The organism is Chryseobacterium sp. MYb328, assembly GCF_037572595.1.
Classification (GTDB): Bacteria; Bacteroidota; Bacteroidia; order Flavobacteriales; family Weeksellaceae; genus Chryseobacterium; species Chryseobacterium pennae.
Genome location: NZ_JBBGZQ010000002.1, coordinates 1 through 230686 on the forward strand (window position 1 = coordinate 1; position 230686 = coordinate 230686).

Consider the following 230686-nt stretch of genomic DNA (forward strand, 5'->3'; position numbering starts at 1 on the left):
TTTTCGAAGAAAATGGCCCGAAACATTTTAAAAGGACAAAGCTTACAGAAATATCTGCTTATAGAGAGAGCATCTTTAAATATTCTTTTGGCATCCACATGAAGCATAAGATTAAAGTTCCGATCAATAGCAGTGATAAAGCCAAAGTAGCGACCTTAAAACCATCCAGTCTGAATTCTTTTTCCTGATTTCTGCCTGAGCTGTGAAAACCGGAGAGACCTGTAGGATAAGGATTCTCTTTTGTGGTCTGTGTTCTTCCATTGGATGAAGATGATAGAGAAGGTAATGATTCTATATTCCTGTTTTGTTGGATAGTATGGTTGAATGACCGTTTATTTTCCAGATGTCTTTTTTTAGCCGATTCTACCTTTCCATCAGCTGTAAGATCCCGGATCAGGGTCTCTATTTTTCCTGAATATTGATCATATTCTTTGCTAATGACTTCAATTCCGTTTTTGGATTCCTTTATTTTAGCTTCATTTTCCTGATGCCGTTTTTCATTTTGCATGATTTGTCTGTTGAGGTCCTCAAGCAACTTCGTCTTTTCATCCTGTAAAGCCACTTTTTCCTTTTCCAGCTCAGCGATAGCGTTTTGAAGGGCTCGGAGTCTTTCTTCCTCAAGGTAATCAAGTTCCTTTTTAAAACCATCAGCATCTACAATTTTAAAAATCCTTTTTTGCTTTACAAATTCTCCAATCTCATGACTTTGGGTAAAATAAATGGTGTCGTAAACGTTCAGAAGATCAATGGCCTTGCTGAAAAAGATCTGCAGTTGGGCAGCATTGGTCTCACAGTATACCACAAGGTAATTATTATTGGATCGGGTAAAATCCAGCTCATCCACTTCCCGGACATTGAATCCTATTTTATCAAAATCCTTAGGTTTCCGGATAGAAAACTGATCGGAATGATTGATGGTAATCGTATCTTCTGAAAGATTATTTTTCTCGAGACTGTTCTGAAAGTCGGTTAGGGCATTAATGATAAGTCCTTCAGAAGCAATTTTATTAACGAAAAGTAAGCTTGAACCTATAAAAGTTCCACCCCTGTCTGAGTTCTGTTCTTTTGCAAAAGTATAAACAGAATAGGAGATAAGGTTACACCCACCGGCGTAATCCTTCCGGATAGAATAGATATTGCTTTGAGGAAACAGCTTAATAGCATCCGTTTTTAGATCAAAGGTTCTTATTTCCTTAGCAATGCTTTGATTTCCACCCAGAAAAAAGGTTTGTCTGAAGCCATTCGGGTTCCCAAAAGTCCCGAATGCGGAGAAAAAATAAGTATTGTCCATTAATTTGTAAAACTAAATTTTATACGTTCCCAGAATGTTCCTTCATAATCCAGATCATAGCCTGTAATACTTCTGTAGAGCCATTTTGCAAGCACTTCGGACGTAGAAAGATTCAACAGATCAATTTTCTCACTTCCGGTGGTATTCTGAATACTACCTATAGTGTAATAGGTTTTACTTAAACCGTATGTATCGATACGCTGTGAGGCCATGGGAAGATGTTCAGAGATAAAAGCATCAAGAGCTTCGGCACTTTCCACATCCATTCTTCCGGATTTATCCCATTTGGAAATAACGAGAATAGCATTCACCGATTTTAAATTTTTACCCTTTCTTTCCAGCTCATCCAGAAATTCATTGATTAAAGAATCATCTTTATATGCCGTTTCATAGCTGGTAACAATGACGAATGTAAGCGGAATATTGGCATTCAGAAAAGTTTCTATGCTGCTGTGATAGCTTCCGCCTCTTCGGATATCATTGTGGTTTTCCCCGGAAGTTTCCAGAAAGGTAAGATCTATAGGAACCACTCTTTTAGACCGGTTATTCGGTTCAAAAACAAGATCCAGACGGGTTACCTGATCCCTTGTCGTTCTGTTGGGAAGGACACCCTGTCTGATATTTTCAAAAAAATCGGAAAGCAGAACATTGGCTTCCTTAGAGTTGGGAGTTCCTAGCTTCGGTCTCAAAACTCCGGCATATGACCGGAGATAATAAAGCATAGAAGAAAGGATAACAGATTTCCCGGATTCTGCTGTTCCAAAGAAAAAAACGAAGTTACTTTCCTTATTTTTAATATCGTTGGAAATTGTTTTGGCAATCGGAACAAAATCTTCTTTGGTGTCATTTTGAAAATCAAAAGAAAGAGGCTTTAAGGTTTCCTCGGTTTCAAAAGAAAGTGGTTTTAATTGATCGTTGGTTTCCATAGTTTAGTTATTAGGGATGATGGTTTTACCGCTTCTTTTATTGGTAAATACACTTCTGTTGTTTCCATTGTAGTTTCCTGAATCTGTGACCAGTAAAATGATAATAACAATCACAAAATCGAGTAAAATACAGCCAGCCAATACCACAAACTGGTACATTCCGAAGTTTTTAATGGCATGTTCAAAGGCAAAACCTATTTTTCCAACCTGCTGGGTTTTTGAAACGACAGGCTCAAAATGTATTTTATCATTTCCAAGAACTGTTTGTGCTCGGCTTCCCAGTTTATTATAATCAGCAAGAGATTCATCAATCAATCCCTGAGAGAGTCCGTCCTTATCTTTTTTTGATAAAAGCAACAGGTCCTGGATGGTTTTATTCCATTTAAACGCAGCATTATTGATATCTGATTTTAAGGTTCTTTCTTCAGGAGAAAGGTCTGAAACGATATTATCAATCTGTTTTCCCATTCTTTCAGCAAGATCTTCATAATCTTCACCAACAGGTGTCAGAAGATCTACTTTTTGACCGGTTAATCTTTCGATATCTTTAATCAAAAGCTGGGCACGGGTTCCGATGCCTTTATTTCCAGGGTCTTTGATCTGTTCCATCAATTGTTTCTTCTTGATCTCAATATTTTGAGTGGTTGCTTTATTGTACTTATAGCTTAATTTCGATTCCACATCGTTTTCAAGAGCTGTGAAATTTTTATTAATATCACGAAGCTCATCCGTATAAATATCCGTTTTCATAAACCTTGTATACAATGCATTAAAATTGGCTATAAAGCAGAACGAGGCAATAAAGATGTAAATTCCCACCAGACTTCCGGTAGGTTTACCTTCCAGTTTGGCACTTCTCAGCATCCAGCACAGGAAAAGGAGGAGCAATGATAAAACCAAGGCAATGACAAATGATGCAGGGCCAAAGATCTGCTGTAATCCAATCCAGGTCTGATAAAAACTTACGCTGATGAGTAATAAGGCAAGAATTCCCAAAAAGAGATCTGCGGGGGTCATTTTTTTATTCATAATGTATATGTTGTTTTTTGAATGAGGCTATAAAAAATACTTTGTTTTATAATGCCCGAAACTACGAACAACAGTCTGAAGAAAATTACGGAATCCCGTAAAGGGTAGTGCTCCGGATTCAGCCTGAATAGTGATTTTATGAATATGATTCAAGATATTTGAACCATTAAAAGGGTAGAGAGGATAAAAATAGGTAAGGGAATGGCTGAAGCTATTGATTGTACAACCTTATAATTTCATCTTTGATGAATCTTCACTTTTCTTAATGTTTAAATTTTTTACGCAAAGATTTCTAAAATAAGGCTGGAGTATTTTAGGAAGCAAAGAGTTGAATAAATTTCATTGATTCTTTCTAAGTGTATGTATAATTTTAGCCACTAATGCACGATTTTTTTTATTCATTCGTGTATTCTAAGACATATGCAAATTATATCTTGTTAAATTTACAAAAGGTGCCTCTCTTTTTACCACAGCAAATATTCTATAAATCAGTTTGCAACATACCGCATTAATAATAGAATTATGAGCCTTTCCCTGTTCTTTTTTTCTTTTATAGTATGCCTTGAGCTCCTGATCGTGTATTATGGCTGAGTTTGCACCACTGAAAAGGACGGTTTTTATTCTTCTGTTTCTAAGCTTACTAGTTTGTGTTTTCCCTTTAATGCTTGAACCTGATGTATGTTCAAAAGGAGCCAGCCCTGCATAACAATTAAATTTCCTTGGATTCTGAAACTTGTTAAAATTATCAGTTAATACCAACATATAAGCAGCTGTTAGAAAACCTACTCCTTTTATTTTGGTTATTTTCTCATAGTTTTTATGTAAGCTTTCCTGTTCACAGATCTGTTGTTTTATTTTCTCTTCTACTGAGGCAAGTTTCTCATCCAAAGCTTTTATTTGCTGGATTATTTCCTCCATTTCATAGCTTACATCAGCTATTTTACTCACTTGATAAAAAGCCTTTTTTTCGTTCTTAAACTGAGTTCTTACCTTTATGAGAAAATTTCTATAGGTGAGAAAATTCTTTATTGTAAAAAGTACTTCTTCAGAAAGAGCGGAAGGAATAAGTTCCTGCTCATGGATTTTTGCATATCTGGCAATTCTCCAGGCATCAACTCTGTCATTCTTTCCCCTTTGAATACCCTGACTCAGCTTTATTTCTAAAGCCGAAACTTGATAATAGAGTATTTCCCGATCTTCCAGCAGACTCGCTAAAAGAAGTCCGTAGTTCCCCGTATTTTCAAAACAATAACGAAGGCTGGAATCCTGCTCAAAACAACAGGTTGAAGTAATAATTTCTTCTATACCTTCTACTGTATTGCTAACTTTAAATGCAAGTTCTTTCTCATCAGAATTATTTAAAACACAAACATCTAATGTATCCTTGGAAATATCTATTCCAATAAAATAAGTTTTCATAACTTTGGATTTAGGTCAATCCTGAAGGAACCATTTTGAATCATGCTAAAACCTTTAATAAGCCCTAACGCTTAAAATTCTAAATGGCAGATATTCAAAAGAGAAAATAGAGTCTGATACACGAAATAGTTCATGTCTATGCATCCGTTTAGTTCACTTTATTTTCTCTGGTTCTTCAGAATTTAATTATTATCTAATTTACTTCTAAATCCTTGTGCAAATCTAAAGGCATTCGTGGCCCAAAAAAAATTCAAGTATTTTGAGGTATTCCTCCTAAAATAGGAAGGAATATCTGTACAGATCTGTGGGAAAAGAAATTATTTTTCTTCTGCTTTTAATTTATTTACCAGAGGATTGGCGTACATCGCCAGGAAATACTCCTTAGAAACAGGATCAGACGGATCTATACGCATCTCTGATCTTCGGATAAACAATTGTTTTTCCTGCTCTGTATATTGAGAAGCATAGGTGTCTGTATTGTTGATTAGGTCGTAGGCTATATATTTAGTAGGCCAAAGTTTGTAATTCTTAATGATAGAATCATCAATTAGCTGTACAATAGCCTGCAACTGTTTGTTTTTATTCTCAATGGTAGCGGCAATATGATCCAATTCTGTATCAATAACATCACCAGCATGGATATGAATTCTTTTCTTTTGTCCTAAAATTCCGCTGAGTATGGTGTTGAAGTCTTCGTTTTTTCCTTTAATGTATGCCTCTTCTCTGTGTTGTGCCAATAATTGAGGCATTTTTAAGGAATCGGTAGGATCATACTCATAGGAAATAGAGATAGGAACGATCTTTAATGTTTTAAAATAATCTATTAATGACTGATCTACTGCGGCCATGGCCAACATTTTTAAAACACCTTGCTGAGTCGCATCATTTCCGTCTTTAGCACGGCCTTCGCGCTGAGCAATCCATACGGAGCGGTTTTCTTCATGTAACAGCATATCAATATACTCAGACATGGTCTGTGAACTTTTAAGCTGATCACGAATTGACAATCCTCTTTGAACTAAGAAATTACGGTTCAGTTTAGCCAGTACATTCAAAAAGTTTCTCTTTACAAGATTGTCACCAATGGCTGAAGCGGTCATAACGTGGCCGCTTTCCAACAAAACAAGGTTAAGAAGGGAAGTATCCAGTACAATATCCCTGTGATTCGAAATGTAAAGATACGAAGCGTTCTTATCAAGCTTATCGAAGCCAGAAGTCGTTAAACCTTCAGAACTTTTGGCAAGAATCTGACGAACGGCATACGCTACAAACTGATGCTGAAAATCACTTATAGAATGCACATTTTTAAACTGTTCCAGCCAAACCTGCTCATCCTCTCCGGGAAAAGTAAAGTTCATCAGTGCTTTCATCATCGGATCACGGGCTATGCTCTGTAATCTTTCATTCACTTCCTGATCATGAAAATACCGGATTTCATCAAACTTCGACATGTTATGGTAAAAATTAAAACTTTTTGCAAAAGAACGAAAATTTATCTGGGGATGGGGTATAAAGGTTGTTAAAGTATTATGATGGGCGTAGAAGTTGATAAACAATAACTACTTTTCTAGATATTAGTTAGTAAAATATTCTTCCCAAAAACTTATTTCAGGTTGAGGTAGTTGCCACTTATTAATTAGGAATTCTAAAATTTTTTGACTCCTTTCATCAATATCAGTCGTTTCCCAACTATGATAATTTAAAAGTTCTTTTTCGGATTCATAAATTATATTATTATTGTTTATTGCATTGTTTATCCTGATTTTATGGGCATTGAAGTCTCTTAATGTTTGGTTATTATTTGACATAAATATATTTCCTAAAGCGTACGAATATTTTCTTTTTTTTACTACTCCTAATCGATTGATATCTTTATAAGAAGTTCTTACTTTCATCTCTTCTTCAGGATAAATCCTATTAACACTAATTTCTCGCTCCACCATATGTCCAGATAAATCTTCTTCATATTCCCTTAAAATAAAATGAATTCCATCCCAGGTATAAAAATAATTTCCAAGTGATAAATTTCGGTTTACTTCTTTCCATGTAAAATGGCTTACTCTATTTTTTAATAGCTGGTCTTTAAGTGAAATTCCAGATTCTGCAGCATTTCCGGTTCTAAAATATTTATTGATATCTCTAAAAGTAGCTTCTTGATTATAATTAGTTTTGTTACCATGTAGTAAAAAACACATAATGTTATGCCTTTCAGCTGCCCATAAAAATCGTTCTATGGTAGATAAGTTTTGTTTTTGTTCCTCTGAGGTTATCCCATCGCTTTTTTGAGGTAATAAACGAACCAGAATTGCTAATATTAGATTAAGTATATATCTACCATACCCAAAGGGAAAGCTAGTAAGCCTTAATAGAGACCTCTGAATATTAGAAGTATAATGATATTTAAAGTCAGGATCATTATCTACTTCATGTGGATTATGAATAAAATACCATAATATAACAGATTCTTTCATACAGTTCAACCATTTTCGAAGCTCTATAGGATTCATCATATATTGATTATTATGAATATTCATCAAGTCAAAATCTTTTTCAAATAGAATTTTTTGATAAGACTTAAAATCACTGGCTACCATTTTTTCGTTGGAAAAATATAGTAACCAAAAGGCTTTGAGAAACGCATCGTCATCCATTACTTTTTTAGGATTGGGGTTCCGTCCAAGCCACTTATAGATCTCAAGCCAGGTTTTATTGATAGAGTTCCTCTTGGTCAGTATTTGTGTCTGTCCAAAATTTTGTTTTGACACCAGGTATAAAACCCGGTTTTTAAATCTTTCAAGCCCGGATAACTGCTTGCCTCTAAAGTTCAGAGTCTCGAAAACCATGGAGATGTCAAGATTACTTCCCTCCGTCTCACTGAGGTTAAGCACTGAAAATAATAAACGCTCCGTTATTTTGGTAATAAGATCCCGTATGTTGTTCTGAGACCAATCCTTCAATTTTTGTTGAAAAAATACCTTAGCAAAATCTAAATTATGGGTGTAAAGAGTCTCCACATCTTCTGTACCATAGGATTCATCTTCAAATATTTCTCTAATTAAATAATTGTGGGAGGGTACATCTACATGATATCCAAACAAGTATTTACTTCCCAAATCAGATATGAAAAAATATTCTTTGGTTATTTTCTGGCGATGCTCGGCTTCCTTAAGCTTTTGACATAATTGAGAAAGTAAGATTAATATAGTTGTTATACGTTGTTGTCCGTCTACTAAATTATAAGCTTGATAATATTTCTCATTAAGCTTTACTTGTTTGTTTTCATTATCAATCAAATTTTCAAACCCTTCTTTGGTCAAATTTTCAAAATCATAATCTGAAAAATTATTGATAGTAAGTATTCCTGTAAAATGATAAGCATTATTCTGTAAATGAATATTTGAAAGGTCTGCCCAAAGGTCATCTAATTGAGCTTCCTCCCATGAATAACCTCTTTGGTAATCAGGAATACGAAATATTTTTTTATGGAATATCTGTTTAAATGGTAATATTTCAGACATGATTTTTAGTTTATGTGGTTATTGTTTTTTTATTTACTATTGCTAATCCCTATAGTAGCATGTTAAAATTATAAGCTAATTACAATTAAGATAAAAATAGGGAAAATTGTTTTATTATATTATGGTTTACCGTAATTGAATAATAAAATAGGTTTAAGTTTTAATACAATAATATTTTATTAAAAAACATTACTTTTATATAAGATCATAAATTATATTTTATCCCATTTTCCCATTTCCTTTATTTTGACATTATCAACAATCTTTGCATAAACTTGTGTTGTCCTAATACTTGTATGTCCTAACAATTTGCTTACTACTTCTATGGGAATGCCTAATGAAATTGATACTGTTGCAAAAGTATGCCTTGCCACATGGCATGTAAGTTTTTTATTAAAATCTAATGTAATTCCAATTTTTTTCAAAACCCTATTGGTTACTTTATTACAGTATACTTTGAAAATGTAATTTTCATTAAAGGGCTTTTCTGGGATAAAACTTTTTGCTTTTTTGCTGAGAGGAATATTTACTAAGTATCCTGTTTTATGCATTCTGAGATGTATGGAATCATTAATTATAGAATCCTCTGAGAAACTTTTTAAATCAGAATATCGAAGTCCTGTATAACAGGCAAATAAGAAATAACTAAGAATTTCCTTTTGTATCGGCTCAGAAAAATCATCTTTTAAATAATATTCGGTAAGTATATTGAGCTCTTCAATTGATAGAAAATCTCTCTTTCCATCAACTTTTTTTATGGAAGTATATTGAAATGGATTTGTTTTTATATATCCAAAACGAATAGAAATATTAACGAATGTTCGTAATACCCTTAAACTTTTACTTGCCGTATTTTCATTATTTCCGAGGGTATAAAGCATGTATTGTTTATAGTCATTAATAAATTTCTCATTAATATCTGAAAAATAAATTTCCCTTCTAAATTTAAGGATCTTGGTAATTTGAGATTTATATCCAAACCAGGTTTCTGATTTGAATTTAGCTTTGTTTTCTTCCAAATACCCTAAAATATAATCTGTGAAACTTTTTTCATCAGAATTGTGATTTACTGATAGTAATCGTTCTTTAAACTGGGTTAAGGTTAGTGGAAATTCTTCATTGATAAAATTGTTAACCAATAATTTAATTGATTTTTTATCTATTGCCTCTAAAATCATATTATATCTTTCATGATTTTTATTTTGAGTTTTGACTCTTTGATTCCTTAAGGACCAGTCTCGTAAAGGAATTGTAACAGGAGTAGCTGTTTCTATTTTTTTTCCTTTTAAAAATGCTCTTAAATAGATTGGATATAAACCTTGCTTGTTTTTTTCTCTTTTTTGTACAAACCGATAGCTTATCTGTATGCTCATAGTTACTGAAGTATTTGTGAAGTGAATTTATTCATAATCTGCAAAGTGATAATTTTAAAATGATAAAAATCAATAGATATTGAAGCAAATTGTGGAGATTGGAAAACCTATGCCTCTCGCTTCAAATAAAGGGAAAAGTTTTCAGGGTAGTATTGTACTTGGAAAAGGGTTTGTTTTATCTCCTGAAGAAGCCGAAAAACTCATTAAAAAAGATCCACGTAATAAGGATGTACTCTTTCCTTATTTAAATGGTGACGATTTAAATAATGACCCTGAACAAAGACCATCCAGATGGGTTATTAACTTTTTTGATTGGGATGAAGAGAAGGCAAGGACTTATCCTGATTGTTATGAAATTATAGAGAAGTTGGTTAAGCCAGAAAGACAACGATGGAAAAGAGATAATAATGATAGTGAAATTATCGGAACGTATGCATTAAGAAAACCACTCCCTCAAAAATGGTGGATATATGGTGAAAAAAGGCCTGCTCTTTACAATGCCATATCTGAGTTAGACCAGGTAATGGTGATTGCCCAAGTTTCTAAAACTACTGCATTTGCTTTTACAAAACCAAATAAAGTTTTAGATGCTAAATTAAATGTATTCGCAAATAATTCGTTTACAATGTTTGCCTTTTTACAATCAAATTTTCACATATACTGGGCCTGGAAATATTCTAGCACAATGAAAGCTGATTTAAGTTATGCTCCAACACAGGTTTTTGAAACATTTCCTTTTCCAGAAGAAATTTCACAAGATATTAGAAATGAGATTGAAGATTTAGGAAGGCACTATTACAATGTCAGAAAATTAATAATGTTCAAATATAAAATTGGTTTGACTCGATTTTATAATATATATCACTCTAAAGGAATACAAAATGAAATAGATATAAAAGATAAACACTTAAGTTTCTTAATAAAATATTTGTCAAGAGTAAAAATTAATATTGAAACTAATGAAATTGTAAGTGAGTTTAGTGAGTTTCGGAAAATTGCTATAAAACTGGATAAACTAATTATAGAATCATATAAATGGAGCGACATAAATTTAAGTCATGATTTTTATGAGCTTGAATATCTGCCAGAAAATGATAGGATACGTTTTTCTGTTCATCCAGATGCCCGTAAAGAAGTATTAAAACGTTTATTGATACTTAATCATCACCGTTACAAGGAGGAAATATCTGAAACTTCAAAAAACATTAAACCTATAAAGAAAAAGACAGGTAGTAAAATGAAAGAAAACAATTTCCCGAAGTTATTTTAATCTTCGGGAAACAAAGTATTTGAAGTTTTTGAAATAATTTTCGATCTTTTGTTAACAATTTTATATAAAGTATCACATTTTGATTTCTCAAGATTCAATAATAGCAATCGATTGAAGATTTCTTTTCTAGCAGTTGGATGTATTGTAAATCTTATGCGATCTTTTTCAGGAAGATTCTCTAATTCATAAAAGCTATGCTTCAAATCAATATCATTCCATTTATATAATTTAATGATTTCGGAATCAATCGATTTGTATAGCTCCCTTAGTCTAATTATATCATCATATATTTCACCTTTATTATTAAGGTAAATATCATGAAATTTATTTTGTAAATCTGTTAGACCTAATCGATAATTCTTCATTATTTTTAAACGAGTTAAATGAAGTTCACTTCCCAAACTGTTTAATTTCTCAGATTTAACTACCGGATAGGGAAACGTCTCAAAGGCGTTCGTACCAGAATAACGTAATGTAGAAACTCCCATTGTTGAACTATTTTTCCATGCCCAGACATCATGGACAGAAGAGTTTAATATGGCTAATTCTGAAAACGTATTGAGAGCAAATACCACAGTTGCCTCAGAAAAGACAATATCATTTTTACAAATAGAAATCAATAAATATTTAGCATGACGATTTAAAACCATTACCTGGTCTAACTCAGATATGGCATTATAAAGTTCTTTTCTTGGTCTTAAAAACTGCCACCATTTTTCTTTCCCTCCTTTATCCTTTTGAATTAATCGTTCAGGTTTCACGGAATGTTCTACTATATCAAAGCAATCAGAATAAGTACGGGACTTTTCTTCTGACCAATTGAAAAAGTTAATGACCCAGCGGGAAGGCTCTTGATTAGGATCGTTATTAAGGTCATCCCCATTTAAGTATGGGAATAAAACTTCTTTATTTCTCGGATCTTTTTCAATTAAAGCTAGAGCCTCTTTGGGTGTCAATACAAACCCTTTTCCAAGTACAATACTACCCTGAAAACTTTTCCCTTTATTTGAAGCGAGAGGCATAGGTTTTCCAATAACTTCGGAATCATCTAAATATGAAGTTATTCTTTCCACAACCTTATTATCTAAAACAATTTTATTTTTCCACTCACCTTTATGAATGGTAATTAATGAAACTTCTACTGCAGCCTGGCCTGGCCATTTCATTGAACGAATAGCATGGTTAATTACTCCATTACTTGAACAGATGACATCCAAACCTCCTTCTCGTGCGGAACCTTGTGCAATAGTATTAGTCGAAATGAGAGATTGGAAGCCATTGATTTTAATAACATCAAAGATTCTTCTGAAAAAATAAGTTACTAAATCTACTGCACCAATCGGTCGGTATGTATATTTTATATATTCAAGGAAATTATTTCCATAATTTCCACTTAACTTTTGTCCACCTAAAAACGGTGGATTTCCTAAAATACAATCAAATCCTCCATTTTGGAAAACTTCCGGAAATTCTAAAAACCAATGAAAGAACTTCTTCTGTTCAGCGATAACCATACTAGCTCCACGATCCAAGATTTGTGCTCCGGAATTGAGATAAGTTTTATATTGACTATATGTTGTGAGTTTGTCTTTATTTTCTGCTGTTTTGGAAATGAAAAATTGTGCTACTTGCAGGTCAGCCAGTTGTTTTAGTCTATACCATTTCTTACCATTGGTTAAATCATAATATATTTTGGTTTTTTGTGCAATCTGTTCAGATGTATGCTCTGGCAACTGATTGAATTGCTCCATCGATTTCTGTATATCGGCAAAATCAGTATCTGCTGTATTTAAATCAAATAATTCGCTTATTTGAAGTTTACGTTCAGTATCATTACGTTTTTTGAAAGCAGATGCTATTGTCTTATCATCGCCTGCTAGTGCTTTAAATGCTTCACTAGCAATACCATCATGAAGATTTTCATAACGAGCTAATCCTATAATTGCATTTCCATTTTTGATATGGTGATCTAAAAAGTTTAATGGTTCACCTGGATCATGAGCTTCCAGCCATAGAGCTACTTTACAAAGTTCTACAGCCAATGGATTTAAATCAACCCCATAAATACAATTTTTAATGACATCCCTAATTGCTGTTCGAAGAACAGAAGGAGTTGGTTGATCTTCATTACTTCTTAAACGTGCTAATTCGAATCCAATTTTTCTGGCAGCAGAAAGTAGAATATGTCCACTTCCACAAGCAACATCGCATACTGTAATACTTAATAATGCTTTTTCCGGATCGGCTTCTTTAAGTTTATTTGCGATAATATGATCTAATGAATGAGTAATAAGAGGCTTCACCAGTTCTTCTGGAGTATAATGTGATCCCGATGCAGATCGGTCATTTCCTTGTTTAAATCTGAATTCTCCATTTTCTACTACAGGCTCAAATTCTAGTAACCCTTCGTACACAGAACCAAATTCTTCTACATCCAGATCTGCATAGTTTACCCGAATCGTTTGTTGATTTTCATTCTCGAAAGTAACTAAGTATTTAAAAACATTCAGTACATATTTATTATTTAGTATGGTTTTTTCAATACTACCAATTGCATTTTGATTAAAAATACCAGAACCAAGAGCATCAATCCCCAATTCTTTACCATAGTGACTATCTTCAAAAAGCCTAAATGTAGTTAACAATGACTGCCACAGATCTGTTTTTTTCGGATCAATATAAAGAGATTTATTAACAAGATAGGTGAGACGTTGAATACTGTAATATTGATAGTAAATATCTTTAAGCTTCTTTTCACTTTCAGTAAGGTCTTCTTTATAAATCAAATTTCGTTCTTCTATGACTAAAAGAAATAAAATACGATACACAGAACGCAATATATGCAGATAGTATTCTTTTGCAGATAATTTTCCCTCTTCAATAGTATTTCTTAGTTCAAAGTTCTCTTCTTGTGAAAGCAATCCGTTTGCTAAAGTTATTATTGACTGTTCTACAGCCAAACTTAATCGTTCGCGAATACGGGACCCAGATGCTAAGGAATCATTATGATAAAATTCCAGGATAGAATCTTTCCCATCCTCTTTTTTATCATTAATACGAGATGAATGAAGTAATCGATAGAAAATTGCAAACTCTGCATAATGACCTTCTTCCATCATTTGTTCAAGATTGAATTCAAGATAGCTTAATCTTGAAAGTCTTGTAGCATCACGGAGTACACGGAAATGGTTCCCATTGGTTACAAAACCATAAATATGTTCCGTAGAATTGATATATTCCTGGATCAATGAATGTGGTGAAAGTCTTGGACCATTTTCTGCCTTTTTATCCATAGATTGTTCACTACCAACAATATGTATTGGGAAGTCATTTTTATTAGAGGCTCTATAGGATACTGCAAAAGACTTTCCGTTCACAATTTCGGCATTAGAAAGAGCTACCTGATATCCTAAAAGATTAAGAAGAGGGACAATCCAATATTTTCGAGTCTCTGAAATTCCTTTATCTGTTGCAGAAAAAGCATTCTTCTTTTGTTTAAAAATTTGCCAGTGAGTATTTAGTAAGCTCCATGCATTGCTTATTTCATCCCTGACCTGTTCATTTGGCTTTAGGCCAAAATCTTGTGGTTTCTGGAAACTAATGTCGTCCTGACGTATTTTTTCCAGAATTTCACTTGTGAATATATTTCCTTGTATATTTATTGTTGTTAGTTTCATGGTTTAAAAAAGTGCTTTAGGTTTTGGCAAGAGAATGTATACTCCCATAACATCAGGAGGTAATACTGGAGTAGATTTTTCATAGCTTCGTCCCCCAATTAATGTTTTGAATCTGCCATGTGCTTCTACCAATTTATCTGCACGTTGAGTTGCTAGTTCTATAAATGCATCTTTCTTACTTTCAAAAGACTTTAATTCTGCGTTTAAAAGTTGTTGTTGCTGCTCCAATGACATATTGCTCAAAGGTATTGCCTTATTCAATAAATGTTGTGCTTTTGTAAAGTCTATAGGCTGTAAACCTTCTGAATTCTCAGTATATCCCCACAAATACATTTCTTCAGCTACCGATTCATTTTTAGAGCGAACTTCTTTTACAACATTTCTCACTCTAAACATGACCAGAGTTGTTTTACTTTCAACACTTTCGGTTTGGATTACGCTTGTTCTTGCCAAATCATAAGGATTGCCTTGCTCTTCAAAAGCATTGCTTATAATATAATGGCAAAGTTGTTCTACAAAACGATGATTTCTTCCAATATATTGATAATTTTTTGGAGTAGGTGAAATAAAAGCAATTCGTGTTTCTGTTTTACCTTTCAACTGTTCTGTTTTAGATAATAAAGCAACTTGTAAATGTTTTGGAAGATTGGTTGTTTGTACTTTATATCCTTCCGAATCAATAGTAACTGATGCTCCTAATGCTTGCAACGCAAATACTGAAAAATTCTCTACAATCTCAGGATCCCCAATGGCTTCATCTACTTCTTGTAAATCTTTTTTAATAGCTTCAGCATCTACAGATTCCTGAGCGAAAATAGATCGTAAGTTTTCTCCCTTTTTACGAGCCATTTCTAGCTCATTATCAATTTTTATTTTGTCTTCTGCAAAAAGTGTTAATTGTTCTGCTTCTGATTCAGTTTTCAAAAGTTTTTGAGTCAATTCAGTCATCAATGACTTATTATTTTCTCCGATGGGAATAGTAACACCTATACTTTTTTGAATTTCACGGACTTTACGAATCAATACTTCCAGAATAAATTTATCCATAGGATTATTTTCGCCATAAAGCATATAGGTTTTAATCTGTGTAGATGTCTGTCCGAAACGATCAACACGACCTTCCCTTTGTTCAATTCTATTGGGATTCCAAGGCAAATCATAATGTAGAACAGCATTGAAATAATCTTGTAAATTTATTCCTTCACTTAAGCAGTCTGTTGCTACAAGAACTCTTTTATCATGTTCTCCCATTCTTTGAATTTCTTCCTTACGTTGTTCATCTGCAAGTTCAGAAGTAATAGCTTGTACCAATACATTTTTAGGAAGTACTTCTTTTAGCTTTTCTTCTACATATTTTGCTGTAGCAATATAATGACAGAAAATAATCGGTTGAAAGCCTTCTTTTAACCATTTTTTGACAATATCAATGGTATGCTTTATTTTAATATCTGTATCTGTATTTTCATTCAGATATTCTGCACTGTTCAATAACTTAGTAAGTCCTTCCAGTTCTTTTGTCTTATAATCAACCGCATTTAATAAATCAGATCTGGAGAAATCAACCCCAAAGTCATTTTCTTCAAATAATGTATATTCTAAAGCTTCAGGTCCAACTTCTACTGTTACCTCTTCTATAGCAAGCTTTGCTTGTCGTTTTTCTAACATTTCTTTAGCCATAATAGGACTTGACATGGCTCCTTTAATTAGAGCGATTGCAGCCCAAGAACGGAGAAGTCTGGTATTCTCATTATCTGTTTTCACATCTGAAATTCCCCTTGCAAAAGCTACCAATTCATTATAAAAAGCTTTTGTTTCTTCTGAAAGTGTAAATCCTATTTCTTTAGAATCTCTTTCAGGAAATAAAGTATCTTCATTTAGCCACCTGCGAATATTTTCACGTTTTCGTTGTATAAAATATTGTGCAATTTTTTTCCTATCTGCCTGTTCAAGTCTTTCAAAATTCAATTGTTGGAAATTAGGATTTAATAAACCTAACAATGAAAGAAATTCTTCATCCTTACCACTGTGAGGAGTAGCGGTGAGTAAAACAAGGTGGCGGTTTTGATTTACAGCAACATCATGAACCAAATTATAACGTTGTTGTTGGTTCTTTGAAGAAGCACCTTTAGGAAGTGTGCAGGTATGGGCTTCATCTACAATAATTAATTCTGGACAGTCATGTAGGAAAATACTTCTACGCTTATCAGTTTTGATATAGTCAACTGAAATTACCTGATATGGAATATGGTAGAATACGGAATGATCATCAGCTACCATACGATCTAATCTTGATGCTGTACTGGAACGGATAATCTCAGCATCAATATCTAATTTATCTTTCAATTCTTGCTGCCATTGTTCGCACAAATGTGGTGGACATATCACAGCAAATTTTTTAATTTCTCCTCTTTCAATAAGTTCCTTGATGATTAATAAAGCTTCTATGGTTTTTCCGATACCCACATCATCAGCAATCAATAATCGGGTAACATCCTGCTTTAATGCCATTACCAATGGAACCACCTGGTAGGATCTGGGTCTAAAAGATAGTTTTCCCATACTTCTAAATGGACCAGCCGCATTTCTTAAAGAAAGCCTTGATGCATTATAAAGTAATTTTGCCGTTTCAAAGTTTCCGATTTGAGTGGAAGTAGGTTCTTTAAAAGTTGCTTTTTCTATCGCTTCAATATCTTTTGCTAAAGGCAAAAAAATACCTGTAGTTTCTTCATCAGAACCACCAAGAGGTTTTACCAGTATAATCTGATCTTCATTAGAGGGAAGAACCATCCAATCCCGGTTACGGTATTTGATTAAATTTCCCGGATTATATTTGTTATTCATTGTTTTCTTGCGTATTACTTACTATAAATCACGTACTGACTATTGTACTTTTCTGAAAATATCTTTCCGCCTTTCCATCAATTCTTCCAAAGGTTCTGTATGATGCCAGCGGATAATATCGTGTGCACCCTCTTTTAGTATCTGATCAATCATTTCATCACGTTTTTTTACTTTGTGAAGATCATGAATAGTACCATCACAAAAAATCAATGTGTATCCAAAATTATTTTTAAATACAAAGTCTGCATTAATGTAGTAACTATCTAAATTTACTTGTGCTTTATCAGGAAGTGTATATCCATTTTCATAAAGATAGTTTATAAATTTAAATTCAGTACCACTATTTTTATCATAGCCATTCAATAAATATTGATATTGTTCTTCTCTATCATTTTCACCACCCTGTATTAATTCAATTTCACAATCCATCAAATACTCTAAGACATCTTTAATAATATAGCGGCTAAGTTGTTTATGATAAATCTGGTTATAATAACTTAATAGATCTTGATATGTTGCATGAGGAAGGTCCTTGCCTTTATCAGTCTCTTCTCTGGTTTCCGAATCAAAATGAAGTATTTCATAACTGGCCTTAAACCAATCTTTCATTTTTATAGGTTCGGAAATTAACTGCGATAAAATACCAAGGGATCCTTCTGATGCCTCATGAATAAGAATGTTGGGTTTTTCCTTATCTCCCATAGTGCTTACTGCTATCTCATTTTCTTCTACAAGAAACAATTTTTCTATTCCTCTTTTAAGTGCATAACTTAAGGAAATAACCTCATCTGGACTTGTTCCTATATTACCAAGAGGCTGAATATAAAGGATATCTGCAGTTTCTTTTGTGTAAAGCATTACATCCCTAGAATTTTGCTGCAATTCTTGGTTATTATTTAAGTTTCGTTCTTGTACCCAAACCCCATTTCTTTGGTCAATTTTAAACCCATCCTTTTTAGATCTTCTGGCTTTTTTATTAACCTTAATAAGATTTGCAGTTTTGCTAAAATATAATTGTAGAAGTTTTTCTCCTCCTTTTTTTAAAACAACAGATTTTGCATTTTCAATTCCATGAGGAAAATTAAAATATGATAAGATTTCATATCCGGAGCGATTTCTTTCTTCTTCAATACAAGATATTTTTTCTGATGGTATGCCTTCACATTCAGAGAAATCTAAAACATTGGTATACATTTCAATAGCATCACCTTTTAACTGGCTTTTACTAATAGGGTCGATATTAGCTATTTTAATATCATCATTGAGATAAGCATAGCCAGTTTTATTAGATACAAGAATTTTTTCAGTAGCATTTTCGATGTCTGGCAAAATCATCCTGTTGATTTTAAATTTACTACCTGAATGATAAACCATATTAGCAGGTCCGAATTCAGCCAAGGCTAATGAGCGTGGTCGTGAAAGTACTTCAACATCATCACGATAACTTTTACCTAATATTGCTCTAACAGGAAGACGAGTGAAATTGTAGCCAGGCAAAAATCCTTCAGCAGCTAAATACCTAAATATATAAAATTCTGAATTGGTTGAGTTTTGTTGTTGTTCATTTTTTAGCAAAGCAATTTGCTTTCTTGCAAATCGTTCTTGTTTCGCTGCTTCTCTCTTTTCTGTACTATCTGTTTTATAAGTGTGATTATCGAGGATTGCTTGTGCTTTATTTCTAAGAGTACATGCACTTTTAAACATTCTAATCCACCGTGTGAATGACTCTTCAAATAGAGTTGGAAATTTTTCTATTCTGCTTAATATCCACTGTTGAGTAAACCAATTGGTTTTATTAAGCTCAGGTAATAAAGAATAAGCTATTTTTTCAAATTCTACTACAAAACTATTTTTTGAATTAGAAATTGAATGTTTTATACTATTTAAAATATTATGTTGAACAATTACATTTGTTTCATTAGATAAATCTAATACCTCAGCGACGGAAGTTTTTAATTCTTCTATTTCAAGTTTCATCAGAAGAAAGGCATTTAGATGAGTTGCTATCAATTCTTCATTAATCAGATCAATTCGTGGAGGTTGAACTACACCTGCAACCATTTCTGCAGAATTCTTAAAGTAGTTTACATCATGTGGTGACATTGTAGAACAATAAGTAAAGACTAATGCTGTTTGTCCTCCTCTTCCTGCACGTCCACTTCTTTGTGCATAATTGGCTGCATTAGGAGGAACATTTCTCATATGTACAATATTTAAATTAGCTATATCTATACCTAATTCCATTGTTGGAGAACAATATAATGCTGATATTTCTCCTTTTCTGAATTGGTTTTCTCTCTCAATTCTTTGCGCAGCATTAATTTGTCCTGTATGTTCTTTTGCTATTAACTCTTTCTGAAATTTTGTAAAATCTGTTTTGTACAAATTTTGAAAATATCCGTTTGGAGTTAACTGAGGAAGTTCTACTTGAAAGTTGAATCGTGTATTATCCAGTTTCACAGTTTTTTCATCACCTTTTGTCCATAATAATTGGTCCGCTCTTAATTTATAATAGTATAAATCGGTATCTTTTTTATCCTGTTCAGAGGTGAGGAAGTTTGTGCCAGTAAGTAGTGTAAGTAAATTTTGAATAAATTCCCGATACTGATCTCCCTTTAATTTTTGGGAACCAGACTCAGCGCTACAACGATTAATATATTTTCCTAAATTGGATCGGAGTCCCATTGACACCAGATATTTTCCTTTTGGTCTTTGAGAGGGGATTGTAATGACCATTTCGGCAGGCTTGTCTAAATTTTCATTATAATCAAGAGACCATAATGAATCGGGAGATAGTCTATCTCGCATCAAATCTTCTATATTAGCTATTTCTTTGAAGAATTTATGATCAAGAGCAAAATTAGTTCTAAAATAATCTAGTACATTTTTTAAAAACTCTTTTCTATATTCTTTAGATTGATATCTCAGGAAATCAAGAGTTTCAAAACGATCATCCAATCCTGAAAGCTTATCTAAGTTTTTATAATGTATGTCTAAAAGAGCTACTTGCTCTAGGTTAGGCAATGTATATCGCCACCCTCGTTTCAAATCTTGAAATATTCTATATTTTAAATAGTTTTTTAGAGCTTCTATATTTCTATCATCTGGAAAATCTTCATCTTGTGAAGGATATATTGCATAATCTTTTTCTCTTAGTTTTAATATTTTGAATAACGATTCAGCTATTTCATGTATTTCAAGAGGGGTTTCGCTTTTTTCTAAAGCTATGTAAAGTGCTGATCTTAAACGTACCGTAGTATAAAAATCATTAAAATGCCCCGACTGTAAGGAAGCGTCCTGTCTATTATCTGTAAAGCTTAAAAGTTTTTGATCCTGTAATTTTTCTTGATCTTGAAGACTATTAATTATAGCATAAGAAATTACTGAAGTAGCTGTACTTCTACCTTCAGATCCTAATCTGGAAAGTTTAGTAAATTCATTTACTTTACTATCTTCATAAATAATTTGAGCGGTTGGATCAATTCTTAGTTTTGCAGGAATAAAATAACCTTTAATAGGAAACTCCGGCTCAAAGGAAAACTGCCCGTCACTATTAAAATATATTTCATGAGGCATTAACATTTGATAATAAGGAAGTAGAGCCGTGCCTTGCCTGTTCCACCACTCAGGAGGTACTAAATCATTAAAATCAGTGTTCCAAAAATCTTCGCCTTCGTCTAATATTATGTATCCAAACTTAAAGTCCTCCAAGTCTGGGTTTTTCTCATTAACCTCAGTTCTTTTCTTGTTAACAAATTCCTTATCAGGAATCGCTGGTATAAGTTCGTTTTGGTTAAGATTCAATTCAACGCACAAAAATTCATACCCAGAATAACGAGAAAAAAGTAATGGATATAATTTTTTTTCTTCGTTATCATTTATTTTCAGATAGGGCTCATCCGAAGAAACGATCTGTCGTGTATCTCTTGGCTCTAATGTTACTGAAATAGAACCGGTTTGAGAGATAAATTGATGAAAACGGAATGGCAGAAAGGATTGACGTTTTCCATTTTTTCTGCTTTCTTCATTAATTCTCTCTGCCCACTTTAAAAGATCATTTAAACTCTTTCTAATATCATCTGTAGATAAAGAAGTTTCTTTATGTATTAATTCTACTATATTGTCTATATTTCTCGGTGTACCTCTTTCTAGTACTCCATGATTGGATTTTAAAGCAATATGCAATTCAAGCCAATTAGCCAGATCATTTTCTTTAAAATCCTTTTCAGTACCATCTGAGTCAATGCCATTGCGTATAGCATTAGCTAATTGAAATGGGTTTACCTCTTTGGCAGCAGTGCAGGGCTCAAGATATTCATTGATAATATTATCAATGAAGAATTCTTTACCAAATATTTGGGTAGCTACTTCTGCTACCTTTTTCTTTTTTTCCTCCGGTATACCTTGAGAAGCCATTGTTGCAGAAGTCCCAATAAAAATTAAATCATTTTTTGCAAGTGCCTGAACTCTGCGATTTAATAAACTTACATCCGCACCCTGCCTTCCTCTATAAGTATGTAATTCATCATAAACAACATACTTTAGATGATTTTCTATAGATTTTCTTAACCAATCTTCAGTGTATCTGGTCATTACTAATTCCAGCATCATATAATTAGTCAAAATAATGTCCGGCGTGATATTTTTTACTTGATCTCTGTCATTTCCGGATTCTTGGCCAGTATATTTTGCAAATGTAATAGGAAATCTTTCTGTTGTTAAGGTTTCTAATTTATCTATAATCTCATCTAGGGTTTTATTTTTCTTTTCAGCTTCAGTAAAAGATACAAATTGCTCTAAATAGTTGATTTTATATTTTTTTATTTCCTCTTCTTGAGAATTGATTAAAGCATTCATTGGATATACCAATATTGCTTTAACACCTTCTTTTTTTGATTCTCTTTTAAAAAGATCATTAAAAATAGTAGCTAAAAAAGTTAAGGATTTACCTGAGCCTGTACCTGAAGTAACTATAAATCCCTTGTCCTGAACACCAATTTTAATCGCTTCAATCTGATGACGATATAATCTGTATGATCCAAAAGCTCTTGGTAAGTTTTGGTGTATTATATTTTCTTGGATTAATTCATCAAATGATTGTCCTCTTTCAAAGGAGGGATTGAATTGAATAAGAGGTTCTGGTAGAACATTATTAACTAACGTAGAATCATTAACAAAGTCTGAGATTCTTTTATTTTTAATATTAATAAATGATTGCAAATATGATTTATAATCATTTATTACCTGTTCATGAGTTTTAAAAGCGTCCATCGTAGATTATCATTTAGTTTTTAGTATAAACTGTAAATATAATCAATGAATCTGAGTTAAAAAAAGGGAAACCGTAAACGATATAATACCCCAGTATTTTTCTATTATTATGTTTTTGTATTTTTAATTGCTTCTTTAGTTTATATATAATGATACTTTGTATTTCATGAAGGGAGAGCTCTTTTTTATTAAAAATATTATTAGGAAATAATTTTGACCTTCCTACACATCCACCTCCTCAACCTCCAAACCGGCAAATACACAAACACCACAGACAGTACTCCTGCCAAAATCCCCACAACAACAGCCATTGCCGTAGCATCCAATCTATAATCCTTAGAAAAATTATACTGCCCTAAGAAAAGCATCGCTAATACCAAAGAACAGGTAATCACACCATGCAGAATACTTAGTTTAGTCATTAGCTTTTTAATATTCAACGCTTCATCTACGGTAAACTCAATAGCGCCTTGTCCGGCGGCATCGTTTACCCTTTTGATGATGTCTATCGTGAGGACAACAGGGAGAAATAGAGCCATAGGTAAGGTAAGGCGGGCCAGATTCTGTTCGCCTGAGAAAAAATGGGTATAGCCCAATTCTTTGAAGCTTGCATAGGCGATGATGAAATTGAAAAATACATTCGGAAGGACATAGTAAATCGTCCGCTTGATGAGAAAGCGTTTAAGAGTAGTTTTTTTGAGCTTTTTAGGCGGCTTCGGCTTAAATTTCAATTTCATGAGGTAGTCATAAGCGCTATGGCTTTCTCTTTTATTTTAGCGGCTTCTGCTTTGGGCAGAAAGTCTTCGTTGGACAAAAATATAAAATCCATCTGATGGTTGTAGGTACTCGTCACCAAAGTGTTTGAGTTCAACCAGGGAAATGCTACGGTTGGACTGAAGATGGTTTCTACACTGAAGTTTTTATACTCATTTGGAATGTTGATTCTTCCCATATTGGAAAGGGTCACATCATGCCCGCCGTTGCTTGATTTTAGCATGGAGATCATACGGTCTACAATCGGGTGCATCTGTTCTCCCATCCACAGGAGTTCGCGGGCTTCCATCTTTCCAATTTTCTGTGTAAGATCTTTTTTGATATGTTTGGCGTTGTTCAGTAGATCTGAAGTCCCTTTTTTTATGGCTAGATCAACCGTTGGTGCAAAAGCAAATAAATGATCCTCTTTGATCTCCGGAATAAAATGACGGACATCTACCGGACTGATCACTTTACCTTTGGCATCTTTCCCTTTTATCTCCTGAAAGGCCTGCATAAACGCAGAACACAATAAAGCATGTACAGAAACTCCGTTAGCTTTGCATCGCTCTGTAATTTGGGCTGTGGTTGCCGGATCCAGTTTCTGGTGAAGAACGTAATCGTTTCCGAGATTTCTCTTTTTGCTTTTTGGTTGTAAAAGAAAGAAGAACTTGGCAAACATCAGGTAAAGATTTGCCTTGAATTTCTTAGTTTTTACATTAAAGTTGGAAGGTAAAAATTCATCCACAGAAGTGAAAGCCTCGTAAGGTTCTAATTGCAAATCAGGATTATCCAAAAGCTGAAGAAGTTCTTGCATTAAAGTCACTCCGGTTGTCCCGTCTGAAATGCAGTGCGGGATGGCCCAAAAGACTTCAGAAACATCCTGTCCTCTTACCCATACTACACGGGCTAAAGGAGTCTTTTCTTCCTCAAATAAGATTTTCCATTCTTTTTGAGATTCTGTCAGCCAGTCTTCCTCTGTTTTTCTTTCTACAATGCGAAGTGGGATAGGAGCGATGTCTTTTTCCTCTTTAAAAAAAGGATATTTTTCACTTTGAGAATCAATCACCACTCTTAATAACGCATGTTTCTGCTGGATTTTTTCCAGAGCAGTTTTAAAATTCTGCTCCGAAAGTTCTCCTTTTATTTTAGCTGCAAATACACAGTTTACAGGGGTTTCAGGATCTACATACATGATCCTTTCCACCATCATTAGTTTTCTTTTGATCATGATACAGCGATATATTCCAGTTGTAATTTGATAATCTTCATGACTTCATCACGGATGGCCAGGGCATCAGCATAAGGTAAATATCCTTCACTGCCGACAAAAGAAAAATCCATTTTTCCTCGATAGGTAGAAACTACCATTGTGGTGGTATTCCCCAGCGGACCAATTACGGACGGACTGAAAATAGTATCCACAGAGAATTCTTTATATTCATGAGGAATCTGAATGCGTCCCAGGTTGGAAAACATACAGTCATTAGAGGATTTTCCGTTCTTTAAAAGCTTGGTGAAGTTATTCAATGCATCATGTCCGGATTCCATCACCATCATGGTAATATAAGGATCAAGCTTAGAAGTTTTACGTTCTACGGAAGCCTGCATGGCATGTAAATTTTCTATAAAGCTCAGCTTTTCATTAGCAGAAACTACAATCATCAATCCAAAAGCAAAAATATGATCGTTCTTCACCTGGGTAGCAAAACGTCTGATGTCTACAGGACAGGACACTTTATTGAAAGCTCCGGCTCCTTTTATTCTCTTGAATGCCTGAAGTAAAGCAGCACTTAAGAACGTGTTCACGGTAGCACCATTGGCTTTGCAATAGGAAATCAGTTGCTGGCTTACAGTTTCATCTACTTTCCAACTGATTAAATAATCATCCTGACGGTCAACAGCTTTTTTACCGGTAGGAATAACCTTAATAGCTGTAGCCGCTAACCTTCCAATGAATTTGGCTTTTAATTTTTGTTTCCGGCTGTTTAAAATATTCGCCGGAACTACATCCTGAATACCTAAAATTGGGTTTTCTATTCCAATATCGGCTTTCGGATTATCCAATACTTTTAAAAACTCATAAAGGAAGGCCATTGCAGAACCACCATCGCATAAACAATGGTGGAACGTAAATAACATGTCAGAAACGTCTTCCCCCTTAATCCAGACAAACCGGATAAGAGGCAATTTTTTAGGATCGAATAAGGTATTCCATTCCCTTTTGGATTCTTCCTGCCACTGATCTTCTCCTTTTCTGGCAATAATTCGTACCGGAATGGAGATCGGGTTTTCAGGAACATCAAACCAGGGAATATTTTTATCATCGTGAGCGATAAGTGCTCTTAACCACGGATGTTTTTTCTGGATTTGGGCCAAAGCTTCCTGGATATCCTTTAATGCAAAGGTACCTCTGAGTCTGAAAGGAATCACCGCATTGAACGGTTCTGTTCCGTCTCCCAGTAACATTCGCTCACCAAATAACAATCTTCTTTTCATAAATTATACTGAAGTTAATGTGGAATGTTCCTGTACAAAGTTTTCCAGCAATTCTACCGCTTTATCATTACCTCCGGCAAGATTAAACGTATTTTGAACTTCTTGAGCTGCAGCTCTGTATTTAGGATTTTCCAGTAATTCAAAAACAGTTTCACGAAGAGCTTCTACACGGAGTCTTTTGTATCGGATACTGATTCCGCAACCTGCCTGCTCAATTAATTTCGCAATATGGAAATGATCGTAAGCAATAGGAGTGATTAACATCGGTAAACCATTACGGAAAGTATCGTTTACTGTATTGAAACCACCGTGGCAGATTACCATATCCATCCTTTGCATTACCGCAGATTGAGGAACGAAGCTGTTTACAATAAAGTTCTCCGGCCATTCTTCAAAGATTTCCGGTGGAGTAGCAGCAATCACGGTAACCGGTTGGTCTTTGAATGCAGCGATGATCTTTTCAAAGAATGCTTTTCTGATGTCTACCAATAAAGTTCCCAGTGATACGAAGACCTTAGGAGTGGTAGAAGCATTTAATTTATCCCAGTCAAATGGAGCATCATTAGGACGGCCTTTTACCGGTCCTACAAATTTCATGTGAGATGGCACTGTATCAAAACCTGCAAAGGCTTGGGAAGTAAAGATCATATTCAGTTTATGAGAATGAATATAAATTCCTTCCTCATGAATGCCCACTTCTTTTTGTAAGTCTTTGATTAAGTTTTGCTGCCATTCCCAGATTTTAGGGGCACTTTTTTCAGTATCTCCCATTACATCCGGCGGAACGGGTGTTGTGGTTACACAAGGAATATTATGTTTGTGTGCGAAAAGCGCACCTCCGAAAGTGATACAGTCGTTCACGATCACATCAGGCATCCAGCTTTCTGTTAATCTTGTTAATCCTGGCATCATCATTTTAGCGAAAGGAACATAGGTTTCTTCCAATGCCAGTTTCATGACTTCAGGACCTGAACAAGCCGGTCCGTCATCTTGTCTTTTTAAAATACGGGCAATTTCGTCCTGATACGGAATAAGATCCTCTTCAGGGTAGAAGTAAGAACCTCCTTCCGGAATATGTTTGCTGTCTAAAGGCGTAATTCCGAACCATTTTACTTCATGGCCACGGGCAATCAGACTGGCTCCCACGCTTAATGTAGGGCTTACATGTCCGAAAAACGGCGGAACAACGAATAAAAATTTAGACGGTTTTTCGTGTTTTGAGGCTTTAGTAATCGCCGTCTCCAATAAATTAGCTGCTGTAGATGCTCCTCCTGCTTCCATAAAAGATTGTCCTACTTTTTGAGCGGCCTCACGGTAGCTCGGGTTATTTAAAATTTGCTGTACTGCTTCTCTCAGGTGATTGGCTTTAAATCGGTTGAAATTAAGTCTTTCACCTGCTTCTGTACGCACCACACGTCCTGCAACATGCGACTGGTCATACGCGATAGGAATGACTACCAAAGGAATTCCGTTGGATAAGGTTTCAGAAACGGTATTGTGACCGCCATGGCAAACCACACCATCAAGATGAGGTAACAGATCCAATTGTGGAACCTGCTGATACACCATAAAGTTGTCCGGCCACTGCTCGAAAAGTTGTGGGTCAGAAACCACCACAACCGTTAAATCTTCATCTTTAAAAGCATCCACTACCTTTTGGAAGAATGCTTTTTTATGATCGTGATCAAAAGTAGTTCCGATGCTTACTAAAATCTTTTTATTGGTGGAACTTTTTAGTCTGTCCCAATCAAATTCACATGAGATACGGCGTTCTGTAAGAACTGGCCCTGTGAATTGATATTGAGGAGCTAGGTCTTCCATATCCCCAAAAAAATAGGTTGAAGTTAAAACAAGCGTCAACAGATCTGAAGTCGCCAGAGAGCGTTCCTCGTTGAAGCCTAGTTCTTTTTGTAAATCGATGATTTGGTTCACTTCCCATTCGTGTACTTTTGGCAGCTCATTCATGATCTTAATGGCAGCCGGAGCTGTAACAGAAGTCGCACAAGGAATTCCTAATGCTTTGGCAGCTATCGGCGCCGCAAATAACTGATGGTCACCGATGATTAAATCGGGTAGGTATGTTTTTAATAAAGAAACAATTCCATTATAGCAATGTCTGTTCAGCGGAATAAGAACTTCCTCGTAAAGAAACTTCACACTGTCGATTCCATACACTACTTTTTTGGAAATAATATCAAGATATTGTTCGCTTTCTTTCTTTTCTTCGTCGGTCTGATCGTATTGGATCAGTAATAATTTTCCGCCCTCGGGAAGTTTAGCCTCTAAAGTTGGGTCAAGGCTGATCCAGGCTACTTCATGTCCTCTTTCCAACAGAGTAGTACCGATGCTTAGGGTAGGATTGACATGTCCTGTCAAGGGTGGAACTATAAATGCAAATTTAGCCATGGTTCTTCGTTAAGATATTAGATAAAAACTGAGCGATCGTCTCTGCGATGAGCTGAGGTTCCTGGATGGGAATATTGTGATCGCCGGAAATTAATTCAAGTTCGGATGTACCGATTTGAGACTGCAGCCATTCTCCTGTAGGTCTGCAGTTGGAATCAGCACCGTAAAGCAATAAAGTAGAAGCTTTCAGTTGATTGAAATCTGCTTCACCAAGGAAGTGTTTTTCCCTGATCATATCTGCTTTGATGCTGGTTTGATTAAACAGAAACTCATACATACGATGGTTCTTTTCCATTTGTCTTTTGCCCATCTGGACTTTGGTAGTATCTGTAAAATTGGCTACATAATGCTCAAGAAATTCCTTGCTGTATTCATCAATGATATTCCTTGCTTTTTCGTCCTGCGGATCCGGAGCTTCCATCACTACGAGTTGATTGACACGTTCAGGGTATGTTAATGCTGTTTTCAAAGCAATAAGACCACCGAAGCTATAGCCTGTAAGATGTACTTTTTCCAGTTGAAGGTGATCCATTAAACCAATCAGATCGGATGACATGTTATCAAGGTCGTACCCATCCAAAAAGCGTTCACTCATCCCGTGACTTTTCAGATCGTACATCACCACATGGAAATGTTTTGCCAGAATAGGGGCAATATTAAAATAATAAATGGATAGGTTACTGAACATACCGTGGATCAGTACCACGGTTTGTTCGGCTCCTTTGTTGAGTTCCTGTATATGAACTTGTTTATTATTGACAGTGATTATTGGCATTCGTAGATATAATTGATGATCATACTAAGGTCAAGATTAATAAGCTGGTCAAGATCCATAGAAGATAACCAACCTGTAAAGTCGATCTGATCGCCAAAATGCGCCTTGATCTTTTCAGAGAAAGAGACAATCTCGATGCTGTCCATTTCAAGATCTTTGGTGAATGAACTTTCCGGAGTAATGTCCATCTCCTCTACAAATTCAGCACCTATCACTTCAGTAATAAAACCTTTTAATAAAGTAAAAAGTTCTTCGTGGTTCATTTTTAATGTTGCGTTTACAGTGTCCATCCGATAATATAATTTTTATGTTTAATAGTTTTGATTTCAATATTGTTGATCCACAGGTGATCATCTTTTATAAGTTCGACTTCGAAGGCTTTTGGATTCCCTTTCAGTCCGGTTCCTAAGAACTTTCCGTAGGCTTCTTTGGCAACCCAGAAACGGGTGGTCCATTCTGCCTGATCTCTGCCTTTTAATAAGGCTAATTCATGGTCTGTAAATACCAGATCATAGAATCCTTCGCTGCGTTCTTCCATAAGTTCCATATCGATTCCTACAGATTTGCCATATCTTGCAATCCCCACAGCTTCTTTTCCTTTGTGAGCGAGTGAAATATGAATGTCTTCTGTGAAATCACTGATGAGGTAAGGTTTTCCCACTTCATCAGAGCGGATTTCAAAGGTGATAGGGAAGCACGGATGATTTTTTTCCTGACGAAGAAGGTTTCTAACGGCATCTTTCACAGCAACACGGCTTACCATCCAGTTTTTCTTCTTGTTCGGTAATAATTGCTGGTGATGTTGTTTTTCCGTTTGGTTGAAATATCTTTTCAGGATAAAATCCCATGAAGCTACTCTGGTATAGGCCTGGTGGAAGAAGAATACTTCAGGAGCAATCTCTTCAGAAAGACGGTTGTGCAATGGTGACATGGAAACATTCCATAATGCGGCATCAATTTCCAGTCTTCTGTTCTGCCAGCCTGTGATGGCGCACCATACTTTTCCGTCTCTTTTCAAAATGATATCTGCAATGGCAAATTCATCATTAAGCTCGGTCAGCATACAGGTGCATTCAAAAATACCTTCCTGATCGTGCATATCGCCGAAGAATTCAATATCTCTGATCTTCACCGGGAATGCAATACGGTCTTTCACTAAGGTAAGCTGTAACCAAAGTCCGAATAACTGTCCGGCATTGTCTAGCAGAGATCCTTTTCCGCCATTTCCTTTAATTTTTCCTACAATTCCTTTGTTTCCAACGGCTGAAACTTCCGTAATTCCCTGGTATTTATCGCCATGGAACATGTGGGCATCATAGATTTCTTCAGGTGTTCTTTCAATGGGTAAAAGATCACCAACGGAAAGGTTAAACGTTGGAGTAGGGACAGGTGAAGATTTTAAGATCACTTCAGCATTGGCGAAGTTTTCAATATCCAGATACGCATGGTTTTCGCCACGCCATTGTCCTTTCACTGTTTTCTCAAAAGGCTGGGCAACATTCATCCATTGGAATACACTTACATTCATAATTTTATGAACCTGTGTTCCTGGGATTTCTGCTTCTGCAATTTCTGCCAGCTGTTCAAAGATCATGGTCATCGGGATTACCGGTTCCATATCTGCTACATGAGCCCATCCTTTGGGCTGTCTCAATAAGCTGTGATCGATTAGATAAGGATGACTTTCAAGCGTCACATACAGATCTTTTGAGAAAGTTGTGCTTTTTGGTGCTTTTGGCGAAACCTGCTGTACTACAGGAGCCGGACGTGGAATGGTGATTTCCGGACGGTTCTGGAATAAAGTCAAGACTTCTTCCTGCATACGGATCATATCATTAACATTGTCCTGGAACGCCTGTACCAGCGGATGACCACTTTTAGCAGTCATGGCTGAAGCAGTATATTGTTTTGGTGTTTCAAAGGATTGAGCTAATGCTTTTACTTCTTTAAAATTTCGGATAATAGGTGAGCCTAATTCTAGCTTTATTCCTTTACTTGATGATTTTTTTGATTGCTGTTGAAGTTCTAAAAAGTCAAGCGCAACCGTTTTACCTTCTACAAATAGGGAAGCAACTACACGCTGTAACTGTGCTAATGCAGAACGGGCAGGAACGCTGGAAGCAATCGTACTGAATGCTTTTCCTTTCAAGGTATCATCAATAAATCCGATCAGACCGCCGGTACCTACCTGAATGAATACTCTGGCACCTTCTTCGTATAGTTTATCCGTCAGTTCACGGAAGCGAACAGGCTCAACCAAATGCTCGGCACTCAGTTTTCTGATCGCTGCCTGATCTGCTGGATAAGGTTCTAAAGTCGTGGCAGACCATAACGGAATCTTCGTTTTCTGAAACTGTGCTTTTTCCATTCCGGCAAGGATCACATCCAGTTTGTCTGCGATAAAAGGAGAGTGGAATCCGGATTGGAAGGGCAGTACCTGATGGAAGATCTGTTTTGATTTTAATTGCGGAACCAATTCATCCAATGCCGCATTGCTTCCGCAAAGAATCACCTGATTAGGGCAGTTGTCATTGGAAACATACAGATCTGAAATTTCAGCAATAAAAGGCTGTACAACATCAATTCCGGCTCCAATGGCAATGAACTTGGAATCTTTTAATTCAAAAGTTTCAGGATTCAATACATCAATTAAAGCTTTTACAGAATTGGCTTCTGCCAGTTCTGATGAATATCCTGCCAGCCATTCTCCTAAACTGTGTCCTGCATTCATATCCGGGATAATTCCCAGTTTTTTCAATGAATTATCAAGGATGCTGCAATTGTTGAAGATATTTAAAGCATCAGTTAAAAGGCCTTCACCTTCTGTTTCTATAGGCGCTGTTAATCCGAAATAACGGCTTACACTTTCTACCTCACCTTTTGCCAGTCCATCCAATCCAGGGAATACAAAGGCTACTTTACCACCATCTTTTAATAATGGGGTAGAAGTGTACCAGATGTCCTGTTTGTTTTTCCAGATCAGGTTTTTAGAAACAATTTTAAGGGCTTTTTCTATTCTTGCAGGCGTAGGATCGAATATGGCTACTCTGAAATCTCCTTCACCTGTTGTTGTTTCATTATTTTTTAATGCAGCAACGAGTTCTGCGTGAGTAGGTCTTGCCAATAGCAATACGGTGTCTTTTTTCGGCATATCATAACCTTCCAGAACAACGTGTGCATTGATTCCTCCAAATCCGAAAGCGTTGACTGCTGCTACTTTTGGCAGTCCGGTTTTTGACCAGTTTTTGGCTTCCTGTACTGGTTCGAATCTTGTATTCTGCATTTCTGCCGTTGGATTCTCGCAGTATAATGTTGGTGGTAATGTGTCGTGGTGTAAAGCAAGACAGGTTTTAATCAGTCCTGCGATTCCTGCAGCCGGCATAGCATGCCCGATATTGGATTTTACGGATCCGATTCCTGCCACCTGAGCAGCTTCTTCTTTCCCAAAGAACTGTGCTAAGGTCTGAAGTTCCGTTTTATCTCCTAGCGGAGTTCCGGTACCGTGGGCTTCCAGGTAACCTACTTTATTTTTATCCAGATCAGCATTGATCCAGGCTTGTTCTAAAGCTTTTAATTGACCTTTTACGGATGGGCTCATTACGCTGGTTCCGTTACCGTCACTGCTGACACCTACACCTTTGATTACTGCATAGATTTTATCCTGATCGCGAACAGCGTCTTCCAGTCGTTTTAAAACGACGAAACCACAACCTTCTCCAATCAGCAATCCATCAGCATCCATACTGAAAGGTTTGATCTGTTCCTGGCGAGACATTGCTCCCAATTGAGCAAAAATACTCCAGAAAGCTGCATTCTGTCCGGTGTGAACACCTCCGGCGATCATCATATCAGAACGTCCTCTTTGAAGTTCCTGTACAGCGTGATCTACAGCGATTAAAGCACTGGCACAAGCGGCATCAACAGTAAAAGCAACGCCTCCAAGATCAAAGCGGTTGGCTACCAATGAAGCTACCAGGTTAGGAATTAATCCCATGGCAGTATCAGCAGCAAAACGTCCTTTACGTTCCTGAAAAGCATGTTTTACTTTTTCAATATCAGCGGAAGATACCTGAGGGAGCAATTCCTGCAATAAAGAGGAAATCTGTTCTCCGGTTCTTACAATTTCAATGGCACGGGTAGCTCCCGGCCCGGTATAATTTCCTTTCCCGATAATAATTCCTGCTTTTTCAAGGGAAGTGTTCTTTTGAAATACTCCGGCATCTTCCAAAGCTTTCTGAACCAAATCAAGGGTCAGTAAGTGATCAGGTTCTGTTCCTTCCACGGCAAGGGGCAAAATCCCAAAGCTGGTAGGATCAAACTCATAATCAGGAATAAACCCGCCTCGTTTGCAATAGAAACGATCGACAGGGTTGGTGGCATCACTAAAATGCACCGGATCTATCCGATCAGCCGGAGCCGATTGGGTAGAGTCTACTTTATTGACAATATTCTGCCAAAAAGTATGGGCATCCTGCGCCCCGGGAAAGACGCAGGATAGTCCAACTACAGCAACATCTGTTTTTTTCATACTTAGTTTAATACAGAGTTTACCAATTATTTCCTGACATGATCAGCACCTGGCTTTCAGTTCCGTATTTTATTTCGTTAAGGAAAATTTCTTTTCCTTCATCCAATGGGATCATAGAAATTCCTCTACGTTCGTATTCAGATTCAAGGGTGGAAGAAACCATTCCGGCACCTTTCCAAGGGCCCCAATTGATGGAGATTACTTTTCCTTTTAATCTTTTATTCAGCGCATTAGCATAATCATCCAGTACACTGTTGGCAGCAGCATAATCTGTCTGGCCTTTGTTACCGTATACCGATGCGATACTTGAGAATAATACCACAAACTGGCAGTCTGTACGAAGTTGTTCAGCCAATACACGAAGTGGTTTTACTTTGGTATCAAATACACGTCCGAAAGAAGAGGTGGTCTTTTGTTTGAATAATTTATCTTCTAAAAGCCCTGCTCCGTGAATCACCCCATCTAAACGGTTGTATTTTTCATAAATACTGCTGATCAGGTTGCTTAATCCTTCTTCGTCGCAAAGGTCTAATGACTGATAAATAATAGTGTTTCCAAGCGCTTCCATATCACGGATCGTGCGTAGGATCTGGTTATTTTTATAAATTTTTGTGGTTTCTTTTTCAATCTCAGCAGGAGAAGTGAATTTTCCGGATTTAATCAGGTAAGCTCTGATTTCTTCCTTGGTTTTCATTCCTTCGAATTCTTTTGCCGAAGCTTCATTTCTTGGGTCTGCTGATCTTCCAACTAAAATATAAGTACATGGATAAGCCTGAGACATATGTTTCACTAACTCTGCAGTGATTCCCTGTGCACCTCCAAGTACCAATACCACTGATTTCTGGTCTAACTGAATGTGTGCTTCATTTAAACTTGTTGACAATGGGGAAGGGATAATGTCTACCTTATGTCTTTGCTCGTTTTTATAGATCACTTCAGCAGGTTTATCATTGGTAAGGATTTCCTTTAAAGTAATGTCAGCGATCTGATCTACTTCCTGAGGAGTACTCAAGCTGATTAATCTACAAGTTGTATGATCAAATTCTCTAGCTAAACTTTTGAAAAGTCCTGGGTAACCCTGGTGATGGCGTAACACACTTACATCATTGATTTCCTGAATATGAGCAGCTATGTCTGAAATTAAATACACCCATTTTGCTTTATCAAAATCAAGTTTTTTAATTAAATCAACATGATCAATAATGCTTGGTTTATCCGTAGCTGAGAATAAGTCTAACATGATTAGTCCATCAACATTGGAAAGGTCTTTATCTGCATCTACCAATTCTACGATAGCTCCATGTTTTTCCAATTCAGCTTTAATCGCTGAGGTTTGTTGGCTGTCATCCTGAGTGATTGCAAAACGTTTTCCTTGCAGAACCTCTGTATTTTGTACTGAAGATGCATCTGTAGGAGTGATATCAAAACGAAGACGTGATAATACATTGTTTGTAGCTTCAGAAGTTACTTCTTGCTTTACTTCATTTTTTACTTCACTAGTATCACCGCTCATTTCACTGATCCAGCTAGCTAATCCACGAAGTGTTTTGATTGCTGCCAGTTTTTCCATCACATCATCAGCCTGTTCAAGGTTTTCACCAAAACCGATCTTGTTTTTAAGATCAGCAATGATTTCCATACGCTTGATAGAATCGATACTAAGGTCTGCTTCTAAATCTAAATCTAGACCTAGCATTTCTTTCGGATATCCTGTTTTTTCGCTTACGATATTTAGGATAGCATTTTGAAGGTCTTCTAATGATAAAGTCGCTTTTGCTTGTGGTGTTGAAGCTGCTTCAGCTGAAGTTTCGCTTGTTTCAGGAGCTGCTGGTGTTGTATCTGCTCCTGAGAATTCAGTAAGCCATGAAACTAATCCGCTCAGGGTTTTGATTCCTGCCAGTTGTTCCATCACCATGTCTTCATTAGTGTTACCTTTAGCTAAGGTTCCCAGTTCGTTACGAAGCGTTCCGATGATTTCCACTCTTTTGATAGAGTCGATACTTAAGTCAGCTTCAAGGTCCATTTCCATGCCCAGCATTTCCTGTGGATATCCTGTTTTATCGCTTACAACCTGTAGTAATAATGCTTTGATATCTCTTGTTGGAGCTGCTTTTACAGCAACGGTAGTAGCAGTAACTGCAACTGTTGTCGCTTGTTGTACTTGTTGTACAGGTATTGTACGTTCAGGAGCATGAGCCGGCGGTGGTGTATTATAAACAGGCATTGGGTTCACCTGAGGATTCTGTCCCATAAAGGAAAGCATCACATCACGTTGTGCCTGTATCATTAATTTCATGCTGTTTAAATATTCCTGCAGCATACGTTCTGCCGTAGATAGGCCTTCCGGTGCAGGGGGTTGCGTATTATGAGTCGTAAAATTGTTCATAGGAATAGGGTTTATGATAGGGAGCGCACCATTAGCAGGCAGTGAGCCTGTTGTCGGATGTGCAGCTTGTCCGTTAACACGCCAGATGGCTGGGCTTTTCTTGTATAGTTCAGGCTGATTGATATCAACAAGCTGAACGAAGCGGCCATCGAAAAGTTTTTCAATATTGAAGTTGCGTCCGGTTCCTAAATACTGAGCTAACATGCATAATAGATGGGTGAATTTATTACGGCTGCTGTCTTCAACATATAAGGTTAACTGATCTTTTTCAATACATGATTTCGCCAATCCTGTAAGAACCTTTCCTGGTCCTACCTCGATGAAGATTCTTGCTCCATCGTTATACATCGCCTGCATCTGCTCCACGAATCTTACTGGCTGTACCAGGTGGTCAGTCAATCTTTCTTTGATGTCCGAAGGATTCGATGGATATACTTGTGCTGTTGTATTAGACCATACAGGAATCTGCATTTCTTCAAAAGGAACGTCTTTTAATACATCAGCATATAAATCTTTTGATTTTGCCAATAACGGGCTGTGGAAAGCACACGCAACCTCCAGTTTTTTAGCAGAAATACCTTCCTGTTTAAGGACTTCCAATAACGTATTGATTGCTGGTGTACTTCCTGCAATCACACATTGAGTAGGAGCATTGAAGTTAACAGGGTAACATCCTTCCACTTTAGCAATGATCGGCTGTAAGCGATCATGAGTAGCGCTTGCAGCTAACATTGAACCCGGATCTCCGCCTTCTACTGAATTTAAAATAGATTGTGCTCTTTGAATACTTAAGTCAACCAGTTTATCTTCAGCAAATACTCCTGAGAAGCATAGGGCTGGCAATTCTCCGTAGCTATGACCGGCTAACATATCAGGAACAATTCCTAGTGATTCCAAGAATTTAGCCAATGCAAGATCAACAATTCCTAAAAGCGGTTGTGCTAAACGGGTATCTTTAATGGTTTCTTTCTGTTGTTTTAAATCCGCTTCATTGAATGTTGTTGAAGGGAAAACTACTTTTTCAAGTTCAGGATAGTTATCAATCACTTTACGCATAGCCGGGAATACTACGAACAGATCACGGGCCATATTGATTCTCTGGCTTCCTTGTCCAGGGAATGTGAACGCTACTTTACCTTCTTTTTTACTGACAGTGAAAGTATCTTTAGTCTCTATCCCCAACAATACTAATTCAATTTTCATCATCAGGTCAACCGCAGTGTCCGCAACAATACTGAACTGAATTGGTTTTTCTGAAGTGATACTTAAACTGTACGCAATATCTTTTAATGGAATCTCATCATTGATTTCCAATAATGTTTTGATTTGAGCTGACTGTCCTTTTGCTTCTTCATAAGTATCCCCGCGGAATACAAATAATTCTGAAGGCCATGACTGCATTGCAATAGAATCATCCTTCTTTGGATGGTTAGCAATTACCGTGTGGAAGTTTGTCCCTCCGAATCCAAAGGCACTGACTCCTGCATAACGGTTCTTTTCAGTCCATAATCCTGTTTCAGCATGGAAAGAGAATGGGCTGGTTGCTGCGTTATAATAAGCATTAGGCTGTTTAAGGTGAAGGGTAGGAGGTTTCACTCCATGGTAAACTGCTAAAGAAGCTTTGATTAAACCTGCTAATCCTGCAGCACATTTGGTATGCCCGATTTGGGTCTTCACAGAACCTAAATGCGTCTGTCCCGGTAAAGCACCTGAACGACTGAATAAGTTGGTTAAAGCACTTAATTCTGTTTTATCTCCAACAACAGTTCCTGTACCGTGAGCTTCTACCAATCCTACAGAGGCCGCACTGATTCCTGCCTGAGTATAGGCACGTTCTAAGGCTCTTACCTGGCCAACTTTTCTTGGTGCAGTAAGACCTAACGCTTTACCGTCACTGGATCCGCCCACTCCTTTGATTACAGAGTAAATACGGTCACCATCGTTGATAGCGTCTTCATATCTTTTTAAAACAAGGATAGCAATTCCTTCTCCGAGGGCGATTCCGTCTGCTTCACTGTCGAATGTAGCACATCTTCCTTTTCTGGAAAGAGCGTGAGTACTGGAGAACATCAGGTAATCGTTGATACCGTTGTGTAAGTCTGCACCTCCGGCAAGAACCATATCTGATTTACCCAGTGCAAGTTCCTGACAGGCTAAATCGAGAGCAGCCAAAGAAGAAGCACATGCTGCATCTACAGTAAAGTTTCTTCCTCCAAGATCCAGGCGATTCGTAATCCTACCTGCGATCACATTGGCCAAAATACCAGGGAAAGAATCCTCTGTGGTATGTGGAAATGCCTCTTTTACTTCTTCGTGAAGTTCTCCGAAGACTTGTTTATAATATCCTCTGAAACTATAGCTGTTGGCAAGGTCATTTCCTCCTTCAGCACCGATAATTACAGAGATGTTTTCTCTATTAATATGTTTTTCACCATATCCAGCGTCTTCCATTGCGCGTTTTGCTACCAATAATGTAAGCAATTGTGTAGGTTCAATAGCAGCAAGAGATTGTGGCGGAATGCCAAATGTAAGTGGATCAAAATCAATTTTTGGAATGAAACCACCCCATTTTGAATGGGATACATCTGCTTCATCTGAATCCGGTTTATAGTAAAGATCTTTATTCCATCTTTCGTCCGGAACTTCGGTAACACTGTCTTTTCCTAAGATAATATTTCTCCAGAATTCATTCAGATTTTTAGCACCAGGAAAAATACATTCCATTCCGACAATGGCAATGTCTAATGGTTTTTCGTTGGATGTTGGTTGTTCAGATAATTCAGCATTTTGAATATATTCGTAATTGCCAATACTTACGTTTTGGTGAAGTTCTTCTAGAGTAAGCACTTTGTTTTGCATCGTTGCAATCTGACCAATCATGTACATTCCAAGATCTAATTGATCATCTTTAGGAATGTTTACTAATTGATCTCCCTGGCGTTCTATTCCTTTTGCAGCAATTCTTAAACGGCCTACGTTGAGTTTTTCCAGTTTTTCCCAAACTTCTTTTTTATCTGTTCCTGCTGCTAAAAGTTTAGCTTTCTCGGTATTGAAGTGGTTGGCAAATGATGTATTTAAACAACGGGTTTCGTGTCCCGGAGCAGTTTCTAATAAGACAGTATCTTTAGCCCGCATCGCCTGTAACTGGAATTCTTCCTGAATGGCTCCGGTTTGCACAGCTTCCTGAGTATACAGGTAAGCGGTTCCCATCAATACACCTACTTTTACCCCTCTGGCAGCTAATGGAGCAGCCATGATAGAAACGAATGCTGTTGAGAAATCATTATGGATTCCACCAGCAAAAAATACGGTAATATTTTCTGGATGGTCTTCTTTTAATATACGTTCAATTTGCTTTTCCCAAAGAACTGTGCTGGATAACGGACCTACGTGCCCACCGCATTCACGGCCTTCGAAAATAAAGTTTTTCGCTCCTTCTTTAAGGAAAATATCCAACAGGGCAGGAGATGGAACGTGAAGGAATGTCTTTATTCCTGCTTTTTCAAATACTTTGGCCTGTGCCGGTCTTCCGCCTGCGATCAGGACCACTGGTGGCTGGGCTTCAAGGATATAAGAGGTTTGTTCGTCTCTTAATTCCTGAGGGGCAAATCCTAAAATACCTACACCCCAGGTTTTGTTACCTGCCAGTTCTTTAGTTTCCATAACCAAAGACTTGGCTGAGTTTCCTTTCAGTAATGATAAGGCAACAAATGGCAAAGCTCCTGCTTCTGCAACAGCATTGGCAAATCCGGGAACATCACTTACACGGGTCATTGGTCCCTGTGCAATGGGGTATGTTAATCCAAGATCCTGTGCTAACGGGTTGTTCTGATCAATAACCTGAAGAGCTTTAGCTTGTTTCAGGTGACCATACATAGCCTCTTTTAAACCAAATGCAAGTTTTTTCAGTGTTCTGAACTCTTCATAAAGATCAGTTGCAAGGGAAATATCCTGTCCCATTGGGATGTAGCTCTTGCTGATATCAAGATCTTTAAAATGCTGTTTAAGGTCTTCATCTGTAAGATTGTCCGGTAATGAAGGTGAGTTGGGTCTTACCAATACACGGTGATTGGCAATGATCTTAGTCTCAGTTCCGTTAAGTTTTGAACACAATTCTTTTATGTCCTTTGGAACAGAACTTTCAGGGAATAAAGCCAGTTGGCTATCCAGTACAATTCCTGTGGCACCCAAAGCTTTCACGGCTGCAGCAGTATGGAGCCCTATTCCCCCCTGTACCCACACCGGAATGCTTTTGATTTCATTAATAATACGCTGGAACAATACAAATGTAGATTCGTAGCCGATTTGACCTCCGGCTTCATTTCCTTTGATGATGATTCCTTTGGCTCCTGATTGTTCAGCTTGTTTAGCTTCTTCTAAGCTGGTTACCTGATAGATAATATCCAGTTCCGGATTTTGAGTAACCTTCATTCCGAATGGTAAGATCGCAAATCTTACATTTTCAGGAAGCTGAAGATCTGAAAATTTTTCATTAGAAACATAAATACCATAAGAGGGTAGGGCTGTTTCTTCCAGTTGACTAAGTGCTGCCTGGGCGGTCGTTAACTCTTGGCCTAAGCTGAGGACAGGAAATACACCCGCCTGATGCAATTTAGGCATAAGGTTGACGTCTGGCTTTTCAAAAGGCGTTAGTCCAATAATGGTTAGGTTTTTCATGGCGTGATATGTTAGTAAGGATTTTGTGATAATGCATAAGTCTTTGAGGCAAAGAGAGATGCTTATGACAAAATCATAAAATTGGTTTTTATTATATTTTTAAAAGTATGGCTTGTTTGTTGGAAATAATTCAACAAATTATAGCTGTCCCTAAGGTAATTAGAGTAAAGGTAGGTGTCCGGCTTTTCAAAAGGCGTTAGCCTAAAAATGGTCAAGTTTTTCATTGCACTTAGTATTAAAATAATAATATGCGATTTTGTATTAAAACATCAATCTAATGGTTGTATAGACTAATTGTTTGTAATACATGAATAAAAATAATGAATTTATGATATATTTTTAATCATAAATAGAATTCTATAATAATTTTTTAACAAACAAATGTTAATTGTTCAAATGTTATAAAAGTATATGGTTTATTTTCTTATTCGTTATAAACAAGCCGGCACAATCTGTGTAACTATAAAAATAAATAATTATAGTTAAAGAAATGTTAAGCAAATATAGAAATAAAAAATAAAATATTTCAAAAAGAAGAGATTTGTTTTTGTTATATTACAAAAAGATAACATGCGGATTTTACGATAAAATCTACAAAAAGTAAATTTGAAAATATCGCAAAAATATTAGTTAGTGTTGCATGGGGTTGAATTGGAATACTATATGAGGTAAAGTGAAGAATGTATTTTGTGAATTATTTAACGTATAAGATTAAGGAAATGATAATTTTAATCATTATAGATTTTTTTTATCAGGTTCATTTAAAAATAAAAGAGGACTGCAATTAATGAGTCCTCTTTGTATATTTTAATGACGATTTGATTATTCTGTAATAAATATTCCTTTCTTTAATGTTTTTGATTTATTTACATGAATTAATTATAGGTTTTGATTTGTTAAGATAATGTTTAATTATAGTAGCAAATTGTTTACTTTCAATTTTTATATAATCAAAAATAATCTTTATCTTCTTAGAATATGCTCAAATTGTATTGCTTGGCCAGGTCTAAAATGATATGATATCCTGCCAATGAGTTTCCATGTTGATCCAAAGCAGGGCTGAATACGCCAATTCCCATTTTTCCGGGAACACTTACGGTAATTCCGCCACCTACTCCTGATTTGCTTGGTAAGCCTACCATTCGGGAGTATTCTCCACTGAATTCGTACATTCCGGCAGTCAGCATTTGAGATTCTATCAGTTGGGCAACATCAGCATTTTTATATTGGGTGTCACCATCGAAACGCACACATTGATTGGCAAAGAAATATCCGATTTTGGCTAAGTCTTCAGCGGTAACTTCAATAGAGCACTGCTTGAAATAATTATCCAGCTGATCTTCGTTTCCTGAAATCAGTCCGCTGTTTTTCATGATATAGAACATGCCACGGTTACGGTGTCCGGTGGATTTTTCGGATTCATAGACGGATTTGCTGTAATCAATCGTCGTGTTTTTCGTGATGTACCGAACCATATCCAACACTTTAAGGAATGGTTTCTCCCCATCACCGGAAATTAAAGAGGTGGTAAGGATTGCTCCCGCATTCATCATCGGATTAAGCGGTTTACCCGTTGTTTCCAGGTTAGAAAAGTGATTGAATGGTCTGTCTGATCCGAAATATCCCATTTTATCGAAGACATTGGCTTCTCCTCTTTCTTTTACGGCAGCCATTAAAGCAATGATTTTGGAAATGCTCTGCATGGTGAATTTCTTTTGAACGTCTCCTGTGCTGAATACCTTACCGGTTTTATCCACTACAGAAAAGGCGATAGCTTTAGCGTCCATTTTACCCAGTTCAGGAATATAATCCGCTACTTTACCCAGTGTATAATAATTTCTGTTTTTCTCCAGTATGCTGCTTAAAGTTTTTTCTGAAATCGTTGAAAGATCTGCTGTTTTCTGAGCATACATCACTGTATTTAAGGATAAAAAACCTGCGATAAGAATTCCTTTAGCGGAAAATAAAAAGCTATTTTTTTTCATGTAGAATATTTTCGAATAAAAGTTTAAGATAAGCCTCGAAAAAACAAAGATAATATATTTCATTTTTTATGCAAGGTTTAGGGAGAGCTGCAATGATGGAGAAGGGAATGGTATGTTTTTGATTATGATCTTGGAGAAGTAAGGTTTTATCTTTTTAATTCAAAATCTTTATAAAACAATGTGCCATATTTGTCCAGGATATGGGTTTTGTTATTTTCAATCTTTCCATCTCCTGTATTGATATAGTACAAGGGGATTTTTTTATTTATGATATCTTCCTCATCTTTGGGACTAAGGTTTTTAACAATCTTTATCTTGCTTTTTTTATCAAAATTTCCCACGAATAAAACCTGTTCGGAAAAATTTCCTAAATGAAAAACTACAGGCTGATTGGCGGAATGTACCTGAATTTCCCCAATGAGATCTTTACAATATTTTAATTGCTGATTTTCATAATCTTCATTGTTGAATACACTTCCTTTAATCTGAATTTTATTGGCCGTTATATGAACTAAAAATGGAGAAAAAACTATTACGCATAATACTGGTTTCAGCAGCTTTTCATTCAGGATGTATTGTAAGAGGATCAGGATAAAAGGAACTGACGGGATCAGATATCCTGCTTCCAGTGGATACTTAATAAAGAATGCCAGATTAGAAATGATGATTAGAATACTGAATAGGGCAAAATGGTTCCTGGGTACCTCTTTTATTTTCTGATAACCTCCTGTAAAGAGTTGGATTCCTAAGCCTGAAATAATGGAGGTCATTCCTAAGGCTCCGTAGATGTATAATGTGCCCAAGCTCAACAGACTTGTGAGGTTAAATTCTGAATCTCCGGAACTCTGGAAAAAATTAAATCCATATTTTAGGAGAACAGGCGAGAAAAAAAAACTGGTAAAAAGAAAAGCCAGAACTGAAAATAGAATACGTTTTTTTACTTCTTTTCCTGTATAGAAATACGTAAGAAAAAGAAAGGCCGGCAGAAAAATAATATTATTGAACCTGGCACTTACCATCAATCCAAAAAACAATGCAGCTATCCAAAGGTTTTTCTTCAGAAGATAATATACGCTGCCCAACAGAAAGAATAAAGACCAGTTGTATTCCATGGCGATTGTACTGTTCAGATAAATAACCGGTACAAAAGAGAATGCGATACTAATGAGGAAGGCTGACTGTATTTTAAGAAGATTCAAAGTCTTAAAAAGATATAAGGAACATCCGAAAGTAAATAAAACCGAAAGTAAATTGATGCACCAGTAAGGCTTGTCATAGACTAAAGCATATAAAAATTCAGGAAACGGATATCCGGGAAAACGGGAAACATTGTAAATATGATCTTCATACAATATTTTTCCTGTATAGACTTCTCTCCAGGCATCCAGATCTGAACCGAGACTATTAAAAATGAAAGGTAATCTTGACAGTACTACTATCAAAAGGATCATTATTTCCCTGAAATATCTTTTCATTTTTCTGTTGCTTTATTTTTGTTGCAAAATAAGTTCTTTTTATTGTACAAAGGATACAGATTGAGTGAGAAATTAAAACAGAAATGCTTTGTACAGCGCTTGGCTAATTGTGTATATTTGAGAACAGACATTATTATCAAAGACTCATTACCGATGAAAATAGTATTTCTTTTATTCCCTGTAATCATATTTTCGCAGAACAGAACCATGACTAAAGATCTGAATGATGCCCAGAAGAAGATTTTTATGAATTTGCTGAAAGAAGACGCGAAGGTTTCTGTTTTTTCTGTCCAGCATCAGCTCTATCTGGATTCAATCATTACTATTGTACCGAAAGAAGCTTTCTTTTGGCAGCAGAAGGCTATGCCTTTATTCAAGCAGAGAAAGTATGAAATGGGCATGGAGTATCTGAATAAAGCTGTTGAATTGGATACAACTGATCATTATAAAGAATACCGGGCATTTATAAAATGTTTATTTCAAAAAAATTATACCGGTGCTTTGTCTGAATTTGAAGAATTATCGAAGAAATATGAATCCGGAACAGTGATGGATCATCCTTATAGTTTTTGGATGGCCCTGTGCTATCTGCAAATGAACAGGTTTGATCTTTCCAGACAGTATATGGAAAAAGCAGTTGCCTTTGGAAGAAAACGTGATTTTGTAAATCCATATGAAATGTTTTATCTGGGGGTGATAGAATATGAAACTGATAACTATTCGAAGGCAGCAGCATATTTTGATGTTTCGCTGAAATATTATAAAGATTTTGCAGATGCAAAGTATTATAAAGCAATGTCATTGCTCAAAATGAATAAGAATGAGGAAGCTAAAGTTTTGTTTCAGGAGTCAAAGGAGAATTTTGAAAAAGGAAACTCGTTCAATGAAGGAAATTCGTTATATGAGTCATTTCCGTATCAGGTTTTCCGGTTTACGTATGCATATTCAGAGAAATATTTTAAATGAATTGAAACAGTTTCTGCTGAATTATAAAAATAAGGTAACTATATGCAATTTTACACCGTTGTCATTAGTTTAGGTGTGTTTAAAATATGTGTTTCATTTTATGGTTTTTTTACTTATTGGTGTAATTAATACATGTTGATGTTGGTTTTTGGTTAATTTTTTACTTTTAAATATTAATAAAATCAGTGAAAAATTCATTTTTAATGCTTTTAAAATGAAAATAAATTAATTTTTCTCTAAATAATTATCGGTCATGAATTAAGTTTTGATCAGTAATTCCGGGATATTATTGATTTTTAATGTGTATAAATGTGATATTTTTCACTAATAAATGATTTTAGTGTTAAAATTTTCATTAATTTCCAAATGAAAATTAATACATTTTTATTAACCATGAAAAACACTACTTACTTTAGTAGGCAGCACATCTTCAGATGGCTCCTGCTATGTTGGCTCCTGGTGCCTTGGGGGCTACAAGCACAATCATTAAGTCATATTACCTGGGATTCCCAGGTGGGATGCCAAATCTTCCGGGGCGAAAAAGGATCCGGAGAAAATCTCGTCGGAGCTTCTGACATTGATTCCGGCGCATGTGTCCGGGTCTGTGAAGGCAGTAAAGTGAAATATACTGCTCATGGCTCAAACATCAGTTTTGTAGCATGGATACCTACTGGAGGAGTGTTACAAACTACTTCAGGAGGAGCCAATATTGAAGCTGAAATTTTATGGGGAAATGCGGGGTCAGGTTCTTTACAGGCAACTATTACATTTACGAATGGAACTACTGAAACCCAAAACATCTGCATTGAGAAAATAAATAAACCTACTGCAGAATTCACTCTCGTTAACCTGAAGGACATTGTATGTAAAAATACTGAAGTTCATTTTGACAATTTATCCCATGCAAATGGCGGTACTGATATTGTTAATTATTTCTGGGATTTTGGGGACGGAACAACATCTACAGCTTTTGAACCTTCTCATACCTATACTCAGGGTGGAGGAGTTACTGTTTCTTTAACGGTAACCAACAAATGTGGATGCTCAGAAACGACCTATCAAAAATTAGAAATTGCAGAAGCCCCACCAGTACAGATCAGCTGTGCTTCAGTGGTGTGTGAAGGTAGTGCTGAAAGGTACAGCGTGAAGAATGGCTGCAAAGGAGAATGGAAAGTGATTGGCGGATCTTGGCAGAATATCTCAGAAAACGAAATCGAAGTAAAATGGGACAGTGTAGATCCTGAAGACGGTTTTGGCTATGTGATGTATAGATCTGAATGTGGCTGCCCGGTGTGGACTACTGTTAAGATTCCTGTGATTTTAAAAACAGCAAGAATTAAAGGAGAATCAATAGTGTGCTCAGGAAAGCAATACACCTATTCACTTCCGCAGTGGCCTACTACCCATATTGATTGGGATGTAACAGGACCTGGACCAGGTCAGTTGACGTATAACCAGCAAAGAAATGAAGTTCTTTTCACTGGAAGTGTACCGGGTACTTATACACTTACGGCTTCATATACAAATACTTTATTGCTATGTGGGGGTACTGCACAAAAAACGATTGTTGTAGAAGCTCCAGTAACAATATCAGGAGGGAAAGAGGAAATCTGTGTGGGAACACCACAGACATTTACGGCTTCCCCTAATGTTCCTGTTATCTGGAATGTTACTTTAAATGGTGACACAGTACATACATCGCCACAACCCACTACTGCTCCTCTTGATTATCCTTTTTTAACACCAGGAAATTATGTGATTACAGCAATCAGAGGTGGATGTGAAAGTAATCCAATATTGATTAGGGTGGTAAGTATTCCAAGACCTCCAAGAGGACCTATTACGGGGGATATTGTAGTATGCCCAAATAAGCCTTACGTATATTCACTTTCATCACCAGTGCAACCTGGGGTTATTCCGGTATGGAGTGTTACAAATGGTACCATTCAGGGAAGTAATGCTGGTAACAGTGCTACTGTTATTTTTAATCCTGGAGCATCTTCATACTCAGTATCGGTTGCTTACAGGACGGAAGGCACTGCAGCTTGTCTGTCTAAACCACTTTCACTGGCGATAAAACCGATGAATATTGATAAGGTTTATATTTATCAGAATTCAGGACCTTTCTGCCCAAGCAGTACACAAAATTTTTCAGCTAATTTAGGTGGTATTGTTCCTGATTCTATGGAATGGAGTTTTGATACTCCTAATTTCGGAAGTGTTATATCCGGGCAGGGGACTTCTTCGATCACTGTAAACATTAACGAGGTTGCTGGTAGTGTATATTCAACTAACCTGAAACTGGAAGTTGTGGTATGTGGGCAGAAAAAGATAATAATAATGCCTATAAGTAAACTAGCTCTTCCGGTAGTCAACTTTACGAACGTTGGAAAAGTGTGCTTAGGTTCGAATCTTCATTTTACTGTTGATCAGGGAGTGATTACTTCAGCAACAAATGTAACATTTACTTTTGCAAATGGAGATACCTATACCACAACATTCAATCCGTCTGGAGTATATGATTTCCCAAATAACGGGTACATTCAGAATGCTACAGGTGGAAATGTTAATCAGATCGTAACGGTAACTTATAGCGGAACCAATGGATGTGCATATAAGCCAACAGCAAGTGCGAGCTTTATCATTCTTCCTGAAACAATTATTACAGTTTCTCCGGTATATAATCTTATGGTTTGTGATGACTTTCCTTTACAGCCTTATACCCTTACAGCTAACAGCTCTACAGGTCTTACGAATATTGTAGAGTGGCAATGGTTTAAAAATGGTGTTGCATTACCAGGATTTAATACCAATGCATATACTTTATCAGGAACAGGTCTTGCAGGAACCTATCAGGTAAGAGCTAAGGATGTTAATGAGTGTTATGTATATTCACAGGAGATCAAAGTAATCAACTCTTGTCCAACAGCTAGTAACTGTACAACGCCTCCTATGGTGAGTTTTACTCCAAAATGGACTGGTTGTAATACAATTACTGTAAATAATTTAAATGTAAGTGTTGCTCCGGATGAAATCCAGTGGGTGACTAATAACGTGCTGACGCTGGTAAGCCCTCAGGGACAGCCTACGGCTACTTTCCAAACTAATCTTGCCGGTGCACACATTGTAAGTGTACGTTTAAGATATGGTTCATGTTGGTATTCAACAAGTTTTGAAGTTCGAAAACTATATGAGCCTAAATTCAATATTGGTCAGGTTTGTAGTGGGAACGGATATAATGTTACTTTATATAATTCATCTACAATATTTGAAGTTAATCCTGCCAGTTCTATAGAATATAGATTCAGTATGGCAGGACAGCCAGATCAGGTGGGTCAGACAGCTACTTATAATAATTTGGCGCCGGGTACTTATACCTTTACCATGAAGATGTCTATCCCGTCACAGCCGTCATTGCCGGCATGTACGATCACGAAAACGATCACGTTGGCACCTGTTCCAAGTACGAATTTCTTACTTCCATTTAAAGCATGTAAAGGAGAGGTGATTACTCTTTCACCTAGTTCATACACTCCTGGAAATATCTATACATGGTCTTTTGACGGAACAGCTTTTGTGACTTCACAACAGAATATGAATGTAACATTCAATACTGCCGGACCTAAGAGCGTAAGCTTAATGATTAAGACTCCGCAAGGTTGTGAGTATAATTCTATTGTACGTAATATTACGGTTTATGCAGCTAATTTAGATGGAAATCTTACCCCTCCCAATGCCGTTGCATGTGAAGGAAGCTCACCGCTTATTTCATTTGTACCTTCAGGTACGGTACCTTCAGGTTATATCTGGATGAATGGCAATGTTCAGGTGCCGGGAGCTCCTAACTCAATGAACTTTATACCGACACAATCAGGAAGTTACTGGCCGGTATTGATTTCAGCAGACGGTTGTACGACTAATGTAATGAGTGTTAAAGCGGTAGGTGTTGCATTTAAAAAGCCGCCGTATGTAAATATATCAGGACAAGCAAACATCTGTCAGAATAGCTATGGAGTACTTAAAGGTATTTTAACAGACAATACTCTGGAGTACAGATGGAAGAGAAATGGAGTTCCTTTATCTGCAGGATGGCTTACTGCTCAGCCAGTTGCCTATACTGTAAGCGGATTATCGGCAGGTACCTATACCTTCACTCTGGAAGCTCGTGTACCGGGAACTACAGATTGTTCAGGATCTAAAGATTTTGTTGTTACAGTGAGCAATCCACCGGCAGTTCCTACAGTAACATATACTCAGGTTGGTTGCCAGCCTTACAAAATTCAACTTACAGTATCCGGACCTGCAAATGGAGAATACAACTGGAGTAATGGAATGAGTGGACAAACCATTACAGTAGATGAAGGAGGGATGTATAGAGTATTCTACACTGCACCAAGTGGCTGTAAAGTATATGCTCAGATAGATGTACCATTGAGTATCGAAAGTCTGATGTGGGTATTCCCTACAGGTTGTTACAGTTACTGTAGAGATAAATATCGTCGTATTCTTGGGCCAAAAGGAACCTTTGACTATCATCAATGGGAGAGATTTGGAGTTAATCTGCAAAGCGGAAGCAATACCTTCATTGATTCATTTAACTTTGTGGATTCCCCTGGAACTTACAGACTGAGAATTGATCAGACTGCAGGCGGAATGTATTGCAGATATTATTCAGGAGCAATGAATTATTATCCAGGGAAAGATTGTGGTATAGAAACACAATGTAACTTTGATGTCAAAATCGAATCTTTCAAATGGGCAGGAGATCATTATAATGTTCATGGAACTATATACAACAGCGGAAGCCTTCCGGTGATGCTTAACGTTTCAAGTCTTTATGGATATGGAACTTATTTCCCATCTATGATTACGATTCCGGCAGGAGGAACATATGATATGAATGCCAATCCATTGATGTTCTATCCAAATGCTAGTTATCCTGGAGGAAATGATGCAATTTTATTCTTAGGACAAGACGATTGTAAGTTTGTTGCTGAGCCACAGGTTATAGGTAAATCTATTTCAGACAAAACAGGAAAAGGCCTGAGCCTTACTACGGCTTCTTCTCTGAAGCTGGCACCGAATCCTGCGAAGGAAATAGTGAAAGTTTCCTATAATACAGGCAATGAGAAATTATTGGCAACACAGATCAAGGTTTTTGATACTATGGGTAATATTAAATTCCAGAAAGAACTTAAAGCAGCTTCAGGAGAGATCAATGTAGACATCTCACACTGGTTGCAAAGTACTTATATTGTCATTGTACAAGCGGGAGAAACCTCGCTGCAAGGCAAATTGATTAAAAATTAATCCATACTTCATTCAATAAGCAGTGCTCTCCTCGGAGAGCACTGTTTTTTTATACCATGTGATTACTGAATTAAATCTATAATACCGTTTAAAATAAATGATGATTACTGGTTTTAATGATGGTAGCTCTATACAATTTTGGATAAAGCATTTGTTTTGTCATTCCGACGAAGGAAAAATTTCATATATAGTTTAGATTCTTCTTTCGTCAGAATGACAGAAATGTAAAATTGTATACAAAGAAGCTCCAATGATTAATTTAATTGATTATTGCCTTTAATGTTTCATTTGCCCAGGTAGCAATTGATTCTGGAATCCCTTGGTAAAGCGATGATTCTTCCCCAGATAACGACTCCTCATACGAACATTAAAAGGCCATATCCGGGAATGATCTGCTATGATTTTACCAGCAAATCATTAGCCATATTTGACGGATCAGTCTGGAATTATTGGAAATAATTGATAAAAATATGCCGGTAATACGGTTTGTACAGGTCTTTAGTATTACAGTGGTATTCATCAATACCACTGCTTTTTATGGATGAATATTAATACGTATCTTCACTGTATACTTTTTTTCCAAGATAGAAAAGCTCATGTTTTTTCAGGTTCACATTATCTTCAAAAATATCATGCACAAAGCGAACAAGCTCATTTACCTTTTCCCGTTGTGTAATTCTGATCCGGGATTCAAAATTAGAAGTAAATCCGCTCTTAGTATAGTTCAATGATCCGAGATAAGCCACTTTTCTATCAATCACATAAATCTTTGAATGCAGAAACTTATTGTCATAACGATTATTTCGAATGTATTTGAAATTCAGATTTTCAGAATAATGATAGGTATAGATCTCCATTTTTTCCACTTCAGTTTTCTTTTCCCAGCATCTGAAAAATCCATACAGGGAAGCAACCGCGACCAAAAGCGCAACGAAATTATTCGAATTGGTAAAGTCATCAACAAGATGGATCCCGAAATAGATGAGGGCAAAGATTCCCAGACAAAACAATACAATAGAAGAAAGGAAGAATAAATTTTTCAGACTTTCCCTTTTTTCTTTTTTCTTTACATCTGTCACCCGGTTCTGATGGATAAGTTTTCGCAATATGTTTCCGGATTGTTCAGGTCTGAGATCACTGAATGCTAATCTCACGTTAATATTCCTGTTCTTCAGCATAATAAGATCATCCAGCTTTACCTCGTCTATATAAGGAGAAATGATCAATACTTCAGCCTTTGCATTCAGAATGTCATTATTTAATTGAGTGCCTGCATTTTGTCCGACAAAGACTTCAACACCTTCACTGTTTTCTGTATCAATTTTAAAATAATATTTTTTCTTTTCCTTATAATACACCTTTATTCTTATTTGGTCTTGAAATTATCATGTTTCCGGATCTGCTACTTTCGGAACTACTGGAAGCGAAGTCAAAGTTTGAACTTCAGGCACCAAATTTACGTTTCTTTTTATTCTCTGTTTTACGGAAAAGCGTAAAATGATATAATCCTTTAATGTCAGACTTTAATCAATAGGTTTAACTGCCAGATATTGCGTATTTTCGTGTATAACAATACAGTTTTAATTTCAAAAAAATAAGGATGGAAGAACCCGACAAAAGACAGGATATCCATATCAGTACGAGAGAAGATTGGCGACAGTGGCTGGCCGAATTTCATCAGTCCCGGCCATCAGTCTGGGTTATTTGCAATACCAGGAAGTCAGGATTACCTGTCGTGGGTTGGAGTGAACTGGTGGAAGAGGCACTTTGCTTCGGTTGGATAGACAGTACGAGAAAAACCATTGATGAAGGGTCATTCAAACAACTGTTCAGCAAACGGAAAAAGAATAGTACATGGTCCAGAATTAATAAAGAAAAAGTACAGAAGTTAATTGATGATCAGCTGATGACGGAAGCTGGCTATGAGAGTATAAGAATTGCAAAGGAAAATAACTCCTGGACAATCCTTGATACAGTGGAAGATCTGATGGTGCCGGAAGACTTAAGTAAAGCTTTTAAAACCTACACAGGTTCTGAAGAATATTTCCAAAGTTTAAGTAAATCTATGAAAAAGATGATGCTTCAGTGGATTGTTCTTGCCAAGCGGCCGGAAACCCGGAAGAAACGTATTGATGAGATCGTAGAAAATGCGGCACAGGGAAAAAAACCGAAACATTTTTTATAAAGTGTTTTTAAGAGTTTATGGGAAACAGGACTCATAATAAAAGCTATTCCTTATTTTTGCAAAGCATAAACTGCAAAACTGTTTATCCCAAAATATGAACGATCCATTTTCTGAAAACAATCAAATAGGAATAGTTTCTACTTTCTCCGAACTAGTCAATACCAATTTTCAGGGAACTGTCAATGCCATGTGCTGGTACAGAAATTTAGGCGGAGATTTTAAAGAAATTGTTTCTAAGCTTCAGTTAAAAGAGAATATTACTGAGGTTTCTGCCGAAGATCTTTTGACGTTACAACTTTCAGAAAAGGGAAATGTTGCCAGGGAAATTGTCCTTAATGATTTACAGTTATTAACTGATTTCGGGGCTTTACCTTCTCTTAATTTGCTTAAAAATTATGAGCGGGACGAAGAATTTGATTTTATATCAACGGATGTATATTCATATCATGTAGATCGTTCCCCCATTGGAACAGATACTTTTTTATGCACTTATTATGGTGCTGCAAGTGATATTTTACCCAATGAACAGGCCATACAAAAAATACAGGATCCTGAGATACGGAAAAAGCTTAAGGAATTACATGATGGTTCTGAGGAGGGGTTTGAAGACTTTCTGAAAGACTGTTTCTTCGATCTGCATTATCAGGCTAAGCCCAATGCAGAGCCTACCAATCTGGGATTGGGACATCTTTGGCGATTGGCAGTAGATCATCCGAAACAAAAAGTTTTACCCTGTGTACATAGAGCTCCTGTTGAAAATGAGGGTGAATATCGCCTGCTTTTGATTTGCTAAATTATTTTGATCATTTATTACTGTAGATTATAGTTTGACTTTTCGTTTAAAAAGTAGTACCTTTAAAGATCTTATCCCGTATTTACGGTCTGTTGACCTGTAATTTAACGCTACAAACTGTATTGAATTTGATGACTAATGACTAGAACGATTGTAACTTTAATTTTCTTTTTAAGTGGTTTTTTCTTTTTAAATGCACAGGAGAAAAAAGATTCGCTTTATTATAAAATAGAAGAGTTTTCAGATAAAAGAAAAGTCACTAAATTTCTTCATCGTTTCATATTCCGTAGGGAGGCAGATTCTACCTCTGTGAAATCCAGAATTGAAAAACTTCCCCAGGAAGCTTATAATAAAAGGTATATCAGAAATATCAGAGTAGAAACCATTGACCCTTTTGGATATGGTTCCCAGGATGAGAAGGAAAAACTGAAATGGTATGATTGGCTGGCAGATCATCTTCATTCCACGACAAGAATTTCTACTGTCAATAACTATTTACTTTTTAAGGAAGGAGAAGAATATAATGCCCAGAAACTTTATGAATCCGAACGTTTGCTGAGGACAATGCCTTTTATCAATAGGGTAAATATCAGCGTTTCCGATGATACTTCCGGTAAAGATTCTATTGATGTTGTTGTCAAAGTACTTGATTCCTGGAGTTTAAAGCCAAGAGTCAGTTATTCAGGAAGTAAGATTGGTTTGGGAGTAACCGAAGAAAATGTATTGGGCTTAGGGCATACCTTTGATTTCCTTTACAGGAATGACTCCAAAGAAAAGCAGGATTATGTTTTAGGAAGCTATACAGCTTATAATCTTTTTGGTTCTTATATCAATGCTCAAATTCTGGGAGAGCGGGATTTTTTTAGAAATGAAAGAATCAATTTCAATGTCAGAAGAGATTTCTTTTCCCCTTTAACGAAATGGGCAGGTGGTTTTACTTTTGAGTATTTTATGAGGAATGTTTTGCTTCCGATAGAAACAGATACTGCTTATCCGGAAGTTCAGATCAAGGTCTATAGTCAGGATGTATGGGGAGGTTATCAGATACCGGTTTCATCTGATGCCAGCGAAAAAGTTGCCAGTAATATTGCTGTTATAGGACGCTTCCAGAATTACCAGTATAAAGATAGTCCCGGGATTGATCAGTATAAATATTTCAGCTCTTACAACAGCTTTCTGATGTCTGTGGGGCTTATCAACAGAAGGTTTTCCGTTCAGAAGAATATTTTCCAGTATGATCTGCCGGAGGATATCGCTTATGGAAACTCTGTAAGTGTAATTGCAGGTGGCTTGTCAAGAAACAAAGAAATGAATCCTTACGTAGGAATTTCAGCATCTTATGGAAGCTTTACAAAATTGGGATATTTTACTCTTAAAGCCCAGTTTGGAAGATTTTTTAATGAAGACAGCCAAAACCGCGAGTCCTTTCGGGTGGATGGAACTTATTTTACGAACCTTATGGATTGGAAGTTTGCTACAGTAAGGCATTTCTTTTCACCAACTGTCGCATTAGGAAATCCACAACATAACTATTCTTACAAAGACAGGATTACCCTTTCTTCATCCGATGAGTTTCCTGTTTACAATTCAGATTATATCGGAACTAAAAAAATGGTTTTAAGGTATCAGCTTCAAATGTTTATTAACAAAACATGGAAGAATTTTCATTTCAGTCCCTATTTGACAATGGCAGTAGGGTGGCTGGGTATGCCTGATGATAAACTCCTGAAAACCAAAGCGAACACCAAAATAGGAGTGGGGGTTTTAATTAATAATCCGTTTTTGGTATTCAACAGGATTCAGATTTCTTTCACCTATTATCCGCGTGTTCCTTTTGATAATAATTCGGTTTTTGATTTTAACAGCAACCGAAACAACCTTCTGCCAATGAACAGTTTTGCTACAGAGGTGCCTCATTTTGTGAATTTTGGGAACTGATGAGGTGTATAATTATGTGGTATTATCAATTATTTTGACGGTTATTTCTTCTGAGTTCTCTTTCAATCTCGTCAACTTCCCGTAGAGGAAGGAGATAATTGTCATTTATATATTTTAGAATATTTTTATTTGTTTTATCATTTACTTGTCTGATGAAAAGATGATTAGAAGATTTTAAAATTTCAATAAAATTATCAGCGTATTGCTCCTTATTAAAAAAGGGACTTTCAATAACAGCTCTTTTATCATCATTCACAATGATATCATTAAAAACTGTATTGAGAAGAACAGTCTGGAAAAATGATTCAGCTGGTAAAAGAGTATGAAGGTAATAATCTTCAAAATCCATCACCCTCTTATTATTGGTCAGAAAGACACATGTTTCTCTTGTAAGAATAAACCATTTCCCACCGATATAAGGTGTAACTCCTTTCATAAATTCTCTTTTATAAATTAATGATGAGATTTTATGGGTCAGCTCTGTAAAATGATTTTGTATCCTTTGAAGTGTATCCGGTCTGTAAAATTTCTGATCATAATAAAAAAGATAGTTTTTTCCATTATTGATCGTAAGAAAATTACGTATGGTATTTTGTGACTTGAGAGGATAATCTTCACCACTTAAATTGATAAAATAATCCCAATGCTGGTTTGCATTCAAAAGATATTCCATTGCATTAAGTTCAGCCTGGATCATACTGAACCCTCCGGATACTATGTTCATACTTTCCAAAATATAGACATTAGGAAAATGCACTAGATATAATTGTATTTCTTCGGTTAATTCTGCTTTGGCTTTCCGGTCAATATGAATAAGATAAAACTGATCTTTCGTGTAAATCTTCTGAAACATTTCTTTAAATACATCAGGTTTATGATGTATCATTATAAAATAAGCAATTCTTACCTGTTGATCTGATTTCAGGTCTGAAGGTTGAGAATGGGGGTGGGGTATAGGAAATGATGTTTGCATAGGATTAAATTTTAAAAATCATCCGCACAGGCAAACAATTCAGTTTATAGCTCTAATTTACGAATATGTTTTTGATAATCAATTTATTAAATTAATTATTGGACATTCATTTTATCGTACATTTGCATTGCATTTATAAAATGTTTTTTTTTGAATTGTTGCTGTATAAGAATTAAAAAACCAATCTAATATTTCATAAAAAGCTTTCTCAGGTAATATTATGAGGTGGTCTGACTTACTTTTTTAGTGCCTCATCTCTGACTCAATGACCTGATTTACCCAAACAATTGATGACTTCCGTAGTAAAGGAAAAGAAACGGATTTTTAGGGTCGAATAGACAAATCAATTGGAGAATTGCATTGTTTTTATAAATATCTTCACCATTCTTTTCAGAGTAAATTTTAAAAGAGCAATAAACTGGTTCATTTTAATTTGAAAGAGTTGGAAAGTTTTATTATTGAATGGGAAGATTCTTATAAAGCTTATCTTTGTAAGAATTGTCATGGTATTCAAAAACAAATTTTTAAAACAACTTTTATAAAAAATTGATTTATACAACACTTTTAAATATTGCTATCTTCCAGGGAATAGTTTTAGGTTTCGTTATTTTAAAATCTTCCTTATTCAACAGCAATTCAAATAAATATTTAGCTTACTTACTATTTACAATTTCCATTAAATTACTGAATCATGTTTTTGATATACAAAAGGTATTAATATCCTATCCTCTTCTACGTATTCTGGACAACATAGAGTGGGTATTTCTGATACCGGCTTTCATGTTCCTGTTTATTATGAACAGGATTGATCATACTGGAAAAAGCAAACAAAGAAATTATCTGTGTTTTATTCCATTTGCTTATTCCGCTGTCCTTAATATTATAAACGATCTTGACCATGTTGCAGGAATTTATACTTTTTCTGAATCAGGCAACACTATCATCCAGATACTTGGTTTGATTCAACTTTTTTTAGCTGTTACCTTTATCCCATTCCTGCCGGTTTATTGTTATTTCATGATAAGACATTTAAAAGATTCGCAGGAAAAAAAATGGATACTTGCCTTATTAACAATGGTATCTTCAGTTCTATTAGTCTGGCTTATTACCGCTCTGGCCGGCTTACTTTTTGACTATGACATTTCTTCTACGATGAGTGCCTTGGCTTTATTTGCAACATTCATCATTCATTGGACAGCTTATGTAGGCATTTACAAATATAAGCTTGCTAAAAACAGGGATGCTGTCCACAATTTTTTAAATCAAGATTCAGTTATTCCGTCTACTGATTTGCAAATTGTACAAAATAGCACAAGTATCCCACAGGAATATAAGGAATCTATCACGGCGGATAATCTTTATTTCCAAAAACTGGAACTTCTTTGCAAAGATCAGCACATTTATACCGACAGTACATTAAACAGAGAGAAAGTAGCTGAAAAATTAGGTATAAGTGCAGGATATGTTTCACAAATTGTCAACACAATAACTGGGGACAACTTCGCTCATTACATCAATCAATATCGGGTGGAAGCCGTCAAGCAGATGATATCAGATTCGGAATATGAAAACTATACTTTGTTGACCATGGGGCTGGAGGCTGGGTTTACTTCAAAAACGACTTTCTATAAAGCCTTTAAAAAAGTGACTGGTCAGACCCCAAATGAATATAAGAATACCAGCAAATAAGTACCATTTTATACATTTTTAAGCTTTTGAAACCTGTTGTAATTTGAATTATTTGAAGTTTGCATTTAAATAATTCAAATTAAATTTTTATGAAAAAAAACTTTTCACTACTCATCATTTTGTTTGCTTTTTATTCTGTCTATGCTCAAAGTGAAACTGATGTAGATCCTTATCAGAAAAACAATGAAATTAAACTGAATCTAATTTCTCCGTTATCGGGTGCCGTTGAAGTAGGTTATGAACGACATTTAAACAAAAATTCATCACTGGGGATTTCTTCGTTTATTGTTTATGATCATACAAAAGAAAAGGATATGAATTACAATATCTCCCCATATTACAGATATTACTTTGGAAAAAAATATGCTTCCGGTTTTTTTGTTGAAGGATTTGGAATGTTTACTTCCATTGATGGGAAAAAAATATACTCAGCAGACCATCTGACATTCACTGAAAATAAAGATGTTTATGATGTTGCGCTTGGTGCTGGTCTTGGCTGGAAGTTGGTTACAAAAAAAGGATTTGTTTTTGAAGCCAACGCAGGGTACGGAAAACTTTTGTTCAATGCAGGCAAAACAGATCATAATGTGGTTACAAAATTCGGACTGAGTATTGGCTATCGATTCAAATAATGATCTGATAGGAAAACAATGACAGGATCAGAAGAATAGGGTGAACGAGATTTACCAGTTTGTCAATAAAAAAGATGATATACTTAAATGTATCAGCTAAATTTTACAGAAAAATGCCCGATTTTAATATCGGCTACTACTGTTAACAATATTCGAAGTAGTGATGGCTGTTTTGTTGGATTATTTGGATGTCTTAAAGAACATCCGCTACTTTCTGTGGATGTGATGTGAATACTGTATGGCTGGCTCCATCCAATAGCTTAATTATCTAATGTAAGAGTAGATAGCTGCAGGTCTGCATTAAGTATTACGGGAAGGAATATCAATCCTTGAGTCCTCATGAAAATATCCGGAATTATTCCGGATATTTTTTTGCTTAACAAATAATAATATAAAATTTTCTCTATTTCAGGTAAGGGTGTCAATACTTGATGCAATAGCTGAGTACGACACCTTCACTAAGGTAGAGATGTAGTTTTAGACTCACTATTCCCCAAAAATATTTTTTAATAATAAAAATACATTCATTCGGGTGTATCTTTTGCATTTCATAATTTCCTAAAAAATCATATAATTCATCCATTGTTTTTCCTGGAAGTTCACCTTCTGATATTTGGATGTTTTGATTTTCATCATGGAAGTAGTGGTTTTTATTATTCATTGTAGAAAATTATAGGAGTCCGTTATTTTTGTCAATAATTGTAATATTTTATGGCTATTTCTTTACCATTGTTTTCTTCCATATTGCCAAGGTATTTCTACTTATTTTAAAAATTGAGGCGACCTCAGAGTTGTTCATTTTGGTCTTTTTTTGATAGTTTAATATTTCTGCAATACTTTCCTTATCATAGGATTTGTGATCATTATTCGTATCCGATTCGGAAAATAAAATACTGTTGAGGGTAATGATATCCAATGAGGATAATCTTTCCTTTTGTAAGAAATGTTGACAATGGGATAATTTTTGAGGAAACTTCTTTGAAATGATGTCTGAAAATATTTTGATATAATTGGGTTCTGTATTGATCATGATGTCTTTGTGTTTTTCGTTACTATATTGAAGCTTAAAAAATCAGGGCTTATATTTACTGATCCACCTGTGTAAAGTAGTTTTGGGTATCCTGTACTCTTCAATAACCTGAGTCTTGGTTTTTTCCCCTACTTCTATCATGTTGATGATGAAACTTATTATTTCTTTTGTATAAATGTTTTTTTTAAATCTTGGTAATGCAGATTCCCTGGAATATTGGCTGGGTATCATCGGAGAATATAAAATAAGGTGCTGGGAATAGATTCTAAAGAAATCATAATCCAGGAGTTTGCACCACCTCAATAATACTTCTGAGTCAATGCTTTTGAAAGAATACATTTTCTCAATCTCATGTTCTGAAGTAGTAAAGAATTTACAGATACGGAGAATGTCAATATCAGATTCTGATACCCTTTCCTTTATCATCTGTCCTATATGTATGTTTTTGAAATCCATTATTAATGAATGAGTTTAAGTTCAGCGAAGTGATGGAATATTTGAAAAGAATAACCCATTTAGTATATCACAGACCAGTTTATGATTATGTCTTTAAGAGCAGATAATCTATTATCTATTGTGTTTTTTTGGGGGATAAAAAATTTGATTGTCTATAATAACTTGAATGGGTTATAATGTTTGTCCGTATGCTAAATCAATCTTTAGGGTTATAGCTTCTGAATGATATGGCTCCTGTTTGAATTACTGTTTTTTTCATCTTGGATTGATATGTGTTTTTTTGATGTTGATTACTTTTCAAATCATCTATGCGATGTTGATGGTGGCAAAGTTAATTAGGACCAGGGTGAATACATATAGTAGATATCCATTATTTTAACTCTTTGAAAGCTTCGTTTTTCAATCAATTACCTTGTTGATATATGATGAATAAAGCTTATTGTAAGGGATTTATATGAATATAGTGGATATCCATCATTTTCATTCAGTGGAGTAATAATGTTCTATTACTTTAGTTATTATTGCAAAAACACAAGCCCACTTTATGGATAAGTTAAATACGATAACTTCTAACAAATTTCTCAAATTAAAGACAAATTCTACTGAAAATATAGACTACCTTGGTTTGTATTCTAATACTATAGAAAATATCCGCCGTTTTGCTATATCTCCCTTTTTTTGGATCATCATAAGTAATAGGGAGCAGAAAACCCAATTGGTGAGTGATAATATTGGTGACTTCACACCCTTTCCAAAAAGTGATTGGATTTCTTCTGAATTTGATTTCTTCATAAATTTATTTCATCCGGAAGATCGAAGTTTTTTATTGGCTGCATTTGAATTTGCAGTTGATAAGTATTTTGGGATTGATGAAGATACCCGAAATGCCACTACAGTAAACATTTATGGCAGGATGCTTAACAAGGATAATGATTATCGATGGATATTGCTTCAAAGTCCACAGCTTTGCATTAACCAATATGATCAGATTGATAGCACATTGAATGTTATTTTTGATCTTCATAACTTTAAGTTTGAACAATTACCCCTGATATCAATCATTACTCCTGATATTAAAGAAACCCAGTACTACAAAGGGAAGAATAACAGTATTGAAAAGAATGAAATGGAACTGGAGGTGCCTTATATTACCAAACGTGAAAAAGAGATTTTGAGACTGATATCACAAGGCTTTACAACTCCGGAAATAGCAAAAAAACTTTTTATTTCTTATTCTACAGTGGAAAACCATAAAAGCAACCTCAGGAAAAAAACAGGAACTAAGACATCCTCTGCTTTAATTGCTTTTGTAATCAGATATAATCTTTTACTGATATGATCGCTTCTTTTAATTGTTTGTAAATCAGGTATTTATTTGGTTGAATTCTTTTATGGATTTACGTTGATTTTATTTATTATCAATTTTCATTGGTATGGTTTTGGAATATGAGAATATAAAAACAAATTTGATTATTCTTTATGTTTTATTTAATCATATTATGAAAAAAAAAGATTTTTCCAGTAGAAGTTGATGAGTTTTATGAGTATTTTTCAAAAAACGGTGAATTACCTGAAGACTATGAAGACTACTTTACAGGTGCTATTAAGACTGCAGGAAGTTTTGCGATAGGCCCTTATTTTTGGTTCATCACTAACAATACAAAAATGCGGACAGAGATTATTAGTGATAACATAGAAAAATTTACTCCTTATAGTAAAAAAGAATGGCTTAATTCGGATACCGATTTTTTTATTAATCTTTTTCATCCGGAAGATAAAATCCACATTATGGGAGCTCTTATTTTTGGTGCAACGATGCGTCAGAATTTTTTGAAATCCGGAAAAACCGGGGTACGGTTTAATTATTATGGAAGAATGATTGATAGGGAGGGCGAGTATCGTTGGATATTGTTGCATGCACCACAGCAACGTGTTAATCAGAATTTTGAGGTAGAATCCTCGTTAGTGATGGTCTATGATCTTTCTCATTTTCAGATTCAGAATCGGCCACTGCTTTCCGTAATAGATTTTACGAATGATGAAGTACAGTACTTCAAGCATGTTGATCAGTATATCCATGAAAAAGTAGAGGTGGATAAGCCTGCCATTACCAAAAGGGAAAAAGAAATTCTGAAGCTTATGGCACAGGGGCTTAATACCCCTGAAATAGCAGAAAAACTTTTCATTTCTTATCATACGGTAGAGAATCATAAAAGTAATCTTAGAAAGAAAACCAATACCAAGACATCATCAGAATTGATTGCCTACACCATGAGCTGTAGTTTGCTTATTATTTAATTGGTCAAACAGAGAATAATGGTATATTTTTTTTATAAAATAAGGAATGTTTTACATCAGGGAATTTGTCGAAAATGATTGATTCTACTATTTGTGTATGTTTTAACTGCCCTGATAATTCTGTATAATAAAACGTTGTGGCTGTAAATAAAAGGTTTCTAACTTTTGGCTATGTATAAGATGATGTTTCCTCTTCAGTATATCTGTCATTTATTTTCTGTATTGATTTGTGAAATAAATTGAATAACAAAAGATTGTGAGAATATCATTGTCTTTAATAAAAAGTTATTCCTTCAAATTAAAATTGAAAAAGTATGAAAATTGCCCTCAAAGGTTCACTTGGAGATATAGGAAAGGCGCTGTTAGGAATATTGTCTCCTGGAGTTCAATTGGTTATGATTGTTAGTGGTAATAAGAATGAAGCAGTCGGTTCCTTAAAAAATAGCGGAATGATAAAAGTATGTTGTTGGGGGAAGCATTACATTATGGGAAGGCTTTGATATCCATAGAAAGGAGGAAGAGAGGTGTTAAATTAGAGGGTTTGAGTTAGGGTTTGCCAAAGTATTTCGTGGATGTAAAATAACAGATTTGGAGTTTAACGGATTTTACTGGATGGCTAATCTAATCTATTTGTAATATAATATTGATTTTCTTCTATTAAATAAACAAAGCACTGTAAAAACAGCGCTTTGTTTAATAGTTTATTTTGTATTTAATTGATTTTCAACAACTTGGTTATTTTCCAATACAGAATTTCGAGAAGATATTACCTAGTATTTCGTCATTTGTGACTTCACCAGAAATGGTTCCAAGGTGCTCCAGGGCATTTCTTAATTCATATGCTAAAAGCTCTGTAGAAATTCGGAAAGTAATAGCTTCTTTTACCTGATGTACTGCATCCAGTGACTTTCGTAAAGCTTCAAAGTGACGCTGGTTGGTAATCACAACATTGCTTTCTTCAGTTTTTAAATGTTCAACATACGATGATAATTCATTTTTAAGATCCTGAATATTCTGATTTTCAACCGCTGAGATCTTTATAAAATCAAATTCTTGGGTAATTGCATTTCTGAAAATATCTTCAACACCTTCATATTTTGTAGGAGTTACTTCATCAATTTTTGTAGCACAAATGATGAGCTTTAAATCTTCCCTCAATAAAGATTGTATCATTTCAATATCTTCGGAAAAACTTTCGGTAGCTGCATCTGTCAGATAAACCAGAATGTTAGCGTTTTCAACCTTTTCCTTAGCCTTTTTTACCCCAATTGCTTCAATTTCATCCACCGTGTCACGAAGTCCGGCAGTATCAATAAGACGGAAAGCATGTCCTTTGATATGAAGTACTTCTTCAATTGTATCTCTGGTTGTTCCTGCAATATTGCTGACGATAGCTCTCTCTTCCTTCAATAAAGCATTGAGTAGGGTAGATTTTCCTGCATTGGGTTTTCCGATAATAGCAACGGCAGTACCATTTTTGATTGCATTTCCGTACTGAAAACTTTCAATAAGGGAATTTAATTTTAATTCAATTTTATCCAATAGACCGCTTAATGCAGTTCTGTCTGCGAATTCTACGTCTTCCTCAGCAAAATCCAGTTCCAGTTCTATCAATGATACAAAGTTCAGAAGATCTGTTCTCAATAACGATATTTCATTAGTAATTCCTCCCTTTAGCTGGTTAATGGCTACTTTTCTGGAAGCTTCATTTTCAGACGCAATCACATCAGCAATCGCTTCTGCCTGAGAAAGATCAATTCTTCCATTGATAAATGCACGAAGAGTGAACTCTCCGGCTTTTGCCATTCTTGCGCCGTTTTTAATCAAAGTTTCGAGAATACGTTTTCCGATATGAGGTGAACCGTGGAAAGCAATTTCTACTGAGTTTTCAGTAGTAAAACTTTTCGGAGCCAAAAAAATGGATAGCATGATTTCATCAATAGCTTCTTCACCATCCATAAAATAACCGTAATGGATGGTATGAGATTTCTGTTTCTCCAGTTTTTTTGCAGGAAAACTTTTCTGAACAATGGGTAAAACATCATTTCCGGAAACTCTGATAATGCCTAAAGCACCTATTCCATTGGCTGTAGCCAGTGCACAAATAGTATCGTTATTCATGGTGCAAATTTAAGCTTTTTAATACAAATTTTATAGAGAGGCTATATGTATTGTCTATACTTCTTATTGGAATGAGAAGGTTCAGAAATATTCATGCTCCCCTCTGGATTTTTTAAAATATAGAGAACACAGTTGCTCTGTATTTTAAATTAGTGGAAGTTATAGCTATAGGAAGCCTGTTACTATAGTTTTCAGAGACAATATCCGCATATTAGGAGGTGAAAAAAAGGCTATGTTTATACAAATCATAACTATTTTGGTAGATAAATTTTATTATATCATTTTCCGTTGTCTGAACATCAAAAATCTGGAGTATTTAGGGGGATGTAGGAAGAATCTGCATCAATGTATTGAGAAAGTATTCCCAATCGTACAATATTGATACATATTGTTTTATGTTTTCTTGGATTTGCTTTTTTGGAGATCATAAACCAATATATACATACGATAATATTGAATTTTTAAATATATGTAGTTTTGATTTATGTAAGCCTTTGTTTATTAATAAGTTGTTTTTATTTCAAAATTAAATACTATAAAGAAATATTTTTAATAAGAATAAATTTCTCACAGTATTCTATTATTATTTAAAATAATAATGATGTTTGGTATGTTAATTGTTGAGTAGGGATTCGATGATGTAAAAAAAACACATATTTATCATTAAAATATGAATAATTTGTTAATTTAGGATGAAGATATATGAATAATTTAATTTTTTTCGATTTTAATAAAAAAATGGTTTTTTTATTAATGATGGCCTTCTATGGTGTAACTTATGCCCAAACGTGTACACCTTATACTGGACAGGCAATGGTAAGCGGGACTACTTACTGTCTTAATGGGAATCTTAATGTAGTAACCAATATTAGTATTCCATATGGAGCAACGCTTACTGTTCAGTCTGGTCAGTTACAATCTAATAGTATTCAGGTTAGTGGAGTTCTGGAGATTGGTGATGGTGCAAGTGTGAAATCTACAGGTACCGTTACAGTTGGAGCATTTAATTCTCAGAAGGATTCAAGAATTAAATTAGGAACCAAATCATTCCTGTCTCTTGTTGGATCAGTCGTTCAGGAAGATCCTACTTTTTTTGGTGCTTTCCCGGGATCAATTTCTACCATAGACATGGGGACAAACAGTGTTGTAGAGATTTGTGGAACATTTACCCAACAGTCTACAACATATCCATCTGTTAGATATATTGGAATTCCTACCGGTAAAGCTTATTGTATTGCGAAAGCTGATGTAAGTGGTGGTGGTGCAGCTGTAATCAGTAATGACAGCCAAATTGTTGCTATTGCTATGGGAAACGTGGTAGGGCTTGGTATGGGGAATGCAAGTTTCTGTGGTCCTAATGCTACTTCTGCTACATGTCCATCTCTTTGGCCAAAAGGATTGTCCGATGATAAATCAACTTGTGGTAATGCACCTACGATTATTGATGATATGGATGCTTTTTGTACAAAACCGGGAGCAACAGGAACACTTGATGGGGTTACCAAATTCGGAATTACCGTTCAGCAAAAAAAGAGTGAATGGCCGGAAAATATTCCTAACGGTTTTCTTGCAATGGAAGCAAAAGATAAAGGTTTCGTTATTACCAGAGTTCAGCATGTGAGCCAGACTCCACAGTCAGGAGATGCTATTGCAGATCCAAAAGAGGGGATGCTCGTATACGATCTTCTGGATAAATGTGTGAAGTTGTATAACGGTACAGAATGGAAATGTGTAATAAGAAGCTGTAATGATTAATCTAAAAATTAATAAAAGGATGAAAAACATAAAAAATATAAGCATAGTAGCTGCCCTTGTTGTTTTTAACCTTTCTGTTGCTCAGGTAGCAATTGGAAAGCAGTCTGTAGACGGAAATAGTACGGTCCTGGATTTCAATAATATATCTGGAAATACAAAAGGATTGATCCTTCCGGCAACTTCTGGTCTTCCAACCGGATCTCTGGTAAATGGAACATTTGTTTTTGATATAACTGACAGTAAAATAAAGGTTTACGAAAATGATACATGGAAGCTTTTATCTGATGCAGGAAGCTCAAGCGCCGTTGTTGTAAATAATTCTGCAGAGCTTGGGAAGGGGGTTATTATTGGAGCGACAACCAGTACTGCAGACGGAGTATTGGTATTGGAGTCTCAGGATAAAGCAATGATTCTTCCTCAGATTGCAACTCCTCATAGTAATGTAAAGAATCCATATCCTGGAATGATATGTTATGACACATCCAGTAAAACACTCGCCGTATTTGATGGCTCAGTCTGGAATTACTGGAAATAACCTTACAATAAGAAATAAGATAATTTTCCGGGAAACCGGTTTATATAAGTTTATAATGGATATTGAAGCAGTGGTATATTGAGATATACTGCTGCTTTTTTTAGGTGTATATTAAAAAAGAGATTACAGTTTTAAAGTGTAATCTCTCAGTTAAACAAATAATATAGATTGTAATAGTCTCAGTTTTCTATAAATGTTTTTATAGTATTGTGAGATATTGTTTCATCATAGAATGTTGTGTTAATAGGCCTCTTTTTTTTGTTTGTGTTTTTAGCTTATATTATTTGTTTAGTTTATTAAAAAAACACCCCTCTGGTTTTTCATCATTTGTGTTTATCATTTGTGTTGTTCTTAATACTTTTTATTAAATTAAATTTAAAGTGGTTGCAGAGGGGAGGGTTTTATAATTATTCTTAAGATTCTGTAAATAATTTATGTGTATTCTTTTTGTGGAGTGTTTAAAAAAATTAATGGTTTATATTTTTAACATGACAAACATATTCAATAATGGTAAACATTTCCAAAAAACAGCATACGACACAGCTACACTATGGGTACTACTTATGGTTCAATTATTTGATTTTCAGTTGAATAAGTTTTAATAAATAAAGATATAGGTGTTGTTTTTTGTAAAATAAATTTTAGTTTTTTTTATTAAAAAGACAGTTTTTTCTTACTTAAGTATTGTTTGTTTTTAATAAAAAATATCCTTACGGTGTAAATTTTATACTATATGTTATGTAGTGAATATTATTAAAAGAGGGTGGAATTTTTATGAATAATAGATTCTTATTGGCCTGAGTTCGGATAAGGATCTGAAATTAAATATTGGAACTGGGGTAATAAAAATGGCTTTTTAAAAAGAGCAAAATATATGTGATTGTCATTTTTAACTTCATCATTTGGTTCTGTCTCCCGGTTTTAAACTTGCCTGGAACAGGATTTCCTTAATCTGAACAGATATCTGTTAATTGAAATGTTTTAAAGTTTTATAAAGACTCCCTGTTGAGTAAAATTTTCCTTACTATAAGGACATGAAAAAGCTGTAAAGATCCGTTTCGGAAGAAATATTAAGTTTTTTTCTGAGTCTGCCTTTTTTAGTCTGTACAGATCTGTGTTGTATAAAAGTGAAATCAGCAATGTCTTTTGAGGAAAAGCCGAGCCATATCATTGCACACAAAGACAGCTCTGATTTGGTAAGCTGTGGGTTAATCTTTAAAATATTCTGAAACAGGCCTGGGTTGATCTCCTCAAATCTCTTGATGAATTTAAGATCATTACCCTTCGCAAGGTCCAATAACTCTGTGAAATCTTCTTTTGAAATTCTTTCCTTGGAAGGATCAGCTATCGTATTTGATTTTTCAGAACTTTTACTCTCTTCTTGATGTCTCCTGTTTCTGATCAGTAAAAATAAAATTGTTCCTGCGATGAGAATAAACACACCAATGGAAATAAAGATAAGATTAATATGATCCTTATTTTTTTGTTCAATTATCTCGCTCAGAGAGAGATCAATAGCTTCATTTCCGGATGTTTTCAGTTTCTGGTCCAATTCCTCTGCTTTCAAAGCGTAAGCTTCTTCCATTTTCCTGTTGTTGAGGTTTTGGTAAACAAAGCTGATCTGGCGGTAGAGGCTTGGTAATTTGTTGATTCTTTTTGTTTTAACTAAAATATCTGATGATTTTTTATAAAAATCTAATGCTTTTTCATATTCCTTTTTTTCAGAAAGAAGATCAGCATAAAAAGAATAGATAATGCCTTGTCTTACCGTTCCATATTCAGAACTTTTAAGAAGTGATAATCCTTTGTCAATATAAATAGTGGCTGAATCTAGGTTTTTGGTTTGCTGTAAATGATGATAACCAATCAGGGAAGCATTAAGAGCAGAAGGATCTGTGTTGAAGCCTTTGTGGCGATAGATCAATGCTGAATCTTTATCCATAGCAGCAATAAAATCAGCTCTTTGCTCATACATATTTCCCAGCAGCCAGCTTTTTTCGTTCAGTTTTTTACCATAATAAATAGCTTTTGCATTATAGCTTAAGGCTGTATTTACTAATCCTGTAACATAATTGATCTGGCCATATTCGTGGTAGAGTTTAGCATAAAGAAAATTGTCATGAAGACGGGTGATAATGTTTTTCGCAGACTTCAGGTATTCATGGCTGGTTTTGTAACTTCCCATCATCCCATAAGTATTGGCCAGGTTAATATAGCCTAAAGCTGCTCCTTTTGGGTAGCCGCCTTCTTTTGATTGTCTGATGATTTCAGTATTCAGAATGATAAGTTCCCTGTCTTTTCCTTCAAGTCTTAATTTTTCATTTTTTTGCAGCAGTGCGTTGTTTATTTCAGTAATATTGATCTTTTTATTGCAGCTACACAAGGAGATTGCAATAAAAAGATATAAATACATTCTGTGACTTTTGAAAGGGGTATCACTTATGCTGTTCATGAATTCTGTGATTTTATACTCATTTGTCTAATGATGAAACTATTTCACAATTTCAGTCTCAATACTTTTTTCTGAAAGTTTCATTGTTGTGTTTTTCAGAAGTCTGTCATTTCAGTTTTAGTTGTTGTAAAACTGTACGGATACCTATTATATAGATTGATCGGTAATAGTATACCGGACCACTTATTGCAGTAGCCTGAATTAATAAATGTAATGTTCATCATCTTTTTTGTTGCTTAATAAATCTATCCATGCAGATAAATTTAAACTACTAAAGTAGTGAAAAATAAACAATGATCCAATACCTACTTGGTTCATAGAGACTTTAATTATTGAAGAATAATAAGTTTTGTGGATTTTTAAAACACCTGAATGTCAGTATTTTATTGATTTGTTATGCTGATGGAAGTGTATTTTGCCTATGAAATTGAAGATAATTTTAATGAGAATTCATCTTATGACTTTTTGGAAATATCTTATAAAATCTGAGCGCTTTCTTTAATGCTGCTCATCACAAATATACTTTTCGTCTGACCGATTCCCTCAATTTCCGATAGTTTATTAATAAAAAACTCATGAAACTCATCCATATTCGGTGTCAGAATTTTTAGCATAAAATCAAAATCCCCACTGATGTTGTAAAACTCGACCACTTCTTTGAGTTTACCGACTTCTTCAATGAATTTTCCAGCCGTTTTTTTATTGTGGAGATTCAGGGCAATCATACAGATCACCATCATTCCTTTATTCACTTTTTTACGGTCTACTACAGCCGTATATTCCTTGATGATCCCTAGTTTTTCCATACGTTTAATGCGCTCATGAGTAGGAGTGGGGCTGAGGTTAATCCTGGCGGAAATATCACGGATGCTCATCTTCGCATCTTTCTGGAGAATTCGCAGAATCGAAAGGTCTTTTTCGTCGGGAGTATAATTTTCTGTTGGCATTTGTTCTGTTTTATAGGGTTAATTTCTTTGTTTCAGTTGTTTTGTTCTTTTTATTATGTTTATTTAGTTTTATTGTTCCAAATTTAATGTAAAATTTTTAATTACGTTCTGTTAATTTTAATTTTGCAGGAAATTTGAATATATGGATACAAGGAAAAATTTAATATTAATTTTAGCATCGGTGGGAACTTTTGTGGAGGCTTTGGATATTGCAATTATTAATTTAACCATTCCTTCTATTCAGGAACAGTTTAACATCAGTGCAGGAACCGTTCAGTGGTTACAGACCCTGTATGTATTGTTTTTTGGTGGCTTTCTGATTATTGGAGGGAAACTTTCCGATCAGATTGGAAGAAAGAAAATATTCTTATTGGGAGCACTGATTTTTATGCTGACCTCATTGGGAGCAGGTCTTTCAGAAAGCTTCAATATGCTGGCTATATTCCGTGCTCTGCAGGGATTGGGAGCGGCGCTTGTGATGCCGGCAGCATTGTCTATTGTAACTAATACTTTCAGGGAAGAACAGGAAAGAAATCGTGCAATTGGAATTTTCAGTTCTTTTGCTGCAATTGGTTCAGGAAGTGGTCTCTCCGTGGGTGGGATTATCAGTACCTATCTGAGCTGGCATTGGGTTTTCCTTATTAATGTTCCAATTCTTTTAATTACGTTAATCTTATCCTATTATTATTTACCAACAGATGAGAAAAATGAAACTGCACAAAAAACAGATCTTATTTCCGGGATTTTAATGGTTGTAGGGCTTTTGAGTTTAACATACGGAACCCATGAATTGGTTCATATTAAAGAACAGCCTTTTCTTGTAATAGGTTCATTAATAGTTGCAGTGTTGCTTTTAGTGATGGTATTCTTCAGACTGAGAACTGTTGCAGAGCCTTTATTTGACCTGAAATTATTCAGACATGGTTCATTGGTGGTTTCCAATGCAGCTTTCTTTACTTTAGGAGCGTTCTTCATCGGGTTTTTGTTCCTGATTTCTTTAATGCTTCAGAAAGATATGGGATATAGTGCGGCTTCAGCAGGATTAATGTTGGTTCCGTTTAGTGTTCTATCGGCTTTAACAGCTAAGTTTGTACTGCCTCATGTTTCCAAACGGTTGAGTTCATCTCAAATGGGCGTATTAGGTTGGGGGTTTATGCTGGCTGGTGGAGTACTGTTGTTAATTTCAGTGTATGCAGGGCATCCGTTAGTGATGGTTCTATTAGGAGCTGCGTGTATTTCAGGAATAGGAATGACGTTCTGTTTTACAGCTCTTTCTGTGATGGGAATTCAGGATGTTGAGCCTTCTAACTACGGATTGGCATCAAGTTTGAGTTCTACAAGTTACTTCCTGGGGGCTGGGATCGGGCTGTCGTTCATGACTTTAATGAGTCAGGTTTTTCCTTCAGAATTTGCAGTTGGAAGCCTGAATTTGATTGTACTGGTTAGTTATGCTCTTTTAGCCCTTGGAATGTTATTCTATTTTATATTGAAAAGCTTAAAAGTGAAGCAGACAGAAGTAGCTGTTTCATGATAAGCGGCCTTAAAATTACACAAACTATATGAGTAAGGAATCGGTGTTTAGGCATTGGTTCCTTTTTTCTTTTTAAGAATAAGTTGCAATGGTTCTTTTCAAGATTCCACTCTTCTTTATTACTTTTGCATCATGAAAATACAAATCATTAGCGATCTTCATCAGGAATTTGGACGAACTGAATTATGTTTTGACAATGCAGATGTTATTGTTTTGGCTGGTGATGTTAATTTGGGAACTAAAGGAATTGAATGGATTAAAAAAACAATTCCTGGTAAGCCGGTGATTTATATTCTGGGAAACCATGAATATTATAAAGGCTCATATCCGAAGACTCTTCATAAAATAAAAGATGAGGCAGAAGGTTCCAATGTTTTTGTACTCGAAAATTCTTTTGTGGATATTGAAGGTGTCCGTTTTCATGGAGCTACCTTATGGACCGATTTTTCAATCTTTGGAAACCCTGTGAAATATGGAATGATCTGTCAGCCGAAGATGAATGATTATAAAAAAATCAGACGCGATCCATCTTATTCAAAAATGAGAACCATAGACACTTTCAAAATTCATCAGCTTTCAAAAGTATGGCTGCGGGAGAGTCTTGAAGTTTCAAAAGAGCTTAAAAATATTGTTGTTACTCACCATGCTCCCAGTATTCAGTCTGTACCGGACCATTATAAAGAAGATCCATTAACTTCAGCTTATGCTTCCAGCCTGGAAGATATAATTCTTGAATATCAGCCATTATACTGGATTCATGGTCATATTCATACTCCAAGCAGATATACTATCGGGAACACTGAGGTTATTTGTAATCCTCATGGATATATTGATGAAAAGTATAATGGTTATGAAAAGGAATTGATAGTAGAAATATAAAATCAGAAAAAGTATATTTTATCTTTTTTGAACTGTTGCACAATTGCTCTTTGCTTTTTGGAATTTAGTCTTTTTCACTACCTTCGTGTCTCATAACCCATTTTCCATGGCTAAAAATTCCCGTAAAGAAATTTCTAATGAATCCGATTTTGTTTCACAGCTTGCTTTTGATGAAGTCTTGGAACAGGTGGGATTTGATCTCAGGATTAAGGAGTTTGTGGTGATGGATATAGATAAGGCAAATTATATCATAAAGCCGGATATCCCTTACCGCTCAGACTATTTCTGTATTTTTCTTGTGCAGGATGGAAGTGTTGGGTTCAGATTAGATGATAAAAGCTATGAAGTGTTTAAGGGAGATTCCATTTTCTGTCCTATGTTGGAGACCTTTTGGGTAGAAAATATCGCGGAAGATTATAAAGCAACGTATATTTTCTTTTCGGTTGATTTTATTTCTCAGGCTGGTTTCAATTATAAATCCAATAATGTACTGAAAAGCCTTTCATCGGATCCTACTCATATTATCAGGAATGAACCGGATTTGTTTAGAAAATTGAATTTTCATCTTGATGAATTAAAGCAGCTGAATAGCAAAGAAAAAGATAATTATTATTTTAATGAAATGATCTGGCATCACTTCTCGCTGGTTATTTATGAGATTGATAATTATTTCAAAAAAATCGAAAAACCACATTCGGTGACTCCTCGTGAAGATGAACTTACTACCAGTTTTTTTAAACTTGTTCAGGAGCATTTCAAAGAGGAACATAATGTTCAGTTCTATGCAGACAAGTTGTTTATCAGTCGGAAGTATCTTACCAAAGTTATCAATAAAACCATGTTCAAAACACCACGGGATATTATTCATCAGGTATTGGCGGTAGAAGCAAGGTTATTGCTCAAGAACCCAAATCTTAACGTGAATGAAGTGGCTGCAAAGCTTAGGTTCTCAGATCAGGCGTCTTTCAGTAAATTTTTCAAAAAGCACACTGGGAGAGCTCCATTAGAATACAGGAAAGATGATTTGTATTGATAATCAATTAGTTGTGTTTTAGGTGTCTTTTTGATAAAATAAGGCCAATTTTTGATTTAAATTTTAGAAATATATTATTTAATTTGTCTATGAATGATATATCTCATGTTTTTTTAAATAAGGAGTCTTTTTGACAAAACAAGGGGTTTTTTGAATAAATCTATTGAATTTTTTTCGTTCGAATTTTGTGGCGAAAATTTAAATGACTATAGTTATGCAAAGATTTTTTGTTCAAAAATCGACACTGCTTTTTCTTGCGCTCATCGCTTTGACGGGATGTAAGAAAAGTAACCAAAACCAAGCTTATCAGCAACAGGCACCAGAACTTCCTGTAGAAATAGTAAAACAAGGAGATGCTTCTGTCTCCAGAGAATATGCAGCAGCAGTTGAAGGAGTTTCCAATGTAGAGATCAGACCTCAGGTAACAGGATACCTAAGTAAAATTTTTGTAGATGAAGGAGATTATGTAAGAGCGGGCCAGCCATTGTTCAAAATTGAAGATAAGATATTCGCTGAGCAGATGAAAAGTGCACAGGCAGCACTGATTACGGCACAGGCAAATCTTTCCAGTTCTAAAATTGATCTGGACAGGAAAAAGGAACTTTTCAAAAATAAAATGGTTTCCGAAATCCAGGTGAAAGAAGCAGAAGCAGCTTATAATGCTGCAAGAGGAGCGGTAAGCCAAACAACATCTTCTATTGAATCTGCAAAGATCAATCTTAATTTTTCTACAATTAAAGCTCCGGTAAATGGATTTATCGGAAGATTCAACTATCGTTTGGGAAGTTTGATGACCCCTGGCAATCAGGAGCCCATTACTCTTTTGTCCGATATTCATCAGGTATATACGTATTTCAGTTTGAGTGAAAATGACTTTAATAATTTCCAGAAACAATATGTAGGAAGCAGCATTGAGGAGGTTATTAAAAATACTCCGGCAGTATCTCTATTGCTTTCCGGGGGTGAAAAGTACGCTGAAACAGGAAGGATAGATGCCGTTGAAGGGCAGTTTAACAAAACTACGGGTTCTATTACCTTAAGAGCAAAATTCAATAATCCGAATCATCTTTTGAGAAGCGGAAATACCGGGAAGATCTTATTAGATCAGTTTTACAGCAATGTTGTATTACTTCCGATCGCTTCTACCAGAACGATTCAGGATAAAGTTTTTGTATTCACGATCAAAAATGGAAAAGCAGAAATGCTTCCGGTAGAAGTGAATGGAAAAACGGGTGATCATTTCATCGTTTCCAAAGGCCTGAAAGCTGGAGATCAGTACATCGTTTCCGGTTTCGACAGACTGCAGCCAGGAACGCCTGTCGTGGCACAAAAGAAAAATGCTCAACAGAAAAAATCGTAAGAAGAAATCATGTTAAAGAAAATTATAAAAAGACCCGTACTGGCCACGGTTATATCCGTGTTGCTTGTTATTCTCGGGATCGTCGGTATGGTCAGTCTGCCGATTACAAAATTTCCGGACATTGCACCACCTACTGTAATGGTAACGGCAGCATATCCCGGAGCTAATGCTGAAACGATTGCAAGATCTGTGGCTCCGCCATTGGAAAATGCCATCAATGGAGTGGAAAATATGGATTACATTACTTCTACAGCAAGTAATGACGGGACATTAAGTATTACTGTTATCTTTAAATTAGGAACAGATCCTGATCAGGCAGCCATCAACGTTCAGAATAGGGTAGCACAGGTAACGAACCAGCTTCCTGCTGAGGTGATCCAGGCCGGAATTACCACTGTGAAGAGGCAGAACAGTATGATTGCGATGGTTTCCCTGACGAGTAAAGATGGTTCTATGAATGATCTTTTTCTTGAGAACTATGCGAAAATCAATATTGTTCCGGAACTGAAAAGGGTAAAAGGAGTGGGAGATGCTATGGTATATGGTAACAAAGATTACTCTATGCGTGTTTGGCTTGATCCGAATAGGCTTGCTTCCTATAATCTTACTCCATCCGATGTTTCCCGTGCGATTCAGACCCAAAACCTTGAAGCAGCACCCGGAAGATTAGGGGAAAGAAGTAAGGAAGTAATGGAGTATGTCCTTCGGTATAAAGGGAAATTCACGGAACCTGAACAATATGAGAATATTACGATTAAAGCGTTAAGTGATGGCTCTGTTTTAAAACTGAAAGATGTTGCCAAAGTAGAATTTGGAGCCTACAGTTATACGGTTTCATCTAACTTTAATAAGAAGGCTTCCGTAACGATGGCGATCTTCCAGATGGCTGGATCAAATGCGAATGAAGTGCAGATTGCTCTTCAGGAAAGAATGAAGGAACTGGAGAAATCATTTCCCGCAGGAATGGCTTACGAGATTCCGTATGCTACCAAAGAAGCTTTGGATCAGTCTATAGAACAGGTAATTCATACCTTGATAGAAGCATTTATTCTTGTGTTCATTGTAGTATATATTTTCCTTCAGGATTTTAGATCAACATTAATCCCGGCTATTGCAGTACCGGTTTCGATTGTAGGAACATTCTTCTTTATGAAGATTTTTGGATTCTCAATTAATATCCTGACATTGTTTGCCTTAGTGCTCGCGATTGGTATTGTGGTGGATGATGCAATTGTTGTGGTGGAAGCAGTTCATGCTAAAATGGAGCATAAAAAACTGAATCCAAGGGCAGCAACCATGTCTGCGATGAGTGAGATTACAGGAGCAATTGTTTCTATTACCCTGATTATGTCTGCGGTATTCGTTCCGGTGGCATTTATGAGTGGTTCCACAGGATTATTCTATCAGCAGTTTGCCTTAACGTTAGCCATTGCCATTGTGATTTCTGCGATCAATGCATTAACATTAAGTCCTGCTTTATGTGCTCTGTTCCTGAAACAGCATCACGGTGGTGCTCATGAAAAAATGAACTTTAAAGACCGGTTTTTCGCTGGATTTAATGCAAGTTTTAATAAGTTGACATTCCGTTACGGAAAAGCAGTATTGTTCCTTTTAAAGAAAAAATGGATTGCAGTGGCAATGATTGTTGCTTTTGGAGGATTGTTTGCGTGGATGTCTATGACGACTCCAAAAGGATTTATTCCTGATGAAGACCAAAGTTTTATCATTGTAACTGCTAATTTGGCTCCGGGAGCTTCTAAAGACAGAACCTCCAAGGTGGTTTCTGATACGGAAGATCTTTTGATGAAAAATCCGGCGGTAGATAAGGTGATTTCAGTAGATGGACTCAATTTATTCAGTGGTTCAATGTCTTCTTCAGCAGCTTCTATCTTCGTTAAATTAAAAAACTCAGGAAAAAGAGGAGCGGTCGACAATATCAATGATATTATCGGGCAGACACAGGGAATGCTTTCTAAAGATAAAAGAGCGAATTTCCTTGTGATTAATACACCAACGGTTGATGGTTTCGGGAATACGAGTGGTATGGAGCTTGTGCTTCAGGACCGTACCAATGGAGAACTTCAGAACCTTGGGAATATTTCCTACGGAATGATGGGTGCTTTGATGCAGAGACCGGAAGTGGCAGTAGCATTTACCACTTTTGATGTTACCTATCCTCAGTTTGAAGTGCTTGTAGATGAAGTGAAATCGGCTCAGCTTGGAGTGAATGTTTCTGATGTATTGGGAGTGATGCAGGGATATTATGGAAGTATTCAGGCTTCAGATTTCAACAGATTCGGAAAATATTACAGGGTTTTGGTGCAATCTACTCCGGAAATGAGACAGGATAAAGAATCTCTGAATGGTGTTTTCGTTAAAAATAATCTTGGACAAATGGTTCCTATCAATACTTTGGTGAGCTTAAAACAGACAACAGGAGCTGAGGTGGTAGACCGTTTCAATCTTTTCAATTCATCCAATTTAACAGTAATGGCGGCGCCGGGTTATAGTACGGGTCAGGCAATGGCTGCTGTGGAAGAAGTAAGCAAGCAGGTACTTCCACCGGGATATACCTATGATTATAAAGGGATGAGCCGTGAAGAAGCAGGTTCCAGTTCGCAATCAGTGATGATTTTCGGGTTGTGTATTGTGTTTGTATTCTTCCTTTTATCAGCACAATATGAAAGTTATATTCTTCCATTTGCTGTACTGATTGCTATTCCGGTAGGGTTGTCTGGAGTTTTTGTGGGAATTACTTTCGCAGAATTGTCTAATAATATTTATGTTCAGATTGCTCTGGTCATGTTGATCGGGCTTCTGGCAAAGAATGGTATTCTGATTGTGGAATTTGCCATTCAGAGACGAAGAGCAGGAAAAAGCCTTATTGCTTCAGCAGTAGAAGGAGCAAAAGCGCGTTTACGTCCGATTCTGATGACCTCTCTGGCATTCATTACCGGATTGCTTCCATTGATTTTTGTAGTAGGTCCGTCTGCAATGGGTAACCATTCCATTGGATATGCTGCTATTTCAGGGATGCTTTTTGGAACAATCTTAGGAATTTTTTTAGTTCCGGTACTTTTCGTGATGTTCCAGGCTTTGCATGAAAAAATCAACGGAAAGGTGGTAACAGATGCGGATTGGGAATATTAATTCAAATGATTTTAACAATGAAAATTAAAAATATAGCATATATCGCATTCATTTCAGGAACAGCAGTTTCTTGTGGGGTTCAAAAGTATGAACAGCCTGAAGTGAAGATGCCTGAAGCTTTCAGAGCTGACAGTATCGTGGTTGAGCAGAATGAAAACATCGCAAAAATCGGTTACAAAGATTTTTTCAAAGATCCGGTGTTAGTAGGATTGATTGATAAAGCGATGATTCAGAATAATGATCTTCAGGTAGCTTTAAAGCAGATAGAATTTGCTTCATTAGCATATACGCAAAGCAAATGGGGGAATGTTCCTACCATCAATGCTACTGCAAACGGCAGTGTCAGCCGTGCTTCAGACAATAGTATGAACGGAATGATGGGCAGACAGTTTACAGGGAAGAGGTATACGGAAGACTATACGACAGCACTCAATTTTTCGTGGGAAGCTGATATCTGGGGAAAGATCAAAGGAAGAAAGGAGCAGGCGTTGGCTGATTATCTTAAAACCCAGGAAGCAGCAAAAGCGGTAAAAACACAAGTGGTGGCTGCTGTAGTTCAGGGGTATTACAATCTTCTGATGCTGGATACTCAGTTGGAAATCACAAAATCTAATCTTACCTATGCTGATAATACCCTGAAGTTTTTAGTGAAACAGCAGGAGCTAGGATTGATTACGGCTTTAGCAGTTCAACAGCAGGAAATTGTAAAGGATCAGATCCTGAAAACAATTCCGGCTATTGAAAGTTCTGTAGCTACACAAGAAAATGCTTTAAGCTTGTTAACCGGCTCTATGCCTGGGAAAATTGAAAGAAGCTCAAGTCTGAATACTGTTCAGTCTCCGGATCATATTTCGGCAGGAATTCCGTCAGAATTATTGAGCTACAGACCTGATGTAAAAACAGCAGAGCTGGAAGTAAGAAAGAGTGCTGCAGCTATTCATGTGGCCAAAATGAGTATGTATCCGTCATTGAATATTACAGCTCAGGGTGGAGTAAATGCTTTCCAGATCAGCAAATGGTTCAGTATTCCGGGATCTCTTTTCGGAATGGCTGCAGGAGCTATTGCTCAGCCTATTTTGAATGGTAAACAGCTGAAAACCCAGTACGAACAGTCTAAAGTATTGGCAGATCAGGCTGAAATAAGCTTTAAGCAGTCTGTTTTAAAGGCAGTAGGAGAGGTTTCCGATGCATTGGTGCAGATTCAGAAGCTGGAAGAACAGCAGAAGATTGCTGAAGGATTAGTGGTGAAATCTAATGAAGCTGTTAAAAAAGCTGATGTATTATTTAAATACAATTCGGCAACGTATGTAGAGGTGATTATGACCCAAACCAATAAGCTTAATGCTGAATTGGAACTGGCTTCTCTGAAAGCTCAACGATTGAATGCAATCACAGCGCTGTACCGCTCTGTAGGAGGTGGATGGCAATAAAGTAAAATGAAACCTGCTTCGTCTTTAATGATGCAGCAGGTTTTTAATCTAAAATCATTATGAAGGATACAAATATACAGGAGGGAATCATTTTAATTCCGGATTTCAGCGGATTTACCGAATTTGTGTTCAATACTAAACTTTATACAGGAGAATATATTGTAAGACAACTACTATCTACGCTGATTGATATGAATGATCAGTATTTTGAAATTTCTGAAATTGAAGGCGATGCCATTTTATTTTATCGGTATGATGAAAATCCGTCTTATCAGAATATTTCAAAGATGCTTTGGAAAATGCGTAATGCATTCAACAGAAAAATAAAGGAATTGAGTAAGAGCTTAAGCACTACGATAGATTTGTCTTTGAAATTTATCGTTCATTATGGTGCCTTTTCGCAATATAATATCGGAAGCTTCAGAAAACTGTATGGCAAACCAATTGTAGAAGCCCATCAGTTGTTGAAAAATGGCTGGGCAGAAAAACCTTCCTATGCTTTATTCAGTAATTCTTTTTTAGAAAATACCAATAATCAGGAAGCTGGTTTTAATGAAGATCAGCATCATCTGCCGGAAGTGGGCATGATCCATTATTTTGAAACAATAAACTAGCATATTTTTTATTTTTTAATCCTTGTAAATTTGCTATTGCTAGCGGCCCGGGTGAGATCCGGGCTTTTTTTATGGGGAAAATGAATATATATATGTTAAAGTTTGGTTAATGGAAATTATCGCCATTGTAATTTTTTTGACTATATATTATTAATAAGGGTTTTTAATTGTTTGTTTTGTCTTAATAACTGTTATTTTTTTGAATTATTTTTAAAATTGAGTTTTGTAAACTGTTAAAAACTAGAGGTTTATTTCGTTCTCTAATTTTTTTGATGTAACAAATGTTAGAGTATAGTGGTCTTATAGATAAAACTAAGATTTCACATGAAAAGAATATTACTTTCTATAGCAGCATTAACAGGTTCTCTGGCGTTGGCTCAGACACAGGCCCCAGATCCGGCTGCTAAGGATACTGCAAAGGGAAATGCAAAAGAGATAGAGGCAGTTACCATTGTGGCAAGAAAACCAACCGTAGAGTCTAAAGTAGACCGAACTGTTTTTAATGTGGCCAACAGCGCTATTGTAGCAGGAAATACAACTTGGGATGTTCTGAGAATGACCCCTCTGGTAAGTATTGATAATAGTGATGCTATAAAAGCAGAAGGACAGTCGGTAACTGTGTATATCAATGATAGAAAATCAGTTTTTACAGGAAAAGAATTAAAAGAATATCTTAAAACGATTCCGGCAGATAATCTATTGAAGATTGAAGTGATTACAAGCCCGTCTTCAAGATATGAAGCTTCCGGTTCTGTTATCAATATTGTGTTGAAGAAACGTGATGATGAAGGATTAAAAGGGAGTATCTCATTAAGTAACAGACATAGTACAAAGAATTCTCAATATTCCAATTTCAACCTCAATTATCATAAGAAGAAATTTACGCAAACCCTGATTGGAAGTTATTCTAATAATAATTATGTACAAAAAGGGTCCAGTAATATTGTGTTTTATGCGGACAACAAGCTGAATAGAGATTTAAACTATCAAACCATATCCAGAAGTGAAACGCCATCCCTTTCCTCTACTTCCGAATTTGAGCTTAATGATAAAAATAATATAGGGCTTGTTCTTGAATATTATCAAAGCAGAGGTTTATCCTCATCAGATACAGAGGGGAGAGAATATGATAATCTGAAAAAGGATTTTATTGATTATCATCAGGCTCAAAATGCGAATACTTTTTACCGTAATCTGGGCACGAATGCTTTTTATAAATATTATGATAAAGAAAAAAACAGAATTCTGGACATTAATCTAGGAACCAATTATTCCGGAAATAATAATAATGAATTCATCAATAAAACAATATTGAACGATCCGAATATTAAAGAAATAGGATCAATAAATAATGGACAGATGCGTAATTATTATCTGAAAGTAGATTATACCCAGCCATTAGGTAAATCCTGGGGAACGATTGAAATAGGGGCAAAAACGGAATTCAACAATCATGTAATTCCTAATAATCTTTATGGATACAGTTTGGGAACTTCTGAATATGCAGGGCTCTCGACAAGGGATAAATTCCATTATGAGGATAATATTACTTCTGCATATGCCAACTATAGCAAAACATTTTTCAAGAAATTGGAAACCAGGATAGGGCTTCGATATGAATATATTGATTTTAAAGTAAGACAAGATGTAGCAGGAACCGAAAGAAAAGACGGCTATGGTACTTTTCTTCCTAATTTATTGCTGAAATATAATTTTTCAGATAAATATGATCTGAGTCTTACCTACGACCGTAAAATATGGAGACCCTGGTATTCGGAATTTAATCCTTTTTTAACTCCATCTATTGACGGAACCTATTCCAGAGGAAATATGGATCTGAATCCTAATCCTAACGACAGGCTTTATCTGAAGTTTGGAATCCTGAAAAAGTATTTTATTTCTGCAAGATATATGCATACCAATCAGGATTACTGGACTACTTATTCCAGTGAAGGAGGAAGAAATGTATCTTTCCCTGGAAATTTCAATGGGAAAGTTGAGAAATATTATATTTTTGCCAATACCAATCAGAATTTTCTTAAAAATAAGCTGAATCTGAATGTTGGATTCGGTTGGTATTATATTGATAATCATGATTTCAACTTGAAGAATGATATCGGAGGGAGAGCATATATCAATTATTGGGGTGGTTCTGCCAATCTTTCTTATACCAACCTTTTCAATAAAAATATTAACCTGAGTGCCTGGATGGAAATCTCCAATCAGAATAATGGAAATACTCAAGCCAATAATACCAACGTATTCCATAATATTTCCATTACAAAAATATTTCCTAAAACCCAGATGGAAGCCAGTATACAGCTGATGAATATCTTTAAAAGACCTTATTCTGATGACATCACTTACAATCAGGGCGGAACAGTGAGAAGATATGAATTATGGGATTGGTATGGAGTGAATATTACTTTTGTAAAGCGTTTCGGAAACCAGAAGGTGAAAGAAAATACCAAAACAGATGTTGAGAAAAATGCAGGAAGTGCAAAATAAAAAAAGTTAGTTCAATATAAAAGCAGGTTTCAGTTTTGGAATCTGTTTTTTATTGATGACAGGATATGATTTTTCTTGGCTATATCATTACATATACTTAAGTTTGTGAAAAATAACCATGAAAAAAACAACATTAAGCTTTATTGTTGCAGCTGGATTAATTTTAGGGACAGCTGCTCTATTCGGTCAGAAACCATCTGACGTAATGACTGAAAATTCCATTCATTTAGCTGAAAATAATACAGGTAGCGGTATTGAAGGTACCTGGAAAATCCATAAAATAGATGGTCAGAAAGTTGAAAATGATTTAACAAAGACATTTGCTCCTGGTGGTGTAATGATTAGCAAACAAGGGCGTGCTAGCAAAAAAACAAAATGGAAAATGGAAAACGGAAAACTTTGTGTAAATGAAGTGGGAGACGATTTTTCTTGTTGCGAATATAAAGTCACAAAAACTACTTTGACTTATACTATTATGGGGAGTGAGCTAAGTTTTATTCGCAAATAGTTTCAAGAAAATACATTAAAATTTGATATAAAAAATGCCCGAGTTTAGTCGGGCATTCGTTTTAGAAATATATAAGTAAGGTTACTTCAGTGTAAACTTCACCTTCGTTTTAATAGCATCTGAAGAGTTTCCGATTTGAGCTTCAAAATCTCCAGGTTCAGCTACCCAGTCGTGCTTCTGAGCATCAAAGAAACTTAAAGCAGATTTGTCAATAGTGAAAGTCACATCTTTTTGCTCTCCAGGATTTAAATACACCTTTTCAAATCCTTTCAATTCTTTGGCAGGACGTGGAACAGATGATTTTGAATCACTGATGTAAAGCTGGGCAACTTCTGCTCCGGCTTTCTTTCCTGTATTTTTAACCGTTACCGTAAAAGTAATGGTATCGTTTAGTGATAGGGTGTTTTTATCTGCTGTAGCTTTTCCAAACTCAAAAGTGGTATAACTTAATCCATGTCCGAAGCTGAAAAGAGGTTTGATGTTTTTGGTATCATGCCAACGGTATCCTACCAATATGCCTTCGTTGTAAGTGATATTGATCGGGTTTTTCTGATCTTTTCCTTTTCCTGCAGCCAATTCATCTTTCTGACCGGGATATTCTCCAAGCTGATGTGCTGAATTATCTTCAAGCTTTACAGGGAAGGTAAACGGAAGCTTTCCTGATGGGTTGGCATCACCAGCTAAAATAGAAGCGATGGAATTTCCAGCTTCAGAACCTAAATACCACGACTGTAAAACGGTTGGAACTTCTTTAATCCAAGGCATGGCAACAGCATTTCCCGAAACTAAAACTACAGCCAGGTTTTTATTTGCTTTGGCTAAAGCTGTAATTACATTATCCTGATTATATGGCAATCCATAGCTTTTTCTGTCGTTTCCTTCACTGTCCTGAAAGTCTGCTTTATTCAGTCCGCCAACAAAAATTACATAGTCAGATTTTTTGGCTAATGCTACAGCTTCATTTAGAAGTTCAGCATCAGAACGGGTATCTTTTAAATCCTGTCCGGATTTTACCCCATTGTATTCGCCACCAATATCTCCTACATATCCTCTGGCATACTGGACATCGGACTGTTTTCCAAATCTTGATTTTATCCCATCTAAAGGAAGGGTTTCATATTTTACCTTTAATGAAGATGAACCACCACCAACGGTCATGATTTTAATGGCATTTTCACCAATAACTGCAATTTTCTTGGCCTTATTGATGTCAATAGGAAGTACATTCCCCTGATTTTTTAACAGAACAATTCCTTCTTCTCCAATTTCCTTGGCTATAGCTTTATGCTCTTCAGAAGCGATATTCCCGAAAGGTTTATTTCGGTTCATTGTAGTTTTGTAGGCAAGACGAAGCAGTCTGGTTACCTTGTCATCCAATTCTTTTGTTCCTACTTTTCCTGCTTTAATCAGATCCAGATAAGGTTTTGCCAGATAATAATTATCATAGGCATTTTTGGTTCCGGCAGAAAGACCATTCGTCCATGAACCAAATTCAAGATCTAATCCGTTATGGATGGCCTGTTCGGTATTGTTAACAGCACCCCAGTCAGAAACTACTACCCCTTTATAATTCCATTCTTTCTTTAGAATATCATTTAAAAGATATTGATTCTGGCTGGCATATTGACCTTTATACAAGTCGTAAGCACCCATAATCGTCCAGGAGTCTCCTTCGGTCACTGCTGCTTTGAAAGGCGGAAGGTAGATTTCATATAATGTTCTGTCATCCACATTTACATTACTGGTATGGCGGAACATTTCCTGGTTATTCAGTGCAAAATGTTTTACAGAAGTTGCCACACCATTAGATTGTACCCCTTTGATGTAAGGGACCACCATTTTTGAGGTCAGATAAGGATCTTCACCCATGTATTCAAAATTTCTTCCATTCAGAGGAGTTCTGTAAATATTGACACCAGGTCCCAGCAGAATATCTTTTTTTCTGTAACGGGCTTCTTCTCCCAATGCTTTACCATAGTTCCAGGACATTTTCTTATTCCAGGTAGCAGATAAAGCGGTTAGGGCAGGGTAGGCGATAATGGAGTCGTTGGTCCATCCGGCCTGATCCCATTCGTCCCACATTACTTCAGGACGTACCCCATGAGGTCCGTCAGTCGTCCAGAATTCAGGAATTCCTAATCTTGGAACACCTGGAGAACTGAATTTTGACTGTGCGTGAAGCATGGCTACTTTCTCTTCCAGCGTCATTCTGGAAAGAGCATCCTGAATACGCTGTTCTACAGGTTTCGATTCATCTAAATAAACGGGAGTAGTGTTCTGGGCCATATAAGAAACAGAAATAAAGGTGAATAAACTTACAATGGCGGTTTTCTTTAACATATTGCCTTATTATTGGATTGAAGCAAAAATAAACAAAATTTTTATATTATCTCAAATTGAGAAAATAAATTTTAAGGCATAAAAAAACTGCCTACAAAATTGCTGACAGAATTTTTTTAGAAGGGAAAGATATTATAGGCGGATAGGCTGGGTATGTGAGATTTGAGGTCAATAGTCAATATTGCTTCGTAAGTGAATCGTCAATGACTAGTGAAAGGATAACAACCTTAAACTATAAACCCTGAACTTCGCATCCTGAACCGCATTACCATCCTTTTACGGCTCCTCCTTTAAAAACTTCAAGGGCTTTCTTTTCCACTTCGTCCGATTGATAAGCTTTAACAAAGTTTTTTACCTTCTGACTATTCTTATTATCCTGTCTTGTCACGACAAGGTTAACATAAGGAGAATCTTTATCTTCTTTAAATATCCCTTGCTTTTCCGAATCCAATCCGGCCTGTGCTGCAAAGTTATTATTGATAATTCCTACTACAACATCTCTGTCATCCAAAACCCTTGGGATTTGTGCCCCTTCAATTTCCATAATTTTCAACTGTTTCGGATTTTCTGTGATGTCGGTAACCTTTGGAAGTAATCCAACTCCTGCTCTTAGTTTCAGCAAACCATTTTTTTGCAATAGAAGTAAAGAACGCCCACCATTGGTAGGATCATTGGGAATAACAATAGTGCTCTCATTCTGCAACTGACTAAGATTTTGGATTTTCTTTGAATAAGCTATGATAGGATAGACAAATGTATTTCCTACAATAGCAAGATTATATCCTCTTTGTTTTGACTGTTCAGCTAAATAAGGAGCATGCTGAAAAGCATTGGCATCAATATCTCCGTTCATCAGAGCTTCATTGGGAACAACATAATCATTGAAAGGAATAAGTTCTACTTCAAGATTATACTTTTCCTTTGCTACCTTTTTAGCGACTTCAGCCACTTCCTGTTCCGGTCCGTAGGTAATTCCAACTCTGATAAAATTCGGATCATCTTTTCTTCCCGAACAGGCACTGAAAAGTAATATTCCAGCAGTGATTAAACCTAAAATCTTTATTTTTTTCATTCTATTCTTTTTAAATTGTAAAGAAGTTCCAACAGTAAAATCACAAAATCAAAATTATCTCTCTTGCTCTAAAACTCTAAAACCCTCAAACTTATCTATGGTCAAATTTCTTAGATAATCTATCTCCCATAAACTGGATGATAAATACCAAAAGCACAAGTAATACCAATACCGTATTCATAATGACAATATCATAACCGATATATCCATATTGGTAACCAACCTGACCAAGACCACCTGCTCCTACAGCTCCACCCATTGCAGAATAACCCACCAGTGTAATTAAAGTGATCGCAGCATTATTGATTAATGAAGGAAGCGCTTCCGGAAGTAAAACCTTTCTGATAATCTGCAAAGGAGAAGCTCCCAATGCTCTCGCAGTTTCTATTAATCCATGAGGAACTTCAATAAGGCTGTTTTCTACCAATCTTGCAATAAACGGTGCTGCTCCAACGCTTAACGGAACCAGAGCTGCATTCACTCCAATAGATGTTCCAGCCAAAATCCTTGTAAAAGGAATCATCCAAACAATTAAAATAATGAATGGAATGGCACGGAAAATATTTACAATAATGGATAACGTTCTATAATATACTGCATTTTCCAACAGTTGTCCTTTTCTTGTTAAAAATAACAGAATACCAACCGGAAGTCCCAGAACAAAACCAAAAAATCCTGACACGAATGTCATATAAACCGTTTCCCAGGTTCCTTTTGCCAAAAGGGCAAGTACTGCATCACTAAGCATATCCTTTTACTGTATTTTGAATTTTATTCTGATTAAAATAATAGATGGCTTTTTGGTTTTCCTCAGCCTCTCCTTGAAGTTGCAAAAGTAGTTTACCAAAATTAGAATTCCCAAAATATTCTACATCCGCTTTCAAAAGTTTATAAGGAATTTTATGCTCATTATATAGCGCTGAAAGAATCTGTTCAACACTTATGTTTTCGTTAAGTTCTATTTCGACCAGCGGAAATAAACCATCCTGTGGTTCTTTCTGTAGTCTGTTATTGAGTTCCTGTGGCAGGGTCATGACATCTGAATTTATAAATTGTTGGATCACCGGATTTTCCCGGTTTGAAATGATCTCACTTAAAGTTCCTTTAGCTAATAGTTTTCCTTTGTCTATCACAGCAACATGGTTACAAACCGATTTAATCACTTCCATTTCGTGGGTAATCAGAAGGATGGTAATCCCTAATCTCAGGTTGATATCCTTTAGCAGCTGTAAAATAGATTGAGTGGTTACCGGATCCAGCGCACTGGTTGCTTCATCACAAAGGAGGAGGTGAGGATCATTGGCCAGTGCTCTTGCAATAGCTACCCTCTGCTTTTGTCCTCCCGAAAGACTTCTTGGATAATCATTGGCTTTATCCTCAAGGCCTACGATTTTCAGTAATTCGTTGACCTTTTTATGGATTTGATCTTTGCTGCTGTGATTCAGTTCCAGCGGAAGTGCTATATTATCAAAAACGGTTCTTGAAGAAAGAAGGTTAAAATGCTGGAAGATCATTCCTATTTTCTTACGCTCTTCAGCAAGCTGCTTTGAGCTTAATTGAGTAAAATTCTTTCCATTAATAATTACCTGCCCTTCATCTGGCCTTTCCAGGAGATTAACCGTACGGATCAGTGTACTTTTTCCTGCACCGGAGAATCCTATGATTCCTACGATATCTCCTTTATCTATATTGAGGCTCACCTGATCCAATGCCTTAAAGGCCTGTTTCTTCTGGTAAAATGTTTTTGATATGTTTTTGATTTCTATCATTCTGATGTTGTATACTGTTTAAATTGGCTGATAGCGTCTACCTGCCCTGTTAAAAAATCTTTTAAATCTTCTGATTTTCACCTTAGATCGTTTTGAAAGCTTGAAATATTTGGTAACATTGGTCAGCAATACTCCCAGCAATATGATTGCCAAACCATATAACTGGCCTCCATTGATACTTTGATTGGCTACAACCCATCCCGCAATAACCGTAATAATAGGGTTAATATAGGTATGGGTACTTACCAACGCAGCAGGCTTCACAGACAGCAGCCAAATGTACGACAAATAAGCGACTATAGATCCAAAGAAGATCAAAAACAGAACACCTGCCCATGCGGATACAGGGACGTTTGAGACCGAAAAATCATTCCATTCCCCTCTGAATAAAGCAATAAGAAAAGCGGTTATTCCGGCTACAATAAGTTGTTGGGCAATATTCATAAATGTAGATTGTGAAGCCGGATTTTTCTTGGAATATAAAGATCCTAAAACCCATGCAATAGAGCTTAATCCTAATACGACAAAAGCAGTAATACGAAGTTGGGGATCAGCAGCGGCATGTGCAGCCGTTGAATTTACACTTCCTTTTAAGAAAAAGATTAATCCTACAAAACCAATGGCTAATCCTATTGGAATAAACTTATCCGAGAAATAATATTTCCAGTTTTTTCTGTCGATGGCAATGAACCAGAAGGGTCCTGTTGCTATAGAAATTGCAGCTTCAGAAGCTGTTACATATTGTTCCCCCCAGGCTACAAGACCTGTTCCTCCGGTAAGGATAAGAACTCCGGTGATCGCGTTTTTCTTCCAGTTGATCAGTGAGTTTGCTTTTTCTCCTTTAGACAGGAGATATCCGATCATCAGAATCCCTGCTACCAGAAATCTCAATCCCGAAAGAATGAACGGCGGAAAACCTTTCAAGCCAAATGAAATAGCTAAAAACGTAATCCCCCATATTACATAGATGTTTGTAAATGCCAATGGAACCAGCCATTTGTTTTTAGAATTGCTCATTTTTATTTTTTTAATGTTTTGGTTTTTTAAATAAAAAAGGCCCTACAACTCGGTAGGGCCTTTGAAAGTATGTCATATTAAAAGTAAGGTCACCCACAGTATTCTTGATGCACATGCATACACATATCCTTCATCATGTTTTTAATGATGTATTTATTGGTTGCGGTATTTCTTGTTTTTGTGCTCATTTTATTTTATTTCCTGAATACGTTTGCAAATATATAATATAAATTTTATTAGTCCACTAAAAAAGTAGGGTTTTTGAATATTAAATTATTGTTAATGTTTTATATCGCTTGTTTTCAGTGTTTTAAAATTGATGTTTTTTTGATTTTAATATTGTTAAAACTTTAATTTTTATTTTTTAATTCATTTTTAATTGAATTTGTTGGTTTTTTATGTTGTAAAAAAGATAAAATAAATTGAGTTTTTTGTGAATTGTGTAAATGTGAAAAATGGAGGTTGATAATATAAATTATGAAACTGATAAAAGCAAAAAGTAGGGAAGAGCTATAAAAGAAAGGGAATGGAAACAGGGGCAAATATTGTACAAGGAAGAAGTGGGCTTTAATACAACTGACCGGCTGAAAAATTGAAACACTTTGATGTTCAGAGGTTCCGGGGTTTAATTTTTTTAATTAGTGAAAGTCAAAAAAAATCCCGATTTTTGCCTCCTTCAATAAACCTGAGTTCATGAAATTATGTATTGCCGAAAAACCAAGTGTTGCCAGAGATATCGCCAAAGTATTAGGTGCTACCGCATCTAAACAAGGCTATATGGAAGGGAACGGCTATTGCGTAACATGGACGTTCGGGCATCTTTGTACCCTGAAGGAACCTCACGATTACGGTCCACAATTCAAATCCTGGAATTTATTTTCACTACCGATTATTCCAAGCAGTTTTGGAATAAAGCTGATCCCGAATAAAGGCGTTGAAAATCAGTTTAAAGTGATTGAAAGATTGGTGGAAGAATGTGATGAGGTCATTAACTGTGGGGATGCCGGGCAAGAAGGAGAATTGATCCAGCGTTGGGTATTGCAGAAAGCAAAATGCAACAAGCCTGTTCAGCGTTTATGGATTTCCTCATTGACGGAAGATGCCATCAAAGAAGGATTTTCAAGCCTTAAGCCGGCAGAAGATTATAAAAACCTTTATCTGGCAGGAAATGCAAGAGCAATAGGAGACTGGTTATTGGGAATCAATGCAACAAGACTTTTTACCAAGAAGTTTGGCGGAAATAAAGCCGTTCTTTCCATTGGAAGGGTACAGACTCCTACATTAGCGATGCTGGTTCAGCGTCAAAAAGAAATTGATGCCTTTACCACAGAAGAATATTGGGAACTGAAAACCAAATACCGTGATGTGGTTTTCAATGCTGCAATTGATCGTTTAAAGACATTAGAACGCGCAGAAAAAGGACTGGAATATCTTAAAGTAAATCCGTTTGAAATTGTTTCTTTCGAAATAAAAGAAGGAAAAGAAAAGAATCCAAGGCTTTTTGACTTAACAGGATTACAGGTTGAAGCCAATAAAAAATACGGGTATTCTGCAGAAAATACACTGAACTATGTTCAGAGCCTTTACGAAAAGAAGCATGTAACCTATCCGCGTGTTGATACCACGTATTTATCAGATAGTTTATATCCGAAAATAGAAGGGATTCTCAGAAAAATGTATCCGTATCAGGAATTGATTGCTCCATTACTGGAAGCCCCGATTCCAAAATCAAAAGCAGTATTTGATGATACCAAAGTAACCGATCACCATGCGATCATTCCTACGGAAGTTCCCCCTTCTCAAAATCTGAGCAGGGAAGAAAAACTGATCTATGATCTGATCGCGAAACGCTTCATTGCTGTTTTCTATCCTGAATGTAAAATTTCCAATACATTGGTTGAAGGTAAAGTAGGAACTATTCCTTTCAAAACGAGCGGAAGACAGATTCTGGAACTGGGATGGAGAGCCGTTTATGCAAAAGAACCGAAAGAAGAGTCTACTGATAAAGAAAAAGAGAAAGAGGAAGAACAAACCATTCCTGAGTTTGTAGCAGGGGAAACCGGACCTCACGATCCAATGATTCACCAGGGGAAAACAACTCCTCCAAAGCCTTATACGGAAGCAACATTGCTGAGAGCAATGGAAACAGCCGGAAAGCAGGTTGAAGATGAAGAACTGCGTGAAATGCTGAAGAATAACGGGATTGGAAGACCATCTACCCGTGCGAATATCATCGAAACGCTGTTCAAAAGAAAATACATTGAAAAAAAGCGAAAAAATCTGATTGCCACTCAAACAGGAATTCAGCTGATTGATACCATTGAAGATGAGCTTCTAAAGAGCCCGGAACTGACAGGTGAATGGGAATCTAAACTTCGTAGAATTGAAAAAGGGGAGTATGAAGCCAACCTTTTCAAAGAAGAACTCATCCAGATGGTAACAGAACTTACTGATAAAGTAGTTTACGGAAAAGGAAAGGTCATTACCCTTCAGGATGAAGAAAAAGAAGAGGTGAAGGAAAAGAAAAAAAGAGAGCCTGTACAGAAAAAAGAACTCCAGTCCTGGGAAGAAACCAAGTGCCCGAAATGTAAGGAACATAATCTCATCAAAGGGAAAACAGCTGTAGGGTGTTCTGATTTCAAAAATTGTGGGTTTAAAATCACTTTTGAAATCTTCGGAAAAAAATTATCTGATAAACAGCTGTTAGATCTTGTTTTAAAAGGGAAAACTTCTAAACTGAAAGGTTTTAGCGCTCATCCGGAAGGACTTACAGAAGGGGTTCTTTCTTTACCTGATGATTTCCAGGTACAGCTTGGCTAATCATTACACTAATAAGGTCATATAACTTTACCCCAACAACTTTCTCCAATATTTCAATTGGAGAAGTAATAATTTACTCTTTTTCGGATAGGTGAATTCAAAGAAAATCTAAATTTTTGAAGAGGAGTAGTTCATGATCCTCCTAATCCATTTACTATTTCCAAAAAAACAAAATCTCCGGGAGAGCCGGAGATAAAAACACAAATGATGAAAAAAAATTATTTCGAGCCGCAAAATTAGATATATTACTACACATATTATGATAGAAAAGCGTAAAAAAATGATAATAAATTCCCCAACAGGTTTTCGTTAACAAGGGATGATCAGGTTTAACACTTGTTCGGGTATGAAATCTGACAAAATTAATAACCTTTAAATTCCAGAAAATTTCACGTGGCATATTTTCACTGCAGATTTTTACAATTAGATTTCAAACAATTAGATCAGATTCTGAATAGAATAAGCTTCTTCTGGATGTGTTCATACTGCATTGAATTTACTGTACTTTTCGGTTGTATAGCTAAACACCAAAATGAATAACTAATCAGATGAGGTTCCTTTGATAAAAACTATTTTTCTATGGACTTCCTAAATTGGGTTGGAGTTACCCCTGTTTTTGACTTAAAAAATTTAGTAAAATTGGTGAGCTCTTTGAATCCCAAATTGTAAGAAATCTCACTGATATTTAACTGATTGTACATCAGATTTCTTTTAATTTCTAATATCATCCTGTTAATTAACCACTGTTTTGGGGTTTCCTTTTCCGCTTTAAGAAAAGCTTTCTGAAGTGTTCGGAGAGTTATATTCAATTCTTCACAATAGTTGTCAAGACTTAAATGTCGATCTAGATTTTTATTTACCAGTGATTTAAATCTAGCAACCAGCAGTTTGTCTCCACAAAAGTCAAGGTTAATTCCCTTTATCTAAGTCGTAGTTCTACTACAATTTTAAAAATTATGTCAAAAAAATATACTTTGGCATTGTTTTTATCTATATATGGTGATATAATTAAAAACACACATAATCGAATGAAAAAAAACATCTCAAACTCAGAGAAGATTTCTGAGAACCATATTTCGGGCATCAATCGGGTCATTAAGCTCGATATTGTAGCTGGTGGAAAATCTATTCATCATTTTAAACATTTCCGTTTACAACAAAGCGCAAAAACCCATCATAGTTTTGAACTTATTCTGGCTCATGATTCTTTGAATGAAATTCAAAACTACAATCTTGAACAGGCAAGGCAATTCATGGGAAAGCGATTGACTGTTACATTCAAATACAAAGATCCAGAGCATGAAAATCCTGAAAGGACATTTGTGGGAATTATTACAAATGTATCATTCAGTAAGGAAAAGATGAGCTTGGGAAATATTGTACTTAAAGGTTACAGCCCCACAATTCTGATGGATTCTGCTCCACACGCACAAAGTTTTGGAGGAGGTCAATCTGTAAATACTTCCATTATTGCAGACAGGGTTATCAAGGAAGCGTTGGGTACAAATGAGTTTGATTTCAGGGTAGAAGCTCAAAATAACAGTTATATCAACTACAGTGCACAGTATTGTGAGACTCATTATAACTACCTTGCCAGAATTGCTGAAGCCTATGGAGAGCAGTTTTATTATGATGGTGAAGTGTTGCATTTTGGAAAGCTCCCGCCTAATGAAAAGTCTATTAAACTTATTGATGGCAGTAATATAAATGATGTTACTATTGAACTAAAGGCAGTACATACAAAACCTGAATACTTTGGTTATAATAGTAGTAGTCATACAAAAATGTTGGGTGTTGACAATCGTATTAAGCATTTAGGTGAGTTATCAGCCAAAGCTTATGAATTGAATGATGCTATCTTTAAAACTCGTTCATTAACCCCTACTCCCATTAATGCCAATATGTTTCGTGATGTAGATGATTCCCAAAAGAGTGCAAGAGGCAGTAAGGCAGTAGATGTTTTTACCGTTTCAGGAGAAACAACAGTTCCGTTTTTATATATTGGTTGTGTAGCTGACTTAGCTATGAGAAAGCCAGACAGCAATCAAACCTCTCATTTTACTACTTTAATGATTACAGAAGTAAGTCACGAAGTTGATGCAAGGGGATATTATACAGGAAGCTTTGAAGCGATTGCCGAAGGAACAGGTTTTATGCCAAAGCCTAATTTTGAAATGCCTAAAGCTGAGCCACAAGTAGCAACTGTTATCTCCAATGTTGACCCTTTAAATCAAGGAAGAATACAAGTACAATTCGATTGGCAATTAAATGATACAACAAGCTTTATCAGAATGATGAGTCCTGATGCAGGAGGAACAGACGCTATAAGCCAGAACAGAGGGTTTGTAGCCATTCCTGAAATTGGAGATCAAGTAATGGTAGGTTTTGAGTATCACAATCCAGATTTCCCTTTTGCAATGGGCGGAATGTTTCATGGAAATGTAGCATTAGGAGGTGGAGTTAATAATCACCTGAAATCTATTCAAACCAGAAGCGGAATCCGTATTTTGATGAATGATGCTGAGGGAAGCGTAAATATTATTGATCCAAGTGGTAATACTTATTTTATGGATGGACAGGGAAATATTACGGTGACTGCTCCTAAGAATATGACTTTCAATGCGGGGGGAAACATTAGTATGACTGCAGGAATGAATATTATATCTAATGCAGGGATGAATATTTCTGAAACCGCAGGAGTGAATCACAGCAGTTTTGCAGGGGGGATGATGATGCAAAATGCTGTTGCAGACTATTCTCTAATGGCAGCAAATATTATGGAAATAGCTCAAGGAGAAAGAAAGTCCAAGGCAAAGAGTGTTACAGATCAATCCAAGAAAAAACAGGTTGTATCTGACGAAAAGAATGAGCTTCATACAAAGGGAACCTTTGAAAATAATAGTGGAGAAAGATCTAAAATGCACTAAACATGGCAGGTGGAAAAATTACAAGAATAGTAGGTGGTACTAATAGCATAGAATGTGAGACTTGGACAGTTTATACAGATGAGTTTTCAGCGTATGCTGGACAAGGAAGCCACTTCACTGCTGATGGGGGAACTAATTTCGGAGAGCCAAAGGAAGCCCCATCCTCATATACATATTTTGAAAAAGGTTGGTGGACAGATGAAGCTGGTAAGGAAATAAAAGAGGCACGATTAGGAGATAAGGTCCAGTTTCATCTGAAAATGAAGAATATTAAGTCTCCCGAAGGAAAAAAAGTTAACCTTGAGTTACGGGAATGGGATGAATTTAATTTTCTTCTTTATATTTTAAGTTTTACTAATAAAGAACTAGTAGGACACAAGAATTCCAAAGGATATGAAACTATAAATATTGTAAGTGTTAATTCAGATAATAACGAAGTACTAACAGATTGGAAATTAAATAAAAACTCTGAAATTATAGTATCTTTATTATTGGACGAAGATGCATTAATAAAAATGATAGCTAATGATGAAGGAAGAGATTTGGAACTGTATTTTCGATGTAGATATATTGATGAAAATAATTTTGTTGAAGTAGCAGAACTACCTTGGGAAAACTGGAATTACCTCAAAGTTAAACCTAGGCCTATAACGGAATCTATTATTTTGGTTCATGCATCCGATAATCATCCTCTCCCAGCAATATATTCGTCTGAAAATGGAAGTCCATGGTATGTTGTAGCTATGAAGAATGGTATGTATACGAATAAGATAAATACATTATCAAAACCTTATGGTAGTGATTATAAGAAGGAAATAACTGCATTTGAAAAAAAAGCTTATAAAATTGCCATTAGAAATTTAGAAAAAGGGGAATTAATTTTTAATACAGGAAGAAAAGGAACTACTTCTCGGTTCTATGATTTAGATATTTCCGAAATTGATAAAGAATTTAAGACAAAGATAAAGGTAGGAGTAAATAGAGGAACAGGCATACCAGGAGAGACTTCCAGAGGAATTAGCCAATTGGAAGCTCAAAGCCAACGAGGTATAGCTGGTACTATAAAAACAGTTGGAGAGATTGCAGGTCTTTTCGGAGTTTTAGCAGATATGGCTGCTTTATTAAGAGGAGCTGCAGATCACAAAATTCCACCACCATCAATTATTCCACCATTTGTAACTATGGAAGTTGAAAGAATTATTGCAAATTTAGAAGAGGGATTTATAGAATTTTGGAATAAAGAACTTCAAAAGGCAATAATGCAAGGTAAAAAAGAAACAAAAAGTTTTTTAGAAAGAAGTGGATTTGATGAAAGTAAAAATTTAAAATTTAAAGTAATCGATATGACAGAACAAGGTATAATGATGATTTTAAACAAAGAAGTTTATGAGATTAATAATCCAGATAATCCAAAATCATTGAAATTTATTGATGAATTACAAGGGTTAGGAGTTGGCTCTTTTGACCACGGTGTATTAATTCAATCCATAGATGAAAATGATAAATACAATAGACCTACTACTAATCATTATATTCATGCTATTTTTGTAAATAATGTTAAGCTTTAAATTATGAATTTGATAAAATACTTTATTTTTCTATTGCCAATTCTAACCTCTTGTCAGCAATATAATAGTTCTCCATTTGATAAAAAAGAAGCTGACTACAGAAAGTTGCCAGAATCATATAATAAACTATTATTAGACAAATTATGGGCTAAAAGAGACTCATTAACATACCTAAGATTTAAAGAAATAAATACAGTTATGGGAGAGGTAGATTCATTGCCTAACTGGATATATAGGTTTAACAAGTTAGAAGATATTTACTTGACAGGTAATTCTGAAAAGAAGAATAAATTATCTAAAGAAATTAAAAGGTTAGAACATTTAAAACATTTAAATTTAATAGGTATGAATATTGACTCATTACCAGAGTCTATATATCATTTGTCAGAACTTCAGACTATTAATTTAGATAACAATGATTTAAAGCTATTAAATGAAAATATATCAAGCTTAGCAAAGCTGACAATTATCTCTCTAAAAAATAATCCAATCGAAGCAATTCCTTATTCGATATGTAACTTAAACCAACTAAAATCAATAGTACTTGAAAATACTAAAATTTCTAACTTACCTTCTTGCTTAGGAGGATTAGAATATTTAGATTGGATTAACGTTTCAGGAACACAGCTTAAAGAATTTCCAATTGAAATTTTAAAAGCACCTAAATTGACAACAATTCATGCAAGAGGTTTAAAACTTAAAAATTATAAAGAAGTGAAAGCTATTTGCATGAAAAAAAATATTACTCTTTACTATGATGAATAAAAGATATATTTAATTTGTGAAATCCCCATCCCATAAACATGATTATCTTAAAATTTTATTCCTTGTATTATTTTTACTAGGATTAACTTTGTGTGGGTTAATTGAGAGTAGTCTTAAAATTCTCTATATAGCCATTCCTCTTATACTACCTTATATTTTTGTCGTTATTTATGAATATTTCAGAGATATAAATAACCCACAAGAAGATTTTCAATGTAATGAAATTCAGGTTGAAGAACTTCTAAAAACAGGCATTCCTATTACAATTAATTTTGAAAAAGTAATAAAAGACATTACGGAATTAAGTCCTCAAAAAAACGAAGATATTGAAATACTTCAGCAGTATTTTTTCCCATTTAAAGAACTTGTTAATAATAGTGGTAAGGAAACATTTACCTTGATTCAGTTAAAATACAAAATAGGAAGAAAGTCTTTTCAAAAAAAGATTATTTTTCCTTTCTCAAAGCAAAGTACAATTTATATCTTAAAGATGAATAAGAGTACGAATTTATATTATAATGAAGAATCTCCTCAAGAATCTATTATTGATCTAGAGTTTTTAGAGAGTTATATTTAAAACCTGTTTAAACTTTTATTTTCCTGAGGAATAAAATAGTAAACGTCAAATAATGTAGATTTCTCCAGGTTATATTCAAAGTTTCAAACCTTACTAATAAAGCTTTGAAGCTATCAAGCCAGGCATTTGCTTTTTCTATTTTGAATCTTCTTTGATAGAGTTGAGGATAGAAGTATTTTTCATGCTTCGTATCCCTGTTACGAGTATTCTCTTTGATATTCCCGATAATTTCTTTTTGATTGAGAAGATCTCTGAGTTTTTTACTGTCAAAACCAGAAGCTTTATAAGAAAAATATAAAGTTAATAGAAGTCTCTAATTTAAATGAGATTATTAACTATATTAATACGGGGTATACAAATGCTTCAAAAAACTATAGAACAAAAGAGGATGAGTATGGTAATATTTATAAAGTAAAAAATTTATATATGTATTCTCATGGAATGCCCAGTAGAATTACCTTTATGCTTGATTGGGATCAATACAAAACTATCAATAAAATAAACTCTAAAGAAACAGCAGAGGCTAATGAATTAAATCTAAATAATTATTCTCGTTTAGATCCAAATAGCTTCACTCAAAATTCAGAAATATGGTCTTATGCATGTAGAACAGGATTAAGTATTGATAATGATACCGATGTGGAAAAATTCACATGGGGAGAAGATAGAAGCTTAGCACAAAAACTAGCAGATAGATTAGAATCTAAAGTTCATGCGTTTCTTAAAAGAAGTAATTATAGTGCTACATGGGGAAACAAATCAGATAGAATTGATTTAAAAGTTGCTGATAAATTAGAAAAAGTTAATATACATGTCAAAAATGATGATAACTTTAGATATTATAAAAAAAGTGAAAAAAAAATTGATAGTCTTTACCCATGGCAGCCACAAGGAGCTTATAGAGATGTAATAGCTGGAAGTTCTCCTTATGGTCCCCCTAATTGTATGTGTATATTTCAAAAAGACAAGTCTATGATTATTCCTTGTGATACAATGTCATTTCCTAAAGGCTGATTAATATTATGAAAAAAAATACAATATCTTTTATCTTATATATTCTTACAGGATTAATAAGTTTCTTGGGATATAGGCTCTTATATAACTCTTCTTTTGAGTTAGGTAATCTATGCGAAATTAGTACGGAATGCTTCGCTGTGACTCAGAGAACAATTCTTTATGATTGGGTCATCATTTTAACAATGATATTAATACTATATTTCATAGCAAAGAAAAGAAATATGGGCACTATCATTATTACAACTATTCTTCTGTATAATATTCTGAAAATAGACACTAATACCTCAATACCTTTTTTAATAGTTCTCAATTTCCATATAATACTATCTACTTATTTTTTATTAGAAAATGTATCAAAAAGTTTACTTATATTTAATTCTATAGGTCTATTTCTGTTAGTATTAATTGAGTTTCTTCACGTGGGAGAAGTTTTTTATTATAATAAAAAATATGATTCAATTGAAACATTTTTTGATATTTTCATTATCTCAATATTCGTTTTTAGTATACTGTTTTCAGTCATCAAAAGGAAGAAAATGTTAGTAAATTAAATGAAGTTCAATTTTAATAAAAACAAAAAGCTTTGTCCAAATGTACAAAGTTAATATAACTATTGTGACTTTATCTTAAACTAGGAGGTATTGGAAAAATAATGAAATCTGAAGTTATAAGAACAAAATTTGCAGATTTTGATAAGGAATTTACATCCTCACCAACACACCATATTGGAAACATCTCGCAAAGTAAAGAATATGAAAAATAAATATTTGATCTATGAATAAAAAGCCTTTCTTTTCTATAACACTTTATACTTTATTACTATGGATATTTACCAATTTTATTTTCTTTAATATTGGGGCATTCCACTTTATAAGTCAAAAGAAATGGAAACAAGCAATTAATAATGCTGATTTGAATATTTTAAAAAATATAAAAATTACTCCATTTGCAAATATGTTAGTTGTAAAATAACGATATGCCATTGGAGAAATATATCATAAGAATATTGTTTTGGGAAGTGGAGTTAATAGCTATTTGCATGAAAAAAAATATTACTCTTTACTATTATGAATAAAAGAAATATTTAAGTTGTGAAAACTCCATCCCAGAAACATGATTATCTTAGAATTTTATTCCTAGTATTATTTTTACTAGGATTAACTTTGTTTGGGTTAGTTGAGGATAGCCTTAAAATTCTCTATATTGCCAGTCCTTTTATACTACCTTATATTTTTGTCGTTATTTATGAAGGTGTAGTAGATTATTACATGGGAGAGTATTCAGACAATGAAGCATTTGCTCAATATTTATTAGAAATGGATATTCCTGAAAGTCTACCCAACTATATTTATATTGACTGGGAAACCACTGCAAGAAATCTTATGTTTGATTATTTTGAGAGTAATGGACATTATTTTAAATCGTAGTATATTTGCATTATAATGAACTCAGTTTTAACTCTTAAAGTTCAAATAAGTTTAATTAGATTCAAACAGATTCAAAAAAGCATTTTTCAAAAGTTTGGGTACGATTTTGGGTACAAAAACAAAAAAGATAAAATGTAATTATTTATTTTTCAATAATTTACAAATTATCTTTTATTTGAAAAGTGGAGAATACGGGATTCGAACCCGTGACCTTTTGACTGCCAGTCAAACGCGCTCCTTATAAAGTAATATTCAGCTCTCAAAGGTATTAATTTATGGTAAACTTCTTCGGCGATTTTCCGGTGATCTGGGTGAACTTTCTGTAAAAATATTCAAGGGTATTAAATCCGGATTCAAAACATATATTTTTAATTCCTATTTCCGGATTGTTGATCAAGAGCTGTTTGGCATGTTCTATCCTTAACTGAATAATATATTCGACCGGAGTACAGTGGTAAGAATGCTTAAACTTTTTAAACAGATTGGCTTCACTCATTCCTGCTAAGGTTGACAGTTTCTTTATGGTAATGGGTTCTCTGTAGTTGTGTTTGATAAAATAAACCACTTCCTGAAGTCCGTTTTGTGGATCATCTGTCTTATCAGCATGGAGCAGGATATGCTTTGCGTTGGTTTTCATCAGTTCGTAAATCAATTCCTTAAGGCTTAAACTCAAAAGAAAATCTGACGTATTATAAATACTTTCATCCACTCTTCTGTTGTAAAGATTGGTGAGGCATCTCCATAAAGATTCATCAGAGCTTACAAACTTTTTCACAGTATTTTCCTTCATCATGATTCCTGTTCTGTCCCAGTCAGGGTGCCAGTTTTCAATAACTTCATGGAAAACACTGTCGATATATTCCTGTTCTATATTCAAGACCAGGCATTTGGTAGGTTCCCGGAAAACAGGATGGATATCAATACTCAACTCTTTATTGCAGGGTGGGATGAATACACTTCTTTCATTAAACTCAAAAGTTTCCTCCTCACTTCGGATGATTTTATTGCCACTCAGCATAAGGGTGATGACAGGCTTTTCAAAAAAGAAAGGAAAATCATGGCACACTACATTCGTTTCAAATACATTCAGTTCACCAAAAGGAATGCTGAAAACGGTTCTTTCTTCGATCTTTTCCATAAGATAGAGTTTAGGTTAAAAAAAATAGAGAATAGGTAAATGAATTACATCATGTTTTCGCCATTTTCGAATTGTGTAAAATACAAAATATTTAAAATAATGAAAAAAACATCGTTAGAAAAAGGAAACAATACATTAAATACTGATTTTTTATCTCTGAATCCCTCTACATTAGAGGTTATTGGCAAAGTAGAAAATACATCCAGTGAAGAAATAGACGCTATCATTGTGAAAGCAAAAAAAGCCCAAAAATTATGGGCAGCAAGACTCGATGCTGAAAGAAAAGAAATTTTATTGAAAGTAGCAGAAGCTTTGCAGACTCATTCAAAACATCTTGCAGAATGGATTACCAAAGAACAGGGAAAGCCACTTAACGGGCCGGGTGCTCATTTTGAAATGCAGGCTTGTGTTGGTTGGACCCAAGTGCCGGCATCACTGGATCTGCCTGAAGAAATAGTCTTTGAAGATGAAACCCGAAAAGATATCCTGTACAGAAATCCGATTGGGGTAGTTGCTGCAATTGCCCCCTGGAACTGGCCATTAATGATTGCTATCTGGCAGATTATTCCATCATTGAGAATGGGAAATGCTGTTGTCATAAAACCTTCAGAATATACAACTTTCTGTAGCCTGGAGATGATAAAAGTAATCAATAGTGTACTTCCTGAGGATATTTTGCAGGTAGTTACAGGAAAAGGAGAAGTAGGAGCTTATCTTACAGGCCATCCGGAAATAGGAAAAATTATGTTTACAGGCTCTATTGCAACAGGAAAAAAAGTCATTGAAGCTTCTGCTAGCAATATGGCACGTCTGACACTGGAATGTGGTGGAAATGATGCTGGAATCATTTTACCTGGCTTAGATGTTGCCAAACACATAGAAAGCATTTTCTGGGGCGCTTTTCTGAATATGGGACAAACCTGTGCCTGTTTGAAAAGATTATATGTACATGAAGATGATTACGAAAAAGTAGTTCAGGCTTTGGCTGGATATTCCTCGAATATTCCAATGGGGAACGGAGCTGATGAAACTGTTGTCCTGGGACCTATACAGAATAAAATGCAATACGATAAAATTCAGGATCTGATTCATGATGCTGAAAATACTGGAGCAGAATTTCTATTCAAAGGACAAAAGCCTGATCTGAAAGGATACTTTATTCCCGTAACCCTTATCGGAAATGTTGATAACGGTGATAGAATTGTTGACGAGGAACAGTTTGGACCTGTCTTACCAATTATTAAATATAAAACAGTGGAAGAAGCTATCTGGAAAGCTAACAATTCAGAAAACGGACTGGGCGCTTCAGTATGGAGTGATAATTCTGATGAGGCAGAAAAAGTAGCTGCACAGTTGGAGGCAGGAACAGTTTGGATCAATCAACATGGAGCTATTCATCCGTTCGTTCCTTTTGGCGGTGCAAAACAATCCGGGTATGGTGTAGAATTCGGTATAGAAGGGTTGAAAGCAGTAACCACACCTAAAGTAATCAGTATCAAAAAGCAAACATCTTAAATTAAAACTCATGAAATACGATTTTATAATAGTTGGGTCTGGCTCTGCAGGAGCTGTTATTGCCAACAGATTAAGTGAAAATAATAATATAAGTGTTCTCCTGTTAGAAGCAGGACCGGATGATAAAGTTAATGAAGTACAGGACCAAGCCGGCTGGCCAGCCATATGGAATACTGAAAGGGATTGGGCTTATCATACCGTTGCTCAGGAAAATGCGGGCGGAAATACACGATATTGGCCACGTGGAAAAACATTAGGAGGTTCAAGCTCTATTAATGGGATGATCTATATCAGAGGGCATCAGCAGGATTATGATCATTGGGCGTATAATGGATGTGTGGGCTGGGACTGGGAAAGCGTTCTGCCTTACTTTAAGAAATCCGAGACTCATGAAGATGGAGAGGATGATATGCATGGAGGAGAAGGTCCCCTTTTTGTAAGCCGTATTAAGCGTCCGAATGCCATTTCAGCAAGTGCTATTGAAGCATGTAAAGAATTAGGATATCCATTGACAGATGACTTTAGCAAGGAAATTTGGGGTGCGGGTCTGAATCACCTTAGTGTAGGTAAGGATGGTAAAAGATGTTCTACTGCCAAAGCATTTTTAGACCCTGTCTCATCACGTTCCAATCTGCATATACAAACAGATGCGCTAGCTCAGAAGCTAATTTTTGAAGGAGATCAGTGTGTAGGGGTTCAGTATGTAAAGAATGGAGAATTATTAGAAGTCAGAGCAGGCAAAGAAGTGATTGTATCCTGCGGAACTATAGAATCTGCGAAACTTCTGATGATCTCCGGAATTGGGGATAAAGAAGAACTGGAATCTGTGGGGATTTCAGTAATAAAAGACCTGAAAGGAGTAGGGAAAAACCTTCAGGATCATCTTTTGACAAGTGTTATTTTTAAAGCGAAAAAAGAAATTCCAGCACCCCAAGCCAACTTGTTAGAAGCACAGCTTTTCTGGAAAAGTAAAGAAGAAATGGTTTTCCCTGATTTGCAACCTTTGTTTATGGGGCTTCCTTATTACAGTCCAGGATTTACGGGTCCCGAAAATGCATTCACATTCTGTGCTGGATTTATCAGACCTCAGAGTAAAGGGTATATCAAATTAACAGCTTCAGATCCGGCTTCACCGCTGGAAATCAATCCAAGATATTTATCCGAAGAATCTGATTTGGAAGCGCTGTACAAATGTGTGGAAATTTGCCGTGAAATGGGCCGTACAGAAGCAATGAAAGAATGGAATGATGGCGAAATCTATCCAGGTGAAGGGAAAACAAAAGAAGAAGTGATAGATTATATCAAAAAATCATGCTCCACTTATCATCACATGACGGGAACCTGTAAAATGGGAATAGACAGCCTTTCTGTGGTTGATCCAAGATTAAGAGTATATGGAATAAAAGGTCTTCGTGTAGCAGATGCTTCCATCATGCCGGATGTAGTTTCCGGAAATACCAATGCTCCTACTATCATGATCGGCGAAAAAGCAGCAGATATGATTAAAGAAGATCATCATATGAAAGAATCAGGAGTAGAAGGAAAGTTATCGTTCGTTTAAATAGAGTTTGAAACTCAGAAACAGTCACTTCTTCAATGTTGAAGTGGCTGTTTTCTTTTCTGTTGAAAGATGTAAATGAATACAGTAGATTAATCTGGTGAAAATTATCCGTGTATCCATGGCTGAGTACAGCAATCTCTTATCTTTGTTTAAAATAAAATTCATGACCCCAGAGAAAAAGAAACTCATGACCGATAGCTTCGGCCGTTCGGAAACCCTGAAATTCTATAAAGCAGAACTGTTGGAAGTTGAAACGGACTTTGTTTCCATTAAAATTCCCAAAATGGAAATGATGACCAGAAAAGCAGGAATGTTCAATGGAGCGATGATTGCTTCCCTGGTAGATGTTTCCGCAGGGTATGCTGCAGTGAGCCATTATCCGGAAGACTGTTATGTGGTGACGGTTGAATTAAAAGTGAACTATCTTCGCCCGGCCATGGGAGATGCGTTGGTTTCAAAAGCTTATGTTATTAAAGGAGGTTCCAGGATCAGCGTTATCAGGGTAGAAATCTATGTTCAGAATGAAGGCTCCGGATCAGAAAGCCACGTAGCGACTTCATTAGTAACCATGATGAAGATTAAATAACACATTTTTTGAAGCGATTGAGTAAAATCTTCCCTGAATAAAGGGTTTAATGAAATTTTTTTCCCAAAAATGGAATGGCTTTTGCTCCTTACACCCCATAACTATTAAAAAATAACGAAATGAACTTAATTATCCGTTTGTTCGTCACAGCAATAGTGGCGTATCTTTTAACTAAAATTTTACCGGGAGTACAGTTTGAAAGTTTTTCTACAGCAATTATCTTCGCCATTGTACTTGGGGTTTTGAACATATTTGTAAAGCCTATTTTAAGTCTGTTCGGGCTTCCGCTTACCATTCTTACGTTAGGATTCTTTGCATTGGTGATTAATGCAGGTATTATCCTGATTGCTGATTATTTTATAGACAGTATGATGGTAGACGGCTTCTGGTGGGCATTTATTTTCAGTATATTACTATCAATCGTGACATCTCTGGCGAACTCAATGTTCTCTGATGGAGATTAATCGATAAAAATAAAAATTGAAAAGTCCGTTGGTGTTATGCTGGCGGACTTTTTTATTGGGTTTGAAAGTAAGAATGTTTTAGGGACTGGAGTGAAGTGCTCTTTATTTTGTGATCAACCTTCTCTGCTTTTCAATATTTTGTTTTAAAGCTTCAATTTTAATGTTAATTCTTTCGGTAATTTTTATTTTAAATACTAACTTTGGCAATCTTTGAATTTAATGAAAGGATTTGATGAAATCACTATGGTTTCTTAGATCTGCTAAAAAAGAATGAACATATGAAACTTAAGTACAGTCTGCTGGCTCTGGCAGCTCCGCTTTTAATGAATGCACAACAATTAATGACGCCTGAAATTCTTTGGACTTTGAAAAAAGTAGGAGTACAGGCAGTTTCACCGGATCAGGCATCCCTTATTTACAAAGTAGGACAGGTAGATCTGAAAACAGAAAAAACAAAAAACGAGAACTACTTTCTGAATGTTCTTAATCACCAGGCTTCCAAAATCGATTTCGGTAAAAAAGCATTAATCCAGTGGGATAAAAACGGGATCTATGCTCAGGAAGGAGATAAAATTTATCTTTCAAAAGACGCCGGGAAAACATGGGCAGAATTCTATACCATTGGAGAGGCTGACAATATCGTTATTTCTCCTGATGGGAAGAGAATTGCTTTCAGTAAGCAGGTTTTGGTAGAAAAATTAATGGGGAAAGACAAATACAGTGATACTCCTAAAACTACCGCTCAGGTATATACAGATCTAAACCACAGACACTGGGATTATTTCAACGAAGGGAAATACAACCACGTATTTGTAGTGAATACTTCAGATAAAGCAGAAGCAGCTAAAGATTTATTGGAAGGAAAAACATGGGATTCTCCTCAAAGACCTTTCGGAGGTGCCGAAGACTTTGTATGGAGCCCGGATTCTGCACAGCTTTTATATGTTACCAAACCGAAAAGCGGTAAAGAGTACTCTACCAGTACCAATACAGATATCTTTGCTTATGATTTAGCCACAGGAACTACTAAAAACCTTACAGAATCAAACAAAGGATATGATGTCAATCCAAAATTCAGCCCGGATGGAAAATCTTTGATCTGGCAGAGTATGGCCAGAGACGGATATGAAGCGGATAAAAATGATGTGAAAATCCTGGACTGGAAATCAGGAAAGACTACAAACCTTACAGCAGGTTGGGATGACAGCGTTTCCGGAGATGTACTTTGGGGTGCAGATTCAAAAACAATCTATTTCACAGCGGCTTACAGAGGTACAAAACAGTTGTTCTCTTTAGATTCGAAGTCTGCAAAAGTACAGCAGATCACCAAAGGAGATTTTGATGTGAATGAAATTTTCACAGACAACAAAACTTCAGTATTAGTAGGAAGAACAGATGTAAACCATGCTACAGAATTATTCTCTGTAAACCTTAAAAACGGGGAAATGAAGCAGGTTACTGAAGCAAATAAAGATACCTATGCTAAGCTAGCACAAGGAAAATCTGAACTTAAAATGGTAAAAACTTCGGATGGTAAAGAAATGGGCGTATGGTTCCACTATCCACCGAACTTTGATCCCAATAAAAAATATCCGACACTGGTATACTGTCAGGGAGGACCACAATCTGCATTAACACAATATTTCAGCGTAAGATGGAACTTTGCCCTGATGACAGCCAACGATTATATCGTAGTAGCTCCAAACAGAAGAGGTATGCCGGGCTGGGGAACAAAATGGAATGAAGACATCTCAAGAGACTGGGGTGGACAACCAATGAGAGATTATCTTGCAGCCACAGATTATGCCAAAACATTACCGTATGTAGATGGGGAAAGAGTTGGAGCGGTTGGAGCAAGTTATGGAGGATACAGTGTATTTATGCTGGCTGGAATCCACGAAAACAGATTCAAAACATTCATTGCTCATGACGGATTATTCGATATGAAATCATGGTATCTGACGACTGAAGAACTTTGGTTTGCGAACTGGGATCTTGGTTCTCCATGGGAAAAACCATTGCCAAAAGCATATACAGAGTTCAATCCAAGCAACTTCGTAGAAAAATGGAACAAGCCAATCATGATCATTCAGGGAGGAATTGATTTCCGTGTACCTTATGAGCAGGGGCAGGAAGCCTTCCAGGCAGCGAAATTAAGAGGACTAAAATCTAAAATGGTTTACTTCCCGAATGAAAATCACTGGGTACTTCATCCACAAAACGGATTGGTATGGCAGAGAGAATTCTTTGACTGGTTAAAGGAAACTTTGTAATACAGAATTATTTCTCGATATAAAAAAACGGACTTGTTCCGTTTTTTTTATGCCTGATTGGCAAATGATTATAATGATGAACTCATTATGAAACCCATAACAAATAAAACATAATGCGTTTCTTTTTTCTTTATATTTGGAAAGATTGTTCCGTTGGTGTTTAAAATCAATACATTGAATTTAAATCCAAAAAAATATGAAGAAAAGTATTGTAACTACAGTATTGATCTCTTTACTTATGGCTTCCTGCCAAAGAGAAGAGGAAGTGTTTAAAAGTGATCCGGCCGGAAAGATCAGTGAAGTTTCAGCAGATAAATCTGTCCTTTTCCCTTCCAAAGGCACTGCCAATATCCAATATGGAAAGCCTGGGCCTCATCAGGTAAGTACGAATGCTGTTGTAGGAGACTGTAATCAGCTTGCAGGTCTTGTGATTCCTATCTTACAGACGATAGGGATATTGGATCAGAGTATTAAATGCAGTAACAATTTTCCGTATGGTTTCGAAAGTCCAATTTCTACCGCTGTTTATTATCCGTCAGATATTGCAAATATGAATAAGCTTCCCGTTGTCAATTTTGTAGGCGGTATTCTTTCCAGTCAGGGAAATTATGACCAGATGGTCAGATTATGGGCGAGCTATGGTTTTATTGTTGTGATTTCTTCCAATTTTATCAATAGTATGCCGGATATGCATATTTTGGGAGCGGCTAATGTTGCTAAATTAAACAAAGATCCACAATCTCCCCTTTTCGGAAAAGCAGACCTCTCAAAAATGATTATTGCAGGTCATTCTGCAGGAGGAGGAGCTACTCTTTTAACATCCAGTATTTCAGAAACGGCTGTGAAACTGATTGATCCTGATCTGAAAATTGTAGCTGCTTTACCTATTGAGCCGGGGCCTGTGGCTATAGGGTCAACAGTGAAAGTTCCCACTTTTACGCTTACAGGAAGACTTGATTTTGTAGTTCCGGCAGATACCTGGCCGAATCTTTGGCAAAGTAATTTGATTAAAAATGTACCAGCCTGGTCGGCTACAGCCACTACAGCCACTCATTTCAGTCCAACGATGGATATTACAAAGAATGAATTTGCAGGTGTTTCTGTAGCATGGTTAAAATATATGGGCTATAATGATGGTGAGGCCAAATCTTATTTTGTAGGACCACAGTATAAACTGAAAGATGATGTTCAATTTATAGGTCTTCTGACTCCACCGGTAAAACGAAATGCAAAAGCAGATCTCCTTCAGTAATGGTGTCAAAATATTTAATAGCCGGTTTTTTCCGGCTTTTTTAATAATGAAAAATTCAATAGAAGCCCGCTTTATTCATAATGGTTAATTCCAACGGCTTTAGCCAAAATGTATATATTTGAATATGCAAAACCGTATTTCTTCTTTCCCACCACTCATTGATGATCAGTCTGAAATTTTAATTCTCGGTTCTATTCCCGGAGTAAAATCCCTGGAAATGCAGCAGTATTATGCCCATCCGCAAAACAAATTCTGGAAAATCATCCTTGAATTGCTGAATGAAGAATTTACCGGAGATTATTCCAAAAGAATTGAAATCTTAAAGAAACATCACATTGGCCTTTGGGATGTCATCGATTCCTGTGAAAGAAAAGGAAGTCTGGATTCAGAGATTAAAAACGAAGAAGCCAATCAGATTGCTGAACTGCTGGAAGGGTATCCGAATGTGAAAGCCATCTTCTGTAACGGTGGGAAATCATATAAAAACTTGCAAAAGCTTTTAGGAAAAAACTATAAGCTTCCCATTTTATTAATGCCATCCACAAGTCCGCTTCATACCATTTCCTTTGAAAAGAAGTTTGAAGAATGGAAGAAGGTTCTGGAGCTTTTGAGTGGGAGAGGCTGAGCATTATAGAGAGGAAAAGTGCTTCTAATTTTTTTGTAAAACTATATTTACCTGATAAAACAGAGATTTCTACGGAATGACAAAGTGTATGAATGACTAAAACGCTCTGTTTGTCATTCCGCAGGGAATCTCAATATTGTATTTTACTTTTTTAGTAAGAAAAGAATAAAATTAACATTCCAAATAAGCTCTCAAGCCTTTCAGTAATTCCAGTTGATTTCTCGTTCTGTCCAGATTATGGTCAGTATATTTTGTAGAATAATAAACACTTCCATTGAGGTAATCGGTTAAAAAACGAACCTCCTGAATATAAATGGCGACTTGTGCAGCATAATCAAGGTGAGAAGCCTCTTCCTGAGTCAGTTTTTCCTTTAGATAGAAAAGAAATCCTTCTTTTACAACCTCATACATTTCAGGATTGAAATTGTTTTTAGCACTTCCGTCATCTTCATGGGTTGTATTGGTATAGGACTGAATCATCGTTCCGAAATCATATAAAATAGTGGAAATCATCATAGTATCCAGATCGATTACAGCTAACGGATGATGATTTTGATCAAAGAGGATATTGCTGATTTTTACATCAGCATGGATGATTCTTTTAGGAATCTGATTGGTTTTCTCCATTTCTATCCATTGATCAGGTAAGGAAATAAGCTGGTTGGTGATTTCTATTTCAGCCTTTGCATTTTCCTTTAACTGTGGAGCTGCATTTTCTAATGCCTTTTTATAATCTGCAATTCTTTTTTCGAAATTGAGGAAATTAGGAAGAGTGTCTTCAATAGCTGGCAGCTTTTCAGTATTTACGATACTAAGGAAATAACTGAAGGTTTTAGCTGCCTCAAAAGCCGTCTGTAAAGATGGAGCGGTAAGAAAGGTAATGCTGTTTTCTACAAAGCTTAACATCCGCCATGGTTCATCATTTGCATCTTTTACCAGAAGTTTATGGGTAAGAGAATGAATAGGTTCTATAACTTGAAATTGATAATTATTGGACCTGAGAAGTTCATTAATCATTAAATGATTGTTGATAATAACTTCCGGCTGTCTGAAGACATGATGATTGATCTTTTGCAGAATAAACTTTTCATTCCGGTCCCTATCTTCCAAAAGATAAGTTGTATTAATCAGTCCATCTGTAATAGGGGAAAGATTGTAATTCTCTGTACCGATGAATTGCATTACGATATCGTTTATTTCCATAAATCTTCCGGGTATCTGTTCTTTTGAATTTCTGACATCAGAAAGTCCTTAATATTGTTTTTATCATCAGCATAGGTTACACCCATCCACTGAGAAGGGGATGCTTTTACCATTACTTTCACCTTTTTTTCATCAATCATTCTCTGAACAGCAGAAGGAATATAAAATTCCTGAGTAGATCCAGGTTTTGATGCGATAAAATCATAAAAATATTTCTCTAACGAATTAAAAATACTGGGATGAAAAATGAAAAAATTCATGGAAACCAAGGTGTCTGGTGCTATTTCTATATTTCCCCCATTTTCAGTATAAATAATAGTGTCATTTATCTTTTGTATGGAAGTTTGCTCTTCCACATGAACCAGATAATTTTCTGAGTCTAATGTACAGATTCCTCTTGCGACAGTTCCGTTACCGCTTAATGTTGTATCCACAGGATAAGCGGCCAGCCCAAACTTTGTTTCTGAGATATAGGGTGCGAATCCTTCTGCGGTTAGTTGATAAACCTCTTTTCCATAGAAATCATCCGCATTAATCATAACGAAGGGTTCCTGAATAACATCTTTAGCACAAAGTACAGCATGTCCCGTTCCCCAAGGTTTCTTACGTTCTGAATAATCAAAATCAGAGATAGAAATACTATCCATTTCCTGATATACCCAATGGAGTTCAAAACCTTTGGCTTCAGAAACTGCATTGAGGCGCTCAATATAACTTTGAGGAATCAATCGGTTAACGATAATAACCACTTTGGAAAAATCGGCTGCCAGAGCATCATAGACAGAATACTCCAGAATGGGAGAACCATTGTCAAGTATTCCATCCACTTGCTTAAGTCCTTTGTAACGGCTTCCTAATCCACCTGCCAGGATGAGTAATGTTTTCTTAGAATTCATCAGTCATTCCGAATACAGGTTTACGGGTTTTCCATTTACCGTTGGTGAAATCAGGAATATCAACTGCCTGACCTCCTTTAGCAATAGACTCTTCACTCAATGGTGTGATCGAATACCATAAGGCCAGATCATAAACATCCATTGGGAATTCTATATTTCGTTTGATACATTCAATAAAAGTATTCATCACAAAGAAGTCCATTCCGCCATGTCCTGCTCCTGCAGCAGTGCTTTCAAATTTCTTCCACATCGGATGATCATATTCTTTCATCCACTTTTCCGTGTTATCCCAACGGTGGGTGTGATTCATTGTTTTTTCAAAATAAATGTGTCCCTGGTTGAAATCTCCCCAACCAAAGTCCTGCCATAATCCCTCAGTTCCCTGTACACGGAATCCAAGGCCATAAGGTCTCTGTAGGCTGGTATCATGGGTTAAAAGAATGGTTTCTCCGTTTTCGCAGGCAATTTGTGTGGTCACAACATCTCCCTGATTGAACTTTACTTTAGCATTCGGGTGATTTTCTCCACCTTTTGCATGTTCTGTAATATATTTATGCAGTCCTACAGATTTGGATGAGAATGAAGAAAGTCTCGTTAAACGGTTTCCACGGTTGATGTCCATCATCATGGCAATTGGGCCTAATCCATGGGTAGGGTACAGCTCTCCATTGCGTTTTACATAATGTTCTGTTCTCCATTTAGCCTCACTGAAGCCTTTTTCACCAAACTCAGCTCCTGAATTGTAAGGAGTAACCCCATCATTGAAAAGTACGCCTCTCAGGTCATGCTGATAACCACCTCTTCCGTGAACCAATTCTCCAAACATCCCCTTACGGACCATATTCAGAATAGCCATCACATCTCTTCGGTAGCATACATTTTCCATCATGAAAATAGGAACTTTTGTTTCCTCATATACTTTCACAAATTCCCAGCAGTCCTGAAGCTTTATCGCTCCGGAAACTTCCATCCCTACAATCTTTTTAGCACGCATGGCTTCTACCCCTTGAGGAAGATGCCATTCCCATGGAGTTGCAATGACTACAGCATCTATCGTTTTCAATTTTAAAAGATTTCGGTAATCATACTCGCCGTTGGAAAACTCCTGAGCTGCTGCTTTATTGTTTTCTTTTAATATCTTTTGAGAGGCTGCCAGCATTCTTTTATCAGGATCAGCAAAAGCAACGATTTCTACATCACTGCGTTTGGCCAATAGTTTCACATGTTCCTGACCACGAAGTCCTACACCAATAAATCCTACACGGACTTTCTTATCTGTTTTAAAATCACTTGAATAGGCAAATAAGGAATTGGGTACAACCAATGCACCAAAACTTGCCAAAGCTGCTGTTTTGATAAAATTTCTGCGGGAAGTGCTATTGTCCATTTATTTTTTTTCTAAATATATTAAAACTTTTGCAAACGGCGATGGAGTGGGAGTTGTTGGGTTTGAGGGTTTGAGAGTTTTGGAGTGTGTGGGTTTCGGGATGTAGGTGTAAGAAGTTAAATGCTTACATTTCTCAGTCTATTATCTATCCATCTATTATCTTCAAGCCTTACTTCATTATTAAGATCAAATTTCACAAAAATCATTGCCCATAATAAGCTGTAATTAATCTTTCTCTCATTTTATTCAGGTATTTGATGTCTTTGGTATTGGATAATATGATAATACTAAGGTTTTTATCAACCAGATGTACCCAATTGGCACTGTGTCCATAACCTTCTCCCTGACGTTCTGCAAATAACGTATTAACCGTTCCGAATTTTTTAGGATAAACCCAAAAACCAAGTGCAGTATCTTCAAGTTTTTTATCCGGTGTAAGCATAGTCTCCAATGTAGCCTTATTAAACAGCTTATGATTAAATACGGCCTGATCAAAAATAAGAAGGTCTTTAGGAGTAGAATACATAGCTCCGGCAGAGTAGAAATTATCAATATAAGTATTGGTAGGCGTGTGAAGAGCAAATGGATCAGAAGGATCAGCTGAATATCCTTCATCTATGTTTTGAATGATATCATTGTGATGAAGAAATCCGGTGTTCTCCATTTTGAGAGGAACTAAGATCTGTTCTTTTAATACCTCTTCAAAAGGTTGATGATATATTTTCTCAATGATCTTTCCCAATAGTATAAAATCACCATTGTTATAACTGAACTTTGTTCCGGGTACATCTATCAGTTTTTCAGAAAGAAAAGTGGTAATGAAATCATCCAGGTTCCAGATGGTGTTGTCATAAGCCTCATGAATGAGTTCCGGGGAACTGATGTCCTTGTTTTCCCGGCCACTGCTGTAAGTAAGAAGATTTCTTATAGTTGCTTTTTTTGCAGCTTCGCCTTTATATTCAGGATAATAAGTGGAAATAGGTGCGTCCAGATTAATTTTCCCTTTTTCATAAAGCTGCATAATCAATACTGCAGTAAATGTTTTGGTGAGAGAGAAAATATGAAACCGGGTTTCATCTGAAAATGGAATATTATAATGCCTGTTGGATAAACCTGTATAAGTAAGTAATTCGGTCTTGCCATTTTGAGCAACTAAGACGGCACCGTTGAAATTATCTTTTTTTATGCATGAATGAATCACTTGTTCCACCTTCTGTACTTGCGGATAAACAAAATGAATCATGATCATAAACAATCCTGAAAGTTTTATTTTCATAGTAACAATTTTATTATGGATATTGAGGTAAGGATAATTTTAATCAAAGTTACTGGCCAATCCAGGCTTTCCTTAAAGCTATTTGTTTTGAATCAGGATTGGGCAAAAGACTTATTTTTCCAGTATTTTCATCATAAGTAAAACCAACTTTTGCCAGATATTCTTTCAACGGAACGGGTTGTGTACCTTCAATATAATCACTGAAAAATGTACGTATTTCCGGGAAAGTCAATTTTGTAATTTCATCAAATAAATCAAGGTCATTAAAATACTTACCGGATCCATATTTTTTCATCAGTTCCAGCATCAGGTTCTGGGTACCGGTTTTTCCTCCGGAAAGTTCTCTTAATCTAATATCCAGGCACATTCCCAATAATGGTCCTTTTTGGTAAAAGTTCATATACTGATCCTGTCTCTCCATCGCATTTTTACTGATCTCTGTAAAAGATAGTTTATTGTCAAATTCCTGCATCCCCTGTATTTTTTCTTCCAGGCTTTTTTCGAAATCTTCCAGGCTTATCATTTTTTGTTTTATGGGCATATGAATGGTGGCGTACTCCGTCATTCCTTCATAGAGCCACAGATGCTGAGACATTGAAGGGTTCAGAAAATCATAATGCTGAATTTCCTCCGAGTGAATATTAAGAGGGGTAACAATATGGAAAAACTCGTGAGAAGCCACTCTGTTTAAGGCATTGGGGAGATAATCCATACTTCCGGAATAGTACAGGCAGACTGTTGATTGTGAGTGCTCCAGCCCGTCTCCCATAAATCCCTTTTCATTTGAATCCTCGTAATAAATCAAAAAAGCATATTTGTTTACCGGTAAAGTTCCACCCAGATAAGCTTGCTGGTTCTTTAAAATACTTTCAATTTCAAGTGCTATTTTTTTGGAATAATGTCGTTCTTTTTTATTGTAGAATGATACGAGAACCTCAGTATGTCCGATTTTTAACGAGGTTGTATCTGGAATACAGTATAAAACCGGAGAATCTACCAATTGACGGTAATCTTTTGCCCAGACAACATCTGTGTTTTGGTCCTTCTGTTTGTAATCTAAGGCAGAAGAAGCATAAAAATCTTTATTTTTTGTAACTTTAATCTGATAAGGAATATCCTGCATTTCTTGAAAATACCCCACTAACGAATTATAGTTGATGACAAAAACACTGTCTTTATTAAACATACTTCCGGCAGATTTGGCCTCATGACTGTCTTTTTCTAAAGAATCCCAGCCATCAGCTACCTGATATGATATTGAGCTAACATGCTTAAGGTCATGTACCATCCAGCTGTTTTGATCCAGACGTTCGATGGTAACTTTTTTTCCGTTTTTATCAGTGGCAACAAGATTTGAAACATACTGCCCGAAATTCATAGGTTGATAAAACCCGGGAACTAGCTTGGGAATAATGAATTTTCCTTGTTTAAGATTGTTTTTGGGTGGCGTAAAAGAAACTTTAACTTCGTCACCGGACAGGTGAAGAAGGTCTATGTTATATTGATAAGTTTTCTTTGAGACTTGGGCAATAATTGTATTTGGAAATATAAACAGTACAAAAACTAATTTGATCAGGTTATTCATCTGCTTTTGTTTTAGTTAGTACTAAATTACAAAAATTGCCCAAGCTTAAGTTTTTTTATTTTTCCATAAAATATACTTCTTCATAAGGCTGAATCAAAACCCATCCGTGTCCCGAGAATTTCATCTGGAATTCTTCACCACTTCCTCTTCCGATAAGACTTTTAAATGAAACGTTGGTCTTCAGTTCCGGGCTCAGGTTTCCGGACCAGGCAACGGTAGCATTCGGATCTGTGAAAACCGGAGTGTCAGGAGTTACAAGCAGGGTTAAAGGATCACCATGAGTGGTAATTGCAATATGGCCTGTTCCTGAAAGTTTTACCTGGAAAAGACCTCCGGACATCATTCCAGCAATACTTTTCAGCATGGTAATATCACTTTTTACACTTTGTTCATGAGCCAGAACATCATTACCGTTCACACAAACCGATTCATTATTCAGGTAAAGAATACGAACTTTCTTACCAGAATCTGCAACGTATAATTTTCCGGTTCCTTCAGCTTTCATGAGTTTGCTTCCTTCTCCACTGATGGCTTTTTTCAGAAGATTTCCGATACCGCCAGCCAGCATTCCCTGTCTTTCAAAATTAATATTTCCTACGTAGCTCACCATGCTTCCTTTTTTAGTCCATACCGCCTGACTGTTAAGATTGATTTCTAAAAGGTGCTTGGTTTCCAGTTCAAAATAGTCCCTTTTCTGTGGATTCTCTTTTGTTTCATTGATAAATGCTTCAATTGAATATTTGCTCATATTGGATAGTTTTTAGATTTGTTCTAATGTTATTTGTTGATTTTATTTAATTTATATTCTCGCTTATTGCTTTTAGGATTAAGATCTACAAACTCATAGTCTTCAAAATAAGCAAGTTTGGATTGAAATACTTCGGTTGCTTTTTCTACATACCAGGTTTTAGGATAATGAAAGCCTTCAAATTCTGCATTTTTAATAGATGCTGTAAACTCATGGGAAAACTCATCATCACCGGAATAAGTTAAAGCAATTTTACCGGTCCATTCAATATCATATAAATGGTTCTCCTTTTTTGAAAACTTTATTCTATGATTGGCACAGCTGTCGTGGCCAAGCAGATAAATACCAAAAGCAAGATCATCTTCATCAAAATCATTTTCAGAGGGAAGATCATTGGTATACAGATCATTTTGAATCACCTTGTCCAGATCTATTTTTTCACCTGGATTATCAATCCTGATTCCGCCTCCTTCACCCCAATAGATTGATGACAGTGTACAGGTTTGGTAATTGTCCCATACTATTTTGGAATCCCAACTGGAGATATCTTCATTTTCACTCTCATCGAAGTCATCATTATTCTCTTCTTCCTCTTCTTCTGCATAATAATTTTCAGATTTTAAATGAAAATCAAACCAAACAGATTCATCTTCATCAATTCTCCCTCTCCAGATAAATGCTGTAAGTTGGTGCCCATTAGGATAAGGACTGTTCAGAAAGTGAATTTTGTTAACGGATTCCATTAATCTATTTTATTTTTGACTAAAATAAACTTTTTTTACTAGAAAAACTCCCATCTAATCACGGTTTTACATTTGATTGAAAATAATACTTGACAAAGGGGTATTCAATGTCGTATATTTGCACTCCGAAAATTACACCTTGTAATTTCAATAATTTTTAAACCGTAATTTAAAAAATGAAAACATCAGATTTTAATTTTGATCTTCCTGCGGAATTATTGGCAGAACACCCATCAGAGCACAGAGACGAAGCTAGATTAATGGTTCTTGATAGAAAAACACAAACTATTGAGCACAAATTATTCAAAGATGTAGTGGATTATTTTGATGAGAAAGATTTATTTATCTTTAACAATACTAAGGTTTTCCCTGCTCGTCTTTATGGAAATAAAGAAAAAACAGGTGCTAAAATTGAAGTTTTCCTTTTAAGAGAGCTTGATAAGGAAACAAGAGTTTGGGATGTTTTGGTAGATCCGGCAAGAAAAATCAGAATTGGTAACAAATTATTCTTCACAGAAGATGAGTCTTTGGTAGCTGAGGTTATTGATAACACTACATCAAGAGGAAGAACATTAAGATTCTTATTCGATGGTTCTTACGATGAATTCAGAACGAAATTGAAGGAATTAGGAGAAACTCCACTTCCAAAATATATCAAAAGAGCAGTAGAACCGGAAGATGCAGAAAGATATCAGACGATTTATGCTAAAATAGAAGGAGCAGTAGCTGCCCCTACAGCAGGTCTTCACTTCTCTAAGCATTTAATGAAAAGATTAGAGATTAAAGGAATCGATTTTGCTGAAGTTACACTTCACGTAGGATTGGGAACTTTTAACCCAATTGAGGTAGAAGATCTTTCTAAGCACAAAATGGAATCAGAAGAGATCATTATTGATGAAAAAAATGCTGATATCATCAACAAGGCAGTAGAATCTCACAGAAGAGTTTGTGCAGTAGGAACTACTACCATGAGAGCATTGGAAACTTCTGTTTCTTCAAACAAAAAAATCTCCGCTTTCAACGGCTGGACGAATAAATTCATTTATCCACCTCACGATTTCGGAGTGGCTAATTCAATGATCACGAACTTCCACACACCGAAGTCTACATTGATTATGATGATTGCTGCATTTGCTGGAAGAGATTTCATCATGCAGGCTTATGAAGAAGCTGTAAAAGAAAAGTACAAGTTCTATTCTTACGGTGACGCAATGTTAATTCTATAAAAAGATATTAGGTAATAGGTTGCAGGTAGGAGTTACCTGCGACCTGAAGCCTAAAATCTACAACCTTACAATGAAAGATATCCGTATATTATCACTAGACCAGCTTAAAGAATACTTTGTATCTTTAGGGGAGAAGCCGTTTCGTGCGAAACAGGTCTATGACTGGCTATGGAGTAAAAACCTCCATTCGATTGATGAAATGACGAATCTTTCGAAATCTCTTCGTGAAAAAATTTCAGAAGAATATACCATTAATCCTGTTTCCGTAGATCTTCTTCAGAAAAGTACCGACGGAACTATCAAAAACGGAGTGAAACTTCATGATGGATTATTGGTAGAATCTGTTCTTATTCCAACAGAAACAAGAACAACAGCCTGTGTCTCTTCACAGGTAGGCTGCTCATTAAACTGCGAATTCTGTGCTACTGCAAAACTGAAAAGGATGAGAAACCTTGAAGTGGCGGAAATTGTAGACCAGGTTGCCCTTATTGACAGCCAAAGCAGAATGTATTTTGACAGACCGCTTTCCAATATCGTATTCATGGGAATGGGAGAACCAATGATGAACTACAAAAACGTAGTGGAAGCCATCAGAAAGATTACCCAGCCGGAAGGATTAGGAATGTCTCCAAGAAGAATCACTGTTTCTACGTCAGGAATTCCAAAGATGATCAAAATGCTTGCTGATGATGAATTGCGTGTGAAATTAGCACTTTCTCTTCACTCAGCGATTGAAGCAAAGCGTAATGAAATTATGCCTTTCTCTGATAAATTCCCGTTAACGGATATTATGGAGGCACTTCAGTACTGGTATCAGAAAACGGGTTCAGTAATCACTTTCGAATACTGTGTATGGAAAGGAATTAATGACGGTGACGAGGATATCAAAGCTTTAATCAAATACTGTAAGCAGGTTCCTTCAAAAGTAAACCTTATTCAATACAACCCAATCGGGGACGGAAAATATGACCAATGTAACAAGCAGGCTGAAGAAAATTATATCCGTCAGGTTGAAAATGCTGGCATAACTGTAATGGTAAGAAGAAGCCGTGGAGGGGATATTGATGCTGCCTGTGGGCAATTAGCCAATAAAAATGCTGATTAAAATTTTCCTGAAAAAATCTTAAAACTTTCTTAAATCATCGTCTAAAATCCTACCTTTGCATAAAATTATTTTGTGATGATGGAGTATTTTATGAGCGAGAATGGGCTAGAAAATGTATATGCGTGGTCAATTCCTTTGCACGCCACTGTTATTTTAGCTGAGATGATTTACAGCCACGTTTCAGAGGCGAAGTTATACAGTGGAAAAGACCTTGCTACAAATGTTTATCTTGCTTTGATGAACTTTGGTCTTGACCTGATTATGAAGGCGTTTGCGATGGGGGTAATGTTTTTCTTTTACAACCACAAACTTCTTTCATGGGATCTTAGCATCTGGTATTTACTGGCCTGCTTTATAATCACAGATTTTGCTTACTATGTCCTGCATTATGTGGATCACCGTTCCAGAGCATTCTGGGCAGTTCACATTACACACCATAGTTCAGAATTTTTCAACCTTACAACCGGTTTCAGAAGCCCGGTTTTACAACCGCTTTACAGATATTTATATTTTTCACCACTCGCATTCTTAGGGTTCAATCCGTGGCATATTATGGTAGCTTATGCTATTGGTCAGGTATATGGAACATGGGTGCACACACAGACGGTAAAAAGTATGGGATTCTTAGAATATATTCTGGTAACCCCTTCTCACCACCGTGTACACCATGCCTGTAATATCAAGTATCTGGATAAAAACATGGGAATGTGTCTCATTATCTGGGATAAAATATTTGGAACCTTCCAGAAAGAGGACCCGAATATTCCTGTAAAATATGGAATCTATCCAAAAATGCCTGATAACAGGCCTGATACAGTACTCTTCTATGAATGGAGAAAAATTTGGAAAGACCTTAAGCAGCCAGGATTAAAATTTACCGACAGGATCAATTATATTTTCAACTCACCGGGATGGAGACATGACGGAACCGGAAAAACAGTAAGACAATATCAGAAAGAATACTTTGCCAAGCAGACACAAAAAGAGCAGGCAAAGAATCAGGAGCAGCAGAAATCTGCTTAATTATCAATAGAAATCTATAGAAAGACGGGCTTTTGGGTTCGTTTTTCTTTTTTCGTTAAGTAGCAGAGTAGAGGTTCAGATAAATAATCACTTAATTAATAACAAATAACCTCTATCATTCCCATTCTCTGGAGAGACGGTGGAAATTCAAAGAAATGGTGTATAAAGCTAATTTATAAAACCGCTTTGACTTCTATTTTCACGTCTCATCTCTTTTTTATTTATTCTTTCATACTCAAACTCTCCATTCAGCAGTCCGTCATTTAAACTAAAAATCCTATTTTTGTCCTTATGAAAAGAACACTTCTGCTATTGGCTTTTCTTGCCTTTCAAACAGCATTTTCTCAACAGACAGATTTCCTGAAAATTAAAAAGTATAGAATCAATTATTTGGATAATAAGATCCAGGAGACTTCCGGACTGAATTTTTTTAATGGAAAGCTGTACACTTTTAATGACAGCGGAAATGCTCCGGAATTGTTTGAAATCAATAAAACCTCAGGAGAAGTGGTGAAAACCTTAAAGGTAAATGCCAGAAATACGGATTGGGAAGCGCTTACAAATGATGGTGATCATTTTTATATTGGTGATTTCGGGAACAATGACGGGAGCAGAAGGCATCTTACCATTTATAAAGTTCCTTTTCAGGGAGATAGTCTGCAAAATAATCAGGTAAAGGAAATTAAATTCCATTATCCTGAGCAGACTGATTATATATCGAGCTATTTTAAGACAGATTTTGATGCAGAAGCGATGGTGTATGCTCATGGAAAGCTTCATGTCTTTACCAAAGAATGGGTGTCAAAATCAACAGTCCATTATGTTATTGATCCTGAAAAAAATGAAAAACAGGATGCTGTAAAGGCAGAAAGCTATAAAACCAATTTTATGGTAACCGATGCTGCCTACTTTGATAAAAAGCTTTATTTGGTAGGGTACAGTAAGAAAACAGAAGTGTTTTTGGATGTTTTTACAGAAACTGAACCGGGAATATTTTTTAAAGAAAGCCCGAAACACTATTATTTAGGAAGTGCTTTATCTGTAGGGCAGATTGAAGGGATCGCAGTAGACGAAACAGGGATTTCTATTTCAGGAGAAAAATTTAAATCTCCATTGGGAAAGACCAAGCCTTCTCTTTATTTTATCCCAAAAGACCAACTCAGAGATTAATTTTCGCTTAAAATTGAGCGAAAAAAATTATCTTTGTGAGAATTAATGATTATTCACCCAGCATTCGCAGATTTTGGCAAATACAGTAGAAGAAATTAAACGACCGATCAATGATGAAATGAAGCTTTTTGAACAGAAGTTTTATGAATCAATGCAGAGTAAAGTGGCTTTATTGGATAAAGTAACCCGTTTTATTGTTACTACCAAAGGAAAGCAGATGCGTCCTATGTTTGTCTTTCTTTGTGCCAAGCTGGTAGGAAATGTTACCGAAAAAACTTATCGTGGAGCCTCCATGATTGAGCTGATTCATACGGCTACTTTGGTACATGATGATGTGGTGGATGAAAGTTTTAAACGTCGTAATTTCTTTTCTATTAATGCGTTATGGAAGAATAAAATTGCTGTTTTGGTAGGGGATTATCTGCTGTCAAAATCAGTATTATTATCTACAGACCATAAAGATTATGATCTATTGGGAGTGATTTCTAGAACAATCCGAGAAATGTCTGAGGGGGAGCTTCTTCAATTGGAGAAAGCCAGAAAACTGGATATTACAGAAGATGTTTATTACGAAATTATCCGTCAGAAAACAGCCACTTTAATAGCTGCCTGCTGTGAGATTGGAGTATTGTCTAACAGTACGGATGAAGTGCTGGCCAAGAAAATGCAGGACTTCGGTACTTTTACAGGAATGGCTTTCCAGATCAAAGATGACCTTTTTGATTATTTAAGCTCCAATGTAATCGGTAAGCCGGTAGGAATTGATATTAAAGAACAGAAAATGACCCTGCCTTTAATTCATACCCTGAAAATAGCAAATGAAAAGGACAGAAAATACTATTTCGATACCATCAAGCGCTATAATAACAATCCCAAGAGAGTAAAAGAACTTATTGAGTTCGTTAAAAATTCCGGTGGATTGGAATACTCGATCACTGTGATGAAAGACTTCCTGCAAAAAGCCAAAGATATTCTTAATGAATTTCCAGACTCAGAAGCAAGAACGTCTTTACACATTATGCTGGATTATGTAATTGAGCGAAAATTTTAAATTAAATAATTTTCAGGGTTACAATAATAACAGCTAGAACTATACAAAATAAAGCGATTAAAAATAAATAATCCGCAATACTCTCAAACGTGTATTCCCTCTTTTTATTTCCCGTTCTGATGGCCAGAAAGGAAAAGAAGCAGCTACAGGCGAAAAGAATACAGGCAAAGCCTGCAAATTCGTCTAAATATGTATTGTGACTGATCTTAGCGATTTTCAGAGAGGTAATAATAATCAATGAAAACCCTAGAAGATTGCTCGATGCATTCAGAATATGGGGTGATTTTTTTTCCATCTTTACAATTTTTTTCAAAATAAAGCACAATTTTTTTTATTATCAAATTTTTAAAAAAGATTATTAAAAATTAAAATTAATTTAAAAAGTGTATATTAGCGAAATACTTGAAGAACAAAAACTTTTTTACTTAGCTATGCAAACAACCTATATTGAAACACAGCAAATATCCTTTCAAGATTTTAAAAATCAGATACTTGAAGACTACAGGTTAGGGAGGATTTCTCGTGAAATGTCTTATCTCGGAAGGAGAGAAGTACTTACCGGAAAAGCTAAATTCGGAATTTTTGGGGATGGTAAGGAACTTCCTCAGCTTGCAATGGCGAAGGTTTTCAGAAATGGAGACTTCCGTTCAGGGTATTATAGAGATCAGACTTTTGCATTGGCAATAAATGCTTTAACGGCAGAAAGTTTCTTTGCGCAGATGTATGCGGATACAAGCGTAGAAAGAGAGCCGGCTTCAGCAGGAAGACAGATGAACGGACACTTTGCAACAAGAAGTTTAAATGAAGACGGAAGCTGGAAAGATTTAACAGCACAGAAGAATATTTCTTCGGATATTTCACCTACAGCAGGACAAATGCCAAGACTATTAGGATTGGCTCAAGCTTCTACTATATATAAAAATGTAAAATTTGACGGTTCTGAGAAGTTTTCAAGAGAAGGAAATGAGATTGCTTTCGGAACAATTGGTGATGCTTCTACCGCTGAAGGTCACTTCTGGGAAACACTGAATGCTGCATGTGCACTTCAGGTTCCTATGATCGTATCAATCTGGGATGACGGATATGGAATTTCAGTTCCTACCAAAAACCAGAGAGCAAAAGCTGATATCAGTGAAATGCTAAGCGGTTTCCAAAGAAAAGAAGCAGAAAATCAAGGTTGTGAAATCATTCAGGTGAAAGCTTGGGATTATGCAGCATTATTGGATGCTTATGCTAAAGCAGAGCATTTTGCGAGAACAGAAAGTGTTCCTGTAGTAGTACATGTGGTAGATGTTACCCAGCCTCAAGGGCACTCTACATCAGGATCTCACGAAAGATATAAAAACGAAGAGCGTTTAGCCTGGGAAGCTGAGTTTGACGGATTGGTGAAATTCAAAGAGTGGATTCTGAACTATTCTATCGAAATTGATGGAAAAGAAGAAGTAATTGCAACTGCTGAAGAATTGGAAGCAATTGATGAAGATGCTAAAAAAACAGCTAAAGCAGGGCAAAAAACAGCTTGGGATAGCTACCAGACTGCCATCAAAGAATTAATTCAGTCTGTTGTTCCTTTGGTAGAAAATATTAAAGGTCAGAATATTGAAGTAGAAGCAGCACTTACTCACTTCAATAAATTGGTTTCAAAAGCTAAGAAAGATGTATTCCATTTAGCAAGAAAAACTTTACTGGCTACAAGAGGTACTAATTCTGCAGAAAGAAATCAATTGATGCAGAAGTACAATGAAGTTTCTGAAATTGAAAAAGACAATTATTCATCTCACTTATATTCTCAGTCTGAATGGAAAGCTGAAAACATCCAGGAAATTAAGCCTGTTTACTCAGACAGTTCTGAAGACGTTGATGGAAGAGTAGTGATCAGAAATAATTTTGATAAAATCTTTGAAAAATATCCAGAAACCCTAATCTTTGGTGAAGATACCGGAAACATTGGTGACGTAAATCAGGGATTGGAAGGGATGCAGGAGAAATACGGAGCATTACGTATTGCTGATACAGGAATTCGTGAAGCTACCATTCTTGGACAGGGAATTGGTATGGCAATGAGAGGTTTAAGACCAATTGCTGAAATTCAGTACTTAGACTATGTTCTTTACTGTTTACAGGGAATGAGTGATGATCTGGCAACAGTGCATTACAGAACCAAAGGTGGTCAGAAGGCTCCACTAATCATCAGAACTAGAGGTCACAGATTGGAAGGAATCTGGCATTCAGGTTCTCCGATGGCGGGAATTCTTAACCTTTCAAAAGGTATTTTAGTATTGGTACCAAGAAACCTTACTAAAGCTGCCGGATTCTACAATACAATGCTTCAGGCGGACGAACCTGCGATTATTGTAGAATGCCTGAACGGATACAGATTAAAAGAAAAGCAACCAGATAACTTAGGGGAATTCACTGTTCCTGTAGGTAAAATTGAAGTAACGAAAGAAGGTAAAGACGTTACTCTGGTAACTTACGGTTCTACATGGAGAATTGTAACAGAAGCAGCTAACGAGTTAGAAAAATTAGGAATCTCTGCAGAAGTGATCGATATCCAGTCGTTAATTCCTTTCGATTTATCTCACGAGATTGCTGAAAGTGTTAAGAAAACTAACAGGTTAGTAGTAATCGATGAAGATGTTGAAGGTGGAACTACAGGATTTATCCTACAGCAGATCTTAGAAAAGCAGAAAGCTTTCAGATACCTGGATTCAGATCCGTTGACGATCTCTGCAAATGATCACAGACCAGCATATGCAAGTGATGGTGATTATTTCAGTAAGCCGTCTACAGACGATATGGTAGAAAAGATCTACGCTATGTTTAATGAAACCAATCCTCAGAAATATCCTGCGATATTCTAATTAGGATTAAAGATAAATTAAACCGCTTTCATTATCTGAAAGCGGTTTTTTGTTTTGATGCTGTAAATCTGACCTTGAATTAATAATTGATACCTCTTGTTAATTTGTTTTTCAGTTTAATCCTCTTCAGCCAAAGTAATGCGCAGCTTATTCAAAGTATTCATTAAAGTAATACTCGATGTCAGTTCAATAATTTCTCTTTCTGTAAAATGCTGAAATATTTTTTCCCTGGCTTCTTGCCAGTCATTATTGTTATAAGTTACGGCTTCTGCCCAGCTCAAAACAAGCTTCTGCTTTACATCAAAAACTTTGGTATGTCTCCAGCCTGGTAATCGGTTAATGATATCCTGTTCAAAGCCAAAATTAAGAAGTTCTTTGGCATGATAACTGCAGCAGTAAGCGCAGCCATTGATTTGAGATACACGTAATTCTGCCAGTGCAATCAGTTTTTCATCAATACCAGACTTTCGGATGCTGGAGTGGGCTTTATACAGGTAACCAATGGTTTCTTTTGCTATTTCTTTGTAATTCATAATGAAATATTTTCTGCAAATTTGCATCAGAAATAGTTGAGAAACTATATACTTACTTTTTCGTGCTATACTAACCTTTTTGAAAGCATCTTCACAAAACAACAATGGAAGGAATTATATCATTTTTAAAAACAAGAAAAATAGCCCTGGTTATTTCTATACTATATGTTGGTATAGGAACCATAGGGGTTTGCTCAGCCTATAGAAGTGATCTTTTATATGGTGAATGGACTTTATATGCTTTATTAATAACATTACCTGTATCAATTTTGAGTTTTGCGTACAGATATGCTGACCCGAACATATTTCCTGTTTTATTTATTCAGTTTATTATGTTTTTGATTACATTTTTTATCTTGTCTTTATTTATAAAAAGTAAGCCTAAAAATTAATAGATGACTTTCAGAGTTATTTTAAAACAAAAAGATATTAAACATTGACAGCCTTTTTATTTTTTATATCTTCATTCAAAAAAGCACAGTCTTTGTCTTCATGCTGTCCTTTCACCTGATATTTCGCTTCCCATTCTTCCAGAAGATATAAAATAGGCAACAGTGCTAGCCCCTTTTCAGTAAGAGAATATTCCACTCTTGGAGGGAGTTCTTTAAATTCTTCCCGAATGACCAAACCATCAGTTTCCATTTCACGAAGCTGGTCTGTCAATACTTTTCTCGAGATCACATTAATACGTACGGCAAGCTCTCCAAAACGTAACTTTCGGTCTTTAATTACCAATACAATAATTGGTTTCCATTTGCTTCCCAAAGCAGCCATTGCTTTACCTAAAGGACAGCTGTACTGCATTAATTCATTCTTTTTCATACGTTACTTTAATGTTACTAATGTAAGTTACTGCGAAGTTACCATTATTTTTTTAATGAAAGATACAAAAACGAACTATTATTAGTTACTTTGTGTAACAATTATAAAACAAGATTTTAAATATGAGTACATCATCATTATTTAAACCGTTTCAATACAAAAATTTACAGCTTAAAAATAGAATCGTAATGGCTCCAATGACCAGAGCACAATCTGACAATGGAGTTCCTACGCAAAAAATAGCTGATTATTATGGAAGAAGAGCCGCTTCAGAAGTAGGACTGATTCTTTCAGAAGGAACTGTTATCAACAGACCTGCATCGAAAAACGTGCAGAATATTCCGGATTTTTATGGAAGTGAAGCTTTGAACGGCTGGAAAAACGTAATCGATACCGTACATCAGAATGGCGGTAAAATGGGACCTCAGATCTGGCATGTAGGAGATACCAGAATGTCTGAAGATTATCCGCTATTGCCAATGGAAAAAGTATCTACAATGACCATTGAAAATATTCAGGATACTATTGCACAGTTTGCTGCTTCTGCAAAATCAGCGAAAGATCTTGGCTTCGACTGTCTTGAAATTCATGGAGCACATGGCTATCTTATCGATCAGTTTTTCTGGGAAGTAACCAATACAAGAACAGACGAGTATGGTGGTAAGACCTTAAAGGAAAGAAGCAGATTTGCCGTTGAAGTGGTGAAAGCCATAAGATTGGCAGTGGGAGAGGATTTTACAATAATACTTCGCCTATCTCAATGGAAGCAGCAGGATTATAAAACCAAATTAGCCCTTACTCCCAACGAAATGGAAGACTGGCTATTACCGCTAAAAGAAGCCGGAGTAGATATTTTCCATTGCTCACAACGCCGTTTCTGGGAACCGGAATTTGATGGATCAGATTTGAATTTTGCAGGCTGGGCAAAAAAGATTACAGGGCAACCAACGATTACCGTAGGTTCTGTTGGCCTAAACGGAGATTTCCTGAATGCATTTGCAGGACAGGGAACGGAAAAAACTGATCTTACAGAACTGATAAGAAGGTTAGACAATGAAGAATTTGATCTTGTGGCAGTAGGGCGTGCTATCTTACAGGATTACCAGTGGGTAAAGAAGATCAAAGACGGAAATACAGAAGAAATTCTGGACTTTACAGCAGAAAGTATGAGCGTATTATTTTAATGGGAATGGAGAATAGTTAATATGTTTCGCTGTCAATTTTTTAACAGCATATTTTATTCACTTGCGAAGCAAAATTAATGATTCACTATTCATATTAATCATCATAATTCACTTTATTTTATATTTAATTTCACCTATTTATTAAAGAAACCGGCTTTCAGAATCTTCTGAAAGCCGGTTTTATTATATTTCATAAAATCAACATGCATATTCATCTCCTACACAGCTCCAGTAGGCCGGATGTCCATTTTCTGCCTTATAACGGCAAGGTCTTGCTCCAGGCTCGCAGACAGGAGCATTTCCTCCATTGATTTTCTTTAATTCTGATTTTGCTAATTTTTTTAAATTTTTCATAGTGTAATGTGTTGATTAGTATTGAACTGATTTGTTTTGTGAGAAATACAGAATGAATTAATCACATTCCTCAGTCACTAAAATACATCTCCAGCGGGCACGTCCGTCAGAAAAATATAAACAAGGAGTGGTATCCGGAGGACAGTTCGGAGCATTTCCACCATTAATTTTTTTTAACTCTACTTTTGCTAATTTTCTTAAATTTTTCATAGGTAATAATTTGTTGATGGTTACAAATGTAATATTTTTTATGAATACCGCAAGGTTTTTCTTTAAGTTGTGAAATAAATATAAATTCATATTTGTTGTTTCATTTTTTCTTTTCTTTGCCAATCTATTTATCCTTACAATAAGGACTTTAAAAAAGCACTGTGTCATATAAATATTTATTACCCACAACAGCGTTTCTGTTTCTTTCCTGCAAACAGGAAACAATAAAATCCGAATCCAAAGTTGCGGATAGCCATATTCTGGAACAGGAAAAAGCAGCCCCGGATTCACTTCGCAAAGAAGTAACAGAACAGAAAGTAATTCCTTTCAATCTCTATGCTGAATGGGAAGGAGTATACAGCTATTGTAAGCCGGATGAAAGATCTGATGAATTCAAGTCAGTGACTTGCTTTGAAATTTCCATATCTAAAAATGAAGTTACCGTTGATGGAAATACTCTTCTTTGTATAGGAACTTATAGCATCAAAGGTAATAAAGATGAAGCAGAACTGAGATATGCCGGAGATGAAAATGTCTGTGAAGATCATTTTTTCAGATTGAAAAGAGAAGGCAAAAAGATTGTCCTGTATGATTTTATGAACCCTGATCAGGCAAGAGAAGTAAAGATAAAAAAAAATTGAAATTATGATATTAAAAATGAAAGCCGTTAAATGGGTAGGAATATTCTCTTTTGCAGTGCTAATGAGTATATACTCATGTACAAAAGGAGAAAGTAAACCTGCTGAGCAAACGTCGGATCAGCATCAGAAAACAAAGGCAGATACTGTTATTACAAAATCGACGATATTACTGCTGGGACCTGATGAAGAGGAGATAGACGAAATTAAAAAAAGACAGGGGGAAGATAATTTCTATACCATTGCTGATGATGCTAATTATTATTCAGCAGAAATATTTGAAGCTGCGCCTGCAACCATTTATACAGGTTATAGAATCATCGGTTTTCCCAAAGAAAATTATGTATTTGATAAAAATAAATCTGAAGATAAATGGCTGGTCATTGATTATAAAGCAGGTTCTCAACCTAAAATATATTCATTGGTAGATTATTATCGTCATATAACTGAAAAATAATCCTTAGATAGATAAAAGATAAACGCGCTCCCATCATGATGGGAGCGCGTTTTTTAACAGATTTAAATATCTAAAACCGTCATATCAAAATGACAGAAGTGATTTCTTATAAACCAATGTTTTTAGTAGGTTTCAACTGCTTTAAGATATTCTTTGGAATCGCTTTTTTGTGAACCAAAATAGCAGTCGATTTATATTCAACATAAGGTCTTGTTACATAAAGATATCCTGCGAAGTCATTCGTTACTCCCCAAGAGTTCTTCACCATATAATATTCCTTACCGGTCTGGTCTTTTGCCAATCCTACGATATGCATACCGTGGTCATCCGTTGTAGAAAGATTGTTAAGTGCTTTCTGACGCATATCCTCAGTGATGGCCTTATCCTTTTTAGGCTCTGTAAACAAAGTCTGTTTGTTCTCTGCAGTAATCTGACCTAAGTCCATGTCCGGAACATAAGCCACTCCATTTTTATAAGAGAAATAAGGCTCGGAAACATCAGTAGCCCAACCTACAGAATATCCTTTTGTTACAGCATTATCGATGATTGTTGTAAGATCTTTCATCGGAACATTCCAGTCAGAATCGTGGCTCCAGTTATCAGGAATCGGAACTACAAATTTCTGGTAGTAAGGATAATCTTTGTAAGAAGATAATTCTACATAATCCTCAGCATTGATTCCCACTACTTCTGAAGCAAAAGTTTTAGGGGTGTAGTTCTTCCCTTCATACGTGAAGTTCGCAGGTACTTTTCCTAAATATTCATCAAGAATAGTATCTACAGAATCCATCCAGTTGTCCGTAAGCTTTCCTTTAGAAGAAGCCTGAACAAGGCTGTCAAGAACCGGCTTTAACTTTCCCTGCATTTCCTTGAAATTGTTGGTAGTCTGTCCAGCTTTTAATCCTGAATAAACATCCTGTGGAACAGCTCCGTACTTTTTGTACATATTGATTACATCGTGAAGTTCTCCACCGTCACCCCAGCTGATCGCACCGTTATTCAAAACATATAACTTCGCTTTATCATGATAAGAGTTTCTGGCTGTAAAAATTTCAGCAAGATCTACAGGTTTTTTGCCCATTCTCTGCATTTCAGATTCAAGGAAAGAGTTTCCTGAGTAGCTCCAGCAGGTTCCTGACGAACCCTGGTTCTTTACAGAAGTAGCTCCAACGTCTTTTAACGTTGTAAACTGAAAATTAGCATTTTGTGAGTGGTTGTTTTTTAACTTATTGATTAAGTCATCTTGGGCAAACATCATACTTCCTGCAGACAAAACAAAAAGTAATGATGCAATTTTGGCTTTTTTCATTACTATAAAAAGATTATTTACATTAATAGTCGTTAATAATAGAGATTTGTTACAAAGGGAAAAGTTAAATTTGAAATTAAAAATAATACAGAAATAGAACGTAAATAAGATAATTTACCTTTTTACCTCCAAAAAAGTTGATCATGTTTCCAACCCCAGCTAAAGTTCCTGCATCTATACTAATATAACTCCTGACTATGGAACGAGAATTATTATTGGAATGCCAGCGTAACAGCCGCAATGCACAGCGGCAGATTTACGAGAAAATGGCGGGCAGGCTGTACTCTGTTTGCAGACGCTATTTGAAAAACGATGAAGATATAGAAGAAGTATTGGCTGATACCTTCTATAAGATTTTTACGAAGATAAGCCAACTCCAGAACCCCGATACCTTTGAAGCATGGGCTAAAAAAATTGCGGTGAATGAATGCCTTCAGAAATTAAGAACTGATAAAGCTCTGTTTATTTCCCTGGAAGAAACCCTGGTGGAACCTTCAAGAGGATCTGAGGAACATATTTCCTTCGAAAAAGACATTCTGAACCTGCTGAGCTTTCTTCCTGAAGGTTGCAGAGCTATTTTTAATCTTTTTGCGATTGAAGGATATCCGCATAAAGAAATAGCTTCCATGCTTTCTATCAGTGAAGGAACCTCAAAATCCCAGCTCAATTTTGCAAGAAAAAAACTTCAGGAACTTTTGGTGAATCAAAACATTTAAACTTTTACAACAATGGAAAATAATCATATAGATCAACAATTCAATGAAGCTTCCAGGCTTTCAGAAGAACCAACGGTTTTTCCTGGTTTTGAAAAAGTATGGACAAAAGTTGAAGAAAAACTGGATCTGAAAAAAGAAAAAAAGAGAATGATTCCTCTTTGGCTGCCTTATGGTATCGCTGCAAGTCTGGTGATTGGCATGGGGGCTTTTTACTTCATGAATAAAAAAGAATCCGTGGACTCCTTTAAACCTGTAATCGCAGAGGATACAAATTTAAGAGGTCCGGTAAGCAAAACGGATATTGCAAAAATAGACAGTACAATAACAAATAATATAAAAAAAGAGAAAAATACTGTTAAACCAATAGAAAAACTGGCTGCCAATGCAACACCTGAACCAGCTAAGTCTTCTGATCAGGTACATCAACCGGTAATTTCTGAATATCAATCGGAGAAGGACAAAAACGATGCTATATTTAGTAGTAGAAAAGCAGGTCATCAAACGGATATTAATTTTATTAAAAAGAAAGATACTAGTGAGTCCACTAAGGAAATTGAGGAAATTGTTGTCACAGCATTAGGGATTAAAAGGATTGAAAAATCGGTGTCTTCTTCAAATACAATTACAACTACAACTTTAAATGGTTTACCACAGTCTATGGTTTATTCTTCATTGCAGGGAACTGTCCAAGGGTTGCAAATCACTGCTTCCGGAAGTGGATCGGTAAGAAACCAGGGGGACAATATAATGAATAACAATAGTGTGGGGTATCTTAATGAGAATAAGATCATGATCAGAGGAATATCATCTGTTACAGCAGAGAATAAAGCATTGTATGTTATTAATGGAGTAGTGGCGGAAGAGGAAGTGTTCAAAAGTTTAGATCCAAACAAAATTGAAAGCATGAATGTTTTAAAAGGGAATTCAGCTGTAGCAATGTATGGAAATAAGGCTGCCAATGGAGTGATTGTGGTGACTACCAAAAGTCTTTCAGGAAAGGAAAAAAGAAAATTGAAGAAACTTCAGAAAGAAATTGATAAACAAAAACAGATTTCACCAGTTACTCATTATGATGAAAGTTATGATGCCTTTGTTGAAAATCCTTTTGAACTGACCCACAGCCAACCCTTATCTACTTTTTCAATTGATGTTGATAATGCCTCGTATTCCAATGTGAGAAGGATGGTTAATAATGGACAGGTGGTTGATAAAAATGCAGTAAGAATCGAAGAAATGGTCAACTATTTTAAATATGACTATCCACAACCTAAAAATGGGGAACCTTTTTCAATAAATACCGAATACAATGACTCCCCATGGAATCCGAAGCACAAGTTGCTTAGAATAGGACTTCAGGGAAAAAATCTTCCGATGGATCAGTTACCTGCTTCAAACCTCGTTTTTCTTATTGATGTTTCGGGTTCAATGGATGCTGAAAATAAATTGCCATTATTGAAGTCTTCCTTCAAGGTTCTGCTGAATCAGCTGAGGCCTGTAGATAAAGTAGGAATCGTAGTGTATGCGGGTAGTGCAGGAATGGTTTTACCTCCTACATCTGCATTCGAAAAGGATAAAATTATTGAAGCACTGGATCATCTTCAGGCAGGAGGAAGTACAGCAGGAGGAGCAGGAATTGAACTGGCTTATAAATTGGCACAGGAAAATTTTGTAAAAGAGGGCAACAACCGTGTTATTATTGCAACAGATGGTGATTTCAACGTAGGAATATCTTCCACCTCTGATCTTAAAACATTGATTGAAGATAAAAGAAAATCCGGTGTTTTCCTGACCTGTTTAGGTTTCGGAATGGGAAATTATAAAGACAATACCCTGGAAACACTTGCAGATAAAGGAAATGGAAATTACGCCTATATTGATAATATGCAGGAAGCCAATAAGTTTCTGGGGAAAGAATTTGCAGGAAGTATGTATGCCATAGCCAAAGATGTGAAAATCCAGATTGAATTTAACCCGGAATATGTAAAATCATACCGCCTTATTGGTTATGAGAATAGAAAACTGAAAAATGAGGACTTTGTCAACGATAAGATAGATGCTGGAGAATTGGGAAGCGGACATACCGTTACAGCTTTGTACGAGATAATTCCTGCAGATGTAAAATCAGACTTTATTCCCAAAGAAAATGATCTGAAGTACACCAAGAGTAGATCTTCAAAAGAATTTGGAGATGAGCTGGCTACTATAAAATTCAGATATAAAAGACCGGATGGAGATACCAGCCGTGAAATCAGTCAGATTGTTAAAAACGTTGATGACAGAATATCTTCTGCCAGTCCGGATTTTAAATTTGCCTCTTCAGTGGCCTGGTTTGGTTTGGTGGTGAGAAACTCCGGGCTGATCACGAAAAAAGATCTTTCTGATATTGAAAATCTGGCCAAACAGGGTAAAAATAAAGATGAAGAAGGCTATCGGTCAGAGTTTATAAGATTGATAGAGAGTTATAAAGCAATTCAAAAATAATTTGTAAAAAAGAAATTTCCCCGGAAATTTCTTTTTCTTTATTTTAGTACCTATTACCATGAAGATGAGAAAAAACTATTTACTGCTGCTGTTGCCGTTTACTGTTACGGTACTGAAGGCACAGGATTCAAGCCTATATTATTCAGGAAAATTTTTAAATCATAAAGATAAACCACAGAATTTCTTAAAAGTATACAATAAAAATAATGGTATCTACGAACTGACAGATGCCGAAGGAACAGCTGTCATTGCAGCTAAACCTTATGATACCTTAGTGTGGAATCAGGGGAAAAACAGGACTGTAGTTAGATCTTTTGAACTCAAAGAACTGAAAAAAATTCTGGAGGAGCAGGTAGAGAAAAAATATGTTCAGGAGATTTACAGTAAGGCTTATGACAGTTTAATTTCTGGGAAAAATAATTTCAGCATAGATAATGTACAAACCAATCTAAAGATTATTTCTGACAGATATTTTAGCAGGGTAAGAAAGCTGAAACAGAAAAAAGATAGTACTTATATTCTGAAGGATCAAAGCACTTGGACATTGCTGTTGAATGGTAACTTTAGTACTTCTTTGGATGTGAAAAGCCATAACGCCCTTCCTGCTACTCAAAGCAAATACGTACAGGGAAGATCAAATGGAGGAAATCTGATATGGAACGGTCCTGAAACCAATGAAATGTTCAGTTTCGGACCGGATATTTCTACATTGGCTTTTGATGGTCAGCCTTATCAGTATGATGAGAATGGCAGACTGGTTCCGTCAGCAGGAGGATTTAAGCAGGCAAAAGCTTATAATAACAGTCTGTTTAAAACTATGTTTGGCTACAATAATCAGCTTAACATCAATACGGTGATAAGACAGGGATATAAAGACCGGTTTCGTCTCTCACTGGATCTGAAACAGCAGAAAAATCAATTGTACTTTATCAATCAGTTTAATCTTAACAATGCTATCAAAGCAAAGCTGACTACAGATCTGGGTGGATATCTGGTGAAGTTTTCATTTAATTATGAAGAAGACAAAGCCACCAATACCAATAGAATTGGACTTTTCAATAGAGCCTATCAAAATTCCCTATTGACTCCCATTTCATTTTCGAATGCCCAGCAGACCTTTTTGAATAATGGAAGTCAACGAAGCTACAGCCAGTATGCTGATAATCCTGAATTCCTTTTTGTACAGGATGAAAAGTACCGTTACCAGAGCCGTCAGAGACAATTGGGTTTTAGTGCAGATAAAGCATTTGGAGATTTTAAACTCAATATCGTTCAGTCTTACGAGAATAATTTCCTTTGGAACCAGGATCAATATCTGCCATCTACTTATGGTTTCAAAGACGGGATAACGAATGAAAGAGAACAAAATAACAGGTTGTACCATTCTAATATTCAGGGGAAGTATCAATTGGGGGAGTATAGATTTAAGAATGTTTTTAGTCTTAATTTTATTCTGAATGATATAAAATCTGATGTTTACAATAGCCTGGTAGATAAAAAGTATACCTATCAAAGAACCTCTCAGGATTATATTTTTAATTATAATATGGAAATCCAGTCTGGTGATTTTGAGGGTGATTTTAACCTTGGAAATTCATTTTATATCTCCAATACATCCGCTAAAAACAGCTATTGGCTTCCAAAAGCTACGGGGTATCTTCGGTTTAGAGATATCTTTGACTGGGATAATTATGATTTTAAAGTTTCAGGAAGCTACAGCCATCTGAGTTCAGAACCTGAAATTACCAGATCTTATGCTTCCTATGCTACTACTTTACTGAAGGCAGAAAATTATTATAGATATTTTCCCGTACATGAAGTTGAAGACTTCAAAGGTTTATCCAATATCAATACAAAAGAATGGAAAATAGGTGGGAAGATAAATTATGGATATAACATTAGTCTTGAAGGGGAATATTTTAACAGAAAAAGCGAAAATGATATTTTTCCGGTATTTGAGAACAACCAGCTAAAGCTAAAAAATATGGCAGATCATACCTATAGCGGGTATGAAGTTAATTTTGCCTACGAAAGACTCTACCTGGCCTATAATTTTTTTACCACCAATAAAATTTCATTTTTCAAATATAAAGATATTGTGGATCGTGTGATACCAGGTTATAACAACAGTGCTGTCGCTGGATTTCAGGATGTTTATAAAACTTTGACGGAAGGGCAAGTTCTAGGAGCAGTAATAGGAAGTTATTTTGAAAGGAATGCCGATGGACAGTTGATTATTGATGATTCAGGTTTTCCTGAAAAAGCTGATGGTATGAAGATCATTGCGGATCCAACTCCGGATTTTGTTATGAAATTCAATCATAACTTAACCTATAAGAGATGGACTCTGGATATCAATTGGGAATGGAAAAAAGGCGGCCAGATCTGGAATGGAACTCAGGCTGTTTTGGATTATTATGGACGTTCCTATGACTCAGGAGAAGAACGGAATATTAAAAATTATGTTTTTCAAGGAGTATTAGCTAATGGGAACAGCAATCAGACTCCTGTTGATTTTTATAATCCTTCTCAAAATGTCCAGGAAAACAGATGGTCGAGATATGGATATCTCGGCGTGGCAGAGAATTATGTTCAGAAAGCAGATCATATAAGGATCAATAATATTTCACTATCTACCTATTTCCCACTGAATGATAGTCAGCGGTCTGTGAAACTTACCTTCTATGTAAATAATATAATGCTTTGGCAGGCTAATAAAGGAGTAGATCCCAATCAGAATTTCTATGATACCAATAATGGAAGAGGGCTGGATTTCTTTAATCTTCCGTCTTTTAAAACATTTGGCTGTATTGTTTCATTCAAATTTTAACCCCCATGAATTTTAAATTTACATCATATATCATACTGCTGACTCTGTTGTTTTCCTCCGTATTTCTGAAGGCACAGAACACATTTCAGGATTTTGGAAAAGAAAAAACGTATATACAGACCAACCATGTTTTCTATAAACCGGGAGAGGAAATGTATTTTAAAATATATGTAGTACAGGGAAAAAATAACCTTCCGGCTGAGGACAGTAAAGTGGTCAATTGGGAAATTATAGATCCCGCAGGAAGTGTCCTTACAAAATCAAAATATGAAGTCAATAATGGCTATGCGGAAGGGTATTTTTCCTTTGCTAATGACATGAAGGGGGGGATTTACAAGATCAGAGCCTATACCAACTGGATGCAGAATGAAGAAGGAAAAAATGCTTTTGAAAAAGAAATTACCCTGCAGAAAATAGTATCTCCGAGAATTTTAATGAAGCTTGATTTTCCTAAGAAAGGATATGGTCCAGGCGATGAGGTAACTGCTGATTTTTCTATGAGAAGCCTGGGTAACTTGCCCATTCCTTTTTATGAAGCTGATTATGTGGTAACCCATAACGGAGAGACTGTTACAGAAGGCAAACTTGCAACAGATAAAGAAGGAAAAAAACTTTTGAAGTTCAGGCTACCGCAGATTTTGAAATCCTCTGATGCCCTTTTGAATATCAAAGTGAATTTTGATGGGTTTACAGAATCTATTTCCCGGAATATTCCTATTGTTCTGAATCATCTGGATGTGAAATTTTTGCCGGAAGGAGGAACTTTTATCAGTGGAGTAGAGCAGAATATTGCTTTTAAAATACTGGATGAATATGAAAAACCTGTAGACGCAGTTTTGAATATTTACAATCAGAGAGATGAAAAAATAACTGAAGTTTCCACGTATAATTTCGGAATGGGAAGCTTCCTTTTCACCCCGAAAACAGGAGAAACGTACTATGCAAAAGTAGTAAATCCGGAAAAAATTACCCGGATTTATCATCTGCCAGTCCCTAAAAATGAAGGGTTGGTGCTGAATATCAAAAAAGAAAATGAAAAGCTTTCATTTAAAACAGCTTCCACCCAGGAAAGGGATATCATTTTGAAAGGTTTTTTCCGTGAAAAAGAAATATACAGCAAAGAGCTCTCTTTGAAAAACGGGATCAGCCTATTTGAACTGCCGGAAAAAAACTTCCCAGTTGGAATCTGTCGGTTTACACTGTTTGAAAATAATGTTCCCATTGCAGAACGTATTGTTTTTACCAATAAAGATCAGCAGCTGAATATAAAGGTAAAGTCTGTGAAAGATTACTACCAGCCCAGAGAAAAAGTAGTTCTGAATATTGAAACTACCGACAGGTACAATAATCCTATACCGGCGAACCTGGCAATAAGTGTTGTGGATGATAAACTTTGGACTTATGCTGATGATAAACAGAACCATATCATTTCATGGCTCCTGATGGATTCTGAACTGAAAGGAAAGATTGAAAAGCCTCAGTTTTATTTCGACACAAAAGAAGAAAAAGCAGATAAAAGTCTGGATCTTGTGATGCTGACCAACGGATACCGGTATTTTGAACCCATTCCGGAGATTATTAAAACAGGTAAATACAAGTACCTTCCGGAAAAGAAAGGTACCATATACGGTGTGGTAGAAGATGAGAATAAAAATCCCGTAAAAGCCGATGTTTTTCTGGTCGAAATAAATGATATGCAGATTCTTAAGCAAACAACAGCAGAAAACGGAAAGTTTTATTTTTCAGGAATGAAATACAGCGATTCATACAGAGTCATTGCAAAATCCCTTAAACCACGACATAAAGTAAAGATCAGAGTTTTGGCCTATAAACTGGAGATTAATCCGCTGGCTGAGCAAAAATTAAAGAATATAGACGTAGAAGAGATCATAAAGGAGTCTGAAATCAAAGAAACACCGAAAAAGACAACGCCTGTAACACAATCCGTAAGGCCTGAAGATTTTATTTCATCTGATGGCAGTAAAAGTAATAAGAACATTGAAGAAGTTATTCTTGTAGGATATGGAACAGCAATGAATAAAAAGACAAATACTTCCTCAGTAAGCATTACAGCCAATTCTGAAATTAAAGATTCTAATTATGGATCAGTATTGCAGGGAAAAGTAGCAGGATTGTACGTTATCCCGGCAGGAGACCAGCAGAAAGGAAATATAGTAATCAGAGGAGCCTCTTCCATCCCAAACAAAAGCCCTTTGTTTGTGGTAGACGGAGTTCCGGTAGAAAATTTTAATACAGCAATTAATCCAAACGATGCTAACAGTATTACTGTACTTAAAGATGCCGCAGCAACTGCTATTTATGGGAGCAGAGCTGCTAATGGTGTCGTTATTATTAATTCTTATACTGGTAGTACTTCCCAGAATAAGTTTGATATTACCCCTCAGTCTTATTTTGCAGTGATGACTATTCCCAGTACAGCTCTTACCCATTATTCTGAAAGTAAACATTTTGCTTATCCCGAATATAAAACAACTAATACTCCTTATAGATTTGATTATAGAGAAGCGCTTTACTGGAATCCTGTAGTAGAAACAGATAAAAACGGAAAAGCAAAAATAGAGTTTTATAATTCTGATGCCACTTCCACATTCAGAGCAATAACAGAAGGTATTTCAGCTTCCGGACTTATAGGAAGAGATGAAACCACGTATGCAGCGCAAAGTCTGATCTCCATTGATGCTAAGATTCCACAGTATCTGACAAGAACAGATGAAATGCTTATTCCTGTGGTGATTAAAAACAATTCAAAGGAGATCAGGAAAATGACTATGGATGTTATTGTTCCTAATCACGTAAAACTCATTTCTTCTGACAGCCTGATTACTTTAAAGCCGCTGGAGTCGGGGAGATTATATGCTAAAATACAAACTGATGAGGTTGTGAATTCAAATATTCAGTTCATTATAAGATCAGGAGATTTCAGGGAAACAATGATTCTACCTTTTAAAGTTGAAGAAAAAGGATTTCTGCATCAGTTTTCCGTAATAGATAATAAAGCACAGGAAATTCAGTTGGATATTCCTGAATATATCAATGGCAGTCTGTTTTCATCTTATAATCTTTTTGAAAATACAGCACTGAAGATGTTTAATGATCTTGAAAGGCTGAAGAAGGAACCTCACGGATGCTTTGAACAGCTTTCTTCAACGGTGTATCCCAATATTTTTATCCTGGATTATTTAAAATCAAGCCAAAGGATAGACAGCTCTACAGAAAGTCTGGTCATCAGAAACCTGAAAAAAGGCTTTCAGAAAATGCTGAGCTATAAAAATAAAGATGGTGGAGTAGGATATTTTAACACCACTGAATCAGATGTATCTCTTTCTGCATTTGCCTTACTGGAGTTTACAGATCTTAAAAAGCATATCGCTGTAGATCCTAAATTGATCCAGGAACTTTCATCATTTATTTTATCAAAGAAAAGCGGAAACGGACTTTTTGAAGTAAGGAAATTTTACGAATCAAAATCAGCAACATATTCAGAATACTACTGGTCCAGAAATATGTATGTTCTCTATGCATTGTCTAAGTTAGGTTTTAAAACAGAAATTGAGGATTCCTACCAGGTATTGCTGAACAGAGCTTTATTGAAAAACGACGCATATCAATTAGCTTTACTGGCAAATATATCTGCTAATCTCGGAAAATCTAAAGAATATGATACTTTGATATTTACTTTAAATAAGCAATTTGAAGATCTGAAATTTAAAGCTGAGACAACCTTTACCGGCTCCGGAGGAATTTCTGCTGATGCAGAAGCACTTTCCCTGTATATAATGGCGCTTCAGAAAGATGAAAAGCATAATCAGAAAGCCATTGTAAAAGTAGCAGATATGCTGATGAGTTATAATGGAGTTTATGGATTTGGTTCTACTCAGGCAACAAGTCTGGCACTGCAGGCCCTGTCTCAGGTTTTTATAAAAAACGAACAACTATATAGCAATGATGCTCCTGTTATTAAAGTAAATAATGCATCAGTATCATCCGGTATAAACGTTTCATCAGCTTATAAAACCGGAAATAATAAGATCAGTATCAGTTACCCGGCACAAGCAGGACTCTTCTATAACTTAGAATATCAATATTATACCTTACAGGCTCCGAAAAATGTTGATATACCTTTAATGATGGATACAAAATTAAAGTCTGAAAATTCCAGGGTAGGAGAAACCAGTCGGATGACCATTACAATTAAAAATAAAATAAATAATCAGTTACCCATGACCGTTGCTAAAATTGGTATTCCTGCAGGACTGACTCTGCAAAGTGCTTTAATGAAGGATTTAATAGATAAAAAACAGATTTCTTATTATGAGATTTTTGATAATTATCTGGTATTGTATTGGGAGCATTTCGGTGCAGAAGAAACGAAAACCATCAACCTTGATCTGAAAGTAGAATTTGCAGGAACCTATACAGGAAAATCAAGCAATGTATATCTCTATTATATGCCGGAAGCAAAATACTGGAACCAGGGAATAAAGGCTGAAGTTCTGCCGTAGAAGGAGAGGCAGAGGGCTGGAAGTTATGGAGATCATAAAGAATGACTATTATGTTTATTTGCCACTTTTTAAAGTGACTTTTATGACTTCCAATGTTCATCCAACCTTAAAGTAACCTCCCTCTTCCCATCTTCCAGCCTTTACTCCTCTCCATTTGAAATAATTTTAATAATTTCCCACAGAAATTGATGACACATGAAAAAAACGATTATAACCATATTAGGACTTTCTTTATTGGTAAGCTGTAAAACTCAACAGGCTTCTGACCCGTCAAAAGAAAACAAAACATACAGTATCAGAAAAGATAAAGATCAGGATGGTATTCCTAATAAGGAAGATCAATGTCCTGAAATAGCAGGGTTAGCTGAATTTAAGGGCTGTCCTGATACTGATGGAGATGGAATGACTGATAAAGAGGATGCTTGTCCGAATGTGGCAGGGCCAATTGAAAATAATGGCTGTCCGTGGCCTGATGCTGATGGGGACGGAGTCATTGATAAAGATGATGCCTGCCCAACTGTAACTGGACCTCCTGAAAATAAGGGCTGTCCATGGCCTGATACAGATGGAGATGGAGTTCTGGATAAAGATGATGCATGTCCTACTGTTCCGGGAGCACCAGAATATAATGGATGCCCAAAACCTAAAAGTTTGATAGCATCTGAAGTAGTATCTTCAACAGGTCGAAGACCGTATACTGCTCCCCAAAAGACCTACAATACTCATGCTGTAATAAAAGAAATTAAAAAGCCTGGCACAAAGACCCTGAAGCCTGTTAATTATAATGATGAAGAATATGGCAAATTAGTGGAAAATCCATTCGAATTAACAAAGAAGCAGCCATTATCAACTTTTTCTATAGATGTAGACAATGCCTCTTATTCCAATATCAGGAGAATGATTAATTATGGAGATAAAGTAGATAAAGATGCTGTAAGAGTAGAAGAAATGCTCAATTATTTTAAATATGATTATCCACAGCCTCAAAAGAACCAGCCATTTTCTATTAATACTGAATATGGAAACGCTCCATGGAATTCTAAACATAAATTACTTAAAATAGGATTACAGGGAGAAAATATTCCGATGGATAACTTGCCGGCATCCAACATCGTTTTTCTGATTGATGTTTCAGGATCTATGGATGAAGCCAATAAATTACCATTATTAAAATCCTCTCTTAAAGTTTTATTGGATCAGTTACGGCCTCAGGACAAAGTAGGAATTGTGGTATATGCGGGAAGTGCAGGAGTAGTATTACCCTCTACTTCAGCCGGAGAAAAAGCCCAAATCATTAAAGCCTTAGATAATCTTCAGGCAGGTGGAAGTACAGCAGGCGGACAGGGAATTGAACTTGCTTACAAACTAGCCCAGGAAAACTTTATAAAAGATGGAAATAATAGAGTAGTATTGGCAACAGATGGTGATTTTAACGTGGGAGTATCTTCTACAGGAGGACTTGAGACGTTGATTGAAGAAAAAAGAAAGACTGGAATTTTTCTTACCTGCTTAGGGTATGGTATGGGGAATTATAAAGACAATAAAATGGAGACCTTGGCAGACAAGGGTAATGGAAATTACGCCTATATTGATAATATGCAGGAAGCCAATAAATTTTTGGGGCGTGAGTTTGCAGGAAGTATATACACTATAGCAAAAGATGTAAAGATCCAGATAGAGTTTAATCCGGAATTTGTACAGTCTTACCGTTTGATTGGGTATGAAAACAGAAAGTTAAGGAATGAAGATTTTATAGATGATAAAATAGATGCTGGAGAATTAGGAAGCGGGCATACCGTTACTGCTTTATACGAGATTATACCGATTTGCGCGCAGTCTGAGTTTCTTCCAAAAGATACAAAACTGAAATATTCATCTTCTTCTAGTGCAAAAAACTTTGACAATGAATTGGCAACTGTTAAATTTCGTTATAAAAAACCGAATGAAGATAAAAGTCAGGAAATAACCAAAGTTATTGAAAAAGAGTCTTTATCTGAATCAAAAGTAAGTCCGGATTTTAAATTTGCTTCTTCCGTGGCATGGTTCGGGTTGGTTTTAAGAGAGTCTAAATTCATTAAAAATAAAGATCTGAAAGAGATTGGAAACCTCGCAAAAGAGGGAAGAAGTACAGATACAGAAGGGTACAGAGCAGAATTTATAAGATTGGTTGAAAGCTATAAAGCAATTAAGCAATAATATATTTACTAAGGGATAGATTTTTAATTTATTCAATGATCTTTACTTTGATCTCAAAATCCGTTTCATTCATTATGAAGCGGATTTTTACTTCTAAGCATTTCTGAAAATTTAATGCTTAGAAATAAAACTACACTGTAAAACAGTTTGTTAAGTAATGTGAGGCTGTTTTTTATATTTTATTTTCAATAATTATTGAAAATTCAAAAAATATAATTACATTTGTATCAGAAATTTAAAGTACAGACAAAATGCAACTTTCAGAAGCTAAAGAAAAATACATTCAGACCTGGGGAACTTTTGCAACCAACTGGGGAATCAACAGAACGATGGCACAGGTGCATGCATTGCTTTTGGCGAGTGGTAAACCATTGTCTACCGATGAGGTGATGCAAGAACTGGAAATTTCAAGAGGGAACGCCAATATGAACCTTCGTGCTTTGATAGACTGGGGCATTGTAAGAAAAGAATTCATAAAAGGAGATCGTAAAGAATACTTCGTTGCGGAGAAAGATGTATGGTATCTTTTCAAACAAATTACCAAAGAAAGAAGAAAAAGAGAGATTGAGCCGGTCATTTCTTTTCTGGAAGAATTAAGGAATATTGAAGATAACGATTCGGAGGAAGCAAAGGAATTCATCAAGTTAATGGATGATTTCAGCTCTGTAACCGGTAAGATCAACAATATTATGGATCTGGCGATTAAAAGTGACGATCACTGGCTGGTAGGCAAAATTACCAACCTGTTGAAATAAAATAGAAAGGGATGAAGATCCTTTTTTATTTCAATTAAACTTTCAAAAATTATTGAAAATATAATATTTTTAAAATGTTCAATATTATTTCATATCTGATTTTCCTTAGCATTAGTTCCTATATTACGATTGACGTAGGAAGAAGATGTTATAAGGCAGGAAAAGACTATTTAAAATATTTGCTTCATGATGAAAATCTCTGCCTGACTATTAATAGAATTCTTCTTGGATGTTATTATCTGTTGAATTTAGGTTATATCACTATAAGCCTTACAAACTGGGAAAGAATAGACAATATAGAAGAGATGATAAAAATAACTGCTGTACGCATTGGGGGAATTATCTTAATCTTATGTGGATTGCACTATACAAATATTTTCACCTTGTATTTTTTGAGAAAAAAACTAACATTTAAATAATACTATTATGGCACTTACAGTTTTAACTACCACGTATAATTTTTCAGCTTACATGATCTATTTACCTATTGTAATAAGCCTTACAGTTTTGGTATCACAGTTTCTGTTCAAAAATTCAAAAGCATTTATGATTGATATTTTTCATCAGAAAAAAGACATCGCTATGGCAACAAATTCCCTTTTTAAGATTGGTTTTTACCTTCTGAATATAGGTTTTGCATTATGTATTATCGAGTTTTTTCAAATTGAGAGTATTGAAAGATTAGTGGTTGCCCTGAGCAAAAAGATTGGCGGTTTCTCCATTTATCTTGGAATAATGATGCTTTTAAACCTATTGTTATTCCTGAAAGGCCGTAAACACGCATTAAATAAAGAAAACCAGATTAAAAATGAAAACATTGATCTTTAAGATCTGGATGTATCTTACTTTCAGATCAAAACACAAACGAACCCGGGGAGATTTTCTTAACCTTTAAAATAAAACACGATGAAAAAGTTTATAAAATATGACCTTTATATACAGATATTCTTCATGATAACCGGAGTTCTTGTTGCGATCATTAAAGGTTGGAACGGATGGATATTCTTTTACTTTATTGTAGGGCTCCCTCAGTTAGTAAGTTTTCTAGTTAAAATTTTTCTTAAAGTCAAAATATCACCGCTCTTTCTGATCTATGGAATGGTAATACTGCCTGTGTGGATTTCTATAGTAATAATATTAATACTGAGAACAAGTGGGATTGATTATCAAATTACAGCTATTCCCAGATGTATTGTAATAGCAGCATTTTTCTACAGCCCTTTTATGGCATTATTATATGTTTTTGAAAGCCATAATCTGTATAAATCTTTAAAATAAATATCATGAAAACGCTTAAAAACCACACCCTGATCTACGACAATGAATGTCCCATGTGTGCCATGTATTCCAAAGGTTTTACAAAATCTGGGATGCTGGATGCAGAAGGAAGAGAAGCCTTTACGGAGATATCAGTCAGAAATAAAAACCTGATCGATTTTCACCGGGCAAAAAACGAGATTGCGCTGGTAGACCATGAAAATAATAAAGTGATTTATGGCCTGGATAGCCTGTTGCTGATCATTGGAAATTCATTTCCGTTATTAGTAAAGATTGCAAAATTGCAACCTCTTTATTGGTTCTTTAGGAAGTTATATTCCTTTGTATCCTATAACCGTAAACAGATCATTCCATACAAAAATGATTATACAGAAAAGTCATGTGTTCCGACTTTTAATCTGAAATACAGATTGTCTTATATCGCTTTTGTGGCCATATTTTCAGCGTATATTTTAAGTTTATATTCAGGAAAGCTTGGTGTCAATCTAACTCCGAATTTCTTAAGAGAATTAGCCGTATGCTTAGGTCAGATCCTTTGGCAAACCTTATTTTTAAAAAGCTATTTAAAAGATAAGATTTGGGACTACCTTGGAAATATGATGACCGTTTCCTTACTGGGAACCTTGCTCTTAATTCCGGCTTTGCTTGTCAGTTTTACGTCGGTTTTCTATCTTATCTATTTCGGAATTGTAGTATTCATCATGTTTATTGAACATCTGAGAAGATGCAGAATTTTAAAACTGAATTACTTTCCTACCATTTCATGGATGTTGTTCAGATTAACGGCACTGGCCATCATCATTTTGACCACCATTTAAAAATTATTGATATGTCAAGAATTTATTTAGAAACCCTTATTGAAGCTGATATTCAAACTGTTTTTGATTTAGCAAGAAATATAGATTTACACCAGCAGTCAACCTCAAGAACCCACGAAAAAGCAATAGCAGGTCGCACATCCGGTCTGATTGAAGAAAATGAAACCGTAACCTGGAGAGCAAAACATTTGGGAGTGTACCAAACCCTTACCACAAAGATCATCAGTATGGAAAAACCCAATCAGTTTACCGATGAAATGCAGAAAGGTGCTTTCAAATCCCTACATCATCAGCATATTTTTAAAACAGTAAATGATAAAACAATGATGACGGATATCTTTGATTTCGAATCTCCACTGGGAATAATAGGAAAAATATTCAATAAGCTTTTCCTCAGAAATTACCTCAAAAAATTTCTGCTGGAAAGAAACCGATTAATTAAAACGATTGCAGAATCAAAACACAGACAGTAATACAAACAAATTAATCAAACAAGAAAACACCATCATGAATTTTTTAAAAGCAGAATGGCGAAAGTTAGCCATCATCAATTACGAAATAAATCCGGATATAGTATTAAAATACCTTCCGAAAGGCACGGAACTGGATTTTTATAAAGGTAAATGTTATGTAAGTGTTGTCGGTTTTATGTTTTTAAATACAAAATTACTGGGCTTGCCTATTCCTTTTCACCGAAATTTTGAAGAGGTAAATCTCAGATTCTATGTAAAGAAATACGAAAATGGAGAGTGGAAAAGAGGAGTTGTCTTTATTAAGGAGATTGTTCCGAAGCCAGCCTTAAGTTTTGTAGCGAATTCTCTCTACAAGGAAAACTACCATACCCTGCCGATGAAAAATCTGATTCATCATAAGGAAGATGAATTGCTGATCCGATATTCATGGAAAGACAAAATTTGGCATTCTATTCAGATTACAGCAGAGAACAAGGCACAGCCTATGGAAACTGATTCAGAATTTGAATTCATTACAGAACATTATTACGGTTTTACCAGGAAAGAAAATAAAACCTCAGAATATGAAGTCTGCCACCCCAAATGGGATTGTTATCAGGTGAGAGACTATCAGTTGGAAATTGATTTCCAGAAGATGTATGGAAGTGATTTTAAATGTCTTAATAATAAGGAACCTATTTCAGTAATGTTGGCAGAAGGTTCTGAAATCCAGGTAAAAACCAAGAGATATATTATTTGAAAAATAATGATTTTCAATAATTTGTAACTTGTATCAATGCACCTAATGAATCTTTAAAATATAAAAATGAAAATAATCATAGCAGCAGGAACCGGATTCCTCGGGAAAAATTTAGAAAAATATTTTACGGGAAAAGGAGATCAGGTCTATATCCTTACCCGCAATCCTAAACGTAAAAACGAAATGTATTGGGATGCTAAAACAATAGGAGAGTGGAGAAAGACTCTTGAGCAGGCAGATGTACTCATCAATCTTACAGGGAAATCTGTTGATTGCCGTTACCATGAAAAGAACAGAGCAGAAATTTATAATTCAAGAATTGAGAGTACAAGAGTATTACAGGAAGCTATTGATCATTGTATCCTAAAACCTAAAATCTGGCTCAATGCTAGTTCAGCAACGATCTATGTACATTCAGAAAAACATTTAAATACAGAAGAAAACGGAATTATTGGCGATGATTTTTCAATGAATATCTGCAAAAGCTGGGAAGAAGAATTGTTTAAAACCAAAAATAACGGGATAAGAAAAGTGGCGCTCCGTACTTCTATTGTATTGGGAAATAATGGAGGTGCATTTCCAAAACTGAAAATGATTACAAAGCTAGGCTTGGGCGGAAAACAGGGAAAAGGAAATCAAATGGTAAGCTGGATTCATATTGAAGATTTTTGTAAGGCTGTAGATTGGATCATTCAAAATGAAAATAGGGATGGAGCGGTAAACATAACAGCACCCGCCCCATTATCCAATGAAGCCATGATGAAAAAACTGAGAAAACAATTCAAAGCACCATTTGGATTGAATGCACCTGTCTGGCAGTTAGAAATTGCCTCTGTATTCCTGAATACAGAAACCGAACTCTTATTGAAAAGCCGTAACGTTTATCCCCAAAAGTTAATGGAAAGTGGATTTCACTTCTCTTATCCAACCTTTGACGAAGCAATCCTTAATTGCTGAAGTTATAAATTTTAGTGACAGAGTAAGTTTACACAAGCCTACAGGGAACTTCCAGATCCTCTGTCAGATAATAGCTGCAGCATAAGCGGTGATAACCGTCAGCAATGATCAGTTCATGTTCTCCTCTTACCAGCAGAATAGGAGAGAGTTTTTTATTCTTTTCTACCTTTTTCAGGTTCTCCTTAACATGGATATTGGTATCCGGAAGCAGAGCAAGTTTGCTGGCTCTGAGAATATCCTTAGATTTTTTGGTAACAGTGGTTGCTTCTTTTAATTTTTCTACAATTTTCCGAACTTCATCAGGGGGAAAAAGAAGTTCCAGATAATCTGCAGCTGCAGGAAAATCATGATCTTCAGGTTCCTTCATCCAAAGGCTGTCTCTGGTGAGTGTATTTTTTTTCATAGATATTTTTTGAATGGTGGCTAAATGGTCATTAAAGGTATAAAAAACTTCACAACCAGTGACTTAAGATCAATGATTTTCAGACAGAATTTATGACTCAAAAACAAAAACTCCTTCAATGATATCATTGAAGGAGTAGAAATTTTGGAAGGCAAACCATTGGTTTTACAATTGCCTGTGCCATAATTTTAATATTTTCTTGCTAACAAAACATTCAACAGGAATGTACCAGCCCAGTTACTGCTATTCCCTGCGTTAGTTCCCATAAAATCTACACGAGCCACGGATACTGTAAGCCTGGTTTTTCCACCTACATTGGCAAGACTTACAAAGGATGCTGTAAATACATCAGGATAACTTGAATTATTCCCTGCTGTAAGGATAGGATACATATTGTTTACGTTGAATGATGCGCCCTGATATTCATATACAAGAGTCATTCTGCTACTGTTCGTATAGCCCGTAGTAGCATTAGTTGCACCAAATGCAGAACTTACAGAGGATTTGCTGATAATCCACCAAGCATCAGCTCCTGTTCCTGTATCAAAGGATGTATTGGTGTGGTTTGTCCAGTCTGCAATCGGTGCACTTGACCCACTATGAGGAGGTATGGTAAGCTGCGCCCCATAAATCTCCACATTACTTGGCTTAGGAAGAACTGTGAAAGACAAATCCCATGTTCCGCCTGTAGTATTACTATTGTTCACTACTTCAGCATAAGCCCCTACAGGAATAACAAATGAAGCAACCGGAGTATTGTCAATTCTAAGAGTATTGCTGCTGGAAGCCTGAAGCGTAATCGTAGAAGAAGAAATATTTTTGATCTTGTAAATTCTTCCTGTATAACTTGCTGTTCCAGTTCCAATAACGGGAAGGGTAAATGTTGTATTAGCTGATCCATTGTAAGTAATATAATGGTCTGTAGCCAGAACAGCGTAACTCGTTACCGACACTTCTTTATAACCTGCTCTTAAAGATCCGTTAACAGCTAAAGTACTATTAGCATTTGGGGTATTGATGCCAACCTGTGCATTTAATACTGTAGCTCCAAATAAAAAAAGTAAAATATATTTTTTCATGTTGATTTTTTTAAATGTTTTTACAAAAATATAGAAAATAATTACATTTATGTTAATGAATTTTAATGTTTTTTAACATAAATCTCTACACTGTGATATTTTGTAATTTTTAGTTTTGTTCTATTTTCAGTTATAACTAATTGATAATGTACAGTTTTTGTTTCTATTGATTAAATTGTTTTGTGTTGTTGTATAATTTTCTATTTCGATATTTTTAGAGTAATGATAATATTTTGTCATTTTACTTAGAATAGATTCAAACAGGAAAAATATTGTTAAGCTATAGATATACTGCTTTTTAGAAGAAAATATTGGTACGATATATGTAAGATTAAAATGTAAACCTGAATGAATTTGAGTAAGTGATTGAATTCATTCAAAAATATAAGCATCATGAAAAAGTTATTGATTTCAACCCTGTTAGTATTTGGTTTATCGATGAATGTTTTCGGTCAGAAACATCCGCCGGCACCACCACACCCTTCAAAAAATGAATTGGTCAGTCTTAAGATGAAAGAACTGGATAAAAAATACAATACAGAAAAGAAACTGATACTGAATCATCCTTTAGCGACCAAACAGATGAAAAGGGATCAGATGAAGGCTTTAAATAAAAGATATCAGACAGAAAAACGATTGCTTAAACAAGTAAAATAATACGGATTTCTTGCACTTATTAAAATTTGATACGTAAAATTCTATAGAGGAAATTTTACGAAGTTTGTAGTTTAAAATAATTTTTGTTGAAAGAGAATGCTTTTAGTGTTCTCTTTTTTTGTTTAAAATTAAACGAAAATGGCTTATTGGTGCATTTTAAGATCAATTGGAGGAAACGTGAAACATCCAATATTTTTCCTTAAATTCGCATAAAAATTTTTAAAGTAATGAATTACGATATTATTGTCATTGGAAGTGGTCCTGGTGGATATGTTACTGCAATCAGAGCAGCACAATTGGGTTTCAAAACCGCAATTATCGAAAAAGAAAACTTAGGAGGAATTTGCCTTAACTGGGGATGTATTCCAACAAAAGCTTTATTGAAATCTGCTCAGGTTTTTCATTATATCAACCATGCTGAAGACTACGGATTAAATAAAGTAGAAGCAAGCTTCGAATTCCCGAATGTGATTCAGAGAAGCCGTGGCGTTGCCAGCAAAATGAGCAAAGGAATCGAGTTCTTGATGAAAAAGAACAAGATTGACGTAATTCTTGGTACTGCAAAAGTACAGAAAGGTAAAAAGGTTTCTGTAACAGATAAAGACGGTAAAGTAGTAGAATATACTGCTAACAACATTATCATTGCTACAGGAGCTCGTTCAAGAGAATTACCAAACTTACCACAGGATGGTAAAAAAGTAATCGGATACAGACAGGCATTATCTCTTCCTGAGCAGCCAAAATCTATGATCGTTGTAGGTTCTGGGGCTATCGGAGTAGAATTTGCTGATTTCTATAATACAATGGGAACTAAAGTAACTGTTGTTGAATTTATGCCAAACATCGTTCCTGTAGAAGATGAAGAAATCTCTAAGCACTTAGAGAAATCTCTGAAAAAATCAGGAATCGAAATTATGACAAACGCTTCTGTAGAAAGTGTAGATACAACTGGTGAAGGAGTAAAAGCTAACGTTAAGACTGCTAACGGAAACATTACCCTTGAAGCTGATGTATTATTATCTGCTGTAGGTATCGCTGCTAACATCGAAAACATCGGTTTAGAAGAAGTAGGTATCCAGACAGATAAAGGTAGAGTTTTAGTAAACGAATGGTATGAAACTTCAGTACCTGGTTACTATGCAATCGGTGATATTATCCCAACTCAGGCTCTTGCTCACGTTGCATCTGCAGAAGGAATCACTTGTGTTGAGAAAATCAAAGGAATGCACGTTGAGAAAATCGACTATGGCAATATCCCTGGATGTACTTACTGTCACCCTGAAGTAGCTTCTGTAGGTCTTACTGAAAAGCAGGCTAAAGAAAAAGGATATGAAATCAAAGTGGGTAAATTCCCTCTTTCTGCAAGTGGTAAAGCTACTGCTAACGGAAATACAGACGGATTTATCAAAGTAATCTTTGATGCTAAATATGGTGAGTGGTTAGGATGTCATATGATTGGTGAAGGAGTAACTGATATGGTTGCTGAAGCTGTAGTAGCTAGAAAATTAGAAACTACAGGTCACGAGATCATCAAATCAATTCACCCGCACCCAACAGTTTCTGAAGCGATCATGGAAGCAGCAGCAGCAGCTTACGGAGAAGTGATCCACATTTAATTTGATATACAGAAATTTATATAAAGAAAGCTCAGAGTAATCTGAGCTTTTTTAATAATTAACGATGAAGAAAATAATTTTTATTAGCAATTTTTTGTTTTGCCTTCATTTATTGTTAGGTTTTTAATTGCCTATATTTAGGAGGATCTAGATAATATCTTACTCACTATTTAATAGTTTTCTGTTAAAATAATTTTAAAATCAGCATATTTATAAAAATTAACCTAATTATGTCAACCTGTTTTCTTACATTTATTCAATGAATTTTGAGAAAGTAGGACTTGTTTTGTCAGGCGGCGGTACCAAAGGAATTGCGCATGCAGGAGTATTGAAATTCTTGAAAGAAAAAAATATAGAAACAGACATCCTTTCCTGCTGTAGTGCAGGGTCTATCGTAGGATGTCTTCATGCTATAGGAAAAACTCCGGAAGAAATTCTGGAATTTTTTAATTCCGTATATTTTTTCAACTGGAAACATTTTGCATTCAATCAGCCGGGATTGGTCTCCTCAGTTATTTTCAGAAATTATCTTAAACCCATTTTTCATGAGATGAAATTGGGTGATCTGGATATTGACGTGAAAATTGTGGCAACAGAACTGGTGGGCGGAACTCAGAAAATCTTTGATAAAGATTTTGAGATTGTAGATGCTATCATTGCTTCCTGTTCTATTCCTGGAATTACCACTCCATATATCATCGGGGATGAAATGTATTGTGATGGCGGAGTCCTGAACAATTTTCCGGCAGATATCATCAGAGACGATTGTGATAAACTGATCGGAGTTTTTGTTTCCCCACCCAATGAAGCTAAAATTAAAGACCTGAATTCAATCAAAGCCATTGTTTCCCGCTCTTATGATCTCCTTTCCTACAGGATCGAAAAGGTTAAATTTGATTACTGTGACTGGTTTATTTCTTCTCAGAAACTAGCAGCTTACGGAACTTTTGAACGTGGAAAAGATCGGTTAGAGCAGATTTTTGATATCGGATATCAAGCCGCTAAAGAAAGCTATGACGGCAGTCGTTTTCTGACAGAGCTGAAACAGGCCGGAACTTAGCATTACATAAAAAAAGGAAGCAGGAAGAAATAAACTTCAGACTTAAAAAACACCTGAATATCAGCCTCCTCCTTCCAGCTTCCTGTCCAAAAAATTATATTAATTCTTAACTATCTGTGCATCCTGACGTACGATTTCATTATCATTCGTATCATAGACTACCAGAGTATAAGGTGCTTTCTTGGCAGAATCGGTCAGATAGTTTCTCCAGACCTGATAACTGTGCCCTTGGTTATTAAAATTGAAATAATAATTGCCACCACTGCCATCAGGAATCAGTTCTCCGTCACTGATGATCATACTGGGTTTAGCTGTAATCTTTGCATTGGCGTTCCAGGATTGATACAGATAGTTGCCATTAGGTTGCTTATCAATTCTGATCTTAAATTTTTTAGTCTTAATGATAACAGTTTTAGGCACCTGCTGAAAAGCAGTATGTGAAACTATTCTGTTTTTTGGAATATCCGGAGTTTCTTTAGCATAGACAAAAGAAAATTGAGCTAAAGAGAAAGCTCCTAATAAGAAGTACTTAATCATTTTGTAATGGTTATTGGTTAACTTCTCAAACACCATCAAATATAAAGCCATTGTTTTTTGATGAGGAGAGAATTTTTAAGTTGTTGATTGTACTTTTAGGAATTGTTAAACCACTTGTGTCCAAAAATTTATAACTCTTGAATCCACCTCTCCGGACCAGATGAATATATCGTCTTTCTTATATTTTAGAATAATATAGTTTGGATTCCTATGGAATGACAAGTACAATATATACTTTATCATTCCGCAGAAATCTATATCTAATAAAAGTGTTTCTATGGTACTTTTCTGAATCGGTATCTTTATTTGGTAACAGCGGTATAGCTTGCAAAAGCCTCTTCCAGGCTGTCAAATTTCCCTTTAAACTCATCAATAGGACAATCCTGCAGAATATTCCCTTTATGAATAAGAATTACTCTGGAACAAAGCGCTTCTACCTCCTGCATGATGTGTGTAGAGAGCAGAACGGTTTTCTGTTGCCCGATTTCCTTGATTACATTTCTTATTTCAAGAATCTGGTTAGGATCCAGTCCATTGGTAGGTTCATCAAGAATTAATAGGTCAGGTTGGTGAATAATAGCCTGGGCTAATCCTACACGCTGTTTGTATCCTTTTGAAAGTTGGCTGATTCTTTTTGATTTTTCAGGAGTAATGCCTACCAGTTCGATGACTTCATCTACTTTAGATGCAGGGATTTTATGGATATTGGCTATAAACTGAAGGTATTCTTTTACATACATCTCCAGATAAAGCGGATTGTTTTCTGGGAGAAACCCTATTTTTTTCTTGCTTTCGATCTCATGTTCAGAAATGTTCAGTCCATTAAAAATAATCTGACCTTCATCAATCTTCAATGCGCCAACGATAGATTTCATCAGGGTTGATTTTCCGGCACCATTAGGCCCCAGAAGACCGATGATCTCGTTTTTATCAATAGATATGTTGATATTGTTTAAGGCAGTCTGTTCACCAAATTTTTTGGTTAAATTATTTATCTGAAGCGGCATAATTTTTAATGTCTTTCTGCAAAAATAAAATAAAAAAACTCATTCGATGGAATGAGTTTCGCAATATTTATAAATTATAATTATTTTTTTGCTTTTTTCTTTGCACCGGACGCCGGAGTTGTGCCGGAAGCTGTACTTGCTCCTCCTTTTCTCATCATATCCTGGTTAGTACCGGCAGGCTTATCATACATGGTATATTTACCGTTTGTTCTTCCGAATACTTTTTCAACCTGCTTCTGAGTTAAAAACTGTGATTTACCCACATACTTTCTGTTTTTGTTGATGTATTGGATAAACTGTACAGTGGGCTGGCCATAGTTTTTCTCATAATGAAGTTCGATGATATCGTTGGGAAGTTCCAATACGATATTTTCTTCAGGTGGAGAGATAAAGCCATCTAAAATCAGTTTATAAAGTCCTGAGACGTCTCCGTTCAGATTTTGGAATGAAAAAGCGCGGATTGTATTCAGGTTGCTGGTATTCAGATCCTGATAATTGACTGTAAACTTGTCTTCTTTTTTATATAAACCAACAGAGTTGTCTTTGCCGATTTCCACCAAACTTTCATTTTTCAACACTTTAATCTGAGAGAAAACTGAAATACCGAACATACATGTAATAAGTAGAATTATTTTTCTCATAGAATGAAATTTTAATGTTTTAGATATTGGTGCACATAAACTTACAAATAAAACGGCTAAAAAACAATTTTATTCGTTGAGACAAAAGTAATACTTTTTTTTAATATCCATACGGGATGATAGAAGAATGTTATGCATTTTGTGTTGGTTTAATTCTGTTTTAATTTGTTGATTTTTAGTGTTTTAAGTTGCTTTCGAGTGGGTAATCTTTGAAACGTTAAAATTAATCAAGGAAGTCTTTTTTACTGTGGTAATTCATTGATATTTAGTGGGTAAATTAAGAGCAGGAAAAAAATAATCAACTTAATGCCCATAGCTTACAACTCTTGAAATTTTCCAGCCATCAGGAGTTTGTTTCCAGATATGAACGAATTTGAATGTTCCACAATTAATTAAGGACCCGTTTTCCAAACGGCAGAACTGATGGGTCCCTGTTTGTATGGCTCCATAGTCTTTGATAGGATATACCTCCATAGATCCTGGAACTAAAACTCTTCGGGTATATGCATAGTTTTTGGCTACTCTTTCGAAGTTATCAATAGTTTCCTCATAGTTTGCCAAACCGCCGACATCATGGAAAAACTCAAGATCTTTAGTGAAAAAAGTTTTTAGTTTTTCAATATTTCCTGAATTGGCTGCACTAAAAAGGATACTGTCTCTCTTCATTATGGTAGTATATAATTCCTGAGAGACCGGTGTGTAGCCCTTTGATTGTGAAAGAAAGCTTGTACATGGTAAACAGGATAATATGATTAAAAGTAACGGAACAAAGAATCTATGTTTCATATGGAGAGGTTTATAATTGAATATACTTCAAAAGTATATCATATCTATCTTCAGTTAAAGGTAATCAATTAATCCTTTGTGGGTTATGAAAAGATAGGTTTTTCTATTTATTAATGGAGCGTTTAGAAATAATTGTTATAAAAGTATCAAATTCAATTTTGTAACTTCTTCCGACCGGGACTTTATAGTCACCAAGATGCACTTCGTTATTGTTGAAAGCGGTAACGAATTCTGTATTGATAATGAAGGACCTGTGAATTCTTATAAACCCCTTGGATGCAAGAGTAGATTCCAGATCTGTGATCTTACTTTTTGAAATAAAATTTTCAGTTGTAGATAAAGTTACTTTGATATCATTTCCCTGGCTTTCAATATAAGCAATATCTGCAAGGGAAATTTTCCGATACATTCCTTCGGTTTTAAACAGGATGAAATCCTCTTTTGGAGGATTGACATGCCTCAGTACCCGTTCTACAGATCTGAAAAATCGCTCAAAAGTGATAGGTTTCAAAAGGTAATCTACGGCTTCCAGTTCAAATCCTTCAATTGCAAAATCTCTATAAGCCGTTGTAAATACGGTTTTAGGCTTTTGAGAGAGTGATTTCAAAAAATCAATTCCATTGAAGTGAGGCATCTGAATATCCAGAAACATAAGGTCTACCGGCTGGTTCTGAAGGAGTTTATAGGCTTCAAGAGCATTCCCTGCTTTTCCTGTCAGTTTCAGATGATCGATTTTGGAAATATGATTTTCCAGTAATGTGGCTGCTAATGGTTCGTCATCTACAATAATACAGTTAATCATAGTGTGATGGAGTGGTTATTTCAATGGTAAAAGTATTGTTTTCCTGTGAGATACGGAAGGTGAAATTTCCATGATAATAATGTTCCAGCTGTCTTTTAATGTTCTTAAGACCAATTCCTTTTTCATTAGGATCAGAAATCTTTCTAAAGGTATTTTCAACACTGAAAACAGAATATTTTTCATTGGTTTCCAGATTTATCTTTATTTCTGTTTGATCTGAGCTTCCACTGGCTCCATGTTTAAAAGCATTTTCAACCAGGGTAAGGTATAACAATGGTGGAATAGCATTGGCAGAATTCAGTGTAATATTTCTGGTGATTTTTAATCTTTCATCATGATAACGAAGGCTCTCCAGGGCAATATAATCATCAATAATACTAAGTTCTTCTGCAACCGAAATCCATTTTTTCTGTCCTTTGTAAAGAATATAATCCAGAATATCAGAGAGCTGGCTGATAGATTGGGAGGTTTTCTCTGAATTACTGATAGAAAGCGAATAGATATTGTTCAGGGTGTTAAACAGAAAATGTGGATTAAGCTGAGATTTGAGGGATTTCAGTTCTAGTTCGGTCTTTTCTTTTTTCAGTTGCAGGGCATTTGCTTTTTCATCTTTATACCGCATAAAGAACATGATTGAAATAAAGATAAAAGCCCCACTGATAATCGGAAATGTATAATGGAACAAAAGATACCGGATATCAGTAACAATGCTGATAAAACTGTCTTTAGCTTCGTTGGTAAAAAGGGGTTCTGCAAGGTAAACAATAAAGAGCCTGTTGATTACAGAAATAATATAAAGGCTTAGAATAAGGTACAAAGAAAATTCAACATACTTTTTCCGGTCATAAAAACGCCGGATCAGTCCATAATAAATAAAATTGGCTCCCAGTATCTGAAAGATCCAATGACAAAAATTATACATCACCAACTGCTTAAACATTTCACCGTTGTAATCGTCATAAGTTCTTGCTATTCCAAACAAAAACAAAGCGATCCAGAAAAATAGCTGGAAGTATATATTTTGCCGGTTGTAGCTGGTTGTTCCGATCCTCATCATCGTCAAAAATAAAAAAACTTAAGATACGTCTGGCAGAACTAATGTGAAATCTGATAAAATAAGGATAAACAATATCATTTAAAGGGCAGACAGCTTATTGTGTGATTGGTAACGGAATTCCGGGTTTCTGAATATACGGCTTAAACGTATTCCTGATTTTAACAAGATTTGCATTAAAAAAATATGACAACAGAGCGTTCAGAAAGGCTTTACGGATTGGATCATCTGAGAGCATTGGCTATTGTACTGGTTTTACTCTTTCATTACCGGGCATTTAAGCATCCGGAATGGATTGATACTATTGGGAAATTTGGCTGGACCGGAGTTGATCTCTTCTTTGTATTAAGTGGTTTCCTGATCTCAGGACAACTGTTTAAAGAGATGGAAAATAAGGGGGCAATTTGTTTAAAAACATTTTATATGAAACGTTTTTTCAGGATTATTCCGGCTTATTTCTTTACTCTTTTTCTCTATTTTAGCATTCCTTTTTTCAGGGAACGGGAGGCTTTGCCACCTTTATGGAAGTTTGTGACGTTCACACAGAATTACGGACTGGATGTGATTGATCAGGGAACATTTTCCCATGCCTGGTCATTATGTATCGAAGAACAGTTTTACTTTATTCTTCCTCTGTTTCTTTTAATGATAATGCCTTCTAAGTTATTCAGATATTTTGCTGTTTTGATTGTATCTTTTATTATATTTTCTCTAATCCTTCGGCTTGTCATCTGGAATGTTTCTATTGCCGGAATAGATCATAGTGCTCTGGAATTCTGGCGTTCATGGTATATGAAAATATATTATCCTACCTATACAAGATTGGATGGTCTCAGTATAGGCATACTTATCAGTTATCTGATGCAGTATTCATCCGGTTTTAAAAGAATGGTTCACCACAATGGAAACAAACTTTTTCTTGCAGGAGTACTGTTATTGGGTTTTACATTTTGGATTTGTAATGAACAGGCTTCAGAAATTGCTTCTGTATTGGGGTTTACATTGGTAGCGATAAGCTATGGATTGATGGTTATGGCTGCTGTTTCAGAATCATCATTTCTTTCAGGATGGAGATCCGGTATCACTGCTGAACTGGCAACTTTGTCGTATGCAGTCTATCTTTCCCATAAAGGAATTATTCATATGATTCAGGCTGTTTTTGAACAGTTCAACCTTGAAACTTCGGATATGGTATGCCTGATTGTCTGTTTGTCCGGATGTCTTATTGGGAGTTTGCTGTATAGGATTGTTATTGAAAAGCCTTTTGCTGATATTAAACAAAGGATTTTAAAATCAGGAAAATAAAATGATGTATTTACTTTACAGGCTGCATAAGTCTTTCTGTTGCAGGTCTGGGATTTCTTCCTCTTTCAAACCCCTGAATAAAGAAAAAGGCAATTAGAGAGAAGGTGATAATAAAGAGCAGTACAGACCAGATTGTTTTTTGAAGCCTTGAAACATTTAATCTGGATATAAAGAAAATACCCAGTGCAATGAATATAAAAACAAGTAATAATATTCCCATTTTTCCAGCTATATTTTGAAAAGATACAAAAAAGTAAATGATAATATTTTTGCAGTTGAAATAAATTGATAGATTTAATACGTTAAAAGTTAACTTCTTACTCTATGAAAAAAATAATATCACTGCTGGGTATTCTGATGTTTGTAATTTCCTGCAACGGGCAGGGAAAAGAATCCTATTGGAAAGGGCAGGAGGTCACGAAGGAAAGCAAAGAGCCGTTTCATGGAGTAACATTGGCGTATATGGAAATGATTGCAGAAATGCGGATTTATCTTTCTAAAAATGATGATTCTCTGGTTTTTACTTATCCTTATGAGAAAAAAATAAAGGTTTCTGAATTAAAATCTCTCACCGGATGCAGATTGAAAGACGGTGGGAAATTATTAGACAGCGTATATGATGTAAGGGTAGAAGGAGATCAGCTGAAGATTAAATTTTATTATATCGGAACGGCTTCCAAAGATAACCGCTTCTCACTTAACCTTGTCAGAACAGATAAAGCAAGCTATATTAAAGAAACGGAAACCCTGAAGAATGAGAAAAATAGGGTGCTGGAGATGATAAAACCTGCTGATGTTTCCGGATTGGGAGTATCCATCAGTATTCCTGAATATTTCAAACCGGATATCAATATTAATCTGCTGAACCCTATTCAACTGGCGGAAGATTTGTGTCAGGTAAAAGGTATACAGACATTATCTTCTTCCGAATCATTTAAAGTAGGACAGGAAAAGTATAATTACCGTCAGTATGAATTAGTGAATGCGGATCAAGTAAGCCGAATAGCCGCTAGAATCGGGACGATTGATTTTCCGACGTTTAAATTAGTGACAAATCAGGATGGAAGCAGAACAGATGCCTGGATGGTTGGCAGAGAACGTTCAGATAAGAAAACAATTCAATCCATATTCAGATCTGTACAATCAAAATATCCTAATGCAGATATTATTGCGATAGGAGCTCCCGAAATAGCACAAACAAAAGATGATGTTGTAGGAATTGCCTCTACATTCGGAGTTACAATGACTAACAGTAACGAAATTATAAGAATTTTAATCAGTATTCCTGAAGAGCTTTATGGCATAAAACAGGAGGCTACAGGTTCAAAAGAGGTGGCAAAAGCATTTGAATATTATATAAGCCTGATCGGGACTGCAGAAATACAGGTTAAGGTGATTTCAAAAAAATTGAATGATTTATTGAATGCTAAAAATTTTTCAGGAGACAGGCCCTATTTTTTATCGGAAGAGTAAGTAAAGTTCTTAGGACTTCAACGGATAATTTCCTGTAGATTTTACAGCTCTTTGAGCAACAGTAACTGCTCTGTTAGCTGGATCTGTGAGAGGAAAACAAAAAGCGGCTTTCATAAGAGAGACCGCTTTTTATAGATTCAGTATTATTGTGAAGCAAAACTATTTTGAAGTAATACTTTTCAGTACAGCATTCTTGATGGCAGCTTCCTGAAAACTCCAATGTTCACTGTTTTTGGGCATCTGATTTTCAAGAATGATCAGGCTCATATTTGTAGACGGGAAGTTTACATTAAGACAGGTAAATCCATCTCCAAGGCCAGTCACAGCATAGTAATCGAGCCCGGCTTCCCTAATGAATCTGATATTATATCCAAATCCCATATTCTCTTTCCCGAAAACATTATGTTGAGATGATGTAGAAGGAGTCAGCATCAGCTTTTGAAATGTTGAGGAAAGCAGTTTTCCCTTGAACAATGCCTGATCCCATTTTGCAAGATCTTCTACGGTGGAAATAACTCCGGCCGCAGAGACGATATCATCATTTAAAAAGGAATTTTCGATCTTTTCAAATTGGTTATTATCGCTTCTGTAGCCTGGAACCAATGCCTGGTTATTTTTACTGTTATATACAAATGTCTTCTTCATATTCAGCTTTTTGAAAAGAGAATCAGCCTGGTCTGTAAAGGTTTTACCAGTTGTGTTTTGAAGAATTTCACCCAAAAGAATATAAGAAAGGTTTCCGTATTTAAACTGTGAGCCCGCTTTAAAAGCTGTCGGTTTATCAAGATCGGTAATCCCATGAGTATGATTCAGAAGATGATGGACTGTTATGGTATCTGCCCATGGCTGGGTAAGTGAAGGCAGATATTTTTTTATCGGAGTCTGAAGATCAAGTTTACCCTGTTCAGCAGCCTGTAAAATTAAAACAGCGGTAACCTGTTTTGAATTCGACATGATTTCAAACTGATCATCGGTTTTTAAAGCCACTTTTTTTTCAACATCTTTATATCCATTGGCTTTCAGATATTTTGTTTTTCCGTTTTGAGTAACCAAAACGACTCCATTAAATGTCAGTGGAGTAGAAGCCGTTATGATACTGTCGATCTTTTTTGAATACGGAGTTACTTTTTGCGCTTTTACAGAAACAGACTGTAATGTGAAGGCTGCAAAAATGAAAAGTAATTTCGTTTTGATCATAGGTTTATTTTTTGTTGTAGTGGTCATAAGCTGCTTTGGCAATAGCTGCAATAATGGCTTCTGAATTTTCAAATGTTTCATAAGTATCATGTACAAAAACAGCAATATAGATTCTTTTTTTATCTGAAAGTTCAATGATTCCAAAATCATTGATAGCCCCTGTCATCCCTGCTTCATTGGTAAATGAGGTTCCAGTGCGATGGGCAGTTTTAACCTCTTTTGGAAGATGGCCTTTAAGTCTTTTAGCCCCTGAAACATTACCCAGCATAGTGGTATACAGCCACTTTGTAAGTTCCTTATTCAATATTTTTCCGTTATAGAACTTGCCTAATAGCCTGATGGTCTCATTAGGAGTTGTTTTATTGATAAATTGAGAATCCCAATCTTTGTGCATGCCTTCTTCATCGTTTTTAATGATCACATCCTTACTATTAAGGAATCTTTCAACATACTCAGGCCCTCCAATCAGTCTGAGAAGGATATCTGTTAAATTATTATCACTTTGTGCAACCATCCATTTTATACACTCTTCTAAAGTAAGTTCCATGTTTCCCTCCGGATATTTTTCTTTAAAAGGACTATAGGTATCTTCCAGAAGCTCTTCTTTCTTAATGTAAATTTTTTGCTGTAAGGAAAGGTCACCTTTTTCTACCTTATTAAGAATAGCTAAGGCAATATGAAACTTAAAGGTACTTAACATAGGGAACAGTTTGTTCCCGTTGATCTCGACAATCTCTTTTTTTGGAGAGTCTGTGGCTAAAACGGCCACTCCTATATCTGCCTTTTTATTGGTAATGATAGATTCAAGAGTTTTTTTTAATTGCAGATCGGATGTATTCTGTGAAAAAAGCGTCAGGCTTAAAAATACAAAGAATGGAGTAAGAATAATTTTCTTTGATTTCATTTATTCAAATGGTTATTAAATAGATTTTTGATCTCCAAATATATGAATTTCATTTATCCGTTTTTTGATCTGTGCAATATTTTTAATTAATAAGACTCGTGATGTATTTTCTTGGGCAAACAAACTATTTCTGTGTAATGAGAAATTGAACCAAAGGTATATTAAATATAAACTTTCATTCCTTCACACATAATTTTTAGGAATAATACCCGTTTAGCATTCATAAGCTTTATGATTGTAAGCATAAGATCAATTAAACAGATGTTTGTATTTTTATAATCAACATTTGAATGAATTACAGGATGTTCAGAAACACTCAATGTACGGGCGTTTTGTATTGATGGCTCTGGCCATGTTCATCACTATGTATCTGATGATGTTTGCGATGATAGACAACCTGCGGAACCTTATTCCAAATCTCAATAATGTATATATGACTTCATTATTGGTGTCTGTAATGCTGTTGATTGAGGTATGGATTATGAAAAAAATGTACACCAATTCCAAGCTCAACTGGTTTATTGTTATTATAGCACTTACAATTGGCTTTTTTTCGTGGATTTGGATCAGAAAACAGGTAAGTGTTGGAGCCGAGCAGTTTGTAAAAGGAATGATTCCCCACCATGCAGCCGTTCTGGGGAGCAAAGCTCACCAATCCGGAATTGATAAAGCTGCAAAAAAATATTCTTGAAACCCAGACAGAGGAAATAAGCTGATGAAACGTAAGCTTCAGGAACTGGAAAAAAGATAAATAAGAAGAAAAGATTAATTCTATTGGTCATCAAATTGTATGAATAGCATCATTTAAAATAAATGGTGCTATTTCTTTGATGAGAAGCTGTTGTAAATTTTGCAGCAGATTCATACTTTTTTTATAAATTGTCCATCACTGAAAAAGGAAAAATTAATGATCATTATAAACAGGCTGATAAACCATTTTCTATGAAACACAGAGTATTGCCAATTGCTTTTGGGCTGAATTCATTTTACCTGTCAGTTTTATATTTCCGGATGTTCTGGATTTCAGATAAAGTGAAAACAGAGTTGCTTTTGACTTATAAATATATGCTGTATTCAGTGTTTTTTGTTTTTCCTTTGTTCATTATTTCAACACTTATTCTTACAAAAGAGTTTAAAGCCGGGTTTTTTCTGAAACTTTTGATTTGGCTGTTAGTGGCTGCTATGCCTGTTCTTTATTTTTGGTTCTTTGATTTAATGAAAGAGAAAGAACTGCTTTACGGATACCTGATTACGCTCGTGCAGTGTCTGGTTCAGTCCAAAACGGTAAAGGATGATGAGATGATCTCCAGGGTTGCCGGGGTTTTTTCTGCAAAGCTGATCCTTTGGTTTTTCATTTTACTGGTATCATTATCTTTTCATACGTTGTATTCCGATCTCCCGGCAAGTATGCTGGCAGGGGGAATCTATTATCTCTGTGTCGGAATTCTTGATATTCTGGTCGTCAGGTATAAATTTATTACAGAAAAGTAAATGAATAGTTTCTCTGTACAACGCATCAGCAGGTAATATCGTTTACAATTAAAAGCAACTATGAATTTCAATAAAAAGTTTGATAAAAAATGTTCTGCAAATCTGTCTTTTCTTTTGAGGAGATTTGATGATTCAAATAATTCTGAATATACAATAAAAAGGCACCGTCTAAAATAAACGATGCCTCACTTGAAATATATTAAAATTGTTTTTTGCTGTGTTCTGTCTGCTAGTTCTGTTTGATTTGTGGGTTATTATTAATCTCTTTATTCGGAATCTGGAATATGAATTTATCTGTTGTCAGGTTAAACCTTCCAAAGGTGTGGTTTGTTCCGGTGTATACTCTTTCCAACGGAGTATTTAATCTCTTCATATCAAACCATGCATATCCTTCGCCCCACAGTTCAATTCTTTTTTGCAGAATAATTTCATTGATCAATTCAGGTCCTGTTTTTGTGGAAAGGACATAGGCGTTATCTCTTTTGGATGCGATTTCGAACAAAACTTGTCTTGCTTCAGCTTCTCTGCCTTGTCTTGCCAGGGCTTCAGCTTCAATATAATACAATGAAGAAGCTCTGATGTAGATATAATCTCCTTCAAACATGCTAGGGTCTTTAAACTTCCAGCTTACATAGGCAGGATAATTTTTTGTTTTCCCGTTAAAGCTATATTTGGAAGGCTGGCTACCGTTGAATACTTTTTTACGGTAATCCGTATCAGGAATCGCTTCATACAGACGCTTATCAATAAGCTTATAGATCTGAGCAGCTCCTGCATACCCTTCATTGGTATTATCAAACATAGAGAAGAAAGACGCATAATAGTTTCCGGTGCTCATCGTAGAAATCGTATTATGGAATCCCCAGATTACCTCAGGATTACTGAGATTGGAAAATCCAGTCGTGGTATAATCGTTTTCTGTCATCAGGGCAATACCTTGCTTACTGTCTGCAGCATATTTTCCGGCTTTTGTATAATCTCCTGTTTGCAGGAATATATCAGCCGCGATGGCTTTAGCGGTTCTTTGATCGATCTGAGCTCTGGATGGGCGGGCAAAACTTTCCAAAAGAACAATAGATTCTTCAATGTCCAGACCAATCTGAGCATAGACTTCTGCTATCGTTGATCTTGAAAGTCCCTGGCTGGGATTATTAGTAGTAAGGACTAATGGAAGACCAAGGTCAGATGGGTGGCTTTTAAAATCTTTAGCATAAAAGCGAATCAGATGAAAATAAGAATAAGCTCTTAGGGCAAGCAGCTGTCCTTTAATAGCTTTGTTCTTAGGGTTTGTATCATCTTTCAAGTCATTAAGAAGCTTATTGATAATGAATATTCTTGCATAAAAAGTGGTCCATACGATTTCTGAAGCCAAATTACTCGCATTGGTAGCTTCATAATTATAAAACATTCCCAAATGCTGATTTTTTGCCTGGATCACATCATTAGACATTAAATCGGCACCTGCCTTTATTCCCATAATACCGAAATCTGAATGAGATGAGATGTTTCCTCCAGCACCATTACTGCGAAGATCAAGGTAAATTCCGCCAAGAATCTTTTCTGGCTTCGACTGATCATCATTCAGTTGCTCACCGGAAATATCGCCCTCCGGTAATGTATTGAGATCATTAGCACAGCCGGTTGTGATAAGACCTACGGCTAAAGCTGATATAAAGTATTTTATTGCTTTCATAATTTCTTTTAAAATGTTAGTTTAAAACCAAGAGAAACACTGGATAGTAAAGAGTATTTATAGGCATCAGATACCCCTGTTAATGCAGCTCTAGGATCATATCCCTTTCTTTTGGACCATAAGTACAGGTTGTTTCCTGTAGCATAAATCTTTAATGCTGATAAACCAATCTGTTTTGTGAAAGTTTCAGATAGCTGATAGGATAAAGTCACATCCTGAAGACTGATATAATCGGATTTGATCAGATAAAGTGTAGAATTTTCATTCTGACTGGTCGAAGTAAGATCTACACGTGGTAAAGCAGCATTGGGATTTTCCGGAGTCCATGTCTTATCAAGATCCGTTGAATAATTGGAAGCATAAGCATCAGAGTGGAATAAACTTCTGTAGATGTTGTCATACCCGTATCCGCCAAACTGATAAGCGAAATTAACAGAAAGATTGAGCCTTTTATAGGTAATATCTGTTCCAAATCCACCATATACTTTAGGGATAGCAGATTTTCCTGTGTTGTAATCACTGGCTTCCTTAAAATTATTTGTAACTGTTTTTACAACTTGCTGAGTGGCTGGGTCAATAGAATTTTTATACCATAATGCATCACCGTTTACAGGATTTACTCCTGCAAATTCTTTCAGATAATAATTATATCGGTCACCACCCTCAGTTAAGATAAACAATCCTGAAACCAGTCCTGTAGCTCTTTGTTCGGCAGGCAATTTTGTAATCTTGTTTTTATAATGGGTAGCATTGGCATAGAAATTCCACTGAACGTCATCTGTACGGAGAATATCTACACTAATGTTAGCCTGAACTCCTTTGTTGTACATATCTCCGATATTTCCATATTTCACATAGGAACCAGAATTGGATATAGGCAGTGGAAGAGTATAGATCATATCCGATACCTTTCGTTCAAAATAATCCGCATTCAGATTCACTCTGTTACTGAACAAAGCAATTTCAAAACCGGCATTCAGGTTTTTGGATGTTTCCCATTTTAAGTCTCTGTTTCCTTGTTTCTTCAGAGAAAGTACAGGTTTTCCATCACCAAAATCATTGATTCCGTAGATGTCCTGATAAGCGTAGTAATCTCTTGTAGTGTTATTCAGAAGGATGTTGTCATTTCCCTGTTGTCCGTAAGAAGCTTTTAACTTCAAAGCATTAATGATGCTGTTGTCTTTAAGGAAATCTTCCTTGGCAACATTCCATGCAGCTCCTAATCCGTAAAATGTACCCCATCTGCTTTCCGGAGCGAAGACTGAAGAACCATCTCTACGAACATTCGCGTTAAAGAAATACTTATTGTCATAGTTGTACAGTAATCTTGAGAAATAACCTTCTACAGCATATTCATATCCGTTTCCTGACAGTTCTGTGATCTTTACGGCATTATCAAAAGATGATGAATCCGGTAATAAAAGCTGTTGTTTGGTTCCTGAAAATCCTTCGTTCTTCGTTTTATTCAGTTCATGACCAACAAGAATATTGAAGTTGTGTTTATCAAATTTCTTCTGGTAGGTAAGCAATTGCTGATGATTCAGCGTATAATTAAATATAGATTCATGAGAAATTGTTCCACCCACAGATGAAGACGTTCCCCCCAGTGTATTCCCGAACTGAAGGTTTTTTAAATTTTCAAGATAAGCCCCGAAATTGTAAGTGAAATCCAATCCTTTGATGATTTCATAATTTAATCCCAGATTGGCATTGGTGATATTACTGACCCTTTGAGATTTATCCTGTTGAAGATTTCCCACTGGATTCTCAAAAACAGCGTAGGATCTTGTAGAGCCATTAGGGCCTTGTCCGTCACCATAATCATATAAAGCATTTCCGTGGTTATCATAGAGCTGTTGGTAGTTATCGTTTCTAAGAAAAACCGGATAAAAAGGAGCTATATTCCTGGCAAACTGAAATGGATTGGAAAAACCTCCCGTTTCTCCGAAGTTCTGCTTGCTGTACGTATAAGAAAGCGCCGTTGTTAATTTCAACTTTGGAGTGATAGAGTAGTCCACATTGGATCTGACTCCGAATCTTTCAAAACCGGATGAAATAAGATATCCCTTATCATCCAGATAATTTAAAGAAGTATATGATTTTACCTGATCCCCACTGGCGTTAATCCCCACAGTAGCTTCTCTTCTGAGAGCAGGTTTAAAAAGTAGTTTTTTCCAATTATCCTGATAAAGTAGTTTAGCTTTAGAATTAAAAGAGCCGTCCTGTGCTATGAGTTCATTAAAGGGAACATTGTAAACATTATATCCCAGTCCGTTCAGAGCAGTGATTCCTGCTGCATGAGGAGTATTCCCGGAAGGAATAGCACCTGGTTGCAGTGATTTTGCAATTTCCCCGATTCTTCCTCTGTTATAGTAGGCAGTATAATATTCCTGTGGTGAAGTATATACTGAGTAATCCTCAATAGACCTGAAGTTAACCCCGGTTTTTACATCAATATCAACACTCAGTTTCTTGTTTTTTCCTCTTTTGGTATTCACTATGATGACTCCATTGGCTCCTCTTGAGCCATATAAAGCATTGGAAGAAGCATCTTCCAGAAAGGAAATACTCTCAATATCTGCTGAAGAAATACTGTTCAGGTCACCGCTGTAAGGAATCCCGTCCAATACAATTAAAGGATCACTGGATGCATTGATAGAACCAATACCTCTCATTCTTATCGTAGGCTGGGAACCCGGCTGGCCTGAAGAAATTACCTGTACACCGGCAACTTTACCACCAATTCCCTGAAGAACGTTTCCGTTTTGAAGATTTCCCAGATCTTTTGCCTTTAATGACTGTACCGATCCTGTAATTTCTTCCTTTTTTTGCTTTCCGAAGGCAACTACCACCACCTCTTTGATGGAAGTCTCCTGCGAAAGACTGTCTTTTTTCTGTGCAAAGCCATATTCAGCGAATAAGAGTACGGCCAATACGCCAAGTTTGCATTGTTTTTTTCTCATTATATTAATCTTAGGTTTAAAAAAATTGAATGTGTGTAGTACGCTTTGTCTTCCGTTTAGGAAAAAAAGAGATCCCTGCCTCCCTTTTGTAAGGAGGTGTCAGAAAGAAAATGTTAAAATAGAGGAGGTGTACCCGGATTAAATCGGCTTTGAGCTTATCGGGCTTTAATTCCTACAATAATGTGCATATTTCTTCAGGAATTTATAGCATCATCATTTTACACATCATAGATTCAAAGCACATGCTCTTAGAAGTAATATTGTGCTGTGAAAGGCCTTTTCCTGTACAACCCTTATGTTGAACAGAAACTACAGCCATGATAGTGTATAGGTAAGAATTAAAGTCATTCTTATTCATGAGAATAGAGTTTTATTTTTTTAACTGGGTCAAAATTATCTAATAATTCATAAAACTTTGTTAAAAGAAAGTATGAGAAAAATCATATTAGTCTACTAATTAAGTAGGGTAATTAGATAGGTGATCTTGGTTTGATCTTAATTAATTGAAAAACAAACTGTTATTTTGGTTTAAAAATATGAATGTCAAATCAAAAAAAAATCATTTTAGCTGATGAATAATATTTAACACAGAAAGTCTATTGTTTTTGTAGACTTTTTATGTATTTTACGCCCGATTTCTTTTCAGGGAGCCTTATCCCACTATCCACTCATACTCCTCACACCGGAGCGAGGGAAGGATGATGAAGATGAAAAATATGTCGTTAAAAGGTTGATCATTTGTTTTTTTTCAGATCGAAACTCTTTTACAAAAAAAAATAATTATATTTTTGAATACTGTATTGGCAAAGTCTTTTTTGTCATAATGCAGGTTACTATTATTATGAGAAAATACCTTACCTATATATTAATGTTGGGGTTTCCTCTGTTGGGAGCCCAAACTAAAGTGGCTGAAAAATCCACTTATCAGGAAAGATGGACATTGCTGGAGAGAGAAAATGCAGCCATGGCCTTTGATGCTGATGTAAAATTATCTGATGCAGAGATTGCTTTAGACAAAAAATTATTCCAGATAAGAAAACAGTTTCTGAGTGAAACTGAAAAACAGCAGATTCCTTTATATAACCGTTCTTTTAATGAAATAAAGCCATTAATAGAATCCAGTAAGCTGTTTAAAATTATTCAGACAATGCCCAAAGGTGGCCTGCTGCATACTCACAGTGGCGGTCTGGCTAATGCTGAATGGCTGATAGCAACGGCTAGAAAATATAAAGAATGCTATGTATATGATCAAAAAGACAGTGATAAATTTATTTTTGGGCAACTGGGCTTTTTTGAAAACGGAAAAGTTCCGGCAGGATTTGTCAGCCTTGATCAAAAGCTGAATTCAGATGCCGGTTTTGAAAAGAAACTGCATGAACTTCTCCTTTTGAAACGTGATAATCTTTGTTCCTATAACAATTATTGGATTGAATTTGAAAAGCGTTTCCAACGGATCAACCTGCTATTACCTTATCGCCCTTTCTTTAAGGAATATTATCTGAAAGGGTTTCAGGATTTGGCTAAAGATCATGTGCAGCATGTGGAGATCAGGTATGTTTTTGATGAACTTTATGATTTTGAGCATGGAAAATATCCATTGGAAAAATCCATTACAGATCTACAGGATATTGTAAAGCAAATGCGTCAGTCAGATCCTCAGTTCAGTCTGAAACTGATTTATTCTAGCTTTAAGTTTTTAGATTCTGACAGCATAGAAAAACAGCTGGGAATTGCTTTTAAATTAAAGAAGCAATTCCCGGATATGATTTCCGGTTTTGATCTTGTGGCTGATGAAGCTGCTGGAAACAGCATCAATTCTTTCCAGAAAAACTGGACAAAAATAAATGAGATCACTAAAAAGTCAGGAGTGGAAATGCCATTGTTTCTTCATGCGGGGGAAAGCAATTCTGTTTTCAATAAAAATGTACTGGATATCACCTTGCTGAATAACCAAAGAATTGGTCATGGTCTGAACTTGATTTACTTTCCAAAATCAATGGATCTGATTAAAAAACAGAATAAACTGGTAGAAGTAAGCCCGATCAGTAACCAGGTCCTTGGATATGTGAGTGATATGAGAAATCACCCGGCAAGAGTTTTACTGAGCAATGGTGTACAATGTTCTATTAATAGCGATGATCCGGCTGTATATGGTTACGAAGGGTTAAGTTATGACTTCTGGGTGGCTTACACCTATTGGGAATTGGATGTGAAAGCTTTGAAGAAACTGGTCTTCAATTCTATTAATTATTCTTCTTTGAATAAGAATGAAAAAAAACAGGCAGTAGAATATCTGAATGCTCAATGGAATGATTTTGTTCAAAAAGCCAATGGAGAATTAAATTAATATTCATTATGAGTGCTACTTATAGCGCAAGCACTTTTATAATGAGGTGAATAGTGCTGTTGTCAGTCTTTACAATAGATTTATATAAAAACTAAAGGTGAGTTTCTAAACTCACCTTATTTTGTACTGCAATGTTTTCGGATATTGCTTTTTAGAATGCAGATTTTCTTTATTATGAACTATAGTTAATTCTTAACCCTTTGTAAATTCAAATCCTGAAAGTCGAAACTAAAGTCTATATTAGGGGAGATTCCCTTCATTTTTATGCTTTGAGCTTTTCCTTCTTCATCTAAATTAAACATAGCAAAGGCATCACAGTTCATATCTTTATAATCCCATTTAATTGCAAAGGTATTTGCTTTATAAAAACTCATGGGCCCGTTTAGCTTTGGTGATCGATAAGATTTAAACCATAATTGATTTCCCTTTAAGAATATTTCTATTTTTCCAAACCATTTATCTTCATACAGTCCAATTAAATCCTCATTTTTTATTGTTGTATTTTTTGCTTTGCTTACTGTTTCCCAAACCTTTTTAGTGACCTCATCTCCAGATTCTTTTTGAGATTGAAAGTAGGCAGCATACTTATCTACCCATCCGTAATTGTTGAGGCCTAAATAGCTGTCAATAATGGTTTGACTCACTGAAGAGAAAACACCGGAGCCGCCATTTTCTGTATTGGTGAGAATAACAATACCCAAATTTAAGTCAGGAATCATGGTAACAATAGAAAGCATTCCGGGTAGCCCGCCGGTGTGAGAAACACTGAGGTTTCCTTTTATATCAGATAAATTCCAGCCTAAACCATATCCATTAAAATGTTGGTTATACCTTGGGTTAGGATTAATTTGATCAACAGTATGAATGGTCCACATTTCATTTTGCCTTTCCTTAGTGAAAAGCTGTTGGTCTAAACCGGAACCATACTTACCTTTGTTGAGCTGAACAAGCATCCATTTAGACATATCATCAACGTTGGAGATTATCCCTCCGGCAGCTCCATTAACCATTGCCCCATATAAAGATATTTTTTTTATAGCTCCGGATTCTGAGGAATGGGGAGAAGCCATTAAACTTATATCTTTTACCTGACTGATGGAACTGAAAGAATTTTGCATTTGCAGTGGTTCCATAATACGCTTTTGAACAAAGGTTTCCCAATTCATCCCGCTTACTCTTGCAATAACTTCGCCTGCTATCAAATACAGTTGATTATCATAATTAAATTGGGTTCGGAAACCTGAAACAGGAGTAAAATACTGGAAAGACTTTATTACATCTTTAATAGTGAAGTCTGTACCATCAGGAAACATCATTAAGTCTCCGACTCCTAAACCAAGTCCACTACGGTGACACAATAAATCTTCTATAGTAAAATTTTCTGTCACATAGTCATTATACATCTTAAATTCAGGGATGTATTTTTTGACATTATCATCCCAGGAAAGTTTTCCCTCATCTACTAAAATAGATAATGCGGCAGTTGTAAAAGCCTTGCTATTGGAAGCAATTTCAAAGTTCGTATGTTCATCAATAGGTGATTTTGTATCTATTGATTTTACACCATAACCTTTTTTGTGAATTATCTTTCCATCCTTTACAATGGCTACAGCCGCTCCTGCAACATGGAACTTTTCCATTGCATTATCAACAAGAACATCTACTTCTTTGGAGGTTATTTGAGCGGATAAACTGCTGCTTGTAAATAGTATAGTAATGATGAATAGAGACAATTTTATTTTTGTCATAATTGATTATTTTATATCATGGTTTTATTGACCACTAAACCTCACGATTTGAGGCAGGTGAATATTAGCAGGACCAAATCTATTGATTAATAGGTTAATGGCAAAATATAAAACCAACTTTAAATTGTACATGTAAGCCAAATGAGAAAAGAGAGATAAAAGTGGATAGATGAAGTATTTCTTTTTCCAAATATTAAATATACTTTTGAAGAAAACTTATAATTATTGAAAATGGAAGATTTTAACAGAAAAACTCAAGCCGGAGCGGTTGCTTATTTTCGTCACTGTATAAAAAATGGAGATACAGCCGGTGCTTTGAGTTGCTTTCACTCTGAAGGAGTTTATATTGACCGTGATGGGAAAGAATTAAGAGGCCTTGAAGATATACAAGTGGCTATGGAAAATATATGCGGGCTAAAACTGAATATACAGGGAGAAACTCCACATATTACAGTGATTAATGACCTTGCGATGTGGCTCGATCGATGGGAGATGACAGGTCATACTCCTGATGGGCAACCCATAAAAATGACAGGTCATACTTCCTGTATTATGAAGAAGAGCGAAAAGGGTGATTGGCTTTGGCTCGTTGATAATCCCTTTGGTTCTGCAATTCTGAATTATTAGTTTTTTTGGCTTTGAAGATATTGAATCCGGCAGGCATCGTAGATGCCTGCCGGATTTTACATTCTCCGGACTTGTATTATTTTTAAGTCAGAAATCTTATTCAAATTTCTGTAACAGAGATTCTGTTACAACTTCCCTTCATTGAGATACTCTGATCTTTTATGCTTTTCGGAACTTTGTCCTACCAAAACAACAGAATATAATATTAACCAGAAAAGTAAAACAATATGCAAACAATATTAGGAGCCAATGGACAGATTGGCGAAGAGCTGGCAAGAGAATTAAAAAGAAACTTTACTTCAGATATTCGGATTGTAAGCAGAAGCGCCCAAAAAGTAAATGATACTGATGAGGTGTTCTCTGCGGACTTATCTATCCGTGAGAAGGCTATTGAAGCGGTAAAAGGAAGTGAGATTGCTTATTTCACATTAGGTCTTCCAATAAGCTCAGACCTTTGGGAAAAACAATTTCCTTTAATTCTTCAAAATGTGATAGATGCCTGTAAGATCAACGGGACTAAGCTGGTATTCTTTGATAATACGTATATGTATCCGCAGGATGGTCGCGTTTTGAATGAAAATACAATATTTGCTCCGGTGGGAAGAAAAGGTAGAGTAAGACGGAAAATGGCAGAAATGATATTGAAAGAAATAGAATCCGGTGAGCTGGAAGCCGTCATCTGCCGTGCTCCGGAATTTTATGGCCCGGGAAAAACACAGAGTATTACGAATACATTGGTTTTTAATAATATCAAAGAAGGTAAAAAACTTAAAGTTCCATTGAGCACAAATAAGAAAAGGAGCCTTATCTGGACTCCGGATGCAAGCCGGGCAACTGCTTTAATTGGAAATACGCCTGATGCATTCGGGCAAACCTGGCATCTGCCGGTAGATAAAAGTCATCCAACCTATAAAGAATTTATACGGATTGCTTCCGGAATTTATGGTAAAGACCTGGAGTATTCAGCAATATCTAAATTCGTTTTTAAAATCGGGGCTTTATTCAATAAAAAAATAAAGGAATTATTGGAATTATTGCCAAGGTATGAACATGATAATATCTTTGATGATTCAAAGTTCAGAATACGATTTCCTCAATTTCAGGTAACCACTTATAAAGAAGGAATCAATCAGATTAAAAGTGGGCAGCTTTTAGGAAAATAATAAAATTGTAACTTAGTATGAGTTATCTTTTTAAACCACATAAGCGCATAGAAAATGCTGAAATATTAGTAGATCAAAAGTATTTTTATGAGATTTTTAGCGTCCTGTAAAGCCTAATATATCTATTTGGTTTAAAAAAATATAAATCAGAAAATCAGTAATGAAAACACCCATAAAAGTTTCATCAATCAATGCCATGCATCAGGCTCTGGGATTGAAAAAGCCATCAAACCCACTGATCAGTGTATTCAGTTTTAATGATGTAAAGCTGAAGTCAGAGACTATTCTCAGTGCGGTAATAACTGATTTTTATGCTATAGCCCTTAAGAAAGACTGTGCAGGAGGAAAATTTAAATATGGCCAGCAGTATTATGACTTTGAAGAAGGGGTCATGTATTTTATCGCTCCACAGCAGGTGTTACAATTTGAAGATGTTCTTTTGAACGAAGTGGAGGGTTTTGTATTGGTGGTACATCCTGATTTTCTTCAAAGTTATTCTTTGGCATCAAAAATTAAAGACTATGGATTTTTTTCCTATACAGCCAATGAAGCCCTGTTTCTTTCTGAGAAAGAAGAAAAATCTATTATGGATATTATAGAGAATATGAGCCAGGAGATCGATGCCAATATGGATTCTTTCACACAGGATCTGCTGGTGTCAAACCTGGATCTACTTTTGAAATATTGTGACCGTTTTTATAACCGTCAATTTTTAACCCGTAAAAAGATAAATAATGACCTGCTTTCGAAGCTGGAAACGTTATTGGATGAGTATTTTAAGAATGATCAGCTGGTGGTAAATGGTATTCCCTCTGTTCATTTTGTGGCTGAAAAGCTAAATCTGAGCGCGAATTATCTGAGCGATATGCTTCGGGCACAGACAGGGCAGACTACCCAGCAGCATATTCAAAACCGATTGATCGAGAAGGCTAAAGAGCTGCTTTCTACAACAGAAATGTCTGTTTCGGAAATTGCTTACCAATTGGGATTTGAGCATCCGCAGTCCTTCCATCGCCTGTTTAAAAACCGAACTTCTTTTTCACCATTGGAGTTTAGGGCTTCTTTTAATTAAATTATTTGAACTATAAAAGTTACAAAAGCTTTAATTTTAAACACTTTAGTTCATTTAAGAGAGTTATAGTAATGTCACATAAAAGTACACTTTAGAAGAAAAAAAATGATTTTCAAAAGCTTAAGTGTACTTTATATAGGTGAATATTTTAGTTTTAAATAATTTTAACATTTAACACTTTTGTGTCTTCTGTGGTTAATCATTACTTCCCTGTAAAATCAGGGTTTCTTTTTTCTATAAATGCGCCTATGCCTTCGTTATGGTCCTGGGTATTAAATAATTCTCCAAATAAAACAGCTTCCTGCTTCAGACCATCTGTGATATGCAGCTCAAAACCTGTATTCAATGATTGTTTTGCTTTGGCTACTGCTACAGGACCTCTTAAGGCAATGGTTTCGGCTAATTTTTGTGCCGCATTCAGGAGTTCTTCCGGGGCAAAAACGCGATTAACGAATCCAAATTCCTTACAGGCTTCTGCAGAATAAAATTCTCCTGAGAATACCATTTCTCTGGCTTTGTATAACCCGATAGCTCTTGGAAGCCGTTGTGTCCCGCCAAAACAAGGCAATAAGCCCAATGTGACTTCCGGCAAGCCGAATTTTGCTTTTTCACTAGCAAGGATAATGTCGCAGGATAATGCCAACTCACAGCCACCACCTAATGCAAAACCATTCACAGCCGCTATCACAGCAAACGGTAATGTCTCAATAGCGTTAAATGCAGATTGTGCCATTCCTGAAAATTCTTCTGCTTCTCTTGGGGTCATTCCCTGCATTGCTTTAATATCTGCACCGGCTACAAAAGCCTTTTCACCGGAACCTGTAATGATTAAAACCCGGATGTCTTTATTCAATCTGATTTGATCTGCAAATGATTTCAGTTCCTGTAAGACTGTTGTGTTCAGTGAATTTAATGCTTGCGGACGGTTAACTGTCAGTGTTCCTATATGTCCATGTTGCTGGAATAATAATGTTTCGAAATTCATTTTTCTTGAGTTAAAAGTTGAGAATAGAAAGTTTTATTAAGTGGTTCTGTTGAAAATTCAGTTTCAGTTTTCCACTTTTACTTTCCGTTTAATAATTGGATAATGCTTGAAAAATCTACTGTCCCGTTGCCAGCTTCACTCCATATTCTATATAAGTTTAAAGCTGCATTTCCCAGAGGAGTAGATGTTCTGGTTTCCAGTCCTGCTTCTGCTGCCAGTCCCAGATCTTTGGTCATGAGATCCACGGCGAACCCTCCGGTATATTCTCTTGATGCGGGCGCATTTTCCAGGACTCCCGGATAAGGATTATATACTTCCAGTGACCAGTTTCTGCCTGAGCTTTTCTGCATGATTTCACTTAACGTTTTTGGGTCCAATCCATGGCGGGTTCCCAGATTGATGGCTTCTGATGTTCCGATCATATGAATGGCCAGCAACATATTATTACAGATCTTGGCAACCTGGCCGGCACCGGAATCCCCTGCATGGAATATGTTTTGGCCCATACATTTTAATATCGGTCTTGCCTTTTCATAATCTTCGGTCTTGCCACCTACAATAAAGGTTAAAGTTCCGGCCTGGGCCCCGCTTGTTCCTCCGGAAACAGGTGCATCTATCATTTTACAGCCTTTTGAAGCCGCTAGCTGAGCCACGGCACGGGCGGTAACTGCATCAATGGTACTGCTGTCAATCAGTAATGTATTGGGTTTTAAATTACTGATAAACTCTTCAGAATATAATTCAGCAACATGTTTACCTGAAGGCAGCATTGAGATGACTACATCTGCATTTTTAGAAGCTTCTGAAGCGGAAACGGAAGTCTGCCCACCTGCGGAAACCAAAGCTCCCAAAGCTGTATCTGAAAGGTCAAATCCAGTAACGTTATGACCTTTTTTTATTAAATTGGCCGCCATAGGCCCGCCCATATTTCCTAATCCTATAAATGCTATATTTGGCATGATTGTTTTTTAAAAGGTTATAAAAATTGATTAATTGTAACTGGAGGTTAAAAATTTACTTTCCATTCTCCAATGATCCATTTAAAATAAGAGTCTATCCATTCTCCGGTAATATCATCAAGGGTTGCCGGATGCCACTTTGGAGAGTGATCCTTATCTACCAATAAAGCCCTTACTCCTTCAGCAAAATCAGGATGAACACAGCATTGGCAGGATAGATTAAGTTCAGACTGAAAAACTTCTTCCAGATTCAAATTTTTACCCTGCTGCAGCTGCCTGAAAATAATATGGGCAGAACTTGGTGAACCAACCTCAAAACTTTTAATTCCTGTATTGATCCAGTCATCTTTTTCAGGATAACTGATTAATATTTCCCTGAACTGTTCCAGAGTATCTGCTTTTTCAAATTGCTGTATAAATGTCTGATGAGTGGCTGCCTGAGATTCCGGAATGCACATGTCTTTAGATATACTTTCTAAAATGCGAGTAACGGTTTTATGAGGGTTTTCTTTCCAGTTAGCCTGTTCCAATGCATTCAGAATCATTTCTTTTGAAGAAGACGGTATATAATAATCTGCTAATCCCAGAAACTGACAGTCTGCTCCATCTAATCTTGCTCCGGTTAATCCCAGATAAATCCCATAGGCAGAAGGTGTTTTATTCAGAAACCAGGTTCCGCCTACATCAGGGTATAAACCAATGGTAATTTCAGGCATTGCCAGTTTGCTTTTTTCCGTAACGATACGGTGTGATGCTCCGGCCATAATACCAATACCACCACCCATCACAATGCCGTGTCCCCAAACGATAATAGGTTTAGGATAAGTATGAATGGTATAATCTACCTGATATTCCAAAGAAAAAAAATCAAAACAGTCCTGCGGGATTTGAGTAGGGTCTATTGCTTTTTGTGCAATAATAGCATCGTGTAATTGTCTCACATCACCCCCGGCACATAAGGCTTTTTCCCCTGCTCCCTGAAGAAATATACAGGCTATGTTTTCGGATGTTTTCCATTCTTCCAAAACAGCTGCTAATTCTCTGATCATAGGTAATGACAGAGCATTCAGTGTTTTCTCTGAATTCAGAGTAATAATTCCGGTTTTGTTTTTTATTTCTGTAAGTATTAAACTCATGATGTTGATTGTTTTGAATTAACGGATCTGTAAGGTAGCACCTTCTTCGAGAATTTTTCTTGAAATTACAAGTTTCATAATTTCATTGGTTCCTTCTACTACCTGATGTACTCTTGCGTCACGCATTAAACGTTCTACAGGAAAGTCCTGAGTGCAGCCATAGCCCCCCAGTATCTGTAACGCTTCATTACAGATATTGAAACACAAATCGGTGGCCAGTCGTTTGGCCATTGCACAGTAAGTGGTAGCATTCTGATCCTTGGAGTCCAGTTTGAAAGCGGCCAGATGTACCATTTGACGGGCTGCTACCAATTCTGTTGCCATATCTGCAATTTTAAACTGAAGAGACTGAAACTGTGCCAGTGATTTTCCAAACTGCTGTCTTTCGTGCATATAACGCTGAGCCTGATTGATAGATCCCTGTGCCGCTCCTACTGAGCAGGTTGCAATATTGATACGGCCGCCATCCAAACCTTTCAGAGCAATTTTAAATCCTTCTCCTAAGGTTCCTAAAAGGCATTTTTTATCTACTTCTACGTGATCCAGAAAGACAAAGCGGGTAGGCTGGGTATTCCAGCCCAGTTTTTTTTCCTTCTCCCCAAAGCTGATTCCCGGAGTTTGAGCCGGCACTACAAAAGCACTGATTCCTTTGGCTCCGGAGTTTTCTGTACGTGCCATTACAATAAGAATATCACTTTCACCAGCTCCTGAAATAAAAGCTTTTGTGCCATTAATGATATACTTATTTTCCTTCCTGACAGCGGTGGTCTTCAGCCCTGCTGCATCTGACCCGGAACCTGGCTCAGTAAGGCAATAGGAACCTAATAACATTCCTGATGCTAACTGAGGACATAGTTCTTTTCTGATTTCATCGTTTCCAAATTCATCAATCATCCAGGAAACCATATTGTGTATGGTAATATAAGCAGTAGTGGAAGGGCAGGCTGCTGCCAGTTCTTCAAATATGATGGCAGCATCCAATCTGGATAAACCTAACCCTCCGGCAGCTTCACTTGTATATACGCCACAAAATCCCAATTCACCGGCTTTAGCTATGGCTTCTCGTGGGAATATTTTTTGAGCATCCCATTCTGAAGCGTAGGGAGCGAGTTCTTTTTCAGCAAACTTTCTTGCAGCATCCTGAAATGCCAATTGTTCTTCACTTAGGTTAAATTCCATAGTTTTTAAATTGAAAGTTGAGCATTAAGAATGGAAAGCCCGATCCCTGTAAATATGAATATATTCACTTTTTTCAGCCTTTCATTCAATTATTTTAAACTGATAGTCATATTTACATTTCCTCCGGGAACATCTTCTTCAAACCAACGGGCTGTAATTATTTTTGTTTCGGTATAAAACTTTACGCCTTGTTTTCCGTAAGAATGCAGATCGCCAAAGAAAGATTTTCTCCATCCTGTAAAAGAGAAGAATGGTAATGGAACCGGAATAGGAAGATTGACCCCAATTTGTCCCACTTCAATTTCATGCTGGAATTTTCTGGCTGCAGCACCCGAGTTGGTGAAAATAGAAGTTCCGTTTCCGTAAGGGTTGTTATTGATAATCTGAATTGCCTCATCCAGTGTTTCTGCTTTTAATAAAAGTAAAGCGGGGCCAAAGATTTCTTCCTTGTAAATATCCATCTCTACAGATACATTATTGAATAGAGTAGGCCCTACAAAATATCCGTTTTCATACCCGTCTACTTTACAATTACTTCCGTCTAGCAGCACTTCAGCTCCCTGATCATAGGCACTTTTGATTAATCTTAAAACTTTCTCTTTAGACTGTTTATTGATTAAAGGGCCAAATGCGGTAGATTCATCAGACCATACTCCAGGTTTGATGGTACTTAAAGCAGTTTTGATATCTTCCACCCAGTTTTGAGCTTCGCCCACTAAAACGGCAACACTGATGGCCATACAACGCTGGCCGGCTGCTCCACAAGATGCACCTACCAAATTATTGATCACTTGTCCCTTGTTGGCATCCGGCATAACAACCATGTGGTTCTTTGCTCCTCCGAATGCCTGAACTCTTTTCAGGTTATCTGTTCCTGTACGGTAAACATGTTCAGCAACCGGTACAGAACCTACAAATGAAATAGCTTTGATCTCAGGATGATTCAGGATATGATTCACCTGATCTTTGGAACCATGAATAATATTCAGAACTCCTTTTGGAAAGCCTGCTTCTAAGAATAGTTCGGCCATTTTCACAGAGGTCATCGGGGTCTGCTCAGATGGTTTTAAGATAAAGGTATTCCCACAGGCAATCGCCATTGGAAACATCCATAAAGGAATCATCGCAGGAAAGTTGAAGGGTGTAATTCCCGCACAAACTCCAAGAGGCTGAATATAGCTGTAGGTATCTACTCCACGGGCTACATTTTCTACAGTTTCTCCCATCATCAGGGTTGGAATATTGCAGGCATGTTCTACCACTTCAATACCACGCCATATATCGCCCATAGCATCAGCGAAGGTTTTTCCGTTTTCTTTGGATAGGATTTCGGCGATTTCTTTTTGATGTTCTTTTAAGAGGTGCTGATATTTCAGAAATAATCTTGCTCTTTCCGGAGTGGCTACCTCTTTCCATGTTTTGAATGCTTCTGTGGCTGCTTCAATAGCCTGATCTATTTCAGATAATAGAGTTAAAGGGACTTCGGCGAGAATTTCCTGGGAAGCAGGATTTTCTACAGGAAGATGTTCATGCGCTTTACTTTCAATAAACGCTCCATTGATTAATATTTTTACTTTTTGTGACATAGTTTTGGGGTTGAAAGTTGAGAGGAAAAGCTGAAAGCAATTTTATGAATTACTTTCAGCCTGTATAAGGTTATATAATCAGTAAATCAACAAATTCATTGACATTAAGGTTGATCAGCGTTTCATAATCCAATGAATTTTCCAACACTGTTTTTTGTTGTTTTTCAGGGAAGATACGGGCTAAATTAATTTTGTATTTCTTAATCAGTTCCGGAATTCCTTCGTCTCTTCTTCGTTGGTGTCCGATAGGGTATTCTACTACAACTTCGTCAAGAATAGTTCCGTCATTCAGTTCTACAGTCATGGCATTCGCGATAGAACGTTTTTCCGGATCATGGTAATCTGCAGTAAACTGTATGTCTTCAATGCATTCGATTTTATCACGCAGAACATCAATTCTTGGATCTGAAGCTATATTATCTTCATAATCTGCCGCAGTTAATCTGCCGTAAATGAATGGTACAGCCACCATGTACTGAATACAGTGATCGCGATCTGCCGGATTATTTAAAGGTCCTTTCTTATCAATGATACGGATGGCTGCTTCATGCGTACGTATGGTAACTTTTTTGATATCATCTGTAGTTTTTCCAAGGTCTTTCAGAGTGGTATGCAGAGTCATTGCCGCTTCTACAGCTGTTTGAGAATGGAATTCTGCCGGAAATGAGATTTTAAACAGTACATTTTCCATGACATAAGAACCGTAGTCTCTCTGGAATTTGAATTCATTTCCTTTGAAAGAAACATCATAAAATCCCCAAGTTTTTGCAGTTAATACCGATGGATAGCCCATTTCTCCTGTTTTAGCAATCAGTGCTAAACGTACTGCTCTGGATGTTGCATCTCCTGCAGCCCAGGATTTACGGGAACCTGTATTAGGTGCATGACGGTATGTTCTTAAAGATTGCCCATCTACAAAAGCCAATGATACAGCATTGATGATCTCATCACGGGTTAAACCGATAAGCTTTCCGACAACAGCGGTAGAAGCCAGTTTTACTAATAATACGTGATCTAAACCTACTTTATTAAAAGAATTTTCCAATGCCATTACTCCCTGAATTTCATGGGCCATAATCATGGCTTCCAAAACCTGCTTCATTTTTAAAGGCGCTTTTCCTTCCGCAATATGGGTTCTTGATAACCAGTCTGCTGTGGCTAAAATTCCACCGAGGTTATCTGATGGATGTCCCCATTCTGCAGCCAGCCATGTATCATTGAAATCCAACCAACGGATAATGGCTCCAATATTGAACGCTGCCTGAACAGGATCCAGCTGAAACTGTGTCCCCGGAACTTTTGCCCCGTTTGGAACCACAGTTCCTTTTACTACAGGACCTAAAAGTTTTGTACATGCAGGGTAAGTTAATGCTTCCAGTCCACATCCGATGGTGTCCAGAAGACAGTAATGGGCTGTTTTCCAGGCCAGATCATTTTTGATTTCATAGTTCAATACATAATCTGCAATATCTGTTAATACTTTATCCGGTTGGGGTCTTTCATTTGAAATGTGTGATGACATCTTTATTTTATAATTTAGTTATTAATTGTGATATGTTTATTTTCTGTCTTGTAGAGAGATGAATTCCTTATTTTCAGGACCTGTGTAGTTAGCACTTGGGCGGATAATTTTTCCATCCTGTCTCTGTTCAATAATATGAGCGCTCCATCCTGTAACTCTGGAGATAACGAAGAGTGGAGTAAACATAAGGGTAGGTACTCCCATTAGATGATAGGATACCGCAGAGAACCAATCCAGATTCGGAAACATTTTCTTTTCTTCCCACATGATGGTTTCCAGTCTTTCAGCGATATTATACAACAGCATATCTCCGGCTTCCTCAGAAAGTTCTTTAGCTACTTTTTTAATCACCACATTTCTTGGGTCCGAAATTGTGTAAACAGGATGTCCGAATCCGATGATCACTTCTTTGTTGACAATGCGCTGACGGATATCTGCTTCCGCTTCATCTGGCGAATTGTATCGGCTTTGGATTTCAAATGCCACTTCATTGGCACCACCATGTTTAGGACCTCTTAAAGCACCAATGGCTCCTGTAATAGCTGAATAAATATCTGAACCTGTTCCTGCGATCACACGGCTAGTGAATGTAGAAGCGTTAAATTCATGTTCGGCGTAAAGATTTAACGAGATCTGCATGGCTCTTACCCATGAATCAGAAGGTTTTTTTCCATGTAATAAATGAAGAAAATGCCCTCCAATCGTATCGTCATCTGTTTCTACATCAATCTCTTTTCCATTATGGGTATAGTGATACCAGTATAATAAACCCGAACTGAATGATGCCAGTAATTTATCTGCAATATCCCTCGCTCCGGCAATATTATGATCGTCTTTTTCCGGTTGAATACTGCCAATAGCGGATACCATGGATCTCATTACATCCATCGGATGTGCCGCTGCCGGAATACTCTTTAAAATATTTCTTACAGAATGGGGTAACCCTCTTAAAGACTTTAATTTAGCTTTGTAATTTTTCAATTGAGCTCCGGTAGGCAGCTGACCATAGATCAAAAGGTAAGCTACTTCTTCAAACTCCGCTTTTTCAGCCAGATCCAGGATGTCATATCCTCTGTAGTGGAGATCATTTCCACTTTTTCCTACGCTGCAAAGCGCTGTATTGCCTGCTGCTACTCCAGAAAGGGCAACGCTTTTCTTAGGCTTGAATGTTGGTTCGCTATTCGTTGACATTACTATTTTGTTTAAAAAGGTTATCTAATTTTTGTTCATAATCATGGTATCCAATGCTTTGATAGAGTTCTTCTCTGGTCTGCATAGTGTCTAATACATGGGCCTGGGTTCCGTCTTTGCGGATGTGTTCATAGACATTCAGGGCCGCTTTATTGGCTGCACGGAAAGCTGAAAGAGGGTAAAGGATCAATCCTACGCCTGCATCTTTTAATTCATCAACCGTATACATATCAATCATTCCAAACTCTGTGATGTTGGCCAATACAGGGATTCCCGCTGCATCAACGAATTTTTGATAAAAACTTAGATCAGGAACTGCTTCGGCAAAAATAAAATCAGCACCGGCTTCCTTATAGGCAATGGCTCTTTCAAGAGTTTTTTCCAGCCCTTCATTGGCAAAAGCATCCGTTCTGGCTCCGATTACAAAACTTTCATCTGTACGGGCATCTGCAGCAGCCTTCAGCCTGTCTGACATCTCTTCTTTGGTTACGAGTTCTTTTCCTGGACGATGTCCACAACGTTTTGCTCCCACCTGATCTTCGATATGTAAAGCTGCTGCACCTGCTTTAATCAATGATTTTACAGTTCTGGCGACGTTGAATGCTGATGGGCCAAATCCTGTATCCACATCTACCAGTAAAGGTAAATCACAGACATTGGTAATTCTTTGAATATCAATTAATACATCTTCCAGCGTGGTAATTCCCAAATCAGGAATTCCTAAAGATCCGGCAGCAACGCCGCCGCCTGAAAGATAAATGGCATTGAAGCCGGCTTGTTTGGCCAATAATGCATGGTTGGCATTGATGGCCCCGACAATCTGAAGAGGACTTTCTTTTTGCATAGCCTTCCGGAATTGAGTACCGGGAGACTTCCAGTTTTCATTTTTAGTCATTGTAATATTTATGGTTTAGGTGAAATTTGTTTACAGATAGAGAAGAATAGCGATCATGATTTAATTGCAGGGAAGTAAAAAGAGAATAATGAGTATCGCTTCGATTTGCTGCCAACAGACAGAAAATCTGTGTGTTTTTTAGGAAACAGCATTTCAGGATCTTGACAGATCTGTTGGGTGTGTAGGAATTATCGAAATGGGTTAGGTACATTTTTTACTTTTTACATGCATTAAACGCTATAAAAAGTTCCTGCAGACTTCACAATGCTTTGTGAGAAAGAAAAATTACGGAAAGGTGACACGGATGAGCGGTAGATTCATAGAAGAACCTGTTGTTCTGCTATTATCTATCTCAAAAAATAATACGAGTTGATAAACTATTTTATCATATCATTATCCATACCGTATCATACCTGACTATAAGCTTCAAACCGCGAAAGCATCGTCAATTCGAAATAGGCAGGTCTCCTGACTTGTAACGGTTTTTATCATCCTTCCCATATACCGGAGCATACAGTGGATATGAATTTGATAAAAACCTTTTTGTTGTTACTTACAGTTGCGCGACAGTTCGTGATTTGCACACGATTCCCTTTTAATACACAGCTAAGTGTTACCAATTTCGGTTGATAAAGAAGGTGTTAAGAACTCCTTGGTGGTAAATATAGACATTTTATGAAAACGACAAAATATTTTATGCGAACAATAATTAATTGAATGTAATTTGTTGATAACGTTTTGATTACGAAATGTATCTTTTGATGTTTTTAAAATAATATCTGGAATTTGCCCGGGTTTTTAATTACCAAATTGTTAACAAATAAGATAGAATTTTAAATTGATTTAAATAAAAGGTGTGTTTTTGTAGTAACTTTTCATATTTAAAAACAGAAGGAAAATACTGAATAAGTTCAAAGCTTCAAAATTGGAGTTAATTTCTAAAATACTGCATTTAAAATATAAGAAAAAATTTAGCGGCTGATTCCGTTTCCGTATTTAAACTGGCTTGGAATGATGTTATATTTTCTCTTAAATGCTGCTGAAAAATGTCTGGAATTTTTATATCCAATCACCTCAGAAATTTCATTAATACTTAGATCTCCTTCTATAAGCATTTTTTTTGCATGTTCCATCTTTATATCATTCCAGAAGCCGAATACGGTAGTTCCGAAAAGCTCTTTAAATCCCTTTTTTAAAGTAAATTCATTGGTTCCTACCTGATGGGCAAGGTCTATTAATGAACAGTTTTCATTAAGGTTATTGACGATAAAATCTCTCACTGCATAAATTTTATCTTCATCTTTTTTAAGAAGTGATGAGGTGGAAGAAGTAGTATTAAAAAGCTGTTCCAGTTGTAAAAGAAGAAGTTCAGCCACCTTGGCTTCAAGGTAGATTCTTTTAAAAATACCTTTTCTGTCGCAGTGAATGATGTCGTTCAGAACCTGGTACATTTCCAGGCTGATCCGGCAATGGTCCGGATTGATAAGACATGAATGCTGTTTCTCAATAGCATTTCTGAATGTATTGAATAGTTCAGAGTCTTCAGGAAGGAATTTCTTAAAAAAATCCGGGGCTAAATTAACTTCCAGGATCTGCATTTCATGACCGTCGAATTCCATCTGGCCACTCATCTGATGGGCATAAATTATATTATGCTGATAACTTTCAAAACAAACTTTATTGTTGAAATTCTCTGAAAGAGCAGCGCTTTTTCCTTTTAATGAAAAATGCATTTCAACACTTTCGAAATCGGCCTCAAAGTACAGTAATACTTTATTTTCAAGTGAAACATTCCCGAAGCCAATGTGAACATTCTCAAAACAGATCTCATGATAAAAACCATTTCCATAAGGAGGTTTCAGATGGGTAATACACTCTCTGATTTCGCCATCGTTCTGGTAATAGGCATTGGGATATTTTCTTTCCACCAATGTTCCTCCAATTTTATCATCGTAGACCCGTAATGCCATTATTATTTTATTATGATTAGAATTCTCCTTTTTGCGGACTTTTTACTCCCTTTTGCGTACCTGTGTGCCCCAATTTTCATCTTAGTTTTGCACAAAGATAAATAATTATTTAGAATGATTCTTAATAGTAAGCTTGATTTTATCTATTAAGATCAAATAAAAAATAATAGAAATGAAGAATAATATACAACTAAGTCATGTATTGTATCGGGTGCAGGATTTACATATTGCGGTAAAAAAGCTACAGGATGCAGGCTTTATTGTTGAATATGGAGCATACCCTGATAAGGCTTATAATGCTTTGATATGGTTTGAGAAAGGCATTTTTATCGAAATTTACCATAATTCCGGGCTTCCTGTTTATATAAAATGGATGATGAAGGTCTTTGGGTATCAATCGGTTTTAGAACGGATGAGGCAATGGGAAGATATAGAGGAAGGCTGGTGTGAATGGTCTCTGGAGTCTGCATTGGAAAACCTGAATTCAGAGAAACAGTTTTTCGAAAGTGAAAATACAGGGTTCAGGTTTCATAAGGCTAAAAGAAAAGATGGAGATGGAAATAAACTTAAATGGGAACTTCTGATGCCTGATGATATTGATTTTCCTTTTTTAATGTCTGCTTATATTCCTAATCCCAGGCCCAAAGAAATTAATCATCCCAACGGAATTGTAGGAGTGAAAAATATTAAGGTAGGCACCGATCGTCTGAATACTCAGGTATTAAACCGCTTGCTCACCAATCAGGAAGGGTTAGAGCTTATACAAGGGAAAGGATTACAGACTGTAGAATTCATCAATTCTGATTTGAAAATTGAAAATATATTATAACCCCGGATTTCTTAGAATCAAAAATTATTTAAAGAACGAAATATGAATTATTCAAGTAAAATAAACTGGTCTTTTGCCGCCGCAATTATGGTATCTGTATGCTGGATCATCGGTGATGTTTTTGTCGCAGGATTTGATCCTAATCCTGAAGATTATCCATTGTTTTCAAAGACTTATGCCGATCAGGTAAATGTAGGATTTGCAACTTTGATGTTGGAAGGTACCACTCCGGGACTGATGTTTGGGGCTTTGATCGGAGCGCTCACTGGACCTCTACTGCTTCCTGCAAGCTGGCTGGTTTTCCAGTTTTTTAAAGATACCAAAACCTGGTATTCGGTGGCTGTTTACTGGATTTTATTAGCAGGGGCTGTTTTGTCTCCTTTAGGCCACGCCGGATTCTTTTATGTGGGGGAAATCTATAAGGCAATCTATCATACCGATCCGGTGGCTCATCCATTCCTTTTAGAAACGGGGCGAGAATTTATGAAAATGCTTAATATAGCCTGGGGAGCAGCCATTGGAGTATTAGCTATCGGATGGATTTCATTTGCGGTATGTATCCTTTTGAAGAAAACATTACTTCCAAGATGGATGGCTTTATTGACCCCATTTGTGCTGACCTTATTTATTATTCCAATAAAGGGAATGCTGCCACTGCCTTATTCAGGCTGGGTTGGGGGAGCGATATTCAATATTGCCTATCTGGTATTCTTCGGCTCATTATTGATCCTTTTCAGAAAGAAACTTAATAGAGAACTACAGAACTAATAGCTATCTATATATACTACACTATGAATTGGGCACTTTTTAGGGCTCAATTTTTATGTATATGCCTTTATTTCTTGTCGTTCTGTATTTTTAATGATACTTTTAAAGAATGGTCTCATTGTTTAGTTTATTTTAAGATGTATTAATCGTGAGATTACCAAATCAATATAATATGAAAAAGAAGATACCGTCAGTGATTAAAACGAAGTATTATATTTTAGGCAAGCTATTGATTATTATATTGTTGGTGTTTGTTTCCTGTAAAGAAAATAAGGGCAAAACAGATGACAATATTATGGTACATACTGAAACCATTCAATCCGTAAAAATGATCTCTGCCGGTGGAGGACTGGGGTTTTCTTCCAGCACTTTAATTGATAAAGATTCTATTCATTACCGTCGTACGGTAGCAGCTAATGAAGCCGAAAATCTGACGTACAGCAGAGAAGTGAAACCTGAGGACTGGAAGAAACTGGTTGCTACAATTGATCAGAAACTATTCCGGGCAGTAAAAGAAGGAAAAAGTGTACAGCCTGTAGACGGAATTGACACGAAGATTATCGTCACAATGAGTGCAGGCGATATTTCTAAAATGAATGCCTATGATGATCCTGCATGGAAAAGCATTCGTGATATTATAAACCATTATAACGAATTATATAGGTAATGTTCCTGAAAAATACAGTTGATGAAACAGAATGTAATATATTTGATATTCTGACAATGAAAAACTGAAATGTCACTTTCTTTGCTTACAAAATATACATATGTCTACATCAAAATTAAGCCTGTTTGCTACCCTTACTCATATTATTTTATTAGTGATACTCATGAAGTATGATGAGGTATTGTTTACTCATGATTGGGAAAATGCTGTTATGTTCCTGATTGTTGGGGTTGTCATTGTAGCTTTGATACTAGCCATTGCATCAAGAAAAACGAAATTGGGAGCTGTATTGATGATCACTAATGGCATTTATACATTGATCTGTTTTTTTATGTTGTATTTCGCTTTGACTTACACTTTTAAAGTATAAAATATATAAGCGGGCTGAAGATAAGTTTATAAATCAATCCCTGCTCTCCAAACTAAGGAGGCAGGGACTGCCGTTTTCTCAATGAAAATTGATTACATGGTTTTAAATTCAAACAACTCCTAGGCCTGGTAAGACTATTATTTACAAAGGCATAAAAGCAATAGCATCCACTTCTATCATCATGCCATCCAACGCTAATTTTGGAACAGGAATTAAGGTGCTGGCAGGAAACTTATTGTTTTTCCATACTTTATGCATTTCTTCTGTCCATATTTTGAGTTTCTCCTGATCGTGGTCAACAATCAATACTGTGATTTTAAGGATATCGTCAGGTTTCAAATGATATTCTTTAAGAACCGTCTCCAGATTTTTCAGCGCGAACTGAACTTGTTGTCTAAAGTCTTCAGAAAGATGATGATGCAGGTCTTCACCACCACTTTGTCCTGATATAAATACATATTTTCCGTTTCCTATACCGCTTGTGGCGTGCGAAAAAGCATAAGGAGTAGGATCAAATAGAGTTTCCGGGTTTTTAGACTCGATATTTGTCATATTTTTTTGTTTGTTGGTTGTATCATTGTTAGCTTGTGAACAGCTTGAAAATAGCAATATAAAAATAAATGAAGCCAGAAGAAGCTTTCCTTTATATAGGATGTTTTTAGAATGAATCATGATTGATAAGGTTTACATTGATGAAGCAAAGGTAACCTCAATCATTTTTCAAAACGTTTACATATGTTGAGAGAATTCAATAGTATAATTCATAAGGTGATTGCTTTCTCAACAGGTATAAAGATAAAGCAATAGAGATATCGGTCATTTATACAGTTCTCCGGTGAGGCAGACGACGGTAAAGCCTGAAAATTTGTGTAGATGATGCTTGAGTCAGCATGTTAAGTTTCGAATTTAGCCAAATTTACATGGGGAATTCCTAAATTGCCGGAATAAAACTAAAATGGCCATAGGGATAACACAAATAGATTTAAATAAATCTAAATCAGGATTTTATTACAATGATACACAGGCATTGATTGATCAATATTTGTTGGGAGATCATTCTTTAAAGACAGTTAGCGCATTAATAAAAGAACTTATAGACGATGAACTTCCATTTTTTGCAGAAGAGGAATTTCCTTATACAGAATTAACCAGATGCGATTATACTGTTATCTCTAAGGGTACTTTTAATCAACTGCAACATAATAAAATGTTACCTTCTATGTTGAACTATTCTTCGGCTATGTATGTAAATTTTAAATATGAAAATAATGAATTCATACATCCGGAGGGAGAACAAAATTATTTACATTCAAATATGCCTTGTATGGTTTATTTTCAAAATAACATCGTTACATTTTTTATTCTTGATGAAGATGGCGATGCTTATTTTTCATACTCTTTGAACTTTCATGATTTAAAATAGTAACAAATTATAGGTAAATGTATAACTCCGGAAACCCACTACGGTGATTACTTATTCTATTTTTGAATGGTATCCGGATGATGGTCATGCCTTTGAAATAGCTTAAAAAGGATAAATAAATGAGAACAGAAATTTTAAAATTAAATGGCATTTTTAATATGTCTTTTGGTAAAACATTTTTCACTGGTGAGTTGGGAGACATTAATCATTTTATTATAGGTAAATCAAAATGGGATATTTTTATTAATGATGTTTATTTTGATACAATTGAATTTGAGAATGAAAATCAACCACTCATTAAATCTGGTGATATAGAAACCAAAAACAGATCTTTTTCTTATAATGGCGTTTTTAATAAGGAATTATTAGATTTTAAAGATCAAAATATAATATTGAAATTAAAAGAGAATTAAAATATTTTAGGATAGAAATCCTTTATAAAGAAATCAAATGGCTTTTATTTTTTTAATGATAAATTAGCCGGAAACTTTAAGTAGTATGGGTCTGAAGCAGGTAACACTGCGAAATTTTCATACTAAAAACAGAAACCAGAACCATGACAGACTTTATAAAAAAACTGGAAAAAGAGTTTAACACTCAAATTATTCCTTCAAATGAACATATTTGGGAAAACTATTATGATGTTGATGAAGATGGAAACATTAAAACATTATATTTAAATGAAATTGATTTAAAGGATATTGATGTATTATTGCCAATTACCAAAAATTGAAAATGTACAAGATTTTTGGTCTCCTATAGAGAATAATGATATTAATCAACAGGCAGAAGATATATATAAAGGAATACTATTTCTAGAGTCTTACATTGTTATACCTTGCAATGAGTGGGCAGGACAAGTGAAAATTTTAGAACCTGATATTAAAAATTCTTTAATTCAGCCTAAAAAAGAAATGATATCTAAATCTAAAAGTTTTATTTTTTTTATTAGTGAACAGGAATATGAAATTTATAAACAAGAGGTAAAAGAAATACGGGAACTAAATACTTTAGAAGAAGAAAAAGAATATTTAATTATAAGTTATACCCGAACAGAGGATCTGGAAAAGCGTATGAAAATTCCTGTATTCATAAAAGAGAAGATTATTTCTTGTTTTGATAAGCATGATCTCCACTCTATAGAAAGAATAAAGGATGAAAACGATAATATTGTTTTTGATGGATTTTAATACATTAGTTAGAATAGGTTAATTTTTTTATAAAGGGGTTAAGTTTCTTACAATATGAAAAATTATAGAAAAGAGTTTAATTATATTGTGTATTATTCAGATAGTACAAATGAACAGGATGATTTGCATTTCTATGCAGAAGAATTTGGGCAAGAAAAAATGCAGGGTATTTTCAAGCTAACGTTAGGGCTTCATTTTCCGGAAATTTTATTCTTACCAGGAATTGGAAATATTGATAAATTATGGCCTCCTTATATAGATTATCGTTTGATACAATCCGCTGAAGATATATGTAAAGTATTACTTCTTACAGAGTCTTATATTGTTTTGCCTTATAATGAATGGGCAGGGCAGGTAAGAATATTAGAGCCTGAACCTAAAAACCCAACTCCTTCAGATACAGAAACTTATTATGGATATAAAAATACTGTTTTTTTTATTACCGAAGAAGAATATGAACTGTATGAGCAGGAGGCAAAATATATAAACGAACTGAATGATTCAGAGGAAATAAGAGGATACGAAACAATCAGTAAAACCCGTACTGAAGATTTGGAAAAGAATATGAAGGTGCCTGGGTTTATAAAAGAAAAAATAATCTCTTATTTTGATGATCGCGACTTATATCAGATTAGTAGAAAAAGAGACGGAGAAGGAAATATTATTTTTACCCAAACTATAGGAAATAAATAAAAATATGTCATATTTCTTTTTTGAAAATAAAACAAAATGCGAAATCTGTACTAAGCCAATAGAAAGAAGAGAATAGGCTTTTTTTACTCCTTATATAGACAGTGATGAATTCCCTGATTTAAAAAACTTTAATAAAGCTTTTTTGCATAGAGTATGTTTTGATAACTATGAACTACGTGATGAGTTAGCATATGCCGCTTTCAAACTGGCACATCATGTAGAAGAAATTGAAGGCTTAGAAAGTTTAACAAATTTAGAAGTACTGGACCTCTGAATGTAACGAAGTGAAATGAAGAATCTAAGCCACGTATGAGATTCTTCCTTCGTCAGAAACCGAAGATTCAACGTAGTCAATGACAATGGTGTAAAATTGTATATAAGTGCTAAACATTATATTTAAAAGAGGTTAATTTAATAAGAATTAAAAAAACAAAAGCTATGGCAAATCATGATGAAATCATAAACATAATATTAAATAAAGATATTGAAGCTTTAAAAAAATGGATACATAATGGAGGTGATGCGAAAACCATCATTGAACACCCAGTTTCTAATGAGAGCCTTATCAATTATATCATAGATGAAATTGAAGACGAGGAATACGAAGGAGTCGAGGATGGAGAAAATACATATCTGCAGATGTTAGAATTTTTAATTGAAAATGGAGCTGACGTAAATTACTGTTATGAAGCATACAACGCTCCTGTTTTTCAGGCAATTTCTTTAAAAAATCCAAAAGTACTGAAGTTACTTTTGGAAAATGGAGCTGATGTACATCTTGTTGGGGAAGAGAGAGATACACCTTTAACAAGGGCTGCTTTAGATAACAATCTGGAGCTCATAAAATTAATATTGCCTTATTCAAATAATGATTTTATTAATCGATCGGGAACCTTTCATGCAAAAACACCTTTGGGATTGGCCTTTCATTATGGAAATTTAGAAATGACAGAACTACTTTTGCAATACAAAGCTGACCCTTTTGTAAATGATGGAGAAGGGTATTTAACCATTGAAAATATTCCGAAAGATATAGATGAGGACCTTAAAAAACAGATTTTTGATCTTATTGAGAAATATAAAGCAAAGTGAAAATATTGGAATTTTCAAATTAACTAAAGATAGACGAAAGGATAACCGCAGATACTATTAACGATGAGTGATCATAAAATAAATAATACAAGCGATTACTGGAAAGAAATGGATTTTGATGTTTCTGCTTATACTATAAATTGGAACACCGAAAAAGCCAAACGATATTTGGAAGAAAATGAGGCCAATTTTATATGTCAATATGTTCTGTTGGCTAATAAATATGGTATTTTATTGCCCCATAATATTAAAGTGAGCGATTGTCTTAAGGAAGATGTATTACATCTTATCAGAACAGACCAAACTACATATACTGAGGATTGGGCCGTTTTCAGAATTAATAAGCTTTATGCGCATAACAAAAAGCTATTATATCATTCTCATATATACACTCAAAGAGATTCAATCATTCAATTAGAGGAAATTGTAAATGCAGATCTGTTAATAACCTATCATGATGTTGTATGTAACAATGACAATAGTACTTATGCAGAGCCGGTTACCTTATTATTCTTTAAAAATTATTTTTATATCACATTTGAGGCAGATACTTTTTTTGAAGTATTATCAAATAGAAACGCAATTTTCGGTGTAGATAATTCAGAAACAGCGTATTTAAATACCCCAAGATTCAATAGTTTTTTGAGAGATTTTATCATACTGTGCTTTGAGTATGGTGCCACAGATTTCGATTTTGAAAAGCTGGGATATGAAAATTTTTCCGAACAGGGAATCCTATTCGGAAATGAAGTAGTTTATTATGAAGACATCTATGATTTGTTACCAGAAGAGCATAAGTATAAAGCATTTGAGGAAATACAGGTTGTTTTGGATGAAACTCATTACAAGAGATATCTGGAAGATAAAAAAGAAACAACATAAATCACTCTGCCTAAATCAGGAAGACCACAATATCATGAGGAAACTAAAGCGGACTAAAATGGCCGGATTCCTTATTTTTTTCGTAGTTTAACCTTTTAAATAGATCAATCACATTGTATATACTTTATGAAAAGGAATTTTATCAATCAAAATGGAGTCTCTGATAAGTTTTGGAATATCGAATATTTGGGGAAAACACAGAAAATAGTGTTTGGAAAAACGGGAACCCAGGGCCGAGAAACCATTAAAGAATTTGAAGATGAAGTAGAGTGTACCAAAGAGTCTGAAAAACTGATTGGACAGAAAATCAAAAAAGGATACACCGAAATCCTTGAAAATGATAAAATCCCGCAGAAAACAGAACTTTCCGAAACTGAAAAAGCAGATATTTATTTCTGGGAAGCCATCGAAAAATCCAATAAATACAAAAAAGCCCACTGGAGCGAATATGATATAGATGAACATCTGGAGAATTTAACAGTCTATCTTTCCAGATTCGGAAAAGAAAGACTGATCCTTTTTGAAAAGACCCTTCAGGAAAAACTGAGTGAACTTTATACTGCTGAAATTGCTGAACTTTCCATCATCCTTGAATCTGATTTCAAAACTGAAAATGGAAACTATATTTTTGACGGATATCTTTCTGATGACGGATTCATTTATTTCCGTTGTTGGCTACTACTAAAAGGAAAAGAGTTTTTTCAAGATATTAAGCAAGATATACAGGCATTTGTCAGCGGGAAATATAGCTTTAATATTGGGGATTGTTGGGCAGAAGGGTTATTATATGTATCTGATGAGGCATATTCAGAAAACCATGACAATGAAGATGAATCAGAAATAAGAGACACCGTTGACGAGCTTTATCCGGAAAATCATTATGACAGCATGAATCGCAATATGAACCGTGAACCGAAGAATGGTGTTGATCTCCAAAAGATGTACCCGAAACTGGTAAAAGAAATAGGTGAATTAAGGAGTACATAAATTAGCTCTGAATCAATACAATCTAAACATAAAAAAGGGCAGGCATCTCAGATGTCTGCTCTTTTTTTATGTATATCTGCTACAACCAAAAACAGATCACTACAAAAACAGAAACAAACAGGACATAGGAAATCTTGATAAATAGCGGTTATGTTATATTCATAGTGAATTATTATTAATTTTTTCATTATCTATTTCATGATCCATAATAAAAATATACTTTTGCAGTCAACAACATAAAATTATTGTAAATGATAATGTTGTTTTCTGAAAAAACTAAAAACTAAACCTGAAAACTAATTATACCATGAATGAACTATACTACACTGTATTTATTTTTATCAATACATCAAACTAATTGTTTTCCAGTGATCTAAAACAATATTGGATCCTCAGAGTTTCCCCAAAAGCAACAAGTCATATCAATGATTGGAGGAACCTTATGTCATTTATGATGTATTACTATTTACTCAACAAAAAAACTATCAAAATCAATGCTTATTCATTGATTAAAACTCTTATGCATTAATCTTTATGCTTAGCAAATGACAAACTAAAAATTGCTGGTGCTTTGCTCTAAAGAAATGTTAAAAAAACAAAGACTATAATTTAATATTAAACCAACTAATTTTTATACTATTATGACAAAAAAACTACTAATCATTGCCTTCGCAGGCTTATCAAGCACTATGGCTTTTGCAGCCGATTTATATGTTAGAAATGGCGGAACTGGTGGAGCTTATTCTACGGTAAGTGCAGCGATCACTGCAGCTTCAGATGGAGACAGAATCATCATTCAGCCCAAAACAAATGGAACGGCTTACGTAGAAAACCTGACCATCAACAAATCGTTAACCTTTGTTTCCGAAACGAATTATAACAAATATTTTATTCAGGGAACCATTACCATCAATCCGGCTGCAGGAAGAGTGGTGACCATTAGTAATTTAAGCTCAGGAAACTTTACCATTTACAATGTTGTGGCAAGTGGACCTACAACCGGAGGAAGAACTACCATAAATCTTTACAATTGTTATTTAAATAAGGTTATTACTAATCAAGCCAATACTACTACCAACATTTCCGGCTCTACAGTATCGGGGGAAATAAGCTTTTCTCACGGAAGAGTTACAGCTAATAAAGCACAGTCGATTTACGCAAACTCAAATACGGCAGATACCAGCCTTGCAACGTCAGATATTGAGATTTATGGCAATGCCGCAAGTTTTGGAATATCGCATGCGCAATCAAACTATAATTTTAAACTTTATAATAATTTTTGCCGCGGTGTATTTGTGTATGCTATTAAAACTGGCAGTAACAACGAAATCACTAATAACACGATCTATGATCCCTATGGTGGTGATGTAGCTCCGTTTTTTATTAATTTAAATAATGGAAACACTGGAAATATTGCTATCATGAACAACGCTGCTTCTTTTGTAGCAGGAGTAACGAATGTCTGCATAAGCAATAACAATAATGCTACAGTAACTGCAAGCTATAATGTATTTACAAACTCATTTGTTACACAAGGTAATATCAACCAAAACAATAATTCAGGATCTGTGAATATGAACTTTGACGATACAACATATACTGTAACGGGTATGAACGTAAATGCAGGAAACCCCGATGTAAGTTACACCGATTTAGATTTAACCAGAAACGACGCAGGGCACCATGGCGGTTCAAACAGCTGGGCTAATTACTGGCCAACAGACAGCGGTGCTAAACCTCAGGTAAACTATTTAGTTACTCCAAGATCTATTAGCGGTGGTACTTTGAATATTAACGGATCCGGTTTTTCTAAATAATTCTTAATGATATAACAATATGAAGAATTATATCTATAGTATAATTGCTCTGCTTATGGTCATACTGTGCCCGGCACAAGTATACGTAAGCCAGGCCGAATATTTTTGGGATACCGATCCGGGAACAGGAAACGGTACTCAGGTATTGGCTGCTGACGGGAGCTTCAACAGTGTTTTCGAACAACTGATCAAGACAGACATTGTTACGCCAGGTAACGGCTTGCATAAATTCTCTGTCCGTATAAAAGACAATACAGGTACTTGGGGACCCGTTTTTACCAATGTTATTAATGTTCAGCAACCTGTAATATCAAATATTATAGCGATTTCTCAGGCTGAATATTTTTGGGACAATGATCCTGGAGCAGGAAACGGTACACCGGTATTAGCTGCAGATGGGAACTTCAATAGTGTTTTCGAACAACTGATCAAGACAGACATCGTTACACCAGGCAACGGATTACACAAGTTCTCTGTCCGTATCAAAGACAATGCTGGGGTTTGGGGACCTGTTTTTACCAATGTTATTAATGTTCAGCAACCTGTAACATCAAATATCATAGCTCTTTCTCAGGCTGAATATTTTTGGGACAATGATCCTGGAGCAGGAAACGGTACACCAGTATTAGCTGCTGATGGGAATTTTGACAGTACTTATGAGCAACTGATCAAAACAGGAATTACTTTGCCATCTAGTGGCCTGCATGTGTTTAATATCCGTATTAAAGACAATACAGGTGTTTGGGGGCCTGCCTTTAAAAATGTTATTAATGTAGAAACTCCAATACCTACAGGCTGCTGGCAAAGTCTGAGTGCAGGAGGTGAGCATTCTGTAGGAATAAAAAGCGATGGAACACTATGGGCTTGGGGTAGTAATCAGTATGGACAATTGGGAGATGGAACTTCAATTTCAACAAACGTTCCTGTTCAAATAGGAACTGCCAATAATTGGCTGAAAGTAGCTGCTGGAGGTTCTTATACCTTAGCGATCAAAGCAGATGGAACTTTATGGGTATGGGGTAAAAATGAGTATAGCCAATTAGGGGATGGAACTAAAATGAATAGATTTACTCCAACTCAAATAGGAACAGGAACAAACTGGCAAAGTGTTAGTGCTGGAGTTTATTCCTCAATTGCGATCAAAACAGATGGTACCCTTTGGGGCTGGGGACAGAATTATTACGGGCAGTTGGGAGATGGAACAATCTCAAATAAAACTGTACCTACACAAATAGGAACAGCAACGAATTGGCAAAGTGTACAAACAGGTTTATCACATACTCTTGCCATTAAGACAAATGGCACGCTTTGGGCATGGGGATATAATACTACTGGCCAGCTGGGTGATGGAACTACAAGTGGCAAATATATACCCACACAAATTGGGGCAGATACGAATTGGCAAAGTATAGATGTTGGGAGTCTGCATTCTGTAGCACTTAAAACAGACGGTACCCTTTGGGCATGGGGCCATAATGATTCTGGACAGGTAGGTGATGGGACCAATGTTTATAAAAATACTCCTACACAAATCGGAACGGCGTCCAATTGGCAAAATATATCTGCTGGAGGTAATTTTACTTTTGCAAATAAAACAGATGGTACTCTTTGGAGTTGGGGATCAGCTGCATATGGAGTACTAGGACAAAGCTCAGGATCTAAATCACCTGCACAGGTAGGTTCTTTGTCCGCAAGTAAATTGATTTCTGCAGGATCTTTCCATATTCTTGAGACAAATACAAGTGGTGCTTTAAGAGTTTGTGGGCGAAATGCTTCGGGAGAATTAGGAGACGGAACAATTGCTCATAAAAGTACCTTTACTTCTATTGAGTGTCCTTCAAACTGTGCTCCTCCAACACAATTTTCAACAACCAACATTACTTCTTCAGCGGCTACTATTAACTGGGTAGGATCAACGCCAGCTCCCAATGGAGGGTATTTGTATTTTTATAGTACGAATCCAATTGTTGGAGGTATAGATGGATCCACTACTTCTTCTTCGACGGCCAATTTATCTAATTTATTACCTAATACCACTTATTATTGGTGGGTGGCATCTCATTGCGGATCCAATAAAGGGAGTTGGATATCCGGAGGATCCTTTACCACACTTCCTGCAACCTCTACAGGATGCTGGAAAACAGTGGTAGCAGGAGATATTCATTCAATAGGGATCAAGACGGATGGAACATTGTGGACTTGGGGAGGTAACAATTCTGGACAGCTAGGAGATGGAACCAGAACCGATAGAGCTACTCCAAACCAAATTGGCGCAGACAAAGACTGGGCAATTATTGGTACTGGAGAAAACACAACATTCGCCATAAAATCAAACGGAACTCTTTGGGCTTGGGGAACAAATTCACAAGGTGAATTTGGTGATGGCACTAAAATTAGTAAAATTGTTCCAACGCAAATAGGAACTGAAACAGACTGGGTAAGTGTCACAGGTGGTTTTGTTCATACAGTAGCTTTAAAGTCTAACGGTACCCTTTGGGCCTGGGGGAATAATAGTGATGGTCAGCTGGGAGATGGAACTACCGTTCAAAAAATAATCCCAACACAAATTGGAACAGACAATAACTGGCAGAGTGTTGTCAGTGGACAGTATCATAATATTGCAATCAAAACAGATGGAACATTGTGGACTTGGGGACTTAATGATAAAAGCCAGCTGGGAGATGGAACCCAAATAAATAGAAATACTCCGGTACAAATAGGTACTGCAACTGATTGGAAAAGTGCTGGCGGAGGATGGCGTCATACTGTTGCATTAAAAACAAATGGAACACTATGGGCATGGGGACTGAATGATAGTGGCCAATTGGGAGATGGAACTACTACCAGTAGAAATACTCCAATCCAAATAGGAACGGCTACTGATTGGAAGACTGTTACTGCAGACAAATCCGAATCCTCAGCGGGAATTAAAACAAATGGTACCTTCTGGGCATGGGGCGGTAATTATTATGGACAATTAGGTGATGGAACTAAAGTTGATAAATGGAGCCCAACTCAAATAGGAACAGGTACTGACAGAAAGATCATTTCAGCAAAGAGACTTAATCGACTTATTCTAAGTAATGATGGACTTTTATCAGCCTGTGGAGCCAATTTCTTTGGTCAGCTAGGAGATGGTACATTGATTGACAGGAAGATTTTTATTCCTGTTGCTTGTCCTATAACTTGCAACCCTCCAGGCCAATTGCAGTCTTCTAATATCACTTCTACAACAGCTACCCTTAGCTGGATGGGAGAAGGTCCTATTCCTAGTGGTGGCTATTCATATCTTTATAGTACAAACCCAGTTGTTGGGGGAATAGAGGGAAATACTTCTAATACGACAGCCAATCTAACCAATTTACTACCTAATACCACTTACTATTGGTGGGTGGCATCTAGTTGTGGATACAGCCAGGTTAATTGGATCCAGGGTGGTTCTTTTACTACACTTCCTACTTCTGCAACAGGCTGTTGGGAAAATGTAGTTACTGGTGGTTATCATTCAGTAGGGATCAAAACAGACGGAACGCTATGGGCATGGGGTAATAATAATTATGGACAGCTCGGAGATGGAACGACCACTAATAAAAATACTCCAATCCAAATCGGAGTTTCAAATGATTGGGCGAAAATATGGACAGGAAACTATTATTCAGTAGCAATTAAAGCAGACGGAACACTATGGACATGGGGAGACAACTACTATGGCCAATTAGGTGATGGAACGAATGTTAATAAAAATATTCCAACACAAGTAGGAACAGCTACAGATTGGGTAAATATTGCTGCAGGAGATGATTATGTACTTGCCATAAAATCAAATGGAACACTATGGGCATGGGGGTATAACTATTATGGCCAATTAGGTGATGGTACCCTTATAAAGAAAGACATACCTATCCAAATCGGAACAGAAAATGATTGGCAAATTGTTGCTACCGGTTCATCTCATTCTCTTGCTATTAAAACAAATGGAACATTATGGAGCTGGGGGAAAAATAATGAAGGAGAACTGGGAGATGGAACTAAAATCAATAAAAAGGCACCAATTCAGATAGGCACCGATACGAATTGGAAAAATGTTGAGGGTGGTCTTAGCCATACGGTAGCTGTAAAAACAGATGGTACTTTTTGGGCCTGGGGTAATAATATTTTTGGACAATTAGGAGATGGTACTGCAGTTTCGAAAATTACTCCAATACAAATTGGTACCGCAACAGATTGGAAGAGTATTAAAGCTAACCGTTACCATTCTTCAGTAGGAATCAAAACAAACGGAACACTATGGGCTTGGGGTAATAACCAGAATGGCCAATTAGGTGATGGAACTAAAGAGGATAGATGGGCTCCAACTCAGATAGGAACAGCTACCAATAGAAAAAATGTTTCAGCCAACATGTATAATAGGCTTGTAATAGATACCAATGGATTTTTATCAGGCTGTGGCCTTAATAACCATGGTCAGCTAGGAGATGGTACTAATATTCAAAAACCAATTTTTGTGCCTATTGGTTGTCCTACAAGTACTTTAGCCGTTCAGGAAGCTCCAACAAAAGCAGATCAGCTGAAAGTCTATCCTAACCCGGTACAGGATATCCTGACGGTCTCTTATGATCAGAAGATTCTTTTTGTAACGGTTTACAATGCTGCAGGACAGTTGATACTTACAAAAGCAATTAATGATACGAAAGGAACAATTGATGCTTCCGGATTCGTATCAGGAGTTTATTTAGTTAAGATAAATGCCGTAAATGACTTTGTAAAAACAGTAAAAGTTATCAAGCGATAGGCATTAAGCTTTAATGTAACAGCTAAGATTTCTTTACGTTTGAAATCTTTTAACATAGCGTCACTTATTTGTAAGTGGCGCTATTTTTATACATCCTGACATTTTTATAAATTGTATATTTAATTATTAAAAATCATAGAATGAACAAAATAGATACACTAAAGAAATACATCGAAAACAGAAAACTTTGAAGACCTGAATGCACTTAATAATCAACAGATCTTTTGGGTAGATTGGCGTGAAGAAGATGATGCCATTGTGAAATACTGCGAAAAGTGCCTTAATACAGGCGTTCTGAATGCTGAAATGACCTACAACGGAGGAAATATTATAAAATTATAATACGATGTTCAAAATAGAATTTAAAGTAACAAAAAAATTAGGTAAAATAGACATAGAAGATATTTCAGTAAGTGAAGCAATTTGGTCCATATACCCTAATGATGACGAAAATGTAATTATAACTTTTGGGAATTACCTTATTCATTTAGATAAAAGAGGAGATATAGCAGGTATGTACAATGACATTATACGTATGCTTAAATGTTTGAATGAAAATAATAGTGAATTTCTAACGAGTTTTTTAAGCAGTGGTTTTACCGTATATTGGAATTTCAAAAAAGAAGAAAATTCAATTACGATTACTCCTACATGGTTTTCTGCCGGACTGAAACATAGAGAAACAGATTTATTCGTAGAACATGTGAGAGAGGTTAATTTTCCGATAACCGTTACTACTGATGTCTTTATATCTGAGTGGCATAAATTTCTAAAAAATATAAAAGAAGATTTATTAAAAGTTGGGTATACTGAAGATTTAGAAAATTTTGAATATTTGAAAAATTTGGAATAATAAAAAAGCGAAACTTAAATTAGAGTTTTTGCTTTTTCTTTCAAAAAACTTATCATTTCAAAAATAGGTTACTCTTTTATTTTAAATGATATACCATGAAAAAAATAATCAATACTTTTGAATAAATCAAAATTAATAACCGATTAAAATTATTATATTTCATATGATGTCTGGGAGGACGTCAATATTTTTACTGCTGAAAATCAATCTTCAGAATTTAAATGTGGAAGTTACCCATAGGGAGAGCAGACTATCATCATTCAATCAGACTGATTTTTTTACTTGAATGAATAGTCCTGAACAACCTTGATTGAATTACCAATACTTTCATACAGTATACTGCCTTTCAACGGTCTGAATTCCCTACCAGGCTTTATGAAGAAGACTGTGAGTTGGTTTTATCCTTCGTAGGAACCTCATTCAAGATACCTGGAGGTGAAAAATTTTAAATTGAGAGGATAACCTTCAATAAGCTGAAAGCGTAGAAAAAAACATTGAAATAATCAATGAAATTTTAATTAAATGAATAAAGAAATCCAGAAGCTGCTGTATTACTATAATGCAGAAGGAGAAGAAGGATATGACTTAAGAGAAGTACAGCTCCTTGAGAAAAAAGATCCTGAAAGGGTAGAAGAATTAAAATGGCTTCTTCATCATGATTATCAATATATTGCCTACCAGGCTATGCTTATTTTACTTGCGTGGCCTATACCGGAAGGATTTGAAACGCTTGACCGGTTCATCAATGAAAAATGGGCTGATAAAGAAGAGTTTGAGCCTCATAGACTTCATGGAGAAGATAATGTGTACGACGTAATTGCTGATGCATTGCATATTGCAACCTTAAATGGTAAAAGCGAGCAGGAATTATACCCTTACATCAGAAAATTTTTAAATAGTTATGGAGATCAATTCTTTGAATCTGATCTGAAAAACTTTTTGTTAAAGAAAAACTGCAGACCCCTTTTAAAAGAAATAGAAGAGGCTATACAAAACGCTTTACAAAATGAAAGGTATTATCAGGCCAGTCAGTTATTTCCGGTACTCGTTCATTATGACAGGAATACTTTCAATGAATATAAGGATGTTTTTATCTCCTTAATAACCCTTGATAACCGGATTACATACAATATGGAAGAAGCAGGAAAAATAGGAAAAAAGGATTAAAATCACTTAAAATACCAACCTTCAAAAAAATAAATTTACTTAAAAGATGAATGAGAAAGATACCATAGAATCGGTTTTATTTTATCACTTTGAAAGAGATATTATAGACAATAAGGAAGATTACTCCTTAATAAGAGTGGTAACCTATAAAAATAAAGGCCAACAAGGCGAAGAATACTATAACGGAGAATGGCATTCTTACAAGGGTGCATATAGCTACTATCCGGATCCAACGCCGGGTGAGTTTATAGATGAAGCCAGAGCAAAGGAAATCATGAAGATTATCGATCAGGAAATAATTTGACCTGTACAATAATAACAGCAAAAGTTATTTTTTTGTGTAGTGATCATAGAGTATAAAAAAGAGATGGAAAAATGAGCAATTTTGATGAAACATTAATCCTGTTAAAAGAAAAAAAAGATCCTAAATCATTTATAATGGACTTTAATGAAAAGTTAAAATCCATAGATGTTTTGTTGGAAAAAGATGAAGATGAAATAATAGTGTTTAACGATACCCGAAACGAGGAAGAAAAGGATTATGTAGAATTGGATGAATCAACAACGGATGAGCAGGTAGTGGATCTGATCTGTTCGTGGAAGGGGCTGGGACTGCTTTCGTATAGACATCCTGATTTTAGACTTCAAATAGGAATCAATTATTTGACATGGGATGATCAATATCTTCATGGTTTTGTGATTTCTTTTAGTGATAAAGATCTGGCATTTGATGGTACTGATAAGAAGACAGAACTTATATTGAAAATATCTCAATTGATAGAATATGAATACATTGTAGGAGATGTAGGTCATGCTTCTAGAAATTATATCAGTATGGAAGAAAATTTAGAAAAAATAAAAGAACATATAATGAATAATTCTTTTACCATTGACAGCAGAATCTGGTAATTCAGGGATGCTGTTTTTTTATCACACTCATTTGTATTACAAGATGTCATTAAAGAATTTGAAACTATGAAGAAGCCTAAAAGCATTATAAAATTTGAAAAATTACACGGGATTAAATTGAAAGAAACAGAATATCTGATTGAAATCGTTAGCAATAGAAGATACTCAGATCTATATCTTTTGAATGAAGATCGGGAAGTGATTGGTTTGAACATCGCTAATCATTATCTAGGATCAATTCCAGATATGAATGACTTTCCAAAACTTGAAGTTCTGAATGTATCCAATAATGGAATTACAGAGATAAAAGGGCTGAAAAAACTAAAAAAATTAAAAAGACTTTATTTATCTAAAAATTATATTAGGGAAATAAAAGGAGTAAAGAAACTAAAGCAATTGACCAGTCTTTATTAAGCCAATAATAAAATCAAGAAGATAAAAGGATTGGAGAAACTGAAAAAGTTAACCCAGCTTGAACTGGAAGTGATACCAATTTCAGATGTTGAATAATTGGAAGATAAAACAAGCAGTCACAGAACTTTTAAATTCCATTGCCCTGCGAAAGCTTATTGAATAAAGTAAGTCAATAATAAATAACTACAACCATGTCACACTTTACAAAAGATACCATTCTTGTCATAGAAAAAATACTTACCAAAGATATTGTCAATATAGTAGATGAAGTGATGCTGGAAAACAATTTCACGCTCGCTCATAGTTCTTCTTTCTTTCATTTTGAAGATACAGACCCTGAGAGCGATGTTGACGACTCCAAAACAATACTAATAGAAACATTGGAAGAAGCTCTAAAAATGTTTGAAGAATTTAAAGGACACCCTACAGGAGGAAGTTATAGTTACAATATGCATTGGGGATACAATGAGCATGGACAAAAATTAGGCTATGAAATACTTGTGGCTTTTCTATCGTTTGATAATAAAAATATTGAAGCGGTTATTTTGTATGTGAGCGATGATATTTTTGAAAAGGCTTATGAGAAAGAGTTAAAAAAAGTGTTTGCAGAAATAAACAAACGGATTAAAGTGATTGCAGCTACACAAACCACAGATTATTACCAGGCAGATTATCATGAAATTGACATCATAGAAGAAATCCTTTCCGGAAATATTCCTGCAAAGTATGAGTATAAGTTTACAGAATAAATATTTTGCGCATAGGAAGGCTGTTCTTCGAAAGCCTTTTGAATAAAGTAAATTAATAATAAATCACGACAACCATGTCACACTTTACAACAAATACCATTCTTGTTATAGAAAAAACACTTACTAAAGATATTGTCAATATAGTAGATGAAGTGATGCGGGAAAACAATTTCACGCTCGCTTATGGCTATTCCAGATTTTACTTTGAAGATACAGATCCTGAGAGTGATTTTGATGACTCAAAAACTGTGGAAGCAGAAACATTGGAAGATGCCTTAAAAATATTAACGGAATTTAAAGGAAATCCTACAGGTGGAAGTTATGAATACGAAATGCATTGGGGATATGATGAAGATAAGCAAGAACTTGGTTATCTTACATCGGTAGATTTTCGATCTTTTGATAACAAAAATATAGAAGCTGTTATTTTTTATGTGAGGGAAAATGTTTTTGAAAAGGCTTATGAGAAAGAGTTAAAAAAAGTGTTTGCAGAAATAAACAAACGGATTAAAGTAATCGCAGCTACACAAACCACAGATTATTACCAGGCAGATTATCATGAAATTGACATCATAGAAGAAATCTTTTCCGGAAATATTCCTGCAAAGTATGAGTATAAGTTTACAGAATAGATGTTTTACAGGCGGGAAGGCTATAGTCAATATACTTTCTGTACATTACCTTTGATGATAAGGTGATCATCATTTTTATTGAAATACAGTACCTCTCTTATGACCCATCGCTTGCTTTCAGTATTATTTACCTTCCCCAAATATTCATTAAAGATTTGTGATATAAAGAAAGTATTAAGAAAGCCCATTTTTTCTTTCATACTGATTGTAATATCATCCAAAATATTTTCATAGGAAGGATATACGGTAAGAGTTTTAAATAATTCCAGTGCAAAATTTTCACCTGTAAGAAGATCGTCTTCTATCAGTTCATGCAGTAATGCTTCATATTTTGGCTGCATTTTTTCATTAAAATCATTCAATTCAATACTGATCATAAACTGATCCGTTTCTTTACCTTCAGCATATTTTTCGTAATAAAACTCATCGTAAACGATCTGATGGGAATTCACTTTCTGACTATTGATATATATCGGCATGTGACATATTTTTATGCAGGATTCTCTCATTTTTTAGGTAATCCTTCTTATTCATTTGTATTCTAATGTCTGATGATACCAGACTCCTTCTAAATACAGGATGTATCTTCCCGGCTGATATTCTCCATAGGAGAACAGGAATATCGCCCCATTGTTGTAAAAAAAACTAATTTCCAGTCCCTCTTCAGATAGGTACTTTTCATTAAAACTGTTGATCAGGTTGAAGTTACCTTCTTTAATAACGGCAAAAAAGGTTTCGTCATCTATTGATTTTTGTAATGCCCTTAGCGGATTATTGTAGAAATCAGTTAAAGTGATGATTTGATTTTTAATTTGAAAAACTTCTTTTAAACATTTTTCTTCATCACCATCAAATAATTTTTGTCGGGGTATTTCAACTTTTTTTATCATCTTTTATCAATTTACGAGTGGGATTATTGATTGCTTTCTTTTGGAATAGGATCTCCTGTTTTAGGATCAATGGTATACTTCTGATGAAAGCTTTCAATGGTTTCCGGTTTTCTGGTATAGGGATTTACCCCATATTTTATGATGTAGCTTGTGACAGTATCCGGTTCCCCCACATTACCCATAAAATGGGGTCTTGGATCTGCATTATATTGTGCAACCTGTCCTTTATGGTCTTCTGAGAGTAGATCATATATGGCTCCGCCTACTTCACCATCTTCTTGATAGAGAATAATCTTTTTTAATAATTTGTCATCAAAGACTTCCGGTAAATTGTTGAAGTCTACATAAGGGAGTTTCAAACTCCGTTCTTTTCTATACGTTATGGCTTGTTCAGAGGCTTTAAAAGCGATATACTGTTCCTGCTGCTGTGGAGTAAGGATATTAAAAACTTCATCAAAAATAGAATTATTTAAATCCTCAATATTGAATAATAATTTTAATTTAGGTAATTCATATTTATTATGGCTAAAATAGTGTATTGCGCAAATCATATTTTTAAATTAAGGAGTTATTGATTATTTTCCTCTGGAATAGGGGCTCCTGTTCTAGGATCAATGGTATACTTGCTATTTTTATCAGGCTGGCAGCAGCTGTTTCTGTATCTTTTTTTGTGCAGTAACACTCATTGTAGAAAACAGCATCAAAGCTGCTGCTATAATTGATTTTGAGTTTTTCATGGGTCTTTTTTGTAATGTTAAATAAATTTATGATATAAAAAGGAAATAAGGATAAAAACTTTATAGAAAGAGCTTGTATAAAGTGAAAATTATATTTTGCTTTTCCATCATACGCATGAAATAAAACAGGTTGTTTTAAAACCTGCCGATTTTGATCAGGAAAAAAAATACCTATAGAGCTTAGGCTGATTGGGTAGTGCATTATTAAAACAAGACCATGACAAACCATGATGGAAATCTGAAAAGGAGATTTTTGATCTTATAGAAGAATATAAATGTCATTGATGGATCAAGATCATTCACTGCAAAGTCTCCCGACTTCAGAAAGCAGAGAGGTTTTACTGATATGAGTCTGGAATCAGCTGATTTGATCTACTATACTCTTAGGAATATAATCAGTTGGATTTCCATATCTTCCATTCCATGTTTCATCAGGTAAATATGTTTCTGTTTCGATGTAGTCAAATGCACTGATGAATATTTTTTTATCAAAATCTATAAAAAATGTAATTGCAGAATATTCTTCTGTGAAATTTTCAATCATGCTTTTTACTTCTGGTATTGAAATCTGATCTTCAGAAATAGATTTGAAAAACTGATCTATCTTATCATCGGTTATATTGAATGCTCCATTTCTGAAATTTTGACGGGAAATATCCTGTAATATAGAGGGGCTGTATTCTGCATAATTTAATATCCACCATGCAATAGGCATGAGATAGAATTGATATTCATCTTTGTGTTTGATGCAGCCTGGAATATAATTTTCATCCAGTCTTTGTTCTATACTTTTCATATCATTAAATTGATAACTGTTCAACTTTCTAATTTTCTTTACAAGGTTGTTTCTTTTAATAACTGCTGGGCAAAGTCTCTTGACTTTGAGCCAATACATAAAATAATTTTTTAAATGACTCCGAAGTCAGGAGACTTCGGAGAGCAGATGAGCAGATTCTCTTGCCAATGTTTTCACGAATAATGATATTATTTATTGCCTATAGTCTGAGTAAAAATAATATTCCCTTCTTCGTCTCTTTTTCTACTAATCTCATATAAGTCACGATCATCAAAATAAGGGAGTATTTTTTCTTTTATAAACCCAGGCACCTTCATGTATTTTTCCAAATCTTCAGTACGGGTTTTACTGATCGTTTCATACTCTCTATATTCTTCTAAATCATTTAATTCATGTATTTTTTCGGCTTCTTGTCGGTAGATTTCATATTCTTCTTCAGTAATAAAAAAGAGGGTGCTTTTATAAGTAAATTGAGCATCTGAATCAGATTGAGTTCTAACGTTTTTAACTTCCTTTTCTATTATTTTCACCGTTCCTGCCCATTGTTTATCTGGCAGAACAATATAAGATTGTTCATAAAGCAGACCTAAATATACGTCTTGGGCTGATTGCATTATACGATAATCTACATAAGGAGGCCATGATTCATGTATGTTTTCTATTTTAGGTAAGAACAGAATTTCTGGAAAATGAAGGCCTAAAGTTAATTTGAAGATACCATTCATTTTATCCTGCCCAAAACTTTCAGTATAAAAATACAGATCATCCTGTTCGTTGGTACTATCTGAATAGTATATTATATAGTTGAATTCTTTTCTGTAGTTTTTCATGGTTTACTATTTAAAACTATCGTATTTAAAAGTTTGAAATGTTTCGTTGAGTGCAGTATTCCGCATTTTATTCAAATACCCAGGTTACATCTGTCTCAGTATTATCATTAATTACAGCATATGATTGGTCTGTGATTTCAAACTGAGTATTACTGATGGTATTTTCACTAAAAATGATACTATTAAAATTACATTCCTTAAATGTACAGTTGATGACGTGTGCACCAATGATTTCTGCACGGGCAAAAGAGCAGGATATAAAGACACAGGATGTAAAGGAAGTTTCATTTAAGTTAGATTTTGTAAAATCAACTTTTTGAAAGATGCAATCCTGAAATGAGGTTTGAACAAAATAGGCTGCATAAAGCAGTATATTATTAAATTCAACAAAGCTGTATTTAGACTTTACAGAGATTAGGTTATCCAGATTAAGGTCATTAATGATCAGATCTTTGATTTCTGTCTCATTAAAATCAGGTAAATTACCAGATGGGTAATCATTTTTATTTTTGATTGTACTGTACAAATTGAATCTGTTTTCCATTTTCTGTATTATAATAATTACTCTGCAACCAACATCGACTGATCTTCAGATATAACAGTATCATAATTGATGCTGATGTTTTCTATATTTTTAAGTAAATATATTTCTTTATTACCGGGATTGTAGTCTTCTATAAATTCGTCTAATATGATAAATATAAAATATCCGCTTATAATCTGTATTTTTTATCACTTTCCAGGTTCATAAACAGGTCAAAATCCGGATAACTTTTCGCTCCTCCATACATAGTTTTTATAGTTTGAAATTTAATTTTTTGTAACGATTTTTTTATTCCTCTTTATCCCATGGTTCGTAATGCCAAAGTCCTTCTAAAAAAAGCATATATCTTCCCGGCTGATATTCCCCATAGGAAAACAGGTAGATCAATTCATTTCTTATCAGATAATAAACTTCTAATCCTTCTTCAGATAGATACGTTTCATTATAGTTGTTAATGAACGTAAATTTGCTTTCTTCAATTACCTTGTCAAAACTCTCCTCATCTATTTCTTTTTTTAATGCTCTTAATGGGTTGTTATAAAAATCTTTTATGCTGGTTTTTTTATAATCAATATCAAAAACTTTCTGTAAAGCTTTTTCTTCCTCTCCGTCAAATAATTTTTGTTTGGTATGATGAAAGTTGGCGATCTGTTTGCCATCATCAGGAGGAAAAGGGTATGAGTCTAATGGTAAAAAATCTTCGTCTTTTATTGCTAATTGACTCTGGATTCTCCCCAGTTCAAAAGTGTATTCAAAGATTAATTGAAACGGAGTATCTTTAAAGTCTATGGTTACGAAAGGAGAGCCATCCAGTATTTCATGAGTATGTTCAATATTGGTATTATTTTCTGTATTGAATTTGTATGTAAACTGATCAACTGCCGATGGGGCATACATTATCTTTTTTGCTTTCATTTTAAATATTTTTACCTGCCTGCATTTATTTTACATCCTGAAGCATCTGGTATTACTTATAAAAATAGATTAGGATAATCAACCAGGCCTTCTAAAAATTCTGTAAAAGAAGGAGCCAATAATGTTAATTCTGCTTCTGAGTAATAAATAAAGATATTCCCATATTCTTTTTCATCCAGCGACATTGCTAAATAACCCGTTTCTGTATAACCGATGCTAAGATATTTCGGAGGTAAATAGTCTTTTTGCTCAACAAGAGAAGTCCCATATTTAATAGATTTGAAACCGGACAGGAGTATACCATCATCAGGCTCTCCAAAATAAAGATCATAGCTCAGTGGAGATCCTCCATTATATTTCAACATATGTTTTTTATAATCCTGAGGTAAAGATATCCCGGTTTTAATTTCAAATTCATGTAATTCATCTGAGGTAATGAGCTTATTTTCTATTTCAAAATCAATCATATGCTGTATTTCTATGTTAAAATTCTTTTATGAATGCTGTGGAATAACAAAAGAACTGATTTCATTATTTTTATAAAACTCTTCAAGAAACTTTGTATATACTTTTAATTGTTCAGGATTTAAAACATTTGTTGTTTCTTTATTTTCTATGATTGACATTGCCCAACAATAAGGAGGAGTATCTATAAACTGATTAATATTTTTATACTGTCCACTGGCTGGTAAAGCATTTAGATGGGAGATAAGCATATTGTTAATCCAATTGTTCTCAAGAGGCTTTCCTAAAAAATCTGTAACCAGATTGCAAATAAATTCATAATATTTTCCTCTTAAAAACAGACTTTTACCACCTTCATTATCATTGAAAATATAGGTTTCCTCATGTATTCCTTCTATAATAAATGTAACAAAATCATTTACTGTACGGTACTTAGCATGCCATTTTTTATAATCTTCATTGGTTTTATTTTTTATTAAATGATTAGGGGTCCTTCTGTTTTCGATGATGCAGATTGCCCAGTAAAAAGGCATTTCGCTTGTTATATAATAGACATCATCGTAATCTTCAAGAGTATTTAATACATTCAGAAAACGGGTATGAAAATCATTATCGGGTAATGGCTCTTCAAAAAAATCTGTAATTAAGTCAGATACGTATTTATAATACTTTCCCCTGAGAAATTGACAGTCATTGTTATATTCATCTTTGTATGCGTATATATCTTCCATTTATATTATCGGCTGGGTTCAAATTACTTTTGAAATGTCAGTGAAAGAACTTCATTTGTTCCTGAGAGTAGAAATTATCTGCAAAATCAAATAGTTTTTCTGCTAAGGTTTTCATTCCGTTATTATTTTCAGAGGTACTGTGAATGTTTTTGTATAGAGATAATAATTCATGAAATGTAGGAATGTCTTCTTCTTCCATGAGACTTATTTTTTCCTGATTTATAAATTGAAAAACATCCCAAAAACTTTTCTTTAAAAGAGGGGTAACCGGGTATTTTTCAATAGGTGCTATCTTATTCACTAAAAATTGTTCCGGATGCTTCATAAGCCACGCACAATACAAATGATTCTCATTAAACAGTAAAGAAATATTTTCCGTTATTTGTAGCTCAGTACATTGATTTTGACTCTTTAAAAAAATATCTCCATATCCTAACAGGATGTTGCTCAAGGGTACACAATACCTATACTCAAAAGGTTCCAGATCGAATGATGATGGTTGTACCAGTTTAGGAATGCCCACTATCTTTTTTGCATTCATGATCAGATCCAGCTTATGATCAGGTTCTTTTTTCTGTTCGCTGTAATCGAAGTAAATAGAGGTTAGCAAATGATCACTGGTATCAAATCTGAATGTATCATTGTTTTCTGTAAACAGCCAGCCTTTATCGCTTCCATAAGTAGTTAATATTTCATGATCCATTTCCTTAATACTGTTAGCGGTTGTCAGTACAATTTCCACATCATAGATTAGCATTCTGGGAATGGCAGATAATTGCTGGCCGGTAATAATTTCTATATCAACATGGTCTGTGAGCTTATACATCAGTTTATTTTTTTAGAAAGTGAACATTTCCTTCATTGTTCAAAGTCTTATGATTTTTGAGAATGGCTTTGCTGTAAATGATACCGTATTATCTCCATGAATTCATCTTATAATTTGAAAAATTGACTTTCATATCCTGTATTCTTTCTTCAAGAGCTTTGATACCGGTATGTAGATATTTTTCCCTCTCAGGCTCATTCAGGGTATGGGTAATATCAAATCCGGGGATTGGATTGGGGATTGGGACAGATAATTCAATGGTGTTGTTTTCCTCAAAAACATAATATTCCCATTCTTTTTTCTCTAATAGTTTTCTTTTATTCATGGATGAGGTTAAAAATCAGATACATTAGTTTTCTCATTTTCCACCAAACGAGGCTTATGATGGAGAATGATTTGTTTCAAATATAATTAAATATTGTAATCAAAAAAACAAATTTCAAATACTGTATTTTTTGGTAATGAAATTTACGTTTTCTAATCCGAAGCTTCTGACTTGGGAGAATGAGGGATTTTAAACAAGAAATAGCAAACTGTTTGATATTTGTTTTTGATCTTTCGTACCTTTACTACTTTATAGAATCAGGTTGATAGTATAAACTTCTGATCGGTCAAGTGATCTATAATTAATAACCAATTAAAATTTTAAACCATGAAAAAAATAATATTCATCTGTTCTCTTCTGTTTAGCCTTTCCATGGCAAGTGCACAAACCATTGAATCAGGAAGCCGCAGTACAACAGGTTATATCAAAAGTGACGGTACCATTGAAAACAGCAGCCGTTCCACAGTTGGATATATTAAAAGTGACGGAACTATTGAGAATAAAAACCGTTCAACAATCGGTTATATCAAAAGTGACGGAACTATAGAAAACAGCAGCCGTTCCACTATAGGCTATGTTAAAAAAGACGGGACAGTAGAAAACAGCAGCCGTTCAACACTTGGTTATATTAAAGATGATGGAACAGTAGAAAACAGTAGCCGCAGTACTATTGGCTATGCTAAAGGCATTAAAAAAGAATGGGCGGCGGTAGTGTATTTCTTTTTTAAACTGAATGAATGACCGGTGCCTGCAGAAAAAAACAGCAAAACAATTAATGACGGTCAATACCAGACAGTATATATAGATGAAGCCGGAGCAAAGGAAATCATGAAGATTATCGATCAGGAAATAATTTGACCTGCACAATGGTAACAGCTAAAGTTATTTTCTTTGTGTAGTGATTGTAGAGGATAAAAAAGAAGTGAAAAATGAGCAGTTTTGATGAAACATTAGTCCTGTTAAAAGAAAAAAAAGATCCTAAATTATTTATAATGGACTTTAATGAAAAATTAAAATCCATAGATGTTTTATTAGGAAGGCATAGGTCTGTGGTTGTCATTTTTCATGACACTCAAACTGAAGAAGAAAAAGAATATATTGAGCTGGATGAACCAGTGGCTGATGAGTATGTAATAGATTTGCTTTGTTCATGGAAGGGATTAGGCTTTCTTTCATATAGGCATCCTGATTTCGAACTTGGATTAGGAATCAGTTATTTAACATGGGATGATGAACATATTTATGGTTTTCTGATTTCCTTTGCAGGAAATGATGTTATGTTTGAAGGTGCTGTAAAACAGAAAGAGCTTATCTTAAAAATATCTCAGCTTATAGACTATGAATATATTGTAGGAGATGTTAGTGATACATTTAGAAAAAATATAACAGAAGAAAATTTAGATACAATAAAAAACCTCATACTGCATAATTCTTTTACCATTGACAGCAGAATCTGGTAAATAAAACACGAAACCATAGAACTTTTTAAACTCCTTTGTCATCCGGAAGCTTTTTTATAAAGAAAATCAATAATAATTAACGAAAACCATATCACACTTGCTTATGGTTATTCTACATTTCATCCCCTTAATTCTAAACTTAATCTGTATTTTGATTTTCTGAAGCCAACAATCCGTATTTTTACAATAAATGATGTAGAATATGAAATATCTGATCGTAGAAGATGAACATTTTGCATACCTGGAATTACAACGTATGATGGTAAGGCTGTGCCCCGATTATACACTGACTGCCAGGACAGAATCCGTAGTAGATACCGTTCATTTTCTCAAAGATAATCAGGTGGATTTTATTCTGATGGATATTCGTCTGGCGGATGGAATCTGCTTTGAAATCTTCGAACAGCTGGAGGTTTCAGTACCGATTATTTTTACTACCGCTTATGATGAGTATGCTATCAGGGCCTTCAAATTAAACAGCATAGATTACCTTTTGAAGCCGGTTGAAGAAGCCGATTTATTGGCCGCATTGAAAAAACTGCAACGCCGGAACATTGAAAAAGAACAGACTTTTGATTATAAAAAAATAGAAGCGGCATTATTGGGACAATACAAAAAAAGTCGTTTTCTTATTCAGATCGGTGATAGCTATAGCCATATAGAGAGCAATGATATTGCCTTTTTTTACAGTGAGGAAAAAGTAGTCTTCCTACATACATTTTCCGACCGGAAACTGGTTATTGATTATACCTTAAACCAACTTGAAACCCAGTTAGACAAAAAAACATTTTTCCGGGTTTCACGAAATTGTGTAGCCAATATTACGTCTATTAAAAAAATCTCCAAATATTTCAACAGCCGGTTGAAACTTGTATTCCAGCCGGATTGCCCGCATGAAGTTTTAGTCAGTCGTGAGCGGGTGCCGGATTTTCTTAAATGGGTAGACGGAAAGCATTGAAAATGATGAAAAAAATAGATAAAAAGCATAGTATTGCCTTTGTGCTGATCGTGACAATCCTGCTGGTTTGCTTCTACTATATGTTTCAGATACTGACCGGGAAGGAAAGGAACTTTTGGGATTTCTTTGTCATCAATTTACTTCCTTTTGTAGGGATTGCATTGATGGATTTTCTTATTATTAATATTATTTATAAGTATTTAAAAATAAGAAATATATATCTGCATGTTGCACTGGATCTGTTTATTTCCTCATTGTTTTCTGTATTTGTAATTTTTCTGGTCAATCTTTCACTTTTAGGGATATCTGCATTTAAGAACAGCCCGGACATTATTAAATCCGGGATTTTTATTCTTCTCTGGAACAGTATTGTGGTATTGTTAATTGAAATCTTTTTTTACAATCAGCAACAAATGGATGCTGAAAACAAAATTGCCATCATGGAAAAAGAAAAAATACAATATCAGTATGATACTTTGAAAGCCCAGATCAATCCTCATTTTTTATTTAACAGCCTGAATGTTTTGTCGTCTTTGGCCTACGAAGATGCAGAAAAAGCGAATCTATTTGCAAAAAAAATGTCAGGGGTGTACCGTTATTTATTACTGACCAATGAAAGACCATTGGTTACCCTTCAGGAAGAGTTGGCCTTTCTGGATTCATATATATTTTTAGAACAGATTCGGTTTGGAAACAATTTACGTGTGGAAGTGGTCAATAAAGCTGAACTGAACCGTAAAGTAATCCCTGTAAGTTTGCAGTTGTTGGTAGAAAATGCTGTAAAACATAATATTACGACGGCTGGTAGCCCTTTGACGATCCACATTGAAATAACTGAGGACAGAATTACAGTTTCCAATAATCTTCAGCTGAGAACTACAGCTGACCGTGGTGGAGTAGGACTGAAAAACCTGCAAAAACAATATAGCCTGTACAATAAAACCATTGAAGTCATAAAAACAGATACGGAATTTATCGTAAAACTTACGTTTTTGGATTAACAGTGGTTTACTGCTTTTTATTCATAAGCATAATGCTTATGCAATACATATTCTTTTGTGAAATTTTGATTCACTGAATAACACATTTCATCATGTTGATTCTGAAGTTGATCGGAAAAGTCTTCATATAAGTGTTTCCAACCTGCAATTTTGCATCACAATAATTTCAGTTTATTCATCAAAATTTTTTTTCACAATGAAAAAGCAGGCAATTTTATCAATTTTTGCTACGGGAACACTTCTTATGGGTACAGCTTCAGTAAAGGCCCAGGAAAAAATGTCTTTAGGACTTAAAGGCGGAGTCAATTCAACCTTTTATAAATATGATTCAGAGAGTCAGTATTCAAAAAGCTCGCCGGAACTCGGAGGTTCTGTGGGAGGATTTCTCAAGTATGATTTTGGCAGCTGGTTTGCCCTTCAGTCTGATCTGATGCTGCATTACAGAAATTCTGAAATGGAAAATAAGTTCACTGCCGAGACATCCAAATTAGAATCCTATGATCTGGAACTTCCTGTTTATGGTATTTTTCAGTATAAGCTGGGAACAGGTAAATTGTTTTTCGGGATTGGACCTTATCTGGGATATGGAATAAGTGCTAAAATGGATGATATGGATATGTACAGCAAGGATGCAGAAGGTAAATCAGCATTGAAACAGCTTAATTATGGAGCTGCTGCTATGTTTGGCTATGATTTCGGACACTTTCAGATCAGTGCTTCCTATATATCACAATACGGAATAGGATCTATGAGCAGTATTTCTGCCTTAAAGCGCCAGTCTTTCGGATTGGAAATAGGATACAGCCTGTAAGTTTCATAAATCCAGTCACATTTGTAGGGAAGAAAAGATATTATACTTGATTTCCTACAAATAGTTATTCATTTCATTGAGTACTTTTTAATCAAACAATTTAACAAAATGAAGAAAATCATTCTATCGCTGATAGCAATTTTGCTAGTTTCAACTTCAGCTTTTGCACAGGATATTCAACTCAACAGACCCCAGGAGCCTCTGAAACCCTATTCTTATTATTCAGAAGATATTACTTTTAAAAATAAACAGGCCGACATACATCTGGCCGGAACTTTAACGCTTCCCAGCAGGGAAGGAGTTTTCCCAGCAGTTATTTTAATAAGTGGGAGTGGACCTCAGAACAGGAATGAAGAGCTGGCAGGGCATAAACCTTTTCTTGTATTGTCGGATTATCTTACCAAAAACGGATTTGCTGTTCTTCGGTATGATGACAGGGGAACAGCTCTGTCTCAAGGAGATTTCAAAAGGGCGACCTCTGTAGATTTAGCAACTGATGTGGAAAGTGCAGTTGCTTATTTAAAAACAAGAAAGGAAATCAATCCTGCAAAAATCGGGTTGATAGGACATAGTGAAGGAGGTCTGCTTGCTCCTCAGGTGGCTGTAAAATCAAGAGATGTTGCGTTTATTGTAATGCTTGGAGGCCCAGGAATTCCGGGAGACGAAATACTTTTAATCCAGCAAAGACTGATTGCAGAAGCATCCGGAACCAACGAAGAAGAAATAAAGGGGACAGAGATAGTCAATAGAAAAATATTTAATCTTGTTAAGAAATCCTCTGATATAGGGCAGTTAAAAAAAAACCTCAGAAGCAGCTTAAAAAAAATATTAACTGAAAATCCGGATCTTAAAAGAGCTGATGATACGAAGGATGATGAATTCATCAACTTACAGATTGATACCTATGCGACTCCATGGATGCAGTATTTTATCAAATATAATCCTGTGTCCACATTGAAGAAAGTGAAAATTCCGGTTTTAGCCCTTAACGGTGAAAAAGATCTGCAGATCACCCCAAAGGAGAATCTAAAGGCCATAAAGAAAGCATTAGAAAAGGCTAAAAACAAACATGTAACAATAAAAGAATTACCGGGACTCAACCATTTGTTTCAGGAATCTGATACGGGAGCACCTCAGGAATACCAACGTATTGAGCAGACTTATTCACCAACTGTTTTGAAAGAAGTATCGGATTGGTTACATTTACAGATAAAGTAAAGGATAAAAAGAAATCATATATTAAAAACACCAAAAAAATATGAATAAAAATAAGATAGATTTAGGCTTTTTTCCAACACCATTTCAAAAGCTGGAAACCCTGTCAAAGTTGTATCCTGATTACGGTATTTATATAAAAAGAGATGATAACACCGGATTGGCTTCAGGTGGAAATAAAACCAGAAAATTAGAGTTCTTAATACAACAGGCATTGGAGGAAGGCTGTGATACCGTAATCACTGCGGGAGCACAGCAATCCAACCATTGCAGGCAGACAGCGGCAGCCTGTGCTAAAATGGGACTGCAATGTCATCTGCTTCTGGGCGGTGACCAGCCTGATACCTATGATGGAAATCTGCTGCTGTCTTCATTGCTTGGAGCAGCCATACATTTTACCGGTAAAAACAGGAAAGGAGAAGACATAAAGCTTTTAAAAGAAAAACTGGAACGCCAGGGAAATAAATGCTTTATCATTCCCTATGGTGGCTCAAATTCCATAGGTGCATTAGGATTTGTACATGCCGTGGAGGAACTGAAACAGCAGCTTGCCGAAAAAGCTATGACAATAGACTATATTTTTTTTGCTTCAAGTTCTGGCGGAATGCAGGCCGGGCTTACTGCCGGAAAAGCTCTTTATGATCTGAATGCAGAACTGATCCCAATCAGTATAGATAAAGACGAAACCAATGGAGTTTCTCTGGAAGAGGTTGTTTTTGGAATCGTTCAGGAATTAACATCAAAACTTAATATCAGCAAAAAGACTGACTCATCAGAAATCATTCTCAACAGGGATTATGACAGTGCAGGGTATGGTGTGTTAACAGCTAATGAAAGATATGCTATTGATGAGCTTGCCAAAAATGAGGGAATTCTTTTAGATCCCGTTTATACTGGAAGAGCATTCTACGGAATGCTGGATTTTTTGAAAAATAAAAAACTGCCGGCACAGTCTAATGTTTTATTCTGGCATACAGGTGGGCTGCCTGCTGTTTTTACATTTGCCAACGAGCTGAGCAATACACTTTGATCAATATAGCAGATTTGTATACTTTATATATATGTTTTTATCCGTATAAACCGGAAATGAAAAATAAAAGTAATGTCAATAACTTTAAGAGAAATTACCGCAGACAATTATTATGAAGTATGTCTGCTGACCACTAATAAAAGTGGAGTGCCCACGTTTGATGAGGAATTTTTGTGCAGCAATTCGGTATCTATTGCTGAATCAAAATATTATCCGCTGTTGAACCCGCAGGCTATATACAGCGACCAAACGTTGATTGGATTTGTGATGTCAGGGCCTTATTTTAGGGATAATGGGAATTTTTGGGTTCTGAGATATATGATAGATCATCAATATCAGGGAAATGGATTTGGAAAAAAAGGATTTAATGCTTTTATAGAACAGGTAAAAAGAAATGGAAATCTAGAACGGATTTACATTGGGCTAGATCCTGACAATAAACGGGCAATATCCCTTTATACTTCTGTAGGCTTCGAATTTACAGGTGAACGAAAAGATGGTGAGGATGTATATATCCTGGAACTTATCAAGAATGTTTCATAAAACGTAATCAGTTGATTTATAAAAATGAATAAAGAACTCCATGAACTCCTTTATTACTATAATGAGGAAGGATACGAAGGATATGACTTGAGTGAAGTACAGCTGCTTGAAAAAAAGGATGTTGGCAGGATAGAAAAATTGAAGCTGCTTCTTCATAATGACAATCAATATATTGTGTATCAGGCCATGCTTATTTTACTCGCATGGTCTATACCCGAAGGATTTGATATACTTGATCGGTTCATCAATGAAAAATGGGATGAAAAAGAAAATTTTGAACCCCACAGACTCTATCATGAAGACAATGTATACGATGTAATCACCAATGCATTGTACATTGCGACATTCAATGGGAAAAGCGAACAGGAATTATATCCTTATATCAAACAATTCTTACATAACTATGGAGACAAGTTCTTTGAATCCAATCTAAAGGATTTTCTGTTAAAGAAAAACTGCAGACCTCTTTTAAAAGAAATAGAACAGGCAATGAAAAGCGCCTTACAAAATCAAAGATACTATCAGGCCAGTCAGCTGTTTCCTGTCATCGTTCATTATAATCAAAATGCATTTAGTGAATATGTAGATGTTTTTAGTCCTTTAATAAGTGAGGATAACAGAATCACATACAATATGGAAGAAGCTGGTAAGATGCAACAGCAGAATTGAATACCACTCGTAATTTTGAACAGCCTGCCATCAAAAATATAACCTTGTTTAAAGGGGTATAAATATTACAGATCAATAATCAGCTGGCTGTAACACGATTGGATAAACTTATACTTACAAGCTAAGACGAAAGGGAAAAAAGATCCCAGATCATTTATAATGGACTTTAATGAAAATTAAAATCCATAGATATTGTGCTTGAAAAAAATGAATATCAAATAATAGTTTTTAATGACAGCATAACCTGGAAAAACCATAGAATGCTGATCTATAAAACTGTCATCATTATTTTTATTGAAATACGCTACCTTTCTTATGAACTGGTGCCAATGAAATCTCCGAAATCATGGGACTTCGGAGAATAATTGAACTTGTAAGAGTCTCTTCAAATATCTTCTAAAAGAATTACTGTGTAGGCTTACTTGGGTAAAGACTGATTTTTGATCATTGATTATTTTTGTTTCAATGAAAAATTATCCATATAAACTGCCTGATGAATACCGTTCAGTAAAACCTTCAGTCCTAAATGGGTATCTTTTTTTATAGAAATATTGTATGTTTTTTTATCTCCCGTTATCTTTGAAGGTTTAGCGATTGAAACATACGATTTTGTGTCGGACGTATTGTCTACTGAGAAAATTTCCAGTGTAGTTTCTCCTCCATTATCCGAAAGATCCAGGGTAAGAGTATAGTTTCCAGCTTTAATTTTTGGAGTCACTAAATACATATTTTCTCCCGGGTTGTTCATAGAATAAAAGATAATTTTTTTATCACTGGCATACAGCATTGCCTGTCCTGATTGGGCAGTCCAGCACTTGTTAATATCTTTCCATGTATCAAAATTTTCGTTGATTGCGGTTTCTGTTTTACACTGTGCTTTTACTGTTAGAAGCCCTCCCATAGTTATTAGCCCTGCTAATACGATTCTTTTCATATGTTATTTTTATTTATTTTATGTAAAAATAAGCAAAAAAGATTACCCATGAAATATCGGGTCCAATAGAGTATAAGAAAATTTTAGAAAACGAAGAGAAGGAAGTTGGGGGAAGAATTGCAGAATCTCCATTTTGAATTAATGCTCAAGCCTGAAAATAAATTCTTCAATCTCTGCTTGTCTGGCATTGGCAAAGCCTTTATCAGTACCAATTTTGGTGAATCCGCAGTTTTCCAGAACCTTTTGTGAACCAAGGTTGTCAAAAGCAACACGTCCAAAAATTGGTCTGGCTGTTTCAATGGTGAGAAAATTTTTCAATGCTGTTGTGGCAATGCCCTTTCCCCAGAACTCTTTATCAATCCAATAGGTGAGTTCAGTATCGCCCTCCATGATGAATTTTGCAATACTTCCGACGATAACAGATTCAATCATAATAGTTTGGTTATTCACAGTGGGATCATTCAGTAACCGTGTATATTTAGCAAGATATGCTTCTTTATTGGTAGAATCCTGTGATGTAAATGCAGCGAGATGCCTGGCTTCCTGATCAAGCTGAAACTGGAAAAGAATATCCAAATCAGCAACTGTTGTGGGTCTAAGTTCTATTTTATGGGTATGATCATCCATTCTGAGTGATTTGTTGATTAGTCTTCAAATATAATTAAATATTGTAGTCAAAAAATCAAGTTTATGGTGTGGAAATGATAGAATGATTAAGTAAGTGTGCTAGGGAACAAGCACTTCCATGATCATGATGTATTTATCAATTCCTTTACTAAATCCATCCGGAACAATCTCTACCGTTTTGAATCCGTTCTTTTTATAAAACTCAGCGGTATGCTGTGAGGTTTCAATTTTGTAAGGCAGGGAAGGGTAAGTCTTTTTTAACAAATCAATCCGATATTGAGTGAGGGCTTTTCCTATTCTTTTTCCATGATAGTCGGCATGAACCATTCCCCAAGATAATCCAGCCACATTATTCTTTGTATCTAAAAAAAATCCACCACATGCTACTACCTGACCATCCATTTTAACTACGAAATAGTTCTCTTCAGTATATTGATCTAAAAAGTCTTCAAAGAAAGGTAATTCTTCAATAGCAAAAAACTTAGGTAAATTACTTTTGAAAATTTTGATACAGTCTTTTCTGAAAATTTTTGTGTAATTGATGATTTTCATAAGTATTGGTTGTGGGTTATCTTTGGTGATTTAAATTGGAAAAGATTTATTACTCTTTACCTTTAATCTCCGGAAGTTTAATTTCTTTGTTATAAAGCAGATCGTTTACATTTTTTATGAAGTCTTCCTTTTTTATCCGTTCTCCATTAGTCACATAAGCAACAGATAGATCTGCCTCTTTATTGTAGATGAGAAGAGCATGTGATCCTAAGGTATCACCGCCGTGCCCATAAAATATATGATGATCAAAATCCCAGATAGCGATCCCTCTTCCCCAATCTTCCTTGCCTAATACAGGTTCCATAAGCTTTAGAGATTCTTTTTTTAAAATCTTGTTGTGAAATAAGCTATTGATGAAAATATTCAGAGCATAGGGCGTTGCAGAGATATCACCTACACCCATTACATTGAGAAAGTCTATTTCTTTATCAATAATCTTCCAGGAATCCTTTTCAAACCGGTAGGGCAGAAATACATTTTTTTGATCAGGCACGAAAGACGCCAGATTTTTTAGGTTCAGAGGTTTTATGATTTCAGAATAAAGTATTTCGTGAAAAGGTTTTTGATGTTTTTTTTCAAGAATTTTTGTTAGAAGATAGTATGCAGAATTTGAATATGCTACCTTTTCACCCGGTTCAAAGCTTTTCCCCTGTTGAATGATCAGATCCATAATTTCCCGGTCACTTGCTTTCCCGGTCACCCATACTTCACCTTCTTTTACCACATAACTTCCCAGTCCGCTGGTATGTTCCAATAGATTTTTAATGACTATTGTATTGGAATTGGGGATTTCCGGATAGAATGCTGAAAGCTTATCGTTTAAATGGAGTTTGTTTTCTTCAATCAATTTAAAAATTAAAACAGCGGTCATCATTTTGGTTACAGAGCCTACCTGATATCTGGTGTTTTGATCATAAATTAGTTCAGGAATGTTTTTTTGTCCAAAATTTTTAGCATAGACTTCCTTCCCGTTTTTAAAAACCGACAGGCTTCCAACTCCCAGATTATTATTTTCAATATAACTAAAGTAATTATCCAATTTTTCAGTAGGAATGGTTTGTGAAAAAAAATAACCTGAAACAAGAAGAAGTAAGCATATCAATTGGTTTTTCATGAGTAGTTTTATTACGTGTCTATATAACAGTTTGGCCATTAAAGATATTACATCTTAGTCTATATTGGCACAAATAAATTGTGAACAGTCTTATTGAATTGATTACAGCAAAGATCTTTGAAATATAATTTCAAAATTCAGTACCTCAGATAATATTACTGAAATTCCTGTTTTTCCAATGCCCCGTTTTTATACACTTCTGTATAGATTAATTGTCCTTTTTTCCTTGTATTGATGATGGGTTGTCCTGTTTCTTCATTATATTTTTGCAATAATTTATAGAACTTCCATGTTCCGAAAGGTAACCCATTTTTATATTCCGCTTCCAGATACGTGTAAGGATCTGTAAATTCGGGATATTTTTGTATATCTATAGAGCTGTTTGATTTGTATTCTGTCCATTTTCCTTCTTTGGTATGGTTTTTCACCATGCCCTGTTCATCTTCATTTTTATATAAACCATCTTTATCAAAGTATCGGGCAAATTTTCCGGAAGGCAGGATCTGGTATTTTTGTGCAGGTTTTAAGGTAAAAGGACTTTCACTGAATTCATAATCCTGTAGAGAAATAATATAATTTTTATCAATATTAAATAAGGTATGGCTGGCAAATCCCATTTCTCCTTCATGATGAAGATAGAGCCTCTTCATATCAATCGGCTTGTTGTTCTTCGTTGAAACTAAATATATTTTTTCAATAAAAGGTTCTGCGTAACGAACAGTATTATAAACTGCCATAAAGTACAGTGAATAATCTCCATAACACAGAAAATCAGAAGCAATCTTAATCCGGTCATGCTTTTCATTGACATTTTTATTGAATGGCAAGAAAACATCATATTCTTCAGGAAGCTGAACAAAATCTTTTTGGACTGCTGTTTCAAATCGTAATGCCTTAATTTCCTTTAGCTTATTCTCATTCTGTATGACAGACAGAGCGGCATCAGCTGTTGTTTGTTTTGAAAGATCTGAATATCCAAAGGGCAGGCTTATACAGTCCGCTTTATTGGTATTAAAGACAGGAGTTCCTTTATCTGTTGAACGGGCTTCTGTGCTGATAGTCTTATTTTCCGTTTGAGCCTTAGAATAACAGGAAAAAAGGAAAAATAAAACAGTGAAATAAGTGATATTAATTTTAGGCATAGATATCTGATATTGGGGTGAAACCGTGAACATGCAAGTGGTTATTATGTCTTGGAGTAGCGGTATGTGTGGTATGTGGTAACCGTGTAGTAACATCATCACCAGTACTGGCATTGGAGGTGTTTGAGAAATTCTCTGACCGGCCTGATTCAAATCCAAAATCATAAAGAATATTTCGAAGAATCACCTGATTTTCATAATCAAAATTGGCAGCACTAAGGATGGTATTCACTCCATTTTCCTGAGTCGTTAATAAATTCAGATCTCCTGCTTCTCCGTTCACGTGTTCTGCACTGGGATAACATGATGCATCTGAGTAAGAAAACCCTTGAGATACGATATAATGCGTGTGTCCCTCCTGTCTGAATTGTGCTAATGACCCTAAGAAACCAGCAAATGAATCCGGCTGAATACTCCTCCTTCTGGTATGCTGGAATCCATATCGGATGATAACCCCATTCTGATTATAATTAAATGCTTCAAAAATCTGTGGACCTACGCCATCATTTGCTAAAATATCCATATCCACCAAATCTACATTTCCAGGTTGATTGGCGTACCATTTATCGGTGGCTCCATCACCAAGAGTTCCATTAGTATACACCAATAACTGATGGGCATCAATCTGTTCACCGGCAGCTCTGTTTGCCGTGAAATCTATGGTCTGCGAAAGATCTCCTCTTTGGGCTAACGGTGGAACAGCATTCACTCTTCTTTTTCTGGTTACACTTACCTTAGGCCTTGAACAGATTCTGTGTTCATTATCATTTTGATCGTAATAAAAATAAATAATATCAGTAGAATGGTTATTCACAACTTTCTGGATCCTTCTCCTTTTTTCAGGGTCTGGATTAATTACTGTTAAAGTATTGTACGTATTGCTACCATGGTGAATGGTATATATATTTTTATTAACCACTCTGAATCTTCCGGTATCATCATTCAGGAAAATACCTGCTCCGTTGATTTCTTCCTGTCCATCTTTATAGGCACAGGGATTATTGTCTGTTCTCTCTACGGCCACTTCCAGATTGATGACGCCCTCCGCCAGCCTTTCAGTCCACTCATCAAAAATAGCTCTTCCATCCGGTCTGAGTTGCAGCTTAATAATGGCTTTATTGATATGATCACTTTGTAAATTACCGTAATGAGTATGGCTGCCCTGATTGTTTTTAAGCGCATCAAAATTGCCTACCTGTACTGTAAACAGTCTCTGTGCTTCATACCGGTCAGGAGATACGAAACGCATGAGCTGTAATGTATCTGTATTATTTGTCAAAGTATTGGCAGAAGGTCTTATCACGGCATCAATACTCAGGTCTGTCATATTGCTGGTCTCTATGACCAGATAGACTGTTTTTCCTAAGATGGAATCATAAGGAATCGCTTGGTTTTGTTGGTCCTGTTGTACATGGGCAGAATCAATTTTTGTAAAACTGACTCTTGTTCCATCGTCTGTTACCACTTTCTTGGCAAAATAAACATCAGTGATACGCTGTAATGAGTTATCAGGAGTATCCGGAGCCAATGGACCATTTAAAACCTGCGTTTGCCCGGAATCTGTTATTGTAATACGTGTCGCCATTTTAAAATATTTCTTTTTTTAATACGGGAGTTTTTGATATTTCTTCACGGGGATTATCCGCAGTTTTATGTTCTTTAAAAGAGGTAAGACCCAGACATCCAAATAATAAAAATACACAACCGGTATAGTATAGCCCTTTGCTGGATTTTTCATCCAGCCGGCTTTCTATCTCTTCAACCCATCCTGTTTTTTTATAATTCCTCATGGCTTATTTCTTTTATATGATAGATGATTTTCTTTTGGTAGTTTTCACCCAGAGAAAATTCTATAGTAAGCTTATGTTCCAATACTTCTTTGGTAATAAAATCTAATAAGATCTGCCCTTTATATTTGTCCAGTTTCGGAAAATCTGTTTCACTGTGATAAACAATTTCCTTTCGCTGCATTTCTCCATAAAACATTTCCCAGTTTTTATCCGAAGGAATATTACCGGTATACTGTAACAGTAATAATTCATTATCATAACGAATGGCTTCAGTCTGTACGCTTTCGTCTATATCTATTATGGTATTATCCATAAAATTACGGTAGCGTATGCTATGTCTTACCTGATCTTCCTTCTCATTGTATCTTCCATAAAACTGATGGAGGATCATTCCGAAATGATTATACTTTAAAAAATCTTTAGCCACCAAATCTTCATTCCGGTACAAAGATTTTAAAAACTGATAAAAATCGTCTGCCTGTTTACCAACATAGGATCGGGAAAGCTTTTCTACTTTTTTTTCCACTTTATTCTGGAGAATAGGTAGATTCTGTATGATTTTTAATCTTCCATATTCGTCTGTTATGAGCTTTACATCATTATTGATCTCTGCAATCCTGTCTAAAAAATCCTTTTCTGATGACGAGAGTTCTTTATCCCGGTGAACTCTGTCAAAAATTTCAATATGATATTCAAATCCTTCTGCTTCTAAACGCTTCAGCGTAACATGAAAAACTTTGTTGAGTTCACTTCTATGAGTTTCCCCATGGGCAGTGGTATATTCATTATAGGTGTAGCGGTAAAATTTCTTTCCTTCCTGAAGGTTTAATTTAACATGTATGGGAAACACTGCTTCCATTATTTTTCGCTCTTGCTATTGCCAATTGAACTTGGTATTTGTTTTCTTCTTCTCTAAACACTCCTGTACACTGTATTCCGAAGGACACAGAAAGCAATTCTTATCTGAGTTTATAAAATAAGAATTCAGATTAATTTCCTGGCTTTGCAGCAATACATGGTGGGTATCTTTTTCACATATTGAAG

General features: G+C 35.6%; 193 protein-coding genes, 1 pseudogene and 1 riboswitch (1 of these 195 cut by a window edge). Of the genes and pseudogenes, 101 read left to right on the plus strand and 93 right to left on the minus strand.

The window, feature by feature from the left end:
• Positions 1 to 58: 58 nt before the first annotated feature.
• The 7 genes from WH267_RS02150 to WH267_RS02180 all read right to left on the minus strand — a co-directional run bounded on the left by WH267_RS02150 (position 59) and on the right by WH267_RS02180 (position 9556).
• A complete protein-coding gene (locus WH267_RS02150; RefSeq protein ID WP_340005226.1) occupies positions 59 to 1291 on the minus strand; it encodes a hypothetical protein in 1233 nt (410 codons plus the stop codon).
• Complete coding sequence (locus WH267_RS02155; RefSeq protein ID WP_340005227.1) at positions 1291 to 2217, minus strand: hypothetical protein; 927 nt, start codon at positions 2215 to 2217, stop codon at positions 1291 to 1293. Before WH267_RS02155 ends, WH267_RS02150 begins: the two co-directional genes overlap by 1 nt.
• A gap of 3 nt (positions 2218 to 2220) precedes the next feature.
• The gene (locus WH267_RS02160) at positions 2221 to 3246 is read right to left on the minus strand and encodes a hypothetical protein (protein WP_340005229.1); all 1026 of its coding nucleotides are present in this window, start codon (positions 3244 to 3246) and stop codon (positions 2221 to 2223) included.
• 411 nt (positions 3247 to 3657) lie between these two features.
• The gene (locus tag WH267_RS02165; RefSeq protein ID WP_340005231.1) at positions 3658 to 4665 is read right to left on the minus strand and encodes an IS110 family transposase; all 1008 of its coding nucleotides are present in this window, start codon (positions 4663 to 4665) and stop codon (positions 3658 to 3660) included.
• Between the two features lie 317 nt (positions 4666 to 4982).
• Positions 4983 to 6116 (minus strand): 1-acyl-sn-glycerol-3-phosphate acyltransferase, encoded by a 1134-nt coding sequence (locus WH267_RS02170; RefSeq protein ID WP_340005233.1) that lies wholly within the window; start codon positions 6114 to 6116, stop codon positions 4983 to 4985.
• 123 nt (positions 6117 to 6239) lie between these two features.
• Positions 6240 to 8183 (minus strand): DUF262 domain-containing protein, encoded by a 1944-nt coding sequence (locus tag WH267_RS02175; RefSeq protein WP_340005235.1) that lies wholly within the window; start codon positions 8181 to 8183, stop codon positions 6240 to 6242.
• Between the two features lie 212 nt (positions 8184 to 8395).
• Positions 8396 to 9556, minus strand: coding sequence for a site-specific integrase (locus WH267_RS02180; RefSeq protein WP_340005237.1), 1161 nt, complete (start codon positions 9554 to 9556; stop codon positions 8396 to 8398).
• 79 nt (positions 9557 to 9635) lie between these two features.
• Here WH267_RS02180 and WH267_RS02185 point away from each other — a divergent pair, with 79 nt between their 5' ends.
• Positions 9636 to 10826: a type IIL restriction-modification enzyme MmeI gene (locus WH267_RS02185; RefSeq protein WP_340005239.1), complete on the plus strand. Its 1191-nt coding sequence runs from the start codon at positions 9636 to 9638 to the stop codon at positions 10824 to 10826.
• Here the strand turns inward: WH267_RS02185 and WH267_RS02190 are convergent.
• The 13 genes from WH267_RS02190 to WH267_RS02250 all read right to left on the minus strand — a co-directional run bounded on the left by WH267_RS02190 (position 10823) and on the right by WH267_RS02250 (position 44099).
• Positions 10823 to 14503 carry an Eco57I restriction-modification methylase domain-containing protein gene (locus tag WH267_RS02190; protein ID WP_340005241.1) on the minus strand — a complete coding sequence of 1227 codons (3681 nt, stop codon included), beginning with the start codon at positions 14501 to 14503 and terminating at the stop codon, positions 10823 to 10825. The genes WH267_RS02185 and WH267_RS02190 overlap by 4 nt on opposite strands.
• 3 nt (positions 14504 to 14506) lie before the next feature.
• The gene (locus tag WH267_RS02195) at positions 14507 to 17344 is read right to left on the minus strand and encodes a helicase-related protein (RefSeq protein WP_340005243.1); all 2838 of its coding nucleotides are present in this window, start codon (positions 17342 to 17344) and stop codon (positions 14507 to 14509) included.
• A 39-nt stretch (positions 17345 to 17383) separates the two neighbouring features.
• Positions 17384 to 22615, minus strand: coding sequence for a DEAD/DEAH box helicase (locus WH267_RS02200; RefSeq protein WP_340005245.1), 5232 nt, complete (start codon positions 22613 to 22615; stop codon positions 17384 to 17386).
• 200 nt (positions 22616 to 22815) lie between these two features.
• On the minus strand, positions 22816 to 23211 hold the full coding sequence (locus tag WH267_RS02205) for a hypothetical protein (RefSeq protein WP_340005247.1): 396 nt from the start codon (positions 23209 to 23211) through the stop codon (positions 22816 to 22818).
• A gap of 137 nt (positions 23212 to 23348) precedes the next feature.
• Positions 23349 to 24599 (minus strand): condensation domain-containing protein, encoded by a 1251-nt coding sequence (locus WH267_RS02210; RefSeq protein WP_340005249.1) that lies wholly within the window; start codon positions 24597 to 24599, stop codon positions 23349 to 23351.
• On the minus strand, positions 24596 to 25867 hold the full coding sequence (locus tag WH267_RS02215; RefSeq protein ID WP_340005252.1) for a condensation domain-containing protein: 1272 nt from the start codon (positions 25865 to 25867) through the stop codon (positions 24596 to 24598). The genes WH267_RS02210 and WH267_RS02215 overlap by 4 nt, the downstream gene beginning before the upstream one ends.
• A gap of 3 nt (positions 25868 to 25870) precedes the next feature.
• Positions 25871 to 28273 (minus strand): glycosyltransferase, encoded by a 2403-nt coding sequence (locus WH267_RS02220; protein ID WP_340005254.1) that lies wholly within the window; start codon positions 28271 to 28273, stop codon positions 25871 to 25873.
• Entirely contained in the window at positions 28266 to 29048 is a 783-nt protein-coding gene (locus tag WH267_RS02225; protein WP_340005255.1) for an alpha/beta fold hydrolase, read from the minus strand. The genes WH267_RS02220 and WH267_RS02225 overlap by 8 nt, the downstream gene beginning before the upstream one ends.
• The gene (locus WH267_RS02230) at positions 29039 to 29338 is read right to left on the minus strand and encodes an acyl carrier protein (protein WP_002977699.1); all 300 of its coding nucleotides are present in this window, start codon (positions 29336 to 29338) and stop codon (positions 29039 to 29041) included. The genes WH267_RS02225 and WH267_RS02230 overlap by 10 nt, the downstream gene beginning before the upstream one ends.
• The gene (locus tag WH267_RS02235) at positions 29326 to 33576 is read right to left on the minus strand and encodes a type I polyketide synthase (protein ID WP_340005257.1); all 4251 of its coding nucleotides are present in this window, start codon (positions 33574 to 33576) and stop codon (positions 29326 to 29328) included. Before WH267_RS02235 ends, WH267_RS02230 begins: the two co-directional genes overlap by 13 nt.
• A gap of 19 nt (positions 33577 to 33595) precedes the next feature.
• Positions 33596 to 40639 (minus strand): SDR family NAD(P)-dependent oxidoreductase, encoded by a 7044-nt coding sequence (locus tag WH267_RS02240; RefSeq protein WP_340005260.1) that lies wholly within the window; start codon positions 40637 to 40639, stop codon positions 33596 to 33598.
• 971 nt (positions 40640 to 41610) lie between these two features.
• On the minus strand, positions 41611 to 42624 hold the full coding sequence (glsA, locus tag WH267_RS02245; protein ID WP_340005262.1) for a glutaminase A: 1014 nt from the start codon (positions 42622 to 42624) through the stop codon (positions 41611 to 41613).
• Positions 42625 to 42770: 146 nt separating this feature from the next.
• Positions 42771 to 44099 (minus strand): hypothetical protein, encoded by a 1329-nt coding sequence (locus tag WH267_RS02250; protein ID WP_340005264.1) that lies wholly within the window; start codon positions 44097 to 44099, stop codon positions 42771 to 42773.
• Positions 44100 to 44252: 153 nt separating this feature from the next.
• Here WH267_RS02250 and WH267_RS02255 point away from each other — a divergent pair, with 153 nt between their 5' ends.
• Positions 44253 to 45065, plus strand: a complete 813-nt coding sequence (locus WH267_RS02255) for a tetratricopeptide repeat protein (RefSeq protein ID WP_340005267.1) — start codon at positions 44253 to 44255, stop codon at positions 45063 to 45065.
• Positions 45066 to 45458: 393 nt separating this feature from the next.
• Positions 45459 to 50375 carry a PKD domain-containing protein gene (locus tag WH267_RS02260; protein ID WP_340005269.1) on the plus strand — a complete coding sequence of 1639 codons (4917 nt, stop codon included), beginning with the start codon at positions 45459 to 45461 and terminating at the stop codon, positions 50373 to 50375.
• Between the two features lie 548 nt (positions 50376 to 50923).
• Here WH267_RS02260 and WH267_RS02265 read toward each other — a convergent pair.
• Positions 50924 to 51733, minus strand: a complete 810-nt coding sequence (locus WH267_RS02265; protein WP_340005271.1) for a phospholipase D-like domain-containing protein — start codon at positions 51731 to 51733, stop codon at positions 50924 to 50926.
• A gap of 242 nt (positions 51734 to 51975) precedes the next feature.
• Between WH267_RS02265 and WH267_RS02270 the strand changes: the two genes are divergently transcribed.
• The 3 genes from WH267_RS02270 to WH267_RS02280 all read left to right on the plus strand — a co-directional run bounded on the left by WH267_RS02270 (position 51976) and on the right by WH267_RS02280 (position 55291).
• Positions 51976 to 52560, plus strand: coding sequence for a YdeI/OmpD-associated family protein (locus WH267_RS02270; RefSeq protein WP_340005273.1), 585 nt, complete (start codon positions 51976 to 51978; stop codon positions 52558 to 52560).
• Positions 52561 to 52654: 94 nt separating this feature from the next.
• Positions 52655 to 53353, plus strand: a complete 699-nt coding sequence (locus WH267_RS02275) for a DUF1826 domain-containing protein (protein ID WP_340005275.1) — start codon at positions 52655 to 52657, stop codon at positions 53351 to 53353.
• Positions 53354 to 53491: 138 nt separating this feature from the next.
• On the plus strand, positions 53492 to 55291 hold the full coding sequence (locus tag WH267_RS02280; protein ID WP_340005277.1) for a hypothetical protein: 1800 nt from the start codon (positions 53492 to 53494) through the stop codon (positions 55289 to 55291).
• A gap of 25 nt (positions 55292 to 55316) precedes the next feature.
• On the opposite strand, the gene WH267_RS02285 is transcribed toward WH267_RS02280, so the two are convergent.
• Positions 55317 to 56264, minus strand: a complete 948-nt coding sequence (locus tag WH267_RS02285) for a beta-1,6-N-acetylglucosaminyltransferase (RefSeq protein ID WP_115971243.1) — start codon at positions 56262 to 56264, stop codon at positions 55317 to 55319.
• Positions 56265 to 57059: 795 nt separating this feature from the next.
• On the opposite strand from WH267_RS02285, the gene WH267_RS02290 reads away from it, so the two are divergent.
• Both WH267_RS02290 and WH267_RS02295 read left to right on the plus strand, forming a co-directional pair.
• Positions 57060 to 57953 carry a helix-turn-helix domain-containing protein gene (locus WH267_RS02290; RefSeq protein ID WP_228455638.1) on the plus strand — a complete coding sequence of 298 codons (894 nt, stop codon included), beginning with the start codon at positions 57060 to 57062 and terminating at the stop codon, positions 57951 to 57953.
• An 89-nt stretch (positions 57954 to 58042) separates the two neighbouring features.
• On the plus strand, positions 58043 to 58585 hold the full coding sequence (locus tag WH267_RS02295) for a DUF3575 domain-containing protein (protein ID WP_340005283.1): 543 nt from the start codon (positions 58043 to 58045) through the stop codon (positions 58583 to 58585).
• A gap of 421 nt (positions 58586 to 59006) precedes the next feature.
• On the opposite strand, the gene WH267_RS02300 is transcribed toward WH267_RS02295, so the two are convergent.
• Genes WH267_RS02300 through WH267_RS02310 form a run of 3 tightly spaced genes read right to left on the minus strand, consistent with a single transcriptional unit; the run spans position 59007 to position 60071 of the window.
• On the minus strand, positions 59007 to 59246 hold the full coding sequence (locus WH267_RS02300) for a hypothetical protein (protein ID WP_115971246.1): 240 nt from the start codon (positions 59244 to 59246) through the stop codon (positions 59007 to 59009).
• Between the two features lie 54 nt (positions 59247 to 59300).
• Positions 59301 to 59615, minus strand: coding sequence for a helix-turn-helix domain-containing protein (locus WH267_RS02305; RefSeq protein ID WP_115971247.1), 315 nt, complete (start codon positions 59613 to 59615; stop codon positions 59301 to 59303).
• A gap of 42 nt (positions 59616 to 59657) precedes the next feature.
• Positions 59658 to 60071, minus strand: a complete 414-nt coding sequence (locus WH267_RS02310; protein WP_340005288.1) for a transposase — start codon at positions 60069 to 60071, stop codon at positions 59658 to 59660.
• A 544-nt stretch (positions 60072 to 60615) separates the two neighbouring features.
• Here WH267_RS02310 and WH267_RS02315 point away from each other — a divergent pair.
• From WH267_RS02315 to WH267_RS02325, 3 genes are all read left to right on the plus strand, one after another.
• Entirely contained in the window at positions 60616 to 61410 is a 795-nt protein-coding gene (locus tag WH267_RS02315; RefSeq protein ID WP_340005290.1) for a LuxR C-terminal-related transcriptional regulator, read from the plus strand.
• Between the two features lie 326 nt (positions 61411 to 61736).
• Positions 61737 to 62369 carry a LuxR C-terminal-related transcriptional regulator gene (locus tag WH267_RS02320; RefSeq protein ID WP_340005292.1) on the plus strand — a complete coding sequence of 211 codons (633 nt, stop codon included), beginning with the start codon at positions 61737 to 61739 and terminating at the stop codon, positions 62367 to 62369.
• Positions 62370 to 62683: 314 nt separating this feature from the next.
• On the plus strand, positions 62684 to 62869 hold the full coding sequence (locus WH267_RS02325; protein ID WP_340005294.1) for a hypothetical protein: 186 nt from the start codon (positions 62684 to 62686) through the stop codon (positions 62867 to 62869).
• 235 nt (positions 62870 to 63104) lie between these two features.
• Here the strand turns inward: WH267_RS02325 and mnmE are convergent, their stop codons facing one another.
• On the minus strand, positions 63105 to 64490 hold the full coding sequence (gene mnmE / locus WH267_RS02330) for a tRNA uridine-5-carboxymethylaminomethyl(34) synthesis GTPase MnmE (RefSeq protein ID WP_115971251.1): 1386 nt from the start codon (positions 64488 to 64490) through the stop codon (positions 63105 to 63107).
• Between the two features lie 738 nt (positions 64491 to 65228).
• Between mnmE and WH267_RS02335 the strand changes: the two genes are divergently transcribed.
• Positions 65229 to 66245, plus strand: a complete 1017-nt coding sequence (locus WH267_RS02335) for a hypothetical protein (protein ID WP_340005297.1) — start codon at positions 65229 to 65231, stop codon at positions 66243 to 66245.
• Positions 66246 to 66264: 19 nt separating this feature from the next.
• Positions 66265 to 66780 (plus strand): hypothetical protein, encoded by a 516-nt coding sequence (locus WH267_RS02340; protein WP_340005299.1) that lies wholly within the window; start codon positions 66265 to 66267, stop codon positions 66778 to 66780.
• 1024 nt (positions 66781 to 67804) lie between these two features.
• On the opposite strand, the gene WH267_RS02345 is transcribed toward WH267_RS02340, so the two are convergent.
• Positions 67805 to 69232, minus strand: coding sequence for a LuxR C-terminal-related transcriptional regulator (locus WH267_RS02345; protein WP_340005301.1), 1428 nt, complete (start codon positions 69230 to 69232; stop codon positions 67805 to 67807).
• 476 nt (positions 69233 to 69708) lie between these two features.
• Entirely contained in the window at positions 69709 to 70179 is a 471-nt protein-coding gene (locus WH267_RS02350) for an Lrp/AsnC family transcriptional regulator (protein WP_340005303.1), read from the minus strand.
• Between the two features lie 142 nt (positions 70180 to 70321).
• Here WH267_RS02350 and WH267_RS02355 point away from each other — a divergent pair, with 142 nt between their 5' ends.
• The 9 genes from WH267_RS02355 (at position 70322) to WH267_RS02395 (ending at position 83192) form a co-directional block, all read left to right on the plus strand.
• On the plus strand, positions 70322 to 71710 hold the full coding sequence (locus tag WH267_RS02355) for an MFS transporter (RefSeq protein ID WP_340005305.1): 1389 nt from the start codon (positions 70322 to 70324) through the stop codon (positions 71708 to 71710).
• Positions 71711 to 71842: 132 nt separating this feature from the next.
• A complete protein-coding gene (locus WH267_RS02360; protein WP_340005307.1) occupies positions 71843 to 72589 on the plus strand; it encodes a metallophosphoesterase in 747 nt (248 codons plus the stop codon).
• 106 nt (positions 72590 to 72695) lie between these two features.
• A complete protein-coding gene (locus WH267_RS02365) occupies positions 72696 to 73622 on the plus strand; it encodes an AraC family transcriptional regulator (RefSeq protein ID WP_340005310.1) in 927 nt (308 codons plus the stop codon).
• Between the two features lie 214 nt (positions 73623 to 73836).
• Positions 73837 to 74982: an efflux RND transporter periplasmic adaptor subunit gene (locus WH267_RS02370; RefSeq protein ID WP_340005312.1), complete on the plus strand. Its 1146-nt coding sequence runs from the start codon at positions 73837 to 73839 to the stop codon at positions 74980 to 74982.
• A gap of 9 nt (positions 74983 to 74991) precedes the next feature.
• Entirely contained in the window at positions 74992 to 78132 is a 3141-nt protein-coding gene (locus WH267_RS02375; RefSeq protein ID WP_123318431.1) for an efflux RND transporter permease subunit, read from the plus strand.
• Between the two features lie 17 nt (positions 78133 to 78149).
• A complete protein-coding gene (locus WH267_RS02380; protein WP_340005317.1) occupies positions 78150 to 79562 on the plus strand; it encodes an efflux transporter outer membrane subunit in 1413 nt (470 codons plus the stop codon).
• Between the two features lie 59 nt (positions 79563 to 79621).
• Positions 79622 to 80176, plus strand: a complete 555-nt coding sequence (locus WH267_RS02385) for a DUF2652 domain-containing protein (protein WP_340005319.1) — start codon at positions 79622 to 79624, stop codon at positions 80174 to 80176.
• Positions 80177 to 80500: 324 nt separating this feature from the next.
• Positions 80501 to 82684, plus strand: a complete 2184-nt coding sequence (locus WH267_RS02390; protein ID WP_340005321.1) for an outer membrane beta-barrel family protein — start codon at positions 80501 to 80503, stop codon at positions 82682 to 82684.
• A gap of 118 nt (positions 82685 to 82802) precedes the next feature.
• Positions 82803 to 83192, plus strand: coding sequence for a hypothetical protein (locus tag WH267_RS02395; RefSeq protein WP_115971264.1), 390 nt, complete (start codon positions 82803 to 82805; stop codon positions 83190 to 83192).
• An 81-nt stretch (positions 83193 to 83273) separates the two neighbouring features.
• Here the strand turns inward: WH267_RS02395 and WH267_RS02400 are convergent, their stop codons facing one another.
• From WH267_RS02400 to WH267_RS02420, 5 genes are all read right to left on the minus strand, one after another.
• Positions 83274 to 85532, minus strand: coding sequence for a glycoside hydrolase family 3 C-terminal domain-containing protein (locus tag WH267_RS02400; protein WP_340005324.1), 2259 nt, complete (start codon positions 85530 to 85532; stop codon positions 83274 to 83276).
• A 265-nt stretch (positions 85533 to 85797) separates the two neighbouring features.
• Complete coding sequence (metQ, locus tag WH267_RS02405) at positions 85798 to 86604, minus strand: methionine ABC transporter substrate-binding lipoprotein MetQ (RefSeq protein ID WP_123318436.1); 807 nt, start codon at positions 86602 to 86604, stop codon at positions 85798 to 85800.
• Positions 86605 to 86695: 91 nt separating this feature from the next.
• Positions 86696 to 87352, minus strand: a complete 657-nt coding sequence (gene metI, locus WH267_RS02410) for a methionine ABC transporter permease MetI (RefSeq protein WP_115971267.1) — start codon at positions 87350 to 87352, stop codon at positions 86696 to 86698.
• Entirely contained in the window at positions 87345 to 88373 is a 1029-nt protein-coding gene (locus tag WH267_RS02415; protein ID WP_340005329.1) for a methionine ABC transporter ATP-binding protein, read from the minus strand. Before WH267_RS02415 ends, metI begins: the two co-directional genes overlap by 8 nt.
• A gap of 18 nt (positions 88374 to 88391) precedes the next feature.
• Entirely contained in the window at positions 88392 to 89390 is a 999-nt protein-coding gene (locus tag WH267_RS02420) for an EamA family transporter (protein WP_340005331.1), read from the minus strand.
• A gap of 693 nt (positions 89391 to 90083) precedes the next feature.
• Here WH267_RS02420 and WH267_RS02425 point away from each other — a divergent pair.
• Positions 90084 to 92210, plus strand: coding sequence for a type IA DNA topoisomerase (locus WH267_RS02425; protein ID WP_340005333.1), 2127 nt, complete (start codon positions 90084 to 90086; stop codon positions 92208 to 92210).
• A 569-nt stretch (positions 92211 to 92779) separates the two neighbouring features.
• On the opposite strand, the gene WH267_RS02430 is transcribed toward WH267_RS02425, so the two are convergent.
• Positions 92780 to 93019: a helix-turn-helix domain-containing protein gene (locus tag WH267_RS02430; protein WP_228438669.1), complete on the minus strand. Its 240-nt coding sequence runs from the start codon at positions 93017 to 93019 to the stop codon at positions 92780 to 92782.
• 219 nt (positions 93020 to 93238) lie between these two features.
• Between WH267_RS02430 and WH267_RS02435 the strand changes: the two genes are divergently transcribed.
• From WH267_RS02435 to WH267_RS02450, 4 genes are read left to right on the plus strand one after another with little or no spacing between them, the layout of a single operon-like run.
• Positions 93239 to 95137 carry a type VI secretion system Vgr family protein gene (locus WH267_RS02435; RefSeq protein WP_340005336.1) on the plus strand — a complete coding sequence of 633 codons (1899 nt, stop codon included), beginning with the start codon at positions 93239 to 93241 and terminating at the stop codon, positions 95135 to 95137.
• Between the two features lie 2 nt (positions 95138 to 95139).
• Positions 95140 to 96705: a hypothetical protein gene (locus WH267_RS02440; RefSeq protein WP_340005338.1), complete on the plus strand. Its 1566-nt coding sequence runs from the start codon at positions 95140 to 95142 to the stop codon at positions 96703 to 96705.
• A 3-nt stretch (positions 96706 to 96708) separates the two neighbouring features.
• Positions 96709 to 97470 carry a leucine-rich repeat domain-containing protein gene (locus WH267_RS02445; protein WP_340005340.1) on the plus strand — a complete coding sequence of 254 codons (762 nt, stop codon included), beginning with the start codon at positions 96709 to 96711 and terminating at the stop codon, positions 97468 to 97470.
• Between the two features lie 16 nt (positions 97471 to 97486).
• Positions 97487 to 98047: a hypothetical protein gene (locus WH267_RS02450; RefSeq protein ID WP_340005343.1), complete on the plus strand. Its 561-nt coding sequence runs from the start codon at positions 97487 to 97489 to the stop codon at positions 98045 to 98047.
• A 7-nt stretch (positions 98048 to 98054) separates the two neighbouring features.
• Here WH267_RS02450 and WH267_RS25075 read toward each other — a convergent pair.
• Positions 98055 to 98312: pseudogene (locus WH267_RS25075) on the minus strand (IS5/IS1182 family transposase); the annotation flags it as partial.
• Positions 98313 to 98473: 161 nt separating this feature from the next.
• On the opposite strand from WH267_RS25075, the gene WH267_RS02455 reads away from it, so the two are divergent.
• From WH267_RS02455 to WH267_RS02465, 3 genes are all read left to right on the plus strand, one after another.
• Complete coding sequence (locus WH267_RS02455) at positions 98474 to 99061, plus strand: hypothetical protein (RefSeq protein WP_340005345.1); 588 nt, start codon at positions 98474 to 98476, stop codon at positions 99059 to 99061.
• 777 nt (positions 99062 to 99838) lie between these two features.
• A complete protein-coding gene (locus tag WH267_RS02460) occupies positions 99839 to 100036 on the plus strand; it encodes a hypothetical protein (RefSeq protein ID WP_340005347.1) in 198 nt (65 codons plus the stop codon).
• Positions 100037 to 100155: 119 nt separating this feature from the next.
• Positions 100156 to 100491, plus strand: a complete 336-nt coding sequence (locus WH267_RS02465; RefSeq protein ID WP_340005349.1) for a hypothetical protein — start codon at positions 100156 to 100158, stop codon at positions 100489 to 100491.
• Between the two features lie 268 nt (positions 100492 to 100759).
• On the opposite strand, the gene WH267_RS02470 is transcribed toward WH267_RS02465, so the two are convergent.
• Positions 100760 to 101629: a helix-turn-helix domain-containing protein gene (locus tag WH267_RS02470; protein WP_340005351.1), complete on the minus strand. Its 870-nt coding sequence runs from the start codon at positions 101627 to 101629 to the stop codon at positions 100760 to 100762.
• A 99-nt stretch (positions 101630 to 101728) separates the two neighbouring features.
• On the opposite strand from WH267_RS02470, the gene WH267_RS02475 reads away from it, so the two are divergent.
• The 7 genes from WH267_RS02475 (at position 101729) to WH267_RS02505 (ending at position 109905) form a co-directional block, all read left to right on the plus strand.
• Positions 101729 to 103144 carry an aldehyde dehydrogenase family protein gene (locus WH267_RS02475; protein ID WP_340005353.1) on the plus strand — a complete coding sequence of 472 codons (1416 nt, stop codon included), beginning with the start codon at positions 101729 to 101731 and terminating at the stop codon, positions 103142 to 103144.
• A 10-nt stretch (positions 103145 to 103154) separates the two neighbouring features.
• Positions 103155 to 104705, plus strand: coding sequence for a GMC family oxidoreductase (locus WH267_RS02480; protein ID WP_340005355.1), 1551 nt, complete (start codon positions 103155 to 103157; stop codon positions 104703 to 104705).
• A gap of 163 nt (positions 104706 to 104868) precedes the next feature.
• Positions 104869 to 105291, plus strand: a complete 423-nt coding sequence (locus tag WH267_RS02485) for a PaaI family thioesterase (protein ID WP_340005357.1) — start codon at positions 104869 to 104871, stop codon at positions 105289 to 105291.
• Positions 105292 to 105410: 119 nt separating this feature from the next.
• Positions 105411 to 105755 (plus strand): phage holin family protein, encoded by a 345-nt coding sequence (locus WH267_RS02490; RefSeq protein WP_340005358.1) that lies wholly within the window; start codon positions 105411 to 105413, stop codon positions 105753 to 105755.
• Between the two features lie 278 nt (positions 105756 to 106033).
• Positions 106034 to 108028: a S9 family peptidase gene (locus WH267_RS02495; protein WP_115970600.1), complete on the plus strand. Its 1995-nt coding sequence runs from the start codon at positions 106034 to 106036 to the stop codon at positions 108026 to 108028.
• 196 nt (positions 108029 to 108224) lie between these two features.
• Positions 108225 to 109280, plus strand: coding sequence for a poly(ethylene terephthalate) hydrolase family protein (locus tag WH267_RS02500; protein ID WP_340005364.1), 1056 nt, complete (start codon positions 108225 to 108227; stop codon positions 109278 to 109280).
• Between the two features lie 124 nt (positions 109281 to 109404).
• Positions 109405 to 109905 (plus strand): DNA-deoxyinosine glycosylase, encoded by a 501-nt coding sequence (locus WH267_RS02505; RefSeq protein ID WP_340005366.1) that lies wholly within the window; start codon positions 109405 to 109407, stop codon positions 109903 to 109905.
• A 171-nt stretch (positions 109906 to 110076) separates the two neighbouring features.
• Here the strand turns inward: WH267_RS02505 and WH267_RS02510 are convergent, their stop codons facing one another.
• The 7 genes from WH267_RS02510 to WH267_RS02540 form a co-directional block, all read right to left on the minus strand.
• Positions 110077 to 111108, minus strand: a complete 1032-nt coding sequence (locus WH267_RS02510) for a phosphotransferase enzyme family protein (protein WP_340005368.1) — start codon at positions 111106 to 111108, stop codon at positions 110077 to 110079.
• Positions 111099 to 112004, minus strand: a complete 906-nt coding sequence (locus WH267_RS02515) for a sugar phosphate nucleotidyltransferase (protein WP_340005370.1) — start codon at positions 112002 to 112004, stop codon at positions 111099 to 111101. The genes WH267_RS02510 and WH267_RS02515 overlap by 10 nt, the downstream gene beginning before the upstream one ends.
• Positions 111994 to 113391 (minus strand): Gfo/Idh/MocA family protein, encoded by a 1398-nt coding sequence (locus WH267_RS02520; protein WP_340005372.1) that lies wholly within the window; start codon positions 113389 to 113391, stop codon positions 111994 to 111996. The genes WH267_RS02515 and WH267_RS02520 overlap by 11 nt, the downstream gene beginning before the upstream one ends.
• A 202-nt stretch (positions 113392 to 113593) precedes the next feature.
• Positions 113594 to 114667: a serine hydrolase domain-containing protein gene (locus WH267_RS02525; RefSeq protein WP_340005374.1), complete on the minus strand. Its 1074-nt coding sequence runs from the start codon at positions 114665 to 114667 to the stop codon at positions 113594 to 113596.
• A 49-nt stretch (positions 114668 to 114716) separates the two neighbouring features.
• Entirely contained in the window at positions 114717 to 116252 is a 1536-nt protein-coding gene (locus WH267_RS02530) for a M61 family metallopeptidase (RefSeq protein ID WP_340005376.1), read from the minus strand.
• A 55-nt stretch (positions 116253 to 116307) separates the two neighbouring features.
• The gene (locus WH267_RS02535) at positions 116308 to 117000 is read right to left on the minus strand and encodes an AIM24 family protein (protein ID WP_340005378.1); all 693 of its coding nucleotides are present in this window, start codon (positions 116998 to 117000) and stop codon (positions 116308 to 116310) included.
• 29 nt (positions 117001 to 117029) lie between these two features.
• Positions 117030 to 117743 carry a hypothetical protein gene (locus WH267_RS02540; RefSeq protein WP_340005380.1) on the minus strand — a complete coding sequence of 238 codons (714 nt, stop codon included), beginning with the start codon at positions 117741 to 117743 and terminating at the stop codon, positions 117030 to 117032.
• Positions 117744 to 117919: 176 nt separating this feature from the next.
• Between WH267_RS02540 and queA the strand changes: the two genes are divergently transcribed.
• The 5 genes from queA (at position 117920) to WH267_RS02565 (ending at position 123318) form a co-directional block, all read left to right on the plus strand.
• Entirely contained in the window at positions 117920 to 118969 is a 1050-nt protein-coding gene (gene queA, locus WH267_RS02545; RefSeq protein ID WP_115970608.1) for a tRNA preQ1(34) S-adenosylmethionine ribosyltransferase-isomerase QueA, read from the plus strand.
• Positions 118970 to 119039: 70 nt separating this feature from the next.
• Positions 119040 to 120074, plus strand: a complete 1035-nt coding sequence (gene rlmN, locus WH267_RS02550) for a 23S rRNA (adenine(2503)-C(2))-methyltransferase RlmN (RefSeq protein WP_340005385.1) — start codon at positions 119040 to 119042, stop codon at positions 120072 to 120074.
• Positions 120075 to 120149: 75 nt separating this feature from the next.
• On the plus strand, positions 120150 to 121097 hold the full coding sequence (locus WH267_RS02555; protein WP_340005387.1) for a sterol desaturase family protein: 948 nt from the start codon (positions 120150 to 120152) through the stop codon (positions 121095 to 121097).
• Between the two features lie 291 nt (positions 121098 to 121388).
• The gene (locus tag WH267_RS02560) at positions 121389 to 122267 is read left to right on the plus strand and encodes a hypothetical protein (RefSeq protein WP_123319085.1); all 879 of its coding nucleotides are present in this window, start codon (positions 121389 to 121391) and stop codon (positions 122265 to 122267) included.
• A 73-nt stretch (positions 122268 to 122340) separates the two neighbouring features.
• On the plus strand, positions 122341 to 123318 hold the full coding sequence (locus WH267_RS02565) for a polyprenyl synthetase family protein (protein WP_340005392.1): 978 nt from the start codon (positions 122341 to 122343) through the stop codon (positions 123316 to 123318).
• 1 nt (position 123319) lies between these two features.
• On the opposite strand, the gene WH267_RS02570 is transcribed toward WH267_RS02565, so the two are convergent.
• The gene (locus tag WH267_RS02570; protein WP_340005394.1) at positions 123320 to 123613 is read right to left on the minus strand and encodes a hypothetical protein; all 294 of its coding nucleotides are present in this window, start codon (positions 123611 to 123613) and stop codon (positions 123320 to 123322) included.
• Positions 123614 to 123749: 136 nt separating this feature from the next.
• Between WH267_RS02570 and WH267_RS02575 the strand changes: the two genes are divergently transcribed.
• A complete protein-coding gene (locus tag WH267_RS02575) occupies positions 123750 to 126182 on the plus strand; it encodes an alpha-ketoacid dehydrogenase subunit alpha/beta (protein WP_340005396.1) in 2433 nt (810 codons plus the stop codon).
• Between the two features lie 116 nt (positions 126183 to 126298).
• Here WH267_RS02575 and WH267_RS02580 read toward each other — a convergent pair whose 3' ends face one another.
• Positions 126299 to 126715, minus strand: coding sequence for a carboxymuconolactone decarboxylase family protein (locus tag WH267_RS02580; RefSeq protein ID WP_340005398.1), 417 nt, complete (start codon positions 126713 to 126715; stop codon positions 126299 to 126301).
• A gap of 104 nt (positions 126716 to 126819) precedes the next feature.
• Between WH267_RS02580 and WH267_RS02585 the strand changes: the two genes are divergently transcribed.
• The gene (locus WH267_RS02585) at positions 126820 to 127107 is read left to right on the plus strand and encodes a hypothetical protein (protein ID WP_115970617.1); all 288 of its coding nucleotides are present in this window, start codon (positions 126820 to 126822) and stop codon (positions 127105 to 127107) included.
• Between the two features lie 37 nt (positions 127108 to 127144).
• Here the strand turns inward: WH267_RS02585 and WH267_RS02590 are convergent, their stop codons facing one another.
• A complete protein-coding gene (locus tag WH267_RS02590; RefSeq protein WP_115970618.1) occupies positions 127145 to 127537 on the minus strand; it encodes a winged helix-turn-helix transcriptional regulator in 393 nt (130 codons plus the stop codon).
• A gap of 122 nt (positions 127538 to 127659) precedes the next feature.
• Here WH267_RS02590 and WH267_RS02595 point away from each other — a divergent pair, with 122 nt between their 5' ends.
• Positions 127660 to 128721 (plus strand): NADH:flavin oxidoreductase, encoded by a 1062-nt coding sequence (locus WH267_RS02595; RefSeq protein WP_340005404.1) that lies wholly within the window; start codon positions 127660 to 127662, stop codon positions 128719 to 128721.
• 198 nt (positions 128722 to 128919) lie between these two features.
• Here the strand turns inward: WH267_RS02595 and WH267_RS02600 are convergent, their stop codons facing one another.
• Both WH267_RS02600 and WH267_RS02605 read right to left on the minus strand, forming a co-directional pair.
• The gene (locus tag WH267_RS02600) at positions 128920 to 129075 is read right to left on the minus strand and encodes a bacteriocin-like protein (RefSeq protein WP_165852200.1); all 156 of its coding nucleotides are present in this window, start codon (positions 129073 to 129075) and stop codon (positions 128920 to 128922) included.
• Positions 129076 to 129132: 57 nt separating this feature from the next.
• The gene (locus tag WH267_RS02605; protein ID WP_340005407.1) at positions 129133 to 129408 is read right to left on the minus strand and encodes a bacteriocin-like protein; all 276 of its coding nucleotides are present in this window, start codon (positions 129406 to 129408) and stop codon (positions 129133 to 129135) included.
• Positions 129409 to 129446: 38 nt separating this feature from the next.
• Between WH267_RS02605 and WH267_RS02610 the strand changes: the two genes are divergently transcribed.
• Together WH267_RS02610 and WH267_RS02615 are read left to right on the plus strand one after the other, a co-directional pair.
• Positions 129447 to 129926: a hypothetical protein gene (locus WH267_RS02610; RefSeq protein ID WP_340005409.1), complete on the plus strand. Its 480-nt coding sequence runs from the start codon at positions 129447 to 129449 to the stop codon at positions 129924 to 129926.
• 4 nt (positions 129927 to 129930) lie between these two features.
• Entirely contained in the window at positions 129931 to 130380 is a 450-nt protein-coding gene (locus WH267_RS02615) for a hypothetical protein (RefSeq protein WP_340005411.1), read from the plus strand.
• A 106-nt stretch (positions 130381 to 130486) separates the two neighbouring features.
• On the opposite strand, the gene WH267_RS02620 is transcribed toward WH267_RS02615, so the two are convergent.
• Positions 130487 to 131689: a C1 family peptidase gene (locus WH267_RS02620; RefSeq protein WP_115970623.1), complete on the minus strand. Its 1203-nt coding sequence runs from the start codon at positions 131687 to 131689 to the stop codon at positions 130487 to 130489.
• Between the two features lie 197 nt (positions 131690 to 131886).
• Here WH267_RS02620 and WH267_RS02625 point away from each other — a divergent pair, with 197 nt between their 5' ends.
• The 12 genes from WH267_RS02625 (at position 131887) to WH267_RS02680 (ending at position 149455) form a co-directional block, all read left to right on the plus strand.
• Positions 131887 to 132405, plus strand: coding sequence for an RNA polymerase sigma factor (locus WH267_RS02625; protein WP_340005416.1), 519 nt, complete (start codon positions 131887 to 131889; stop codon positions 132403 to 132405).
• A 12-nt stretch (positions 132406 to 132417) separates the two neighbouring features.
• Positions 132418 to 134886: a vWA domain-containing protein gene (locus tag WH267_RS02630; RefSeq protein WP_340005418.1), complete on the plus strand. Its 2469-nt coding sequence runs from the start codon at positions 132418 to 132420 to the stop codon at positions 134884 to 134886.
• Positions 134887 to 134950: 64 nt separating this feature from the next.
• Positions 134951 to 137716, plus strand: a complete 2766-nt coding sequence (locus tag WH267_RS02635) for a hypothetical protein (RefSeq protein WP_340005420.1) — start codon at positions 134951 to 134953, stop codon at positions 137714 to 137716.
• A 5-nt stretch (positions 137717 to 137721) separates the two neighbouring features.
• A complete protein-coding gene (locus WH267_RS02640; RefSeq protein ID WP_340005422.1) occupies positions 137722 to 142239 on the plus strand; it encodes a TonB-dependent receptor plug domain-containing protein in 4518 nt (1505 codons plus the stop codon).
• Positions 142240 to 142434: 195 nt separating this feature from the next.
• On the plus strand, positions 142435 to 144435 hold the full coding sequence (locus WH267_RS02645) for a YfbK domain-containing protein (protein WP_340005424.1): 2001 nt from the start codon (positions 142435 to 142437) through the stop codon (positions 144433 to 144435).
• Between the two features lie 251 nt (positions 144436 to 144686).
• On the plus strand, positions 144687 to 145190 hold the full coding sequence (locus WH267_RS02650) for a GbsR/MarR family transcriptional regulator (protein ID WP_115970629.1): 504 nt from the start codon (positions 144687 to 144689) through the stop codon (positions 145188 to 145190).
• Positions 145191 to 145616: 426 nt separating this feature from the next.
• On the plus strand, positions 145617 to 146018 hold the full coding sequence (locus tag WH267_RS02655; RefSeq protein WP_340005427.1) for a hypothetical protein: 402 nt from the start codon (positions 145617 to 145619) through the stop codon (positions 146016 to 146018).
• A 78-nt stretch (positions 146019 to 146096) separates the two neighbouring features.
• Complete coding sequence (locus WH267_RS02660; RefSeq protein WP_340005429.1) at positions 146097 to 146468, plus strand: hypothetical protein; 372 nt, start codon at positions 146097 to 146099, stop codon at positions 146466 to 146468.
• A 5-nt stretch (positions 146469 to 146473) separates the two neighbouring features.
• Positions 146474 to 147286 (plus strand): DCC1-like thiol-disulfide oxidoreductase family protein, encoded by an 813-nt coding sequence (locus tag WH267_RS02665; protein ID WP_340005431.1) that lies wholly within the window; start codon positions 146474 to 146476, stop codon positions 147284 to 147286.
• A gap of 11 nt (positions 147287 to 147297) precedes the next feature.
• The gene (locus tag WH267_RS02670; RefSeq protein WP_115970633.1) at positions 147298 to 147759 is read left to right on the plus strand and encodes an SRPBCC family protein; all 462 of its coding nucleotides are present in this window, start codon (positions 147298 to 147300) and stop codon (positions 147757 to 147759) included.
• Between the two features lie 34 nt (positions 147760 to 147793).
• Positions 147794 to 148498 (plus strand): YqjF family protein, encoded by a 705-nt coding sequence (locus WH267_RS02675; protein ID WP_340005434.1) that lies wholly within the window; start codon positions 147794 to 147796, stop codon positions 148496 to 148498.
• A gap of 66 nt (positions 148499 to 148564) precedes the next feature.
• Entirely contained in the window at positions 148565 to 149455 is an 891-nt protein-coding gene (locus WH267_RS02680; RefSeq protein ID WP_340005436.1) for a TIGR01777 family oxidoreductase, read from the plus strand.
• 28 nt (positions 149456 to 149483) lie between these two features.
• Here WH267_RS02680 and WH267_RS02685 read toward each other — a convergent pair whose 3' ends face one another.
• Together WH267_RS02685 and WH267_RS02690 are read right to left on the minus strand one after the other, a co-directional pair.
• Entirely contained in the window at positions 149484 to 149858 is a 375-nt protein-coding gene (locus WH267_RS02685; RefSeq protein ID WP_123318474.1) for a hypothetical protein, read from the minus strand.
• Positions 149859 to 150046: 188 nt separating this feature from the next.
• Entirely contained in the window at positions 150047 to 150937 is an 891-nt protein-coding gene (locus WH267_RS02690; RefSeq protein WP_340005438.1) for a hypothetical protein, read from the minus strand.
• Between the two features lie 393 nt (positions 150938 to 151330).
• Here WH267_RS02690 and WH267_RS02695 point away from each other — a divergent pair, with 393 nt between their 5' ends.
• The 3 genes from WH267_RS02695 to WH267_RS02705 all read left to right on the plus strand — a co-directional run bounded on the left by WH267_RS02695 (position 151331) and on the right by WH267_RS02705 (position 154270).
• Entirely contained in the window at positions 151331 to 151594 is a 264-nt protein-coding gene (locus WH267_RS02695; protein ID WP_228438611.1) for a hypothetical protein, read from the plus strand.
• Positions 151595 to 151821: 227 nt separating this feature from the next.
• A complete protein-coding gene (gene lpdA, locus WH267_RS02700) occupies positions 151822 to 153210 on the plus strand; it encodes a dihydrolipoyl dehydrogenase (RefSeq protein ID WP_115970638.1) in 1389 nt (462 codons plus the stop codon).
• A 259-nt stretch (positions 153211 to 153469) separates the two neighbouring features.
• Positions 153470 to 154270, plus strand: coding sequence for a patatin-like phospholipase family protein (locus WH267_RS02705; RefSeq protein ID WP_115970639.1), 801 nt, complete (start codon positions 153470 to 153472; stop codon positions 154268 to 154270).
• A 99-nt stretch (positions 154271 to 154369) separates the two neighbouring features.
• Here the strand turns inward: WH267_RS02705 and WH267_RS02710 are convergent, their stop codons facing one another.
• From WH267_RS02710 to WH267_RS02735, 6 genes are all read right to left on the minus strand, one after another.
• Positions 154370 to 154858, minus strand: a complete 489-nt coding sequence (locus tag WH267_RS02710; protein WP_165852202.1) for a hypothetical protein — start codon at positions 154856 to 154858, stop codon at positions 154370 to 154372.
• 251 nt (positions 154859 to 155109) lie between these two features.
• Positions 155110 to 155814: an ABC transporter ATP-binding protein gene (locus WH267_RS02715; RefSeq protein WP_340005444.1), complete on the minus strand. Its 705-nt coding sequence runs from the start codon at positions 155812 to 155814 to the stop codon at positions 155110 to 155112.
• An 80-nt stretch (positions 155815 to 155894) separates the two neighbouring features.
• Positions 155895 to 156455, minus strand: a complete 561-nt coding sequence (locus tag WH267_RS02720) for a hypothetical protein (RefSeq protein WP_123318477.1) — start codon at positions 156453 to 156455, stop codon at positions 155895 to 155897.
• 303 nt (positions 156456 to 156758) lie between these two features.
• A complete protein-coding gene (locus WH267_RS02725; RefSeq protein WP_340005446.1) occupies positions 156759 to 157241 on the minus strand; it encodes a nuclear transport factor 2 family protein in 483 nt (160 codons plus the stop codon).
• Between the two features lie 103 nt (positions 157242 to 157344).
• Positions 157345 to 158043: a LytR/AlgR family response regulator transcription factor gene (locus tag WH267_RS02730; protein ID WP_115970644.1), complete on the minus strand. Its 699-nt coding sequence runs from the start codon at positions 158041 to 158043 to the stop codon at positions 157345 to 157347.
• Positions 158036 to 159100 (minus strand): sensor histidine kinase, encoded by a 1065-nt coding sequence (locus tag WH267_RS02735; RefSeq protein ID WP_340005449.1) that lies wholly within the window; start codon positions 159098 to 159100, stop codon positions 158036 to 158038. The genes WH267_RS02730 and WH267_RS02735 overlap by 8 nt, the downstream gene beginning before the upstream one ends.
• Positions 159101 to 159283: 183 nt before the next feature.
• On the opposite strand from WH267_RS02735, the gene WH267_RS02740 reads away from it, so the two are divergent.
• Complete coding sequence (locus WH267_RS02740) at positions 159284 to 160402, plus strand: acyltransferase family protein (RefSeq protein ID WP_340005451.1); 1119 nt, start codon at positions 159284 to 159286, stop codon at positions 160400 to 160402.
• A 10-nt stretch (positions 160403 to 160412) separates the two neighbouring features.
• Here the strand turns inward: WH267_RS02740 and WH267_RS02745 are convergent, their stop codons facing one another.
• Complete coding sequence (locus WH267_RS02745; RefSeq protein ID WP_340005453.1) at positions 160413 to 160622, minus strand: hypothetical protein; 210 nt, start codon at positions 160620 to 160622, stop codon at positions 160413 to 160415.
• 104 nt (positions 160623 to 160726) lie between these two features.
• On the opposite strand from WH267_RS02745, the gene WH267_RS02750 reads away from it, so the two are divergent.
• Positions 160727 to 161875 (plus strand): hypothetical protein, encoded by a 1149-nt coding sequence (locus WH267_RS02750; RefSeq protein WP_340005455.1) that lies wholly within the window; start codon positions 160727 to 160729, stop codon positions 161873 to 161875.
• Positions 161876 to 162034: 159 nt separating this feature from the next.
• Here WH267_RS02750 and WH267_RS02755 read toward each other — a convergent pair whose 3' ends face one another.
• The gene (locus WH267_RS02755; RefSeq protein ID WP_340005456.1) at positions 162035 to 163072 is read right to left on the minus strand and encodes a serine hydrolase domain-containing protein; all 1038 of its coding nucleotides are present in this window, start codon (positions 163070 to 163072) and stop codon (positions 162035 to 162037) included.
• 4 nt (positions 163073 to 163076) lie between these two features.
• Complete coding sequence (gene bla, locus WH267_RS02760; RefSeq protein ID WP_340005458.1) at positions 163077 to 163976, minus strand: class A beta-lactamase; 900 nt, start codon at positions 163974 to 163976, stop codon at positions 163077 to 163079.
• A 286-nt stretch (positions 163977 to 164262) separates the two neighbouring features.
• On the opposite strand from bla, the gene WH267_RS02765 reads away from it, so the two are divergent.
• The gene (locus WH267_RS02765; protein WP_228438613.1) at positions 164263 to 164667 is read left to right on the plus strand and encodes a DUF305 domain-containing protein; all 405 of its coding nucleotides are present in this window, start codon (positions 164263 to 164265) and stop codon (positions 164665 to 164667) included.
• Positions 164668 to 164918: 251 nt separating this feature from the next.
• On the plus strand, positions 164919 to 165467 hold the full coding sequence (locus tag WH267_RS02770; protein WP_340005461.1) for a hypothetical protein: 549 nt from the start codon (positions 164919 to 164921) through the stop codon (positions 165465 to 165467).
• Between the two features lie 229 nt (positions 165468 to 165696).
• Here WH267_RS02770 and WH267_RS02775 read toward each other — a convergent pair whose 3' ends face one another.
• Both WH267_RS02775 and WH267_RS02780 read right to left on the minus strand, forming a co-directional pair.
• Positions 165697 to 167160, minus strand: a complete 1464-nt coding sequence (locus tag WH267_RS02775; protein WP_340005463.1) for a RagB/SusD family nutrient uptake outer membrane protein — start codon at positions 167158 to 167160, stop codon at positions 165697 to 165699.
• A gap of 8 nt (positions 167161 to 167168) precedes the next feature.
• Positions 167169 to 170123: a SusC/RagA family TonB-linked outer membrane protein gene (locus WH267_RS02780; protein ID WP_340005466.1), complete on the minus strand. Its 2955-nt coding sequence runs from the start codon at positions 170121 to 170123 to the stop codon at positions 167169 to 167171.
• Positions 170124 to 170964: 841 nt separating this feature from the next.
• On the opposite strand from WH267_RS02780, the gene WH267_RS02785 reads away from it, so the two are divergent.
• On the plus strand, positions 170965 to 172470 hold the full coding sequence (locus WH267_RS02785) for an adenosine kinase (protein WP_340005467.1): 1506 nt from the start codon (positions 170965 to 170967) through the stop codon (positions 172468 to 172470).
• 185 nt (positions 172471 to 172655) lie between these two features.
• Here WH267_RS02785 and WH267_RS02790 read toward each other — a convergent pair whose 3' ends face one another.
• Positions 172656 to 174218 carry a serine hydrolase gene (locus tag WH267_RS02790; protein ID WP_340005469.1) on the minus strand — a complete coding sequence of 521 codons (1563 nt, stop codon included), beginning with the start codon at positions 174216 to 174218 and terminating at the stop codon, positions 172656 to 172658.
• A gap of 231 nt (positions 174219 to 174449) precedes the next feature.
• Between WH267_RS02790 and WH267_RS02795 the strand changes: the two genes are divergently transcribed.
• From WH267_RS02795 to WH267_RS02805, 3 genes are all read left to right on the plus strand, one after another.
• Positions 174450 to 174845 (plus strand): YybH family protein, encoded by a 396-nt coding sequence (locus tag WH267_RS02795; protein ID WP_115970654.1) that lies wholly within the window; start codon positions 174450 to 174452, stop codon positions 174843 to 174845.
• A 227-nt stretch (positions 174846 to 175072) separates the two neighbouring features.
• The gene (locus WH267_RS02800; protein ID WP_115970655.1) at positions 175073 to 176008 is read left to right on the plus strand and encodes an NAD-dependent epimerase/dehydratase family protein; all 936 of its coding nucleotides are present in this window, start codon (positions 175073 to 175075) and stop codon (positions 176006 to 176008) included.
• Between the two features lie 160 nt (positions 176009 to 176168).
• Positions 176169 to 177080 carry a helix-turn-helix domain-containing protein gene (locus tag WH267_RS02805; RefSeq protein WP_340005473.1) on the plus strand — a complete coding sequence of 304 codons (912 nt, stop codon included), beginning with the start codon at positions 176169 to 176171 and terminating at the stop codon, positions 177078 to 177080.
• 202 nt (positions 177081 to 177282) lie between these two features.
• Here WH267_RS02805 and WH267_RS02810 read toward each other — a convergent pair whose 3' ends face one another.
• From WH267_RS02810 to WH267_RS02850, 9 genes are all read right to left on the minus strand, one after another.
• Positions 177283 to 178065, minus strand: coding sequence for an enoyl-CoA hydratase/isomerase family protein (locus WH267_RS02810; RefSeq protein ID WP_340005475.1), 783 nt, complete (start codon positions 178063 to 178065; stop codon positions 177283 to 177285).
• Between the two features lie 77 nt (positions 178066 to 178142).
• Positions 178143 to 179024 (minus strand): 3-hydroxyisobutyrate dehydrogenase, encoded by an 882-nt coding sequence (gene mmsB, locus WH267_RS02815; protein ID WP_340005477.1) that lies wholly within the window; start codon positions 179022 to 179024, stop codon positions 178143 to 178145.
• A 47-nt stretch (positions 179025 to 179071) separates the two neighbouring features.
• A complete protein-coding gene (locus WH267_RS02820; protein WP_115970659.1) occupies positions 179072 to 180160 on the minus strand; it encodes an enoyl-CoA hydratase/isomerase family protein in 1089 nt (362 codons plus the stop codon).
• A gap of 18 nt (positions 180161 to 180178) precedes the next feature.
• On the minus strand, positions 180179 to 181339 hold the full coding sequence (locus tag WH267_RS02825) for an acyl-CoA dehydrogenase family protein (protein WP_340005479.1): 1161 nt from the start codon (positions 181337 to 181339) through the stop codon (positions 180179 to 180181).
• A gap of 89 nt (positions 181340 to 181428) precedes the next feature.
• Positions 181429 to 182925, minus strand: a complete 1497-nt coding sequence (locus WH267_RS02830) for a CoA-acylating methylmalonate-semialdehyde dehydrogenase (RefSeq protein WP_340005481.1) — start codon at positions 182923 to 182925, stop codon at positions 181429 to 181431.
• 70 nt (positions 182926 to 182995) lie between these two features.
• Complete coding sequence (locus tag WH267_RS02835; RefSeq protein ID WP_340005483.1) at positions 182996 to 184447, minus strand: bifunctional 2-methylcitrate dehydratase/aconitate hydratase; 1452 nt, start codon at positions 184445 to 184447, stop codon at positions 182996 to 182998.
• Between the two features lie 36 nt (positions 184448 to 184483).
• Entirely contained in the window at positions 184484 to 185638 is a 1155-nt protein-coding gene (prpC, locus tag WH267_RS02840) for a bifunctional 2-methylcitrate synthase/citrate synthase (RefSeq protein ID WP_340005485.1), read from the minus strand.
• A complete protein-coding gene (gene prpB / locus WH267_RS02845; protein ID WP_123318497.1) occupies positions 185625 to 186533 on the minus strand; it encodes a methylisocitrate lyase in 909 nt (302 codons plus the stop codon). The genes prpC and prpB overlap by 14 nt, the downstream gene beginning before the upstream one ends.
• A 441-nt stretch (positions 186534 to 186974) precedes the next feature.
• Positions 186975 to 187169, minus strand: a riboswitch (cobalamin riboswitch).
• A gap of 335 nt (positions 187170 to 187504) precedes the next feature.
• Positions 187505 to 188503 (minus strand): helix-turn-helix transcriptional regulator, encoded by a 999-nt coding sequence (locus tag WH267_RS02850; protein WP_340005487.1) that lies wholly within the window; start codon positions 188501 to 188503, stop codon positions 187505 to 187507.
• Between the two features lie 172 nt (positions 188504 to 188675).
• Between WH267_RS02850 and WH267_RS02855 the strand changes: the two genes are divergently transcribed.
• The 4 genes from WH267_RS02855 to WH267_RS02870 all read left to right on the plus strand — a co-directional run bounded on the left by WH267_RS02855 (position 188676) and on the right by WH267_RS02870 (position 191137).
• The gene (locus tag WH267_RS02855; RefSeq protein ID WP_340005489.1) at positions 188676 to 189332 is read left to right on the plus strand and encodes a VOC family protein; all 657 of its coding nucleotides are present in this window, start codon (positions 188676 to 188678) and stop codon (positions 189330 to 189332) included.
• Between the two features lie 42 nt (positions 189333 to 189374).
• Positions 189375 to 190100, plus strand: coding sequence for a DUF6796 family protein (locus tag WH267_RS02860; RefSeq protein ID WP_340005491.1), 726 nt, complete (start codon positions 189375 to 189377; stop codon positions 190098 to 190100).
• A 172-nt stretch (positions 190101 to 190272) separates the two neighbouring features.
• Positions 190273 to 190767, plus strand: a complete 495-nt coding sequence (locus WH267_RS02865) for a hypothetical protein (protein ID WP_340005493.1) — start codon at positions 190273 to 190275, stop codon at positions 190765 to 190767.
• 100 nt (positions 190768 to 190867) lie between these two features.
• Positions 190868 to 191137, plus strand: a complete 270-nt coding sequence (locus WH267_RS02870; protein ID WP_340005495.1) for a hypothetical protein — start codon at positions 190868 to 190870, stop codon at positions 191135 to 191137.
• A 141-nt stretch (positions 191138 to 191278) separates the two neighbouring features.
• On the opposite strand, the gene WH267_RS02875 is transcribed toward WH267_RS02870, so the two are convergent.
• A complete protein-coding gene (locus WH267_RS02875) occupies positions 191279 to 191689 on the minus strand; it encodes a RidA family protein (protein ID WP_340005496.1) in 411 nt (136 codons plus the stop codon).
• 403 nt (positions 191690 to 192092) lie between these two features.
• Between WH267_RS02875 and WH267_RS02880 the strand changes: the two genes are divergently transcribed.
• From WH267_RS02880 to WH267_RS02960, 17 genes are all read left to right on the plus strand, one after another.
• Complete coding sequence (locus tag WH267_RS02880) at positions 192093 to 192560, plus strand: hypothetical protein (protein ID WP_340005498.1); 468 nt, start codon at positions 192093 to 192095, stop codon at positions 192558 to 192560.
• A gap of 119 nt (positions 192561 to 192679) precedes the next feature.
• Positions 192680 to 192973, plus strand: coding sequence for a hypothetical protein (locus WH267_RS02885; protein ID WP_340005500.1), 294 nt, complete (start codon positions 192680 to 192682; stop codon positions 192971 to 192973).
• A 143-nt stretch (positions 192974 to 193116) separates the two neighbouring features.
• The gene (locus WH267_RS02890; protein WP_340005502.1) at positions 193117 to 193293 is read left to right on the plus strand and encodes a hypothetical protein; all 177 of its coding nucleotides are present in this window, start codon (positions 193117 to 193119) and stop codon (positions 193291 to 193293) included.
• Positions 193265 to 193750 carry a hypothetical protein gene (locus WH267_RS02895; RefSeq protein ID WP_340005504.1) on the plus strand — a complete coding sequence of 162 codons (486 nt, stop codon included), beginning with the start codon at positions 193265 to 193267 and terminating at the stop codon, positions 193748 to 193750. The genes WH267_RS02890 and WH267_RS02895 overlap by 29 nt, the downstream gene beginning before the upstream one ends.
• A gap of 54 nt (positions 193751 to 193804) precedes the next feature.
• Entirely contained in the window at positions 193805 to 194443 is a 639-nt protein-coding gene (locus tag WH267_RS02900) for a hypothetical protein (RefSeq protein ID WP_340005506.1), read from the plus strand.
• A 438-nt stretch (positions 194444 to 194881) separates the two neighbouring features.
• Positions 194882 to 195535: an ankyrin repeat domain-containing protein gene (locus WH267_RS02905; protein WP_340005507.1), complete on the plus strand. Its 654-nt coding sequence runs from the start codon at positions 194882 to 194884 to the stop codon at positions 195533 to 195535.
• Positions 195536 to 195598: 63 nt separating this feature from the next.
• Positions 195599 to 196417, plus strand: a complete 819-nt coding sequence (locus WH267_RS02910) for a hypothetical protein (protein WP_340005509.1) — start codon at positions 195599 to 195601, stop codon at positions 196415 to 196417.
• A gap of 126 nt (positions 196418 to 196543) precedes the next feature.
• The gene (locus WH267_RS02915) at positions 196544 to 197404 is read left to right on the plus strand and encodes a DUF4240 domain-containing protein (RefSeq protein ID WP_340005511.1); all 861 of its coding nucleotides are present in this window, start codon (positions 196544 to 196546) and stop codon (positions 197402 to 197404) included.
• A 641-nt stretch (positions 197405 to 198045) separates the two neighbouring features.
• Positions 198046 to 199221, plus strand: a complete 1176-nt coding sequence (locus WH267_RS02920) for a hypothetical protein (RefSeq protein ID WP_340005514.1) — start codon at positions 198046 to 198048, stop codon at positions 199219 to 199221.
• Positions 199222 to 199240: 19 nt separating this feature from the next.
• A complete protein-coding gene (locus tag WH267_RS02925) occupies positions 199241 to 204013 on the plus strand; it encodes an RCC1 domain-containing protein (protein ID WP_340005516.1) in 4773 nt (1590 codons plus the stop codon).
• 346 nt (positions 204014 to 204359) lie between these two features.
• Positions 204360 to 204866 (plus strand): hypothetical protein, encoded by a 507-nt coding sequence (locus WH267_RS02930; protein WP_340005518.1) that lies wholly within the window; start codon positions 204360 to 204362, stop codon positions 204864 to 204866.
• A 522-nt stretch (positions 204867 to 205388) separates the two neighbouring features.
• Positions 205389 to 206033: a hypothetical protein gene (locus WH267_RS02935; protein ID WP_340005520.1), complete on the plus strand. Its 645-nt coding sequence runs from the start codon at positions 205389 to 205391 to the stop codon at positions 206031 to 206033.
• Between the two features lie 46 nt (positions 206034 to 206079).
• Complete coding sequence (locus WH267_RS02940) at positions 206080 to 206337, plus strand: hypothetical protein (RefSeq protein ID WP_115970679.1); 258 nt, start codon at positions 206080 to 206082, stop codon at positions 206335 to 206337.
• A 71-nt stretch (positions 206338 to 206408) separates the two neighbouring features.
• Positions 206409 to 206942, plus strand: coding sequence for a hypothetical protein (locus WH267_RS02945; RefSeq protein ID WP_340005524.1), 534 nt, complete (start codon positions 206409 to 206411; stop codon positions 206940 to 206942).
• Between the two features lie 66 nt (positions 206943 to 207008).
• Positions 207009 to 207356 (plus strand): leucine-rich repeat domain-containing protein, encoded by a 348-nt coding sequence (locus WH267_RS02950; protein ID WP_340005526.1) that lies wholly within the window; start codon positions 207009 to 207011, stop codon positions 207354 to 207356.
• A 191-nt stretch (positions 207357 to 207547) separates the two neighbouring features.
• Positions 207548 to 208105, plus strand: a complete 558-nt coding sequence (locus WH267_RS02955; RefSeq protein ID WP_340005528.1) for a hypothetical protein — start codon at positions 207548 to 207550, stop codon at positions 208103 to 208105.
• Between the two features lie 74 nt (positions 208106 to 208179).
• Positions 208180 to 208737 (plus strand): hypothetical protein, encoded by a 558-nt coding sequence (locus tag WH267_RS02960; protein ID WP_340005531.1) that lies wholly within the window; start codon positions 208180 to 208182, stop codon positions 208735 to 208737.
• A 26-nt stretch (positions 208738 to 208763) separates the two neighbouring features.
• Here WH267_RS02960 and WH267_RS02965 read toward each other — a convergent pair whose 3' ends face one another.
• The 11 genes from WH267_RS02965 to WH267_RS03015 all read right to left on the minus strand — a co-directional run bounded on the left by WH267_RS02965 (position 208764) and on the right by WH267_RS03015 (position 215796).
• Positions 208764 to 209216: a hypothetical protein gene (locus WH267_RS02965; RefSeq protein ID WP_340005533.1), complete on the minus strand. Its 453-nt coding sequence runs from the start codon at positions 209214 to 209216 to the stop codon at positions 208764 to 208766.
• Between the two features lie 51 nt (positions 209217 to 209267).
• Entirely contained in the window at positions 209268 to 209627 is a 360-nt protein-coding gene (locus WH267_RS02970) for a hypothetical protein (RefSeq protein WP_340005535.1), read from the minus strand.
• A 23-nt stretch (positions 209628 to 209650) separates the two neighbouring features.
• Complete coding sequence (locus WH267_RS02975; protein ID WP_340005537.1) at positions 209651 to 210178, minus strand: hypothetical protein; 528 nt, start codon at positions 210176 to 210178, stop codon at positions 209651 to 209653.
• 544 nt (positions 210179 to 210722) lie between these two features.
• Positions 210723 to 211160: a hypothetical protein gene (locus WH267_RS02980; RefSeq protein ID WP_340005538.1), complete on the minus strand. Its 438-nt coding sequence runs from the start codon at positions 211158 to 211160 to the stop codon at positions 210723 to 210725.
• Between the two features lie 188 nt (positions 211161 to 211348).
• Entirely contained in the window at positions 211349 to 211990 is a 642-nt protein-coding gene (locus WH267_RS02985) for a hypothetical protein (RefSeq protein ID WP_340005539.1), read from the minus strand.
• Between the two features lie 67 nt (positions 211991 to 212057).
• Positions 212058 to 212534 (minus strand): pentapeptide repeat-containing protein, encoded by a 477-nt coding sequence (locus tag WH267_RS02990; RefSeq protein WP_340005540.1) that lies wholly within the window; start codon positions 212532 to 212534, stop codon positions 212058 to 212060.
• Between the two features lie 288 nt (positions 212535 to 212822).
• The gene (locus WH267_RS02995; protein WP_340005542.1) at positions 212823 to 213449 is read right to left on the minus strand and encodes a hypothetical protein; all 627 of its coding nucleotides are present in this window, start codon (positions 213447 to 213449) and stop codon (positions 212823 to 212825) included.
• A 56-nt stretch (positions 213450 to 213505) separates the two neighbouring features.
• A complete protein-coding gene (locus WH267_RS03000; protein ID WP_340005544.1) occupies positions 213506 to 213916 on the minus strand; it encodes an SMI1/KNR4 family protein in 411 nt (136 codons plus the stop codon).
• A gap of 27 nt (positions 213917 to 213943) precedes the next feature.
• Positions 213944 to 214645 carry a hypothetical protein gene (locus WH267_RS03005; protein ID WP_340005546.1) on the minus strand — a complete coding sequence of 234 codons (702 nt, stop codon included), beginning with the start codon at positions 214643 to 214645 and terminating at the stop codon, positions 213944 to 213946.
• Positions 214646 to 214682: 37 nt separating this feature from the next.
• Positions 214683 to 215471 (minus strand): hypothetical protein, encoded by a 789-nt coding sequence (locus tag WH267_RS03010; protein ID WP_340005547.1) that lies wholly within the window; start codon positions 215469 to 215471, stop codon positions 214683 to 214685.
• A gap of 88 nt (positions 215472 to 215559) precedes the next feature.
• Entirely contained in the window at positions 215560 to 215796 is a 237-nt protein-coding gene (locus tag WH267_RS03015; RefSeq protein WP_340005549.1) for a hypothetical protein, read from the minus strand.
• Positions 215797 to 216123: 327 nt separating this feature from the next.
• On the opposite strand from WH267_RS03015, the gene WH267_RS03020 reads away from it, so the two are divergent.
• The 10 genes from WH267_RS03020 to WH267_RS03065 all read left to right on the plus strand — a co-directional run bounded on the left by WH267_RS03020 (position 216124) and on the right by WH267_RS03065 (position 223848).
• Positions 216124 to 216537 (plus strand): 5-fold beta-flower protein, encoded by a 414-nt coding sequence (locus WH267_RS03020; RefSeq protein ID WP_123318524.1) that lies wholly within the window; start codon positions 216124 to 216126, stop codon positions 216535 to 216537.
• Between the two features lie 188 nt (positions 216538 to 216725).
• On the plus strand, positions 216726 to 217256 hold the full coding sequence (locus WH267_RS03025) for a hypothetical protein (RefSeq protein ID WP_340005551.1): 531 nt from the start codon (positions 216726 to 216728) through the stop codon (positions 217254 to 217256).
• A 202-nt stretch (positions 217257 to 217458) separates the two neighbouring features.
• The gene (locus WH267_RS03030; protein WP_340005553.1) at positions 217459 to 218214 is read left to right on the plus strand and encodes a LytR/AlgR family response regulator transcription factor; all 756 of its coding nucleotides are present in this window, start codon (positions 217459 to 217461) and stop codon (positions 218212 to 218214) included.
• A gap of 2 nt (positions 218215 to 218216) precedes the next feature.
• Complete coding sequence (locus tag WH267_RS03035; protein ID WP_340005555.1) at positions 218217 to 219215, plus strand: sensor histidine kinase; 999 nt, start codon at positions 218217 to 218219, stop codon at positions 219213 to 219215.
• 196 nt (positions 219216 to 219411) lie between these two features.
• Positions 219412 to 220026 (plus strand): porin family protein, encoded by a 615-nt coding sequence (locus WH267_RS03040; RefSeq protein ID WP_340005557.1) that lies wholly within the window; start codon positions 219412 to 219414, stop codon positions 220024 to 220026.
• 108 nt (positions 220027 to 220134) lie between these two features.
• On the plus strand, positions 220135 to 221244 hold the full coding sequence (locus tag WH267_RS03045) for an alpha/beta hydrolase family protein (RefSeq protein WP_340005559.1): 1110 nt from the start codon (positions 220135 to 220137) through the stop codon (positions 221242 to 221244).
• A gap of 40 nt (positions 221245 to 221284) precedes the next feature.
• Entirely contained in the window at positions 221285 to 222271 is a 987-nt protein-coding gene (locus WH267_RS03050; RefSeq protein WP_340005561.1) for a D-cysteine desulfhydrase family protein, read from the plus strand.
• A 72-nt stretch (positions 222272 to 222343) separates the two neighbouring features.
• The gene (locus WH267_RS03055; protein ID WP_340005563.1) at positions 222344 to 222814 is read left to right on the plus strand and encodes a GNAT family N-acetyltransferase; all 471 of its coding nucleotides are present in this window, start codon (positions 222344 to 222346) and stop codon (positions 222812 to 222814) included.
• Between the two features lie 24 nt (positions 222815 to 222838).
• Entirely contained in the window at positions 222839 to 223483 is a 645-nt protein-coding gene (locus WH267_RS03060; protein ID WP_340005565.1) for a hypothetical protein, read from the plus strand.
• Between the two features lie 194 nt (positions 223484 to 223677).
• Positions 223678 to 223848, plus strand: coding sequence for a hypothetical protein (locus WH267_RS03065; RefSeq protein WP_340005567.1), 171 nt, complete (start codon positions 223678 to 223680; stop codon positions 223846 to 223848).
• An 86-nt stretch (positions 223849 to 223934) separates the two neighbouring features.
• On the opposite strand, the gene WH267_RS03070 is transcribed toward WH267_RS03065, so the two are convergent.
• The 9 genes from WH267_RS03070 to WH267_RS03110 form a co-directional block, all read right to left on the minus strand.
• Positions 223935 to 224417 (minus strand): hypothetical protein, encoded by a 483-nt coding sequence (locus WH267_RS03070; RefSeq protein WP_340005569.1) that lies wholly within the window; start codon positions 224415 to 224417, stop codon positions 223935 to 223937.
• A 138-nt stretch (positions 224418 to 224555) separates the two neighbouring features.
• Complete coding sequence (locus tag WH267_RS03075) at positions 224556 to 225044, minus strand: GNAT family N-acetyltransferase (protein WP_340005571.1); 489 nt, start codon at positions 225042 to 225044, stop codon at positions 224556 to 224558.
• Between the two features lie 99 nt (positions 225045 to 225143).
• Positions 225144 to 225596 carry a GNAT family N-acetyltransferase gene (locus WH267_RS03080; RefSeq protein ID WP_340005573.1) on the minus strand — a complete coding sequence of 151 codons (453 nt, stop codon included), beginning with the start codon at positions 225594 to 225596 and terminating at the stop codon, positions 225144 to 225146.
• 49 nt (positions 225597 to 225645) lie between these two features.
• Entirely contained in the window at positions 225646 to 226710 is a 1065-nt protein-coding gene (locus WH267_RS03085) for a serine hydrolase domain-containing protein (protein WP_340005575.1), read from the minus strand.
• Positions 226711 to 226865: 155 nt separating this feature from the next.
• Positions 226866 to 227852: a hypothetical protein gene (locus WH267_RS03090; RefSeq protein ID WP_340005577.1), complete on the minus strand. Its 987-nt coding sequence runs from the start codon at positions 227850 to 227852 to the stop codon at positions 226866 to 226868.
• A complete protein-coding gene (locus WH267_RS03095) occupies positions 227845 to 229437 on the minus strand; it encodes a hypothetical protein (protein WP_340005579.1) in 1593 nt (530 codons plus the stop codon). Before WH267_RS03095 ends, WH267_RS03090 begins: the two co-directional genes overlap by 8 nt.
• A 1-nt stretch (position 229438) precedes the next feature.
• Positions 229439 to 229642, minus strand: a complete 204-nt coding sequence (locus WH267_RS03100; protein ID WP_340005581.1) for a hypothetical protein — start codon at positions 229640 to 229642, stop codon at positions 229439 to 229441.
• Positions 229629 to 230501: a hypothetical protein gene (locus tag WH267_RS03105; RefSeq protein ID WP_340005583.1), complete on the minus strand. Its 873-nt coding sequence runs from the start codon at positions 230499 to 230501 to the stop codon at positions 229629 to 229631. Before WH267_RS03105 ends, WH267_RS03100 begins: the two co-directional genes overlap by 14 nt.
• A 15-nt stretch (positions 230502 to 230516) precedes the next feature.
• On the minus strand, positions 230517 to 230686 hold the end of the coding sequence (locus tag WH267_RS03110; RefSeq protein WP_340005585.1) for a hypothetical protein. It continues 445 nt past the right edge of the window; only the last 170 of its 615 coding nucleotides appear in the window; the start codon falls outside the window, past its right edge — the gene reads right to left on this strand; the stop codon is at positions 230517 to 230519.

Coding starts and splice junctions, on each gene's coding strand:
- WH267_RS03035 (WP_340005555.1), top strand. CDS start 218,217: ATGATGAAAAAAATAGATAAAAAGCATAGTATTGCCTTTGTGCTGATC.
- WH267_RS02275 (WP_340005275.1), top strand. CDS start 52,655: ATGAACGATCCATTTTCTGAAAACAATCAAATAGGAATAGTTTCTACT.
- WH267_RS02630 (WP_340005418.1), top strand. CDS start 132,418: ATGGAAAATAATCATATAGATCAACAATTCAATGAAGCTTCCAGGCTT.
- WH267_RS02420 (WP_340005331.1), bottom strand. CDS start 89,390: ATGAGCAATTCTAAAAACAAATGGCTGGTTCCATTGGCATTTACAAAC.
- WH267_RS02490 (WP_340005358.1), top strand. CDS start 105,411: ATGAACTTAATTATCCGTTTGTTCGTCACAGCAATAGTGGCGTATCTT.
- WH267_RS02335 (WP_340005297.1), top strand. CDS start 65,229: ATGGTTTTTTTATTAATGATGGCCTTCTATGGTGTAACTTATGCCCAA.
- WH267_RS02340 (WP_340005299.1), top strand. CDS start 66,265: ATGAAAAACATAAAAAATATAAGCATAGTAGCTGCCCTTGTTGTTTTT.
- WH267_RS02680 (WP_340005436.1), top strand. CDS start 148,565: ATGAAAATAATCATAGCAGCAGGAACCGGATTCCTCGGGAAAAATTTA.
- WH267_RS02685 (WP_123318474.1), bottom strand. CDS start 149,858: ATGAAAAAAAATACACTCACCAGAGACAGCCTTTGGATGAAGGAACCT.
- WH267_RS02730 (WP_115970644.1), bottom strand. CDS start 158,043: ATGATTAACTGTATTATTGTAGATGACGAACCATTAGCAGCCACATTA.
- WH267_RS02510 (WP_340005368.1), bottom strand. CDS start 111,108: ATGGAAATAAACGATATCGTAATGCAATTCATCGGTACAGAGAATTAC.
- glsA (WP_340005262.1), bottom strand. CDS start 42,624: ATGAAAAAAAATAGCTTTTTATTTTCCGCTAAAGGAATTCTTATCGCA.
- WH267_RS03000 (WP_340005544.1), bottom strand. CDS start 213,916: ATGATTGATTTTGAAATAGAAAATAAGCTCATTACCTCAGATGAATTA.
- WH267_RS02505 (WP_340005366.1), top strand. CDS start 109,405: ATGCAAAACCGTATTTCTTCTTTCCCACCACTCATTGATGATCAGTCT.
- WH267_RS02935 (WP_340005520.1), top strand. CDS start 205,389: ATGAATAAAGAAATCCAGAAGCTGCTGTATTACTATAATGCAGAAGGA.
- WH267_RS02740 (WP_340005451.1), top strand. CDS start 159,284: ATGACAACAGAGCGTTCAGAAAGGCTTTACGGATTGGATCATCTGAGA.
- WH267_RS02875 (WP_340005496.1), bottom strand. CDS start 191,689: ATGACAAATATCGAGTCTAAAAACCCGGAAACTCTATTTGATCCTACT.
- WH267_RS02460 (WP_340005347.1), top strand. CDS start 99,839: ATGAATAAAAAGCCTTTCTTTTCTATAACACTTTATACTTTATTACTA.
- WH267_RS03060 (WP_340005565.1), top strand. CDS start 222,839: ATGAATAAAGAACTCCATGAACTCCTTTATTACTATAATGAGGAAGGA.
- WH267_RS02710 (WP_165852202.1), bottom strand. CDS start 154,858: ATGGCTTTATATTTGATGGTGTTTGAGAAGTTAACCAATAACCATTAC.
- WH267_RS02260 (WP_340005269.1), top strand. CDS start 45,459: ATGAAAAACACTACTTACTTTAGTAGGCAGCACATCTTCAGATGGCTC.
- WH267_RS02225 (WP_340005255.1), bottom strand. CDS start 29,048: ATGCCAATAATCACTGTCAATAATAAACAAGTTCATATACAGGAACTC.
- WH267_RS02980 (WP_340005538.1), bottom strand. CDS start 211,160: ATGAAAAGTATAGAACAAAGACTGGATGAAAATTATATTCCAGGCTGC.
- WH267_RS02170 (WP_340005233.1), bottom strand. CDS start 6,116: ATGTCGAAGTTTGATGAAATCCGGTATTTTCATGATCAGGAAGTGAAT.
- WH267_RS02425 (WP_340005333.1), top strand. CDS start 90,084: ATGAAATTATGTATTGCCGAAAAACCAAGTGTTGCCAGAGATATCGCC.
- bla (WP_340005458.1), bottom strand. CDS start 163,976: ATGAAATCAAAGAAAATTATTCTTACTCCATTCTTTGTATTTTTAAGC.
- WH267_RS02895 (WP_340005504.1), top strand. CDS start 193,265: ATGTATTATTGCCAATTACCAAAAATTGAAAATGTACAAGATTTTTGG.
- WH267_RS02525 (WP_340005374.1), bottom strand. CDS start 114,667: ATGAAAATAAAACTTTCAGGATTGTTTATGATCATGATTCATTTTGTT.
- WH267_RS02285 (WP_115971243.1), bottom strand. CDS start 56,264: ATGCAAACATCATTTCCTATACCCCACCCCCATTCTCAACCTTCAGAC.
- metQ (WP_123318436.1), bottom strand. CDS start 86,604: ATGAAAAAAATAAAGATTTTAGGTTTAATCACTGCTGGAATATTACTT.
- WH267_RS02570 (WP_340005394.1), bottom strand. CDS start 123,613: ATGGAAAAAAAATCACCCCATATTCTGAATGCATCGAGCAATCTTCTA.
- WH267_RS03015 (WP_340005549.1), bottom strand. CDS start 215,796: ATGAATAAAAGAAAACTATTAGAGAAAAAAGAATGGGAATATTATGTT.
- WH267_RS02595 (WP_340005404.1), top strand. CDS start 127,660: ATGAGTACATCATCATTATTTAAACCGTTTCAATACAAAAATTTACAG.
- WH267_RS02440 (WP_340005338.1), top strand. CDS start 95,140: ATGGCAGGTGGAAAAATTACAAGAATAGTAGGTGGTACTAATAGCATA.
- WH267_RS02735 (WP_340005449.1), bottom strand. CDS start 159,100: ATGATGAGGATCGGAACAACCAGCTACAACCGGCAAAATATATACTTC.
- WH267_RS02805 (WP_340005473.1), top strand. CDS start 176,169: ATGAAAACACCCATAAAAGTTTCATCAATCAATGCCATGCATCAGGCT.
- mnmE (WP_115971251.1), bottom strand. CDS start 64,490: ATGAATAACGATACTATTTGTGCACTGGCTACAGCCAATGGAATAGGT.
- WH267_RS02495 (WP_115970600.1), top strand. CDS start 106,034: ATGAAACTTAAGTACAGTCTGCTGGCTCTGGCAGCTCCGCTTTTAATG.
- WH267_RS02365 (WP_340005310.1), top strand. CDS start 72,696: ATGGCTAAAAATTCCCGTAAAGAAATTTCTAATGAATCCGATTTTGTT.
- WH267_RS02905 (WP_340005507.1), top strand. CDS start 194,882: ATGGCAAATCATGATGAAATCATAAACATAATATTAAATAAAGATATT.
- WH267_RS02995 (WP_340005542.1), bottom strand. CDS start 213,449: ATGAAAGCAAAAAAGATAATGTATGCCCCATCGGCAGTTGATCAGTTT.
- WH267_RS02455 (WP_340005345.1), top strand. CDS start 98,474: ATGTATTCTCATGGAATGCCCAGTAGAATTACCTTTATGCTTGATTGG.
- WH267_RS02470 (WP_340005351.1), bottom strand. CDS start 101,629: ATGGAAAAGATCGAAGAAAGAACCGTTTTCAGCATTCCTTTTGGTGAA.
- prpB (WP_123318497.1), bottom strand. CDS start 186,533: ATGACTAAAAATGAAAACTGGAAGTCTCCCGGTACTCAATTCCGGAAG.
- WH267_RS03025 (WP_340005551.1), top strand. CDS start 216,726: ATGAGCAGTTTTGATGAAACATTAGTCCTGTTAAAAGAAAAAAAAGAT.
- WH267_RS02775 (WP_340005463.1), bottom strand. CDS start 167,160: ATGAAAGCAATAAAATACTTTATATCAGCTTTAGCCGTAGGTCTTATC.
- WH267_RS02400 (WP_340005324.1), bottom strand. CDS start 85,532: ATGTTAAAGAAAACCGCCATTGTAAGTTTATTCACCTTTATTTCTGTT.
- WH267_RS02825 (WP_340005479.1), bottom strand. CDS start 181,339: ATGGAATTTAACCTAAGTGAAGAACAATTGGCATTTCAGGATGCTGCA.
- WH267_RS03005 (WP_340005546.1), bottom strand. CDS start 214,645: ATGGAAGATATATACGCATACAAAGATGAATATAACAATGACTGTCAA.
- WH267_RS02705 (WP_115970639.1), top strand. CDS start 153,470: ATGAATTTTGAGAAAGTAGGACTTGTTTTGTCAGGCGGCGGTACCAAA.
- WH267_RS02880 (WP_340005498.1), top strand. CDS start 192,093: ATGGCCATAGGGATAACACAAATAGATTTAAATAAATCTAAATCAGGA.
- WH267_RS02670 (WP_115970633.1), top strand. CDS start 147,298: ATGTCAAGAATTTATTTAGAAACCCTTATTGAAGCTGATATTCAAACT.
- WH267_RS02770 (WP_340005461.1), top strand. CDS start 164,919: ATGAAACACAGAGTATTGCCAATTGCTTTTGGGCTGAATTCATTTTAC.
- WH267_RS02635 (WP_340005420.1), top strand. CDS start 134,951: ATGAGAAAAAACTATTTACTGCTGCTGTTGCCGTTTACTGTTACGGTA.
- WH267_RS02210 (WP_340005249.1), bottom strand. CDS start 24,599: ATGATCAAAAGAAAACTAATGATGGTGGAAAGGATCATGTATGTAGAT.
- WH267_RS02355 (WP_340005305.1), top strand. CDS start 70,322: ATGGATACAAGGAAAAATTTAATATTAATTTTAGCATCGGTGGGAACT.
- WH267_RS03050 (WP_340005561.1), top strand. CDS start 221,285: ATGAATAAAAATAAGATAGATTTAGGCTTTTTTCCAACACCATTTCAA.
- WH267_RS02650 (WP_115970629.1), top strand. CDS start 144,687: ATGCAACTTTCAGAAGCTAAAGAAAAATACATTCAGACCTGGGGAACT.
- WH267_RS02835 (WP_340005483.1), bottom strand. CDS start 184,447: ATGTCATCACACATTTCAAATGAAAGACCCCAACCGGATAAAGTATTA.
- WH267_RS02375 (WP_123318431.1), top strand. CDS start 74,992: ATGTTAAAGAAAATTATAAAAAGACCCGTACTGGCCACGGTTATATCC.
- WH267_RS02985 (WP_340005539.1), bottom strand. CDS start 211,990: ATGAAAAACTACAGAAAAGAATTCAACTATATAATATACTATTCAGAT.
- WH267_RS02395 (WP_115971264.1), top strand. CDS start 82,803: ATGAAAAAAACAACATTAAGCTTTATTGTTGCAGCTGGATTAATTTTA.
- WH267_RS02150 (WP_340005226.1), bottom strand. CDS start 1,291: ATGGACAATACTTATTTTTTCTCCGCATTCGGGACTTTTGGGAACCCG.
- WH267_RS02280 (WP_340005277.1), top strand. CDS start 53,492: ATGACTAGAACGATTGTAACTTTAATTTTCTTTTTAAGTGGTTTTTTC.
- WH267_RS02310 (WP_340005288.1), bottom strand. CDS start 60,071: ATGGATTTCAAAAACATACATATAGGACAGATGATAAAGGAAAGGGTA.
- WH267_RS02165 (WP_340005231.1), bottom strand. CDS start 4,665: ATGAAAACTTATTTTATTGGAATAGATATTTCCAAGGATACATTAGAT.
- WH267_RS02690 (WP_340005438.1), bottom strand. CDS start 150,937: ATGAAAAAATATATTTTACTTTTTTTATTTGGAGCTACAGTATTAAAT.
- WH267_RS02515 (WP_340005370.1), bottom strand. CDS start 112,004: ATGAATTCTAAGAAAACATTACTCATCCTGGCAGGTGGATTAGGAAGC.
- WH267_RS02360 (WP_340005307.1), top strand. CDS start 71,843: ATGAAAATACAAATCATTAGCGATCTTCATCAGGAATTTGGACGAACT.
- WH267_RS02445 (WP_340005340.1), top strand. CDS start 96,709: ATGAATTTGATAAAATACTTTATTTTTCTATTGCCAATTCTAACCTCT.
- WH267_RS02720 (WP_123318477.1), bottom strand. CDS start 156,455: ATGAGAAAAATAATTCTACTTATTACATGTATGTTCGGTATTTCAGTT.
- WH267_RS02305 (WP_115971247.1), bottom strand. CDS start 59,615: ATGATCAATACAGAACCCAATTATATCAAAATATTTTCAGACATCATT.
- WH267_RS02475 (WP_340005353.1), top strand. CDS start 101,729: ATGAAAAAAACATCGTTAGAAAAAGGAAACAATACATTAAATACTGAT.
- WH267_RS02990 (WP_340005540.1), bottom strand. CDS start 212,534: ATGGAAAACAGATTCAATTTGTACAGTACAATCAAAAATAAAAATGAT.
- WH267_RS03010 (WP_340005547.1), bottom strand. CDS start 215,471: ATGTATAAGCTCACAGACCATGTTGATATAGAAATTATTACCGGCCAG.
- WH267_RS02725 (WP_340005446.1), bottom strand. CDS start 157,241: ATGAAACATAGATTCTTTGTTCCGTTACTTTTAATCATATTATCCTGT.
- metI (WP_115971267.1), bottom strand. CDS start 87,352: ATGCTTAGTGATGCAGTACTTGCCCTTTTGGCAAAAGGAACCTGGGAA.
- WH267_RS02965 (WP_340005533.1), bottom strand. CDS start 209,216: ATGCCGATATATATCAATAGTCAGAAAGTGAATTCCCATCAGATCGTT.
- WH267_RS02230 (WP_002977699.1), bottom strand. CDS start 29,338: ATGGACACTGTAAACGCAACATTAAAAATGAACCACGAAGAACTTTTT.
- WH267_RS02870 (WP_340005495.1), top strand. CDS start 190,868: ATGTCTACATCAAAATTAAGCCTGTTTGCTACCCTTACTCATATTATT.
- WH267_RS03095 (WP_340005579.1), bottom strand. CDS start 229,437: ATGGCGACACGTATTACAATAACAGATTCCGGGCAAACGCAGGTTTTA.
- WH267_RS02945 (WP_340005524.1), top strand. CDS start 206,409: ATGAGCAATTTTGATGAAACATTAATCCTGTTAAAAGAAAAAAAAGAT.
- WH267_RS02970 (WP_340005535.1), bottom strand. CDS start 209,627: ATGATAAAAAAAGTTGAAATACCCCGACAAAAATTATTTGATGGTGAT.
- WH267_RS02380 (WP_340005317.1), top strand. CDS start 78,150: ATGAAAATTAAAAATATAGCATATATCGCATTCATTTCAGGAACAGCA.
- WH267_RS02385 (WP_340005319.1), top strand. CDS start 79,622: ATGAAGGATACAAATATACAGGAGGGAATCATTTTAATTCCGGATTTC.
- WH267_RS02915 (WP_340005511.1), top strand. CDS start 196,544: ATGAAAAGGAATTTTATCAATCAAAATGGAGTCTCTGATAAGTTTTGG.
- WH267_RS02785 (WP_340005467.1), top strand. CDS start 170,965: ATGAGAAAATACCTTACCTATATATTAATGTTGGGGTTTCCTCTGTTG.
- WH267_RS02200 (WP_340005245.1), bottom strand. CDS start 22,615: ATGGACGCTTTTAAAACTCATGAACAGGTAATAAATGATTATAAATCA.
- WH267_RS02575 (WP_340005396.1), top strand. CDS start 123,750: ATGCAAACAACCTATATTGAAACACAGCAAATATCCTTTCAAGATTTT.
- WH267_RS02780 (WP_340005466.1), bottom strand. CDS start 170,123: ATGAGAAAAAAACAATGCAAACTTGGCGTATTGGCCGTACTCTTATTC.
- WH267_RS02855 (WP_340005489.1), top strand. CDS start 188,676: ATGAAGAATAATATACAACTAAGTCATGTATTGTATCGGGTGCAGGAT.
- WH267_RS02600 (WP_165852200.1), bottom strand. CDS start 129,075: ATGAAAAATTTAAAAAAATTAGCAAAATCAGAATTAAAGAAAATCAAT.
- WH267_RS02530 (WP_340005376.1), bottom strand. CDS start 116,252: ATGAATAACCTGATCAAATTAGTTTTTGTACTGTTTATATTTCCAAAT.
- prpC (WP_340005485.1), bottom strand. CDS start 185,638: ATGTCAACGAATAGCGAACCAACATTCAAGCCTAAGAAAAGCGTTGCC.
- WH267_RS02830 (WP_340005481.1), bottom strand. CDS start 182,925: ATGTCACAAAAAGTAAAAATATTAATCAATGGAGCGTTTATTGAAAGT.
- WH267_RS02625 (WP_340005416.1), top strand. CDS start 131,887: ATGGAACGAGAATTATTATTGGAATGCCAGCGTAACAGCCGCAATGCA.
- WH267_RS02750 (WP_340005455.1), top strand. CDS start 160,727: ATGAAAAAAATAATATCACTGCTGGGTATTCTGATGTTTGTAATTTCC.
- WH267_RS02925 (WP_340005516.1), top strand. CDS start 199,241: ATGAAGAATTATATCTATAGTATAATTGCTCTGCTTATGGTCATACTG.
- queA (WP_115970608.1), top strand. CDS start 117,920: ATGAAAACATCAGATTTTAATTTTGATCTTCCTGCGGAATTATTGGCA.
- WH267_RS03100 (WP_340005581.1), bottom strand. CDS start 229,642: ATGAGGAATTATAAAAAAACAGGATGGGTTGAAGAGATAGAAAGCCGG.
- WH267_RS02300 (WP_115971246.1), bottom strand. CDS start 59,246: ATGAATAATAAAAACCACTACTTCCATGATGAAAATCAAAACATCCAA.
- WH267_RS02175 (WP_340005235.1), bottom strand. CDS start 8,183: ATGTCTGAAATATTACCATTTAAACAGATATTCCATAAAAAAATATTT.
- WH267_RS02800 (WP_115970655.1), top strand. CDS start 175,073: ATGCAAACAATATTAGGAGCCAATGGACAGATTGGCGAAGAGCTGGCA.
- WH267_RS02325 (WP_340005294.1), top strand. CDS start 62,684: ATGAAAATTGCCCTCAAAGGTTCACTTGGAGATATAGGAAAGGCGCTG.
- WH267_RS02180 (WP_340005237.1), bottom strand. CDS start 9,556: ATGAGCATACAGATAAGCTATCGGTTTGTACAAAAAAGAGAAAAAAAC.
- WH267_RS02930 (WP_340005518.1), top strand. CDS start 204,360: ATGTTCAAAATAGAATTTAAAGTAACAAAAAAATTAGGTAAAATAGAC.
- WH267_RS02960 (WP_340005531.1), top strand. CDS start 208,180: ATGTCACACTTTACAACAAATACCATTCTTGTTATAGAAAAAACACTT.
- WH267_RS02975 (WP_340005537.1), bottom strand. CDS start 210,178: ATGATTTGCGCAATACACTATTTTAGCCATAATAAATATGAATTACCT.
- WH267_RS02590 (WP_115970618.1), bottom strand. CDS start 127,537: ATGAAAAAGAATGAATTAATGCAGTACAGCTGTCCTTTAGGTAAAGCA.
- WH267_RS02415 (WP_340005329.1), bottom strand. CDS start 88,373: ATGATAGAAATCAAAAACATATCAAAAACATTTTACCAGAAGAAACAG.
- WH267_RS02660 (WP_340005429.1), top strand. CDS start 146,097: ATGAAAAAGTTTATAAAATATGACCTTTATATACAGATATTCTTCATG.
- WH267_RS02745 (WP_340005453.1), bottom strand. CDS start 160,622: ATGGGAATATTATTACTTGTTTTTATATTCATTGCACTGGGTATTTTC.
- WH267_RS02920 (WP_340005514.1), top strand. CDS start 198,046: ATGACAAAAAAACTACTAATCATTGCCTTCGCAGGCTTATCAAGCACT.
- WH267_RS03030 (WP_340005553.1), top strand. CDS start 217,459: ATGAAATATCTGATCGTAGAAGATGAACATTTTGCATACCTGGAATTA.
- WH267_RS02520 (WP_340005372.1), bottom strand. CDS start 113,391: ATGGACAATAGCACTTCCCGCAGAAATTTTATCAAAACAGCAGCTTTG.
- WH267_RS03020 (WP_123318524.1), top strand. CDS start 216,124: ATGAAAAAAATAATATTCATCTGTTCTCTTCTGTTTAGCCTTTCCATG.
- WH267_RS03085 (WP_340005575.1), bottom strand. CDS start 226,710: ATGAAAAACCAATTGATATGCTTACTTCTTCTTGTTTCAGGTTATTTT.
- WH267_RS02615 (WP_340005411.1), top strand. CDS start 129,931: ATGATATTAAAAATGAAAGCCGTTAAATGGGTAGGAATATTCTCTTTT.
- WH267_RS02370 (WP_340005312.1), top strand. CDS start 73,837: ATGCAAAGATTTTTTGTTCAAAAATCGACACTGCTTTTTCTTGCGCTC.
- WH267_RS02320 (WP_340005292.1), top strand. CDS start 61,737: ATGCGGACAGAGATTATTAGTGATAACATAGAAAAATTTACTCCTTAT.
- WH267_RS02790 (WP_340005469.1), bottom strand. CDS start 174,218: ATGACAAAAATAAAATTGTCTCTATTCATCATTACTATACTATTTACA.
- WH267_RS02235 (WP_340005257.1), bottom strand. CDS start 33,576: ATGAAAAAAACAGATGTTGCTGTAGTTGGACTATCCTGCGTCTTTCCC.
- WH267_RS02910 (WP_340005509.1), top strand. CDS start 195,599: ATGAGTGATCATAAAATAAATAATACAAGCGATTACTGGAAAGAAATG.
- WH267_RS02655 (WP_340005427.1), top strand. CDS start 145,617: ATGGCACTTACAGTTTTAACTACCACGTATAATTTTTCAGCTTACATG.
- WH267_RS02250 (WP_340005264.1), bottom strand. CDS start 44,099: ATGAAAAGATATTTCAGGGAAATAATGATCCTTTTGATAGTAGTACTG.
- WH267_RS02810 (WP_340005475.1), bottom strand. CDS start 178,065: ATGAATTTCGAAACATTATTATTCCAGCAACATGGACATATAGGAACA.
- WH267_RS03040 (WP_340005557.1), top strand. CDS start 219,412: ATGAAAAAGCAGGCAATTTTATCAATTTTTGCTACGGGAACACTTCTT.
- WH267_RS02500 (WP_340005364.1), top strand. CDS start 108,225: ATGAAGAAAAGTATTGTAACTACAGTATTGATCTCTTTACTTATGGCT.
- WH267_RS02315 (WP_340005290.1), top strand. CDS start 60,616: ATGGATAAGTTAAATACGATAACTTCTAACAAATTTCTCAAATTAAAG.
- WH267_RS02755 (WP_340005456.1), bottom strand. CDS start 163,072: ATGATCAAAACGAAATTACTTTTCATTTTTGCAGCCTTCACATTACAG.
- WH267_RS03045 (WP_340005559.1), top strand. CDS start 220,135: ATGAAGAAAATCATTCTATCGCTGATAGCAATTTTGCTAGTTTCAACT.
- WH267_RS02555 (WP_340005387.1), top strand. CDS start 120,150: ATGATGGAGTATTTTATGAGCGAGAATGGGCTAGAAAATGTATATGCG.
- WH267_RS02255 (WP_340005267.1), top strand. CDS start 44,253: ATGAAAATAGTATTTCTTTTATTCCCTGTAATCATATTTTCGCAGAAC.
- WH267_RS02240 (WP_340005260.1), bottom strand. CDS start 40,639: ATGAAAAACCTAACCATTATTGGACTAACGCCTTTTGAAAAGCCAGAC.
- WH267_RS02890 (WP_340005502.1), top strand. CDS start 193,117: ATGACAGACTTTATAAAAAAACTGGAAAAAGAGTTTAACACTCAAATT.
- WH267_RS02540 (WP_340005380.1), bottom strand. CDS start 117,743: ATGGAATCCGTTAACAAAATTCACTTTCTGAACAGTCCTTATCCTAAT.
- WH267_RS02585 (WP_115970617.1), top strand. CDS start 126,820: ATGGAAGGAATTATATCATTTTTAAAAACAAGAAAAATAGCCCTGGTT.
- WH267_RS02485 (WP_340005357.1), top strand. CDS start 104,869: ATGACCCCAGAGAAAAAGAAACTCATGACCGATAGCTTCGGCCGTTCG.
- WH267_RS02820 (WP_115970659.1), bottom strand. CDS start 180,160: ATGAGTTTAATACTTACAGAAATAAAAAACAAAACCGGAATTATTACT.
- WH267_RS03075 (WP_340005571.1), bottom strand. CDS start 225,044: ATGGATGATCATACCCATAAAATAGAACTTAGACCCACAACAGTTGCT.
- WH267_RS02350 (WP_340005303.1), bottom strand. CDS start 70,179: ATGCCAACAGAAAATTATACTCCCGACGAAAAAGACCTTTCGATTCTG.
- WH267_RS02860 (WP_340005491.1), top strand. CDS start 189,375: ATGAATTATTCAAGTAAAATAAACTGGTCTTTTGCCGCCGCAATTATG.
- WH267_RS02900 (WP_340005506.1), top strand. CDS start 193,805: ATGAAAAATTATAGAAAAGAGTTTAATTATATTGTGTATTATTCAGAT.
- WH267_RS02480 (WP_340005355.1), top strand. CDS start 103,155: ATGAAATACGATTTTATAATAGTTGGGTCTGGCTCTGCAGGAGCTGTT.
- mmsB (WP_340005477.1), bottom strand. CDS start 179,024: ATGCCAAATATAGCATTTATAGGATTAGGAAATATGGGCGGGCCTATG.
- WH267_RS02885 (WP_340005500.1), top strand. CDS start 192,680: ATGAGAACAGAAATTTTAAAATTAAATGGCATTTTTAATATGTCTTTT.
- WH267_RS02535 (WP_340005378.1), bottom strand. CDS start 117,000: ATGAGCAAATATTCAATTGAAGCATTTATCAATGAAACAAAAGAGAAT.
- WH267_RS02155 (WP_340005227.1), bottom strand. CDS start 2,217: ATGGAAACCAACGATCAATTAAAACCACTTTCTTTTGAAACCGAGGAA.
- WH267_RS02645 (WP_340005424.1), top strand. CDS start 142,435: ATGAAAAAAACGATTATAACCATATTAGGACTTTCTTTATTGGTAAGC.
- WH267_RS02190 (WP_340005241.1), bottom strand. CDS start 14,503: ATGAAACTAACAACAATAAATATACAAGGAAATATATTCACAAGTGAA.
- WH267_RS03105 (WP_340005583.1), bottom strand. CDS start 230,501: ATGGAAGCAGTGTTTCCCATACATGTTAAATTAAACCTTCAGGAAGGA.
- WH267_RS02270 (WP_340005273.1), top strand. CDS start 51,976: ATGGAAGAACCCGACAAAAGACAGGATATCCATATCAGTACGAGAGAA.
- WH267_RS02640 (WP_340005422.1), top strand. CDS start 137,722: ATGAATTTTAAATTTACATCATATATCATACTGCTGACTCTGTTGTTT.
- WH267_RS02955 (WP_340005528.1), top strand. CDS start 207,548: ATGTCACACTTTACAAAAGATACCATTCTTGTCATAGAAAAAATACTT.
- WH267_RS02865 (WP_340005493.1), top strand. CDS start 190,273: ATGAAAAAGAAGATACCGTCAGTGATTAAAACGAAGTATTATATTTTA.
- WH267_RS02160 (WP_340005229.1), bottom strand. CDS start 3,246: ATGAATAAAAAAATGACCCCCGCAGATCTCTTTTTGGGAATTCTTGCC.
- WH267_RS02220 (WP_340005254.1), bottom strand. CDS start 28,273: ATGGCTAAATTTGCATTTATAGTTCCACCCTTGACAGGACATGTCAAT.
- WH267_RS03090 (WP_340005577.1), bottom strand. CDS start 227,852: ATGCCTAAAATTAATATCACTTATTTCACTGTTTTATTTTTCCTTTTT.
- lpdA (WP_115970638.1), top strand. CDS start 151,822: ATGAATTACGATATTATTGTCATTGGAAGTGGTCCTGGTGGATATGTT.
- WH267_RS02850 (WP_340005487.1), bottom strand. CDS start 188,503: ATGGCATTACGGGTCTACGATGATAAAATTGGAGGAACATTGGTGGAA.
- WH267_RS02950 (WP_340005526.1), top strand. CDS start 207,009: ATGAAGAAGCCTAAAAGCATTATAAAATTTGAAAAATTACACGGGATT.
- WH267_RS03055 (WP_340005563.1), top strand. CDS start 222,344: ATGTCAATAACTTTAAGAGAAATTACCGCAGACAATTATTATGAAGTA.
- WH267_RS02665 (WP_340005431.1), top strand. CDS start 146,474: ATGAAAACGCTTAAAAACCACACCCTGATCTACGACAATGAATGTCCC.
- WH267_RS02215 (WP_340005252.1), bottom strand. CDS start 25,867: ATGAAAAGAAGATTGTTATTTGGTGAGCGAATGTTACTGGGAGACGGA.
- WH267_RS02620 (WP_115970623.1), bottom strand. CDS start 131,689: ATGAAAAAAGCCAAAATTGCATCATTACTTTTTGTTTTGTCTGCAGGA.
- WH267_RS02675 (WP_340005434.1), top strand. CDS start 147,794: ATGAATTTTTTAAAAGCAGAATGGCGAAAGTTAGCCATCATCAATTAC.
- rlmN (WP_340005385.1), top strand. CDS start 119,040: ATGAAAGATATCCGTATATTATCACTAGACCAGCTTAAAGAATACTTT.
- WH267_RS02195 (WP_340005243.1), bottom strand. CDS start 17,344: ATGAATAACAAATATAATCCGGGAAATTTAATCAAATACCGTAACCGG.
- WH267_RS03070 (WP_340005569.1), bottom strand. CDS start 224,417: ATGAAAAGAATCGTATTAGCAGGGCTAATAACTATGGGAGGGCTTCTA.
- WH267_RS02715 (WP_340005444.1), bottom strand. CDS start 155,814: ATGCCGCTTCAGATAAATAATTTAACCAAAAAATTTGGTGAACAGACT.
- WH267_RS03080 (WP_340005573.1), bottom strand. CDS start 225,596: ATGAAAATCATCAATTACACAAAAATTTTCAGAAAAGACTGTATCAAA.
- WH267_RS02435 (WP_340005336.1), top strand. CDS start 93,239: ATGAAAAAAAACATCTCAAACTCAGAGAAGATTTCTGAGAACCATATT.
- WH267_RS02390 (WP_340005321.1), top strand. CDS start 80,501: ATGAAAAGAATATTACTTTCTATAGCAGCATTAACAGGTTCTCTGGCG.
- WH267_RS02345 (WP_340005301.1), bottom strand. CDS start 69,232: ATGAACAGCATAAGTGATACCCCTTTCAAAAGTCACAGAATGTATTTA.
- WH267_RS02290 (WP_228455638.1), top strand. CDS start 57,060: ATGAACAGGATTGATCATACTGGAAAAAGCAAACAAAGAAATTATCTG.
- WH267_RS02940 (WP_115970679.1), top strand. CDS start 206,080: ATGAATGAGAAAGATACCATAGAATCGGTTTTATTTTATCACTTTGAA.
- WH267_RS02560 (WP_123319085.1), top strand. CDS start 121,389: ATGAAAAGAACACTTCTGCTATTGGCTTTTCTTGCCTTTCAAACAGCA.
- WH267_RS02295 (WP_340005283.1), top strand. CDS start 58,043: ATGAAAAAAAACTTTTCACTACTCATCATTTTGTTTGCTTTTTATTCT.
- WH267_RS02580 (WP_340005398.1), bottom strand. CDS start 126,715: ATGAATTACAAAGAAATAGCAAAAGAAACCATTGGTTACCTGTATAAA.
- WH267_RS02695 (WP_228438611.1), top strand. CDS start 151,331: ATGAAAAAGTTATTGATTTCAACCCTGTTAGTATTTGGTTTATCGATG.
- WH267_RS02795 (WP_115970654.1), top strand. CDS start 174,450: ATGGAAGATTTTAACAGAAAAACTCAAGCCGGAGCGGTTGCTTATTTT.